Below are 227,571 nucleotides of genomic sequence, written 5' to 3' on the forward strand. Positions count from 1 at the left end.
GCGCGTGGCCGGACGGCAAGGCGCCCACCGTCGTCGCCCAGGTCTTCTCCGCCTGGTCGGCGAAGCTGACCGGGGCGGAGGTGGTCGGCACGTACGGACCGGACGCGGTGACGGCCGAGCAGCTGTCCGACCTGTCGAAGAAGAAGCCCCAACTGGTCCTCGACAACGTGCACATGACGACCGGGAAGGTGCTGCCCGACTCGGGTGCGCGCCAGGTGGGGATCGTCAACTACCCGGCCCGGGACCTGGATCTGCTGACCGTGTACAAGAACGCGGCGGCGGAGGTGAAGAAGGCGATGTCCGCTTCTTCCTGATCCCTTCTGATCTCTTCTGGTCCCTTGGTTCCCCGAGCCGGGTGAGGGGCCGCCCGGGATGTCCCCGGGCGGCCCCTCCGCCCGTCGGCGGGTCAGCCGGCCGAAGCCAGGGGCCGCTGCTCCTCCGCCTCGGACGTGCACCGTTCCCGCAGCGCCGCCCGGTCCGGCTTGCCCGCCGGCGTCAGGGGCAACTCACCGAGGACCAGCACCCGTTCGGGGTGCTTGCGCCGCTCCAGACCACGGGCGTCGAGGTGGGCGCACAAATCCTCCAGCATGGGCGCGGTCTCGTCCCGGGGTACGACACAGGCGGCGAGCCGCTCACCCATCACCGGGTCGGGCACCCCGACGCACACCACGTCCCGGACGCCGGGATGCGCGGCCAGCTCGACCTCCACCTCGGCGGGGCTGATGTTCACCCCGCCCCGGATCACCACGTCCTTGAGCCGCCCGACGACCTGGAGCGTGCCGTCCTCGTCGATGAGCCCGAGGTCCCCGGTGCGGACCCAGCCGTCCGGCGTGCGGTAGCGGGTGTCGAGGTCGGGCGCGGCGACGTAGCACAGCGGGGTCATCGGGCCGCGGGCGACGATCTTGCCGACCGTGCCCCCGCGCACCTCCTCCAGCTCGCGGGTGCCGGGGACGGCGATCCGTATGTCGGTGACCCGTGGATCGGGGTGCCCCGCGGCGATGCCCGGCCGCCCGTCACCGTCCGGGGACTCGACGGCCAGCCCCGTGTGGCAGTTGACGCCGTCGGCGGAACCGTAGAGGTTCACCACCGGGCAGCCGAAGGCCCGGCGGGCCTCGGCCGCGGTGGCCTCGTCCAGCGGTGACCCACCGACGACCACGGCGGTGGGCGGTACGAACTTCCGGAAAGCGCCCTCCGCGATGCGGTCCAGCATCATCCGGATCATGGTCGGAACGCCCAGGACATGGGTCGGCTCGTGCTCGGCGAGCGCCTCCAGCGCGGCCTCGGGGGTGAAGTGGTCGAGCAGGACCAGGGTTCCGCCGTGCCGGGCGAGCGTGACGGCGGTCCCGTTGCTGCCGAAGGCCGAGGCCAGCGGTACGAGGAACAGGCAGCGCGGCGGGCGCCCGTCCGGCATGAGGGAGCCGAGGAAGTTGCCCCGGCCGCCGGCCAGCGCGTTGTGCGAGTAGGCCACCATCTTCGGTTCGGCCTCGGAGCCGGAGGACACCAGGATGCGGGCGGCGATGTCGGGATCGGGGCGGGCCGGCACGAACGTCTTCGGGTCGGTGCGCAGCAGTTCCGCGAGGGGGACGGCTCCTTCGGGGGCGGTCCCGGCTGCCTTGGAGCTCCCTTCGGCCCGGAGGGCCCCCGTGGCGATCACCGTGCGCAGCGCGGGCAGCTCACCGGCCGACGCCAGCAGGTCGGCCGCGTGGTGGCTGCCCCGGTGCTCGACCGCGGCGATCACCGCGACCGCCTCCGATCTGCGCAGCAGCGAGGCCGCCTCCCGCCGTCCGCGCCCGACCGGGAAGGGCAGCGCGACCGCACCCAGGGCGGCCAGCGCCAGGTCCGCGATGACCGCGTCGCGACCGCTGGGCAACTGGACGCCGACGACGTCACCGGCGCGTATGCCGAGGCCGGTGAGCCCGGCGGCCAGACGGCGCGCCTTGCGGTCCAGCGCGGTGTAACAGAGTTTCCCCTCGGCGTCGAGGATCGCCGTGCGGTGCGGGTCGGCGATCAGGCGGGACCGGTAGAGGCTGTAGAGGTCCAGGTCGGGGCAGGTGCCCTCGACGGCCCAGGCACGGCGCAGCGTGGCGGGCAGCAGGTCGTGCAGGGCGACGGTCATGCGAACCTCCAGGGGGCGGGGACGGCGGGAGCGCCGTGGGCGTCGCGGCTGATCGAGCCGGTGGAGATGCCGGAGGGGATGCCGGAGGGGAGCAGGTCGGCGAGGTCGGTGACGACCGGGACGGCGGGCAGGCCGTGCCCGCGCAGCCGCTCCAGCGCCTGTGCCGTGGACAGGTGACGCACGTCGTGCGGGTGCGCCGCATGGTCGGGGAGGGCGATCCAGCCGTCGGCCGTGGACAGCGGCCGGCGGAACCCCGCCGGACGGCGGGGGTCGAGACCCCGCGCGGCGCGGGCCCGGGCGGGCGCGGTGAGCACGTCGGCGGCCCCGAGCAGGGACGAGTCCACCCGCACACCGGCCCCGGTCCGCTGCCGCAGCAGCAGCCCCGCGAGGACGGCCTCGGCGCCGAGGAGCCCGCCGAGGACGTCGAGCAGCGTCATCAGGGACGGTGCGGGCGGCTCGTCGGCGGGCCGTACCGCCTCGCCGACCCCGGTGCGGGCCTGCACCATGAAGTCGGTGCCCATCGGTGCCGCGGGCAGCCGGTCACCCCAGCCGCTGGTGTACGCGTAGACGAGTGCGGGGTTGGCCGCGGACAGGTGCTCGTGGTCCAGGCCGAGTTCGGCGGCCTTCCCCGGCGCCCAGTTGTGCAGGAAGACGTCGGCGTCCGCCGCCATCGCGCGCAGCCGCTCGCGGTCCGCCGCGGACTTGATGTCCACCTCGACGGCCTTCTTGCCCCGGTTGAGTGCGAGCCAGCGCGCCGAGACGCCCGAGCAGGCGGGCGGCATACCGCGCAGCGGATCGCCGCCCGGCGGCTCGATCCGCACGACCTCCGCGCCGAGCAGGCCCAGCAGATGCGCGGTGAGCGGCGCCTGGATCCGGCGGCCCGCCTCCAGGACGGTCAGCCCGGCCAGCGGGGCGCCGGGGTGCGACGCCGGGCCGGAGGCCGCTTTGTCCATGCCGGAGTGCGGCGCGCCGTGCGCGGTCAGCGTCCACGGCGGGGCCCCGTCGTACTCGGCGGCCCGCTCGGCGAGCGAGCGCAGTGGGCACACCTCGGCACCGGAGGAACGGGCCGCCTCCCGGATGCCGTCCCAGCCGTGGGAGCGGGCACAGTCGTGCAGCGCCCGCGGAAAGGGCGCGCAGGCGGTGGCGTACCGGAACTGGAAGGGCAGCCAGCCACGCCGTACCGCTTCCTTCGGAGCGTCGAGCGCACGCCAGAACGCGGCCCAGGCGCCCGGGTCGAGCGTCTCCAGTTCGAAGACGATCCCGTCGGCGGAGGTGAACGGCGGTCCGCCCGACGTGAGTTCGGCGGCCTCGGCCTCCTCCGCTCCGGCTGCGGCGAGGTACTGCGAGACGGCGAGCAGGCCCGCCCGTTCCGCGCTGACCTCGGCGCTCGTCACCTGTCCGCCGCGAGCCCGGGCGAGGAGCCCGGCCAGCAGGGCCTGCACGGTCAGGACGCCCGCGGCGGTGGCGGCGTAGTCGGCGGCCAGTCCGCGCGGTGCCCCGTCACGGCGGCCGTGCACGGCCATGATGCCGGTGGCGGCCTGCACGGTCGCCTCGTCGACGCCGCCCCGGCCGCCCCACACGGTGTGGGCGGTGATCGGGGCGAACCCCGGTCCGTCGAGCGTGATACGGGCGCCGGTCCTTCCGTCCCCCTCCGCACCGAGCAGCCGCAGGTGCTCCGCGACGAGTCCGTCCGCCGGTCCCGGGGGGCCCGAGGCTTCCAGACGCAGCCCGTCGAGGGGCCGGACCGTTTGCGCGATGGCCGGTGTGGCTGGTGATGCCATGCCTCTCCTTTCCTGACGCGCGGGAACCCGGGGGCGGTCGACCCCGACCAGTTCCACGAAGAAGCAGTCGGACCGGTGGGAGCCGGAGTTCCCGAAGGAGTGGGGGAGAAGTGCTGGACGTGACGTTCGGAGATCCGCAATGCCCGTCTGAAATAAGGGAGTTGAGAGATCGGGCGGCGGACTTCGTCCGTACGCGGGTCGTGCCCTGCGAACCCGTCCTGGACGGCGGCGGCCCGGACGCGGCGGCGGCGCTGCGCCGGCTGCGCCGGGAGGCGAGGGCCGAAGGGCTGTGGGCGCTGCCCCTCCCGGCCGAACTGGGCGGCCGGGGACTGCCGTTGCATTTGTACGCCCATGTCGCGGAGGCCGAGGGGGCCAGTGACCACGGTCCGGCGGCGCTCGGCTCGGCCTCGCTGCTGGACGCGCTCATGCTGTGGCGGCACGGCAGCGCGCGCGTCCAGGAGCGGTACCTCGCACCGCTGGTCGCCGGGGAGTTGCGGGCCTGTTACGCGATGACCGAGCAGGACGTCCCCGGCACCGACCCCTTCCTCACCTCCGCGAGCGCCCACGAGAGCGAGGACGGAGGCTGGCGGCTGACCGGGCGCAAGTGGTTCGTCAGCGGGGCCGCCGACGCCGACCTCGTCACGGTCCTCGTCCGCACGGACGGCGAGGCTCCGGACCGGGACGGCCTGTCCCTGCTGCTGGTCCCCACCGCCGCCCCCGGCTTCCGGGTGGTCCGCGAGCTGCCCGTGCTCGGTGCGGCAGGGCAGGCGGAGATCGAACTCGACGGCGTCGCGGTGGACGCCGGCCATCTGATCGGCGAACGCGGGAAGGCCCTCGCCGTCGCCGCCGAACGCCTCCAGCTCGGCCGCACCCTGCGCAGCCTGCGCTGGCTCGGCCAGGCGGGCCGTGCCTTCGAGCTCATGCGGGACCGGGCCGCCGCCCGCACCCGTTCCCGCGGCCCGCTCGGCGACCTGCAACTCGTCCAGCGGCACGTCTTCGAGTCGCTGCTCGCCCTGCGGACCACCCGGCCGCTCGTCCACGAGGCCGTGGCCCGGCTGGACGCGGGCGGCGACGCCCATGTGGAGGTGGGCCTCGCCAAGGTCGCGGCCGCGCGCACGCTCCAGCAGGTGACCGACGCGGCGATCCAGGTCCACGGTGCGGCGGGCCTCGGCCCGGACACCGCCCTGCCCGCCCTCTTCCGCACCGGCCGCGCGGCCCGCATCCTCGACGGCCCCGACGAACTGCACATCACATCGGTGGCGCGCCGCGTGCTGCGCACGGACGGCAGGCGGCCCTAACCGGTGCCGGCGGCCGGTTGGCCGATGAGCTCCGCGAGGGTGTACGCCAGGAAGAAGGTGCCCCAGATCAGCTCGTGCCGGACGGCTGTTCCGGCCGCCAGGTCGTAACAGCCGTCCAGGAGGCGCCCGTCGGCGGTCAGATGCCTGTCGACGAGTTCTTCGAGGACGGCGACGGCCCGGTCCCGGTGGCCCAGCAGGAGCAGTGCCGACGCGGTGACGGCGGCGGCAGAGGTGTCACGAGGGCCGTCGGGGCGAGCGGTGTCGGCGGGCGGCACGAGGTGTTCCGGCACCAACGAGGCCACGTGTCCGGCGAATTCGTCGCCGCCCGGCAGGCGCGCGGCCTCGGCGAGCGCGAGCAGCAGCCACGCCGGACCCCGGCTCCAGCCCGGCGGCGGATCGGCGCAGGCGAGCCAGCCGGCGCCCGGGGTGTGCCGCCACGACCAGTGGAACGGCCTTTTCCCCAGGCACAGTTCGAGGTGCCGACGCAGATGGGACCGGGCCGCCTCCGGGTCCGAGACGGCCAGCAACGCCACCATGCCGGGCACGCCGTCCACGCGGGCCCGCAGCCGGGGCCCGCCGAACGCCGACCCCCACGGCACGAGGCCCAGTTCCGGGTCGAAGGCGTCCAGGCAGGCCCGCGCGCCCCGGTCCCCGAGGCCCAGGTCGTCGTCGGCGAGGAGGGTGCCGTACCAGAGGATCAGGCCACGGGTGGCGGTGTCCGCCCCGGCCCAGTCGGCCAGGCGTGCCGTGCACGCCCTCGCGGTCGCACGGTCGGCGGCGTCGCCGGTGCGCCGGGCGCGCAGCCACAGCAGTCCCGCCCAGAAGCCGCCGGTCCAGGAGCCGCGCGCGGTCGTCCTCCAGACGCCCGTGTCCGGGTCCGCGCAGAGGGGGAACCGGTCGCCGACCTCGGCACGGGTGCCGGCCACCCTGGCCAGGAGGGAGTCCAGCGCCGGAGCGGCCCAGGCGGGCACCGGGGGCGTCCCCGCAGGCACCCTCATGACGGCACACCCGCCCGGCGCTCCCGCACCGCCCACAGCAACGCCACCGCCCCGGCCCCCGCGAACTCGGCCGCCACGAGCAGCCACCCGTCGCCGTACCGGCCGGCCTGCGCCAGCACCCCGAACAGCGGTGGCCCGACCGCGAACCCGGCGAAGAAGCCCGCCGAGACCAACGCCGAGTCCTGGCCCGCCCGGCCCGGTGCGGCGCGTTGCAGCACGAGCACCATCGACACCGCGTTGGCCGCCACGGCGAAGACACCGGCGGCCGTGGCCGCCACCCACACGAGCGGACGGGCGGACGACGAAGCGGCCAACAGCAGCGCCGCCGCCACCGAGCCCACGGCCAGTGAGCCCGGCAGCCAGACCGCCCGGCCGGGTCGCCCGGCGAACTTCGACCATCCCACCCGTCCCACGATCCCGGCGACCCCCAGCACCGCCACCAGCGTGCCCGCCGCGGTCGGACCGAGTCCCAGCCGCTGGGTGCCGTACAAGGCCAGGTAGGTGTTGACCGAGGCGATGCCGCAGCCGAGCAGCAGGGAGAACACCGTCAGCCACGCGATCATGCCGCGCGGCACCCAGACCGTCGGCGTGGACTTCGCCGGCGGATCGGCGGGCAACGCGCGCGCCGCCCACACGGCCGCCACCAGCGCGGCCCCCGCGGCGGTCCAGACGGCGCCCCGCCACCCGGCGGGGCCGGCCAGCGCCGCGAGCGGCAGCCCGGCCGCGAAGGCGCCCCACTGCACGCCCGACTGCTTCATCCCGGTCACCGAGCCGCGCCGGGCGGGCGGCACGACGGTGAGGATCGCCTTGTTCGTGGCGGGGTTGGCCAGCGCCTGCGGCAGGCCGCCGAGCGCGACGGCCGCCAGCAGGAACCCGGCCCCCGGGGCCGAACCGATCAGCGCCAGGGCCACCGCGGCCACGGCCAGCAGCGCCACCAGACTCCGGCGCGGTCCCACCCGGTCCACCACCCGGCCGCCGACGGGGGAGAGCACGGCCGCCGTCGCGAAACCGACGGTGGTCGTCAGCCCCAGTACGGTCAGCGAGACGTCCAGGTCCGCCACGAGCCGCGGGCCGAGCGCCCCGAGCAGGAACAACTGCATCATCGAGAAGGCCATGGCACACGTCAGCAACGTGGTCAGGGCCCCCGTCGCGGAATCCGCCGCCCCGTCGACCCCCCAACTGGTCCCGCCCCGTCCGGCCCGCCCCGCCCGATCCGTTGTCACAGACGCACCTCCAAAGACAGCAGTCGGGATCAACTCCTCGCCAGTTCCCGCTAGTTGGTGTGACGTGAATCACCGGGAGAGTACTGAGTGCCGGGCCGGGGAAGTTTCCGTACCCCCTCATGACAGCGAGGCCGGAATGCGAGGATGAGCCGCCATGACCGCCGGGTGGTGCTTCCGCACGACACGGGCCGCGGTGTTCGCGGCCGTCTGCGTGCTGCTCGCCGCCCTGGGGCACGTCCTGATGTCGGGCACCGGAGTGCCGTGGTGGTCCCTCGCCGCCGGAACGGCGGTGACCGGCGGCGCGGCGTGGTGCCTGGCCGGCCGGGAGCGCGGGCTGACCCTCGTCTCCTCCGTCGTGACGGCCGCGCAGGCGGCACTCCACCTGTGGTTCTCGTACGCGCAGGAGCTCGCGACACCGTCCGTCACGGGCGGCCCGACCGACGGCGCGCACCCGATGGGCCATACGGCCCATACGGCCCATACGGTCCATGCAGCCCATACGGCCCATGCGGTTCACGCAGCCCATGGAGGCTCCGTCGCGGAGCCGATGGGCCCCATGGACGCGATGGACTCCATGGTGGGGACGGGCCACATGGTGGGCCACACCATGGACGGGATGTCCATGTCCTCCGCGGGCATGCTCGCCGCCCACCTGCTGGCCGCGCTCCTGAGCGGCCTGTGGCTCGCGTACGGCGAACGCGCGGCCTTCCGCATCCTGCGGGCCGTCGCCGGATGGCTGGCCGCCCCGCTGCGGCTGCCGCTCGCTCCCGCCGTACCACCGCGTCGCCCGCGCGTCACCACCCGCCACAGCCGCATGGCCCACCGGCCGCACCGGCTGTTCCTCGTGTACGCGATCACTCCTCGGGGCCCGCCGGCGGGGACCGCTGTCGTCTGAGACAGCCGGTTCCCCGACACCGCCCCGGGCGCCCAGCGCCCGGACGGCGGCTCGGGCAACGGACGTACGCCGCCCTGTGTGCCGTGCGTAGGTCCGCCACCCCCACGACACCACCGGATCCGCCGCGCGCCGTGCGCGGCCCGGTCCGCATGCCGGATCTCCGCTCCGCTCGCCGGGTTCCCGCATGCCGGACCTCCGGGCTCCCGAGAAGGACATCAGGTGACCAGTCCCGCCATGTCTGTCGCATCGTTTGTCGCATCCGACACGACGCCGCACCCCGCGAGAACACGTGACGAGAGGACGGCCCTCGACGAGTCGACCACGACCTGGGCACTCGCCGCCCGCGGTGGCGACCCGGAGGCCGTGGAGAACTTCGTCCGAGCCCTGCACCGGGACGTCCGCCACTTCGTCACCTACCTCAGCGCCGACCCCCAGGCCGCGGACGACCTCGCCCAGGACACCTTCCTGCGGGCCCTCGGCAGCCTGCACCGTTTCGAGGGGCGTTCCTCCGCCCGGACCTGGCTGCTGTCCATCGCCCGGCGCGCGGTGATCGACAGCTACCGGCACGCGTCCGCCCGCCCCCGTCTCCTCGACACCGACGACTGGCAGACCGTCGCCGAGTGCGCTCAGGAGCGAGGACTGCCGGGCTTCGACGACGGCATCGCGCTCACCGAACTGCTGGACGCGCTGCCCGCGGAACGCCGCGAGGCGTTCGTCCTCACCCAACTCCTCGGCCTGCCTTACGCGGAGGCGGCCGAGCTCAGCGACTGCCCGGTCGGTACGGTCCGTTCCCGCGTCGCACGGGCCCGCTCCGCACTGATCCGGTCCCTGCACGACGCCGACCGAGCCGAACCGCTGGGCGCGGCTGCCTGACGAAGGAAGCCCCGGCACGGAGTGCGGACGTTGACGGACGTCGGGCCCGGCCGGCGCCCCGCCCCGTGAACGACGGTGCAAGGAGGGCCGTCGTTCACGGGGCGAGGGAGAAGTAGTTCTCTTCTTCCTGGGTGAAGTGGAGGCGCAGCACGGTGTTCAGGCCGTAGAGGCACGAGCGCAGGTCGTCCAGTTGTTCGGGGGAGAGACCGCCGCCCGCGTGAGCCAGTTGCACGTGGGTGGCGACGCGGCGGGACAGGCGTTCGATCTCGGTGTGGGCGCGGCTCATGGTGGCGGTCGCCTCGGGGCCGCCGAGCGCCGGCGCGAGGGCGGGGTAGAGCTCGTGCTCCTCGGCGTACTCGTGCGGCAGCAGCCGTTCGGTCAGCAGCCGGTGGGTCTCCTCGACGGCCGCCAGGGCCTCGGAGCCGGGGCTGTCGGAGAGGCGGTCGGCGGCATCGCGTACGGATTCGAGGACGTCCTGGAGGTCGTCGTGTTCGGCGGCGAAGCGGTGGACGAGGGCTTCGGCGGCGGGGGTGAGGGCCGGTCGTGCGGCCTGGCCCACACGCAGGGCGCGCAGAGCGTTGACGATGACGGCGACGTCGATGCCCTCCTGGAGCAGAGCGCCGGCGGCGGGCGGGAGAAGGCCGGCGGCGGCCGCGGCCATGGCGGCCAGGGACAGCAGCATGCCGCCGAGGGCGCTTTGGACGGCGATGCGCCGGGCGCGCTGGGCGATGGTGACGGCGTCGGCCAGGCGGTCGACGCGATCGGTGGTCAGGACGATGTCGGCGGCCTCGGAGGAGGCGGTGGAGCCGCGGGCGCCCATGGCGACACCGATGTCGGCGGCGGCGAGGGCGGGGGCGTCGTTGACTCCGTCGCCGACCATGACGGTGACGGCGCGCTCGCGTTCGGCGCGCACGGCGGCGACCTTGTCGGCCGGACTCAGTTCGGCGCGTACGTCGTCGAGGCCGAGGACGGCGGCGACTTCACGGGCGGGTGCGGCGCGGTCGCCGGTGAGCATCAGCAGTCGTTCGATGCCTGCCGTGCGGAGATGGCGCAGAGTGCGCGGCGCGTCGTGGCGGATGGGGTCACGCAGCAGGACGGCGCCGGCCAGGCGTCCGTCGACGGTGAGCCAGGCGACGGCCGCGCCGTCGAGGAGGGCACGGTTGTCGACCGCCCCGGTCCAGGCCGGCCGCGCGTCCGCGGTGTTCGTACGGCCGACGAAGATCCGGTGCCCGTCCACGGTCCCGGTGGCGCCCCGGCCCGGTTCCTCGGTGACGTCGGAGGGGACCGACAGAGCCAGTCCGCGTTCCCGGGCGGCATCGACGATGGCCCGGGCCAGGACGTGCGGCGAGTACTGGTCGAGCGAGGCCGCCAGGCGGAGGACCTCGGCGGGTTGGGCGTCGGGAGCGGCGACGACGTCGACGACGCGGGGACGTCCCCCGGTGAGGGTGCCGGTCTTGTCCAGCACAAGGGTGCGGGCCCGGCCGAGGTTCTCCAGCGCGCCGCCGTCGCGGATGACGACGCCGAGGCGGGAGGCGCGGGAGAGGCCGGAGACGATGGCCACCGGGGCGGCCAGCAGCAGCGGGCAGGGAGTGGCGACCACCAGGACGGCGACCGCGCGCACCGCGGAGCCGCTGATCAGCCAGGCCAGACCCGCCACCGCGAGCGACAGGGGCAGGAACCGGGCGGCATAGCGGTCCGCCAGCCGCACGACGGGCGCGGACTCGGCACCGGCCTGCCGCGCCAGCCGCACGATCCCGGCGTACGTGCTGTCCTGTTCGGTGGCCGTGGCGCGCAGCTCGAACGCGCCCCCGGCGTTGACCACACCGCTGCGCACCGACTCGTCCCGGGCCCGCTCGACCTGGAGGGGCTCACCGGTGAGCACCGATTCGTCGAGAACGGCGGCGGCGCTCTCCACCCGGCCGTCGACGGGAACCACCTCGCCCGGACCGACGACGAGGAGATCGCCGACGGCGACCTCGGCCAGCGGCACCGTGGCCACCCCGGCGCCGGTGCGGCGGCGCGCACTACGCGGCGCGTGCTCCAGCAGGGCACGCAGATCGTGGGAGGCGCGCCGCTGGGCCGCCGCCTCCAGGGTGCGGCCGGTGGCGAGCATCAGCGCGATCAGGGCACCGGCCAGGTACTCGCCGACGGCCAGGGTGCCGCCGAGCGCGAGTACGGCGATGAGGTCCACACCCGCGTGCCCGCGCCGCAGGGCGGCGAGCACCCACGCCACCGCGGGGACGACGGCGGAGAAAGTGCCCAGCCCCCAGAGGAGGTCGGCCAGGCCGCCGGCGCCGGTGAGCCAGGCGATACCGCCGGCGGTCAGAGCCACCGCGGTGACGGCCAGGAGGACGGGTTCGAGCCGTGGCGACACGACGGCCGCGGTCGGGCGACGCAGCCGTGCGGTGAACCTGCGGTGGGTCATGGCGTACCTCGGTCCGTCCGGCGAGGCGAGCGTGGGGGCCGGTCCCCTTCATCAGCATCCATCACCATTCATCACACCGCGCCACCGGGAGGGGGCGGCAAGGGACGTCCGGCCCTGTTCCAGGGCCGGACAGGGTGTACACGCGTGCTGGTCATGGCCGGTCCCGGTCGGCGCGGACGCCCTCGACCGGGTATCCGGCCTGCCGCAGCCCGCGCACCAGGGACTCCGCGATGCCGCGGTCGTCCTCCACGGCCAGCACCCGGGTGTCCTCCGACGGGCCTGTGGCCTGCCCGCTCATGAGCGTTACCTGCCTCCCGGACGGTGGCGCAGGCTGCGCCGGCTTCTCCTGTCCTCCAGCTTGCGACGTGGTCGGGCGGGCAGGGGCCGTTCGTCCCCCGGCAACGCCGCCCGGGGCGTGCCCTCCCCCTGACGTCGGGGGTGATGCCGTGACCGGCCGGGCGGACCGTGGTCCCCTGGGTGTGGAGCGGTCAGCCCAGCTGGTCGAGCGCCTTCTGGAAGGCGGCGCCGTGCCGGGCCTCGTCCGCGGCGGTGTCGCGGAAGAAGCGGGCGGCGGCGGTGTCACCGACGGCGGTGGCCCGCTCGGCGAACCCCGGGTACACCATGGTCGCCTCGTGGCGCTCACCGGTGATGGCCATGCCCAGGTTCTCCTTGGTGCTGCGCACCAGACCGGCCAGCACCGCCTCGCCGGCGAAGTGCTCCCGCATTTCGACCTCGGCCGTGCCCTCCCACAGGCGGGCCAGCGCGGCGTTGCCGGTCTGCCGGGCGTGGACGGCGAAGAGCATGTACTTGGCGTGGGCGAGCGCCTCGCCGTGCAGGGCGGTGTCCAGGTTGGCCTTGGTGCGGGCGGCCTTGACCTTCGGCGGCCCGGCGGGCACCGGCACCACGTCGGCCTTCGGCGGTGCCGGGACGGTGCCGTGGCCGGTGGTCACGGCCGCCAGGGCCGTGCGGAAGGCGTCGCGGTGGCGGCCCTCGTCCGTGGCGATCTCGCTGAAGAGCTTCGCGGCCTCGAGGTCCCCGTCCTGCCGGGCCTGGTCGGCGAAGCGGCGGTACATGACCTCGTGCTCGTAGGTCTCGCCGTTGATGGCCCGGCGCAGGTTGGCGGCGTTGCCGCCGACCACGCCGAGGAGGGTGGCCGCCTCGTGCAGGTGCTCGTTCAGCTCGGTCTGCGCCGTGGTGCGGAAGAGCCGGGCGACGGCCGGGAGGCCCTGGCGGTCGGCCTCGGCGGCGAAGAGGCCGTAGACGGCGTGGGCATACGCCTCGCCCCGCATGGTGGTGGTCAGGTCGGCGATGGTCTGCGCCTGCAGGGCCCGGTCGGCGGTGTGCGGTGTCGGTTGCCCTCCGGTCGGGATGGCCAGCGCCAGGGCCGGCGCCGCCGGCGCGGCGGTGGCGGCCAGCGCGCACAGACCCACTACGAGCGTACGTATCGGGTGGTGGGACACGATCTCCTCCTTCGGAGGTTTCTCGGGTGACAGCCCCTGCCTCATACGACCCGCACTCGTACTGCGCCGCCCCTTTGGGGTAGCCCCTTCGGGTGACTTACGGAGCGTGTCCGGGACTCGGCGCGCGACACGCCCCACGGGCGTGACAGCGCGACACCCCGGAGACCCCCGGGCGCAGGTCCGACGACCCGCTCCGGCACAGGCCCTCGCCGACCAGGGCTTCGGCATCCTGAGCGAGATCGACGTCACCGCCATCCTCAAGACCAAGCCGGGCCACGACATGGAGGACCACCTGATCCTCGGCGCCTGCAACCCGCCCCTCGCCCACCGGGCGCTGGAGGTCGACCGCTCCGTCGGCCTGCTGCTGCCGTGCAACGTCGTCGTCCGCCGCGACGGCGACACCACGCTCGTCCAGGCCCTCGATCCCGCCACCATGGTCACCCTCACCGGCCTGCCCGCCCTCGAACCCGTCGCCGGAGAAGCCCGGCGCCTGCTGGACGCCGCCCTCGCCGCCCTGTCGACGGCGGGAGCGGAGGGCGAACCGGGCTCGCGGTCTCGGGGTGGTCAGGGTCGGCCTTCGGCCGTGGCACGCGAGAGCAGAGGAACAAGACCTCGGTCCGGGGGGCAGCTGTGAACGTCGGTGTGCAACGCGGAGCGATCGCTGCCGTGCAAGTGCTCGGTCTCGCCGTGTGGTTCTCCATGTCGGCGGTGGTGCCCAGCCTGCGGAACGACTGGGGGCTCACAGCCGGCGGCGCGGTATGGCTGACGGCCTCCGTGCAGTTCGGCTTCGTCGCCGGGGCCGTGGCCTCGACCGCCATGAACCTGGCGGACCGAGTCCCGCCCCAGCGCCTGCTCGCCGCCAGTGCCGCGGCAGCCGCCGCCTGCACCGTGGTGCTGGCCCTGTTCGCCGACCGGCCGGCCGTCGCCGTCCCGCTGCGATTCATGACCGGGATGTTCCTGGCCGGGGTCTATCCCACCGGCATGAAGCTCATGGCCTCCTGGTCCGGCAGCGCCGGACGGGGCAGGACCATGGGCGTCCTCATCGCCGCCCTCACCCTCGGCTCCACTCTTCCCCATCTCATGGCCGGCGTGGGCTCACTGCCCTGGCGCGGTGTTCTGCTCGCCGCAGCGGCAACCGGGTTCCTGGGCTCGGTCATCTCACTGGTCCTCATCCGGCTCGGCCCCCACGCGGCGCCGACCACGCCCGCCCGCAACCCCCGGTACGCGCTGACCGTGTTCACCGAACGGGGGCCGCGCCTGGCCAATCTCGGCTACTTCGGACACATGTGGGAGCTCTACGCCCTGTGGACCTGGATCCCGTCCTTCCTGCTGGCGGCCTCCGCCGAGAGAGGACTCCCTGGCTCGGTGGAGGTCACGGTGTTCCTCACCATGGGAATCGGCGGGGCGGTCGGTTGCCTGCTCGGCGGCTGGGGCGCGGACCGCTTCGGCCGCTCTCCCGCCGCCCTGGCAGCGCTTCTCCTCAGCGGCCTGTGCTGCCTGGTCTCCCCCCTCTTCTTCCGCGCTCCGCCGCTGCTTCTGTTCGCCTTCTGCACACTGTGGGGTGCTGCCGTGATCGCGGACTCAGGGGTGTTCTCGACATCGCTGAGCGAGGTCGCCGACCACCGCTACGTCGGGACGGCGCTCACCGGCCAGACCGCGATCGGGTTCGCCCTCACCGTCATCAGCATCCAGCTCACCCCGCTCCTGGCCGAGGCCATCGGCTGGCAGCACGCCTTCCTCCTTCTCGCGCCCGGACCCCTCGCCGGCGCCCTCGCCATGCGCGCCTTCGGCAAAGCCACCGCCTCCGCTCCCTCCCCGCAGGGCACCTGACGGTCTGACGGCCTGACGGCTTCTTCCGGCGCTGGAGAGAGCGGGACCCGAAAGACCCGCCCACCCCACGAATGGGAGGGGCGGGGTGCTGAACTGGGGTTTCTCGGTGAAACGTGCGTTGAACTGCGGAAACTCCTCTCGGTAGTTCTCACGGATCAACGCCGTTTCCCAGGTTCATGCGTCCTGGAGGTGCCCTCCGGGGCACGTGCCCCGGAGGGCAGAACAGCCGATCGGGGCCGGCTCTGATGAGCGGGCGAAGACGTCTTCACGCTGGAGGGCTTTCGGACGGAGTTGCGGCGCCGGCGACGATTGCCCGCAGTGCCGCGATGTGGCCGTCGAAGGCATCCCGGCCGGCGCTGGTGAGCCGGGCACGTACCTTCCGGCGGCTGCCGCTGAGACGGCGTTCCGTGGCGACGTACCCGGCTTCCTCGAGCGTCGTGAGCTGCTTGGACAGCGCCGAGTCGGACAGTCCCAACCGGTCCTTGAGGAAGGCGAACTCGGCCCAGTCGACCGCTGCCAGTGTCGCCACCAGCGACAGGCGGGTGCTGGGATGGATCAGCTCGTCGAAATGCGCTTTCGTCATGCCCGCACCCAACGACGCAGAACGCGCAGGATTTCCGGTCCACCGAATCCGACAACGACCGCGACCAGCACCGCCGCCCAGATGCCGGCATGGTCGGCGCCGTCGGCGTCGAGCGCGAGCGCCGCGAGGACGGTGACCCCGATGAGCCCGAGCAGCATGCCGACCACAACCAGTGGGATGCAGCGGCCGGCGACCGCCGCGCTCACCTGCAGCCGATCCGTGCGCCGGCGTCCGTCGAGCAGACGTGACGCGAGCACTGCGTGCCCCATGCCGAAGCCCGCGGTCGCGATCCCGGCCAGCCACGGCGACACCACGCTGCTGAGCACGCCCAACAGGAGCCAGCCGGCCGCCATCGCCCACCAGTAGCCGCGGGGCAAGCCGACTTCCTCGGCCACCTGGCGTCGAGCACGGTCAGCTGCGTCGAGGGCGGTGCGAGCCTGCTCCGGAGCGATGTCGTCCACGGCGACACCTCACTTTCCTAGTGGGAAAGCGAGAGTCCCACTTTCCGATCAGGAAAGTCAAGGGTCGAGGGGGCGACGTCATTTCTCGGGTTCTGCTCAACCTCTGTGGCGCTGTCGCGCCGAGTGACCCGGATGGTGTCCCTGCGGGTGGTGCAAGGGATCTGAAGGTGGTGTCGCGGGTCGGGGTCGGTCGCGCTGCCCGGCGGGCGGGAGATCGAGTGACGGCGTATCGGGCCCTGCCGAGGGCGGTCAGCCGCTCGTGCGGGTGGTTTTCCGTGACCGCCCGGTGAGGCGGCGGCCTCGCCGTGGGCGATGCCGGGACGCCCGTCCATGCCCCGGGGGTGGCACACCCTCCCGAAGCCGTGAGCACTTTGGCCACCGCTGTCCTGATGCCGCTCGTTTGAGCGCTTGAGTGACACATGCCCGCCGGCTGCTCACGGTTTTCCGCACAGCACCCGTCTCCGGCCCCGCAGCCTCGGGACCGCGGAGGCTCCCCACACCACATGGCGGGACATGACCCATTGGTGCCCCTGGACGGTTGGGGAAACCGACGTGACAGGCGATGCCTGCTGAGGAGGACTCGCGTCGTGCGCGATCGTGTGGATGCCTCCTCCGGCCTGGTGCTGCGGAGACGGCGGGCCGAGGACGCCCGGGCGGTGATGACCGCGTTCGCGGATCCGCTCATGCGTGGCCAGGCCGGTGAGCCGGTTGATTCCGTCCAGGCTGCCGAGCGGTGGACAACGGCTCGTGGTGACCAGTGGGCCGCGGACTCCGCCTATTCCTTCGCCGTCGTCGATGGCGGCGGCCTCGTTCTCGGCCAGGTGTGTGTCGGCCCGGTGGACCGGCGTCATGCCACTGGATGGGTGTCCTGCTGGACGACGGCGACGGCTCGTGGCAGAGGCACGGCTTCCCGCGCCTGCCGTGCTGTGGCCCGCTGGGCTTTCGACGACGCGGAACTCTTCCGGCTGGAGCTCGGGCACCGGGTGAACAATCCCGCCTCGTGCGGAGTGGCTCGCGCCGCCGGCTTCGCGGTGGAAGGACGGCAGCGACAGAAGCTCGAATACGACGGTGTCCGCTACGACGTGGAACTCCATGCCCGCCTGGCGACGGATACGCAACCCGTGTCGTGGTGAGGCCGGCTCGGGGTCAGCGGACCGCCATTCATCCCGCCCCCTTTCGCAGGTGACCGCCAGGTCAGTGCCGCATCAGGCGACGTTCGCCCCGTGAGGCGTTGGCGGTTCCGACGGAGGCCGCCGTTCCATCGTCGGAGCCGTCCGTGGGAACCGGGCGGGTGCGCGGGAGACTGGCCGCATGGAGTCGATCGATCGGGAAACGGCCCGTGCCTGGCTCGCCACCGCCCTCGCGGAGGCCCGCGCGGGGCTCGCCGAGGGCGGTGTCCCCGTCGGCGCCGCGCTGTACGGCGCCGACGGGACCCTGCTCGGCCGGGGCCGCAACCGCAGGGTGCAGGACGGTGATCCGTCCGTGCACGCGGAGACGGCCGCCTTCCGGGCGGCGGGACGGCAGCGCTCGTACCGCGGTACGACGATGGTGACGACCCTGTCGCCCTGCTGGTACTGCTCCGGGCTGGTCCGGCAGTTCGGCATCTCCCGGGTGGTGATCGGCGAGGCGGTCACCTTCCACGGCGGTCACGACTGGCTGGCCGAACACGGTGTGGAGATCGTGCTGCTGGACGATCCGGAGTGCGCCGCGATGATGCGGGACTTCGTCGAGCGGCATCCGCGGCTGTGGCACGAGGACATCGGAAAGTGACGAAGGCCGGTTCCCGTGACCCAGGTCACGGGAACCGGCCTTCGCGGTACACGGATCAGAAACCGACGGACCGCAGGACGCCCAGGCCGACGTCGGCGTAGGAGTGCTTGCCGGAGACGAAGATGTTCACGCCGTAGTAGTTGAACAGCCAGCAGCAGAAGGCGGCCAGCGCCAGGTAGGCGGCCTTGCGGCCCTTCCAGCCGGCGGTGGCGCGGGCGTGCAGGTAGCCGGCGTAGGCGACCCAGGTGATGAAGGACCAGGTCTCCTTGGGGTCCCAGCCCCAGTAGCGGCCCCAGGCGTCGCCGGCCCAGATGGCGCCCGCGATGATCGTGAACGTCCACAGCGGGAAGACGGCCGCGTTGACGCGGTAGGCGAACTTGTCGAGCGAGGCGGAGGCGGGCAGCCGCTCCATGACGGAGGTGGCGAAGGCGCCGGGCTTGCCGCCGCGCGCGAGCTTGCCCTCGTAGGAGTCCTTGAACAGGTACAGGATCGTGCCGACCGCGCCGACGTAGAAGACCGCGCCGCACAGGATCGCGGTGGAGACGTGGATGTACATCCAGTACGAGTCGAGCGCGGGGACCAGCTGGTCGCTCTCGGTGTACAGGACGGTGATGGCGACACCGAGGTCGAGAAGCACGGTCGTGGTCAGGAACAGCCCGAGCCAGCGCACGTTCTTCTTCAGCGCCAGCAGCAGGAGGTACACGCCGACGGCGGTGGTGGTGAAGGTGATGTTGAACTCGTACATGTTGCCCCAGGGCGCCCGCTGCACGGACAGCGCCCGGGTGAGCACACCACCGAACTCGATCACGAAGGCGAGCACCGTGAAGGAGACGGCGATCCGCCCGAAGAGGTCGCCCTGCTCGTCCCCGCCGTGCGCCCCGGGCCCGTCGGGCACGTCACGGGTGCCGGCCCCGGCCCGTACGACGACCTTCGGCCGCTCCAGCACTGCGGTGCCGCCCGCCTTGTCGACGGTGACGGCGGGGGTCTTCCCGGCCGCCTTCCCGGCCGCCTGTGCCCGGGGGGTGAGCGCGGCGGCGGTGCGGGCGACCTTGCTGCGGCTGCCGAAGATCCATTCGGCGATGTACGCCAGGAAGGCCAGGGTGTAGACCGCCATCGCGGAGTAGACCAGCACGTTGCTGATCTCCGCGAGGTTCTCGTTGTGCGCGGCGGCCAGGCTTGTGGCGGTGGCCAGATCGGTTGCGGCGGCGAGAGTCAAGGCTTCTCAGCCCCTTCGGCAGATGTGGCTTGGGGGTCGGGGGAATCGGCGGATGCTGCGTGGTCGTCGGCGGTGTTGTCATCGGAGCCGTCATCGGCGTCGGGGACACCGGGAGCCTGGTCGTAGAGGATTCCGGCCAGGTCGCCGAGTTCCTCGGGCACCTTGGCGGACTCGCTGCGGCCGAGCCCGGCCATCTCGACGACGGTGACGCCGTCGGGGCCCTCGACCGCGCGCACCCACACACGGCGCCGCTGGACGAACAGGGAGCAGGCGAGGCCGCCGATCGCGAAGAGGGAACCGGCGAGGGCCCAGCCGCCGCCCGGTTCCTGGACGACCTGGAAGCCGGCCCACTCCCTGATCTCCTTCTCGAAGGTGACCGAGCCGGCACCGTCCGGGAGGGTCATGGTCTCGCCGGGCATCAGCAGCTTCTTGAACAGCTCGCCCTCGGAGTCCTTGAACTCCTTCATCTTGGTCTTGTCCATCTGGTAGACGCTCTGCGGAATGCCGGCGTCGGCCTTCAGGTCGCCGTGGTAGGCGGAGAGTGCGAGCACCGGGTAGTCCAGTGCCGGGAACTGGGAGAGCATCGTGCCGGTGGCCGAGCCGCCGAAGGTGGGCACGAAGAAGGCGTTGAAGCCGAGCTGTTCCTTCTTGCCCTCGGGGTTGCGGTAGCCGTCGAGGACCTTGACCACACCGGAGGAGGTGACGTTGGCGTCGAGCGGCAGCAGCGGCACGGCGTCCTTGAAGACGACCTTGCCCTCGCCGTCGCGGACGGTGACGACGGGCGCGTAGCCGTGGCTGACGAGGTAGACCTTGGCGTCGCCGACCTTCAGCGGCTTGTTCACCTCGACGGTGGTCGTCTTCTCCTTGCCGTAGGCGCCCTCGCTGTAGATCAGCTCGGTCTCGTACGTGCGCGGGGTGCCCTTGTTGGGGCCGGCGGGCTCGTACGTGCCGGTGAAGGACTTCACGGTGAAGCTGAACGGCTCCAGGTCGGCGACGTCGAAGAGGTTGCCGGACTTGAAGTCGTCGTACTGCGTGAGCGTGTTGGCGAAGCCCTGGCCCTCGACGATCAGCTTGTTGCCCTCGGACTTGAACAACTGGCCCCAGGCGAAGGCGATCAGCATCACGATCAGGGCGATGTGGAAGGTGAGGTTGCCGACCTCCCGCAGATAGCCCTTCTCGGCGGCGACGGCGTCACCGGCCCGGTGGGCGCGGAAGCGGCGCTTCCGCAGCAGGGCCAGGGCGGCCTCACGGACCTGCTCGGGCTCGGCCTCGGTGCGCCAGGTGGTGTAGGCGGGCAGCCGGGTCAGCCGCCGGGGGGCGCCCGGCGGACGGCCGCGCAACTGGCCGACGAACTGCCAGGTGCGGGGCACGATGCAGCCGATGAGGGAGACGAACAGCAGGATGTAGATCGCCGAGAACCACACCGAGCTGTAGACGTTGAACAGGCCGAGCTTGTCGTAGATCGGTGCGAGGACGTCGTGCCGCTCGCGGAAGTCGTCGACCTGGGTCTTGTCGATGCCGGTCTGCGGGATGAGCGAGCCGGGGATCGCGGCCAGCGACAGCAGGAGGAGCAGCAGCAGGGCGACCCGCATGGAGGTGAGCTGCCGCCAGAACCAGCGGGCCCAGCCGATGACGCCCAGGGAAGGCAGAACGGGCGGCTCCTCGGTGGGAGCCGTGGACAACTGGGAGCCGGCGACATCCAGGTCCTGATCGTCGCCGACCTTCAAGGTCTTGCCGGTCGTGGTGTTGCTCATCGGGTCAGATCCCCACCGTGAAGCCGTTGGACCAGGTCTGCATCTCCGCCACGAGACTGTCCCACGCGCCGGTCAGCAGCAGCACACCGGTCACGACCATCATGGTGCCGCCGATACGCATCACCCAGACATAGTGCCGCTTGACCCAGCCGAAAACTCCGAGCGCCTTGCGGAAGGCGATCGCGGTAAGCACGAACGGCAGGCCAAGGCCAAGGCAGTACGCGACCGTCAGTACCGCGCCGCGGCCGGCGGTGGCCCCGTTGAAGGACAAGGCTGTGACGGAGGCAAGCGTCGGGCCGATGCAGGGGGTCCAGCCGATCCCGAACAGCGCGCCCAGCACAGGCGCTCCGGCCAGACCGGCTGCCGGACGTCGGTGAAAGCGGAACTCGCGCTGGGTGAGCCGTGGCATCAACCCCATGAAGAAGACGCCCAGGAGAATCATGAGGACACCGAGCACCTTGGACAGGACGCCCTGATACTCCTGCAGCGTCTGCCCGAAGTAGCCGAAGAAAGCCCCGCCGGAGACGAACACGACGGTGAAGCCGAGCACGAACAGGGAGGCACCGGCGGCCATCCGCCCGCGCCGGGCCTCGGCGAGGTCGGTGCCGGACATGCCGGTCACATAGGAGAGGTAGCCGGGGACCAGCGGCAGCACGCAGGGCGAGAAGAAGGAGACGAGCCCGCCGAGCAGGGCGATGGGCAGCGCCACCAGCAGGGCGCCGTTGAGCACCGTGCCGTTGTAGACCTGGTCGGCGGCGAGGGAGGCCGTGCCGGCGGCGAGCGTGGTGAGGGTGGTCACGTCACTTCTCCGCGACGACCGGCTTGAGCATCTTCAGCAGCCGTTCCTCGCTGAGCGCGGTCAGCGAGCGGGACGCGATCTTCCCGTCACGGTCCAGGATCAGGGTGGAGGGGACCGCCTGCGGGTTGAGGGTGCCCTTCTCGAAGCGGAGCATCAGCTTGCCCGTGGGGTCGTACAGGCTCGGGTAGGTGATGCCGAAGTCCTTCTCGAAGGCGAGCGCCGAGCCGACGCTGCCGTCGCGGGTGTTGATGCCGACGAACTGCACGCCCCGGTCGGCGTACTCCTCGGACACCTTGGCGAAGTACTTGGCCTCCGCGCGGCACGGGTTGCACCAGGAGCCCCAGATGTTGAGGACGACGACCTTGCCCTGGAAGTCGGCGACGTCGAGGGGCTCGCCCCCGAGCGTCTCGCCGGACAGGTCGGGCGCGGCGACGCGCTCGCCCTTGGCGACGGTGGAGATGCCGTCGGCGCCGGTGACGAAGTTGGTGTTGCCGCCCCCGCCCGAGGTTCCGCCGGAACCGCACGCGGAGACCAGCAGGGCGGCCACGGCGGTGCCCACGGTCAGGGCGGCACGGCGGCGGACGCGGGTGGCGCGATTCGCGCGCTGGGGGGCACGGCTGGCGGCACTCATGTGAAAAGTTTCGCATGCCCGTTCTGGGGATCTTGCCCACCCCCCTCGCGGACGGAAACCCGCATATCGGCCCGGCTCGGATGCCCTGTCAGGCGCCGCCGGGTTCTCGGGTCAGGCGCCGCTCGGTTTCTCTGCCCCGGTGGCGCTCGGTTCCCCGCTCCCGGCGGTGCTGCCGGCACCCTTCAGGAAGCCCTGCCAGCCGCCGGCCGGCTCCTGCCCGACGTCCAGGGTGCGCAGCCGCTCCAGCACCTCGGGCCGCTGCGCGTCCAGCCAGTCGGTGAACTGCCGGAAGGAGACGATGCGCACGTCGCCGCCCTTCTCCCTCGCCCGCGCGATGTGCTTGAGGGCTTCCTCCACCGCGTCCATGTAGATGCCGCCGTTCCACTGCTCGAAGTGGTTGCCGACGAAGAAGGGTGCCCGGTTCGTCCCGTAGGCCCGCTCGAAGCCCGATATGTACGCCTGGGCCGCCTGCTTGCGCCAGCCCGGGTGGTGGTGGGCGGGCGCGTTGGTGGAGTTGACGGACTGGTTGGCGAGGATGTTGTAGTCCATCGACAGGACCTCGAAGGAGCGTCCGGGAAAAGGTATCTGCTGCAGCGGAAGGTCCCATATGCCGTCCCGCTTCGACGGCCAGACCTGGCGGCCGCCGGGCGAGGAGGCGTCGTAGCGCCAGCCGAGATCGCGGGCGGTGGTCAGCAGGTTGTCCTGGCCGAGCAGACAGGGCGTGCGGCCGCCGACGAGTTCCTTGTCGTAGTCGAACGGCAGCGACGGCAGGTCGGTCCAGCCGGAGTTGGTCCGCCACTCCTTCACGAACGACTTCGCCTGGTCTATCTCGCTGCGCCACTGCTGCGGCGTCCAGTTGCCGACGCTGCCGGAGCCGGCGCAGAAGTGGCCGTTGAAGTGGGTGCCGATCTCATGGCCCTCGAGCCAGGCGCGGCGGACGTTCCTCAGCGTGTCCTTGATGTGGTCGTCGGTGAGGTAGCCGATGTCGGAGGCGCCGCGCGGGTTGTTCGGCGGGTCGTACAGCCGCTTCTTCGACTCGGGCAGCAGATACAGCCCGGAGAGGAAGAACGTCATGTGCGCCTCGTGCTCCTCGGCGAGGTCCAGGAAGCGCGGGAAGAGCCCGTTGCCGACCTCGCCGGCCCCGTCCCAGGAGAAGACGACGAACTGCGGCGGGGACTGACCCGGCTCCAGCGGCACCGGCCTGGCGGGCTGGTGGGGCTGCTTGCCGGTGAAGGCGGTGGAGCCGTCGCCGATCGGCCGGGCGGTCTTCGTCGGCTTCGGCGTGCCCGTACGGCCGCCCCCGCCGCTCTCGTCGGAACCACCGGAACCCCCGGCGCGGCTCGTACCGCTCGGGCCGGTGGCGCCGCCGCAGCCGGCCAGCGACACCGCCGCGGCGGCCCCCGCGCCGAGCCCGAGCATTCCCCTGCGTGTGAGAGTGCGCATGACATCCCCGTTCGTCACGTCCTCTGGTGGTCACTCATTCAGAGGACGTGACGCGAACAGGGGTTCCCGTGGAGTGCGGAGGTTTGGCAACGATCGTCACGGGGGTGTCATGCGGCCGCCGGAACGCCCACCCTGCCTGAGGCCCTAGGCCCCGAAGGCCTTCCCCTTCCCCTTCACCGGCTTGGCGCCGGCGAGGAGGTGGGCGGGGACGAGATCGCGGGCCGGCTCGCTGTAGCCGACGGAGACGATCCTGTCCCCCCGGTAGGTGAAGGTGGTCAGCGAGGCCAGCGTGCACTGCCGCTTGCGCGGGTCGTGCCACAGCCGCCGCTTCTCGGCGTAGGACCGCACGATCCAGATCGGCAGCTGATGGCTGACCAGCACCGCCTCGTGACCGCGCGCCGCGTCCTTGGCCGCGTCCAGCGCGCCCATCATGCGGACGACCTGCTCGATGTACGGCTCGCCCCAGGACGGCTTGAACGGGTTGACGAGGTGCTTCCAGTTCTCGGGCCGGCGCAGCGCGCCGTCGCCGACGCCGAAGGTCTTGCCCTGGAAGACGTTGTCGGCCTCGATCAGCCGTTCGTCGGTGGCGATGTCCAGGCCGTGCGCCTTGGCGATCGGCTGGGCCGTCTCCTGCGCCCGCTCCAGCGGGGAGGCGCCGACGTGGACGACGTCCCGGGAGGCGAGGTGCTCGCCGACCCGTTCGGCCATCCGCCGGCCCAGCTCGGAGAGCTGGTAGCCGGGGAGCCGGCCGTAGAGGACGCCTTCCGGGTTGGCGACCTCGCCGTGCCGCAGCAGGTGGACGACGGTGAGGTCGTTCTTGTTCCCGGTGCTCACGCCGTCGCCTCCGCCGCCGCTCGGGCCGCCGCCGGGAGGGCGTCGGCGATCCGCTGGACGGCCCGGTCGTCGTGCGCGGTGGACACGAACCAGGCCTCGAAGGACGAGGGCGGCAGGTGGACGCCGTTCGCGAGGAGGGAGTGGAAGAAGGCGGTGTAGCGGAAGGACTCCTGCGCCTTGGCGTCCTCGTAGGTGCGCACCGGTCGGTCGGTGAAGAAGACGGAGAACATGTTGGAGGCGTTCTGCAGCGTGTGCGCCACGCCCTCCTTGGTCAGCGCCTCGGTGACGAGGGACTGGATCCGCGCGGAGACGGCGTCGACCTTGGCGTAGGCGGCGTCGTCGAGCAGCCGGAGCTGGGCGAGCCCGGCGGCGGTGGCGACGGGGTTGCCGGAGAGGGTGCCGGCCTGGTAGACGGGCCCGGCGGGGGCGAGGTGCGCCATGACGTCGGCCCGCCCGCCGAAGGCCGCGGCCGGGAAGCCGCCGCCCATCACCTTGCCGAAGGTCATCAGGTCGGGCCGCACACCGTCGACGCCGTACCACCCGGCGCGGCTGGTGCGGAACCCGGTCATCACCTCGTCGGAGACGTACAGCGCGCCGTTCGCGGCGCAGGCGTCCTTGAGTCCCTGGTTGAACCCGGGCAGCGGCGGTACGACGCCCATGTTGCCCGGGGACGCCTCGGTGATCACACAGGCGATCTCGCCGGGGTGCGCGGCGAAGGCCGCGTGCACGGCGTCGAGGTCGTTGTACGGCAGGACGATCGTGTCGCCGGCCTGGGCCCCCGTGACACCGGGGGTGTCCGGCAGCGCGAACGTGGCGAGACCCGACCCCGCGGCGGCCAGCAGCGCGTCGACGTGGCCGTGGTAGCACCCGGCGAACTTGATCACCTTGGCGCGCTGCGTGAAGCCGCGGGCGAGCCGGATCGCCGACATGGTGGCCTCGGTGCCGCTGGACACCAGCCGGACCTGCTCCAGCGGCTCGACCCGGGCGACCATCTCCTCGGCGAGCGCGACCTCGCCCTCCCCCGGCGTGCCGAAGGAGGTTCCGCGCGTGACGGCCTCCTGCACGGCGGCGACCACCTCGGGGTGCGCGTGCCCGAGGATCATCGGCCCCCAGGAGCAGACCAGGTCGACGTACTCCCGTCCGTCGGCGTCGGTCAGGTACGGGCCGGTGCCGGACACCATGAACCGGGGCGTGCCGCCGACGGCGCGGAAGGCACGCACCGGCGAATTCACGCCACCGGGGGTGACGGCCGCGGCACGGTCGAACAGCGCCTGCGAGGCTTGGGCTTCGTATGGGTATGGCAGTTCGCTCATGACCTGCGACTTCTCCGACCTCTCCGACATCTCGGACTCGGGGTGCGAGTGACCTGTTCAGGGTAGGCCAGGCGGGAGCGGAGGGCCGGAGGCCGGGGGAGGGAGCGGCTCCGGGCGGGTCCGGGGACGGCCGGGGCGACCACCGGCCGAGCGGCCGCCCGGGTGGCCGCCCGGGTGGCCGCCCGGGTGGCCGACTGAGTCATCCGACCCCATCCGTTCGTACAACCATTCGCACGACTGTTTCGTACGGTCGCCCCACACGACCGGCCACGGGCTCGGGTATCCGGCCACCTGCGGGGACATCCGGTCCCGGATCGCCCGTGATCTGCGAAACTGGCGTCCGAGTAGACACAGCTCACCCGGCCCAAAGCGGCCGGACGCTGGGAAGGTCCCGCGGGCAGATGCAACACCGCACGTTTCGGCGGGCGGCCGTGGGGGAGGTCACTGACACGATGATCGGGTTGCGCGGCGGCGCCACGCGGCCTAGAAAAGCAGTCGGGTGGAGATATGCATCGCGGTGGCGGACTGGGCGAGGGGACTGACGACCTCGGTCCTCGGCGTTCCCGGCGGGGAAGGCACCGGCGCGAGGCGGAAGAGGTCGACAAGGCCCGGCGGGCACACGGTGCTCCGGGCGAGGCCGAGTCGATCGACCCGTCGAGTGCGGGGAGCAGGATGGGTGGGCGAGTGGGGGTGACCTACAAGTACTTCGGCGCGCCGGACGGCGCCACCGCCGCCCGCGTCCCGATCTCGATGCGCCCCGAGGAGCTCGGCGGCGACGAGCTCGGCATGGGCGGCATGTTCACCAAGATCAAGCCGGAGACGATGGCCGCCATGGTCCTCACCGGCATCGAGGGCGTCCCCCTGCACAAGGTGCCGCCGCTGGAGCTGGTCGTCCTGCATCCCGACTACGCGGTCGTGAAGCTCCCGATGACGGCCGTCGACCGACTCCGCGACATCGGCGAGGAGGCGGTGGGCGCGGCCGCCTTCATCTGGTCCACGGTCCCCGACCGCGGCGGCCCCAGCGACGCCTTCAACGTCTACCAACTGCTGCACGAGTGGCAGGACTTCAGCCACCGGCTGCACGAGGCGGGGCATCAGGCGTACTGCCTGGTGTGGCCCTGACCTGGGATTTCACTGGTTTCGGGCGGGGTTTTCGGACCCCGCCCTCCGCATGTCCCGAGGGGGCCCGCCGGGCGGCCGGGGCGCACTGAGGGCACATGGGTCCGGCGAGGGCGCCGATATGCCCCGGCTTGTGAGGTCGGGTCACGCCGGGCGAGCGCCTTGACGCTCCCTCCCGCGTCCGGGAGAGCACGGAGGCGTAGCCTGCTGGCTCGATCATCGCCGCGTGAGCGGCGGTCGGGCCCGGGTGGGAGGAACGTCATGGGTGCTGCTCCGGCGTTGGAGGAGCTGCGGGAGGTCTGCCAGCCGCAGGCCAAGCTGGCGAGCCGGAACGGCGAACACTGGGCGGGCCGCCTCTACATGCGCCGGATCTCGCTGCGTGCGACCCGCCAGCTGGTGCGCACCCCGGTCACCCCGGACCAGCTGACCTGGACCATGGTCGTGTGCGGGGTCGCCGCCGGCGCCGCGCTGATGATCCCCGGCCTGACCGGTGCGGTCCTCGCCGTGATCCTCATGCAGCTGTTCCTGCTCTTCGACTGCGTGGACGGCGAGGTCGCCCGCTGGAAGGGCCAGAACAGCGCGACCGGCATCTACGTCGACCGGCTCGGCGCGTATCTCGCCGACGCGGCACTGCTGGCGGGCGCCGGCTACCGGGCCGCCGAGTCCGGCGTCGGCGGCTGGCTGTCGGTGGGCATCGCCACCGCCCTCGGGGTCGTCCTGCTCAAGGCCTCCACCGACCTGGTGGACGTCGCCCGCGCCCGGCGCGGACTGGCCGTCGCCGACGACGAGTCGACCCGCCCGCGCTCGCAGGGCGTGGCCACCGTGCGCCGCATCGCCGCCGCCTTCAAGATCCACCGGGTGACCAACGGCATCGAGGCCTCCCTCGTCCTGCTGGTCGCGGCGGTCGCCGACGCGGTGACCGGCGGCATCGAGCCGACCCGCTGGGCGCGGCGCTGGGCGCGCTGGCCGTGATCACCTGGCTGATGGTCCCGGCCCACCTGCTGTCGATCCTGTCCTCGTCGCGCCTGCGCTGAGCCGACGCACTCCGACTCGTCGCGGCCCGGGCCGTCCGGGCCGTCCGTGCCCTAGCCCTTGTCGCCCTTGTCGCCCTGGCTGTCGTCCGCGTCCCGGTTCTTCTCCTCGTTCAGCGATTTGAGGAAGTCGGGGTTGTCGTCCGGGGCGACCCACTGCTGCCGACCGCCGCCCCGGCTCCAGGCGGAACCGATCTGGCCGCCCGCGCCCAACGGGTGCCGCTTCTTGCCGGCGATGATCCACGAGATCGAACCGACGAGCGGGAACAGCAGCACGAGGATCGCCCACAGCGGTTTGGGCATGTGACGAATGTCCTCGTCCTTCGTGCTGATGCAGTCGATGAACGCGTAGACGCTCAGCGCGAGGGGGACGAGGAACATCAGCACCCGGAGCATGGGCCTCTCCAGAGAAGGGGTCGTCGGGGACGTCGGCACAGCCACAGCCCCCAGGTACCTGGCAAGGGTAGCCGCTCGGGGATACTTGGCCCCATGGCTTACGACGATCTTCGCTCCCTGCTGAGGGCCCTGGAGCGCGAGGGCGACCTCAAGCGCGTCAAGGCAGAGGTCGACCCGCATCTCGAGGTCGGTGAGATCGTCGACCGGGTGCAGAAGGCCGGCGGTCCCGCACTGCTCTTCGAGAACGTGCGCGGCTCGAGCATGCCCCTCGCGATGAACGTGTACGGCACCGACCGCCGACTGCTGAAGGCGCTCGGCCTGAAGTCGTACGGCGAGATCAGCGAGAAGATCGGCGGTCTGCTCAAGCCCGAGCTGCCCCAGGGCTTCATCGGTGTGCGCGAGGCGTTCGGCAAGCTCGGCTCGATGACCCACGTACCGCCGAAGAAGGTGAAGGACGCCCCGGTGCACGAGGTCGTCCTGCACGGCGACGACGTGGACCTCGACCGGCTCCCCGCCCTGTTCACCTGGCCCAAGGACGGCGGCTCCTTCTTCAACCTGGGCCTGACCCACACCAAGGACCCCGAGACGGGCGTCCGCAACCTCGGTCTGTACCGGCTCCAGCGCCACGACAAGCGCACCATCGGCATGCACTGGCAGATCCACAAGGACAGCCACAACCACTACCAGGTGGCGGCCCGGCGCGGTGAACGGCTCCCGGTCGCCATCGCCTTCGGCTGCCCGCCCGCCGTGACGTACGCCTCCACGGCGCCGCTCCCCGGCGACATCGACGAGTACCTGTTCGCCGGGTTCGTGCAGGGCAGGCGGATCGAGATGGTCGACTGCAAGACGGTCCCGCTCCAGGTCCCGGCGCAGGCCGAGGTCGTCATCGAGGGCTGGCTGGAGCCGGGGGAGATGCTCCCCGAGGGCCCGTTCGGCGACCACACCGGCTTCTACACGCCGCAGGAACCGTTCCCCGCCCTGAAGATCGACTGCGTCACGATGCGCAAGCGCCCGCTGCTCCAGTCGATCGTGGTCGGCCGGCCGCCGACGGAGGACGGTCCGCTGGGCCGCGCCACCGAGCGCTTCTTCCTCCCCCTCCTCAAGATCATCATCCCGGACATCGTGGACTACCACCTCCCCGAGGCGGGCGGCTTCCACAACTGCGCGATCATCTCGATCGACAAGAAGTACCCCAAGCACGCCCAGAAGGTGATGCACGCGGTCTGGGGCGCCCACATGATGTCGCTGACCAAGCTGATCGTGGTCGTCGACTCCGACTGCGACGTGCACGACCTGCACGAGGTCGCCTGGCGCGCGCTCGGCAACACCGACTACGCCCGCGACCTCAGCCTCGTCGAAGGCCCCGTCGACCATCTCGACCACGCCTCCTACCAGCAGTTCTGGGGCGGCAAGGCGGGCATCGACGCGACGAAGAAGTGGCCCGAGGAGGGGTACACGCGCGACGGCGGCTGGCCCGACATGGTCGAGTCCGACCCGGCCACGGCGGCGCTGGTCGACCGCCGCTGGAAGGAGTACGGACTGTGACGTCGGCCTCCGCCGCGCTCCCGCGGCAGCCGGGGCGCACGAAGGCGTTCCTGCGCCTGGTGATGATCGAGCACTCGGTCTTCGCCCTCCCCTTCGCCTACATCGCGGCCCTCACCGCGATGTACGAGTGGGACAGGAACATCCACTGGGGCCGACTGCTCCTGGTCACGATCGCCATGGTCGGCCTGCGCACCTTCGCGATGGCCGCCAACCGGATCATCGACCGCGAGATCGACGCCCGTAACCCGCGCACCGCCCACCGCGAGCTGGTCACCGGCGCGGTGTCGGTGAAGCACGCGTGGACCGGCGCGCTGATCGCCCTCGTGGTGTTCCTGGTCGCGGCGGCCCTGCTCAACCCGCTCTGCCTGGCCCTCGCGCCGGTCGCGGTGATCCCGATGGTGGTCTATCCGTACGGCAAGCGGTTCACCAACTTCCCGCAGGCCATACTGGGCCTCGCCCAGGCCATGGGACCGGTCGGCGGCTGGCTGGCGATCACCGGCGCCTGGTCCTGGGAGGCGGTCGTCCTCGGCCTCGCGGTCGGCATCTGGATCGGCGGCTTCGACCTGATCTACGCCTGCCAGGACGTCGACACCGACCGCGAGGTCGGCGTGAAGTCGGTCCCGGCCCGCTTCGGCATCCCGGCCGCCATCTGGGGCGCCCGCGCCTGCCACGTCGTGACGACGGCCCTGTTCGTCTGGTACGCGGTCCTCACCGACGCCGGAGCCTTCTTCTGGCTCGGCCTCCTGATCGTCGCGGGCGCCTTCGTCTACGAACACACCATCGTCCGCCCGACCGACCTGACCCGCCTGAACCGGGCGTTCTTCAGCGTCAACGGCTTCATCGGCATCGCGCTGTTCGTCTGCGCGCTGCTCGATCTGCTGGTGCGGGGGCTCACCTTGTAGCCCTTTCGGGCGGTCTGCTCGGTTTCGGCGTTTTCGGCTGCGGGAGCACGAGCGGGCCGTGGGCTCCCCTCGTGCTCCCGCGCATGCGGGGACGACCGTTCGGAGCCGTCGGCCTGGGCAGGGCGCACACACCGGACCCCGGCCTCACACGGTGAGCGCCTCCCGGCGTTCGGGTGCGCGGCGGAACAGGAAGGCCGCCGCCACGCCGGCCAGCAGGCCGATGAGGTGGCCCTGCCAGCTGACGCCGGTCTGGCCGGGGGCGATGCCCGCGAGGATCGAGCCGCCCCAGACCGCGCCGACCAGCACCCCGACCACGACGCCCATCGGCCGGCGCTCCACGAAGCCACTGCACAGCAGGAAGCCGAAGAGGCCGAAGATCAGGCCGGAGGCGCCCGCGGTGTTGGTGTGCGCCGGGGCTATGAGCCACACCCCCAGCCCGTCGGCCACGATGATCAGCGCGCACACGGCGGCGAACCGGCGCAGACCGCCGAGGGCGGCGAGGAAGCCGAGCACCAGCAGCGGCACGCTGTTCGCCGCGACATGGGCGAAGCCGAAGTGGATGAAGGCGGAGGGGACGACGTCGGCCAGCTCCGAGGTCGTGCGCGGTACGACCCCGAAGTCGTCCAGAGCATGCCCGGAGGCCGTGTCGACCACTTCCAGCAGCCACAGCAGCGCCACCCAGGCCGCCATCACCACGGCCGCCGTCTTCGCCCGCTCGCGCCCCGACCACGGTGAACCGGTGTTGGACACGGCAACCCCCTCCGTCCGATCGTCCGCCTGGGGAACGGACCGGCCCCCTTGCCCGGTTCCCACCCCACCATGCCGGATAGGCTCGGTGTCGTGAACCATCTCAAGCCAGGAGAGACGACCCGAACGCCTTGGATCCTGGGGGTGTCCGGCGCTTCCGGCACGCCGTATGCGGCAGCCGTGCTCCGTGCGCTCCTCCAGGCGGGGGAGAGCGTCGACCTCGTCGTCAGCCGTGCCTCGCGGCTCACCCTGCTGGACGAGACCGGCCTCTCCTTCAGGGACGCCCACTGGCGCGACGACCTGCGGGAGTGGCTGTCCCGGGGAGCGGACGGCAAGCCCGGCACCTTCGCCGTGGACCTCGACGGCGTACGGCACTGGGCCGCCGGTGACCTCGCGGCGGGCCCCTCCTCCGGCTCGTATCCGAGCAAGGGCATGCTGATCGTGCCCGCCTCCACGGCCTGTGTGGCCGGGGTGGCGCTCGGGCTGTCCAAGGACCTGTTGCAGCGGGCGGCGAGCGTGGTCCTGAAGGAGGGGCGCAAGCTGGTCGTGGCCGTCCGGGAGACCCCGCTGAACGGCCAGACCCTGCGGCACCTGGTCACCCTCGACGACGCGGGTGCGGCCGTGGTGCCCGCCTCGCCGGGCTTCTACGCGGGTGCGACGCACATCCAGGACCTGGTGGACTTCGTCGCCGGACGCGTGCTCGACGCGGCGGGCGTCGAGCACACGCTCTACCGCAGGTGGAAGGGCGAACTCGGCGGCGGGTCCACCCGTACCGAGTGAGCCCGAGGAGGCCGGAGGCCCCCCGAGCCCTTCGCGTCCGCGGAGCCCGTCGCGGCACCGGCACCCACAGCAGCACCAAGAGCGCCAGCAGCAACACCCGAACCACCCGAACCACCTCTCAGCAAACTCCAGACTCTTCAGTGGAAGGCTTCGATCGCATGGACGCGGTGGACAGGCAGCTCATCCAGGCCCTGAGAGAGAACGGCCGGGCCTCCTACGCCGAGCTGGGGCGCCTCGTCGGACTGTCGGGCCCCAGCGTCACCGACCGCATCAACCGGCTGGAGGCGGCCGGCGTCATCACCGGCTACCGCGCCACCGTGGACGCCGCCTCGCTCGGCCTCGGGGTGACGGCCCTGATCGGCATCTCGCTCTCCGACGCCGCCGACCACGAGGACGTGGCGCAGCGGCTGAAGGACCTGGGGGAGATCGAGGACTGCTGGTTCATCGCCGGCGAGGACTCCTACATGCTCAAGGTGCGGGCGGCCGACGTGGACGGGCTGGAGCGGACCATCCGCCGGCTGTCCGGCACCAAGGGCGTCTCCCGGACCCGCACCACCATCGTGCTCTCCACGAAGTGGGAGAACCGCGTCGGTGAGCTGCCCGAAGAGGTCCGGTAGCCGGGGCGTTACGGTGGGCGGAGTCTGTCTCAGGGTCTCTCTCAGGAAACTCAGAAAAGAGGTATCGGCATGGACGTCGGGCTCAAGCGCGAGCTGGAGGAGAAGGTCCGCTCCGGTGAGCGGCTGTCCCGCGAGGACGGCATCGCGCTGTACGAGTCGGACGACCTGGCCTGGCTGGGCGGGCTGGCGCACGAGGTGCGGACGCGGAAGAACGGCGACGTCGTCCACTTCAACGTCAACCGCCACCTCAACATGACCAACGTGTGCACCGCCTCCTGCGCGTACTGCTCCTTCCAGCGCAAGCCGGGGGAGAAGGACGCGTACACGATGCGGATCGAGGAGGCGGTGAGGCTCGCGAAGGAGATGGAGGCGGAGAACCTCACCGAGCTGCACATCGTCAACGGGCTCCACCCGAACCTGCCGTGGCGCTACTACCCGCGTTCCCTGCGCGAGTTGAAGGCCGCGCTGCCGGACGTGTCCCTGAAGGCGTTCACCGCCACCGAGATCCACCACTTCGAGACCATCTCCGGGATGTCCGCCTCCGAGATCCTCGACGAACTGATCGACGCCGGGCTCGAGTCCCTCACCGGCGGCGGCGCGGAGATCTTCGACTGGGAGGTCCGGCAGCACATCGTCGACCACCGCACCCACTGGGAGGACTGGTCGCGGATCCACCGACTGGCGCACGAGAAGGGGCTGAAGACGCCCTGCACCATGCTCTACGGCCACATCGAGGAGCCCCGCCACCGCGTCGACCACGTGCTGCGGCTGCGTGAACTCCAGGACGAGACCGGCGGTTTCCAGGTCTTCATCCCGCTGCGCTACCAGCACGACTTCGTGGACATGAAGGACGGCAAGATCCGCAATCGCCTCCAGGCCAGGACGCAGATGGCGACCGGTGCCGAGGCGCTGAAGACGTTCGCCGTCTCCCGTCTCCTCTTCGACAACGTCCCGCACGTCAAGGTCTTCTGGGTGATGCACGGCGTCAACACCGCCCAACTCGCCCTCCAGTACGGCGCGGACGACATGGACGGCTCCGTCGTCGAGTACAAGATCACCCATGACGCGGACGACTTCGGCACGCCGGACAAGCTCACCCGCGAGGACCTGCTGGACCTGATCCGTGACGCCGGTTTCCGCCCCGTGGAGCGCAACACGCGGTACGAGATCATCCGCGAGTACGACGCCGCCGACCCCGCCCGCCGCGAGTCGCCGCAGCCGATGCGGGTCTGAGGGAGAATCCCCACCGTGCCTCTCGTTTTCACACTGGATCCGCCCGTCACTCCGGAACTCCGTGACGGCATCCTGGAGTTGTGGGTCGACGTCACCGACGCGGGCGGTGCCGTCGGCTTCGTGCCGCCGGTGACGCGGGACGAGGTCCGCCCGGAACTGGTGCGGCAGTTCGTGGCGATGGCCGAGGAGCGGTCCCGGCTGCTCGTCGGGTACGACGAACAGGGGCGGGTGGCCGCGACGGCGTTCCTCACCCTCAACACCCACCGGCTGATGACCCACTGGCTCTGGCTGTACACGGTGATGGTCCACCCCTGCCACCAGGGCAAGGGATACGGCCGTGACCTGCTCGCCGCCGCGGAACGGGCCGCCCGCACCCTCCCCGGCATCGAGGGGATACGGCTCACCTGCCGTGGCGGGCTCGGCCTGGAGCGGTTCTACGGCTCCTGCGGCTACAAGGAGGTCGGCCGGATCCCCGGCGCGATCCGGGTGGCCCCGGGCGACGAGCGGGACGACGTCGTCATGCTGCTGCCGCTCGCCTGACCCCCGCCCGGGGGTTCCGGGGGCGGGCGTGCTTCACTGGAGGATGTCCCATTGGGACACGTTCTGACCGTTCGTCCGGGAGAGTGGATGAGATGCTCCGCTACACGTTGATGCGCTTCGGGATCTTCGTGGGCTGCCTCCTGGTCGTCTGGGGCCTCGTCTACACCGGCCTCGCCCCGCGTGGCCTCGGCGACTCCAACGGTCTGTGGATCATCCTGCTGGCCCTGCTGATCTCGGCCCCGATCAGCCTCGTCGTGCTGCGCAAGGAGCGGGACCGGGCCTCGGAGCGGATCGTGCGGCGGGTCGACCGGGTGAAGGCCAACCTGGAGGCCAACCGCAACCAGGAGGACGTGGCCGACGACGCCGCCCGCACCCAGACGCAGAGCCAGCCTCAGAGCCAGGGCCAGACCCAGCAGGGGCAGACGCAGACCTCGTAGGCGGTGTGAGTTCCCCCACCCGTGCGCCGCTCCACCCCTCGTCGTCCGGCACCCCGGTTTCCGTAACACCCATGGAAACCGGGGTGCTTTGTGTTGTGCGGGTATTTTTCGATCTCCACCTCTCAAAGTAAGGCTTTGAGGGCCTCAAAGGGCAGGTGTTAAGGTCGTGGGGTGAAGTCAGCAGCCGTGTTCCCCGCACCCCGGAGGGTCCCCCTCGTGGCACGCCTGCACGTGGACCTCTGCCGGGTCACCACCGCGCACTGTCACCCCTGACGTTCCCGGCGCCCTGACGTCCTGACGCCCACGGAGGCCCGACCCTCCCGTGCACGGCGCTTCCCACGTCCTCGGCGCCCCGCTGCCCCGGCGCTACGTCCCGTCCTCACGCATTCCCCCTCCCCACGACGGAGCATGTCCGTGTCCACGAACACGAAGTCCTTCAAGCTGCCCATAAGGGCCCCCTTCTGGGCCCAGATACTCGCCGGCCTCGTCCTGGGCGCCCTGCTCGGCTGGCTCGGCCGCAGCCAGGACGTCACCTGGCTGGTCACGGCCCTGGAGAAGACCGGCGGTGTCTTCATCGGCCTGCTCAAGCTGGCCGTGGCACCGCTCGTCTTCTTCGCGATCCTGGTCTCCATCACCAACCTGCGGAAGGTCAACAACGCGGCCCGGCTGGCCTCGCGCACCCTCCTCTGGTTCCTGGTCACCTCGCTGATCGCGGTGACCATCGGCCTGGTGATCGGCCTGGTCACCAACCCCGGCGCGGGCACCGGACTCACCCCCGCGGACGGCGGGACGCCCGAGAAGACCGGCTCCTGGCTCGACTTCCTGACCGGCATCGTGCCGACCGACGTGATCACACCGTTCACCGAGCTGAACGTGCTGCAGATCGTCTTCCTGGCCGTAGTCGCCGGTGTCGCCGCCCTCCAGCTCGGCGAGAAGGCCCAGCCGATCCTCACCTTGAGCGAGTCCGTCCTCGAACTCCTCCAGAAGGCGCTGTGGTGGGTCATCCGCCTCGCCCCGCTCGGCACCCTCGGCCTCATCGGAAACGCCATCGCGACCTACGGCTGGGACCTGATCGGCCAGTACGCGACCTTCACCGCCGACGTCTACATCGGCTGCCTGATCGTCCTGTTCGGCGTCTACCCGGCGCTGCTCGCGGGCGTCGCCAAGGTCAACCCGGTCCAGTTCTTCAAGGGCGCCTGGCCCGCGATCCAGCTGGCCTTCGTCTCCCGCTCCTCCGTCGGCACCATGCCGCTCACCCAGAAGGTCACCGAGCGCCTCGGCGTGCCCAAGGAGTACGCGTCGTTCGCCGTCCCGTTCGGGGCGACCACGAAGATGGACGGCTGCGCCGCGGTCTACCCCGCCATCGCCGCGATCTTCGTCGCCCAGATCTTCGACGTCCCGCTGGGCGTGGGCGACTACCTGCTGATCGCCTTCGTCTCGGTGGTCGGCTCCGCCGCCACGGCCGGCCTCACCGGCGCGACGGTGATGCTGACCCTCACTCTCTCCACGCTCGGCCTGCCCCTGGAGGGCGTCGGCCTGCTCCTCGCCATCGACCCGATCGTGGACATGATCCGCACCGCGACCAACGTCGCCGGGCAGGCCCTGATCCCGGTCGTCGTCTCCGCACGCGAGGGCCTGCTCGACCGCGACGCCTACGACTCGGTCCACTCCTCGCCCGTCGAGACCACCCCGGCCGAGGAGCCCGGGCGGGTGCCGGTCGCCGCCGTCTGACCGGCGCCCGGACGCCCCGTACGGCGGGCGCGTCGCGACGTGCCCGGGGCGTCCGTCGCCCCCGTGGCGCCCCCTCCCGGCGGGACCGGGAGGGCGTCACGGGCCCGTAGGCTGATCCGTATGGGTGCCGTGAAGAGCAAGCGGATGCCGCGGGCGGTCCGCGAACAGCAGATGCTGGACGCCGCTGTGCGGACCTTCGGCCGCCGCGGGTACACGGCCGCGTCGATGGACGAGATCGCCGAACTGGCGGGTGTGTCCAAGCCGTTGGTCTATCTGTATCTGAACTCCAAGGAAGAGCTGTTCACCGCGTGCATCCGCCGTGAGGCGACGGCGCTGATCGAGGCGGTGCGCGCGGGCGCGAGTCCCGAACTGCCTGCGGACCGCCAACTCTGGTCGGGCCTGACGGCGTTCTTCACCCACACCGCGCGGCACCCGGACGCCTGGGCCGTGCTGCACCTCCAGGCCCGCACGCACGGCGAGGTCTTCGCCGCCGAGGTCGCCACGATGCGCGCGGAGGTCGTGGCCTTCGTGACCGAGCTGATCCTTGCCGCCGCCCGCGAAGCGCACCGAAAGCCCGACCTCCCCGGCGGCGAGGTCTCCGGGCTCGCGGAGGCCCTGGTCGGCGCCGCCGAGGCGCTCGCCGACTGGGCCAACGCCACCCCCGGCGTCACGGCCCGGCAGGCGTCGGCCACCTTGATGAACTTCTCCTGGGAAGGGCTGGGCGACCTGATGGCGGGCCGCCGCTGGTCACCGCCCGACGGCGCGGACGGCGCGGAGGGCGCGGAGGGCAGTGCCGCCGACGCCGGCCCGGTCACTCACGCCGGGCGGACCTCCCCGGTCAGGTGAAGGCGGTCGCCGGGGCCGCACGGCTCGAGGCGCCCGTCCTGAGCCCGTACGTCACCGCGCCCGGCAGCAGGACCGGCGCGGTGAACTCGGCGCGCACCGTCACGGCCTCAGGGAGGCCGTGCGCGGCGCGACACGGTCCTCCGCTACTTCGCGATGGAGGTGGAGGGGCTGTACAGGGGAGAAGGGGAGGCGGTTCACGAGCCGTCGGCGGGTGGTGTGCGGGCGATCAGGAAGGCCTGGGGGGTCGACTCGCCCTGCGCTTCGTCCGCCGCGCGTTCGGAACGCAGGACGAGGGTGAACCCGGCCTCCTCCAGGAGATCCGCCATCCGGTCCGGGCGGCGGCGCAGGAAGTCCAGGACGACCGGGTGGCCGAACGGACGCTCTAGGCGTCGGGCTTCCTCTCCGGCCTGGAAGGCGAGCAGCAGATGTCCCCCGGGTGCCAGGATCCGGCGGAACCCGGCGAACAGGGCCGGCAGCTCGTCCTGCGGGGTGTGGATGCTGGAGTACCAGGAGACGACGCCGGCCAGGCTGCCGTCGGGGAGGCCCGGCTCCAGCATCGAGCCCTGCTCGAAACGCAGGCCCGGGTTCTCGCGGCGGGCGACCCCGATCATCGATTCCGACAGGTCGAGGCCGAAGACGTTCAGGCCGCAGGAGGCCAGGTGGGCCGTCACCCATCCGGGGCCGCACCCCAGGTCGGCGACCTCCCCGCCGGCCCCGCCGGCCCCGCCGGCCCCGCCGGCTCCGACGAGCCCGGCGAACCCGGTCAGCAGCGCCAGCTCCAGCGGCTGTGCGGCGAAAACGTCACGGAAGTGGTCGGCGTAGTCCTCGGCGATGGCGTCGTAGAAGGCGCGGGTGGCATCGGTCACGGGCAGGGAGCCTAGCCGCGGCCACTGACAGTGGGGTGGGTGCGTGGCTGATGCGGGGAGCCGGGGAGCCGGGGAGAAAAGGCAGGAGCCCCTTTCGCCTGACGGCGCGGGGCTCCTTGGGTACTGCTAGTCGTTCCCGGATCGGCGAGGATCAGACCGGGGTGACGTTCTCCGCCTGCGGGCCCTTGGGGCCCTGCGTGACGTCGAAGGACACCTGCTGGTTCTCCTCGAGGGAGCGGAAGCCGCTCGCGTTGATCGCGGAGTAGTGGACGAAGACGTCGGGGCCGCCGCCTTCCTGGGCGATGAAACCAAAGCCCTTTTCGGCGTTGAACCACTTCACGGTTCCGGTAGCCATAAGCCCTCCTTGGGCCCAAAGGGTTGCCCTGCTCCAGAACCCAGCAAGTGTGAAGACCAATTCCGCACAATCGCATCCGTCTGAGAACGACGAGAGCCCGCGGTCACATGCTCCGCAGGCTCTGTACTGCAAGGGAAACCAAACTGCAACTTGCGGACGAGCCTAGCACGCGACCGCCCGCGCGCAATAGAGGTCAAGATCACGTCACCCGAATGTTTCAACGTCACTGCCGTCCCATGTGTGGGAGCGGATGTCGGGCAGATGTCGGGCGGTTGTCGGGTGGAAGACGAGGCGATGGCGGGTGGATGGCGGATCGATGTCAGGTATATGCCGGACCGGTACCGGCATATGCCCGACGGGTGCGGAGTCGACGTCGGGGGCCCGGAGCACCCACCCCACGGCATGAGGGCTAGCCTCGCGATGTGGACAATCCTCGCACCCGGCCGCGCGTCGGACACATTCAGTTCCTGAACTGCATGCCCCTCTACTGGGGGCTCGCGAGAACGGGCACTCTCCTCGACTTCGAGCTGTCGAAGGACACCCCCGAGAAGCTCAGCGAGAAGCTCGTGCAGGGAGATCTCGACATCGGGCCGATCACCCTGGTCGAGTTCCTCAAGCACGCCGACCGGCTGGTCGCCTTCCCCGACATCGCCGTCGGCTGCGACGGCCCGGTGATGTCGTGCGTGATCGTCTCGCAGGTCCCGCTGGAGCGGCTGGACGGCGCCCGGGTCGCTCTCGGCTCGACCTCGCGCACCTCCGTACGCCTCGCCCAGCTCCTGCTCGCCGAGCGGTACGGCGTGAAGCCCGACTACTACACGTGTCCGCCCGACCTCAGTCTGATGATGCAGGAGGCCGACGCGGCCGTCCTCATCGGCGACGCGGCACTGCGCGCGAACATGGTCGAGGGGCCCCGCTACGGGCTCGACGTGTACGACCTGGGCGCGCTGTGGAAGGAGTGGACGGGGCTGCCGTTCGTGTTCGCCGTCTGGGCGGCGCGTCGCGACTACCTGGAGCGCGAGCCGGCCATCACCCGCCAGGTGCACGAGGCCTTCCTCGCCTCCCGCAACCTCTCCCTGGAGGAGGTCGGCAAGGTCGCCGAGCAGGCGGCCCGCTGGGAGTCCTTCGACGAGAAGACCCTGGCCCAGTACTTCACCACCCTCGACTTCAGCTTCGGGCCCCCGCAGCTGGCGGCGGTCACGGAGTTCGCCCGCCGGGTGGGGCCGACGACGGGCTTCGCGGCGGACGTGAAGGTCGACCTGCTGCAGCCGTGAGGACACGGCGACGACCCGCTCCCCGCTGACGGACGCCTGAGTACGAGCGGGACGGGGGAGGGTCGGCCACGGGGGACGGGACGGACGGGGCGGACTCCGTGCGGCCGCTCGATGTCGACGAGCCCGCGGCCGTGGGGCCGTGCCGGCTGCTCGGCAGGCTCGGTGCGGGCGGCATGGGCCGGGTCCACCCGGGCCGCGGCGCCGGCGGCCGTACGGTCGCGGTCAAGATCGTGCACCCGCACTTCGCGCCGGACGGGGAGTTCGTGCCAGGTTCCGGCGCGAGACCGAGGCCGCGTGCCGGGTGGACGGCGCCCGGACGGCCCCGTCCTGGACGCCGCCCCCGACGCCCGGGTGCCGTGGGTCGCCACCGCCTACGCGGCGGGCCCGTCCCTCGCGGCGGCGGTCACGCACGGCGGCCCCCTGCCCGCCCACACCGTAAGGGAGTTGGCCGCGGGTCCGGGCGAGGCGCTGGCGGCGGTGCACGAACTGGGCGTGGTGCACAGGGACGTGAAGTCGTCGAGCGTCCTTCTCGCCCTGGGAGGACCGCTGTTGAGCGACTGTCGCCCGAGCGGATGGGCAAGGGCGTCACGGGCGTGACGTACGTCTTCTCGCTGGGCACCCGTAACTCCACTGGTCACAGCTGTCACTTACTGTGTCTGCGGTAGCGAACGCAGTCGCACGAGCCCGGTGCTCGTCAACGCGGCACGACGGATAAGGCCCACCATGGAGACACTGCAGCCGGACGATCCACAGGAGTTGGGCGGCTACCGTCTGCTGCGAAGACTCGGCGCGGGCGGCATGGGCCGCGTCTACCTCGCCAGATCGCCCGGCGGCCGTACCGTCGCGGTGAAGGTGGTCCGCCCCGATCTCGCGGCGGACGGTGACTTCCGCGCCAGGTTCCGGCACGAGGTCGAGATCGCGAAGGCGGTCTCCGGTCGGTTCACCGCCCCCGTCGTCGACGCCGACCCTGACGCGCCCCTGCCGTGGCTGGCCACGTCGTACGTCCTCGGTCCCGATCTGACGGACGTGGTCGCGGCCCACGGAGCGCTGCCGGAACGCACGGTCCGCGCGCTGGCCGCCGGGCTCGCCGCCGCGCTCCAGGACATCCACGCGGCGGGCCTCGTACACCGTGACCTCAAGCCCTCGAACGTGTTGCTGGCCGCGGACGGGCCGCGTGTCATCGACTTCGGCATCGCACGGGCGGTGGACGGAAGTCGGATGACCCAGACGGGGGTCGTCGTCGGCTCACCCGGCTACATGTCGCCGGAGCAGGCGACGGGCAAGGACATCGGAACGGCGGCCGACGTCTTCTCGCTGGGAGCGGTGATCGCGTTCGCGGCGACCGGGCGGAGTGCCTTCGGTGACGGCGCGGCCTCGCACGCCGCCCTCCTGTACCAGGTCGTGCACGGAGAGGCGGACCTCACCGGCGTACCGCAGTCCCTGCTCGGTCTGGTTCGCGCCTGCCTGATGAAGGAGCCGGAGCAGCGACCGGCGCCTTCGGAGATCGTGGCGGCACTGGCCGAGCAGGGCATCGACGCGGCCCTGCGGGACTGGTTGCCCTCGGCGGTCGCGTCGACGATCGCGACCCACGCCGCGGGGATACTGGACCTGGAGGCTCCCGAGGTGCCCCCGGCCGCCCCGCAGGTCCGGGCCGCGGCCGGCTTCGGTCCGGCGCCGACGATGCTGGACGGGGCACCGTCGACCGGGACGCCGTCGACCGGGACGGCCGGGTACGGCACCCCGCCCGGTGGTGCACCGGCACCCGCGTACGGCGCGCCCCTTCCCGGCACGGTCCAGCTCGGTGCGGACGGGGCGCCCGCTCCGGCCCGTTCCCGGCGCTGGGTGCTGGGTACGGCCCTCGGTGGCGCCGCGGCTGTCGCGGTGGCCGGTTCCGGTGCCGCATGGCTGCTCACGTACGGTGACGACGCCTCCGACGAGGCAACGGACAGTCCGGGCAAGGGCGGTTCGGCCGAGCCGGTGGACGAGAACTTCACGACCCCACCCGCCGGGGTGGCACCTCAGCCGCTGTGGCACGCCTCGGCCGTGGAGGACAGCACCACGACGGATGTACCGCTCCTCACGCACGAGGGGCTGCTTCTGGTCAGCGGCGATCCGCTCGTGGCCTACGACGTCAGGACGGGGAAGGCCCGCTGGACCAAACCGGGAATCTGCCGCCCCGGAGCCCAACTCCTCTTCCACGACGGCAAGGTGTTTCTCGCCGACGGGGACTACGACGGTGCCCTGGTCGCCCACGACGCCGAGAACGGCGAGGAGGTCTGGCGCAGCCGCCTGGGCGAACAGCTCTCCGTCGAGGACACGATCGCCATCGACGCCGAGAACGTCTACGTGGTGGCGACCGACTACGGTCAGGCGCAAAGCGCCACCAAGCACCGCAAGGCCGTCGCGGCCGTCAGCCACACCACCGGAAAGACGGCGTGGATCGAGCACCGGGACTGGGGCACCAAGAGCTACGACGTCCAGGGCTCGGTCTCGGGCAAGTACCTGGTCTACGCCGACTCGAACTACAACCTCACCGTCCGGGACACCGCCACGGGCGGTCAGCTGTGGACGAAGAAGATCGGCGACGAATGGAGCCGGCGGCCCACGGTCGCGGAGGGACTCGTCTTCCTTCCGGGGGAGGAGCTCGTGGCCGTGGACGCGGACACGGGCGGCACCGTCTGGACGTTGTCCCCCAACGGCCGCCGGGGCTTCGGCAACCCGACGGTCATCGACGGTGTGCTCTACACCAGCGACCACGACGACGGCGTGTGGGCCGTGGATGTCAAGAGCGGCAAACGGACGTGGCTCTGCGACGAGTTGGACGTCGAGGGGCCCGAGACGTTCCTGCGGGCCGGGACGGCACTGTACGGCGCCACCGGATCCCTGGACGGCGGCATCGTGGCCCTGGAGGCCAAGACGGGCAAACTCCGTTGGACCTACAGCGACAGCAAGGCCGTCGGCGAGCCGTGGCAGGTCACCATCTCCGGGAACCGGCTGCTGGTGACGCACGGGCCGGAGATCTACGCGCTACCGGCGGTCTGAGGCACGGGCGGCCGAGCTCACGGTCGGGGACTGACAGGGGTCTCCCTTGTCGGAGCGGCGAATGGTGGCGAATGGCGATGAATGTCGGCGAATGCGGTCACAGGGGCCGACGGGGGAGGAAGGCCGTCATGCGGATGCCGGTCACGGTCGTCAGCGAGGGCGGTGAGCCACACGACGTCGTCGTCACCGCCGACGACACCGCGGCGGCCGGCGACGTCGCGGAGGCGCTGTCGACGGAACCGGTCCGAAGCGGCGCCCCGAGAGACATGCCGGCGAACGTCAGCGTCCTGCCCGTCACGGCGCCGCCCCCGCTCCCCGTTCACGGGACCGGCGGGCCGTCCCTGTGGGCCGACGGCGTGCTCTGCGACCCGGCGGTACCCGTGGCCCAGGCTCCGCGTCCGCATCCAGCATGCCGTAGATCATTTGCGGGACAACGCACAGGTTTTTGACGTACAGGAACTGGATCTCATGGGGAAGAAGAAAAAGAAGCGGTCGCGGGACGACTGGACGCTGCCTCCGAAGTCCGCGGAAGGGAAGGCTCTGGAACGGGAGTTGCAGAGGATCCGGGCGGCAGTGCGCCAGCCGCCGCTTCCGCAACGACGCCTGATCCTGACGCTCTTCGTCATGGCGCTGGGGGCAGGCTCGGCCTTCCTCGTGTTCTTGTTGCCCTCGCAGTCGCTCGTGGACGACCTGCGCTCCAGGGGGGTGTCCGTTGCGGCCGAGATAACGGCCTCGCCGAAGAACAAGTACGGCGAGGCGGGGAACGTCAGGGTTCGATTCAGCGGACCCGAGGGCGAGGTCGAAACCGTGCTCAGTGACTGGGGCGGAAAGCGCCCTGAAGGTCTGCTTCAAGGAGCCGTGGTCCCAGTGGTCTACGACCCTCAGGAGCCGACTCGAGTGCTGACGATGGAGTGGGTCGACAGCCCGCCCGTCATGACGTTGCCCATGCTTATCGCGTTGGTGTTCGCGCCCCTGATGTTGGCCGGCGCGATTTTTGCCGCGATACGGCGCCGCAACACGCTGAAGGCAAGGGGGCAGACCGCAGCGGCCTGACTCGCGAACGGCCAATGATCCATGAACGAAAGTGGGTGTGGGGGACCGTCGGCCGGCCGCCCCGGCGGCGGGGGGTATGAGGAGGTGCGCCTGCGAACTCCCTGGCCCCGGGGAGCGGGTGCGGGCGGTGTTCCCGTGGGACCTGTGGTTCGGCGGCGAGGACGGTGCCGACGGGTGGGCGCGGCTGCGCCGGGCCGCCGGACTGGCGGTGTCCGAACGCCGTCTGGGCGGTAAGGGAGCCTGGCCCAAGGGCCCGGTGCTGGGCACGGGGCTGCTGCCCGAGTCCGGTCGGGCGGCCCGTCGTACGGCTCGGTTCCCCGGCACCGTCGCCGGGGTGTCGTCCACCGCAGTCATGGCCTTCGGCTCCTTCTTCTCCGTGGTCCAGGGCCTGCGGATCGCGGGCCCGGCCCCCGGACCGGCGGCCGCCGCGGTGCTCATGGGGGCGCTCGGCCTCGTCCTGCAGGCCGTGCCGTACGCGATCCACCAGCCGCGCAGCCGGCTCCTGCTCGACCGGCCGGTTCCGGAACAGACCTCCGGGGAAGGCACCCGATGACACGGGCCGAGGGGACCGCCCCGCCCGCCGACCACCGCCTGCTGCTGCCGGAGGGCTGGGTCCCGTTTCCCCTGTCCGGCACGCTGGACCTGGACTACTGGGCCAAGTGCCAGGCGAAGGACCTCGTCGAACGGTACGAGCGCGACGGGGAGAAGGGCAACGCCCGCCTGCTGACCCGCGACCTCACACGCACGGCGGCCGACTGCCGAGGCGGCCCGGTTCTGGAACATCCCGAGGATCTGCACATCGTTCACCGTGGAGTCGTAGGACGGGCACGGGCCCTGGGGGAGCCGCCCCGCATTGCCTTCGGGGGCCGTGGGCGGGCCGCTTACGGATGAGTACGGATGAGTACGGGTGAAGGAAGTGAGAGGTTCGGCTGACCACTTCGCCACACTCGTGAATTTCACGACGCACGGATGAGCCGTACGATTCTCATGCCGCTGGTCGCTTCATTCCCCGCGTGCTTTGATCGGAGCGCGCGGTTCGCCGGAAGGTAATTCCGCTTTCGGGAACCGGGCGAGCTCCGCCGCCGCTCATTGTTGTCATGAAGGGAAACGCGCGCCATGAACCTCGTCCCCCAGGTCGCGACCGCCGAAATCTCCGACGCCGATCTGGACTCCGTCTCCGGCGGCCAGGCGGGCGTCGGCTCCGCAGCCAACCCCGCTCTCGGTGTCCATGCCGAGGTCGGCAACATCGGCGTCACCGCAGGCCTGGGTGCCTCCGTCTCTCCCGAGGGCCTCTCGGCGGTCGGCACCTTCGCCGTCACCCAGTACTGACAGAACACGCCCCGTGGGCCCCGGTTCCATCCTGGAGCCGGGGCTCACGGCGCATCTGCGGGGCGGTGCGCCACAGATACGGCGAAGGGGCGCTGTTTATCGCCCTTACCGCCCCGCTCATCCTTGACCTTCATTTTGTTCTTGGCCTGCTTGGTGAGTTCGTCGCCTCGTTTTCCGAGGTCTGCAGAGGTGGATGGGAATGTTCCTGCGCGGGGAGCCGTTCGCTCCCGGTGACTTGACGGACTGGAATATTCCCGAGGCGGACGATGGCGCCCCGGTGTCGTCACCTTCTCGTCAGGGCAAGGCACGGAGGACTTCCGGGAGGAGCGCGGCTGGGCTCTCGACGCCTCGGGGCAAGGGCTGTACGCGGTCTTCTGTCACCTCCGCACGCGGTCGCTGCACGTGACGACGGTGTCCGGGGTGCGAACCGGGTCGACGGATTCCGAGGCTTCTGGGGTTGGCAGCCGCTGGCCGGGGACGGCAACCGGGGCAAGCTCGTGTGGTGTGACCTTGTGGCGGGGGGACGCGTTGATCAAGCCGACCGGGAAGGAGAGCTGATGGTCGGCTCGTCGCAGACGGGATTTGATGCGGATGGTGTCCCGCCGAATGGTGTGGGGGCCTTTGCGGTCCCTGCGCTGCGGAGCCGGAGACGGGTGCTGTGCCGAAAACCGTGAGCAGTTAGCGGGCGTGTGTCACGTAAGCGCTCAAACGAGCGGCCTCAGGGCAGTGGTGGCTGAAGTGTTCACGGCTTTGGGACGATGTGTCGTCCCCGGGGCGTGGACGCGTGTCCCGGCATCGCACACGTCAAGGCCGCCGTCCCACCGGTCGGTCGCGGAAAACCGCCCGCATGAGCAGCTGACCGCCCCCGGCACGGAGGGCTTTGAGCAGAGCTGCCGTGAAGGGCAGGCGCAGAGCGTCATTCCGCTGCTGTTCCATTGGCGTGGGATCGATGTGCCGGATACCGTCCGCGAGAGGGTGCGGGCCGGACGAACTGCTGCCGACCTGGCGCGGCGCGGTCGCGGCGGCGGGATGAGCGCGGAGGGATGAGCGCGGAGGGACGGGTGTGGAGGGGATGAGCAGGGCGGGGACGAGCGTGGCGGGGATGGGTACGGGGTGACGACCGGTTTGCTGGTCGCGGCCGCCGCGTTGTGGGGTGCGGCGGCGGGGGCGCTGCTGCCGCGGGCGGCCTACCGGTTCTCCGCACCGGCGGGGGAGGAGTGGCGGGCGGTCTGCCCCGCGGGACACCCCCTGGCGGGCTGGCTCGGGCCGGCCCGGTGCGGGGGGTGTGCGACGGCGCCCCCGTACGGCTCGGGCACCGCTCTCGTCGTCGTCACCGCCCTTGTCTGCGCCGCCCTCGCCGCCGCCACCGACACGCGGCCCGAGGTGGGCGTCTGGCTGCTGCTCGCGCCCGTCGGCGTGTTGCTGGCGGTCGTCGACTTCCGGGTCCAGCGGCTGCCCGACCCGCTCACCCTCCCGTTCGCCGGAGCCGCCCTCGCCCTGCTCGGCCCGGTCACCCTCGTTCCCGAACACGTGGGTGAGTGGACGACCGCCCTGCTGGGCGCCCTCGCGCTCGGCGCCGGCTACTTCGTCCTGTTCCTCGTCAACCCGGGCGGCATGGGTTTCGGCGACGTGAAGCTCGCCCTCGGCGCGGGGGCCGTCCTCGGCTGGTACGGCTGGCCCACCGTGATGCTCGGCACCTTCGCCGGGTTCCTGTTCGGGGCGCTGTACGGCGGTGCCCTCGTCGTCGCGCGGCGGGCGGGGCGCAAGACGGCCATACCGTTCGGGCCGTTCCTGATCGCCGGCGCGTTCGCCGGGCTGCTGACCGGCGCGTACACGGCCTGACGCCGGGGCATGCGTACCGGGTGCGGTAGCACCGGGTGCGGTACGGCCTGACGTCGGGCGCCGTGGACCGCTGGCGTAGGCTGGTCCAGCCCGTCCGCAACCCTTACGAACCTTACGAACCTTACGAAAGGGACGCCCGGTGACCGAGAAGGCCGACCTTCAGCCCATCCTCGACCGTGCTGCCGCAGGCGGGCGGATCACCCCCGAAGAGGCGCTCGACCTCTACCGCGACGCCCCGCTGCACGCACTGGGCGCCGCCGCCGACGCCGTACGCCGTCGCCGGTACGCCGGGACCGAGCACATCGCGACGTACATCATCGAGCGCAACATCAACTACACGAACGTGTGCGTCACGGCGTGCAGGTTCTGCGCCTTCTACGCCGCGCCCAAGGACACCGCCAAGGGCTGGACCCGCGACCTCGACGACATCCTGCGGCGCTGCGCCGAGACCGTCGAACTCGGCGGTACGCAGATCATGTTCCAGGGCGGCCACCACCCGGACTACGGCGTCGAGTACTACGAGAAGCACTTCGCCGCCATCAAGAAGGAGTTCCCGCAGCTCGTCATCCACAGCCTGGGGGCGAGCGAGGTCGAGCACATGGCCCGGATCTCGAAGGTGTCGGTCGAGGAGGCCATCACGCGCATCCACGCGGCCGGGCTCGACTCCTTCGCCGGGGCAGGCGCCGAACTGCTGCCCGAGCGGCCGCGCAAGGCCATCGCGCCGCTGAAGGAGTCCGGCGAACGCTGGCTGGAGATCATGGAGATCGCGCACGGGCTGGGCGTCGAGTCGACGTCCACCATGCTGATGGGCACCGGCGAGACCAACGCCGAGCGCATCGAGCACCTGCGCATGATCCGGGACGTGCAGGACCGCACGGGCGGCTTCCGCGCCTTCATCCCGTACACCTACCAGCCCGAGAACAACCACCTGAAGGGCCGCACCCAGGCCACGATCTTCGAGTACCTGCGGATGATCGCCATCGCCCGGCTGTTCTTCGACAACGTCGCCCACATCCAGGGCTCCTGGCTGACCACCGGCAAGGAGGTCGGCCAGCTCTCGATGCACTACGGGGCGGACGACCTCGGCTCGATCATGCTGGAGGAGAACGTCGTCTCCTCCGCCGGCGCCAAGCACCGCTCCAACCGCCTGGAGATCATCGACCTGATCCGCAAGGCGGGCCGGGTCCCCGCGCAGCGGAGCACGACGTACGAGCACATCGTGGTGCACGACGACCCGGCGAACGACCCCGTCGACGACCGCGTCGTCTCGCACATCTCGTCCACGGCGATCGAGGGCGGCACGGCACACCCGGAGCTGAAGCTGCTCCCCGCGAACTGACGCGACCGTGCTCACGATCCACGTCGCCGAGGCCACGCCCGAACTGGCCGTCCTGATCGACGGCGCGATCGTCGCCGCCGTCGGCCCGTACGAGGAGCTGGCCGCCGCCCGTCCGCAGGCGCGGGTGCGGCGGTGGCCCGGAATCCTCACCCCCGGGTTGCTCAACCCCTACGGGCCCGAGCTGCTCGAAGGGACCTATCATCCGGACCCGCGCGAGGCCGACGAGTTCGGCACCGAGCCGATCACCGGGGAGCGGGCGCAGGCGATCTTCCGCGCCGACGAGTCACGGCGCGGCGCCAGTGCGCGCCGCGGGGTGCAGCGGCTGCTGGCGCACGGAACGGTCGCCGTCGCGGGCGAGCTGCGCAGCCGACCGGTCCTGGACGTCGTTCGCCGGGCCGGGCTCGTGGTGGGCGCTCGACCGGCGCACCTGCCGGGGCCGCCGTCCTTCTCGCCGGTGCCGCTCGTCCTGCTGCCGAGGCCGGTTCCGGGCGGCCCTGCCCGGTTCGCGGTGTTCGACGTGGCGGACCGGGCCGAGCTGGTCCGCACCGGGGCGTCGACCTGCGTGGCCACCGTCATGGGCGGCCGGCTGGTGCACCGGCGTCGCTGACGGGCCGGCCGAGGCCCGGGGGACGCACCGAGGCAGCGAGGCAGTGAGGCGAAGAGACAGAGGGGACCGACTGAGACAATGACGCACACACCGATCCTGAGAAAGCCCCGTACCCGGACAAGTGAGGCCGAACTCCTGTGACCCGCGCAACCCTGGACAAGCAGCCGCACGAAGTCGCCTCGATGTTCGACGACGTGGCGGAACGGTACGACCTGACGAATGACGTGCTGTCGCTCGGCCAGGACCGGATCTGGCGCAAGGAGGTGGCGAAGGCGGTCGACGCGCGTCCCGCGCAGAAGGTCCTGGACCTGGCGGCCGGCACGGGCACGTCCTCGGAGCCCTTCGCGCGGACCGGCGCCTACGTCGTCCCCTGCGACTTCTCCCTCGGCATGCTCCGGGTCGGCAAGCAGCGCCGCAACTGGCTGCCCTACACCGCCGGCGACGCGACCCGGCTGCCGTTCAAGGACGACGTCTTCGACGCCGTCACCATCTCCTTCGGGCTGCGCAACGTCCAGGAGACGGACGCCGCGCTGCGCGAGATGCACCGGGTGACCCGGCCCGGCGGGCGGATCGTCATCTGCGAGTTCTCGCACCCCACGTGGGCGCCGTTCCGCACCGTCTACACCGAGTACCTGATGCGCGCGCTGCCGCCGGTCGCGCGGTCGGTGTCGTCGAACCCCGATGCGTACGTCTACCTCGCCGAGTCCATCCGGGCCTGGCCCGACCAGCCTGCTCTGGCCGAGCGGTTGCAGGGCGCCGGCTGGACGAAGGTGGCGTGGCGCAACCTCACGGGCGGTGTGGTCGCGCTGCACCGGGGCTTCAAGGCCGGCTGAGGACGGCCGCGCGAGGGGCGCCCGGTTCATGGGGTTCCTCCAGTTCGCGCCGGCGGCCGCCGGCGGGAGGTACGGGTGCGCGGGGCTCGCGCACCCCTCCGCCGCCGTCCCCCTCACCGAAGTCGAACCACACATGGACCAGGGAGCCCCTGGGCACCTCGACACCCGGCTGCGGGTACTGGCGTACGACGTGGTCGACGACGGTGAGGCGGAAGTCCGGCCGGTCCGGCGCGTCGAGGAACAGGCCGTGTGCACGGGCGGACTCGCGCGCGTCCACGGCCATCAGGCCGACCAGGCGCGGAACGCGCACTTCCGGTGTTCTGTCGGATGTCCTGGGTGTCACACGCACGGACGTCACCCCCCAGCGGTACCGGCAGGGTAGACCCGGCCACGCGTCGGCAGGAAGCAATGCGTGGCTATCTGTGACAATCCGTCACGATGTGTGGTCGAAGCGGTGGTTCGAGCTTCCGGTTTCCTCCGGGCCACCGGTTTCCTCCGGGCCCCGGTTTCGGAGAGCCAGTCGGTAGCAGTGTCCTTCCCGGCGCGAGACCGGGGTGGTGAACGTCCCGGCCAGACGCATGCCGAGCCGCCGGGTGACCGCGGCCGAGCGGGTGTTGCGGGCGTCGACCATGGCGACCACGTCCGGGACGCCCGTGGCGCGCACCCGCTCCAGCGTCTGCCGTGCGGCGGCGGTCGCGTACCCCCTGCCCCAGTGCTCCCGGCCGAGGCGCCAGCCGATCTCGATCTCGCCCGTCGGGCCCCAGTCCCGCTCCCAGGGCTGGGCGCCCGTGAAGCCGAGGACGCGGTCCGTCTCGTCGACCACGGTCCACAGGCAGAACCCGCGCTCGGCGTCGTGCCGCCGCTGGCGGGCGGTGAGTTCCTCGTAGACCGACAGCTCCGCGGCCTCGCCGCCGTGGAACTCCATGACGTCCGGATCGGCGAAGATCCGGTGCCAGGCGAAGGCGTCCTCGTGGGTGGGTACACGGAGCCGTACAGCGGGCAGAGCTCGGTTCACGGAGGCAGCCCTTCAGCCGGGTGATCAATTCTGCTGCATAGACTGCCCGTGTCCAGTGCCTGTCGGCACGCAGATATCGAACTTGGGGAGATCCCGCCGTGACCGAGCCCCTCTCCGACAACACCGCCGATGTGATCGTCGTGGGCGCGGGGCCAGCCGGCTCCACCACCGCGTACCACCTGGCCAGGTCCGGTCTCGACGTGCTCCTGCTGGAGAAGACCGCGTTTCCGAGGGAGAAGGTCTGCGGCGACGGCCTCACCCCGCGCGCCACGAAGCAACTCGTCGCGATGGGCATCGACATCTCCGAGGAGGCGGGCTGGCTGCGCAACAAGGGCCTGCGCATCATCGCCGGCGGTGTCCGCCTCCAGCTCGACTGGCCGGAACTCGCCTCCTTCCCCGACTACGGCCTGGTCCGCAAGCGCGACGACTTCGACGAGCAGCTCGCCCGGCAGGCCCAGAAGGCCGGCGCGCGGCTGTACGAGCGCTGCAACGTGGGCGCGCCGATCATCGACGACCGCACCGGCCGCATCACCGGTGTGAAGGCCAGGCTCGGCGAGGAGAAGCGGGAAGTCACCTTCCACGCCCCGCTGGTGGTGGCCGCCGACGGCAACTCCACCCGGCTGTCCCTGGCGATGGGGCTGCACCGCCGCGAGGACCGCCCGATGGGTGTCGCGGTCCGTACGTACTTCACCTCGCCCCGCCACGACGACGACTACCTGGAGTCCTGGCTGGAACTGTGGGACCGCCGCGGTCCGCAGGACCGGCTGCTCCCCGGCTACGGCTGGATCTTCGGCATGGGCGACGGGACGAGCAACGTCGGCCTGGGCGTGCTCAACACCTCGGACTCCTTCAAGGAGCTGGACTGGCGCGAGGTCCTGAAGACCTGGTGCGCCTCGCTGCCCGAGGACTGGGGCTACACCCCGGACAACATGGCCGGCCCGATCCGCGGCGCCGCGCTCCCGATGGCCTTCAACCGCCAACCGCACTACACGCGCGGGCTGTTGCTCGTCGGTGACGCGGGCGGTCTGGTGAACCCCTTCAACGGCGAGGGCATCGCCTACGCCATGGAGTCCGCGCAGATCGCCGCCGACGTCATCGTCCAGGCGTACGCCCGGGCGACGCCGGCCCAGCGGGAGATCGCCCTCCAGCGTTACCCGCGCGTCCTGAAGGACACCTACGGCGGCTACTACACGCTCGGCCGCGCGTTCGTGAAGCTCATCGGCAACCCGAAGATCATGCAGATCGCGGCCCAGCGCGGTCTGACGCACCCGATGCTGATGAAGTTCACCCTGAAGCTGCTCGCCAACCTGACGGACCCGACGGGCGGCGACGCGATGGACCGCGTCATCAACGGTCTGAGCAAGGTGGCGCCGAAGGCGTGAGGCGCCCCGCGCGTGCGGGAGCCGTGAGGGGCGCTGTGGGCGGCCGGGGCCGGACGGACGGGCTCTCGGCCGCCGACGTGTGTCCGGGGCGCTGTGCGGGGCCGCCACGGCGCCGCACGGCGCTCGGTCGATGCGATGTCACCCCGTCAACGCGCGCCACACGGGTGATGATTCGGGCATACGGACCATCTTGACCGGTCGGCCGGGTGGCCGGGCGAATGGGGAACGCACGGGCTGGAGGGCCGCTGCCACCCGGGTGGCAGCGGCCCTCCAGCCCGTGCGAACCGGGCCCGTTCGGGCCCGATCTGTCCGTAGGGGCGTGGCTCAGAGCACGCGCACGGCACCCGAGGCGGGGTAGCCGGAGAGATCCTGGATGACGACGCCCTTGGACGGGTTGGCGGCGTCCAGGTACTGGCCGTTACCGATGTAGACGCCCGTGTGGTAAGCGGAACCCTTGCCGCCCCAGTACAGGATGTCGCCGACCTGGAGGTTGGACAGCGAGACGTCGGTGCCGACGGTCGACTGGTCCTGCGAGACGCGCGGGAGGTCGACGCCGACCTGCTTGAACGCGGCCTGCACCAGGCTGGAGCAGTCCCAGGCGTTGGGTCCCGTGGCGCCCATGACGTAGGCGTCGCCCACCTGCGCCTTGAGGAAGGCGACGACGGTCGCGACGCTGCCGCCGGCCGGCGCGGAGGCGGTGACCGTGGCGGCCGTCGTGCTCGTGGCGCCCGCGTCGGTGGTGAGGGTGGCGCGCTCCGCGTCGCGCGTGGCACGCTCGGCGGCGGCCTTGCGGGCCTCCTCGGCGGCCTTCTTCCTCGCCTCGGCCTTCTTCTTGGCCTCGGCGAGGTCGGCCTTCGCCTCCTTGGCGGCCTCGGCCGCGGCGGCGTCCCGCTCGGCCTGCAGTTGGTAGTTCGCGGCGGCCTGCTGGGTGGCCTGTGCGGACTGGGCGACCTGAGTGGACAGGTCGGCCGTCAGGGTGGGCAGTTCGAGGGTCTGCGTCACCGGTTCGGCGGCGTTCGCCGCCGACGCCCCGGCCACTGCCAGGGTGCTGAGAACACCACTGGCGACTCCGGCCCGCATCGCCATCGTGGACGACGCGGTGCGGCGGGGTTTCCGGTGGCTGCGTATGTGAGCGGTGTGGGACATGGGAACAACCGGTACCAGGGGCTCCTTCATATCCACAAGAAACGTGTGCTGCGCCACAGTTGTTCAACGGCAGCCGCGAACCCCGGGCGTGTCGCTCTTTATTGACGCCGTAACGGACATTGTGGACAGGCCGTAATGGGTCTGTGGTCACGGTCTTTCATCTTTACGTCCGAATTGCCCTGGCGCCTACCACCGCTTGGAACGATTGGCCAAGCCCTCTTCCTTCGCCGCCTCGGGGGATGTGGCGGAGGTCACGGAACGGTCACCCGTCCCGGCGCGTCCGCAATGCGCGCCGCGGCGGGGTCGCGGCCGGGCCGCGGTCGGGTTGCGGCGGGATCGCGAGTGGATCACGGCCGGATCACGACCGGGCCGCGGCCGGAGCGTGGCGCCGGGACTTCGTGAACGTGTGCACGCGTCCACATCGCGCCTCGCGTCCCCCTGATGTGTGAACGCCTCCTCTAACAAGAGATCGGGTCCAGCGCCAATTTGCATGCAGGAGAACCCTCTTGATATTGAGACGGGCCCTCTGACCTGCACTGACGTGGCAAATTGTCACTTCTGGTGACCGCGCGGACGCTTCGCGTGCGAAGATCACCGCTCATCCGGCTTCATGATCGTTCGTCAGGTGGTGGAGATCACAAACCTTTGGCAATACCCCGTGTCGCAGATCACAGACCTGCGGGCATAGGATGCGGAGCGGTTGGGCTTGTGACCCGCTTCACATGTTCTCGATCTTCGCCGGGGCGGGCGTGGTTCGCGGGACGCGTGGGGCGGAAGTGAGCCCGACTCGCCAGCAGTCAGTGCCGACTGAGAGGAGCGAGGAGCGGTGAACGCGTATGCGCCCATCCTCGTACTGGGAGCCCTCGGGGCAGGCTTTGCGATCTTCTCCGTGGTCATGGCCACGCTGATCGGTCCGAAGCGGTACAACCGCGCCAGGCTCGAGGCCTACGAGTGCGGTATCGAGCCGACCCCCACGCCGGCCGGCGGCGGGCGCTTCCCCATCAAGTACTACCTGACGGCGATGCTCTTCATCGTCTTCGACATCGAGATCGTCTTCCTTTATCCCTGGGCCGTCAGCTTCGACGCGCTGGGGATTTTCGGGCTCGTGGAGATGCTGCTCTTCGTGCTCACCGTCTTCGTCGCGTACGCGTACGTATGGCGGCGCGGCGGCCTGGAATGGGACTGAAGGGCCTTTGACCATGGGACTCGAAGAAAAGCTGCCGAGCGGCTTCCTGCTGACCACCGTCGAGCAGGCCGCGGGCTGGGTGCGCAAGTCGTCCATGTTCCCCGCCACGTTCGGACTCGCCTGCTGTGCCATCGAGATGATGACCACCGGCGCCGGCCGCTACGACCTGGCGCGTTTCGGCATGGAGGTCTTCCGCGGCTCGCCGCGGCAGGCGGACCTGATGATCGTGGCCGGCCGGGTCAGCCAGAAGATGGCGCCGGTGCTGCGGCAGGTCTACGACCAGATGCCGAACCCCAAGTGGGTGATCTCCATGGGGGTCTGTGCCTCCTCGGGCGGCATGTTCAACAACTACGCGATCGTCCAGGGCGTCGACCACGTCGTCCCGGTCGACATCTACCTCCCCGGCTGTCCGCCCCGGCCCGAGATGCTGATGGACGCCATCCTCAAGCTCCATCAGAAGATCCAGAGCTCCAAGCTCGGTGTGAACGCCGAGGAAGCGGCCCGTGAGGCGGAGGAGGCGGCGCTCAAGGCACTGCCCACCATCGAGATGAAGGGGCTGCTGCGATGAGTGACGCGAAGAACGCCGCGGGTGACGGCGTGAACCCCGAGAAGGACCTCTCGGCGGAGAACCTTCCCGGCAGGCGCGGCGAGGGCGGTGAGGAGATCCGCGTCCAGCGCGGCATGTTCGGCGCCGCCAAGGGCGGCGACACCTCCGGTTACGGCGGCCTGGTCCGCTCGGTCCGGCTCCCGGGACCGTCGAACCGCCCCTACGGAGGCTGGTTCGACGAGGTCGCCGACGAACTGGAGGGCGCCCTGGAGGAGCAGGACCTGCTTCCGGAGAACGCCATCGAGAAGACGGTCGTCGACCGCGGCGAACTCACCTTCCACATCGAGCGCGAGCACCTGGTCCGGGTCGCGAGGACCCTGCGGGACGACCCGGCGCTGCGCTTCGAACTGTGCACCGGCGTCAGCGGCACCCACTATCCGAACGACAAGGGCCGCGAACTGCACGCCGTGTACCACCTGCGCTCGATCACCCACAACCGGTTGATCCGCCTGGAGGTCAGCGCCCCCGACAGCGACCCGCACATCCCGTCGCTGGTCTCCGTCTACCCGACGAACGACTGGCACGAGCGCGAGACGTACGACTTCTTCGGCATCGTCTTCGACGGTCACCCCGCCCTGACGCGGATCCTGATGCCGGACGACTGGCAGGGCCACCCGCAGCGCAAGGACTATCCCCTCGGCGGCATCCCCGTCGAGTACAAGGGCGCCCAGATCCCGGCTCCGGACCAGCGGAGGTCGTACTCATGAGTACCTCGAACGCATCCGCGGCGTCCGCCGCCTCGGCGCGCGAGACCACGGAAGGCACCGTCTACACCGTCACCGGCGGCGACTGGGACGAGGTCGTCCAGACGGCGAGCCGCAGTGACGACGAGCGCATCATCGTCAACATGGGCCCGCAGCACCCGTCCACGCACGGCGTGCTCAGGCTGATCCTGGAGATCGACGGCGAGACCGTCTCCGAGGCCCGCTGCGGCATCGGCTACCTCCACACCGGCATCGAGAAGAACCTCGAGTACCGGACCTGGACCCAGGGCACCACGTTCGTGACGCGCATGGACTACCTGACGCCGTTCTTCAACGAGGCGGCGTACTGCCTCGGCGTCGAGAAGCTCCTCGGCATCGAGGACCAGATCCCCGACCGCGCCTCGATCATCCGCGTGCTCCTGATGGAGCTGAACCGACTCTCCTCCCACCTGGTGTGCATCGCGACCGGAGGCATGGAGCTCGGCGCCACCACCATCATGATCTACGGATTCCGTGATCGTGAACTCATTCTCGACGCCTTCGAGCTCATCACCGGCCTCAGGATGAACCACGCGTACATCCGCCCCGGCGGACTCGCCCAGGACCTGCCGCCCGGAGCGGTGGACCAGATCCGCGAGCTCGTGAAGACGCTGCGGAAGAACCTCCCGGAGTACGACGCGCTCGCCACCGGGAACCCGATCTTCAAGGCCCGTATGCAGGACGTCGGTTACCTGGACCTGGCCGGCTGCATGGCCCTCGGGGCCACCGGCCCCGTCCTGCGCTCCACCGGCCTGCCGCACGACCTGCGCAAGGCGCAGCCGTACTGCGGGTACGAGACGTACGACTTCGAGGTCCCCACCGCGGACACCTGCGACTCCTACGGCCGCTTCCTGATCCGGCTGGAGGAGATGCGCCAGTCGCTGCACATCGTCGAGCAGTGCCTGGACCGGCTCCAGCCCGGGCCGGTCATGGTCGCCGACAAGAAGATCGCCTGGCCCGCCCAGCTCGCCATGGGTCCGGACGGACTGGGCAACTCCCTCGACCACATCAAGAAGATCATGGGCACCTCCATGGAGGCCCTGATCCATCACTTCAAGCTGGTCACCGAGGGATTCCGCGTGCCGCCGGGACAGACGTACACGGCGGTCGAGTCGCCCAAGGGCGAGCTCGGGGTGCATGTCGTCTCCGACGGCGGCACCCGTCCCTACCGGGTCCACTTCCGCGACCCGTCCTTCACCAACCTGCAGGCCATGGCGGCGATGTGCGAGGGCGGCCAGGTCGCCGACGTCATCGTCGCCGTGGCATCCCTCGACCCCGTGATGGGAGGCGTCGACCGGTGACCACCTCATCTTCGGAGCGGGGCGTCAGCCTGGGCATGCCCCAACTGCCCGCGCCCGCCTACCCGGACGAGGTCCGGGCCCGGCTGGAGACCGACGCGCGCGAGGTCATCGCCCGCTACCCGGACTCCCGGTCCGCTCTCCTGCCGCTGCTGCACCTCGTGCAGTCGGAGGAGGGCCATGTCACGCGCACCGGAATGCAGTTCTGCGCGGACGTGCTCGGCCTGACCACGGCCGAGGTCACCGCCGTCGCCACCTTCTACACCATGTACCGGCGCCGGCCGAGCGGTGACTACCAGGTCGGGGTGTGCACCAACACCCTGTGCGCCGTCATGGGCGGCGACGCCATCTTCGAGGAGCTCCAGGAACACCTCGGCGTCGGCAACGGCGAGACCACCGAGGACGGCAAGGTCACCCTCGAACACATCGAGTGCAACGCGGCCTGCGACTTCGCACCCGTCGTGATGGTCAACTGGGAGTTCTTCGACAACCAGGACCCCCAGAGCGCCAAGCGCCTGGTCGACGACCTGCGGGCCGGCCGCCCGGTCTCGCCCACGCGCGGGGCGCCGCTGTGCACGTTCAAGGAGACCGCCCGGATCCTGGCCGGTTTCCCCGACGAGCGGGAGGGCGCCGTCGAGGCCACGGGAAGCGCGGGACCCGCTTCCCTGACCGGCCTGAAGCTGGCCAAGGGAGAAGCCGCCCCCGCACGCGTGGTGCACCCGCGCGGCGAGGCGCCCACGGACACCCCGCCGCACGAGCCGTCGCCGACAGAGCACCTCAGCTCGCACGACGCGCCGCAGGACACATCGGCCTCCGATCCGGAGCATCCGGCCGGACCCGTCGCAGAGGAGGGGGAGTGATGACCTTGGCACCCGCCGAACTCAGGGACATCGGCCCGGAGAAGCTGCTCGCACCCGTGCTGTCGGCCTTCTGGGACGAGGACGAGTCCTGGACCCTGGACGTCTACAAGAGGCACGAGGGGTACGAGGGGCTCCGCAAGGCCCTCGCCATGTCACCGGACGACGTCATCGCGTACGTCAAGGAGTCCGGTCTGCGCGGGCGCGGCGGCGCCGGCTTCCCGACGGGAATGAAATGGCAGTTCATTCCCCAGGGAGACGGCAAGCCCCACTATCTGGTGGTCAACGCCGACGAGTCGGAGCCCGGGACGTGCAAGGACATTCCGCTCCTCTTCGCGAACCCGCACAGCCTCATCGAGGGCATCGTCATCGCCTGTTACGCCATCAGGTCGTCCCATGCCTTCATCTATCTGCGTGGTGAAGTCGTCCCCGTGCTGCGGCGGTTGCACGAGGCCGTGCGCGAGGCCTACGCGGCGGGCCTGCTCGGCGAGAACATCCTGGGCAGCGGACTCGACCTCGAACTCACCGTGCACGCGGGCGCCGGCGCGTACATCTGCGGTGAGGAGACCGCACTGCTCGACTCGCTCGAAGGCCGCCGTGGTCAACCGCGGCTCCGTCCCCCCTTCCCCGCCGTCGCGGGCCTCTACGCGTGCCCGACCGTGGTGAACAACGTCGAGTCGATCGCCTCGGTTCCCGCCATCATGAACCGGGGCAAGGACTGGTTCCGCTCGATGGGCAGCGAGAAGTCCCCCGGCTTCACTCTCTACTCCCTCAGCGGCCACGTCGCACGCCCCGGGCAGTACGAGGCGCCGATGGGCATCACGCTGCGCCAGCTGCTCGACATGAGCGGCGGCATGCGGCCGGGGCACCGCCTGAAGTTCTGGACGCCGGGCGGCTCCTCGACGCCGCTGCTCACCGAGGAGCACCTCGACGTCCCCCTGGACTACGAAGGGGTGGGCGCCGCCGGTTCCATGCTCGGCACGAAGGCGCTGCAGTGCTTCGACGAGACGACCTGTGTCGTACGGGCCGTCACCCGCTGGACCGAGTTCTACGCCCATGAGTCCTGCGGCAAGTGCACGCCGTGCCGCGAAGGGACGTACTGGCTCGTCCAGCTGATGCGCGACATCGAGGCCGGCAAGGGCCGGATGTCCGACCTGGACAAGCTGAACGACATCGCCGACAACATCAACGGCAAGGCGTTCTGTGCCCTCGGCGACGGCGCCGCCTCGCCGATCTTCTCCTCGCTGAAGTACTTCCGTGAGGAGTACGAGCAGCACATCACGGGCCGTGGCTGCCCGTTCGACCCGGCCAAGTCGACGGCCTGGGCCGACCGTACGGAGGTGCACGCATGACTGTGACCACCAGCTCTCCCTCCGGTGGGGGAGAAGCGGCGGTCCCGCCCGAGGACCTCGTGACGCTGACCATCGACGGCGCCGAGCTCAGCGTGCCCAAGGGCACCCTGGTCATCCGGGCCGCCGAACAGCTGGGCATCGAGATCCCCCGGTTCTGCGACCACCCGCTCCTCGACCCGGCCGGCGCCTGCCGCCAGTGCATCGTCGAGGTCGAGGGCCAGCGCAAGCCGATGGCCTCCTGCACCATCACCTGCACCGACGGGATGGTGGTGAAGACCCACCTGACCTCGCCCGTCGCGGAGAAGGCCCAGCACGGGGTGATGGAGCTGCTGCTCATCAACCACCCGCTGGACTGCCCGGTCTGCGACAAGGGCGGCGAGTGCCCGCTGCAGAACCAGGCGATGTCGCACGGCAACCCCGAGTCCCGCTTCGACGGGAAGAAGCGGACCTACGAGAAGCCCGTCCCGATCTCCACCCAGGTGCTGCTCGACCGTGAGCGGTGCGTGCTGTGCGCCCGCTGCACCCGGTTCTCCAACCAGATCGCGGGCGACCCGATGATCGAGATGGTCGAGCGGGGCGCGCTCCAGCAGATCGGCACCGGCGAGGGCGACCCCTTCGAGTCGTACTTCTCCGGCAACACCATCCAGATCTGCCCGGTCGGCGCGCTCACCTCGGCGGCCTACCGGTTCCGCTCCCGCCCCTTCGACCTGGTCTCCTCGCCGTCGGTGTGCGAGCACTGCGCCGGTGGCTGCGCCACCCGCACCGACCACCGGCGCGGCAAGGTCATGCGGCGGCTCGCCGCCGACGACCCCGAGGTCAACGAGGAGTGGATGTGCGACAAGGGGCGCTTCGGGTTCCGGTACGCGCAGCAGCGGGACCGGCTGCAGACCCCGCTCGTGCGCAATGCCGAGGGTGAGCTGGAGCCCGCCTCCTGGCCCGAGGCACTGCAGATTGCGGCCCAGGGGCTGCTGGCCTCCCGCGGCCGCACCGGCGTCCTGACCGGCGGCCGGCTCACCGTCGAGGACGCCTACGCGTACAGCAAGTTCGCGCGCGTGGCGCTCGACACCAACGACATCGACTTCCGCGCGCGTGTGCACAGCGCCGAGGAGGCGGACTTCCTCGCCGCGCGGGTCGCGGGCCGCGGACACGACCTCGGGGGCGCGTCCGGTACGGACTTCGCCGACGGTGTCACGTACTCCTCGCTGGAGAAGGCGCCCGCCGTCCTGCTGGTCGGGTTCGAGGCCGAGGAGGAGGCGCCCGGCGTCTTCCTGCGGCTGCGCAAGGCCTGGCGTACGCACGGGCAGCGGACCTTCTCGCTGGCCACGCACGCCACGCGCGGACTGGAGAAGGCCGGCGGCACGCTGCTGCCGGCGGCTCCCGGCACCGAGACCGAATGGCTGGACGCGCTCGCGAGCGGTGTGGGCCTGGAGGGCGACGGGGCCAGGGCGGCCGAAGCGCTGCGGACCGAGGGCGCGGTGATCGTCGTCGGTGAGCGGCTCGCCGCCGTCGAGGGCGGCCTGACCGCCGCCGTACGGATCGCCACCGCGACCGGCGCCCGGCTGGTGTGGATCCCGCGCCGGGCCGGGGAGCGGGGCGCCGTCGAGGCGGGCGCGCTGCCGTCGCTGCTGCCGGGCGGGCGCCCGGCGACCGACCTGCGCGCACGTGAGGAGGTCGCCGCCGTCTGGGGCGTCGCCGCTCTCCCGCACCGCTACGGCCGCGACACCGGCGGGATCGTCGAGGCCGCGGCGACCGGCGAGCTGCAGGCGCTGCTGGTCGCGGGCGTGGAGGTCGCCGACCTGCCCGACCCGCCGCGCGCGCGTGCGGCACTCGCCGAGGCCGGGTTCGTGGTCTCCCTGGAGCTGCGGCCCAGCGAGGTCACCGAACTCGCCGACGTGGTGCTGCCGGTGGCGGCCGTCGTCGAGAAGGCCGGCGCCTTCCTCAACTGGGAAGGCAGGGTGCGGCCCTTCGAGTCGGCGCTCAAGCCCGACCAGATGACCCGCCCCCTCCCGCCGACCGACGCGCGCGTGCTGCAGATGCTGGCCGACGCCATGGACGTGCACCTGGGCCTGCCGGATCTGCGCACGGTACGCGCGGAGCTCGAGCGGCTCGGCACCTGGGACGGCCCGCGGGCCACCGAACCGCTGCAGACCGCGGGCGCGCTGCCCCGGCCGGCCGCCGGGGAGGCGGTGCTGGCCGGACACCGGCTGCTGCTGGACCAGGGGCTCCTCCAGCAGGGCGACGAGGCGCTCGCCGGCACCCGGCACGCCGCGCACGCGCGCCTGTCGGCCGCCACGGCCGCCGAGGTCGGCGTCAAGAACGGCGACCTGATCGCGGTGACCGGCACCGCCGGAACGGTCGAACTCCCCCTGAGCGTCACCGAGATGCCCGACCGCGTGGTGTGGCTCCCGCTGAACTCCGCGGGCGGCGGTGTCGCCTCCGACACCGGGGCGCTGCCCGGCTCCCTTGTCCGTATCGGCCCGGCGGCACTCGCCGGCGAAGCCCCCGAGGAGGTGGAGGCATGAGCCTGTACTTCGCCGCTGAGGACCTCTCGATGTTCGGCCGCGACCCCTGGTGGCTGGTCGCCGTCAAGGCGGTGTTCTGCTTCGCCTTCCTCATGGTGACGGTGCTGATCGCCATCGTGATGGAACGCAAGATCGTCGCCTGGATGCAGCGGCGCATCGGCCCCAACCGGAACGGCCCCTGGGGCATGCTCCAGTCGCTCGCCGACGGCGTGAAGCTGATGCTCAAGGAAGACGTCGTCGTCAAACGCGCGGACAAGGCGGTGTACGTCCTCGCGCCGATCGTCGCGGCCGTTCCGGCCTTCATGGCGATCGCGGTGATCCCCTTCGGGCCGTCCGGCAACGAGATCTCGATCTTCGGTCAGCGGACCACGATGCAGCTCACCGACCTGCCGATCGCGCTGCTCTACATCCTCGCGGTCGCCTCGATCGGCATCTACGGCATCGTCCTGGCGGGCTGGAGCTCCGGATCCACCTACCCGCTGCTGGGCGGTCTGCGCTCCTGCGCGCAGATGATCTCCTACGAGATCGCCATGGGCGCCGCGTTCGCCTCCGTGTTCCTCTACTCCGGGTCGATGTCGACGTCGGCGATCGTCGAGCAGCAGGCCGACCGCTGGTACATCCTGCTGCTGCCGGTCTCCTTCCTCATCTACATCGTCACGATGGTCGGCGAGGTCAACCGCGCCCCCTTCGACATGCCGGAGTCCGAGGGCGACCTGGTCGGCGGCTTCAACACCGAGTACTCGTCGATCAAGTTCGCGATGTTCATGCTCGCCGAGTACATCAACATGGTGACCGTCTCGGCCGTCGCCACCACCCTCTTCCTGGGCGGCTGGCGCGCCCCGTGGCCGATCAGCACCTTCTGGGAGGGCGCGAACCACGGCTGGTGGCCGATGCTCTGGTTCATCGTCAAGGTCCAGCTGCTGCTGTTCATGTTCGTCTGGCTGCGCGGCACGCTCCCGCGGGTCCGCTACGACCAGCTGATGAAGCTCGGCTGGAAGGTCCTGATCCCGGTCTCCCTGGTGTGGCTGATGCTCGTCGCCACGGTGCGGGCCCTGCGGAACGAGAACTACGGATTCACCGACATCGCCCTCTACGTCGCCGCGGCCGTCCTCGCCCTGCTGGTGCTGTCCTTCGTCGTCGACATGTTCCGGGCGAAGGGCAAGCAGGCCGGGGAACCCGGGGAACCCGGCGAGGCCCCGGCCGCCTTCGATCCGATGGCGGGCGGATTCCCCGTACCGCCGCTGCCCGGACAGGAGCTTCCGCCGGTGCCGCGACGGCCCTCGCGCCAGGAGCGGAAGCTCGTCGCCAGTGGCGGGCCCGATACTCACAGTGACGGATCTCTGGATGGAAAGGAGGCGTCCGATGGCTGAGGAATCCAAGGAGGCCGGGCAGACGAAGCCCGGTTTCCTGAACCCGGTGGCCGGCTTCGGCGTGACCTTCAAGGCCATGTTCAAGAAGCGGCTGACCGAGCAGTACCCCGAGCAGCCGAAGACCACGGCCCCGCGCTTCCACGGCCGGCACCAGCTCAACCGCCATCCGGACGGTCTGGAGAAGTGCGTCGGCTGCGAACTGTGCGCCTGGGCCTGTCCCGCCGACGCGATCTACGTCGAGGGCGCGGACAACACCGAGGAGGAGCGCTACTCGCCCGGCGAGCGGTACGGCCGCGTCTACCAGATCAACTACGCCCGCTGCATCCTGTGCGGTCTGTGCATCGAGGCGTGCCCCACGCGCGCGCTCACGATGACCAACGAGTTCGAGCTGGCCGACTCCAGCCGCGCCGACCTCATCTACACCAAGGAGCAGCTCCTCGCCGGTCTGGAGGAGGGCATGGTCGACAGCCCGCACGCCATGTACCCGGGCACCGACGAACAGGACTACTACCGGGGCCTGGTGACCGAGGCCGCGCCCGGCACGGAGCGGCAGGTCGCCCACTCCAAGGGTGAGGTAGTGCAGGAGGCGGACTCGACCTTCGGCGAGGACGAACCGGCCTCGGAGAAGGTGATCCGGGGATGACCGCGTACACCGCGTCCACCGCGCTCACTGCGGACCTCGCCGCCTACTCCACCTCCACCGGAGAGGCCGTCCAGTTCTGGGCCCTCGGCACGGTCGCCGTGATCGGCGCGCTGTGCACCATCCTGATGCGGCGGGCCGTGCACAGCGCGCTCTGCCTGGCCGGAACCATGATCGTCCTGGCGGTGTTCTACCTCGCCAACGGTGCCTACTTCCTGGGCATCGTCCAGATCATCGTCTACACCGGCGCGATCATGATGCTGTTCCTGTTCGTGGTGATGCTGGTCGGCGTCACCGCGGCGGACTCCCTGAAGGAGACCATCAAGGGCCAGCGCTGGCTCGCCCTGCTGTGCGGGCTCGGCTTCGGCATCCTGCTGGTCGGCGGCATCGGCAACGCCGCGCTCACCGAGTTCAACGGCCTCGGCCGGGCGAACGCGAACGGCAACGTGGAGGGCCTCGCCGCTCTCATCTTCACCCGGTACGTGTTCGCCTTCGAGATCACCGGCGCCCTGCTCATCACGGCCGTCGTCGGCGCCATGGTGCTCACCCACCGCGAGCGCACCGAGCGTGCCCGGACCCAGCGGGAGCTTTCCGAACAGCGCGTCCGCGAGGGCAAGCACCTCCCGCCGCTGCCGGCCCCGGGCGTGTACGCCCGGCACAACGCGGTGGACATCGCGGGCCTGCTGCCCGACGGCACACCGTCCGACCTCACCGTCAACAAGACGCTGCGCGAACGGGGTCAGATCCGGGACGTGTCGCAGGAGGCGCTCAACGACCTGCGGGCGCTGGAGCAGCGCGCGGAGGAGCGTCTTGAGCGCACGGCGGTCGAGCCCACGTTCAAGTCGGCGTACGAGCGGGCCGAGGAGGCGTCGAAGTGAACCCGGTCAACTACCTGTATCTCGCCGCCCTGCTGTTCACGATCGGCGCCACCGGTGTGCTCATCCGGCGCAACGCGATCGTCGTCTTCATGTGCATCGAGCTCATGCTCAACGCCTGCAACCTCGCGTTCGTCGCCTTCTCCCGTATGCACGGCAACCTCGACGGCCAGATCATCGCCTTCTTCACGATGGTCGTCGCCGCGGCGGAGGTCGTGGTCGGGCTGGCGATCATCGTGTCCCTGTTCCGTTCCCGCCACTCGGCCTCGGTCGACGACGCCAGCCTGATGAAGCTGTGAGGGGTCGGTAGACCGTGACTAACACAGAGAATCTGATCGCGCTGCTGGTGGCGGCGCCCCTGCTCGGAGCGGTGGTCCTGCTGTGCGGCGGCCGCCGGCTGGACGCCGTCGGCCACTGGATCGGCACGGCGCTCGCCGCCGCGTCCTTCGTGATCGGCCTCGTCCTCTTCACCGACATGCTGGGCAGCGCCGCCGACGACCGCACCCTGACGCAGCACCTGTTCAGCTGGATCCCGGTGGAGGGCTTCCAGGCGGACGTCGCCTTCCAGCTCGACCAGCTGTCGATGACGTTCGTCCTGCTGATCACCGGCGTCGGCTCGCTCATCCACCTGTACTCGGTCGGGTACATGGAGCACGACGAGCGGCGCCGCCGCTTCTTCGGCTATCTGAACCTGTTCCTCGCGGCGATGCTGATCCTCGTCCTCGCCGACAACTACCTGCTGCTGTACCTGGGCTGGGAGGGCGTCGGTCTCGCCTCCTACCTGCTGATCGGTTTCTGGCAGCACAAGCCCAGCGCCGCGACCGCGGCGAAGAAGGCGTTCCTGGTCAACCGTGTCGGCGACATGGGCCTGTCGATCGGGATCATGCTGATGTTCCTGTGGTTCGGCACCTTCGCCTTCGGGCCGGTGCTCGGCAGCCACGGGGAGGCCGGGCTCGCCGGCGCCGCCGGTGAGGGCAAGCTCACCGTGATCGCCCTCATGCTGCTGCTCGCGGCCTGCGGCAAGTCCGCCCAGGTGCCGCTGCAGTCCTGGCTCGGGGACGCGATGGAGGGCCCGACCCCGGTCTCGGCCCTGATCCACGCCGCGACCATGGTCACGGCGGGCGTGTACCTGATCGTCCGCTCCGGGGCCATCTTCAACGGCGCCCCCGACGCGCAGCTGGTCGTCACCGTCGTCGGCGCGGTCACGCTGCTGTTCGGTGCGATCGTCGGTTGCGCGAAGGACGACATCAAGAAGGCGCTGGCCGGTTCGACGATGTCGCAGATCGGCTACATGGTGCTCGCGGCGGGCCTCGGCCCCATCGGCTACGTCTTCGCGATCATGCACCTGGTGACGCACGGCTTCTTCAAGGCCGGCCTGTTCCTCGGCGCCGGTTCGGTCATGCACGGCATGAACGACGAGGTCGACATGCGCCGCTACGGCGGACTGCGGAAGTACATGCCGGTCACCTTCATCACCTTCGGCCTCGGGTACCTCGCGATCATCGGCTTCCCGGGCCTGTCCGGCTTCTTCTCCAAGGACAAGATCATCGAGGCGGCCTTCGCCAAGGGCGGCACCGAGGGCTGGATCCTCGGCGGCGCGGCCCTGCTGGGCGCCGCCATCACCGCGTACTACATGACGCGCGTGATGCTGATGACGTTCTTCGGCGAGGAGCGCTGGCGCAACGCCCCGACGCCGTCCCCGGCCGCACCCGACGTGGAGCCCGCCGCCGAGACGCGCGGCGAGTACACCCCGCCAGACCCGCACGAGTCGCCGAAGGTCATGACGGTCCCGATGATCGTGCTCGCCTTCGGGTCGGTGTTCGCGGGCGCGTTCTTCGGCATCGGCGACCGGTTCCTGAACTGGCTGGAGCCCATCACCGGGTACGACCACGGCCACGCGCCGATCAGCGCCCTGACGGTCACGATCGCCACGGTGGCCGTGATGGTCGTCGGCGTGGCGATCGCCTGGGGCCAGTACGGGCGCCGCCCGGTCCCGGCCGTCGCCCCGCGCGGGTCGCTGCTCACCCGGGCCGCCCGGCGCGACCTGCTCCAGGACGACTTCAACCACGTGGTCCTGGTACGCGGCGGCGAGCACCTCACGCGCTCCCTGGTGTACGTCGACCACACCCTGGTCGACGGGGTCGTCAACGGGACGGCGGCCTCGTTCGGCGGTCTGTCCGGACGGATGCGCAAACTGCAGAACGGCTTCGCGCGGTCGTACGCGGTCTCGATGTTCGGCGGCGCGGCAGTCCTGGTCGCCGCGACCCTGCTGATGAGGGCGGTCTGATACCGATGTCCTTTCCTCTGCTGACAGCGACGGCGGCGCTCCCGGCCATCGGGGCGATCGCCACGGCCGCCGTACCGGCCGCGAAACGCACGGTCGCCAAATGGCTGGCCCTGCTGGTCTCGATCGCCACCCTGGTGCTGGCGATCGTCGTCCTGGTGCGCTTCGACCCGGGCGGCGACCGCTACCAGCTCACCGAATCGCACGCCTGGATCGCGGACTTCGGCGTCCGCTACGAGCTCGGGGTGGACGGCATCGGGGTCGCGCTGATCGCGCTGACCGCCCTGCTGATCCCGTTCATCATCCTCGCGGGCTGGCACGACGCCGACCCCCTGGAAACAGGCAGCAAGCGGTGGCGGCCGACGCAGGGCTTCTTCGCCCTGATCCTGGCCGTCGAGGCGATGGTGATCCTCTCCTTCGAGGCCACCGACGTCTTCCTCTTCTACATCTTCTTCGAAGCCATGCTGATCCCGCTGTACTTCCTGATCGGCGGCTTCGGGGACCGGGCCCACCAGCACGGCGAGCAGGCGGCCACGACGCAGCGTTCGTACGCGGCCGTGAAGTTCCTGCTCTACAACCTGGCCGGCGGTCTGGTCATGCTGGCCGCGGTGATCGGGCTGTACGTGGTCGCCGGGAACTTCTCCCTCACGGAGATCGCCGAGGCGCGGGCGAGCGGCTCGCTCGAGATGTCGGCGAGCACCGAGCGCTGGCTGTTCCTCGGGTTCTTCTTCGCCTTCGCGGTGAAGGCGCCGATGTGGCCGCTGCACACCTGGCTGCCCAACGCCATGCAGGAGTCCACCGCTCCGGTCGCCGTGCTCATCACGGCCGTCGTGGACAAGGTGGGCACCTTCGCGATGCTGCGCTTCTGCCTCCAGCTGTTCCCGGAGGCGAGCAAGTGGGCGACGCCCGTGATCATGGTGCTGGCCGTCATCAGCATCATCTACGGGGCGCTGCTCGCGGTGGGCCAGCGTGACATCAAGCGGCTGATCGCGTACGCGTCGATCTCGCACTTCGGCTTCATCATCATGGGCATCTTCGCGATGACCAGTCAGGGCCAGTCCGGGGCGACGCTCTACATGGTCAACCACGGGATCTCGACCGCCGTCCTGCTGCTGGTGGCCGGGTTCCTGATCTCGCGGCGCGGCTCCCGGCTCATCGCCGACTACGGCGGTGTGCAGAAGGTCGCGCCGGTCCTCGCCGGCACGTTCCTGATCGGCGGCCTGGCGACGCTGTCGCTGCCGGGACTGGCGCCGTTCGTCAGCGAGTTCCTGGTCCTGGTCGGCACGTTCACGCGTTACCCGGTGATCGGCGTCATCGCCACCTTCGGCATCGTGCTCGCCGCGCTCTACACCCTCGTCCTCTACCAGCGGACGATGACGGGCCCCCTCAAGCCCGAGCTTGCCAAGATGCCCGACCTGCGGGTGCGTGAGATCGCCGTGGCCGCGCCGCTGATCGTGCTGCTGGTCTTCCTGGGCGTCTACCCGAAGCCCGTCACGGACATCGTGAACCCGGCGGTGAAGCAGACCATGTCCGACGTACAGAAGAAGGACCCCCAGCCCGAGGTGGAGGCGGCCAAGTGAGCACATCAGCCGTCCACAGCCTGTGGACAACGGCGGCCGGCCCGATCTCGAAGATCGACGCGCCGAAGATCGAGTACGCCCAGCTCGCCCCCACCATGATCATCGTCGGCGCGGCGGTCGTCGGGATCCTGGTCGAGGGCTTCGTACCGCGCAAGTTCCGTTATTACGCACAGATGTTCGTCGCGACGGCCGCCCTCGTCTCCGCGTTCGCCGCGGTGGTGGCCCTCGCGGCCGACGGGTACGGCACGACCAAGGCGGGCATCGCGGCGATGGGCGCGATCGCCGTCGACGGCCCGGCCCTGTTCCTGCAGGGAACGATCCTGCTGACGGCCCTGGTCGGCCTGTTCACCTTCGCCGAGCGCAGGCTCGACCCGGAGGTGCAGGGCAACCGCGTCGACTCGTTCGCCGCGCAGGCCGCGGCCGTGCCGGGCAGCGAGAACGAGAGGAAGGCGGTCAAGGCCGGGTTCACCACCACCGAGGTGTTCCCGCTGCTGCTCTTCGCCGTCGCCGGCATGCTGGTCTTCCCGGCGGCCAACGACCTGGTGACGCTCTTCGTGGCCCTGGAGGTCCTCTCCCTCCCGCTGTACCTGCTGTGCGCGCTGGCCCGCCGCAAGCGGCTGATCTCGCAGGAGGCCGCGGTCAAGTACTTCCTGCTCGGTTCGTTCGCCTCCGCGTTCCTCCTCTTCGGCATCGCGCTGCTGTACGGCTACGCGGGCTCGATGTCGTACGCGAGGATCGCGCAGGTCGTCGACGGCACGGTCCAGGAGGTCGACCCGGCCCTCGTCAACACCATGGGCAACGACGTGCTGCTGCTGGTGGGCGCGGGTCTGCTGATCATGGGCCTGCTGTTCAAGGTCGGTGCCGTCCCCTTCCACATGTGGACGCCGGACGTGTACCAGGGCGCGCCCACGCCGGTGACGGGCCTGATGGCGGCGGCGACCAAGGTGGCGGCGTTCGGCGCCCTGCTGCGGGTGCTGTACGTCCTGCTCCCCGGTCTGCGCTGGGACTGGCGGCCGGTCATGTGGGCCGTGGCCATCGTCACCATGCTGGGCGGCGCGATCTTCGCGATCACCCAGACCGACATCAAGCGGCTGCTGGCGTACTCGGCGATCTCGCACGCGGGCTTCATCCTCGCGGGTGTCATCGCGGCCACGCCGGCCGGCATCTCCTCCGTCCTCTTCTACCTGGCGGCGTACTCGTTCGTGACGATCGGCGCGTTCGCGGTGGTGACGCTGGTGCGGGACGCCGGGGGTGAGGCGACGCACCTGTCCAAGTGGGCGGGGCTCGGCCGCCGTTCGCCCCTGGTGGCGGCGGTGTTCGCGGTGTTCCTGCTCGCCTTCGCGGGCATTCCGCTGACCTCCGGCTTCGCCGGGAAGTTCGCCGTGTTCAAGGCGGCGGCGGAGGGCGGCGCGGTGCCGCTGGTCGTGGTCGGTGTGATCGCGTCGGCGATCGCGGCGTTCTTCTACATCCGGGTGATCGTCCTGATGTTCTTCAGCGAACCGCGGCCCGAGGGCCCGACCGTCGCGGTGCCGTCGCCGCTGACGATGACGGCGATCGGACTGGGCGTGGTGGTCACGGTGGTGCTCGGTGTGGCGCCGCAGTACTTCCTGGAGCTGGCGGGCGACGCGGGAGTGTTCGTGCGCTGACCGGGCGTCCGCCACGACAGGGCGGCCCGGTACCCGCTCGGGGGGTACCGGGCCGCCCTGTCGTGGCGGGGACGGGCCGACGGGGCCTGTGGACAACTCCGGGGTTGTCGGTGCGGGCACCTATGGTGGGCACAGCGGACGCAGTGGACGCAGCGGGCACAGTGGGCACCGCGGACGCAGTGGTCGAGAGTGGACGAGCGTGGTTGTACGGGGGGACGGGACGATGGGCGGGACGGGCGGTAGTGGCGGGATGGCAGTGATGGAGAGCGAGGCGCGGGCCACGCTGCAGCGGGTGTTCGGGTTCGAGGCCTTCCGCGGTGAGCAGGAAGCGGTGATCGAGCATGTGATCGCGGGCGGGGACGCCGTGGTCCTCATGCCGACCGGTGGCGGCAAGTCCCTGTGCTACCAGATTCCGGCCCTGGTCAGACCGGGTACGGGAGTCGTCGTCTCCCCGCTGATCGCGCTGATGCAGGACCAGGTGGACGCGCTGCGGGCGCTCGGTGTGCGTGCCGGGTTCATGAACTCCACGCAGGACTTCGACGAGCGTCGTGCGGTGGAGGCCGAGTTCCTGGCGGGCGAGCTGGATCTGCTGTATCTCGCGCCGGAGCGGCTGCGGCTGGACAGCTCGCTGGAGCTGCTCTCGCGGGGGAAGATCTCCGTCTTCGCGATCGACGAGGCGCACTGTGTGTCCCAGTGGGGACACGACTTCCGGCCGGACTACCTCACGCTGTCACTGCTCGGGGAGCGCTGGCCGGACGTGCCCCGGATCGCGCTCACCGCGACGGCCACGCATGCCACGCACCGGGAGATCACCGAGCGGCTGGCCATGCCGGACGCCCGGCACTTCGTGGCGAGCTTCGACCGGCCCAACATCCAGTACCGGATCGTGCCGAAGGCCGACCCCAAGAAGCAGTTGCTGGGCTTCCTGCGCGAGGAGCACGCCGGCGACGCGGGCATCGTCTACTGCCTCTCCCGCAACTCCGTCGAGAAGACAGCCGAGTTCCTCAGCCGCAACGGCATCGAGGCGGTGCCCTACCACGCGGGGCTGGACGCGGGGACGCGCGCCGCGCACCAGGCCCGTTTCCTCCGGGAGGACGGCCTGGTCGTGGTGGCGACCATCGCCTTCGGGATGGGCATCGACAAGCCGGACGTCCGGTTCGTCGCCCATCTCGACCTGCCCAAGTCCGTCGAGGGCTACTACCAGGAGACGGGCCGCGCCGGCCGCGACGGGCTGCCGTCCACGGCCTGGATGGCGTACGGACTGGGCGATGTCGTCCAGCAGCGCAAGCTGATCCAGTCCGGCGAGGGGGACGAGGCCTTCAGACGGCGGGCCGCCCAGCATCTGGACGCGATGCTCGCACTGTGCGAGACGGCCGGGTGCCGGCGTGGCCGGCTCCTGGCCTACTTCGGCCAGGACGACGCCGCTCCCGCGGAGTGCGGCAACTGCGACACCTGCCTCACCCCGCCGGAAACCTGGGACGGCACCGTCGCGGCCCAGAAGGTGCTGTCGACGGTGGTCCGGTTGCAGCGGGAGCGCGGGCAGAAGTTCGGCACGGTGCAGATCGTCGACATCCTGCTGGGGAAGCGCACCGCCAAGGTCATCCAGTTCGACCACGACCAGCTGTCCGTGTTCGGGATCGGTGAGGACCTCAGTGAGGGCGAGTGGCGGGGTGTGGTCCGGCAGTTGCTGGCCCAGGGACTGCTGGCGGTCGAGGGCGACTACGGCACGCTGGTGCTGACCGAGGCCAGCGGGGCGGTGCTGCGTCGCGAGCGTGAGGTGCCGCTGCGCAAGGAGCCGAAGAAGCCGGTGACCTCCCGGTCGGGGTCGTCGGGAACGTCGGGCTCCGGGCGGGGCAAGGCCAAGGCCGCTGCGGCCGAGCTGCCCGAGGAACTCGTGCCGGCCTTCGAGGCGCTGCGCGCCTGGCGTGCCGAGCAGGCCCGTGAGCAGGGTGTCCCCGCGTACGTCATCTTCCACGACGCCACGCTCCGGGAGATCGCCACGCTCTGGCCCGGTTCGGTGGCCGAGCTCGGCGGGATCAGCGGGGTGGGCGAGAAGAAGCTCGCGACGTACGGGGAGGGCGTACTGGCGGTGCTGGGGGCGCTGGGCCGGGCGGCCGGGGGCCGAGACCCGCGCCGGGTCGCAGGGCACGGCTGCGGACGCCACCGGTTCCGCGCCGGACGACTGGCCCGAGATGGACGCCGAACCGGAGCCGGACGACTGGATGTAGCCCGTCACCGGACAGGTCCTGGTGCCGGCCGCGTCCCCGACCTTGCGGGGCAGTACACCTAGGACAGGGCGGTGAGGCCCGGGGCGAAGGTGATCAGCAGGGGGATGAGGGGGACCAGGGCCGCCGCTGTCGTCGTCAGGGCGCGGTCACGGCGGCCGAGGCGGGGCGGGGGCTTCAGCAGGCGGTCGACGCGTTCGCCGAGCAGGCGGTGGCTGGAGGCGCAGGACAGGACGCCACGGTGCTGGTTGAGCTCGATCAGCGCCAGTGCCGTGGTCAGGTGGCCGCAGCGGCGGGAGGCGGTGTCGTCGGCGGCCAGTTCGACCAGGCGGTGGGTCTGGTCGCAGAAGTGGGTGAACAGCGGGATGCGGGGGAAGCCGGTGGCCAGCGCGGTGGAGAGGTGCAGCAGCCAGTCGTGATGGGCGCGGGCGTGGCCGCGTTCGTGGGTGAGGACGGCGTCGATCTGGTGGTCGGTGAGGCGGCGCAGGGCACCGGTGGTGACGATCAGCTGGGGCGGGCTGCCCGGCATCCACCAGGCGTCGGGGTACTCGTCCTCCAGCACCAGCAGGGGGCCGCGGGCGGCGGGGAGGCCGGCGGGCAGGTCGGGGGCGCGTTCCAGCAGATGTGCGCGGGCCTGGGCGCGGCGCCGGCGGGCGTCGACCAGTTCCCGTACGAGCATGGCCGTGGTCCAGGCGGCACCGCAGGCCAGCAGCAGGGTGAGGGCGGCCATCCACGGCGAGGCGGCGGACAGGTCGTACGCCGCGGTCACCGCGGGCGGGGCCGGCGCGAAGAGCTGGGCGCGGACGGTGCCGAAGACGGCCGCGGCGCCCAGGGCGAGGGCGGTCACGCAGCACAGCAGGACCGTGGCGACGAGGCACTGCCAGACCCACAGGGCGACCACCGGTTCCCGCTCCGGCCAGTCGGCCCGGGTCAGCGCGCGAGGGACGGGCCCGGCGGCCGTCACGGCGACAACGCTCAGCAGGAGCAGGCAGAGGGTCATGCCAAGGGCTCCGGATCCTGTCGGCAGAGGGGGACTTCGGATCGTGCGGGACGTGCGGGAGCCGCACACCGCCCGACACCAAGTATGACGGCGAAGGGCGGCGTGAGGCAGGGGGCGACGAAGATCGAAGGGCACGCGGAAGGACACCCTGCGGGAGGCGACCCCGGGATCGACGGGATCGACGGGATCGACGGGATCGGCGGGAGCGACCCAGCCCGGTCGCCGGGATCAGCCCGCGGGCGTCACCCGTCCCGTGACCTCGCCGAGGCCGACGCGGACACCGTCCGGCCCCGGGGCCCAGGCCGACAGGGTCACCACGTCGCCGTCCTCCAGGAACGTCCGCTTGACGTCGGGGAGTTCGAGGGCGTCCCGCCCGTTCCACGTCAGTTCCAGCAGAGACCCGCGCTCCCGCTCGGTGGGGCCGCTCACCGTGCCGGAGCCGTAGAGGTCGCCGGTGCGCAGGGAGGCGCCGTTCACGGTCATGTGGGCGAGCTGCTGGGCGGCCGTCCAGTACATGGTGGAGAAGGGGGGCTCGGAGACGACGTGGCCGTTGACGGCCACGGAGATCCGCAGGTCGTAACCGCCGGGTTCCTCGTCCGTGTCGTCCAGGTACGGCAGCAGCTCGTGAGTGCGCTCCGGTGGCGCCACCCGGGCTTCTTCCAGGGCGTCCAGGGGGGTGATCCAGGCCGACACCGAGGTGGCGAAGGACTTGCCGAGGAACGGGCCGAGGGGAACGTACTCCCAGGCCTGGACGTCGCGTGCGGACCAGTCGTTGAGGAGGCAGAGGCCGAAGACGTGGTCACGGAAGCCGCCGAGCGGTACCGGCCGGCCCCGCTCGGACGGCGTTCCGACCACGAAGCCGACCTCGGCCTCGATGTCCAGCCGGACCGACGGGCCGAAGACCGGGGCCGGGTCGGTCGGTGCCTTGCGCTGCCCCGAGGGCCGTACGACGTCCGTGCCGGACACCACCACCGTGCCGGAACGGCCGTGGTAACCGATCGGCAGGTGCTTCCAGTTCGGGGTGAGGGAGTCGGCCGCGTCGGGGCGGAAGATCCGGCCGACGTTCCGTGCGTGGTTCTCGGAGGCGTAGAAGTCGACGTAGTCCGCGACGTCGAAGGGGAGGTGCAGGGTCACCGAGGACAGCGGGTGGAACAGCGGCCCGACGGTCTCCCGGTGCGCCGGGACGGTCACCCAGGCCGTGAGCGCCCGCCGCACGTCGGACCAGGCCGTCCGGCCCGCCGCCAGCAGCGGGTTGAGGGTCGGGCGGGCGAGCAGGGAGGCGTACGGGGAGCCCAGGGCGTGTGCCGCCGCGCCGGCGTCGAGGACGTGATCGCCGAGCCGGACGCCCACCCTCTGCTCCGTCGAGCCGGGGGGAGAGAACACGCCGTACGGCAGATTGTGCGGGCCGAAGGGATCGCCCTCGGGGACATCGAAGGGGGGCATCGGGTGCTGCCTCGCTTTCGTGTGCGCAGGTGCTCTGGTGCTCTGGTGCTCTGGTGCTTCACGTGTCCGTGGTCGTGCCACACGTTACGGGTGTCGCGGTGGTCTTGGGCAGAGGCGGAGGGGCGGGTCCGGGGCGACGGGCGGTGGGGAGGCGGGTTCATGTGCCGCTTCCCCTTGCGTACCGGAAGTTATCCACAGGACGCGACGCAATCTTGACGGAGCGGTGCGAACGGGGCGACTCTGGGCGGGTGCCGGAAGGCCTCGGGGAGGGGGCGTTCCGATGGCACATCAGGGGGACGGATGGCCATAGGGGAGGCCGGTCCGGGCTCGGCGCGCTCTGGCTCGCAGTCGAAGAGGCTGGAAGAGGTCATGCGCGGCCGGCTCGGCCGGGAATGTGTGTACGTGCCGTCATGCAGGTTCGGGCTGTTCGTGGCGTTGCGCCACTGGTGCCCGCCCGGCGGCAGGGTGTTGATGTCGCCGGTCAACGACGACGTCATCTTCTTCGTGGTGCTCGCGGCGGGGCTGCGCCCGGTGCAGGCGCCGCTGAACCCGCTCGACGCGTCCATCGACACCGACGCCGTGCCCGACGAGGTGTGGGGCTCGCTGTCCGCCGTACTGACCACGAACCTGTACGGCAACCCGGATCCGGCACCGGAACTGCGGTCCCGCTGCGATGCGTTGGGCATCCCGCTGTTCGAGGACGGGGCGCACGCCATCGGCAGCGAGGTGGGCGGGCGGCCGGTCGGGGCCTGGGGCGATGCGTCTGTTTTCAGCCTTTCCAAGCACGTCGGCGCCCAGACGGGGGGCATCCTCTCGCTGGCCGACCCGGGCCGGAGCGCAGCGGTGCGGGAGGCCTGCGCCGAACTGCTCGCCCCGCGCCGGATGGCGTCCGAACTCACCTATGCGGTCCGGCCGTACGCCGAGGCCGCCGTGCGGAGGCTCGGGCTGCGCCGGGCGGCCTGGGCCGCGATGGGGCTGCTGGGGCTGACGGAGCGTGAGGGGATCCGCATGCCACTGCGTCCGGACGCGCTGGCCGACGCGGTGCGCTCCGCCCCGGATCTGGCCGCGCACGATCCCTGGGTCAGGGTCGACATGCACGACTACCGGCTGGAGCCCGGCCCCGTGCGCCTGCGCCGGGTCCGGCGCGGGCTCGGGCGGCTGGACGACGTACTGGCGGCCTCCCGCGCGGGTACGGAACTGCTGCTGTCGACGCGGTGGGCCGGGCCGCGTCCGGGCGGTGCGACGCAGCCGCTGTTCCGGGTGCCGCTGCTCGTGGCGGACCGGGACGCCGCGATCAAGGCGCTGGCACGGCGCGGCCTCGTCGTCGGCTACCTCTACGATCCGCCCCTGGACGACTACGCGGGAGCGGCGTTCACGGACCCGTCGCCCGCGCCCGAGGGCGCTCGCTGGTTCGCGCGGCACGCGCTGCCGGTGGACCCGCTGCGGGCACGGGAGGCCGTCGAGGTGCTGGAACGGTCCGGGGCACGGCCGGCCGAGCCGCCCGAGGCGTGGGCCGAACCGGAGGCACCAGCGGCATCGGAGGGGCCGGAGGGGCCGGCGCGGCGCGGGGCGGTACGGCCGGGGAACACGGCGAGAGGGCTGGGGCCGCCCCGTGACTGAGATCCAGGTGCACGAGCCCGCCGTGGTGCGCAGTGGCGGCGGCCCCGAACCTGCCGACCACAAGCCCGGCTCCGACTCGCTGTTCAAGAACGCCTACTTCCTGATGCTCAGCACCGGAGTGTCCGCGGTCCTCGGGCTGGGCTTCTGGCTCGTGGCAGCGCGCTACTACTCAGAGGAGGCGGTCGGCCAGGGCTCCGCCGCCATCGCCGCGATGCGGCTGCTCGCCAGCATCACCGCGACCACGATGATCGGTGCCGTGGTCCGCTTCGTGCCGCGTGCCGGCCGCGAGACCGGGCGCCTGGTGTGGAGCGTGTACGGGGCGAGTTCGCTGGTCGTCGCCCTGGCCGCGGGCGTCTTCCTGCTCACACTGGATCTGTGGGGCGCGTCGTACGAACCCCTCGGCACACCGCTGGCGGGCGCGCTGTTCGTCGCGGCGTGCGTGGCGTGGGCGCTGCTCACCCTGCAGGACGGGGTGCTCACGGGCCTGCGGAAGACGGAGTGGGTGCCCGTCGGGAACGCCGTCTTCTCCACCGGGAAGCTGGTCCTGCTGGCCGTCCTCGCGAGCGCGCTGCCGGTACTGGGCATCTTCGTGTCCTGGGCCGTCGCGATCGCGTTCTCCACGCTGCCGCTCGGCTGGCTGATCTTCCGCCGGCTCATTCCGCGTCAGACCGCCGCCGACCGTGACCGGGAACCGCCCAAGGTCCGGGACATGGGCCGCTTCCTGGCCGGAGACTCGCTCGGCGCCCTGTTCAGCCTGGCGATGATCAACCTGCTGCCGGTGATGGTCGCGGTGCGCTTCAGCGCCGCCGACAACGGCTACTTCTACGTGGCGTACACCGTCGGCGGCACCATGGAGTTCATGGCCATCAACATGGCCTCGTCGCTCACCGCCCACGCCTCGCACGACCCACGGCAACTCGCGGACGGCGTCCGGGGGGCACTGCGCCGGATGACGTTGCTGCTGGTGCCGGTGGTGCTGGTGCTCGTGGTCTTCGCGCCGCAGATCCTCACCCCGTTCAGCGCGGACTACGCCGAGCACGGCTCGGCCGTGCTGCGGCTGCTCGCGCTCGGGGCGCTGCCCCGGGTGGTCGTGGAGCTGTACATCGGGGTGCTGCGGGTGCAGGGGCGCACCGGTGTGCTCGCCGCCCTCCAAGGGGCCATGTGTGTGCTGGTACTGGGCAGCGCGGCAGTGCTGTTCAGCCCCGCGGGGATCGCGGGTGCCGGGTGGGCGGTGCTGATCAGCATGACGTTGATCGCCGTCGTCTCGGTGTTCGGACTGCGGTCGGCGCTGCGCGGCACGCGCGGCGGGCCCCTGGAGCAGGACGGGCCGGACCGGGCCGGCCTGGCCCCCGCCGGGTCCGCCTACGGCACCCGCTGGGCGAAGCTGAACGCCACCGCCGGGTACGGCACGGGCTGGGCCCGCCGGGCCGCCTACGAGGACGGGGAAGATTCCGGGCAGGGCGGCGACGACACCGTCACGTTGTTCATCGGCCGCCCCGGTTACGAACGGGAGGCGCTCCAGGCGGACACGCTGGCGTTCATCGTGCGGTCCCGCCCCGCGGACGCGGACGCGTATGGGGACGCGGAGGAGGACACCGGTCCCGGGACGGGGAAGGGGGGCGGGGAGTCGCCCACTCCACGGGACGCACCGGGCCGGGACGACGAACCGCATGAGCGGCATGGGCCGAAGAAGCAGGAGGAGCAGGAGGAGCCGAAGAAGCAGGAGGAGCCGAAGAAGCAGGAGGAGCAGGAGGAGCGGAGGGAGCGGTCCGCACGAGACGCGCCGCAGGTCGCAGTGGAGGACACTCACCCCGTCTGGTCCGGTGCACGCCGTGTGGTCCCGTCGTCGTCGACCGGTGACGAGACCGAGCGGCGCCTGCGTGACGTCCTCTGGGTGCTGCTCGGACTCGCCACCGTCGTCTTCTGGGTGTCGGTGCGCTCGCTGCCCTGGTTCGGCGGATCCGGGTGGGAGGAACCGGGGGAACTGACGGGGAGCCTGTTGCTGGAAGGGCTGCCGCTTTCGGCGCTCGCCGCCGGGGGAGTGCTGCTCCTGGTCTTCGTCGCCTCGGTGACGCTGTGCACGCGACCCGACCCCTGGCTCCCCGGCACCGCGCTGGGCTCCGCACTGCTCGCCCTGTACGCCGCGCCTGTCGTCCTCGGCTGGGAACCACGGCCGGTGGGTGGGGCGTTGTACTCGCAGACGGCCGTGTTCCTCGCGGACGCGATGGGACTCGCCGGTCCCGAGCCCCTGTTGCGCTGGACACCGCCGGTCTGCCAGTTGCTGTGTCTCGTCCCGCTGTGGCTGCTGTCGGCGCGCGCGGGCAGCAGGCTGTCCTGGCCGGGGCGCTGGGGGGCGCTGTATCTCATCGCCGTGGCCGGCTGGGTGTGGCGGGACGCGCTCGCACCGGTGGCCCCGCCCCTGCTCGCCGCGCTGCTTCTCCTGCTGCCGCTCCTCCTCCTTCCGCCGCGGCGCCGTGCCGTGTCGGCGACGCGGCCGCCCGACCGTGGACAACCGAACGGCTGAACCAACGACTGACCGAAACGACCGATCACGTTCTGGAGCCGAACCGCCAGGGGGGAACCACCGTGCGTCCGCCAGCCACTCCACGCGAGAGACCCGCGTCCGAGCCCGCACCGAAGAGCACACCGGCGTCGGTCACCCCTGCTGGACCGCATGCGCGGACCGATTCGCAGACCGATGCGCGGACCGATCCTTCCTCGGAGTCGTCGGCACCCGCCCACGAGCCCGTGACGGACCTTTCCGACCTGCCGCCCCTCTGGTCCGCGCCCCGTCTCCTCGCGCTCCGGCCCGCGGTACCGCTGGTGACGGCGCTGGCGCTGTGGCTGTACGCGGTCCGGCACACCGACGTGTCGCACCTCGACGACTACGGCCTGGTCACCGCGCTCCACCCGAGCTTCTGGGCCGGCCTCGCCGTGCTCACCGCCGGCTTCTGGTTCACGGTCCGCGACCGGCGGCGGCCCGGCGGCTGGCCGGCTGCGTATGTGCTCGGCCTGCTGGTGATGGAGCGGGCCACCCAGGCCGTGCTCTATCCGACCCCGCTGTACGCCTGGGCGTGGAAGCACGACGGCGTCGTCGACCACCTGCTGACGGCCGGCGGCCTCCAGAGCGCCGACCAGATCGGTGACATGGCGGTCTACGACCAGTGGCCGGGCTTCTTCGCCGCGCAGGCCGCGTTGGTGCGGCTGCTGGGCGTGGACTCGGCGGCGATGTACATGGCGTGGTGGCCGCTGGCGTCCAGCCTGATGCTGCTGCTCCCGCTGCTGCTGATCTACCGCACCTTCACCGAGGACCGGCGACTGATCTGGACCGCGGTCTGGCTCTTCCACGTCGCCAACTGGGTGGGCCAGGACTACTTCTCCCCCCAGTCCGTCGCCTTCGCGCTGTATCTCGGTGTGCTGGCCGTGGTGCTGCGCAGGTACGGCCGTTCCGGTGAGGGCGGCGGGCGGCGCGGGCAGGCCGTCTGGACCGCCCTCGTCACCCTGCTGGTGACGGCGATCGTCATCTCGCACCAGCTCACACCCGGCATGCTGGTCGTGTCGCTGCTCGCGCTGTGGCTGCTGCGCCGCCACCGGGACTGGGTTCCGGTGGTCACCACGGTCGTCATCTTCCTGGCCTGGTGCCTGACGGCCGCGCTGCCCTTCCTGTCCGCCGCGCTGCCGGACATGATCCGCGCGGTGGGCGACGTCGGCGGCAACGTCGAGACGGGGTACGGCGCCACCCCGACCGGCACCGGAGCGGTGGCGACCTCGTGGGCGGCCCGGCTGCTGTCGGGTTCCGTCCTGCTGCTGACGGCGGTCGGAGTGTGGCGGCAGCCCGTGCTGCGGTACCGCGCGATGCCGCTGCTGGTGATCACGGCGGCACCGCTGCCGATGTTCGTGGCGAGCAGCTACGGCAGCGAGATGATCTTCCGGGTGCTGATGTTCATGCTGCCCGGCGTCGCCTTCTTCGGCGCCGCCGCACTGCTGCCCAAGGTGCGTACCCTCGCCGCCGCCGAGGCGGCGGCGGAGGCGGCGGCCGAGGCCCGCCGGAAGGGCGAAGCCCGTGCGCGCCACGGCTTCGGTTTCCGTACCGGCTTCGGCGTCCGGGTCTGGGGCCCGCCACTGGTGCTGCTCGCCGGGACCCTGGCGTTCGTCCCGAGCTACTCGGGCAAGGACAGGATCAGCTACTTCCCGCCGCAGGAGGTGGCCCTGGTGCGGCAGCTCTTCGACGAGGCGCCCGAGGGCTCGCTGGTCGTCGCCGCCAACCGCAACTACCCACTCGCCTACGCCTCGTACGGGAGTGTCGACCACTACTGGTTCCTCGAGGACGACCGGAGGCACGTCGACGAGATCGTGCGGGACCCGGCCCGTACCCTCGCCACCGACATGGCCGGGGTGGAGCGTCCCGCTCGGGCCTACTTCCTGTTCACCCAGGGCCAGTTGGCCAACTCCGAGATGAACGGTCAGCTCACCGGGGCCCAGCTGGACCGCGTCCGGGAGTCCGTCGCCGCGTCGCCGCGGTTCCGGCTGGTGGCGGAGACCGGCGCGGGAGCGGTCTACGAGCTGAGACAGGGCGAGGACGACGGAGCAGAGGACGACGGAGCAGGGGAAGACGGAGCAAAGGGGGCGGGGCGATGACACCGCAGGACTTCGTGATCAGGATGCTCCCGCCGTTCGGCGGCTGGCTGGCGCTGGCCGCGCTCGCCCTCCCCGGCGGATCGCCGCTGCGGGGTGCGGCCGTCGTCGTCTTCCTGGCGGCGGGGCCCGGCGCCGCCCTGGTCGGCCTCTGCGGGCCCGCCCTGCGCATACGCGCGGCGCGGGGACCCGTCGAGCGGCGCGCCCCCGACTTCGCCCGCCACTCCGACCTGCTGGAACGACTGATGCTGGTCGTGTTCGTCAGTATCGGCGCGGTGATGATCGTCGCGACGGTGCTGATCGCCACCCATGCTTTCAGCGCACAGCGCGTGCTGGTGGCCCTGACGCTGCTGACCACGCTCGCCGCGTTCCTCCCGCGGCTGCGTGCCTCCCCGCCGAGGACACGGAAGGGTTCCGTCCTGTGAGGTTCGCCCGTCCCTTTCACCGTATCGCCGCCGCCCTGCGCCGCGCCCGGCGCTCCACCGGCACGAACACCACTGCGCACCCGGGGCCCGGCCCCGGAACCGGTCGGCACCGCACACCCGGAGTCAGGCCGGCCGCGAACCGCCGGCGGCCGTTGATCACCTCCATCGTGGTCGTCTGCGCGGTGCTGGTCGCCGTACTCGCGCTGCGCGACGCCTCCGGGCCGTCCGGTTCGGAGCCCTCCGGGATGGGCGAGGAGTGCCGGCCCACGGAGCTGCTCGAACCGCCGTGCGGCGCCTGGTTCGGGGCGTTCGTGCCGCACGAACGGACCAACCTTGAGGACAGGGTGAAGGCCTACGAGCGACGAGTGGGCCGCAAGCTCGACATCGTGTACACGTACCACGACATGTCCCTGCGCGAAGGCGCCCGCAGGGAGGGGCAGTTGCTGAGCCCGGAGGAACAACGGGTCGGCGAGGACCGCATGCTGCTGCTGTCCTGGGAGAGCAAGTGGTGGGGCGGCACGAAGGCACAGCAGCCGACGTGGAAGGAGATAGCCGACGGCGACCTGGACGCGACCGTGATCGACGTCCAGGCCCGGCGCGTCAAGGACTACGGGCAGCGCACCGGGAAGAAGGTCTTCCTCTCCTTCGACCTGGAGATGGACACGCGCACCCCGGACAACGGCACGCCGGCCCAGTACGTGAAGGCGTACCGGCACATCCACGACCGGTTCCGGGAGCTGGGCGTGGACAACGTGGTGTGGACCTGGATCATCACCGGGTACCTGAATCACGGTGACCTGTTCAAGGGGATGTACCCGGGGGACGAGTACGTCGACTGGATCGGCTACAACCAGTACAACTACTACCGCTGCCACAAGACGGAGTGGCTGACCTTCGAGCAGACCCAGACGGCCACGCACGACTGGGTACGCGAGAACATCTCCGCCGACAAGCCGTTGATGCTCTCCGAGTTCGGCTCGGCGGCCGACGACTCGCGGCCGGAGCGGCAGGCCGAGTGGTATGCGCGGGTACCGCCCGTACTGAAGGGGCTGGACGGGGTCAAGGCCGCGCTCCAGTGGAACCACCGCGATCCCGGACCGCACTGCGATCTGGCCGTGGCCAACGAGGCGGCATGGGAAAGCCTGCGCGAGGTGGTGTCCGACCCGTACCTGAACCAGCCGACGAAGTGACGTGACCGGGCGGTCGCCCCGGAGCGACCGCCAAAGCGACCGCCGCAGCGACCGTCGAACGACCGCCGCAGCGACCGCCCGGTCCGTTCAGCCCGCGAACTCCGGTCCGCGCAGGGCCGTTCGGGCGTGCCGGTACCAGCGCCAGCCGATCGTCTTCGGGCCGTCGCGGTAGGGGGCGACCCGGGCGCCGCCGCCCGCCAGCCAGGTGGTGACGTCGGCGACGGTGTGGCCGCGGCGGACGATGAGGCGGGCGATGCGGTAGCGCTCGTCGCGGTCCGAGCTGAGCGCGTGCCGTACCGCGGTCGCCGTCCGGTAGCCGGCGCGGGACGCCATGGCCCTCACCCGAGGGCTGTTGTAGCCGTGCGGGTAGGCGAGGTGGGGGACCGGATGGCCGAGGGTGTCCTCCAGCGCGGCCTTGGAGTCGACCAGTTCGGCGCGCAGTCGCCCGGCGGTCAGCGTGTCCAACTGGGCGTGGCTGACCGTATGGCTGCCGATCTCCATGCCGGAACGTTCCAGCTCCGCCACCCGGTTCAGGGTCATCATCGGCGCCGGCGGAAGCAGGCTGCGGCCGTTCGGAGTGATGGCGCCGGTGGTGAGGTACGCGGTGGCGGGCAGGGCGCGTTCGGCCAGTGCCTCCGCGGTGGGGCCGGGCAGGTCCGCGAAACCGTCGTCGAAGGTGAGGAGCACCGGCCGGGGCGGCAGCGGTGCGCGCCCGGTCAGATGCTCGGCGAGAGCGCTGATGGTGACGGGCGTGCGGCCGCTGTCCACGACGGCGTCCAGATGGGCCGCGAACTCCCGGGGCGTGACGGTGAACTCGGCGATCCAGTCGGGCGGATCGTCCATCACGGCGTGGTAGAGGAACACGGGGATGGCCGCCGGGCCCTGCGACGACGCCGTCATCTCGCCCCCCTCCCCGTCCGGTTCCCTGCCGCCCGCCGGGCCCGCAGGTAGCCGAGCGGGCCGTACAGCATCCCCCTGCGCTGCAGACGCGAGAGGCGACGTGGCCAGGGATGCGTGCGGGTGTCGTGGTCGCCCGGCGCGGCCCCCCGATCACCGGGGGCACCGCTGCCACCGCCGGCACCCCCGCCGCCGGTGTCCCGTACGGCGGTCAGCCCGCGGGCGTGGGACAGCCCGCGGGGCACCCGGGCGAGGAACGCCGGCAGCAGCGCGGGCCGGTTGACCAGGATCGCGGTGAGGTAGGCGGTGAGCCCGGCGCCGTAGCCGAACGCCTGGGTCTCCAGGTCGGCCCAGGTCTCCCGGTGGTGGTGCCACACCAGCGCGCCGGGCGTGTAGTGGAGCCTGTGTCCCTGGGCGAGGACCCGGACGAACCCGTAGAGGTCGTCGCCGCCCCGGGCGGGCGTTCCGGCGCCGGTGGCCGGGTCGAAGCCGCCGACCCCGCGCAGTACCTCCGCACGGAACGCCATGTTCGCGCCGGATCCGAACCGACCCGCGGTGAAGGGGAACAGCGGCTCGTCGCGGGGCGGGTCCTCCGGGTCGTACGTCGTCGGGGTGAACCCCTTCGCGAAACCGCCGTGGCTCTCCAGCAGGACCTGGGCCGGGGTGCGGAGCCGGGCGGGCAGGATCAGGCCGGTGGCACAGCCGAGTCCGGGGTCGGCGGCGAAGGGCGTGGTCAGCTCGGTGAGCCAGCGGGGGTCGGCGACGACGTCGTCGTCGGTGAACGCGACCACCTCGCCGCGGGCGGCGGCGAGCCCGGTGTTGTGCGCGGTCGCGAGCCCGGGGACCGGCTCGCACACGTACCGCACGCGCTCCCCGTACTTCCGCTCCACCAGGTCACGCGTCTCGTCCGACACGGGCGCGTTGTCGACGACGACGATCTCGAAGCTCGGATGGTCCTGCGCGAGGAGCGAGTCGAGCGCGCGGGCGAGCTGTCCGGCCCGCTCCCGGGTGGCCACGACGACCGAGGTGTGGGGCGGCGGCGGTCCGGCGGCCACGGACCTCTCCGCGCCCCGCCCCTGCCCTCGCCCCTCGGCCGGCTCTTGGCCGTGCTCCTGCCGTGCGAGCACCGTCAGGACCGTTGCCGGATCGGCCCCCTTGGGCACCCGCCCCAGCAGCGTGCCCACCGGCCGGCCGGCTTGCCTGACCAGTACGAACACCTCTCCGTACGTCACCGGTGGGCTGCCCGGGCCGGGTCTGAGGGCGGTCTCCTCACCGTTCAGGTCCAGTTCGGCGACCTGAACCGCTCCGATGTCCAGGAACCGCCGTATCTCCTCCTGCGTACGTGCCGTGCGGGCCATGAGCCCTTCCCCTCCTCATGAACGGTCCTCATGAACGGTCCTCGCGAACGGTCCTTGCGAACAGCCCCTCATGACCGGCGCAGCCGCCCCGCCCCCTTCAACGCCCGCGACGCCAGCGACGCGAGACGCGGATGGGCGCGGACGAAGCCGTGCGCACGGCGTACGGGCTCGCGGCGCAGCAGGTGCAGCGCGGCGCCCAGGCCCGGACGCATCGCCTCCCCTTCGTAGACGGCGAGTTCGCCCGTCTTCAGCGAGTCCTTGTACTCGGCCGGGCCACGCCCCATGTCGAGCAGGCCGATGCCCTCGCGGGCCGCCGCCTCCGCCATGCGCAGATGCAGCACGAGCCCCGGCGAGTACTTCGCGAACTCCACGTCGTACGCCGGGAACCAGCAGGCCAGGACCGAGGCCGAGCGCAGGCCGAAGTGCGCGGCGACGGGGCGGTCCCCGGCGTACAGGACGGACAGTGTGCCCGTGCACTCCGGTGCCCGGGTCTCGGCCAGGCGGCCCACGAGCCGCGTGATCCACTCCTGTGCGAACCGGTCGCGCCGCCCGGTCCTGCGGTACTGGGCCGACTTCCACTCGATGAGAGCGCGCAGCGCGGCCGGTTCGCGTTCGTCGAAGACGAACCGCACCGGTCCGGCCGCCTGGCGGCCGAGCCTGCGCTCCTTGGCCAGTGTGGTCTTCAGGAACTTCGGCGACTGGGTGCGCAGCACGGACTCGTAGGTCTCGTAGCCCTTCTCCACGTCGATGACATAGGTGGCGTGCTCCTCGGCCGCGTGCGGGACGAACAGGGCCTGGCCCGCCTCCAGGTTGTCGAAGGCGAAGCTCGACACCGAGCAGGCGCGCAGCAGTTCACCGGTCTCCGGGGTGAGGCCCGGACGCAGGACGGCGCCCTGGCAGTCCGACACCCCGAGCCCGATCGCCCGGCCCTGCCCCCACGCGCCCCGCTCGTAGGGCAGGAAGCCGGCCGGTTCGGCGGACGCCCCCTCGTACAGGACCGCCACCCGGGCCTGCGGCCGCACCCGGGACACGGCGGTGGCGAACTCCGGTTCCATGAAAGGACTGCGTGGTGCGTCCGTCGCGGCGCGCAGCTCACGCCAGCGTTCCCGCTCCCCCTCGCCGAGCTCCTCGAGCCTCAGCACACGTGTGCGCCCACTGCTCACCTGACCCCCCGATCAAGTCCCCCCTGGACTCTTGGAAGGTACCGCCCGGGACCACCAGGACGGTAGGTAGCGGACCATGTTGTTGCCAAGTGGTGCAGAGGCCTTTAACAGGTCCGTACCCGCTGATGACGGAAACGGCCGGGTGCGCGGCTGCGGCGAGGCGGTTGCGCGGCTGTGGCGAGGCGGGCGCGCGGCGACGGCCCGGCGGCGGGGTGCGGAGGATAAGGGGTGCGGGTGTGCGGACGGAGGCGTTCCGGGTGAGGGTGAGTCGGGTGGGCACGGTGTCCGTATTCTCTGATCATGGCCGCACCCACCGATTGTTCACTCATCGCCACCGACCTGGACGGGACGCTGCTGCGCGGCGACGACTCTCTCTCCGACCGGTCTCTCGCCGCACTGGCGCTGGCGACTCGGGCCGGTGCCCGGCATCTCGTGGTGACGGGCCGCCCGGCGCCCGGAGTGCGGCCGCTCCTGGACAAGCTGGGGAGCACCGGGCTCGCGGTGTGCGGACAGGGCGCGCAGGTGTACGACGCCGGCGCGAACCGGCTGCTCCACTCCATCACGCTGGACCGGGAACTGGCGGAGACCGCGCTCGGCAAGATCGAGGCCGAGGTGGGGGAGGTGTACGCCGCGGTCGACCAGGACGGTGTCGACGGACTCACCCTGATCGAGCCGGGCTACCGGATGCCGCACCCGACGCTGCCCGCGGTCCGGATCGGACGACGGGACGATCTGTGGGTGCTGCCGATCACCAAGGTGCTGTTGCGTCACCCCTTTTTGAGTGACGACGAGCTGGTGGTGACGGCGCGTTCGGTGGTCGGTTCGCTGGCCACGGTCACCATGTCGGGACCGGGCACCGTGGAGCTCCAGCCGTGCGGTGTCACCAAGGCGACGGGGCTGGCGCTGGCCGCCGAGCACCTGGGGCTGAGCCGGGAACGGACCGTCGCCTTCGGCGACATGCCCAACGACATCCCGATGTTCCACTGGGCGGCCCACGGGGTCGCCATGGCCAACGCGCACCCCGAGCTGAAGGCGGTGGCCGACGAGGTCACCACGACGAACGAGGACGACGGCGTGGCCGTCGTCCTCGAGCGGTTGTTCGGCGGAACGGGCGGGGCGGGGCGAGGTGGCACGCGCCCCGACACGTGCCGTCCCGGCCTCCGCCCCGACGGGTGACCCCGTGGGCCGGGTGTGCCCCGGTGCGCCCGGACGTCTCAGTAGGCGCCGAAGACGTTGTCGATCGAGCCGTAGCGGTCCGCCGCGTAGTTGCAGGCAGCCGTGATGTTCGCGACCGGGTCGAACGGGTCGAAGGCCGTGCCGGGCACGTGGTACGCCCGGAAGGTCGGGTCGATGACCTGCAGCAGGCCCTTCGACGGGGTGCCGGCGACGGCGTTGGAGTCCCACAGGTTGATGGCCTGCGGGTTGCCGGAGGACTCGCGCATGATGTTGCGGTGGATGGAGTCGTAGCTGCCGGGGATGCCGTGCTGCGCCATGATCGACAGCGACTCGCGGATCCAGCCGTCGAGGTTGTCCGGGTACGCCGTCTCGGTGCCGGCGGCGGCCGGGGCGGCCGACACGGGGGCGGCGGGAGCGGCGGAGGCGCTGGTGGCGCCGAACACCGGAAGGGCGATCGCTGCGACGCCGGCGACGGCGAGGGAGCGGACGAGGCGGGTGCGGCCGAAGCGGCGCTGACCGGATGCGGGCATGGCGGGCATGGGTGCGTTCCTCTCCTACGCCTGCGAGGTGAGCTGTCGGGTTCGGGCGGGAGAGTGCCCGGCCGCGCCCCTGCGGGCATGGCTTCACCCCGAGCCGTCCCGGTGCGAACCGGTCCGGCGACCTACCTGGGTCCCCCGCTCCTGCCGTGCGTGAGTGAGTTGATCGACGGGTGGTGCGGGCGGCGGCAGGATTCGGCGTCCGCCCGACAGGCCGGGAACGTATGCGAGAGCGCATGTCGGGAACAAGTGCGAACGTCACGTATGACGCCGTTTGATCTTGCCTTGGGCTATTTGGGGGACTTGATCCTTTTCGGGTGCCGGCGGCCAACTCGCGTTCGGTGGAAGGGGAAGCGCCTGTGCGGGGGAGTCGCGGGCGTGTCGGGGTGCGCGTGACCGACCTCACTGGCCGCACCGCTCGGGCGCATTTTTCGCCAACGGGAAATCAATTGGTAATTGCGGCAAATCGGGCATCGGGGCAGGCGGGGTGGACCGTGTGTCGGGATGCGGTTCGGGGTGTGCCGGTGCGCGGGCGAGCTTCATCCGAAAAGTTGATGAATGTCCCTTACTGTCGACTGGTCGGAAACGATCTGATGGTGATCCGATATCGGAGGGCGCCATGGCGTGCCGTCCGCGCGTGCTCGGGTGAGTTTGGGGAATGTGGGTGCTGGCGGTGATCGAAACATGACCGGATACGCTGACTCGAGTGATGTCAGCGACCTGTCGACAACCAGCGACCTCTCGGTGAACGGTGCAGGACGTCTGAGCGCCAGTGGACACCAGCAGACAGGAGACCCCTCGTGACCGTCGTCGGGCCATTCGGGCTGAGCGTGCGGGACCAGGCTCTGGAAGCCGATGTCCGGGCCGGGATGACGGCTGTCGAGGAAGGGCTGCTCGAGGCCACCAAGAGTGAGGTCCCCTTCATCACGGGTGCCGCTCAGCACCTGGTGCGGGCCGGCGGCAAGCGGTTCCGGCCGCTGCTCGTGATGCTCGCCGCCCAGTTCGGCGACCCCCACGCGCCCGGCGTCGTACCGTCCGCCGTGGTCGTGGAGCTGACCCACCTGGCCACGCTGTACCACGACGACGTGATGGACGACGCGGGTGTGCGGCGCGGGGTGCCCAGCGCGAACACCCGCTGGGGCAACTCCGTCGCGGTCCTCACCGGCGATTTCCTCTTCGCGCGCGCCTCGCACATCCTGGCCGACCTCGGGCCGGAGGCCGTACGGGTGCAGGCGGAGGCGTTCGAGCGGCTGGTCTCCGGTCAGATCATGGAGACCGCGGGGCCGCAGGACGGCCGCGATCCGGTCGACCACTACCTGGACGTCCTCGGTGGCAAGACCGGCTCACTGGTCGCCGTCTCGTGCCGGTTCGGCGCCATGATGTCCGGCGCGGACGACGCGGTCGTGGACGTGCTGACCCAGTACGGCGAGCGGCTCGGGATCGCCTTCCAGCTCGCCGACGACGTGCTGGACATCGCCTCCGACTCCCACGAGTCCGGCAAGACCCCGGGCACCGACCTGCGCGAAGGCATTCCGACCCTGCCCGTGCTGCGGCTGCGCGAGCGAGCGGCCCGGCTGGGCCTGCCCGAGGACGTCGCGCTGTGCGAGCTGCTGGACTCCGACCTCGGTGACGACGGCCGGCACGCCGAGGCACTGCGACTGCTGCGCGCGCACCCCGCGCTGGAGCAGGCCCGCCGGGACACCGTGCGCTATGCGCAGGAGGCGCGCGCGGCGCTGGCGCCGCTGCCGGAGTGCGAGTCGAAGACGGCCCTGGTCGAACTGTGCGACGCGGTGGTGCACCGGGCCGGCTGACTCGCCCGCCGCCCCGACCCCTACTGGTCGGGGGAGGAAACACCTCCTCGTGTCATACCGCAGCAGTACACGGAGTTGAGTCCGGGGTCTGACGCTTCCTCTTGCGGTGTTTGGTCAGATGGACCATGACGGACACCACTCCTCACCGATTCGGGTGAGAATGGCGGCTCAGGGTGTGACTGGTGCGAGGAACACGAGACGCAGGCCGCCGCCGACCACGGAGGTAAGGCACACATGGCACCGTACGAATCCGACGACACGACGACCGCGGGGGCGACCCGCGAGCCGGGCGCGGGCCGGCGCAGGGCCGCGCGGTACATCGTCCCGGTCACGGTGATGGGAGTGGCGGCCGCGACCATCGGGCTCGTCCCCGCGATCGCGAACTCCGGCGACCCGGACCTGCCGGAGATCACCGCCGCGCAGCTCATCGAGAAGATGGCCGAGTCGGACACCGAGCAACTGTCCGGCACCGTGAAGATCACCACCGACCTCGGCCTGCCGGACCTCGGCGGCCTGGAGAGCAGCCTGGCCTCCGGCGCCCTGGACCGCGGCGAGGGCGGCTCGTCCGCCGACCCGTCCGCGAAGCTCACCGAGCTGGCCTCCGGTACGCACACCCTGCGCGTCGCGGTCGACGGCCCCGACCGGCAGAAGGTGTCACTGCTCGAGAACGCCGCCGAGTACAGCCTGATCCACAACGGCAAGGACGTCTGGGGCCACGACAGCGCGTCCAACGAGGTCTACCACGGCACCGCCGACGAATCCGCCGAGGGCGAGGACCGGAAGCAGCCCCCGGCCATGCCGAAGGACTTCGCCGAGGAGGCGCTGAAGGCGGTCGACGACACCACGTCCGTCACCGTCGACGGCACCGCGCAGGTGGCCGGCCGCGACGCCTACAAGCTGGTCGTCAAGCCCAAGCAGTCCGGTTCCACGGTCGGTGCGATAAGCATCGCGGTGGACCACAGGACCGGGACACCGCTGAAGTTCACGCTGACCCCGGCGAGCGGCGGCGCCGCCGTCGTGGATGTCGGCTTCACCAAGGTCAGCTTCGACCGGCCGGCCGCGTCGACCTTCGACTTCACCCCGCCCAAGGGCGCCAAGGTGACCGAGGAAGGCGCCCTGGAGGACGGGAAGAAGGGCGGGAAGCCCACCGGCAGGCCGGAGGGCGCCCCGAAGACCGAGGAGGACCTCTCCAAGGGGCTCGACGGGCTGAAGATGCTCGGCGAGGGCTGGAACTCCGTCGCCACCTTCGACACCGGAGCCGAGGGGGGCCTGCCGACCGGCTCCGAGGGCGGTGACCTCGGCGGCTTCCTCGGCTCGCTCGGCGACCAGGTGAAGGGCGAGTTCGGCACGGGCACCGTGTTCAGCACCCGCCTGGTCAACGCCCTGTTCACCGAGGACGGCAAGGTCTACGTCGGTGCCGTCACCAAGGACGCGCTGGTGAAGGCCGCCAACGAGGCGAAGTAACAGGGGAGGCAACGGGGGAAGCGGGTCCCGGGACCTCATGACGAGGCGACCGGGGCCGGCTCGGCAGGGCATCACGGGGGAACGAGGAGCCGGTGGGCGAGGCGGCCCGTAAGCCGAGCATCACACGATCGGGTCAACCCCCCCTTGTGCGCGCCCCCGGCAGGCAGTTGACGACCCCACCGCGCCGGGCGGTGGCCGCCGCTCCGCCGCCAGTGCCACGGCGAGCAGCAGCGCCTCCCGCCCGTGTGGTGCCACCAGTTGGAGCCCGGCCGGGCAGCCGTCACCGCCGAACCCGGCCGGGAGGCTCAGCGCGGGGTGCCCGCTCACGTTGAACGCCCAGGTGAGCGCGGTGGAGTAGACGTCACCGGGACCCTCGTGGCCGTGCGGCGCGGTGGGCGCCGTGGGCGTCAGCAGCAACTCGGCGTGGGCGAAGAGGCGGGCCAGGCGCCGGTCGTTCGCCACCCGAACGCGGTGAGCCTCGGCGAGGTCGGGGCGGGACCCGCCGGGCGCGCGCAGGGCGAGCCAGGCCGGCGCGGGGTCCAGGAGCAGCGGGGGCTGCGCCGACTGTACGGGCCGCGGGGCTCGCGGGGGCCGTACGAGGCGTACGGCCCCGGCGTCGACGAGCCGTACGACTCCGGCCTCGACGAGCCGTTCGACCGCGGCTCGGGCCAGCGCGACGGGCTCCTCGTCGGGATCGGCGAAGCCGAGGTCGGGGGACCAGATCGCGGTGCGGGGGCCGGGCTGCGGCACCTCGACGGCGGTGGGCGGTGGCGACACCGCCCGCCACCAGGCCGCCGCGTCCGCTGCCGTCCGGGTGAGGACGCCGGGTGCCGCGAGACCCGTGCGGTCCGGCGACGGGAGGCGGCCGTTGGTGACCTTCAGGCCGACGACTCCGCACCACGCAGCCGGGATGCGTACCGATCCCGCACCGTCGCTGCCCGTCGCCAGCGGCACCAGCCCCGCCGCCACCGCGACCGCGGCCCCGGCCGAGGAACCGCCCGGAGTGCGGTCCGCCCGCCACGGGTTGACGGTCCGTCCGTGCGCGCCGAGCCCCCAGGTCTGCCAGGGGGTGCCGGGCCCGGGTACGGCGGTGGCGCCCACGGCGACACCACCGGCCGCGAGCAGCGGACCCGCCACCCGGAGCCCGTGCCGCCCCTTCACGGCGATCGGCACCCCGGCCAGCGGCAGCCACTCGCCCGAGCCGGGTGGACCCGCACCGACCCGGGCGTCCACCTCGGCCGCCCGACGCAGCGCCTCCTCGGCCCACACCTCGGTGAACGCGCACAGCACCGGATCGGCCCGCTCGATCCGCGCCAGCGCCTCCGCGACCGCATCGACGGCCCGCAGCCTCCGAGCGCGCACCGCGGCGGCGATCTCCGCCACCGTCTCGGACCGTGCCTCGGCGCGGGTCAGCGCAGTGGTCCCGTCAGGCGGGCAGGCGGGAGGCGGCCGCTGTCGTGACCGCCGTGGACCGCGGTCGCCGGGCCTCGGGTCCGGGTCTCCGGTCCCTGCCGCATGCCTGTACGCATGCCCCTCTCCTGCCACGTCACCCGGATCCTCATGCCGGCCGACAGGCGTGGAACCGGGCGGAAGGTCGTTGGGACGAGCCTGTGACAACGCGGTGACGTGAGAAACGGGGATATGGGGACAGACTCGTCGGCAGGTTCACGACCCGAATGAGGGGACGATGGCGCGACTCAGCCGCGAGAAGAAGCGGGAACAGCAGCAGGCCGCACACGCGGCGAACCGTGCGGCAGTGCCGATCGACGTCCATGTCCCCGCCCCTGCGGCGGGTGCCGGCTCACGGAAGGCGTCGGTCGGCGGGGTACTGGTGGTCGCCGGACCCGGCGAGGAGGTGCAGCAGGCGGTGCTGAACCGCCTCCACCGCATCGCCGTCGCCTCGGGACACGCCGTCCTCGCCAGCATCCACGACGAGTGCACCGGGTACGTCGTCCCGCTCCGGGTCGACCCCGACGGCGCCAGCCACTTCGCCGGAGAACCGGTCCCCATGGAGCCGTCGGCACCTACCCCGGCTCCGGCGTCGGCCCCGGCTCCGATTCCCGTGCGCGACGGCGCACCCGCCTTCCGGCCGCGGCCGGTGCCCGAGTCGGGGGAAGCCGTACCTCCCGGCACGGTCGTGCCGCCGATGGGCGAGTTCGGCCCGCCCCCACTCATGGGCACGAGGCCGCATCCCGCCCCCGAAGCGGACCACCTCCGGTACCCGGCACCCGCTCGAACACCGCAGACGCCTCAGGCACCCCTGATACCTCCGGCGCCCTCAGCGCCTCCCACACCCCCGGCCGACCGGACGCCGGACCCGCTGCCCTCGGCCGGCCGGACACCGCCCCCGGCCCCGGGGGCCGCCCCTCCCCGCACCCCCGAACCGGTTGCGGAGGCCGAGCCCGAACCCGCTCTCACCCCCGACCCCAAGCCGGCCCCGCCCCGCGGTTTCGACGCCGTGGCGGAGGCGGTGCTCGGGGACGAGCCGCCCGCCGTCCCGGGGGAGACCCGCTTGGCCGAGCCCATGGGACGGATCAACGAGGCCGTTCGGGCGGGCCGGATCGACACGGCGGCGCGACTGGCCGGGGAGACGGTGACCGAGGCGTCGCGGACGCTGGGGCCCGAGCACCCGGAGGTGCTCAAGCTGCGCGAGCTGTCCGCGTACATCGCCTACCTGGGTGACGAGCCGCTGCACGCCTTCCGGCTCTCCCTCGACCTCGCCGGGATCCACCGCAGGGCGGGCGACGCGGAGGCCGCCTACGGCAACGTCCGCAGCGCGGCCACCGCCTGGCGCGCGGTGCGCGATCCGCTGCGCGGGCTGGAGCTGGGACGCGGGCTGATCGAGCTGTGGACCGAACTCGCCGCCGAGGACGGCCCGGCGGCCGACGAGATCGAGGAACTGGAGTCCGCCCGCACCCGCATGGGCCGGCTGACCGACCGCGTCCGCGCCCGGCACGGGTGAGTGGGCGTGGACGGAGCCGTTCAACGCGCTGAGGAACGCTCCGGCCCGACCTTCGGCGCATCCACCGTGTTCACGGTATCCGCCGGGTTCGCCACGACCACCGGGTCCACCGGGTCCACCGGGTCCACCGGGTCCATCGGGCTCATCGCCGCGCCGACCGCGGCCGCAGCCCTCGCGCGCTCGGTGGCGAGTACACGGGCGGACCGGCGAGCGGTGCACAGCGCGTCCCAGGTCAGCGCCATGAGCGCCAGCCACACCAGCGCGAATCCGGCCCAGCGCTCGGGCGGCATGGCCTCCTTGAAGTAGAGGATGCCGAGCAGGAACTGGAACACCGGGGCCAGATACTGCAGCAGCCCCATCGTGGACAGCGGTACGCGGATCGCGGCGGCGCCGAAGCAGACCATGGGGAGCGCGGTGACGAGGCCGGTGGCGGCCAGCAGCACCGCGTGTCCCGCTCCCTCGGCGCCGAAGGTGGACTCGCCCCTGCTGCCCAGCCAGAGCAGGTAGCCGAGTGCGGGAAGGAACTGGACGGCCGTCTCGGCGGCCAGAGATTCGATGCCGCCGAGGTTGATCTTCTTCTTCACCAGTCCGTACGTGGCGAAGGAGAAGGCGAGGCAGAGTGAGATCCACGGCGGGCGGCCGTAACCGATGGTGAGGACGAGCACCGCCGCGAAGCCGACCCCGACCGCCGCCCACTGCGCGGGCCGCAGCCGTTCCTTCAGCAGCAGGACACCTATGGCGATGGTGACCAGCGGGTTGATGAAGTAGCCGAGGGAGGCCTCGACGACGTGCCCGGAGTTCACCGACCAGATGTAGACGCCCCAGTTCACGGTGATGACCGCCGCGGCGACGGTGACCAGGGCCAGCCTGCGCGGCTGCCGCAGCAGTTCGCCGAGCCAGGCCCAGCGACGTATGACGAGCAGGGCGGCGCCCACGAGGAGCAGCGACCAGATCATCCGGTGGGCCAGGATCTCCACGGCTCCGGCGGGCTGCAGCAGTGGCCAGAAGAGGGGGACGAGCCCCCACATTCCGTAAGCCGCGAAGCCGTTCAGCAGTCCTGTACGCCGCTCGCCGTCCGACTTCTCGGTCACGGGCCGCCCTCCTTCTTGCCTGATGTGCGCCTGGGACGAGCGACGCTCGCCCGGACGACGGTAACGCCGGACGCCCCCGCTCGTCATGCCCGTACTTGAATACGGTCATGACGAGCGGGGGCGTCCGGCCCTGGGCCAGGCATTCAGGCCCCGGGTCAGGCCTTCAGCGCGGCGGCGATGGCGTCCGCGATCGGGGTCGCCGGGCGGCCGATCAGGCGGGCCAGGTCGCCGCTGGTGACGACCAGCTCGCCCTTGGCGATGGAGACGTCCGTGCCCGCGAAGACGGCGGCCACCGGCTCGGGGAGCCCGGCGCCGGTCAGGATGCCGGTGAGCTCCTCGACCGTGACCGGCTTGTAGGCGATCTCCTTGCCGGTCTGACGGCTCAGCTCGGCCGCGTACTCGGCGAGGTCCCACGACTCGTCGCCGCCCAGCTCGTACGTCTTGTTCTCGTGGCCCTCACCGGTCAGCACGGCGACGGCGGCCGCCGCGTAGTCGGCGCGCGCGGCGGAGGAGAGGCGGCCCTCGCCGGCGGCGGAGACGACCGCGTCGTGCTCCAGCACGGGGGCGAGGTTCTCGGTGTAGACCTCGTGGTACCAGCCGTTGCGCAGCAGGACGTACGGGAGGCCGGAGGCCAGCAGGGCCTTCTCGGTGCCGCGGTGGTCGTCGGCGAGCGCGGCGGTCAGCGTCCCGGGGGCGCTGGTGTAGGCGAGCAGGGAGACGCCGGCGGCCTTGGCGGCGTCGATGACGGCCGTGTGCTGTCCCACCCGGTCCGCGCCGACCTCGCTGCTGGAGATCAGCAGCACCTTGTCGCCGGCCGTGAACACACCGTCGAGGGTTTCGGGGACGCTGTAGTCGGCGACCGCGATCCGCACCCCGCGCTCCGCCAGGTCCGCGGCCTTCTCCGCGCTGCGTACGACGGCGGTGACCTGCTCGGCCGGAACCTTCTCCAGGAGCTGCCCCACGACGTGGCGGCCCAGGTTTCCGGTGGCTCCGGTGACGACGATGCTCATGATCAGAACTCCTTGTGGGGGTGCGTATGGCACTGACCCTAAGAGTTGCGCTAACTAATGGAAAGTACCCACTTTGAAGTAAGGTACTGGCATGACGGTAAGTGACGTGCCCGTACGGGGCGGCCGGGACCGGCGGGGCGAGCGTGAGGCGCTGTGCCCACACCGCCTGGTCCTGGAGCATGTGACCAGCCGCTGGGGAGTGCTCGTGCTGATCCGGCTCCGGGAGCGGCCCCACCGCTTCAGTGAGCTGCGCCGCGCGATCGGCAGGGTCAGCGAGAAGATGCTCACCCAGACCCTGCAGACACTGGAGCGGGACGGGCTCGTCCACCGTGACGCCAAGCCGGTGATCCCGCCGCGGGTCGACTACTCCCTCACCGACCTGGGGCGGGAGGCGGCCGAGCAGGTGAGTGCGCTGGCGCTGTGGACCGAACGGCGCATGGACGACGTACTGACCGCCCGCAAGGCATACGACGAGGCCCGGACGCTCTGAGACGTCCGGGCCTCGGGCCCCTGAGGGGCGGGTGGCCGACGACGGTCAGCCGGCCGTGCTCATCCGACGACCGTCCAGGTGTCGTTGCCCGCGAGCAGCGCGCCGAGCTCGCCCTTGCCGTGCTGCTCGACGGCGTTGTCCAACTGCTCGGCCATCAGCGTGTCGTACACCGGGCGGTCCACGGAGCGGAAGACGCCGATCGGGGTCTGGTGCAGGGTGTCCGGATCGGCGAGCCGGGACAGCGCGAACGCGGTGGTCGGGGACGCCGAGTGCGCGTCGTGGACCAGGATCTCCGCCTCGTTCTCCGGCGTCACCGCGACCACCTTCAGATCGCCGGTGGCCCGGTCCCGCACGACGCCCTTCGCGTGGTCGGCGCCGAAACGGATCGGGCTGCCGTGCTCCAGCCGGATCACCGCTTCCTCGGCCTGTCGGCGGTCCTTGAGGACCTCGAAGGCGCCGTCGTTGAAGATGTTGCAGTTCTGGTAGATCTCGACCAGTGCCGTGCCCGGATGGGCGGCGGCCTGCCGCAGTACCTCGGTGAGGTGCTTGCGGTCCGAGTCGACCGTGCGGGCCACGAAGGACGCCTCCGCGCCGATGGCCAGCGACACCGGGTTGAACGGCGCGTCCAGCGAACCCACCGGCGTCGACTTGGTGATCTTGCCGATCTCGGAGGTCGGCGAGTACTGGCCCTTGGTGAGGCCGTAGATCCGGTTGTTGAACAGCAGGATCTTCAGATTGACGTTCCGGCGCAGCGCGTGGATCAGGTGGTTGCCGCCGATGGACAGCGCGTCCCCGTCACCCGTGACGACCCACACGCTCAGGTCGCGCCGGGACGTGGCCAGGCCCGTCGCGATGGCGGGGGCGCGGCCGTGGATGGAGTGCATCCCGTAGGTGTTCATGTAGTACGGGAAGCGGGACGAGCAGCCGATGCCGGAGACGAAGACGATGTTCTCCCTCGCCAGTCCGAGCTGGGGCATGAAGCCCTGTACGGCGGCGAGGACCGCGTAGTCGCCGCAGCCGGGGCACCAGCGCACTTCCTGGTCGGACTTGAAGTCCTTCATGGACTGCTTGCCCTCGGCCTTGGGCACCAGGGAGAGCGCGTCGCCGAAGGACGGGCCGCCTCCCGGCATCGTCTCAGTCATCGATGGCCTCCTTCAGCACCTCGGCAAGCTGCTCCGCCTTGAACGGCATCCCGTTGACCTGGTTGTACGAGTGAGCGTCGACCAGGTACTTGGCCCGGATCAGGGCGGCGAGCTGGCCGAGGTTCATCTCGGGTACGACCACCTTCTCGTAACGCTCCAGGACCTCCCCGAGATTCCGCGGGAAGGGGTTGACATGGCGCAGATGCGCCTGGGCGATCGCGCCCCCCGCGCCCCTGATGCGCCGTACGGCCGCGGTGATCGGCCCGTAGGTGGACCCCCAGCCGAGGACCAGCACCCTGGCGTCGCCGTCCGCGTCGTCGACCTCCAGGTCGGGGACCTCGACGCCGTCGACCTTCGCCTGCCGGGTACGCACCATGAAGTCGTGGTTGGCCGGGTCGTAGGAGATGTTGCCCGTGCCGTCCTGCTTCTCGATGCCGCCGATCCGGTGCTCCAGACCCGGGGTGCCCGGGACCGCCCACGGCCGGGCCAGGGTGTGCGGGTCCCGCTGGTACGGCCAGAACACCTCGGTGCCGTCGTCCATCGTGTGGTTGGGACCCTGCGCGAACCGCACGCTCAGATCCGGCAGCTCCTCCGGCTCCGGGATGCGCCACGGCTCGCTGCCGTTGGCCAGATAGCCGTCGGAGAGCAGGAACACCGGGGTCCGGTAGGTCAGTGCGATCCGGGCCGCCTCCAGGGCCGCGTCGAAGCAGTCGGCCGGTGTGCGCGGCGCGATCACCGGGACCGGGGCCTCGCCGTTGCGCCCGTACATCGCCTGGAGCAGGTCCGCCTGCTCGGTCTTGGTGGGCAGGCCCGTGGACGGGCCGCCGCGCTGGATGTCCACGATCAGCAGCGGCAGCTCCAGCGACACCGCGAGGCCGATCGTCTCGGACTTCAGGGCCACACCGGGGCCGGACGTCGTCGTCACGGCGAGCGACCCGCCGAAGGCCGCGCCCAGCGCGGCGCCGATGCCCGCGATCTCGTCCTCGGCCTGGAAGGTCCGCACACCGAAGTTCTTGTGCCGGCTCAGCTCGTGCAGGATGTCCGAGGCCGGCGTGATCGGGTACGACCCCAGGAACAGCGGCAGATCCGCCTGCCGGGAGGCCGCGATCAAGCCGTACGCCAGGGCCAGGTTGCCGGAGATGTTGCGGTACACGCCCGGCGGGAACGCCGTGGCGGCCGGGGCCACCTCGTAGGAGACGGCGAAGTCCTCCGTCGTCTCGCCGAAGTTCCAGCCCGCCCGGTACGCGGCGATGTTGGCCGCCGCGATGTCCGGCTTCTTGGCGAACTTCGAGGTCAGGAACTTCTCCGTGCCCTCGGTGGGCCGGTGGTACATCCAGCTCAGCAGCCCCAGCGCGAACATGTTCTTGCTGCGCTCGGCCTCCTTGCGGCTGAGGTCGAAGTCCTTCAGCGCCTGCACCGTCAGGGTCGTCAGCGGTACCGGATGGAGGCTGTAGCCGTCGAGCGAACCGTCCTCCAACGGGTTGCTGTCGTACCCGACCTTCTGCATCGCCCGCTTGGTGAACTCGTCCGTGTTGACGATGATCTCCGCGCCGCGCGGCAGATCCCCGATGTTCGCCTTCAACGCGGCCGGGTTCATCGCCACCAGCACGTTCGGCGCGTCACCGGGGGTGAGGATGTCGTGGTCGGCGAAGTGGAGCTGGAAGGACGAGACACCCGGCAGGGTGCCGGCCGGGGCGCGGATCTCGGCCGGGAAGTTCGGCAGTGTCGACAGGTCGTTGCCGAACGACGCCGTCTCCGAGGTGAAGCGGTCACCGGTGAGCTGCATGCCGTCACCCGAGTCCCCCGCGAACCTGATGATCACCCGGTCGAGGCGACGGACGTCCTTCGCTCCCGCCGGTTTGCGCTGCTCTCCCAGGACTGTTCCGTCGGCCTGCTCCGCTGGGCTGCTGACCTGGCTGGTCACTGAACTGGACCTCCTCGAGGCGCTGTCCGGGACCGGCCCTCCCGCAGGCCGTCCCTGGATCAACCCTACGTCCGTAAGGGTCGCCTTCCTCAGGCCATTCGCATCTTGGACACGACTTCGAGATCCCGGTGTGCCGACGTGTCCCGCCTTTTACCCGGATTCCCCCGGTCGCCGAGCCCGGCTGCCGGTCCCCGGCCCTTCACCCCAAAGGACGCCGTCCGCTCGCCGGTGGTTCGGCCGGGAGCGGATCCGGCGGTCAGGAGTTGAGGTAGGTGAGCACGGCCAGCACCCGGCGGTGATCGCCGTCGCTCGGGGACAGGCCGAGTTTCATGAAGATGTTGCTGACGTGCTTCTCCACGGCCCCGTCGCTCACCACCAGCTGCCGGGCGATCGCCGAGTTCGTCCGTCCCTCGGCCATCAGTCCCAGGACCTCCCGCTCGCGCGGGGTGAGCCCCGCGAGGACGTCCTGCTTCCGGCTGCGGCCGAGCAGCTGCGCGACCACCTCCGGGTCCAGGGCCGTACCGCCCTGGGCCACGCGCACCACGGCGTCCACGAACTCACGCACGTCGGCCACCCGGTCCTTGAGCAGATAGCCGATGCCGCGGCTGGAGCCGGCGAGCAGCTCCGTGGCGTAGCGCTCCTCCACGTACTGGGACAGCACCAGCACCCCGACACCCGGATGCGCCTTGCGCAGCTGGATGGCGGCCCGCACCCCCTCGTCGGTGTGCGTCGGCGGCATCCGGACATCGGCCACCACGACGTCCGGGAGCTCGCCCTGACCGTCCAGCTCGGTGATGGTCTTGAGCAACGCGTCGCCGTCGCCGACCCCGGCCACGACCTCGTGCCCCCGGTCGGTCAGCAGCCGGGTCAGGCCCTCCCGCAGCAGCACTGAATCCTCGGCGATGACCACGCGCACCCTGTCCTCCATGACTTTTCGGCCCCCACCCCTCCTCCGCGCCCGCCCGTACGGCAGGCCCGGCTGACGGGACCAGCATTCCAGTATCGGGTGGGCGACGCGGAGGGGTGACGCGAGAAGGTGCGGGGACGGGCCCACCGCCCGTCCCCGCACACCTGCCGTTCGGTTCCCGCTCGGCGCTCCCGGCCACTGCTCGGCCGTGCCTTGTCCGCGCCTCGTGCGCAGCTCAGCCGCGCCTCATGCGCGGCTCAGCCGCTGCTCACCGCTCACCGTCGGCTCATCGCGTCCGCTCGGCCCGCCACGGCAGCTCCGCCGTCACCCGGGTCGGACCGCCGGCCGGTGAGTTCACCACCAGGATTCCGTCCACCGCGTCCAGCCGCTCCGCCAGCCCGGCGAGTCCGGACCCCCCGGACGCGTCGGACACGTCGGACGCGTCGGCACCACCCACACCGTTGTCCTCGACCTGCACCATCAGCCGGTTCTCCGTCCGCCAGACCTCCACGGACGCCCAGGTCGCCCGCGCGTGCTTGCTGATGTTCTGCAGCAGCTCCGAGACCGTGAAGTACGCGATGCCCTCGATCGCCGGCGCCGGGCGCTCGGTCAGATCCACCTCCACCCGCACCGGGACCGTGCAGCGGGAGGCGACCGACGACAGGGCCGCGTCCAGCCCCCGGTCGGTCAGCACAGCCGGGTGGATGCCGCGCGCCAGGTCCCGCAGCTCCTGCAGCGCCGTCTTCACCTCGCCGTGCGCCTCGTCCACCATGTGCGCCGCGGCCCGCGGGTCCTCCCGCAGCTTCTCCTTCGCCAGCCCCAGATCCATGGCCAGCGCCACCAGTCGGGCCTGCGCCCCGTCGTGCAGATCGCGCTCGATGCGCCGCAGATCCGCCGCGGCCGTGTCCACCACGGCCCCCCGGTCCGACTCCAGCTCCACCACCCGCGTCACCAGCCGCGACGGCCCGAGCAGGCCGTGCACCAGCAGCCGGTCCACCATGGTCAGCGCGCGCACGATCCACGGCGTGGCGAAGGTGAACAGCAGTCCGACCAGCGCGGTCACCGTGATCTCGAAGGGGTTGTCCAGATAGATCCGGTGCTGTCCGTCGCCGTACAGTTGGATCCCGCCCTGACCGGCGTACGTCGGAAACACCCAGAACCACAGCGGATACGTCAGCAGCGACCAGCCGATCGTCCAGACGGTCACCGAGACGACGAAGGAGAACGTCGCCCACGGCAGATGCAGCACCGCGTACAGCAGGGCCCGCCAGGAGGCGCCACTCTTCAGCACCGCCCCCATCCAGGCCGTGAACCCCTGCCGCTTCATCCGCAGCGGCTCCGGCTCGGCCACGTCCAGGTCCAGCAGACCCCGGGCCCGCGTCCGCTCCAACGCCCCGAACCCGCGGCATCCGGCGAGCCCGGCGGCCAGCACCGGAACGCCGAGGAAGGTCACCAGCAGACCGGCGCCCAGCGACACCATCGTGACCGCGTAGGTGAAGAGCAGAATGCCGATCGGCAGACTCAGCAGTACATATCCCAGCTCGCGCCAGGCCCGTCCCTCGACCGGGGCCCGCAGCACGGCAGGCAGTCGGTGCCGCCGCTCACCGGCCCTATCGGGGTGCCCGGCGGGCGTGCTGTCGAGCCCGTAGCCCTGTCCGTACTCCGTGGCCATCGGCGTCGTCCTTCTCCTCGTCCGGCGGTGGTGCTGTCGTATCTCCAGACTGCTGGGCCGCCGGTCCGCGGACCATGGAGCACGTCGCAGTCTTGGACGGGGGGTTTTCCCCACCCCTCTTGGCCTACGACACCCCTCTCCGCCTACGACCGCGGGCGGGCCGTTCGCGCCTCCTCGGCAAGGTCGCCGGAGCGGTCCCGCCACGGCAGCTCCGCCGTCACCGTCGTCGGGCCGCCCTCCGGCGACTCCACGACGAACAGGCCGTCCACCGCGCCCAGCCGGTCCGCGAGACCCCGCATCCCCGTACCGCCGTCCGGACTCGCGCCCCCGCGGCCGTCGTCCTCCACCTGGATGAGCAGCCGGCCGTCCGCCCGCCACACGTCGACCGCGGCCGAACGCGCCGCGCTGTGCTTGCTGACGTTCTGCAGCAGCTCCGAGACCGTGAAGTACGCGATGCCCTCGATGGCCGCGGCCGGCCGCTCGGCGAGATCGACCGTCACCTTCACCGGCACCGTGCAGCGGGAGGCGACCGACGACAGGGCCGCGTCCAGCCCCCGGTCGGTCAGGACCGCCGGGTGGATGCCGCGCGCCAGGTCCCGCAGCTCCTGCAATGCCAGCTTCACCTCGCCGTGCGCCTCCTCGACCATCGACGCCGCCGTGTCGGGATCCTCCAGCAGCTTCTCCTTGGCCAGGCCCAGCCCCATGGCCAGGTTGACCAGCCGGGCCTGCGCCCCGTCGTGCAGATCGCGCTCGATGCGCCGCAGATCCGCCGCGGCCGTGTCGAACACCACGCCCCGGTCGGACTCCAACTCGGCTATGCGCCGCTCCAGTTCGTCGGAGGGGGAGAGCAGGCCGCGCACCATGGCCCGGTCCGCGTTGGCCAGCCCCCGCGCGATGAACGGCAGCACCGGCCACAACACGAACAGCGAGGTCAGCGTGACGGTGAAGGTGACGATGCCCCACGGCAGCCGTATCGCCTCGTAGAGCATCGTGCGCCAGCCCACCGGGTCCTTCAACGCCATCCACACCCGTGGCAGAAACCCTCCGGCACCACTCAGCGGCAGCCGGCTCGGCTCCTCCACCCGCACCCCGAGCAGTGCCCTGGCCCGCGCCCGCTCCGCCCTGCCCAGCCACCGCGCGCCCGCCAGACCGGCCGCGAGCAGCGGGAACCCGATCACCGTGACCGTCAGCCCGAGGCCGGTGAACAGCACGGTCGTGACATAGGTGAAGCCCACCAGCGCCACCGGAAGGTTCGCCAGGAGGTGGGCGATCTCCTTCCAGGTGTGCCGGTCGTAGGCGAGGCGGGCCGGCGGCGGACGGTCGTCGGGAGCGGGGAAAGGTTCGGTCATGGGTCTTAGCGTGCCCGGCCACGGGAACCCGCGCCATGAGGTGGACCCCTGAGATGCACGGGGGAAATCCCCACCTCCTGTATCCGGGGGCGACGGGCTGCTTACGGCCTCCTTATAAGGGCCTAGACTCCCGTGCGTACAGATCGTCGACAGCGAGGGGCGGACGTGCGGGAACCGATCGGCGTCGATCCGACCGTGATCGCTTCGCAGTACGTCGCGGCGGAGTACTTCCAGGCGTATTCGGTCGTCGGGCTGCTCGCCGTCGTCGGTGTGCTGTTCGTCGCTGTCGCCTTCGGTGCGGGACGCCTGCTGCGGCCGGTGGTCCCCACCCCCGAGAAGCTCATGACGTACGAGTGCGGAGTCGACCCCGTCGGCGAGGGCTGGGCCCACACCCAGGTCCGCTACTACGTCTATGCCTTCCTCTACGTGATCTTCGCGGTCGACTCGATCTTCCTCTTCCCCTGGGCCACCGTCTTCGCCGCCGACGGTTACGGCGCGACCACCCTGGTGGAGATGTTCATCTTCCTCGGCTTTCTCGCCGTCGGCCTGCTGTACGCATACAAGAAGGGCGTCCTGACATGGACGTGACCCCCGCCAACCCGACGGGCATCGGAGCCGGCCCCGGGGCGGCACCCGGAGCGGGCGCCGAGCCGGTGCTGCTGCCGGATCCCGCCGTGCTCCCCGCCGAGGGCGGGGGAAGGCTCGGCGCGCTCTCCCGACTCGCCCCCGAGCCGATGAAGGTCATCCTCAACTGGGGCCGCCGTTATTCGCTCTGGGTCTTCAACTTCGGCCTCGCCTGCTGCGCGATCGAGTTCATCGCCGCGTCGATGGCCCGCCACGACTTCATCCGCCTCGGTGTCATCCCCTTCGCGCCGGGGCCGCGCCAGGCCGACCTGATGGTCGTCTCCGGCACGGTCACGGACAAGATGGCGCCCGCGGTGAAGCGTCTGTACGAGCAGATGCCCGAGCCGAAGTACGTCATCTCGTTCGGCGCGTGCAGCAACTGCGGCGGCCCGTACTGGGACTCCTACTCCGTCACCAAGGGCGTCGACCAGATCATCCCGGTCGACGTCTACGTTCCCGGCTGCCCGCCGCGGCCCGAGGCATTGCTCCAGGGGGTCCTGAAGCTCCAGGAGAAGATCGCACGGGAGTCGCTGGGAGAGAGGTACGGGGCGGGCGAGCTGGGCACCCCGGGCACCCGGGGTGCGTCGGCGGCGGCGCTGCGGAGCGGATTGGTGAAGCCGCCCACGCCGGGGGAGTCCGGTGCGGCGACGTCCGGCGAGGGGGAGGACCGGTGACCGCGGTCGGCTGGCTCCCCGCCGACGTCGAGGAGCTGTTCGGTACGGAGGCCACGGCCGAGGAGTCGTACGACGTCCTGACCGTCGACGTCCCGCCGGCCTCCTGGATCCCTGCTCTGGAGGCCGCCCGTGACCGGCTCGGCTGCACGTACTTCGACTGGCTGAGCGCGGTCGACGAGCCCGGCACGGGCTTGTGCGTCACCGCGCACGTCGTCGCCCTCTCCCCGGTGCGCCGCCTGCTGCTGCGGACGACGGTCCCGCACGACGCCCCGACGCTGCCCTCCGCCGTGGACGTCTACGCGGGGGCCGCCTGGCACGAGCGCGAGACGTACGAGATGTTCGGCGTCGACTTCACCGGTCACCCGGCCCTGCACCATCTGCTCCTGCCGGACAACTTCGAGGGCCACCCGCTGCGCAAGGACTTCGTCCTCGCCGCCCGCGTCGCCAAGGCATGGCCGGGCGCCAAGGAGCCCGGGGAGCCTGCGGCAGGTGCCGAACACGGCGGCCCGAAGCGCCGCCAGATGCTTCCCCCGGGCGTCCCCGACCCGAACGAATGGGGCCCCCTGAAGGGCCAACTCCCCCCGGCTCCGTCCCGTCCGGCCCGCGGCGCGGGCAGGGCGGCCGCCGGCACGGGCCGCACCCCCGGCGAACGCCCGGTACGCCGCACCCGTACGGCGGCGCAGGGCTCGGCGAGCCAGTCCGCACCGGCAGGAACCGAGGGCGGCTCCGTGGGCCGCTCCGAGGACCGGGCCGAGGGCCGGCCCTCACCGTCGCCGCGCCGCACCCGCTCGGCCGCCGGGGGCTCCGCGAGCCAGCGAGTCGGCCGGGCGGCCCCCGAAGCACCGACCACCGACACCACGGCACAGCCCGAAACGGCCACACCGACCACCCCGACCGCGACTCCCGCCCGTCCCCCGCGTCGTGCCCGCAGCGCGAGTGAGGGTTCGGCGTCCCAGCGCGCCGAGGCGTCGCCGCCGGAGCCCACCGAAACAGAGGCACCGGACGAGTCCGGGGCGTCGGGCACCGAGCCCGCTGCCGCACCGCGCAGCCCGGACGCCCCCTGGCACCACGCCCGTCCCGCCTTCGCCCACCCCGAACGCGACCCCGAGCCCCGCCCCGAACGCGACCCCGAGCCCCGCCCCGGACGCGACCCCGAGCCCCGCCCCGGACGCGACCCGGAACCGGAACCGGAATCGGGACCCCCGGCCCCCGATGACCCCGACCCCTCAGGAGGTTCGTAGTGAACGACGTACTCGACGTCGCCCTGCGACTCCTGGTCGTCTTCGTCGTCTTCCTCACCTTCCCCCTGATCGTCGGGCAGACCGAGCACAAGGTGATGGCCCACATGCAGGGCCGGCTGGGCCCGATGTACGCGGGTGGCTTCCACGGCTGGGCCCAGCTCATCGCCGACGGCGTGAAGTTCGCGCAGAAGGAGGACGTGGTCCCGGCCGGCGCGGACCGCCGTGTCTTCCAACTCGCCCCGGCCGTCGCCCTCCTGCCGTACCTGCTGGTCCTGCTCGCCATCCCGATCGGGCCGGGCGAGGGCGCCGTCGGGCAGGTGCTGGACGCGGGTGTGTTCTTCGTGCTCGCGGTGATGGGCGTCGGCGTCCTCGGCTCGCTCATGGCCGGGTGGGCCTCCGCCAACAAGTACTCCCTCCTCGGCGGCCTGCGTACCGCCGCCCAACTCCTCGCCTACGAACTGCCGATGCTGCTCGCCGCCGCCTCGGTGGCGATGGCGGCCGGCACCGTCTCGCTCGTCGGTATCCTCGACGCCTTCGCGTGGTGGTGGCTGCCCTGGCAGATCGTCGGCGCGATCGTCTTCTTCGTCGCCGGCCTCGCCGAACTCCAGCGTCCGCCCTTCGACATGCCCGTCGCCGACTCGGAGATCATCTTCGGGGCGTACACCGAGTACACCGGCCTGCGGTTCGCGCTCTTCCTGCTCGCCGAGTACGCCGGGATCGTCGTCCTGTGCGCCCTGACCACCGTCCTCTTCCTGGGCGGCTGGCACGGTCCGTGGGGCGCCGACGGCCTCGGCTGGGTCTGGACCCTGCTGAAGACCGCGGTCCTCGCCTTCGTCGTCATCTGGCTCCGCGTCACCTATCCCCGGCTGCGCGAGGACCAGTTGCAGAAACTCTCCTGGACCCTCCTCGTTCCGCTCGCCCTCGCCCAGATCGCCCTCACCGGCGTCGTCAAGGTGGTGATCTCCTAGCCATGGCTCCTCTTCCTGGCTTCTCCGGCTTCCCCGGTTCCGGCCTGGCCAAGGGCCTGGCCGTCACCCTGCGGACGATGACGAAGAAGTCCGTCACCGGCCAGTACCCGGACACCCAGCCCGACCTCGCGCCCCGCACCCGCGGTGTGATCGGCCTGTTCGAGGAGAACTGCACGGTCTGCATGCTGTGCGCCCGCGAGTGCCCGGACTGGTGCATCTACATCGACTCCCACAAGGAGACCGTCCCGGCGACGACGCCCGGTGGCCGTGACCGCAGCCGCAACGTCCTCGACCGCTTCGCCATCGACTTCTCCTTGTGCATGTACTGCGGTATCTGCATCGAGGTCTGTCCTTTCGACGCCCTGTTCTGGTCACCCGAGTTCGAGTACGCCGAGACCGACATCCGCGAACTCACCCACGAACGCGACAAGCTCCGCGAGTGGATGTGGACGGTCCCGGCCCCGCCGGCCCTCGACCCCGCCGCCGAGGAACCGAAGGAACTAGCCGCCGCCCGCAAGACGGCCGACAAACTGGCCGCCACCCAGGCCGCCGCGGAGACCGATCCGCCGACTGATCCGCAGACCGGGCCGCCGACCGCCGGCCCGACCGAGCCGAAGGGGGAGGAGCCGTGACCCTCGCCGCAGCCGCCGGCACGGCCCCGCAGGGTTTCCTCTCCCCGACCGGTGTGGAGATCGCCTTCCTCCTCGTCGGCCTGGTCACCTTCGGCGCCGCCGTCGTCACCGTCACCACCAGGCAGCTGGTGCACGCCGCCCTGTGGCTGGTGGTGGCCCTCGGCGGACTCGCCGTCGAATACCTCCTGCTCACGGCCGAGTTCATCGCCTGGGTGCAGGTCCTCATCTACGTGGGTTCGGTCATCGTCCTCCTGCTGTTCGGTCTGATGCTCACCAGAGCCCCCATCGGCCGCTCCCCGGACGCCGATTCCGGCAACCGCTGGGTCGCCCTCGCCGTGGCCGTCGTCGCCGCTGCCGCCCTGGTCTGGGTGGTCGTCGACGCCTTCCGTACCACCTGGATCGATCTGGACGGCGCGCCCGCCGGCTCCACCGATGTGACGGGCGCGAGCCTCTTCCAGCACTGGGTTCTCCCCTTCGAGGCCCTCTCGGTCCTCCTCCTGGCCGCCCTCGTCGGCGCGATCGTCCTCTCCCGCCGGGCGGCGAAGGCGGGCACGAAGGCGGGCACGAAGGCGGGCACCCCGGGCGACACGGAGGGGGACCGCTGATGCACCTCGCCTATCCCGCCGTGCTGTCCGCCCTCCTGTTCTGCACCGGCCTGTACGGAGTCCTCGCCCGCCGCAACGCGATCCTGGTCCTCATGTCGGTCGAGTTGATGCTCAACGCCGTCAACCTGAACCTGGTCGCCTTCGACGTCTGGCTCAGCAAGGCCGCCGAGGAGACCCTGCACTCCGGTCAGGTCCTCGCCCTGTTCACCATCGCCATCGCCGCCGCCGAGATCGGCATCGGCCTGGCGATCGTCCTCGCCGTCCATCGCAGCCGCGGCACCGCGGACATCGACAAGCTCCGCGACACCGCCGAGGGCCACGACCCCGACGACCCCGACCGCACGGGCGGCCCCGGCGGACCGGGCGGCTCCGCCCCCGACAGCGACGCCGACGCCCCCACGACCCGGGCGGCCGTCACGAAGGCTGAGGCCACCGCGTGACCACGACCACCCTCGCCGTCCTCGTCCCCCTCCTTCCCTTCCTCGGCGCGATCGCCGGCCTGCTCCTGGGCCGCACGGCCCCCGGTTTCGTCCGCCCGCTCGCCGTCCTGCCGACCGTCGCCTCCCTCGCGCTGGCCGCAGCGGTCGCCGCGCGCCAGGGGGGCGACCGGGCCGTCGACGCCGCCACCGAGCTGACCCCCACCGGTTCGGTCCCCATCGAACTCGCCCTGTACGTCGACGGCTTCGCCGCTCTCACCGCCGTGCTCGTCGGTGTCGTCGCCACCTGCGTGCAGATCTACTCGACCGGCTACCTCCGCGACGACCCGCGCTATCCCTCCTACGCGGCTCTCGTCTCCCTGTTCACCTCCGCGATGCTCCTCGTCGTCTACTCCGGCGACCTGATGGTGCTGCTGGTCGGCTGGGAAGTCATGGGCATCTGCTCCTACTTCCTGGTCGGCCACTACTGGGAGACCCCCGAGGCCCGCGCCGCCTCCCTCAAGGCCTTCCTGGTCACCAAGCTCGGCGACGTCCCCTTCCTCATCGGCCTGTTCGCCCTGGCCACCGACGCCGGGTCGTTCCGCATCACCCGCATCCTCGACGCCGTCGCGGGCGGTGGCATCGAGCACCCCACAGTGATCGCCCTGCTGCTCCTGGCGGGCGTGGCCGGCAAGTCGGCGCAGTTCCCGCTGCACACCTGGCTCCCCGACGCGATGGCGGGCCCGACCCCCGTCTCGGCGCTGATCCACGCAGCGACGATGGTCGCCGCCGGTGTCTACTTCGTCGCCCGTCTCCTCCCGCTCTTCGAGGCATCCCGGGCCGCGATGACCGTCCTCGCCGTCATGGCCGCCGTCACCATGGCCGGGTCGGCGCTCGCCGCTCTCGCCCAGGACGACATCAAACGGGTCCTCGCCTACTCGACGATCAGCCAACTCGGCTACATGACCGGCGCACTCGCCCTCGGCGACCGCGGAGCCGCCGTCTTCCACCTCCTGTCCCACGGCGCCTTCAAGGCGCTCCTCTTCCTCGCCGCCGGCGTGATCATCCACGCCGCCGGCACCAACTCACTGGCCGCCATGTCCCGCATGAGCCACCTGCGCGACCGCGTCCCGGACGCCTACTGGACGATGACCGTGGCGCTCCTCGCGCTCGCCGCGATCCCGCCGTTCAGCGGTTTCTTCTCCAAGGAGGCCGTCCTCGGAGCCGCCGAACACGTAGTCATCGGCCACACCGAGCAGGCCCCCGCCGCCGCGGGCTGGATCGTCCTCCTCGCCGGCCTGGCCACCGCCCTGCTCACCGCGGCGTACGCGGTGCGCCTGTGGCTGCTGGCCTTCCGCGGACACGGCACCGAGGTCCCCGACCACGGCAGGCAGCCCCTCACCATGACCGCCGTGTTGTGGGTGCTCGCCCTCCCGTCCCTCGCGCTCGGCGGCTTCGCCTTCCGCGCACTGCCCGACTGGTTCGACGGCCACGACCTGACCCCGACCCTCACCACCTCCGTGCTCGGCACGGGTGTGGCCCTGGTCGGCGGCATCGTCACCTATGCCACCTGGCGCCACACGACCGCACACGCAGCCCGTATCCCCCTCGGTGCCGTCGCCGCCCACCCACACGGCGACGCCGGGCAGGTCGAGGCGGAGGCCGTCGCCAGTCACGAACCCGCCTACGGGGACATCGCGTACGCACCGGACCCCTCGGACCCCGGCCGGCTGCTGCTCGGCCCGCTGCACCGCCACGCGGCCGTCGGCTTCCACCTCGACGCCGTGTACACGACCCTCTTCGTCCGCCCCGTCCAGGCCGCGGCCTCTCTCGTCCGGTTCCTCGACCGTGAGGTCGTCGACACCTACGTACGCGGCGCGGTAACGCTGCCCCGGTGGCTCGGGACCGCCGTACGACGAGCCCAGACCGGCAATCTGCAGACCTATGTGAGCGTGCTGCTCGCCGGCACCGTCGTCCTCGCGGTCGCCGTCGTCCTCGCCGCGACGGGAGTGTGAGCAGACGTGATCGATATCAGCGAGTCCGTGATGCAGTTCCTTCTGGCGTTTCTCATCCTCGGCCCGCTCCTCGGCGCCGCCGCCGCTCTCCTGCCGGCTCCGCCCGGACTCAAGGGGACATCGCCCGACCAGGCCGTGCTCCGGCACGGCGTGACGGTCACCGGCGCCGTCCTCATCGCGGCGATCGTCCTCGCGCTCGGCTTCGACCACGACCAGCCGTCGAAGATGCAGGCCACGACCGACATCAGCTGGATCCCCGCACTCGACGTACGGATCCACCTCGGCACCGACGGCATCTCCCTCCCCCTTCTGGTCCTGACCGCGCTGCTGACCTTCCTCAGCGCGCTGTACACCTACTTCAAACCGCCCACGGGCCCGTCCCCGAAGGCATTCGTCGCCCTGCTGCTCGTCCTCGAATCCGGCACCCTCGCGGCCTTCGCCGTCCTGGACCTGATCCTGTTCTTCCTCGCCTTCGAGATGGTCCTGATCCCGATGTACTTCCTCATCGCCCGCTGGGGCGGCGAGGGCCGGGCCGAAGCCGCCTGGAAATTCATCCTCTACACGCTGCTCGGCTCCGTGGTCATGCTGCTCGGCCTGCTCCTGATCGGAATCAAGGCGGGCACATTCGACATGGTGGCACTCGCCACTGACAACGGACGGTCACTGACCGTATCCGTGCAGGTCATCGCCGTTCTGGCGATCGGGCTCGGGCTCGCGGTCAAGACCCCGATGTGGCCGCTGCACAGCTGGCTGCCCGACGCCCACACCGCCGCCCCCACCGTCGGCTCGGTCCTGTTGGCCGGCGTCCTGCTGAAGATGGGCACATACGGGTTCGTACGGATCCTGCTCCCCGTCGCCCCGGACGGTTTCCGCACCTTCGCGCCCTACCTCGGCGCCTTCGCCGTCGTCGGCATCATCTACGGGTCCCTCGCCTGCCTGGCCCTCGCCAAGGAAGGCGCCAAGGGCGACCTCAAACGCCTCATCGCCTACTCCTCCGTCGGCCACATGGGCTTCGTCCTCCTCGGCATCGCCACCATGACCCCGACCGGCGTCAACGGCGCCCTGTTCGCCAACATCGCCCACGGCCTCGTCACCGGCCTGCTCTTCTTCCTCGTCGGCGCCCTCAAGGACCGCACCGGCACCGTCGACCTCGACACCTTGGCCCGCCCGTCGTCCGACCGGCACGCCCCAGCGACCGGCGCCGCCCTCTACGGCAGGGCACCGCGCCTCGGCGGACTGCTCGCCTTCGGCGCCGTCGCCTCCCTCGGCCTGCCCGGCCTCGCCGGATTCTGGGGCGAGATGCTGGCCCTCTTCGGCGCCTTCGAACCCGCCGCCGGACTCAGCCGCCCCGCCTTCCTCACCTTCATGTCGATCGGCGCCTTCGGCACCCTGCTGACCGCCGCGTACCTGCTGATCGTGGTCCGCAGGGTCTGCATGGGCGCCAAGCCGCAGCAGGCCCCGGCCCTCCCCGACGTCCGCGGCTACGAGTTCGCGGCCTGGACCCCGCTCGTCGTCCTCACCGTCGTCACCGGACTGTGGCCCGGTGCCCTGATCGGACTGACCGACCCGGCCGTGCAGCAGCTCCTCGCAGGAGGCACCCGATGAGCTCCCTCGTCCAGTCCGTCGACTGGCTGGCCATCGCACCGCCCACCATCGCGGCCGTGGTCGGACTCGCCGTCCTCGTCACCGACCTGTTCGTCAGCGAGGCCAGGAAACAGCTGCTCGGCGGGCTCGCGGTCGCCGGACTCGCCTCCGCCACGCTCATGCTGCTGCCCCTCCTCGACGCCGACCGCAGCACGTTCTGCCTGGTCGGCGACCCCGGAGTGTGCAGCTACACCGCCGACCGCTTCACCCTCGTCATCCAGTTCCTGGTGCTCGGCGGCGCGCTCCTGACCGCCCTCCTGTCGGCCACCGTCCTCAAGGACGCCGACAAGCGGCTCCCCGAGGGCGAGTACTGGTTCCTGCTCCTGTCCTCCGCCGCGGGCGCCGCCCTCCTGCCCGCCGCCCGTGACCTCGCGACCCTCGTCGTCGCCCTGGAGGTCGCCTCCCTGCCCGCCTTCGCCCTGGTCGGCCTCCGCCACGGCAACCGGAAGTCGTCCGAAGCGGCCCTGAAGTTCTTCCTGTCCTCCGTCACCGCCACCGCGGTCAGCCTCCTCGGCATCAGCTTCCTCTACGCCGCCACCGGGACCCTCCACCTCACCCTGGTCGCCGAGCGGGTCCAGACCGTCGACGGACAGCTCCACACGCTCGCCCAGACCGGCGTCGTCCTCACCCTCGTCGGCTTCGCCTTCAAGACGGCCGCCGTCCCCTTCCACTTCTGGGTGCCCGACACCTACGTCGGAGCCCCCCTGCCCATCGCCGCCTACCTGTCCGTCATCGGCAAGGCGGTCGGCTTCACCGGGCTGATCCTCGTCACCGTCGTCGCCCTCCCGTCGTACGCCGACGTCTGGGGCCCGGCGCTCGCCGTGCTGGCCGCCCTCACCATGACCGTCGGCAACGTCGGCGCCCTCAGACAGCAGGCCACGCGCGCGTACAGCGCGGTGCGCCTCCTCGCCTGGTCCTCCGTCGGCCAGGCCGGCTACCTCCTGGTGCCGATCGCCGCCGCCGCGTACTCCGGCGACGCCGAGAAGTCGATCGGCTCCACGCTCGCCTACGCCCTCATGTACGGCGCGGTGAACCTCGGAACCTTCGCCGTCGCCGCCCTCGTCGGCCGCACGCGGCCCCTCAACCGGGTCTCCGACTACCGCGGCCTGTACGCCTCCGCCCCGCTCACCGCCCTGCTCCTGGCCTTCTTCCTGCTGTGCCTCGCCGGACTCCCGCCCGGCGTCATCGGCCTCTTCGCCAAGGTCACCGTCTTCTCCGCGGCCGTCGACGCCGGACTCGGCTGGCTCGCCGTCGTCATGGCCGTCAACGTCGTCATCGCCCTGGTCTACTACCTCCAGTGGACGGCACTGCTGTTCCGCGCCCCCGAGGGCGAACCGGCGAAGCACCGCTTCCCGGTCCCGCTCACCGCCGCGATCACCCTCACCGGAGTCCTCGGCATCGCACTGTCCGGCGCGCCCCAGCTGATCCTGCGCCTCACCGACACCGGCCTCTTCTGACGCTCAGGGCGCCCGGAGACCGCCGGTTTCGGCCACCGGACCGAGCGGCGAGTACGGCGTCACAGCCGCCGTCACAGCCCCCGTCACCCGGACGGTTTACACGCGCCACCGCGCGCACAAGGGAACTAGAGCCCCTCACCTGGCGTTGACGAATACGGGAGGGTCCACTGGACGTGAGGCCAGGACACCCGGGGCCCTCGCAGGTCAGAAGGAAGATCAGCGAACCGGGGTCCCCCCGCCGCACGACTTGGAGGGCGTACCGTGCACCGCCGGCACAACGGGCTCAGGACCGCGGTTCTCCTCGGGGGACTGTCCGCACTCATCATCGTCATCGGCAGCTTCTTCGGCCGCATGGGGCTCGTTGTCGCCGTCGTGATCGCCCTGGGCACCAACGCCTACGCGTACTGGAACAGCGACAAGCTCGCCCTGCGCGCGATGCGCGCCCGCCCGGTGAGCGAGTTCGAGGCCCCGGGGCTGTACCGCATGGTGCGTGAGCTCTCCACCCAGGCCCGCCAGCCCATGCCACGCCTGTACATCTCCCCGACCGAGGCGCCGAACGCGTTCGCCACCGGCCGCAACCCGCGCAACGCCGCCGTGTGCTGCACCGAAGGCATCCTGCGCCTGCTGGACGAGCGCGAACTGCGCGGCGTCATCGGCCACGAACTCAGCCATGTCCACAACCGCGACATCCTGATCTCCTCGGTCGCCGGAGCCCTGGCCTCCGTGATCATGTTCCTGGTCAACTTCGCCTGGCTGATCCCCATCGGCCGCTCCGAGGACGACGACGGCCCCGGCCTCCTCGGCATACTGCTGATCATGATCCTGGGCCCGCTCGCCGCCTCCCTCATCCAACTGGCCGTCAGCCGCTCCAGAGAGTACGAGGCCGACGCCTCCGGCGCCCAGCTGACCGGCGACCCCCTTGCCCTCGCCAGCGCACTGCGCAAACTGGAACTGGGCACCAAGCAGCTCCCCCTGCCGGCCGAGCCCCGCATCGAGACGGCCAGCCACATGATGATCGCGAACCCGTTCCGCCCAGGTCAGGGAATCACGAAGATGTTCTCCACCCACCCGCCCATGACCGAACGCATCGCCCGACTCGAGAAGATGGCAGGTCGCCCGCAGTGAAGACCATCCTGAACGTCATTTGGCTCGTCCTGAGCGGCTTCTGGCTGTTCCTCGCCTATCTGCTCGCGGGCGTCCTCCTGTGCATCACGATCATCGGCATCCCGTTCGGCATCGCCGCTTTCCGGATCGGTGTCTACGCCCTCTGGCCCTTCGGGTACACGGCGGTCGAGCGCCAGGACGCGGGCGCCCCCTCCTGCGTCGGGAACGTGCTGTGGCTGGTGCTCGCCGGCTGGTGGCTGGCCCTCGGCCACATCGCCACCGGTATCGCCCTGTGCGTGACGATCATCGGCATCCCGCTCGGCATCGCCAACTTCAAGCTGATCCCCGTCTCGTTGCTCCCGATGGGCCGCGAGATCGTACGGACCGACCAGCCGTTCTCGGCCCGCCTGTAGAGCGGTGGAGCGGTACGGCGGGAAGCGTGCCGGACGGGAAACCGAACCGGATGTCCACAGCCCGGAGGTTGTCCACAGGCCGTCCTGAATGTCAGTGCCGGCCCGCATGATGAACGCATGACCGAGCACGAGCAGTTGCTGACACGAGTGGCGGCCGGGGCCCGCGAGACCCGCCCGTGGGGGCCGGCCCACTCTCCCCGAGCCCGTGCACGCGGTCACACTGGCCCGAGCCGAATCCGCCCTCGGATTCGAGCTGCCCCCACTGCTCGCCGAGTTCTATCTGCGGGCGGTGGGCGGTGGGCGGTGGGCGGCGGGCGGCGGACGGCGGATTCGGCCCCGAGTACGGCCTGCTGCCCCTGCTGGACGGCCCGCCGTCCGACGAACCCGCCGCCGTGGCCCAGTACCTGGCCAACCGTGAGAGCGGCCGTGAGGATCCCGACCGGCCATGGCCCGAGGGCGTGCTGCCGATATCCCACTGGGGCTGCGGGACGTACGCGTGTGTGGCCTGCCGTTCCCCGCAGGCCACCGTCCTCCTCTTCGAGCCCAACGCGGACGACCCCGACCACGCCTGGTTCGTCGACGCCCCGAGCCTCACGGACTGGCTGCGCTTTTGGATCGACGGCACGGGCCGGTACGAGGAGGAGAACGAGGGGGCGGACCCTCGCCCTGTGGGCCGACTGCTCCCATCGTGTGACGGCGGCGCACACGTCCTGAACGACTCCGGCCGACCGCGGGGCGGTGGTCACTGCCGTACCCGCCGTACCCGCCGTACCCGCCGTACCCGCCGTACTCGTGGTGCCCTACCGCCCGGCGGCTCCCCACCCGCGCCACCGCCGCACCCCGTAGGCCGCCGCACCCACCGCCAGCACTCCCGCGCCGACGGCCACGGAGACCCCGGGCAGTGAGAATGCCAGGACCAGGCACCCGGCCAGTCCGAGAGCAGGCAGCACCCGGGCCGCCGGCCCCGGACGAAGCGTCCAGGCCGACGCGTTGGCCACCGCGTAGTACGCCAGCACCCCGAAGGAGGAGAACCCGATCGCACCCCGCACATCCACCGTCGCGGCCAGGACGGCGACCACCACTCCCACGGCCAGCTCCGCCCGGTGCGGCACCCGGAACCGGGGATGGACGGCGGCCAGGGCGCCCGGCAGGTGCCGGTCCCGGGCCATGGCCAGCGTGGTCCGCGAGACGCCCAGGATCAGGGCGAGCAGCGAACCCAGGGCGGCCGCGGCCGCTCCCACCCGTACCACCGGCGTCAGCTCCACGAACCCGGCCGCCCGCACCGCGTCGGCCAGCGGCGCACCGGCGTCACCCAGTCCCTCTGCCCCCAGCACCGAAAGGACGGCGATCGCGACAGCCGCGTACACGACCAGTGCGATACCCAGCGCCAGCGGGATCGCGCGCGGGATGGTGCGCGCCGGATCCCGCACCTCCTCACCGAGGGTCGCGATCCGGGCGTACCCGGCGAAGGCGAAGAACAGCAGGCCGGCCGCCTGGAGCACCCCGCCCACGCCGCCCGACGCCCCGACGGTCAGGCGCCCGGCATCGGCCTGCCCCGAGGTCAGAGATACGACCACCACGAAAGCGAGGACAGCCAGGACCACGGTCACGATCACCCGGGTCAGCCACGCCGACTTCTGCACACCGCCGTAGTTCACCGCGGTCAGCGCCACGACGGCGGCGACCGCCACGGCGTGAGCCTGCCCCGGCCAGATGTACGCGCCGGCGGTGAGCGCCATCGCCGCACAGGAGGCGGTCTTCCCGACCACGAACGCCCAGCCCGCGAGACAGCCCCAGAATTCCCCCAGCCGTTCCCGCCCGTAGACGTAGGTGCCGCCGGAGGCCGGATACAGGGCGGCGAGGCGGGCCGACGACGTGGCGTTGCAGTAGGCGACCACGGCGGCGAGCGCGAGACCGAGGAGCAACCCGGATCCGGCCGCCTGCGCGGCGGGCGCCAGGGCGGCGAAGATCCCGGCCCCCACCATGGAGCCGAGACCGATGACGACGGCGTCGCCCACGCCGAGCGTGCGGCGCAGTTCGGAACCGGAGCGGGCGGTCATGGAATCGCACCCTACTGATCACGGCAACCGTCACATGTATGCGCGTCGTCCTACGTACCAAGACAGCACGAACACCTGGACCGGACGCACCGGCCGGGGCAGGTGAGAGCACGGCGCGAGAGGGCAGGGTTCACGGCATGACGATCATCAGCTGGATCATTCTGGGACTGTTGGCCGGAGCGATCGCGAAGTTCCTGCTGCCGGGTCGCGATCCGGGCGGCTTCATCGGCACGACCCTGATAGGTGTCGCCGGTGCGTTCATCGGTGGCTGGATATCGGCCCGTTGGCTCGACCACCCGATCACCAAGGATTTCTACGACGGCGCCACCTGGGCCGCCGCGATCGGCGGCTCACTGGTCCTCCTGGTCGCGTACCGCCTCCTGTTCGGCCACTCACGCAACTGACCGCACTCCGGAATCCCGGCCGAAGGGCGAGGAGGGCGGGCGCACCAAGGCACCCGCCCTCCTCGCACACGCGGTGCGCGAGGCGCACGCGTCGACCACGGACGTCACCGGCGAGAGCCCACGCCCGCCCTCACTTCCACGCCCATGGCTCTTCCGTCTAGCGGTAGTTGACGAACTGCAGGGCGAAGTCGAAGTCCTGTCCCTTGAGCAGGGCGATGACGGCCTGCAGGTCGTCACGGCTCTTGGAACTGACCCGCAGTTCCTCGCCCTGCACCTGGGCCTTCACACCCTTGGGACCCTCGTCGCGGATGAGCTTCGCCACCTTCTTCGCGTTCTCCTGGGAGATGCCCTCCTGGATCGACGCGAAGATCTTGTACTCCTTGCCCGAGAGCTGCGGCTCGCCGGCGTCCAGGGCCTTCAGCGAGATGCCCCGCTTGATCAGCTTGGACTGGAAGACGTCGAGGACAGCCTTCACCCGGTCCTCGGAGTTCGCCTCCAGGAGGATCTTCTCCCCGGACCACGAGATCGAGGCGCCCACGCCCTTGAAGTCGTAGCGCTGCGAGATCTCCTTGGCGGCCTGGTTGAGGGCGTTGTCGACCTCCTGCCGCTCGACCTTCGAGACGATGTCGAAACTGGAGTCGGCCATGTCCTGTGGCTCCTTGTATCAGGGTCCGTATCGGGCCGCGATCGGGCTGCGACCCGGATGCGTACCGGCTACCGGCATACGTGGGCGGCCCTCGGGCCCGGCATCGGTCCCGGGCCGCCATCCGCACAAGCCTAGTCACCCCCGGGCCTCCGGGCGGCGATCAATCGGGTGGCGAAGCACCCCTGCTCATCAGGTATCGTTTACGTCGTTGCCACGGAGCGCCACCGCAAGGCGGTTCGAAGCGGCAATCTTGGCGGTGTGCCCGAGCGGCCAAAGGGAGCAGACTGTAAATCTGCCGGCTCAGCCTTCCCAGGTTCGAATCCTGGCGCCGCCACAAGGGGAGACCCCCTCCGGACCGCGGAAACGCGGTGTGGAGGGGGTCTTCGGCTTATGGGGGGTGTTGTGGGGCGAGGGGCGGGGGACACTGGCGCCATGTCGTCCCGTCGTAGGCAGTGCCCCGAGTGCCGTCGTGAGATCGCCGTCGTGGCGGGGCGGTACGCGCGTCACGATCCGCCCGGGGCCCGGGGGAGCGGGGAACTCACCTCGTGCGCGGGGTCCCGTCGACACGCCGGGTTCGGTGCCGCGCAGCCCGCGCTGGACGGTTACGTCGTACCGGAGTTCCCGGGACAGATGCCTCTGTTCTAGCCGCCCCGGGAAGCCTTCCAGTGGCTGAGTGGCTCAGTTGCCCGCGACCGACTTCACCGCCACCGAGACCGGCACGGGCCCGCTGATCAGTTCCAGGGTCAGGCCCGCTGTCGCGGCGTTCTCCACCAGCTCCGCCAGGACGGCGGCCACGTCGTCCCGGGGGATCGGGCCGCGGCCGGTGTGGGCCTCCAGACGGACCAGGCCGGTGCCGGCTTCGTCGGTGAGCATGCCGGGGCGCAGGATCGTCCAGTCGAGGGCGTCCAGGCCGCGTACGTACGCGTCGGCCTCGCCCTTCGCGCGCTGGTACACGTCGAAGACCTCGTCCCCCTCGTGGGCGGGGTCCGCGCCCATGGACGAGACGACCACGAACCGCCGTACGCCCGCACGGACCGCGGCGTCGGCGAAGAGGACCGCCGCGGCCTTGTCCACCGTCTCCTTGCGTGCCGCGCCGCTGCCCGGACCGGCGCCCGCGGCGAACACCGCGGCGTCCGCGCCCCGGAGTTGCTCCGTGACCTCCTCCACCGATGCCGACTCCAGGTCGAGTACGACCGGTTCGGCGCCGAGTTGCCGCAGCGCGTCGGCCTGTTCGGGCTTGCGGATGATGCCCGCCACCTCGTCCCCGCGCGCGGCGAGCAACCGCTCCAGCCGCAGCGCGATCTGACCATGACCACCAGCGATGACAATGCGCATGTCTTCGACCGTACGCCGTGACGATCGCATCCGCCCGCGACGTACCGAACACGACCTTCTGAGGACGGCGTCCTGAACATGACCTCCTGAAGACGGCGTCCTGAACGCAACGGGCCGAACGCGACGGACCTACCACGTCTCGCCACGCCCCTGCCGGGGCAACCCCCGTCCCGGCTCCGCGGGCGGTGTCGTCGTCGAACCGCAGTACTCGCGTACCGCGCTCGTGCGGGTCACCACGCGCCCCCGGTGCACCACGACCCGGCTGTACGACAGTGACAGAGCCGCCGGCAGCCGGTCGCCGCGGACCGCGAGGAGTTCGGCGGGGAAACCCGCCTCCACCCGTACCTCGGGGAGCCCCAGGGCCGCCCGTGCCGAGGTGCTCACCGCGTCGTAGGCGTCCTCGGGGGACAGTCCGTGACGGGAGGCCAGCAGGTACGCCGCCTCCAGCGGGTCGCCTCGGCCGACCGGGTTCGACACGTCCCGCAGGGCACCGCTCCCGGCCACCACCCGGACGCCCGCCGCGCGCAGCAGCCGTACGGGAGCCGTGCCCCGGCGGTCGACGCTGCCGCAGCCGCCCTGCGGCAGGCACACCACGGTCACCCCGGCCGCCGCCAGTTGGTCCGCGGTCCGCGAGGCCGCTTCGGCGGGCAACCGTCCGAGGCCGCCGCACGGGCTGAGCGTCACCTCCGGTCGCAGCCCGCCCGCCATCGCCGCGAGCCGGGCCAGGCGGGCGGGGTCGGCGGTGTCGGTGTGCAGGTCGACGGGGACGCCGTGCTCGGCGGCGACCTCCAGGACCGCCTCCACGTACCCCGTGGGATCGGGGTCGACGTCCGGACAGCCGCCCACCACCGACGCGCCCATCTTCACCGCGTCCCGCAGCATCGCGAGCCCGTCCGCTCCGGCCACCCCGGTCAGCACGCGCGGCATCGCCGCCGTCGTCAGCTCGGTCAGCCCGCGCAGCGCATGTTCGACCTGCAGTACGGCGGTCAGTGCGCCGAGCCCGGTCACGTCGTCCACGCGTACATGTGCCCGCAGCGCCGTCGCCCCGTGCCCGAGCTGGAGCAGCGCGGCCTCCGTCGCCCGGCGCCGGACGTCCCGGGGGTCGTAGGAGACGGGGCCGCCGGTGTCGGCGGAGAGGGCGGTGTCGGCGTGGCTGTGCGGCTCGGCAGGGGCCGGAAGGAGCAGATGGCCGGCGAGATCGACCCGGGTGCCGCCCCCGCGGGCGCCGTCCACGGTCAGGCTGCCGGCCGTACCGACCGCCTCGATGCGTCCGCCGCCCAGCCGTACGTCCACGGTCCGGCCGTCGGTGAGCCGCGCGCCGCACAGCAGGAGCGGCTCCGGTGCGGCCGGGCCAGAGGGCGACGAGGGCGACGAGGGGGGCGGCGGCTGAGGCCGGCTGTCGGGCATCGCGCTCCTGGGGCTCGGACTGCGCGCGGTCGTCGCAGGATCACACAGAGAGAAGATCACGCAGAGTGAGTCGAGCCTAGGGCGGTGGCCCGCCCCTCGCCGGGAGGAGCACAATAGTCGTACCGGCGTGGTCGGGTGGGAGCTGCTTCGCTCGCGGGAAGTGTGCGCCACAGGGTGGGACAGGGGCCGCGAAACGGATTTGGGTGAACGGCGGCGGAGCGTGTAATGTCTTCATCGCTCGCCCCAATAGCTCAGTCGGCAGAGCGTCTCCATGGTAAGGAGAAGGTCAACGGTTCGATTCCGTTTTGGGGCTCTGGTGTGTGAGGTTCCCGCCGCGAGGCGGGGCCCGACCGCATCGCAGCGGTGTAGCTCAGTCGGTAGAGCAAGCGGCTCATAATCGCTGTGTCACCGGTTCAAGTCCGGTCACCGCTACATACAGTAGCCGATTGCGGGGTCGGTCCTTCGGTCGGCTACTCTTTCTGTGTTCATTCGTCTATCCGTTCGTCAAGGAGCACTCACGTGGCTGCCACCGACGTCCGCCCGAAGATCACGCTGGCCTGCGTGGAGTGCAAGGAGCGGAACTACATCACCAAGAAGAACCGGCGTAACAACCCGGACCGTCTTGAGATGAAGAAGCACTGCCCGCGTTGCAATGCGCACACCGCGCACCGCGAAACGCGATAAATCAGGCTCGTACGCGAGGCCGTCCCCGTTGTCAGGGGGCGGCCTCGCGTCGTTCTGCTCACCGGCCCACCGCGGCCGTATCGGATTCAGGCCGACCAGGGCCGGACCAGACACAGGAGGTGCCGCGCGCATGGCGCTCGACCAGTCCTTCGTGGGGCGGAGCTACCCGCCCACCGATCCCTATGAGGTGGGCCGGGAGAAGATCCGTGAGTTCGCCGAAGCGGTGGGGGACGCCAACCCGGCGTACACGGACGCGGAGGCCGCCAAAGCGCTCGGCCACCCCGATGTGATCGCCCCGCCGACCTTTGTGTTCGCGATCACCTTCAAGGCCGCCGGCGAGGTCGTCGCCGACCCCCGGCTCGGTCTGGACTACAGCAGGGTGGTGCACGGCGACCAGAAGTTCGCCTACCGCCGCCCGGTGCGCGCCGGAGACCGGCTCACCGTCACCTCGACCATCGAGGCGATCAAGTCGATGGCGGGCAACGACATCCTGGACATCCGCGGCGAGGTGCACGACGAGGCCGGCGAGCACGTCGTGACCGCCTGGACCAAGCTGGTGGCCCGTGCCGCCGAGGAGGCGTGAGCAGCATCATGACGGCGAAGATCTCCTACGCCGACGTCGAGGTCGGCACCGAGCTGCCCGCACAGACGTTCCCCGTGACCCGGGCCACCCTCGTCCGGTACGCGGGCGCCTCCGGCGACTTCAATCCCATTCACTGGAACGAGAAGTTCGCCAAGGAGGTCGGCCTGCCCGACGTCATCGGGCACGGCATGTTCACCATGGCCGAGGCGATCCGCGTGGTCACCGACTGGGTGGGCGACCCGGGTGCGGTCGTCGAGTACGGCGTTCGCTTCACCAGGCCGGTCGTCGTCCCCAACGACGAGCAGGGCGCCACCATCGAGGTCAGCGCCAAGGTCGCGGTCAAGCTCGACGACCACGAGCGCACGCTCCGCGTCGACCTCACGGCGACCAGCGCCGGGCAGAAGGTGCTGGGGATGTCCCGGGCGGTCGTACGACTCGCCTGACCCGCGGATCCCCACGTAGGGGGTGCTCTCCGCGGAGAGCACCCCCTACGTCGTCCTGGGGTGCCCGGCGCCATGGGCCCGTCGTTTCGGTCCCTCCAGTCGCGCTTCACCCCTTGACGCAGTTAGTGATTGAGCACTAACTTCATCACATGGTCAGGATGAGCGCGGAGGAGAGGCGCGAGAGCGTCGTCCGCGCGGCGAGCGCCGAATTCGCCCGCGGCGGCTACCACGGCACGTCGACCGAGGCGATCGCCAAGCGGGTCGGCGTCTCGCAGCCGTACCTCTTCCGGCTCTTCCCGGGGAAGAAGGCCATCTTCCTGGCGGCGGCGGAACGCTGCGTGGCGGACACCATCCGCATGTTCACGGAGGCTTCCGAGGGACTGGAGGGCGAAGAGGCCCTGCACGCCATGGCGGGCGCCTACACGCGGACCATCGCGGAACGCCCCGAGCTGCTGATGATGCAGATGCAGATGTATCTCGCGGTGGCGGCCGCCGAGCAGGAGGGCGACCACGAGTTCGGTGCGACGGTCCGCGCCGGCTGGCTGCGGCTGTGGGACGTCGTCCACCTCGCGCTGGGGGCCGAGGTCGGCGGGACGACGGACTTCATGGCGCACGGCATGCTCATCAACTGCCTGGCCGCCATGGGGTTCCCGGCCGGGCACCGGGTCTGGGAAGGGCTCGACCTGTCGGCGCGGCTCAAGGACGCGCCGGAACAGTAGCGGAGGGAAGAGGGGAGAAGGGCGGATGTCGGCGCCCTTTTTCATGAACGTGAAAGTTAGTCATCAATAACTAACAACATCATCTCCTGGGGGAGCGATGACACAACAGACCACCGCACGCGGCGGGCCGGCCGTCTGGGCCCTCGTCATCACCAGCGTCGCCGGCTTCATGGCGGCCCTCGACAACCTCGTCGTCACCACCGCACTGCCCTCCATCCGCAAGGACCTGGGCGGCGCCCTGCACGACCTGGAATGGACCGTGAGCGCCTACACGCTCACCTTCGCCGTCCTGCTGATGTTCGGCGCGGCCCTCGGCGACCGCTTCGGCCGCCGCAGGCTCTTCATCGCCGGAATCACCGTCTTCACCGCGGCCTCCGCCGCAGCGGCCATGGCACCCGGCATCGATTCCCTGATCGCCGCCCGCGCGGTGCAGGGCGCAGGCGCCGCGGTCATGATGCCCCTCACCCTCACCCTGCTCACGGCGGCCGTGCCCGAAGCCCGGCGCGGCATGGCGTACGGCATCTGGGGTGCCGTGAACGGCCTCGCCGTGGCCTCGGGGCCGCTGGTCGGCGGGAGCCTCACCGAACACATCTCCTGGCAGTGGATCTTCTGGCTGAACGTCCCGCTCGGCCTGCTCCTCATCCCGCTCGCGCGCCTGCGCCTCGCCGAGTCCCACGGCACCGGAGCCCCGCTCGACCTGCCCGGCACCCTGCTCGCCGGCGGCGGACTCCTCGGCATCGTCTACGGCCTGGTCCGCGGGCCCGTCGACGGCTGGACCGGCACCGTCGTCCTGACCGGCCTGTTCACCGGGACGGCACTGCTCGTCGGCTTCGTCCACCACAGCATCCGCGCACGGAACCCCATGCTGCCGATGCGGCTGTTCCGCTCCCGCGCCTTCTCCGGCATCAACGCGGCGAGCCTGCTGATGTTCCTCGGCATGTTCGGCTCGATCTTCCTGCTCAGCCAGTACATGCAGGGCGTACTCGGCTACTCGCCCACCGAGGCGGGCCTGCGGATGCTGCCCTGGACCGGCATGCCGATGCTCGTCGCCCCGATCGCCGGCCTCCTCTCCGACCGCGTCGGCGGCCGTCCGGTCGTCGCCACGGGCCTGTTCCTGCAGGCACTCGGCCTCGCCCACCTCGCGGTGGTGGCGACGGCCGACGCCTCCTACACCGCCCAGCTGCCCGCCCTGGTCATCAGCGGCATCGGCATGGCGCTGTACTTCGCCCCGGCCTCCCACCTGGTGATGTCCAGCGTCCGCCAGGAGGAACAGGGCATCGCCTCCGGAGCCAACAACGCCCTGCGCGAGGTGGGCGGCGCACTCGGCATCGCGATCATGGCGTCGATCTTCGCGGCCCGGGGCGGCTACGAGTCCGGCCGGGCCTTCGTCGACGGCATGCGGCCGGCGCTGGTCACCGGCGCCGCGGCAGTCGCCCTCGCGGGCATCGCGACCCTGTTCATACCGGGCCGCGGGCCCGCCGCCCCCCGCCCGCCCTCGGCCGCTCCGACACCGGAGACGGCGCTGGAAACGGTCTCCTGAACGCCTCGGAGCGCCACTCACCCGCGCACGCGCCCACCACGGAAGGACCCGTTCATGCCCACCCTCCCCTGGACCGTCCCGAACACCCCGCCGCCCCACACCGAAGTGCACGTCTTCGCCTCCCGCTTCGAGACCCGCACCCTCTGGGGAGCCCTGCGCTTCCTCGTCAGGACGCCCGGCGTGTGGCGGCAGGTCAGCAGGGCTCCCGGCGCGTACGGAGCCTCTTTGAAGGCGGAACCGCTGCGCCGGACCTTCTGGACCCTGTCCGCCTGGGAGTCCGAGAAGGCCCTCGGCGAGTTCGCCCGTACCGGCCCGCACGGGCCGACCGCCCGAGGGCTCGCCGCGCAGATGCGCGACGCCGAGTTCGCCGGCTGGACCGCGAAGAGCGAGGACCTCCCCGTCGACTGGCCCGAGGTGCGGCGCCGCCTCTCCTGAAGACGCGCGCGTGAAGGCCACGCGCGCGTACCGCCCCCGCCGGCCCGTCCCGGCGGGGGCCTTAGTCTTGAGCCCGTGCAGGAACTCCACGACGCCCCCCTCGCCCCGCTGACCACGTTCCGCCTGGGCGGACCCGCGACCAGGCTGGTCACCGCGACGACCGACGACGAGGTGATCGCCGTCGTCCGCCAGGCCGACGCCGACGGCACGCCCCTGCTGCTCATCGGCGGCGGCTCGAACCTGGTCGTCGGCGACAAGGGCTTCGACGGCACCGCGCTCGTCATCGCCACCAAGGGCGTCACCCTCGACGGCACCCACCTGGAACTGGCGGCGGGCGAGGTGTGGACCGACGCCGTCGCCCGCACCGTGCAGGCCGGCCTGGCCGGCATCGAATGCCTGGCGGGGATCCCCGGCTCGGCGGGCGCGACCCCGATCCAGAACGTCGGCGCGTACGGCCAGGAAGTCTCCTCCACGATCACCGAGGTGGTCGCCTACGACCGCACCACCGGTGAGACGGTCACCCTGGCCAACGAGGAGTGCGCCTTCTCCTACCGCCACAGCCGCTTCAAGGCCGACCCCGAGCGCTACGTCGTCCTGCGGGTCCGCTTCGGCCTGGAGGACGCCGACGGCCTCTCCGGCCCCGTGAAGTACGCCGAGACGGCCCGCGCCCTCGGTGTGGAACAGGGCGACCGCGTCCCCCTGGCCGAGGCCCGCGAGACGGTGCTGGGGCTCCGCGCGGGCAAGGGCATGGTCCTGGACCCCGAGGACCACGACACCTGGTCGGCCGGCTCCTTCTTCACCAACCCCATCCTGACCACCGCGGAGTTCACGGCCTTCCGGACCCGGGCGCGGCAGCTCCTCGGCCCCGACACGGAGCCCCCCGCATACCCCGCAGGCGAGGGCCACACCAAGACCTCCGCCGCCTGGCTGATCGACAAGGCCGGCTTCACCAAGGGCTACGGCGACGGCCCGGCCCGCATCTCCACCAAGCACACCCTCGCCCTCACCAACCGCGGCCACGCGACCACCGAGGACCTCCTGGCCCTCGCCCGCGAGGTCGTGGCCGGCGTCCACCGGACCTTCGGCATCACCCTCACCAACGAGCCGGTGACCGTGGGCGTCACCCTCTGACCACCGACGCCCTCAGTCCCCGGCCCCACTGTCGGGGACTTCGGTCCCCGGCCCCACCAACCACGCGTCGATCCCCGCCAGCAGCTCCGCCTTGACGTCCTCCGGCGCCACCGACCCCCGCACCGACTGCCGCGCCAGCTCCGCCAGCTCCGCGTCCGTGAACCCGTGATGCCGGCGCGCGATCTCGTACTGCGCCGCCAGCCGCGAGCCGAACAGCAACGGATCGTCCGCCCCCAGCGCGAGCGGCACGCCCGCCTCGAACAGCCGCCGCAACGGCACGTCACCCGGCTTCTCGTACACCCCCAGCGCCACATTCGACGCCGGGCACACCTCGCACGTCACCTGCCGGTCCGCGAGCCGCTGCAGCAGCCGCGGGTCCTCCGCCGCCCGCACTCCGTGCCCGATCCGGTCGGCCTCCAGATCGTCCAGGCAGTCCCGCACGGACGCGGGCCCGGTCAGCTCACCCCCGTGCGGCGCCGACAGCAGGCCGCCCTCGCGCGCGATGGCGAACGCCCGGTCGAAGTCCCGGGCCATTCCGCGCCGCTCGTCGTTGGACAGACCGAACCCGACGACCCCCCGGTCGGCGTACCGCACCGCCAGCCGGGCCAGCGTGCGCGCGTCCAGGTGGTGCTTCATCCGGTTCGCGGCGACCAGCACCCTGATCCCGAGCCCGGTGTCCCGCCGCGCCACGTCCACCGCGTCCAGGATGATCTCCAGCGCCGGAATCAGCCCGCCCAGCCGCGGTGCGTACGACGTGGGGTCCACCTGGATCTCCAGCCAGCCCGAGCCGTCCTTCAGGTCCTCCTCCGCCGCCTCCAGCACCAGCCGGTGGATGTCCTCCGGCTCTCTGAGGCAGGAGCGGGCGGCGTCGTACAACCGCTGGAACCGGAACCAGCCCCGCTCGTCCGTGGCCCGCAGACTCGGCGGTTCCCCGCTGGTCAGCGCGTCGGTCAGCGTCTCGGGGAGGCGCACGCCGTACTTGTCGGCCAGCTCCAGCACGGTGGCGGGCCGCATCGACCCGGTGAAGTGCAGGTGCAGATGGGCTTTCGGCAGCAGGGAGACATCACGTACACGTTCCATCCAAGGATCGTGCCGCACGTCCCGGCAGCCCCGGTAGCGCTTTCCCTGAACGTGGTCTTGCTCGCACACGAGCCCGAGCGAACGGAAGCGGGCCGCCTCCCGTGAGGGGGAGGCGGCCCGCCGAGGCACTCATGGTGCGCGGACTCAGTCCCGCGCCTCCGCCAGCAGCTTCTGGACCCGGCTCACGCCCTCCACCAGGTCCTCGTCGCCCAGCGCGTAGGACAGCCGCAGGTACCCCGGGGTGCCGAAGGCCTCGCCGGGTACGACCGCGACCTCGACCTCCTCCAGGATGAGCGCGGCCAGTTCCACGGAGTTCTGCGGCCGCTTGCCCCGGATCTCCTTGCCGATCAGGGCCTTCACCGACGGGTAGGCGTAGAACGCGCCCTCGGGCTCCGGGCAGACCACGCCGTCGATCTCGTTGAGCATCCGCACGATGGTCCGGCGCCGGCGGTCGAAGGCCTCACGCATCGTGGCGACCGCGTCCAGGGAGCCGGAGACCGCGGCCAGCGCCGCCACCTGGGCGACGTTCGACACGTTCGACGTGGCGTGGGACTGCAGGTTGGTCGCCGCCTTCACGACGTCCTTCGGGCCGATGATCCAGCCGACCCGCCAGCCGGTCATCGCGTACGTCTTGGCGACGCCGTTGACCACGATGCACTTGTCCCGCAGCTCGGGCAGGACGGCCGGCAGCGAGGTGAAGGCGGCGTCGCCGTAGACCAGGTGCTCGTAGATCTCGTCGGTCAGCACCCACAGCCCGTGCTCGACCGCCCAGCGGCCGATCGCCTCGGCGTCCTCGGCGCTGTAGACCGCGCCGGTCGGGTTCGAGGGGGAGACGAACAGGACGACCTTGGTCCGCTCCGTCCGCGCGGCTTCCAACTGCTCCACGCTGACCCGGTAGCCGGTCGTCTCGTCGGCGACGACCTCGACCGGGACACCGCCGGCCAGCCGGATCGACTCCGGGTACGTCGTCCAGTACGGCGCCGGGACGATGACCTCGTCGCCCGGGTCGAGGATCGCGGCGAAGGCCTCGTAGATGGCCTGCTTGCCGCCGTTGGTGACGAGAACCTGGGCGGGGTCCACCTCGTAGCCGGAGTCGCGCAGCGTCTTCGCGGCGATCGCGGCCTTCAGCTCGGGCAGCCCGCCGGCCGGCGTGTACCGGTGGTACTTCGGGTTCCTGCACGCCTCGATCGCGGCGTCGACGATGTAGTCCGGAGTCGGGAAGTCGGGCTCACCGGCTCCGAAGCCGATCACCGGGCGCCCGGCGGCCTTGAGGGCCTTGGCCTTGGCGTCCACGGCGAGGGTGGCGGACTCGGAGATCGCACCGACGCGGGCGGAGACCCGGCGCTCGGTGGGAGGGGGTTGCAGCGCTCATGGCCCCATCGTTCCAGACGGGAAACCCGCCCGGCACGAGGGTTTCACAGACTGAACAGGTACCGGCAAACCGCTGAACACCAGTCCGTATTCGTTCTTCCGGAGCCCCGCGGCCTGGACGATCTTGCATCGGAAGATCCGTCACGGGCGCTTTCTGTTCGACGCCCGGCGCCGGAACACGTACACTCACACCTCGTTGGCCTTCTCCGGCCGCGTTCGCCGGGTGCACACCAAGCATCCGCGTGAATGCGGTACGTTGGGGGACACGCAAAGGGTCGTAGCTCAATTGGTAGAGCACTGGTCTCCAAAACCAGCGGTTGGGGGTTCGAGTCCCTCCGGCCCTGCTGCACACACCTCAGCCAGGATGTGTACGCATGTACGTACAGCAATGCATCGCCGTGCGGCTCATACCGGGCGCGGCACGGCCACGACCCGGAATCAGGTGAGGACGAGTGACGGACGCCGTGGGCTCCATCGACATGCCTGATGCCGAGGACGAGACACCGGACGCCAGGAAGAAGAACCGCAGGGGTGGCAAGCGGGCCAAGAAGGGCCCACTGAAGCGTCTGGCGCTCTTCTACCGGCAGATCGTGGCGGAGCTTCGTAAGGTTGTCTGGCCGACCCGTAGCCAGCTGTCGTCGTACACCACCGCAGTGATCATCTTCGTGGTCTTCATGATCGGCCTGGTCACTCTGTTCGACTACGGTTTTGGTCACGCTGCCAAGTACGTCTTCGGCTGAGCCGCCAGCGAAGAGCGCCGAGGTACCCGGCGCTCATTTTCGCGTGTTCCACCCCTATGTATCCAGGAAGAAGCAGCCACCGTGTCTGACCCGAACGTGAACGACGCCGTTGAGCCTCGCGGCGAAGGGGCCGAGTCCGTCGAGGACGAACTCGACGCCGTCGAGGACGCGGACAACGAGGTCTCCGAGACCTCCGCCGAGGTCGAGGCTGCCGACGCCGCCGCGGACGAGACCGAGGAAGCCGACGAAGCCGGGGAAACCGACGAAGCCGGGGAAACCGACGAAGCCGTCGAGGAAGTCGAGGACGTCCGCGACCCGGTCGAGGAACTCCGTGAGGAACTGCGGACGCTGCCCGGCGAGTGGTACGTCATCCACACCTACGCGGGCTACGAGAAGCGCGTGAAGGCCAACCTGGAGCAGCGGGCCGTCTCGCTCAACGTCGAGGACCTCGTCTACCAGGCCGAGGTGCCCGAGGAAGAGATCGTCCAGATCAAGAACGGTGAGCGTAAGACGGTCAAGCAGAACAAGCTGCCCGGCTACGTCCTGGTCCGCATGGACCTCACCGACCAGTCCTGGGGCGCGGTGCGTCACACGCCGGGTGTCACGGGCTTCGTCGGTGACGCCTTCAACCCGTACCCGCTGACCCTGGACGAGATCGTCAAGATGCTGGCCCCGGAGGCCGAGGCGAAGGCCGCCCGTGAGGCCGCCGAGGCCGAGGGCAAGCCGGTTCCGCAGCGCAAGGTCGAGGTCCAGGTGCTGGACTTCGAGGTCGGCGACTCGGTCACCGTCACCGACGGCCCGTTCGCCACGCTTCAGGCGACCATCAACGAGATCAACCCGGACTCCAAGAAGGTCAAGGGCCTGGTGGAGATCTTCGGCCGAGAGACGCCGGTCGAGCTCTCCTTCGACCAGATCCAGAAGAACTGACCCACCCCGAACCGCCGGCTCTGCCGGCTCCGCTGGGCAGAGTTCAGGACAAACGCTTCCGCGCAGGTCAGGCGAACGCTCAGGCGCCCGCCTGACCTGCTCGGTTTTTGGCCGCACATCCATACCCGCTATCGTTGTGCGGTATGCCTGCGTCCGGGCTGGTCCCGTCGCGCAGGCAGGACCCGAATGGAAAGGACCCGGAGAGCCATGCCTCCCAAGAAGAAGAAGGTCACGGGGCTCATCAAGCTCCAGATCCAGGCCGGTGCCGCCAACCCGGCTCCGCCGGTCGGCCCCGCGCTGGGTCAGCACGGCGTCAACATCATGGAGTTCTGCAAGGCCTACAACGCCGCGACCGAGTCGCAGCGTGGCTGGGTCATCCCGGTGGAGATCACGGTCTACGAGGACCGTTCCTTCACCTTCATCACCAAGACCCCGCCGGCCGCGAAGATGATCCTCAAGGCCGCGGGCGTGGAGAAGGGCTCCGGCGAGCCGCACAAGACCAAGGTCGCGAAGATCACGCGTGACCAGGTCCGCGAGATCGCCACCACCAAGCTGCCCGACCTGAACGCCAACGACCTGGACGCCGCCGAGAAGATCATCGCCGGCACCGCCCGTTCCATGGGCGTCACGGTCGAGGGCTGACCTCCACCCCCGTAAGCCAAGCAGAAGTGTGGAAGGGCCCGCTCGGCCCGGACCACGACTCCTAAGAACCCACAGGAGCTTTAAGTGAGCAAGCGCAGCAAGTCTCTCCGCGCTGCGGACGCCAAGATCGACCGGGAGAAGCAGTACGCCCCGCTCGAGGCCGTCCGTCTCGCCAAGGAGACCTCCACGTCCAAGTTCGACGGCACCGTCGAGGTCGCCTTCCGTCTGGGTGTCGACCCGCGCAAGGCCGACCAGATGGTCCGTGGCACCGTGAACCTCCCGCACGGCACTGGCAAGACCGCCCGGGTCCTGGTCTTCGCGACCGGCGACCGTGCCGAGGCCGCGCGTGCCGCGGGCGCCGACATCGTCGGCGCCGACGAACTGATCGACGAGGTGTCGAAGGGCCGTCTGGACTTCGACGCCGTCGTCGCCACCCCGGACCTCATGGGCAAGGTCGGCCGCCTCGGCCGCGTGCTCGGTCCCCGTGGTCTGATGCCGAACCCCAAGACCGGCACCGTGACCCCGGACGTCACCAAGGCTGTCAACGACATCAAGGGTGGCAAGATCGAGTTCCGCGTCGACAAGCACTCGAACCTGCACTTCATCATCGGCAAGACGTCCTTCGACGAGACCAAGCTGGTGGAGAACTACGGCGCCGCGCTGGACGAGATCCTCCGTCTGAAGCCGTCCGCCGCGAAGGGCCGCTACATCAAGAAGGCCTCGATGACGACCACGATGGGCCCGGGCATTCCGCTCGACCCGAACCGCACCCGCAACCTCCTCGTCGAGGAGGACCCGGCGGCGGTCTGAGCCTGACGGCTCGTCCCGATCGGTCACGGGCCCCGCGCCCGCAGCGTCCCTGCTGCGGGCGCGGGGCCCGTTCCGGTTCCGGTACGTGTGCCGGATGGTCTGCGCTACGGTGCGGCCACGGGGTTCGCACGGGAGAGGGTGGGACCGGGACCGATGACGATCACCACCGTGCGCCGTACGGGCCTCGTGCTCGCGGCGACGATCGCGCTCGCGGCGCTGACCACGCTGACCACGATCTCCGCCTGCACCTCCTCGGCCGCCCCCGGCCCTTTTGGCGGCCGTGGTGCCGACACCGGCGCCGGACAGCGGGACGAGGCGTCCCGCCTGCGGTCCGTCACGGCGCTGCGGTCCGCCGAGCGCTCCACCGCCGGCGCAGGCTCCGCCCGCGTCGAGTCCACCACGGCCATGGGCTCGCTGATGTCCATGACGGCCGACGGCACCCTCGCCTGGGGCGACGACCTCATCGGCACCCTGACCATCACGTACACGGACGGCGCGGTGGCCGACGCCATGCGCCGCCTCGGCAGCACGTCGATGGAGGCCCGCTACCTGCCCGACGCCTACTACGCGCGCGTGGGCGACACGTTCGCCGCGCGGACGGGCGGCGGGCACTGGCTCCGGTACGGCCACGACGACCTAGAGGACATCGCCGGCGGCGAAGCCGCCGGTCTCGGGGACCAGATCCGCGGCTTCACACCCCAGCAGTGCGTGAAGCTGCTGCTGGCCTCCGGCGACGTGCGGAGGGTCGGTGAGGAACGGGTACGGGGCACGCCCGCCACGCGCTACTCGGGCACGGTGGAGCCGACCCGCCTGAAGACCCGGACCCCGGGCCCCGGGACGGGACGGTCGGCCGAACTGGCGGATCTGAAGGAGCAGTTGGTCAGGGCCGGGGTCACCACCCAGACGGTGGACGTCTGGGTCGACGACCGGAACCTGCTGGTCAAGAAGGTGGAGCGGGCGGAGACGGCGACGGGTCGGCTCACCCAGACCGCGTACTACGCCGACTACGGCGTGAAGGTGACGACCGAGGCTCCCCCCGCCGCCGACACCCAGGACGCCACGAACGTGCTGGACGGCCGGCGCACCGCCCCCTGAGCCCGCCGCATCCCCTGCCAGGCCGGCCGGGAGCCTCGGGCGGAACTCGAAGGCCGCTGTCAGAGGTGTGGGATAGGGTCAAAAACCTTGCTGTGTACAAGCTATGTGTTCCCTGGGGGGAACCGAAGACCTGGGGGGATTCGATGAGAACTTCCATACCTGCCGCCGGACTCACCGCACTCGTTCTTGCGGCCGGCGCGGTCGGCTGTTCCAGTGGCTCGGAGGAGTCGCCCGAGATGACGCCGGCGGCGGCCGTGGCCAAGGCGGCGAAGAACACCGAGGACATCACGTCCTTCCGGTACACGATGACCGGTGAGGTCCCGGCGCAGGGCAAGATCGAGGCGGAGGCCTCGATGCGGGTCAAGCCCGATGTCGCCATGAGCATGCAGATGACGGCGCCCGACGCGGGTACGCAGGGCAAGGTGGAGATCCGGCTCGTCGACAAGGCCATGTACATCGGCGGCGGCGCCGAGATGGCCAAGGAGATGGACGGCAAGAGCTGGATGAAGTTCGACCTGGCCGAGCTCGGTGCCGACGCGGAGCTGAACGAGCTCGGCGCCCCCGGCCAGGCCGAGCAGAACCCGGCCGCCGAGTCCACCTTCCTCACCGGCGCCAAGGACGTGAAGAAGGTCGGCACCGAGAAGATCGACGGGGTCGAGACCACCCACTACTCGGGCACCGTCACCCTCGACGACCTGCGCGCCTCGCTCAAGGACAAGGACGCGAAGGCCGCCGAGACCGGCGAGAAGAGCATCGAGCAGTACGAGAAGATGGGCGTCGAATCGCTCACGATGGACATGTGGGTCGACGGCGAGGACCACACCAAGCAGTTCCGGATGCGCGGCGACGCCACCCAGGGCCCGCTGGACATGACCATCAAGTTCCTCGACGTCAACAAGCCGGTGACGGTCGAGGCCCCGCCGGCCGAGGAGACCGCCGACCTGGCCGAGATGATGAAGGAAGCCGAGCAGGGCTGACCGGCCCGGACTGGACCGGTGAGCTGGTCCCGGGGAGCGGATTTGCCTCGCGGCGATCCGTTCCCGTACTCTCCTGAAGAAGCCAAAGACCGCTGGTTGTTGCCGTCCTCTCGTCAGAGAGTGCGGTGGCCGAAGGATCCGCTGAACTGCGGACGACCCGCGCAGGTGACAGTGGAAGAGTTCCCGGAATTCGCTGCCGCGAGGATGCGAATCACCGGTTGAGCCTCGCCCCGTGCGCCTGCGCCCGGGGCGTTTCGTTTTTCCCAGTCCTCCTTCGGGTCCGCGCGGTCCGAATCACCCGGAAGGAGGCCGAGGCTCTATGGCGAGGCCCGACAAGGCTGCTGCGGTTGCCGAGCTGACGGACAAGTTCCGCAGCTCCAACGCCGCCGTGCTGACCGAGTACCGCGGTCTCACCGTGGCGCAGCTCAAGACGCTGCGTCGTTCGCTCGGTGAGAACGCCCAGTACGCCGTGGTGAAGAACACGCTGACCAAGATTGCGGCCAACGAGGCCGGGATCACGCTGGACGACCAGCTCTTCGCTGGTCCGACGGCGGTCGCCTTCGTCACCGGTGACCCGGTGGAGTCGGCGAAGGGTCTCCGTGACTTCGCCAAGGACAACCCGAATCTCGTCATCAAGGGCGGTGTCCTTGACGGCAAGGCGCTGTCCGCCGACGAGATCAAGAAGCTTGCGGACCTCGAGTCCCGCGAGGTTCTGCTCTCCAAGCTGGCCGGTGCCTTCAAGGGCAAGCAGTCCCAGACTGCTCAGCTCTTCCAGGCGCTGCCGTCGAAGCTCGTCCGCACCGTGGACGCGCTCCGTGCCAAGCAGGACGAGCAGGGCGGTGCCGAGTAATTCGGCTCGCTTTCCGATCCTCACCGCATGAGGTGAGGGTCGATGCGGGCCCGACGTACGCCCGCCTCACCCAGTACATCCGGCACCTGCCGATTTAGTGGAAGGACCGCCATCATGGCGAAGCTCACCCAGGACGAGCTGCTGGCCCAGTTCGAGGGCATGACCCTCATCGAGCTCTCCGAGTTCGTGAAGGCCTTCGAGGAGAAGTTCGACGTCACCGCCGCCGCCGCGGTCGCCGTCGCCGGCCCGGCCGGCCCGGCCGCCCCGGTCGAGGCTGCCGAGGAGAAGGACGAGTTCGACGTCATCCTCACCGGCGCCGGCGACAAGAAGATCCAGGTCATCAAGGTCGTGCGCGAGCTGACCTCCCTCGGCCTGAAGGAGGCCAAGGACCTGGTCGACGGTGCGCCGAAGCCCGTCGTCGAGAAGGTCAACAAGGAAGCCGCCGACAAGGCCAAGGAGGCCCTCGAGGGCGCCGGCGCCTCCGTCGAGGTCAAGTAAGACCTTCCGGGTCCGACAGGACTCCCGCGGCCCGGCTGAGCCGGTTCCGCACCGCGTCCAACAGGACGTGTAACGCGTAAGCGCCGAGGAGCGATCATCCATCCGGGTGGTCGCTCCTCGGTGTGTCCGGGGCCCGGCGGCGGCTGCCTTGCCCCTGGGACGGCGGGGGGTATGGTGATCTTCGATGCGGACCTCCGCGGGCCGCGAAGAGTCGCCTGTTGAGAGGCGGTTCGGGCAAGGGGGGCCTTGACGAACCGCACGCAGCGCGCAATTCTCAGGACGCGTCGTCAACAAGCATCCGAATCCGAGGCATGGATCGACGGCGAAGAGGGCAGTATCACGGTGCGTCGAGGGCATGACCGTGCCGCAGGAGTTGAGAACAACGAGGGCCTCTGAGGGTCTCGAAAACCCGCACTGGACATCAGTGTGCCAAGTGGCTACACTGACCCTTTGCGCTGCCTGTTAGCTGTCCCCTGCCCGTCACCAGGGGTCTGCCCTCACTTGAGCACAGACGATCAGACTTCTCTGACCTGGCCTTTTCCGGTCGGATGGAGAGGTGTCTGGCACCGTGTCCCGTGGGGGGCCGGCACGCGCGTAGTGAGTCCGAGCCCTCGGAAGGACCCCCTCTTGGCCGCCTCGCGCAATGCCTCGACCGCGAATACGAACAACGCCGCCAGCACCGCCCCGCTGCGCATCTCCTTTGCAAAGATCAAGGAGCCCCTCGAGGTTCCGAACCTTCTCGCGCTGCAGACCGAGAGCTTCGACTGGCTGCTCGGCAACGACGCCTGGAAGGCTCGCGTCGAGGCCGCTCTGGAGAACGGTCAGGATGTCCCCACCAAGTCCGGTCTGGAGGAGATCTTCGAGGAGATCTCCCCGATCGAGGACTTCTCCGGGTCGATGTCGCTGACCTTCCGCGACCACCGCTTCGAGCCGCCGAAGAACTCCATCGACGAGTGCAAGGACCGTGACTTCACGTACGCGGCGCCGCTCTTCGTCACCGCCGAGTTCACCAACAACGAGACCGGCGAGATCAAGTCCCAGACCGTCTTCATGGGCGACTTCCCGCTCATGACGAACAAGGGCACCTTCGTCATCAACGGCACCGAGCGTGTCGTGGTGTCGCAGCTGGTCCGTTCGCCGGGTGTCTACTTCGACTCCAGCATCGACAAGACGTCCGACAAGGACATCTTCTCCGCCAAGATCATCCCGTCCCGGGGTGCCTGGCTGGAGATGGAGATCGACAAGCGCGACATGGTCGGCGTCCGCGTCGACCGCAAGCGCAAGCAGTCCGTCACCGTCCTGCTCAAGGCGCTCGGCTGGACCACCGAGCAGATCCTCGAGGAGTTCGGCGAGTACGAGTCCATGCGCGCCACCCTGGAGAAGGACCACACCCAGGGCCAGGACGACGCGCTGCTCGACATCTACCGCAAGCTGCGTCCGGGCGAGCCCCCCACCCGCGAGGCCGCGCAGACGCTGCTCGAGAACCTCTACTTCAACCCCAAGCGCTACGACCTGGCCAAGGTCGGCCGCTACAAGGTCAACAAGAAGCTGGGTGCCGACGCGCCGCTCGACGCGGGCGTGCTGACCGTCGAGGACGTCATCTCGACGATCAAGTACCTGGTGAAGCTGCACGCCGGTGAGATCGAGACCGTCGGCGACAGCGGCCAGACCATCGTCGTCGAGACGGACGACATCGACCACTTCGGCAACCGCCGCCTGCGCAGCGTCGGCGAGCTCATCCAGAACCAGGTCCGTACGGGTCTGGCCCGGATGGAGCGCGTCGTGCGTGAGCGCATGACCACGCAGGACGTCGAGGCGATCACGCCGCAGACCCTGATCAACATCCGGCCGGTCGTCGCCTCCATCAAGGAGTTCTTCGGCACCAGCCAGCTGTCCCAGTTCATGGACCAGAACAACCCGCTGTCCGGGCTGACGCACAAGCGTCGTCTGTCCGCGCTCGGCCCGGGTGGTCTCTCCCGTGAGCGGGCCGGCTTCGAGGTCCGTGACGTGCACCCCTCGCACTACGGCCGCATGTGCCCGATCGAGACGCCCGAAGGCCCGAACATCGGTCTGATCGGCTCGCTCGCCTCCTACGGCCGGGTCAACGCGTTCGGTTTCGTCGAGACCCCCTACCGCAATGTGAGCGACGGCCAGGTCACCGACGACGTCGACTACCTGACCGCCGACGAGGAGGACCGCTTCGTCATCGCGCAGGCCAACGCGCCGCTCACCGACGACCTGCGGTTCGCCGAGGCCCGCGTGCTGGTCCGCCGCAAGGGCGGCGAGATCGACTACGTCAGCCCCGACGAGGTCGACTACATGGACGTCTCGCCGCGCCAGATGGTGTCGGTCGCGACCGCCATGATCCCCTTCCTCGAGCACGACGACGCCAACCGTGCCCTCATGGGCGCGAACATGATGCGTCAGGCCGTGCCGCTGATCAGGTCCGAGGCCCCGCTCGTCGGCACCGGCATGGAGTACCGCTCCGCCGCCGACGCCGGTGACGTGGTCAAGGCCGAGAAGGCGGGTGTGGTCCAGGAGGTCTCCGCGGACTACATCACCACCACCAACGACGACGGCACGTACATCACGTACCGCCTGGCCAAGTTCGCCCGCTCCAACCAGGGCACCTCGGTCAACCAGAAGGTCATCGTCAACGAGGGCGACCGCGTCGTCGAGGGCCAGGTCCTCGCCGACGGTCCGGCCACCGAGAACGGCGAGATGGCGCTCGGCAAGAACCTGCTGGTCGCGTTCATGCCGTGGGAGGGTCACAACTACGAGGACGCGATCATCCTGTCGCAGCGCCTCGTTCAGGACGACGTCCTCTCCTCGATCCACATCGAGGAGCACGAGGTCGACGCCCGTGACACCAAGCTCGGCCCCGAGGAGATCACCCGGGACATCCCGAACGTCTCCGAGGAGGTCCTCGCCGACCTCGACGAGCGCGGCATCATCCGCATCGGTGCCGAGGTCGTCGCCGGCGACATCCTCGTCGGCAAGGTCACGCCCAAGGGTGAGACCGAGCTGACCCCCGAGGAGCGCCTGCTGCGCGCGATCTTCGGTGAGAAGGCCCGTGAGGTCCGTGACACCTCGCTGAAGGTGCCGCACGGCGAGATCGGCAAGATCATCGGCGTGCGCGTCTTCGACCGCGAGGAGGGCGACGAGCTTCCCCCCGGTGTGAACCAGCTGGTGCGCGTCTACGTCGCGCAGAAGCGCAAGATCACCGATGGTGACAAGCTCGCCGGCCGCCACGGCAACAAGGGCGTCATCTCGAAGATCCTGCCGATCGAGGACATGCCGTTCCTGGAGGACGGCACCCCGGTCGACATCATCCTCAACCCGCTGGGTGTGCCGTCCCGAATGAACCCGGGACAGGTACTGGAGATCCACCTCGGCTGGCTCGCCAGCCGCGGCTGGGACGTCTCCGGCCTCGCCGAGGAATGGGCCGAGCGCCTGCAGAACATCGGCGCCGACCGCGTCGAGCCCGGCACCAACGTCGCCACCCCGGTCTTCGACGGTGCGCGCGAGGACGAGCTGGCCGGCCTGCTGCAGCACACCATCCCGAACCGCGACGGCGAGCGCATGGTGCTCCCGAGCGGTAAGGCGCGGCTGTTCGACGGCCGCTCCGGTGAGCCGTTCCCGGAGCCGATCTCGGTCGGCTACATGTACATCCTCAAGCTGCACCACCTGGTCGACGACAAGCTGCACGCCCGCTCGACCGGTCCGTACTCGATGATCACCCAGCAGCCGCTGGGTGGTAAGGCCCAGTTCGGTGGCCAGCGCTTCGGTGAGATGGAGGTGTGGGCGCTGGAGGCGTACGGCGCCGCGTACGCCCTCCAGGAGCTGCTGACCATCAAGTCCGACGACGTCACCGGCCGTGTGAAGGTCTACGAGGCCATCGTCAAGGGCGAGAACATCCCCGAGCCGGGCATCCCCGAGTCCTTCAAGGTCCTCATCAAGGAGATGCAGTCCCTGTGCCTGAACGTGGAGGTGCTGTCCAGCGACGGCATGTCCATCGAGATGCGTGACACCGACGAGGACGTCTTCCGCGCTGCGGAGGAGCTCGGCATCGACCTGTCCCGGCGCGAGCCGAGCAGCGTCGAAGAGGTCTGACGGGAGTTTCGGTCCGGAGGTTCAGCGATGAAGATCCCTGAACCTCCGGCCGGCCCCAGGACCCCCGTTTCAGACCCCACGACTTACGACCCTGAGAGGGATTGACGCATAGTGCTCGACGTCAACTTCTTCGACGAGCTCCGGATCGGCCTGGCCACCGCTGACGACATCCGTCAGTGGAGCCACGGCGAGGTCAAGAAGCCCGAGACCATCAACTACCGCACCCTCAAGCCGGAAAAGGACGGGCTCTTCTGCGAGAAGATCTTCGGTCCGACCCGGGACTGGGAGTGCTACTGCGGCAAGTACAAGCGCGTCCGTTTCAAGGGCATCATCTGCGAGCGCTGTGGCGTCGAGGTCACGCGCGCCAAGGTGCGCCGTGAGCGGATGGGCCACATCGAGCTCGCCGCGCCCGTCACGCACATCTGGTACTTCAAGGGCGTTCCGTCGCGCCTCGGCTACCTGCTCGACCTCGCCCCGAAGGACCTGGAGAAGGTCATCTACTTCGCGGCGTACATGATCACGTACGTCGACGAGGAGCGCCGCACCCGCGACCTGCCCTCGCTGGAGGCGCACGTCTCCGTCGAGCGCCAGCAGGTGGAGAACCGTCGCGACGCCGACCTGGAGGCCCGCGCCAAGAAGCTCGAGACCGACCTGGCCGAGCTCGAGGCCGAGGGTGCCAAGGCCGATGTGCGCCGCAAGGTGCGTGAGGGCGCCGAGCGTGAGATGAAGCAGCTGCGCGACCGCGCGCAGCGCGAGATCGACCGTCTCGACGAGGTGTGGAACCGGTTCAAGAACCTCAAGGTCCAGGACCTGGAGGGCGACGAACTGCTCTACCGCGAGCTGCGTGACCGCTTCGGCACGTACTTCGACGGCTCGATGGGTGCCGCGGCGCTGCAGAAGCGCCTGGAGTCCTTCGACCTCGAGGAGGAGGCCGAGCGTCTCCGCGAGATCATCCGCACCGGCAAGGGCCAGAAGAAGACCCGTGCGCTCAAGCGCCTCAAGGTCGTCTCCGCGTTCCTGCAGACCAGCAACAGCCCCAAGGGCATGGTGCTGGACTGCGTGCCGGTCATCCCGCCGGACCTGCGTCCGATGGTGCAGCTGGACGGTGGCCGCTTCGCGACCTCCGACCTGAACGACCTGTACCGCCGCGTGATCAACCGCAACAACCGCCTGAAGCGGCTTCTCGACCTCGGCGCGCCCGAGATCATCGTGAACAACGAGAAGCGCATGCTCCAGGAGGCCGTCGACGCGCTCTTCGACAACGGCCGTCGTGGCCGCCCGGTGACGGGCCCCGGCAACCGTCCGCTGAAGTCGCTGTCCGACATGCTCAAGGGCAAGCAGGGCCGCTTCCGTCAGAACCTGCTCGGCAAGCGCGTGGACTACTCCGCGCGTTCCGTGATCGTCGTCGGTCCGCAGCTGAAGCTGCACCAGTGCGGTCTGCCGAAGGCGATGGCGCTGGAGCTGTTCAAGCCGTTCGTGATGAAGCGCCTGGTCGACCTGAACCACGCGCAGAACATCAAGAGCGCCAAGCGCATGGTCGAGCGCGGCCGCACGGTCGTGTACGACGTCCTTGAAGAGGTCATCGCGGAGCACCCGGTTCTGCTGAACCGTGCGCCCACGCTGCACCGCCTCGGCATCCAGGCCTTCGAGCCGCAGCTGGTCGAGGGCAAGGCCATTCAGATCCACCCGCTCGTCTGCACCGCGTTCAACGCGGACTTCGACGGTGACCAGATGGCCGTGCACCTGCCGCTGTCCGCGGAGGCGCAGGCCGAGGCCCGCATCCTGATGCTGTCCTCGAACAACATCCTCAAGCCGGCCGACGGCCGTCCGGTGACGATGCCGACCCAGGACATGGTCCTCGGTCTGTTCTTCCTCACCACCGACGGCGAGATGCGTGAGCTCAAGGGCGAGGAGCGTTCCTTCTCCTCGGTCGCCGAGGCGATCATGGCCTTCGACGCGGGCGAGCTGTCGCTCCAGTCGAAGATCGACGTCCGCTTCCCGGTCGGCACCATCCCGCCGCGCAACTGGATGCCGCCGGCGCGTGAAGCGGATGAGCCGGAGTGGCAGCAGGGTGACAGCTTCCGGCTGAGCACCACCCTGGGCCGTGCGCTCTTCAACGAGCTGCTGCCCGAGGACTACCCGTTCGTCGACTACGAGGTCGGCAAGAAGCAGCTCTCCGAGATCGTCAACGACCTCGCCGAGCGCTACCCGAAGGTCATCGTGGCGGCGACGCTCGACAACCTGAAGGCGTCCGGCTTCCACTGGGCGACCCGCTCCGGCGTCACCGTCGCCATCTCCGACGTCGTCGTTCCCGAGGCGAAGAAGGAGATCGTCCACGGCTACGAGGCGCAGGACGAGAAGGTCCAGAAGCAGTACGAGCGCGGTCTGATCACCAAGGACGAGCGCACGCAGGAGCTCATCGCGATCTGGACCAAGGCGACCAACGAGGTCGCCGAGGCGATGAACGACAACTTCCCGAAGACCAACCCGATCTTCATGATGGTGAACTCGGGCGCACGAGGCAACATGATGCAGATGCGTCAGATCGCCGGTATGCGTGGTCTGGTGTCGAACGCGAAGAACGAGACGATCCCGCGGCCCATCAAGGCCTCGTTCCGTGAGGGTCTGTCCGTGCTGGAGTACTTCATCTCCACGCACGGTGCCCGTAAGGGTCTGGCGGACACCGCTCTGCGTACCGCCGACTCGGGTTACCTCACCCGTCGTCTGGTCGACGTCTCCCAGGACGTCATCATCCGCGAGGAGGACTGCGGCACCGACCGCGGTCTGAAGCTGCGGATCGCCACGCGGGAGGCCGACGGCACCCTGCGCAAGGCGGACGACGTCGAGACCAGCGTCTACGCCCGCATGCTCGCCGAGGACGTCGTCATCGACGGCAAGGTGATCGCGCCGGCCAACGTCGACCTCGGTGACGTGCTCATCGAGCAGCTGGTGCACCACGGTGTCGAGCAGGTCAAGACCCGTTCGATCCTGACCTGCGAGTCCGCCGTCGGCACCTGCGCCATGTGCTACGGCCGTTCGCTGGCCACCGGCAAGCTGGTCGACATCGGTGAGGCGGTCGGCATCATCGCCGCCCAGTCCATCGGTGAGCCCGGTACCCAGCTGACGATGCGTACCTTCCACACCGGTGGTGTGGCGGGTGACGACATCACCCAGGGTCTGCCGCGTGTCGTCGAGCTCTTCGAGGCCCGTACCCCGAAGGGTGTCGCCCCGATCTCCGAGGCCGCCGGCCGCGTCCGGATCGAGGAGACCGAGAAGACGAAGAAGATCGTCGTCACCCCGGACGACGGCAGCGACGAGACGGCGTTCCCGATCTCGAAGCGCGCCCGTCTGCTGGTCGGCGAGGGCGATCACGTCGAGGTGGGCCAGAAGCTCACCGTGGGTGCCACCAACCCGCACGACGTGCTGCGCATCCTGGGTCAGCGGGCCGTCCAGGTCCACCTGGTCGGCGAGGTCCAGAAGGTCTACAACTCGCAGGGTGTGTCGATCCACGACAAGCACATCGAGATCATCATCCGGCAGATGCTCCGCCGTGTGACGATCATCGAGTCCGGCGACGCCGAGCTGCTGCCCGGCGAGCTGGTCGAGCGCTCGAAGTTCGAGACCGAGAACCGTCGTGTGGTCCAGGAGGGCGGTCACCCGGCCTCCGGTCGTCCGCAGCTGATGGGTATCACCAAGGCCTCGCTGGCGACCGAGTCGTGGCTGTCGGCGGCGTCCTTCCAGGAGACGACCAGGGTCCTCACGGACGCGGCGATCAACGCCAAGTCCGACTCCCTGATCGGCCTCAAGGAGAACGTCATCATCGGTAAGCTCATCCCGGCCGGTACGGGCCTGTCCCGTTACCGCAACATCCGGGTCGAGCCGACCGAGGAGGCCAAGGCCGCGATGTACTCGGCCGTCGGCTACGACGACATCGACTACTCGCCGTTCGGCACGGGCTCCGGCCAGGCCGTTCCGCTGGAGGACTACGACTACGGTCCGTACAACCAGTAGGCGAGTCGCCTGAAGTACCGCAGGGCGGTCACCCCGTACACCATGGGGCGGCCGCCCTGCGGCGTCCCGCGACCCGTACCGGTGAGGTGCAGGAGTGACCTGCACCGGTGACCTGTACCGGTTTCGTGACGCGCAGCCCATGCCGTAAGGCTTTGCGCGGGCGCATGATGGAATGACGTGTGCAGTCGGGGGAGGTACCTGGTGTCGCAGTCGCCGTATCCGTCGTGGCAGCCCTGGCAGGGGCGAGGCACTCCACAGCCGTGGGGTGGACCGGGCGGGCCGCAGCCGGGCGGGCCCCCGATGCTGGCCTCGCACGCGGACCGGGAGCGCACCGTGGACGTGCTCCGGGCCGGGTACGCGGAGGGCCGTCTGGACCAGCAGGAGCTCGAGCGGCGGGTGGCGCGGGCCTACCAGGCCCGTACGGTGGCGGATCTCTCGCTGCTGGTGGCCGATCTGCCGCAGGGCCCCGTGCCGCAGACCGCGGTGATGCAGCAGCACGCCGTTCCCATGGCGCCGGCGACGTTCCTGCCCCGGCAGAAGACCAACGAGAAGGCGATCGGGTCGATGGTGTGCGGGGTGCTGTGCCTGGCGACGGGCGGGGTGACCGGCATCCCGGCCGTGGTGCTGGGGCACATGGCCCGTGCGGAGATCCGGCGCTCTGGGGAGCAGGGGGACGGGCTCGCGGTGGCCGGGCTGGTGCTCGGCTGGCTGTCCACGGCCGGCTGGGCCGCTTTCCTGTTCCTGTTGGTCATGTTCGGTGTCGCGTCGGTGTGACGCGTGGGGGAGCGGAAAGGGGCCGGGGTCACCCTTTCGAAGATCGTTCGCTTTCGCGGGCTTCACTCGCTCCGCGCGGAGGCGGGATGACGGCCCATTTGTTTTGACCGCAGCCAATGCTATAGGTACGCTCAGACCTTGTGCCTGGGGTGTGCCCTGGCCTCCGCGCGTGCCGTCAGACCGCGCCGGGGGCTGTGAACGGCCACCGCGATCATGCGCTTCTTTCTGCCTTGCGGCGGGAGTCCGCGGGATTCGACACACCCGACCGCGTGGGTCGGTGACGTTCCAGGTTAGCTGTACCTATCGGCACACAGAAACCGGAGAAGTAGTGCCTACGATCCAGCAGCTGGTCCGTAAGGGCCGGCAGGACAAGGTCGAGAAGAACAAGACGCCCGCACTCGAGGGTTCGCCCCAGCGCCGTGGCGTCTGCACGCGTGTGTTCACCACCACCCCGAAGAAGCCGAACTCGGCCCTCCGTAAGGTCGCGCGTGTGCGTCTGACCAGCGGCATCGAGGTCACTGCTTACATTCCGGGTGAGGGACACAACCTGCAGGAGCACTCCATCGTGCTCGTGCGCGGCGGCCGTGTGAAGGACCTGCCGGGTGTTCGCTACAAGATCATCCGCGGCTCCCTCGACACCCAGGGTGTCAAGAACCGCAAGCAGGCCCGCAGCCGCTACGGCGCCAAGAAGGAGAAGTAAGAATGCCTCGTAAGGGCCCCGCCCCGAAGCGCCCGGTCATCATCGACCCGGTCTACGGTTCTCCTCTGGTGACCTCCCTGATCAACAAGGTGCTGATGAACGGCAAGCGCTCCACCGCCGAGCGCATCGTCTACGGCGCCATGGAGGGCCTTCGCGAGAAGACGGGCAACGACCCGATCATCACGCTGAAGCGCGCTCTCGAGAACATCAAGCCGACCCTCGAGGTCAAGTCCCGCCGTGTCGGTGGCGCCACCTACCAGGTGCCGATCGAGGTCAAGCCCGGCCGTGCCAACACCCTGGCGCTGCGCTGGCTGGTCGGTTACTCCCGCGCCCGTCGCGAGAAGACCATGACCGAGCGTCTGCTCAACGAACTCCTCGACGCCAGCAACGGCCTCGGTGCCGCTGTGAAGAAGCGCGAGGACACGCACAAGATGGCCGAGTCCAACAAGGCCTTCGCGCACTACCGCTGGTAGTCGCTACCCACATCGAGACCGAGAGAAGACTGAAGCCTTATGGCTACCACTTCACTTGACCTGGCCAAGGTCCGCAACATCGGGATCATGGCCCACATCGACGCGGGCAAGACGACCACCACCGAGCGGATCCTGTTCTACACCGGCGTGTCGTACAAGCTTGGCGAGACCCACGAGGGTTCCGCCACGATGGACTGGATGGAGCAGGAGCAGGAGCGTGGCATCACGATCACCTCTGCTGCGACGACCTGTCACTGGCCGCTCGAGGACAACGACTACACGATCAACATCATCGACACCCCGGGGCACGTCGACTTCACCGTAGAGGTGGAGCGTTCCCTGCGCGTGCTCGACGGTGCCGTGACCGTGTTCGACGGTGTCGCCGGTGTCGAGCCGCAGTCCGAGACGGTGTGGCGTCAGGCCGACCGTTACGGTGTGCCGCGTATCTGCTTCGTCAACAAGCTGGACCGTACCGGCGCGGAGTTCCACCGCTGCGTCGACATGATCAAGGACCGCCTGGGTGCGCAGCCGCTGGTCATGCAGCTGCCGATCGGTGCCGAGGCCGACTTCCACGGCGTCGTGGACCTGGTCCGCATGAAGGCGCTCGTGTGGTCCGCCGAGGCCGCCAAGGGCGAGATGTACGACGTCGTCGACATCCCGGCCACGCACACCGAGGCCGCCGAGGAGTGGCGCGGCAAGCTGATCGAGGCCGTCGCGGAGAACGACGAAGAGATCATGGAGCTGTACCTGGAGGGCCAGGAGCCCACCCAGGAGCAGCTGCACGCCGCGATCCGTCGCATCACCATCGCGTCCGGCAAGTCCACCGACACCACCATCACCCCGGTGTTCTGCGGCACCGCGTTCAAGAACAAGGGCGTTCAGCCCCTGCTCGACGCGGTCGTGCGCTACCTCCCGACCCCGGTCGACATCGAGGCCATCGAGGGCCACGACGTCAAGGACCCCGAGGTCGTGATCAAGCGCAAGCCGTCCGAGGACGAGCCGCTGTCGGCCCTCGCGTTCAAGATCATGAGCGACCCGCACCTCGGCAAGCTCACCTTCGTCCGGGTCTACTCGGGCCGCCTGGTGTCCGGCACCGCCGTGCTGAACTCCGTCAAGGGCAAGAAGGAGCGCATCGGCAAGATCTACCGCATGCACGCCAACAAGCGTGAGGAGATCGAGTCGGTGGTCGCCGGTGACATCGTCGCCGTCATGGGCCTGAAGCAGACCACCACCGGTGAGACGCTGTCCGACGACAAGCAGCCGGTGATCCTGGAGTCCATGGACTTCCCGGCGCCGGTCATCCAGGTCGCCATCGAGCCCAAGTCGAAGGGCGACCAGGAGAAGCTGGGCGTCGCGATCCAGCGCCTGGCCGAGGAGGACCCGTCCTTCCAGGTCCACTCGGACGAGGAGACCGGCCAGACCATCATCGGTGGTATGGGCGAGCTGCACCTCGAGGTGCTGGTCGACCGCATGCGCCGTGAGTTCAAGGTCGAGGCCAACGTCGGCAAGCCGCAGGTCGCCTACCGCGAGACGATCCGCAAGGCCGTCGAGCGCGTGGACTACACCCACAAGAAGCAGACCGGTGGTACCGGTCAGTTCGCCAAGGTGCAGATCGCGATCGAGCCCATCGAGGGCGGCGACGCCTCGTACGAGTTCGTGAACAAGGTGACCGGTGGCCGTGTGCCGAAGGAGTACATCCCTTCGGTGGACGCCGGTGCGCAGGAGGCCATGCAGTTCGGTATCCTCGCCGGCTACGAGATGACGGGCGTCCGCGTCACGCTTCTCGACGGTGGCTACCACGAGGTGGACTCCTCCGAGCTCGCGTTCAAGATCGCCGGTTCGCAGGCCTTCAAGGAGGCCGCGCGCAAGGCTTCGCCCGTGCTCCTCGAGCCGATGATGGCCGTCGAGGTCACCACGCCCGAGGACTACATGGGTGAAGTCATCGGCGACATCAACTCCCGCCGTGGCCAGATCCAGGCCATGGAGGAGCGGGCCGGTGCTCGCGTCGTGAAGGGCCTCGTGCCCCTTTCGGAGATGTTCGGCTACGTCGGGGACCTCCGCAGCAAGACGTCGGGTCGCGCAAGCTACTCGATGCAGTTCGACTCCTACGCCGAGGTTCCGCGGAACGTCGCCGAGGAGATCATCGCGAAGGCCAAGGGCGAGTAACGGACTCCGTTCACACGCTTTAGGCTTGACCCCGGAGCCTGCTTGGGGCATTCCGCCGAAAACCCGGTGGAATGCCCCCGGCCCCGGGCTTTCCAGCAAAGATCACCTGGCGCCGATGAGTAAGGCGTACAGAACCACTCCACAGGAGGACCCCAGTGGCGAAGGCGAAGTTCGAGCGGACTAAGCCGCACGTCAACATCGGCACCATCGGTCACATCGACCACGGTAAGACGACCCTCACGGCCGCCATTACCAAGGTGCTGCACGACGCGTACCCGGACCTGAACGAGGCCTCGGCCTTCGACATGATCGACAAGGCGCCCGAAGAGCGCCAGCGTGGTATCACGATCTCGATCTCGCACGTCGAGTACCAGACCGAGCAGCGTCACTACGCCCACGTCGACTGCCCCGGTCACGCGGACTACATCAAGAACATGATCACGGGTGCCGCCCAGATGGACGGCGCCATCCTCGTGGTCGCCGCCACCGACGGCCCGATGCCGCAGACCAAGGAGCACGTGCTCCTGGCCCGCCAGGTCGGCGTTCCGTACATCGTCGTCGCCCTGAACAAGGCCGACATGGTGGACGACGAGGAGATCCTGGAGCTCGTCGAGCTCGAGGTCCGTGAGCTCCTCTCCGAGTACGAGTTCCCGGGCGACGACGTTCCCGTCGTCAAGGTCTCCGCTCTGAAGGCCCTCGAGGGCGACAAGGAGTGGGGCAACACCGTCCTCGAGCTGATGAAGGCCGTGGACGAGTCGATCCCGGCTCCCGAGCGTGACGTCGACAAGCCGTTCCTGATGCCGATCGAGGACGTCTTCACGATCACCGGTCGCGGTACGGTCGTCACCGGCCGTATCGAGCGTGGCATCCTCAAGGTCAACGAGACCGTCGACATCATCGGCATCAAGACCGAGAAGACCACCACCACGGTCACCGGCATCGAGATGTTCCGCAAGCTGCTCGACGAGGGTCAGGCCGGTGAGAACGTCGGTCTGCTGCTCCGCGGCATCAAGCGCGAGGACGTCGAGCGCGGCCAGGTCATCATCAAGCCCGGTTCGGTCACCCCGCACACCGAGTTCGAGGCCCAGGCCTACATCCTGTCGAAGGACGAGGGTGGCCGTCACACCCCCTTCTTCAACAACTACCGCCCGCAGTTCTACTTCCGTACGACGGACGTGACCGGCGTCGTGACCCTCCCCGAGGGCACCGAGATGGTCATGCCGGGTGACAACACCGAGATGAAGGTGGAGCTCATCCAGCCCATCGCCATGGAAGAGGGCCTGAAGTTCGCCATCCGCGAGGGTGGCCGGACCGTGGGCGCCGGCCAGGTCACCAAGATCAACAAGTAAGCTCCGGCTGCTTGCTGATCCGACCTGGTAGCTCCACCGCGAGCACCTGAGAGGGCCCGCACGACTTCGGTCGTGCGGGCCTTTTCGTGTTGCAGGGGCCGATGGTGTCAACCTCCATGTCCTGCCTGTCACTCGATCGCGGGAAGGGTTGGCATATGCGCGCCGCAGAGCGGGAGACGGCCCTAGTTTCGGATCATGCTCAGCTCATCCCATGAGGCCCTGCACCGGATCTTCCAGGAGGACCCGGGCCTCTTCGCCCGTGCCGTCAGAGGGCTCGGTGTCTCCTTTCCGCCGCCTGTTTCCGCCTCCCCGCTTCCCACCGACCTCACGGAGAACCGTCCGATGGAGCGGCGGGTGGACACGCTGCTGAGGATGGACACCGAGGACGGCGAGTTCATCCTGGCGGTCGAGTCCCAGGGAAAACGGGCCCCCGACAAGCCCGCGAGCTGGGCGTACTATCTCTCCCACCTGTACGCCAAGTACGGCATCCCCCCGGTCCTCCTCGTCGTCTGCGCGGACCGGTCCACCGCGGCCTGGGCGGCCCGGCAGGTGGACATCGGCCCGCCGCAGTGGCCCTCGCTCACCCTGCGTCCTCTGGTCCTGGGGCCGGACAGTCTGCCGGTGATCGCCAGCCCCGACGAGGCCGCTCGCGACATTCCGCTCACGGTCCTGTCGGCGGCTCTGCACCGCCGGGATCCGGACGCCGATGCCATACTGAATGCGCTGGCAAAGGCACTGAAGGGCTTGTCGGCCGACGACGAGGACACCGCGGGCACCTTCATCGAACTCACCGAACAAGGCCTCGGCAAGACGCCGGCCGCGGATCTCTGGAGGCACCTGATGGCTGTCGACCTCTCTTTCTTCCAGTCGGAGACTGCTCAGAGGCTTCGGGCGGAGGGCCGTGACGAGGGCCGTGACGAGGGCCGTGACGAGGGCCGGATCGAGGGCCGGGCGGAGGACATCCTGCGGCTGCTCGCCGGCCGGGGGATCGAGCTGTCCGCGGAGGAGCGGGAGCGTATTGCCGGGTGCGGTGATCTGGCCACGTTGGATGTCTGGTTCACCCGGGCGATCACGGCCACGTCGGTGGCGGAGGTCTTCGCGAGCGGTGAGGCGGGCTGAGCCGGTTCGGCGGCGCGGCAGCGATGCGCGGAGAAGGGGGGTCACTCGCGGGTGCCCGCGATTTCCACCGCACGGCGTCGTAGGGCTCTACTGGGTGACGTCCGATGCGGGCCCCGACCGCCCCGACCGCCCCGACCGATGGACCGTCGCCGGGCGTCCGGTACATGGTCGCGACCGGGCCTATCGCTCCCGGTCACCGGGCAGCGAGCGCAACAGGCGAAGCTCGCGAACGCCGGTGGTCTCCAGTTCGGCCGACGAGGCGGTCATCGGGTCGAGGAAGACCACTTGGCCGTTGTTGTTGTGCACGTGGACGAGATGGCCGGTGATCTCCCGGCCACCGAGTTCACGTCGGACCCAGACCAGACCTCGGGAGTCCGGCCCCGTGGTGCCGACCGCGCGGATGATGTCGTCCCAGTCGTCCACCGCCGTCGTCCACCGCCGTCGTCCACCGCCGTCGGCTCGAACTCCGGAAAGTAGCGCCGGGCCAGCCTGCTCCACCATCCCGGAGCCTCGTGGCCCGGTTCCCAGGGCAGGGGCACGGCAGGAGTGCCGTTGATCGCGGAGTGCAGGGAGACGACGCAGCTCCGGGCGTTGATCCGGCGGGACTGGTTCTCGATCCGGCGGGCCGCCTCCTCCAGCGGGCCGCCTCCTCCGGCGGGCCGGCTCCAGGTCGGCGAGCGGGATGCTCGGCGCCGGGTGGAAGGGGCTGCCGCCGTTCTTGGGCACCACGACCGAGGCCGCGAGCATCGGCGTTTCCGGACAGCCGGCCTGCGGCAGAGCCCGGCAGGCCATCAACCAGGCGCTGGGAGCCCCGTGCACGGGGTAGGGGGTGGCCAGTTGGACGAGACCGCCGTAGGTGGCGTTCAGCCGGGCCGGGGCCTGTCCATCAGGCCCCGGCATCTCGATGACCCTTCTTCGGGAGCCAGTTGCCGGATGCGCGCATTTCCATGTACTGCTCGGTCGTGGGGAATGTCGGTGCCATGTGGGCAGGCGTGCCGTCATGCGGCACGACGACGACCGGACTGAACGGCTTCTTCGTGAAGTCACCCGTCTCGACATGCTCCTTCAGGTCGAAGCACACGGTCCATCCGTACGTGAACTCGACGGGCGTGACCGGTCAGACCTGGTGGCTCCACCGCAAGCCTTTTCGCATGACCGTCAAAGACGGCCCGCGTGGGTCACCGAACTCTCGTCCTCCGGAAAAGGACGACCGCCCAGGCGGTGGCGCACACGAAGAGCACCGCGTGGACCCAGGGCGCCGCGCCGCTGCTGTCGGAGTCCAGCAAGGTAAGGGTGAACAGCACGGCGAAGACGGCCATGGAGGAGAGGGTGCCGAGGAACTGGTGGCGGGTCCGCTGGACGGTTCGGCCCGGGCCGTCGGTCAGGTCCATGGCGTAGACCTCCACCTGGCCGAGTTCCTGCTGTGCGCTGCGTCCGGTGGCCGCCAGGTGTTCCCGTGCCTCGGTCACATGCCGCTGTGCGGTGCGCAGGGGGAGGCCGTGCCGTCCGTGCAGCAACTCGCCCAGTCTGCGCAGCCATTGCTCATCATCGAGCCGTCGGCCCTCGCCGGGGGAGAACCATCGGTTCACCGCCCGTGCGGGTATGGCCGGCCCAAGGGCGCCGAGCAGTACCCCGCACCCTGCCGCCGCGATCGGGGGGAACGGGAAGGAGTGGGCGTCCCGGATCGCGGGGAGGGTTGCGAGGTGGACGCCGACCGCGGTGATGACGCCGGCGCCGGCGCCGTAGAGCCAGGCGGTCCGGGTCCGCCCCGCCGCCCGCAGGGCGGGGAAGACCGCGAAGCCGACGGCCACGAACACGGACGTGGAGAGGGACAGGAGGAGAGCCGAGGCGCCGGACAGCTCCTCACCGCTGAAGGTTCCGGCCACGGCCATGATCAGGACGGCGATGCCCCCTGCCACCATGCCCTGCCGGAAATGCGTGGCCGGTGTCCTGCCCTCGAAGTCGTGTGTGCTGCGGTGCCCGGCGTCGACCCGTTCGGTGGCCACCACGGCGGCGTACTCCTCGGCGGGGCCGAAGAGTACCTCCGCCGGCTGTCCCGCCTCGGTGACCGCCTCGGCGACTTCCTCCAGTACACGGTTCACCAGCTCGCGCGGCACGCTGTGCACGAGGGCGAGTTCCAGTTCCAGCTTGTCGGCCCAGGCATCCCGGTCGCTGTGACCCGGCCGGGTACCGGCGGCGGCCTCCGTCATCGGTCTTTCTCCTGTTCATGAGGTGTGGCGGTGGGGTCGGCCGGGAACGCCGCCACCGTGTCGACCGCCGTGCGGAACTCCTGCCACGCCTGGCGCTCCCGTGCCAGCCGACCTCGCCCCGCATCGGTCAGCCGGTAGTACTTCCGGCCGGGGCCGCCCTCTCCCGGGGCCCATCGGACCTCGACCGCGCCGTCGTCGGCGAGCCGCGTCAGTGCCGGGTACAGCACGGCGCCCTTGACCGTGCCGAGTCCCGATTCCTCGAGCTGTTGGAGCAGTGCGTACCCGTAACTCTCTCCGCGCTCCAGCGTGGCCAGAAGGCACAGCGGCAGGACGGCGCGGAGCCATGCGGGCTGGATGTCACCCATGCATCGACCCCCTCTTGATCAAGACTAGTCTGAAATTCAGAATAGTCGGGTGTCAAGAGTATGCAGGGAAATAGGTCAGGGGCGAACAGTGTCGACGAGGGCCCCGGCGGCGGGGCCTGGAAGTCGCGGTGAAGCTCGAGCGGCGCGCCGCGAGGCCGGTTCCGGCTGTCGGCACATCGCCCTGCTTGACTTGTGGCCGCTCTAGGAGTCTAAAGTGCTAGGTAACTAGATGAATGGAGGGGCCAGTGATTGAGTTCCACCTCAACAGCCGGTCCGGTCTGTCTCCGTACCAGCAGGTGGTGCAGCAGGTGCGGCATGCGCTGCGTCTGGGTCTGCTGAAGGAGGGGGACCGGCTTCCGACGGTCAAGGACGTGGCGGGACGGTTGGCGATCAACCCGAACACCGTGCTCAAGGCGTACCGGGAGCTGGAGCACGACGGGCTGGTGGCCGCCCGGCCGGGCGTCGGGACGTTCGTGACCCGGACGCTGGCCGACGCCTCGCTCGCCGCGCACGGACCGCTCCGCAAGGACCTGCGCCGCTGGCTGACCAAGGCGCGCCTTGCCGGGCTCGACGAGGAGAGCATCGAGGCGCTGTTCATGAACACCTTTCGTAACGCCGACGGAGAGGACGTAGCGTGAGCGCTGTCTTACGGGCCCAGGGTCTGGGCAAGAGGTACAAGCAGCGGTGGGCGCTGCAGAACTGCGACCTGGATGTGCCCGCCGGGCGGGTCGTCGGTCTCGTCGGGCCCAACGGGGCCGGCAAGTCGACCCTGTTGCACCTGGCCTCCGGCATGCTCACCCCGACGGCCGGCACCATCGAGGTGTGCGGCGGCCGGCCCGCCGCGGGCGTGGAGCAGCTGGCCAAGGTCGGTTTCGTCGCCCAGGACACCCCCACCTACGCCACGCTGAGCGTCGCCGACCACCTCGACATCGGCAAGCGCCTCAACCCGAACTGGGACGACGGCCTGGCGCGCGAGCGGATCCGTCGCCTCGGCCTGGACCCCAAGCAGAAGGCCGGCAAGCTGTCCGGTGGCCAGCGCGCGCAGCTCGCCCTGACCCTGGGCATCGCCAAACGCCCGGAGCTGCTCATCCTGGACGAGCCGGTCGCGGCCCTCGACCCGCTCGCCCGGCGGGAGTTCATGCAGGACCTGATGGAGGCCGTCGCCGAGCACGAGCTGAGCGTCGTGCTCTCCTCCCACCTGGTCTCCGACCTGGAGCGGACCTGCGACCACGTCATCGTGCTGGTCGACTCCCAGGTGCAGGTGGCCGACGACATCGACGACCTGGTCGCCCGCCACCACCGGCTCACCGGCCCGCGCCGGGACCCGGCCACCCTTCCGGCCGGTCAGCACGTCATCACCGCCAGCCACACCGACCGCCAGACCACCCTCCTGGTGCGCACCGAGGCTCCCGTCAGCGATCCCTCCTGGACCGTCAGCCCTCTCGGTCTGGAAGACATCGTCCTGGCCTACATGGCCCGACCCGCCGATGCGGTCCGCGACACCCGACCCGCGCTGAAGGTCCTCCGATGATCTGGCTGACCTGGCGTCAGTTCCGTACCCAGGCCGCCGTGATGTTCGCCGTCGTGGCCGCCCTCGCCGCCGCCCTCGCGGTCACCGGCCCGCAGCTGGCCGACCTCTACCGAACTGCCGGCAGCAGCCTGGCGGACCGGATCTCCAGCTCGGACCAGACCCTCTACTACACCGGACTGTTGGTCGTGCTCGCCGTGCCGACGGTCATCGGGATGTTCTGGGGCGCGCCGCTGATCTCTCGTGAACTGGAGACCGGCACCCACCACCTCGCGTGGAACCAGGGCGTCACCCGCACCCGCTGGCTGGCGACCAAGCTGGGCATCGGTGCGGCGGCCGCCATGACCGCCGCCGGACTGGCCGCACTCTCAGTGAGCTGGTGGAGCAGCCCCGTCGACCGGGCGGTCGACGGCGGTGGCCCGACGGACACGTACTTCTCGCGGCTCGACCCCATGGCCTTCGTCGCACGGGGTGTCGTCCCCGTCGCCCATGCCGCCTTCGCCTTCGTCCTGGGCGTCGCCCTCGGCCTCGTCATCCGCCGCACCCTGCCCGCGATGGCAGCCACGCCCGTCCTCTACGCCGCCGTCCAGATCACTGTGCCGATGTGGGTCCGACCTCATCTGATCACCCCGGACCGGACCACCGTGCCGATCGAGCCCGGCATTCCCATCAGCATCCAGGACGAGAGCGCCGAGGAGATCGTCGTGCACCCCGATCTACCCGGTGCCTGGATCACCTCCCAACGGACACTGGACGCCGCCGGTCAGCCGTCCTCCCCGCCGTCGTCCTTCGGTGACTGCCTGTACGGCGAGTCGGACATCCCCAGCCTGCAGCACGTCGACCGCTGCATCGCCGGCCTCGGGGCCCAGGGCTACCAACAGCAGGTGACGTACCATCCCGCCGGCAACTTCTGGGCCCTGCAGTGGGCCGAGACCGGGATCTACCTCGGCCTCGCCCTGGCCCTGACCGGGTTCTGCGCCTGGTGGATCCGCCACCGACTGAACTGACGGACGCCCCCTGACAGGGACGGCCAGCGAGTGGGCAGCCGAGACCCGGCTGCCCACTCGCGGCGCTGCTGCGGGGTGTGAGTGGCGTCGACGCCGGGCCGGCGCCCGATAGCGCAGGACGGTGTCGGCCGAGTCCGAGTTCTCCACGTCCGTGATTCCAGGAACGCGGGAGGCCCCCGGTTCGCGGTCACCCGCGACGTATGGGTGACCTTCCTGATGTACGCCTCGGGAAGCCGACCGGCGCCCGCCCTCAACTCTTCGGCTTGATGTTGGCGTTGAGGTGGAAGAGGTTCGCGGGGTCGTACTTCGCCTTGACCGCGGAGAGGCGTTCGTAGTTCGTGCCGTAGCCCTCGCGCAGGAGTTGCTCGCCCTCCTCGAGGAAACCGGGGAAGTTGAGGTAGACGCCTCCAGTGGAGAACGAGCTCAGGTCGGCGAAGGTGTCGCGCACCCAGGTCATGTTCTCGGCCGAGTCGGCCTCCGCCTCCCAGTTCGCCTCGATCCCGAGCAGGTAGGGGGCGTCGCGGTTGGCGAAGGCGGTCTCCTCCTCGCCGACGCGGGCCATGGCGCCGCCCTGGTACCAGACGTCGATGGTGCTCCGGGGCGAAGGCGCCGCGGCGGCGCGCTCGGCGAGCCGCTCGATCAACTCGTCGCCGAGCTCGGGCACGTTCACGGACTTCCAGTAGTAGTGCAGGCCGTCGGGGTAGTCCTCGTCCAGGATCGCCTGGACTTCGGTGTAGGGCATGGGGCCGCTGAGGTCGAAGATCGGGTCGGCGATCTCCCGCAGCGGCCGTAGCAGTCGCTCGCCGTCCGCCGGGTCGCCCGGGTACGGCGCGAGCAGGGCTGCGAAGTCCTTCCCGTGCGCCTCGGGCGGGAAGGGCTCTGCCGCCGGGACCTTCCCGAGGACTCCGATCGGGGCGAAGTCGTCCGGTTGCTGGGAGAGGTAGTGCTCGCAGGCGCGCAGCACCTGCTTGGTGCGGTCTGCGGGGTAGAGCACGAAGCAGAGGAAGACCTCCGGCCCGAGGGGATGCAGGCGGTACTCGAACGAGGTGACGACGCCGAAGTTGCCGCCACCGCCCCGGACCGCCCAGAAGAGGTCCTGGTGCTGGCTCTCGTCGGCGACCAGGAGGCGCCCGTCCGCGGTGACCACCCGTACGGACAGGAGATTGTCGCAGCTCAAACCGTGTTTGCGTCGGAGCCAGCCCATGCCCCCGGACAAGGTCAGGCCGGCCGCCCCCGTCTCCGTCACCACGCCCAACGGAGTGGCGAGCCCATGGAGTTGGGTCTCCCGGTCGATGTCCCCCAAGGTGCAGCCGCCCTGCGCGACCGCCCTTCGCGCCTCCGGGTCGACATCGACCCCTCGCATCTCCGACAGGTCGATGACCAGACCACCGTCGCAGACCGCCTGACCGGCTACGCCGTGTCCGCCCCCGCGTACGGCGACGAGCATCTCGTTGTCGCGGGCGAAGTCGACCGCGGCGACCACGTCCTCGTCGCCCGCGCACCGGGCCACCAGCGCCGGACGCCTGTCGACCATGCCGTTCCAGAGTTTTCGTGCCGGCTCGTAGTCGGCCTCCCCGGGCCGGAGGAGCCGCCCCCGCAACCTGGAGGCGAACGCGTCCACGAGGGAACTCGGAACATCCGCCTCCCTGCCGCGCCGCCCCTCCTCCCTCCTGACCGGCGTGCCGCTGTGGCTGTGACTCCCGTTCATGGGGATCACCTCCCGGTTTTCAGCATCACGCCTGGCGGGAGGAGGTGCCATTTGAGCTCTCTGCGCACCGTGCCGATCGTCCCGCGCTTCGTACGAAGGGTCTCGAATGGCGGACAATTGTGCGAGGCCCTTGGCCTTCCGCTTAACACATGAGTAACACTGAAGGGTCGACTGCTGTATCGAAAATCCATGAGGCGGTCGCCGTCCTGCGCGAGGCAATGGCGCCGCGCGCCCACCACCGGGCCCGTTCCGGTGTCAGCCGCGCCAGAAAGGGACTCCGTGACTTCACGACCCGACTTCACCTCCTCGCTCGAGAACCTGCGTACCGAGATCCTGCGCCGCAATCCGGCCGAACCCGAGTTCCACCAGGCCGCGCGCGAGGTGCTGGACACCCTCGGGCCGGTGCTCAGGGCGCGTCCGGAGTACGCGGAACCGGGGCTCGTCGAGCGGCTCATCGAGCCGGAGCGGCAGATCATCTTCCGGGTGCCGTGGCAGGACGACCAGGGGTGCGTCCACGTCAACCGGGGATTCCGGATCGAATACAACAGCGCCCTCGGCCCGTACAAGGGCGGTCTGCGCTTCCACCCCTCGGTGAACCTCGGGATCATCAAGTTCCTCGGCTTCGAGCAGGTCTTCAAGAACGCGCTGACCGGGCTCGGCATCGGTGGCGGCAAGGGCGGAAGCGACTTCGACCCGCAGGGCCGCAGCGACGCGGAGGTCATGCGCTTCTGCCAGTCGTTCATGACGGAGCTGTACCGGCACATCGGTGAGTACACCGACGTACCGGCGGGCGACATCGGTGTCGGCGCCCGCGAGATCGGCTACCTGTTCGGCCAGTACCGGCGGATCACCAACCGCTGGGAGGGCGGAGTCCTGACCGGCAAGCGCGCCGGCTGGGGCGGCTCGCTGATACGGCCGGAGGCGACCGGATACGGCAACGTGCTGTTCGCGGAGGCGATGCTGCACGAGCGTGGCGAGGAACTGGAGGGCCAGACCGCGGTCGTCTCCGGATCCGGAAACGTCGCGATCTACACCATCCAGAAGCTGACGGCCCTCGGCGCCAACCCGGTGACCTGCTCCGACTCCAGCGGCTACGTGGTCGACGAGAAGGGTATCGACCTGGAGCTGCTGTGCCAGATCAAGGAGGTCGAGCGCGGCCGGGTGAGCGCGTACGCCGAGCGGCGTGGCGCCTCCGCGCGGTTCGTGCCCGGCGGGCGGGTCTGGGAGGTCCCGGCCGACATCGCCCTGCCGTCGGCGACGCAGAACGAGCTGAACGCGGACGCCGCCGCCGTACTCATCCGTAACGGCGTGAAGGCGGTGTCGGAGGGCGCGAACATGCCGACGACGCCGGATGCCGTGCAGCTCTTCCAGAAGGCCGGAGTCGCCTTCGGGCCCGGCAAGGCCGCGAACGCGGGCGGGGTCGCGGTCAGCGCGCTGGAGATGACGCAGAACGCGTCGCGCACGACGTGGAAGGCCGACCAGGTCGAGAACGAGCTGGCCCGCATCATGACCGACATCCACAACGCGTGCGCCGAGACCGCCGACCGCTACGGCGCCCCCGGCGACTACGTCACGGGCGCGAACATCGCCGGCTTCGAGCGGGTCGCGGACGCGATCCTGGCGCAGGGCGTCATCTGACGGTGCCGGTGCCGAGCGGGGAAGGACCGAGGGCCCTTCCCCGCTCGGGCTGAGGGGGGAGTGCCCCGCATGGCCCTGGTGTGCGCCTCACGCGGCCGGGAAGACTGGGCCCCATGCAGAAGCTCTCCCTCGACGCCCTCGCCCGCGAGCACCTCGAACGCGCCGCCGCCGCCTCCACCGGCCGCAGCGCGAGCACGGTCTACGGCGGCCACGAGCACGTCCTGCGCCAGACCCTCCTCGCCCTGACCGCCGGCACCTCCCTCGCCGAGCACGACAGCCCCGGGGAGGCGACCCTGCTGGTCCTGAGCGGTCGTGTCCGCCTCACCAGCGGCGACACGTCCTGGGAGGGCCGGACCGGCGACCTGCTCGCCATCCCACCGGCCCGCCACGGCCTGGAGGCACTGGAGGACGCGGCGGTGATCCTCACGGTCGCCAAGAAGGGCTGAGGAGTTCGCGAGGACCAAGAGGACCAAGAGGGTCAAAGCGACGCACGGCGTGCGGGGAGTCAGCGGTGCGCCGGCCGGCCCCGCTCCCCGTACGCGCTCCCGGACGGCCGGGAACGTGTACGGCATGCGGCCCGGAGCCGCCGGCAGGGGTGTCAGATGCGGTGGACGGTGTGCAGGGTCCGGGCGTAAGTACCCGTGCCGTCCAGGAGGGAAGCGCCCCCCATGTCCGACATGGTGGGGCCGTCGATCGTCTTGCGGCTGGACAGGAAGCGGCGCTTGCCGGCCGTGTCCGTGCCGAGGTAGATGCCGACGTGGTCTGCCGTGACCGTGGGGCCGTCGTCGCCCGAGTCCGCGTTGAACAACACGAGATCGCCCGGCTGGAGCTGCTCCGCCGCGGGCGGGTTCACCCCGTCGGTGCGGGCGATGCGCACCCCCGGGGTGTAGTCGGCCATGTCACGGGAACGCCGGGGTATCCGGGTGCCGGAGGTGTCCTGTTTCGCGGCCATCGGCACCCCCATGTGGTAGCCGTACACCATGCGCGTGTAGCCCGAGCAGTCGAGAGCGCCCCTCTGATCGCTGTCCGGATCACTGTCCGGACCCGTATAGGTGCCGTCGGGGAAGGTCCAGCCGGTGTCCATGTACTCGTGGAAGTCGGCGCCCTCGACGCGGTGGCCCCGCGCGTCCGAGTAACCGTATTTCGCCGCACCCAGGACCTTCTTGCCCTCTGCTGGTCCGGAGCCGGAGACCACCGCGGGGGCACCGGGGAGGAACATGGCCGCGTAGGCCAGGACGTCCGGCGCGGTGGAGCCGGCCCAGGCGCGAATGGTGCTCTCCAGCTCCGGCGTCCAGTTCCCGTCGAAAGGCTCGGGCAGCACCCGCACCCAGTTCCCATGGGTGACGGTCGGCGGGTCGGCCCAGGCGGCGGTGGTCACCTCGAAACGGCTGACGAGCAGCTTCACCGGCAGGTTGGTGCAGCCCCGGTTGGCCAGGGCGCGCAGACCGACCCGCCCCGCGCCGAGGTCCGAGTCGGTGACGTCGACCAGCCATGCGCCGGGCTCGGACGAGGCGGACGCCCAGGCCTTGACCCGGATCCGGCTGCCCTCGCGGAGCACGCGGATCGTCCAGTCCGTGCCCGCGGGCACGCCCGTGGCGACCGTGAGGGCCGAGGTCAGCTGGGTGACGACGTCGGCCTTCTCCTTCTCCACCCGCAGTTGCACCGCACCGCTGGTGACGAAGGACAGCCGGGCCCGGTAGTTGTTGCGGGCGTCCTGGTAGCCGAAGGACAGCGCGTAGGAGCAGGCATCTCCGGTGGGCACCTTGTCGAAGCGTGCGACGGAGAGGACGTCGACATCGGTGATGGCGTCGTCACGGACGCTGGCGTAGCGGCTGGCGTTGTCGGTGGTCAGATTGATGACGCCGGTGCGCGGCACCACCGAGTAGTCGGTGTCGACGGGGCCGAGGGTGGACCAGGTGCCGCCGCCGGGGGAGCTGCCCCAGTACGAGCGCTTCTCCGTGGGCAGGGACAGGTCGGGCAGGGTGCGCCTGAAGTCGTCCACGAAAGGTCTCTTGTTCTCCGTGAACGTCCGCTCGGGTCCCGGCAGCAGCACGGTTCGGGCGCCGTGTGTCAGGAGGGCGACACGTCTGCCGCCCGAGGTGATCTCGGTGCGGGGCAAAGTGCCCGGCAACACGGTCGCGGTGAGGGGCGAGCGCAGCGTCTCGCGGATGAAGTGGGTGGCGTCCAGCGGCGCCATCGTTACGGAGGAGGGGGCGGAACCCCGTCCTGTCGGAGCCGCGAGCGGCTCGGCCGGTGAGGCCGTACCGGCGGCATGGGCCGGTGAGGCGGCCGTGCCGACCAACGGGAGAGAAGCGGCGGAGGCGGCGAAGGCGGTGAGCACACTGCGCCGTGAGGTGTTCGACATGCCTGTCATGATCAGGGCTACAGAGTTCCGTCCGGACACCGGGTGATCATGTTTGGCCCGCGTCACTTCCGGGGTATTCTCGTCGGCCCGATTGGCCAGCCCCCCGCCCTCTGTGGCAAACTAACGGGGTTGCTCGGTCGAGTGCCGATGCTGCGCGCCTCCCGCCGGGGGGACCGGAAGCGAGTCCCACAGTACTCGTCGTCCCACGCATTGCACCGAGAGGTGCAGGGGCGGACGTACGGGAATCTTCCGGGAAGTGTCAGCGGGGTGCAGGCCAGGCACCCGGTGGGCCTCTCGCCCCCAGCCGCGGTTCCGGAAGGGTCCGCACTCCCCATACAGGGAAGTTCCGAACAAGGGACATCCGTGTCAGCGGGAGCGCGACACGCCCGACCGCGTGGGTCGGAGGGGAGGGCGGGAACACCGGGTTCCGGAGCGTTCACTAGAGACAGGACTACGAAGTAGCCATGGCGGGACAGAAGATCCGCATCCGGCTCAAGGCCTACGACCACGAGGTCATCGATTCCTCGGCGAAGAAGATCGTCGAGACGGTGACGCGTACTGGTGCGTCGGTCGCGGGCCCGGTGCCGCTGCCCACTGAGAAGAACGTGTACTGCGTCATCAAGTCGCCGCACAAGTACAAGGACTCGCGCGAGCACTTCGAGATGCGCACGCACAAGCGCCTGATCGACATCCTCGACCCGACCCCCAAGACCGTTGACTCTCTGATGCGACTCGACCTCCCGGCCGGTGTCGACATCGAGATCAAGCTCTGAGGGCCGGTGATCTGAGAGATGACCAAGCAGATCAAGGGCATCCTGGGCGAGAAGCTCGGCATGACGCAGGTGTGGGACGAGAGCAACCGCGTTGTTCCCGTCACCGTCGTCAAGGCCGGGCCCAACATCGTCACCCAGGTCCGTACGAACGACGTCGACGGCTACGAGTCCGTGCAGATCGCCTTCGGTGAGATCGACCCGCGCAAGGTGAACAAGCCCCTCAAGGGCCACTTCGCGAAGGCCGACGTCACCCCCCGTCGCCACCTCGTCGAGATCCGCACCGCGGACGCCTCCGAGTACACGCTGGGCCAGGAAGTCACCGCTGAGGTGTTCGAGGCCGGCGTGAAGGTCGACGTGACCGCGAAGAGCAAGGGCAAGGGCTTCAGTGGCGTCATGAAGCGCCACAACTTCAAGGGCAACAACTCCTCGCACGGTGCCAAGCGCGTGCACCGCATGCCCGGCTCCATCGGCGGTTGCGCCACCCCGGGTCGTGTGTTCAAGGGCCAGCGCATGGCGGGCCGCATGGGCAACGAGCGGGTCACCACCCAGAACCTGACCGTCCACGCCGTTGACGCGGAGAAGGGTCTGCTGCTCATCAAGGGCGCGGTTCCCGGTCCGAACGGCGGCCTCGTCCTGGTCCGCACCGCGGCCAAGGGGGCCTGAGGTAACGATGAGCACTGTTGACATCCTTTCGCCGGCGGGCGACAAGGCCGGTACCGTCGAGCTCCCCGCGGAGATCTTCGACGTGGAGAAGATCAGCATTCCGCTGATCCACCAGGTCGTCGTCGCTCAGCTGGCCGCTGCCCGCCAGGGCACGCACAAGACCAAGACCCGCGCCGAAGTCCGTGGTGGCGGCAGGAAGCCGTACCGCCAGAAGGGCACCGGCCGCGCCCGTCAGGGTTCGACCCGTGCGCCGCAGTTCGCCGGCGGTGGCGTCGTCCACGGCCCGCAGCCGCGCGACTACTCGCAGCGGACCCCGAAGAAGATGAAGGCCGCGGCCCTGCGCCACGCCCTCACCGACCGGGCCCGCCACGACCGCATTCACGTCGTCACCGGCGTGATCGAGGGCGAGACCCCCTCCACGAAGGCCGCCAAGACGCTGTTCGGCAAGATCTCGGAGCGCAAGAACCTGCTCCTGGTCGTCGACCGCGCCGACGAGGCCGCGTGGCTGTCCGCCCGCAACCTGCCCCAGGTGCACATCCTGGAGCCGGGCCAGCTGAACACGTACGACGTTCTCGTCTCGGACGACGTGGTCTTCACCAAGGCCGCTTTCGAGTCCTTCGTCGCCGGCCCGAACAAGGCCAACGACAACGAAGGGAGCGAGGTCTGATGGCTGTCCGTCACCCCTCCGTCGCCTCCAAGGCGGCGAAGAAGGCCAAGGAGGCGCGCCTCAAGAAGGCACGCCGCCACGCCACCGAAGGCAAGAACACCGTCGTCACCCCGGTGAGCAAGTCGTTCACGGACCCCCGTGACGTCCTGATCAAGCCGGTCGTGTCGGAGAAGAGCTACGCGCTCATCGACGAGAACAAGTACACGTTCATCGTCGCTCCGGGCTCCAACAAGACGGAGATCAAGGAGGCCGTGCAGGCGGTCTTCTCGGTCAAGGTCACCGGTGTCAACACGATCAACCGCCAGGGCAAGCGCAAGCGCACGCGCACCGGCTTCGGCCAGCGCACGGGCACCAGGCGCGCGATCGTGACCCTCGCCGAGGGCGACCGTATCGACATCTTCGGCGGTCCGACCTCCTGACGGAGGTTGGAACGTCCAGATTTCGGAACAAACTTCCGAGGACTGAGAGACAATGGGTATCCGCAAGTACAAGCCGACGACCCCGGGCCGTCGTGGCTCCAGCGTCGCCGACTTCGTCGAGATCACGCGGTCCACGCCGGAGAAGTCGCTGGTCCGTCCCCTGCACAGCAAGGGCGGCCGTAACAATTCCGGTCGTGTGACCGTTCGCCACCAGGGTGGCGGACACAAGCGCGCCTACCGCGTGATCGACTTCCGTCGTCACGACAAGGACGGCGTGCCGGCGAAGGTCGCGCACATCGAGTACGACCCCAACCGCACCGCGCGCATCGCGCTCCTGCACTACGCGGACGGCGAGAAGCGCTACATTCTCGCGCCGCGTGGCCTGAGCCAGGGCGACCGCGTCGAGAACGGTCCCGGGGCCGACATCAAGCCGGGCAACAACCTTGCCCTGCGCAACATCCCGGTCGGTACGACGCTGCACGCCATCGAGCTGCGTCCCGGCGGCGGCGCCAAGTTCGCCCGCTCCGCCGGCGCCTCGGTGCAGCTGCTCGCGAAGGAGGGCCAGATGGCCCACCTGCGCATGCCGTCCGGTGAGATCCGCCTGGTCGACGTCCGCTGCCGCGGCACCATCGGCGAGGTCGGCAACGCCGAGCAGAGCAACATCAGCTGGGGCAAGGCCGGTCGTAAGCGCTGGCTGGGCGTCCGCCCGAGCGTGCGTGGTGTGGTCATGAACCCGGTGGACCACCCGCACGGTGGTGGTGAGGGCCGTACCTCCGGTGGTCGCCACCCGGTGTCCCCGTGGGGCCAGAAGGAAGGCCGTACTCGGGCGCCCAAGAAGGCGTCGAACAAGTACATCGTCCGCCGCCGCAAGACGAACAAGAAGCGCTAAGGACGGGTTGAGATGCCTCGTAGCCTGAAGAAGGGGCCCTTCGTCGACGACCACCTGATCAAGAAGGTGGACGTCCAGAACGAAGCCGGCACCAAGAACGTCATCAAGACCTGGTCCCGTCGCTCGATGATCGTCCCGGCCATGCTCGGCCACACGATCGCGGTGCACAACGGCAAGACCCACATTCCGGTGTTCGTCACCGAGTCGATGGTCGGCCACAAGCTCGGCGAGTTCTCGCCGACGCGCACCTTCCGGGGTCACGTCAAGGACGACCGGAAGTCGAAGCGCCGCTAAAGGCGGGGTGGAATGACCATGACAGACACTGGAAGGACAACCATGGAAGCCAGGGCCCAGGCGCGGTACATCCGCGTCACGCCCATGAAGGCCCGCCGCGTGGTGGACCTCATCCGTGGCATGAACGCCACGGAGGCTCAGGCGGTCCTGCGTTTCGCCCCGCAGGCCGCGAGCGTGCCGGTCGGCAAGGTGCTGGACAGCGCCATCGCCAACGCCGCGCACAACTACGACCACACCGACGCCGACAGCCTCTTCATTTCCGAGGCGTACGTCGACGAGGGTCCGACCCTGAAGCGGTTCCGTCCGCGTGCCCAGGGTCGTGCCTACCGGATCCGCAAGCGGACCAGCCACATCACCGTGGTCGTCAGCAGCAAGGAAGGAACCCGGTAATGGGCCAGAAGGTAAACCCGCACGGGTTCCGGCTCGGTGTCACGACCGACTTCAAGTCGCGTTGGTACGCCGACAAGCTGTACAAGGACTACGTCAAGGAAGACGTCGCCATCCGTCGGATGATGACGTCCGGCATGGAGCGCGCCGGCATCTCGAAGGTGGAGATCGAGCGCACCCGTGACCGCGTGCGGGTGGACATCCACACCGCGCGTCCGGGCATCGTCATCGGCCGCCGCGGCGCCGAGGCCGACCGCATCCGCGGCGACCTCGAGAAGCTCACCGGCAAGCAGGTCCAGCTGAACATCCTCGAGGTCAAGAACCCCGAGACGGACGCTCAGCTCGTGGCCCAGGCCGTCGCCGAGCAGCTCTCCTCCCGCGTCTCCTTCCGCCGTGCCATGCGCAAGAGCATGCAGTCGGCGATGAAGGCGGGCGCCAAGGGCATCAAGATCCAGTGCGGTGGCCGTCTCGGCGGCGCCGAGATGTCCCGCTCGGAGTTCTACCGCGAGGGCCGTGTGCCCCTGCACACGCTCCGCGCGAACGTGGACTACGGCTTCTTCGAGGCCAAGACGACCTTCGGCCGCATCGGCGTGAAGGTCTGGATCTACAAGGGCGACGTCAAGAACATCGCCGAGGTCCGCGCTGAGAACGCCGCTGCCCGCGCCGGCAACCGCCCGGCCCGTGGCGGTGCCGACCGCCCGGCCCGTGGTGGCCGCGGTGGCGAGCGTGGCGGGCGCGGTCGCAAGCCGCAGCAGGCTCCGGCTGCCGAGGCCCCCAAGGCCGAGGCTCCCGCCGCCGCTCCGGCTGAGAGCACCGGAACGGAGGCCTGACCGACATGCTGATCCCCCGTAGGGTCAAGCACCGCAAGCAGCACCACCCCAGTCGCAGCGGCATGTCCAAGGGCGGAACGCAGGTAGCGTTCGGCGAGTACGGCATCCAGGCGCTGACCCCGGCGTATGTGACGAACCGCCAGATCGAGGCGGCTCGTATCGCCATGACCCGCCACATCAAGCGTGGTGGCAAGGTCTGGATCAACATCTACCCGGACCGCCCGCTGACGAAGAAGCCGGCCGAGACCCGCATGGGTTCCGGTAAGGGTTCTCCGGAGTGGTGGATCGCCAACGTCAAGCCCGGACGCGTCATGTTCGAGCTGTCGTACCCCAACGAGAAGATCGCCCGTGAGGCGCTGACCCGTGCGGCCCACAAGCTGCCGATGAAGTGCCGGATCGTCAAGCGCGAGGCAGGTGAAGCGTGATGTCGGCCGGTACCAAGGCGTCCGAGCTGCGCGAGCTGGGCAACGAGGAGCTTCTGGCGAAGCTCCGCGAGGCCAAGGAAGAGCTGTTCAACCTCCGTTTCCAGGCGGCGACCGGACAGCTCGAGAACCACGGCCGTCTCAAGGCGGTCCGCAAGGACATCGCGCGGATCTACACCTTGATGCGCGAGCGTGAGCTGGGCATCGAAACGGTGGAGAGCGCCTGATGAGCGAGAACAACGTGACTGAGACGAACACTGAGGCTCGCGGCTTCCGCAAGAGCCGTGAAGGCATCGTCGTCAGCGACAAGATGGACAAGACCGTCGTCGTCGCCGTCGAGGACCGCAAGAAGCACGCGCTGTACGGCAAGGTCATCCGCAGCACGAGCAAGCTCAAGGCCCACGACGAGCAGAACGCTGCCGGCGTCGGCGACCGCGTCCTCCTGATGGAGACCCGGCCGCTGTCCGCGACGAAGCACTGGCGCATCGTCGAGATCCTCGAGAAGGCCAAGTAGGTAATTCCCGCAAGGGAATTCCAAAAAGTACGTTCCTGCGGGGCACCCCTCGCAGGACAGTTCCGCCAGGCTCCAACGGGGCTACCGCGCTTGACTGAGTTCGACTGAGAGCGCGTCAGCCCCGTTGGGGAACCGGCAGACATTCAGGAGATAGACGTGATCCAGCAGGAGTCGCGACTGCGTGTCGCCGACAACACGGGGGCGAAGGAAATCCTTTGCATCCGTGTGCTCGGTGGCTCCGGTCGCCGCTACGCGGGCATCGGCGACGTCATCGTCGCCACCGTCAAGGACGCGATCCCCGGTGGCAACGTGAAGAAGGGTGACGTCATCAAGGCGGTCATCGTTCGCACCGTCAAGGAGCGCCGCCGTCCGGACGGCTCGTACATCCGCTTCGACGAGAACGCCGCCGTCATTCTGAAGAACGACGGCGACCCCCGTGGCACCCGTATCTTCGGCCCGGTCGGCCGAGAGCTGCGCGAGAAGAAGTTCATGAAGATCATCTCCCTCGCGCCGGAGGTGCTGTGAGCATGAAGATCAAGAAGGGTGACCTGGTCCAGGTCGTCACCGGCAAGGACAAGGGCAAGCAGGGCAAGGTCATTGCCGCTTACCCGCGCGAGGAGCGCGTCCTGGTCGAGGGCGTCAACCGGGTCAAGAAGCACACCAAGGCCGCCCCGACCGCCGGCGGTTCGCAGGCCGGCGGGATCGTGACCACCGAAGCCCCCGTCCACGTGAGCAACGTTCAGCTCGTCGTGGAGAAGGACGGCAAGAAGGTCGTGACCCGCGTCGGCTACCGCTTCGACGACGAAGGCAACAAGATCCGCGTTGCCAAGCGGACGGGTGAGGACATCTGATGACGACCACCACCACTCCGCGTCTGAAGACGAAGTACCGCGAGGAGATCGCGGGCAAGCTGCGTGAGGAGTTCTCCTACGAGAACGTCATGCAGGTTCCCGGCCTCGTCAAGATCGTGGTCAACATGGGTGTGGGCGACGCCGCCCGCGACTCCAAGCTGATCGAGGGCGCCGTGCGCGACCTCACCACGATCACCGGTCAGAAGCCGGCCGTCACCAAGGCCCGCAAGTCCATCGCGCAGTTCAAGCTGCGTGAGGGTCAGCCGATCGGTGCCCACGTCACGCTCCGTGGCGACCGCATGTGGGAGTTCCTGGACCGCACCCTGTCGCTCGCGCTGCCGCGCATCCGCGACTTCCGCGGTCTGTCCCCCAAGCAGTTCGACGGCCGTGGCAACTACACCTTCGGTCTCACCGAGCAGGTCATGTTCCACGAGATCGACCAGGACAAGATCGACCGTGTCCGGGGTATGGACATCACCGTGGTCACCACGGCGACCAACGACGCAGAGGGCCGTGCCCTTCTCCGTCACCTCGGCTTCCCGTTCAAGGAGGCGTGAGCGAGATGGCGAAGAAGGCTCTCATCGCGAAGGCTGCTCGCAAGCCCAAGTTCGGAGTGCGCGGCTACACCCGCTGCCAGCGCTGCGGTCGTCCGCACTCCGTGTACCGCAAGTTCGGCCTGTGCCGCGTGTGCCTTCGTGAGATGGCTCACCGTGGCGAGCTGCCGGGCGTGACCAAGAGTTCCTGGTAATCCGGTAGTTCCGGACTCCCAGGGCTCTCGGTAAGCAACGGGAATCGGCGGGAGGCCCGCTCCACATGGCTTAGGCTTGTGGGGTTGGGCACCTGCCGTGCCCCGAAGCACGCGGGCGACAACCCGCTCATGTTTGCTTACTACGCCGTAGGTCCACCGCGCCGCACCCGTCCCGTCTCGGATCGGGGAGAGGGATGGCGCACCAGGAAACCCCGGCGAGAGAGGCCGAAGGCCAATTCATGACCATGACTGATCCGATCGCAGACATGCTGACGCGTCTGCGGAACGCGAACTCGGCGTACCACGATTCCGTGACGATGCCGGCGTCCAAGATCAAGTCTCACATCGCGGAGATCCTCCAGCAGGAGGGCTTCATCACGGGCTGGAAGGTCGAGGACGCCGAGGTCGGCAAGAACCTCGTCCTGGAGCTGAAGTTCGGCCCCAACCGTGAGCGCTCCATCGCGGGCATCAAGCGGATCTCCAAGCCCGGTCTCCGGGTGTACGCGAAGTCCACCTCCCTGCCGAAGGTGCTGGGCGGCCTCGGCGTGGCGATCATCTCCACGTCGCACGGGCTCCTCACCGACAAGCAGGCCGGCAAGAAGGGCGTGGGTGGGGAAGTCCTCGCCTACGTCTGGTAGCGGAAGGGAACGGAGGAAACAGCTATGTCGCGCATCGGCAAGCTCCCCATCGCGGTTCCCGCCGGCGTGGACGTCACCATCGACGGCCGTACGGTCGCGGTCAAGGGCCCGAAGGGCTCGCTGACCCACACCGTGGCGGCGCCGATCGAGGTCGCCAAGGGTGAGGACGGCGTGCTCAGCGTCACCCGCCCCAACGACGAGCGTCAGAACAAGGCCCTGCACGGCCTGTCCCGCACGCTGGTGGCGAACATGATCACCGGCGTGACCCAGGGTTACGTGAAGAAGCTCGAGATCAGCGGTGTCGGTTACCGCGTGCTCGCCAAGGGTTCGAACCTGGAGTTCTCCCTCGGCTACAGCCACCCGATCCTGGTCGAGGCCCCCGAGGGCATCACCTTCAAGGTGGAGTCCGCGACCCGTTTCTCGGTCGAGGGCATCGACAAGCAGAAGGTCGGCGAGGTTGCGGCGAACATCCGCAAGCTGCGCAAGCCCGACCCGTACAAGGCCAAGGGCGTCAAGTACGAGGGCGAAGTCATCCGGCGCAAGGTCGGAAAGGCGGGTAAGTAAGCCATGGCATACGGGCAGAAGATCCTCAAGGGCGACGCCTACAAGCGTGCCGCGATCAAGCGTCGTCACCTTCGGATCCGCAAGAAGGTCGCCGGTACCGCCGAGCGTCCTCGCCTGGTCGTGACCCGCTCCAACCGTCACATCGTGGCGCAGGTGATCGACGACCTGAAGGGCCACACCGTGGCGTCGGCGTCCACCCTGGACGCGTCGATCCGCGGCGGCGAGGCCGACAAGTCCGCACAGGCCAAGCAGGTCGGGGCCCTGGTCGCCGAGCGTGCCAAGGCCGCGGGTGTCGAGGCCGTGGTGTTCGACCGTGGTGGCAACCAGTACGCGGGGCGCATCGCCGCCCTGGCGGACGCCGCCCGCGAAGCCGGGCTCAAGTTCTGAGCCTGCCGTAGCTAGCGGAAACAGAGAGAGGTAATTCCAATGGCTGGACCCCAGCGCCGCGGTGGCGGTGCCGGTGGCGGCGAGCGGCGGGACCGGAAGGGCCGTGACGGCGGCGCAGCTGCCGCCGACAAGACCGCATACGTTGAGCGCGTCGTCGCGATCAACCGTGTCGCCAAGGTAGTGAAGGGTGGTCGTCGCTTCAGCTTCACCGCGCTGGTCGTGGTGGGCGACGGTGACGGCACCGTGGGTGTCGGATACGGCAAGGCCAAGGAGGTGCCGGCCGCCATCGCCAAGGGCGTTGAGGAGGCCAAGAAGCACTTCTTCAAGGTTCCCCGCATCCAGGGCACCATCCCGCACCCGATCCAGGGTGAGAAGGCCGCCGGTGTCGTGCTGCTCAAGCCGGCTTCCCCGGGTACCGGTGTGATCGCCGGTGGTCCGGTGCGTGCCGTGCTCGAGTGCGCCGGTATCCACGACGTGCTGTCGAAGTCGCTCGGCTCCCACAACCAGATCAACATCGTGCACGCGACCGTGGAGGCCCTCAAGGGCCTGCAGCGTCCCGAGGAGGTCGCGGCCCGCCGTGGTCTGCCGCTCGAGGACGTCGCCCCCGCGGCTCTCCTCCGTGCGCGTGCCGGGGCGGGTGCGTAATCATGGCGCAGCTCAGGATTACGCAGGTCAAGTCCTACATCGGCAGCAAGCAGAATCACCGTGACACCCTGCGTTCGCTTGGCCTGAAGAAGGTCAACGACGTGGTCGTCAAGGAGGACCGCCCCGAGTTCCGCGGAATGGTGCACACCGTCCGCCACCTCGTGACGGTCGAGGAGGTCGACTGATCATGGCGGAGCAGAACCCGCTCAAGATCCACAACCTCCGTCCCGCCCCGGGCGCCAAGACCGCCAAGACCCGTGTGGGTCGTGGTGAGGCGTCCAAGGGTAAGACGGCCGGTCGTGGTACGAAGGGCACCAAGGCCCGTTACCAGGTTCCGGAGCGCTTCGAGGGTGGCCAGATGCCGCTCCACATGCGTCTCCCGAAGCTGAAGGGCTTCAAGAACCCGTTCAAGACCGAGTTCCAGGTCGTGAACCTCGACAAGCTGGCCGCGCTCTACCCCGAGGGTGGCGAGGTCACCGTCGAGGGTCTGGTGGCCAAGGGGGCCGTTCGCAAGAACAGCCTCGTCAAGGTCCTCGGCCAGGGCGAGATCTCCGTGGCGCTGCAGGTGACGGTCGACGCCGTCTCCGGCTCCGCCAAGGAGAAGATCACCGCCGCCGGCGGTACCGTCACCGAGCTCGTCTGAACCACTCAGGCGTGCCGATGACTTGAGCGATCCCGACCGGGGATACCCCACATATGGGGTATCCCCGGTCGGTCGTTCCAAGGGCGGTGGTCTCGCCGGTAAGGTGGCCTGCACTGCCCACTTTCCCCGGGCGCCCCACTCGGGCACTCCGGAGGGAAGTTGTCCGTTACGTATTCGTCCCTCATCGGAATCTCACGACCATCACCCTTGACGCGGTTGCGCGGGGGTCGCAGGAGGCACCGTGCTCACCGCGTTCGCCCGGGCGTTCAAGACGCCCGACCTGCGCAAGAAACTGCTGTTCACACTCGGCATCATCGTGGTGTACCGGATCGGTACGAACATCCCGATCCCTGGCGTCGACTACCGCAACGTGCAGACCTGTATCGACGCGGCCCAGGCAAACCAAGGCATCTTCGGTTTGGTCAACATGTTCAGCGGCGGCGCGCTGCTGCAGATCACGATCTTCGCGCTGGGCATCATGCCCTACATCACGGCGAGCATCATTCTGCAGCTGCTGACCGTGGTGATCCCGCGCCTGGAAGCCCTGAAGAAGGAGGGCCAGGCCGGTACCGCCAAGATCACGCAGTACACGCGTTACCTGACGGTGGCGCTGGCCGTCCTGCAGGGCACCGGCCTGGTGGCCACCGCCCGCAGCGGCGCCCTCTTCCAGGGCTGCCCGGTGGCGAACCAGATCGTCCCCGACCAGTCCATGTTCGTGACCATCACCATGGTCATCACCATGACCGCCGGTACGGCCGTCGTGATGTGGCTCGGTGAGCTCATCACCGACCGCGGCATCGGCAACGGCATGTCGATCCTGATGTTCATCTCGATCGCCGCGACCTTCCCCTCCGCCCTGTGGGCCATCAAGGAGCAGGGCGACCTGGCGGACGGCTGGATCGAGTTCGGCACGGTCATGCTCGTCGGCCTGGTCATGGTCGGTCTGGTCGTCTTCGTCGAGCAGGCCCAGCGCCGGATTCCCGTGCAGTACGCGAAGCGCATGATCGGCCGCCGTTCCTACGGCGGTACGTCCACCTACATTCCCCTCAAGGTGAACCAGGCGGGCGTCATCCCCGTCATCTTCGCCTCGTCGCTGCTCTACATCCCGGCGCTGATCGTCCAGTTCTCCAGCTCCACCGCGGGCTGGGCGACCTGGGTCACGAAGAACCTCGCCGACACCGGGGCCACGCCGCACATCATTCTTTACTTCTTCTTGATCGTGTTCTTCGCGTTCTTCTATGTGGCGATTACCTTCAACCCCGAAGAAGTCGCCGACAACATGAAGAAGTATGGTGGCTTCATCCCGGGCATCCGGGCTGGCCGACCGACCGCTGAGTACCTCAGCTACGTACTCAACCGGATCACCTGGCCGGGTTCGCTGTACTTGGGTCTGATCTCTCTCGTGCCGACGATGGCGTTGGCCGGTTTCGGGGCAAACCAGAACTTCCCGTTCGGCGGGACCAGCATCCTGATCATCGTGGGTGTCGGTCTCGAGACGGTGAGGCAGATCGAGAGCCAGCTCCAGCAGCGCAATTACGAAGGGTTCCTCCGCTGATGCGAATCGTCCTAGTCGGGCCGCCCGGTGCTGGCAAAGGCACCCAGGCCACCCGCCTTGCCGAGAAGCTGAGCATCCCCCACATCTCCACGGGCGACCTGTTCCGCGCCAATATCAGTCGGCAGACCGAGCTGGGCAAGCTCGCGAAGTCGTACATGGACGCGGGCAACCTCGTACCGGACGAGGTCACCATCGCCATGGCGAAGGACCGTATGGAGCAGCCGGACGCCGAGGCCGGCTTCCTGCTGGACGGGTTCCCGAGGAACGTCTCCCAGGCGGAGTCGCTCGACGAGCTGCTGGAGTCCGAGGGCATCACGCTGGACGCGGTGCTCGACCTGGAGGCCCCCGAGGCCGAGGTGGTCAAGCGGATCGCCGGGCGGCGGATCTGCCGCAAGGACTCCAGCCACGTCTTCCACGTGACGTACAGCAAGCCGAAGCAGGAGGGCGTCTGCGACGTCTGCGGCGGCGAGCTGTACCAGCGCGACGACGACGCCGAGGAGACGGTGCGCACCCGGCTGGAGGTCTACCACACGCAGACCGAGCCGATCATCGACTACTACCGGGCCCAGGGCCTCGTGGTGACGATCTCGGCGCTGGGTCCGGTCGACGAGGTCACCGGGCGTGCGCTGGAGGCGCTCAACCGCGATCAGTGACGGTGCGCGTCCGGCCGCGGTTCCCTGCGGGGGCCGCGGCCGACGTGTGCGCGGGGGAGGGGCGGACGGCCTCACCCGTATCGTTGACGGTGTCCGTAATCTCTCCGGTCCAGAAAGGCCGTAGCCCCCATGGTGCAGATCAAGACCCCCGAGCAGATCGCCAAGATGCGTGAGGCGGGGCTGGTGGTCGCCGCCATCCACGCGGCCACGCGTGAGGCGGCCGTGCCCGGGGCCACGACGAGGGATCTGGACCAGGTCGCCCGCAAGGTGCTCGCCGAGCACAACGCCAAGCCGAACTTCCTCGGCTACGGCGGTTTCCCCGCGACGATCTGCACCTCCGTCAACGAGGTCGTCGTCCACGGCATCCCCTCCGACGAGGTCGTCCTCAAGGACGGGGACATCATCTCCATCGACTGCGGCGCCGTCATCGACGGCTGGCACGGTGACGCGGCCTACACCGCCTTCGTCGGGTCGGGGCACGCGCCGGAGCTGGTCGAGCTGTCCCGGGTGACCGAGGAGTCGATGTGGGCCGGCCTCGCGGCCATGAAGCAGGGAAACCGGCTGGTCGACGTCTCCCGCGCCATCGAGACCTACATCCGCCGGCAGCCGAAGCCCGGCGGCGGGCGCTACGGGATCATCGAGGACTACGGCGGCCACGGCATCGGCACCGAGATGCACATGGACCCGCACCTGCTGAACTACGTCGACCGCCGCCGGGGCAAGGGGCCCAAGCTGGTCCCGGGCTTCTGTCTCGCCATCGAGCCGATGGTCTCGCTGGGCACCGCGAAGACGCGGGTGCTGGAGGACGACTGGACGGTCATCACGACGGACGGCACCTGGTCCTCGCACTGGGAGCACTCGGTCGCGCTGACGGAGGCGGGGCCGCTGGTGCTGACGGCGCCGGACGGCGGGAAGGCGAAGCTCGCCGAGTACGGGGTCACGGCGGCGCCGGACCCGCTCGCCTGACGGCGGCCTTCGCCGCGACCGCCGGTCGGAGGCCGGCGCAGCCGCTCGAAGCTTGTGAGGCGCCCCGGGCGCCGAGCCCGCGAGGGGGGCGTCGGGGCGGGGCGAGCGGGGCCGCTGGTGCTGACGGCGCCGGACGGCGGGAAGGCGAAGCTCGCCGAGTACGGGGTCACGGCGGCGCCCGATCCGCTGGTGTGGGCCCGGGGGCTCGGCGAAGCCCGCGGGTTAAGGATCTCGTGGGTGGGGCAGACTTTCTCGATTCGTCTTTCGGGGTGCCCTGACGTAGACTGACTCGTCGGCTCTTGTGCATCCGCATGCCTGCATGTGATCACGGTGCGCAGCGGAGTCGATCAAGGTAGTCGATTCGAAGGGCGAAGCGTGGCCAAGAAGCAAGGTGCCATCGAGATCGAGGGCACTGTCGTCGAGTCTCTTCCGAACGCCATGTTCAAGGTCGAGCTCCAGAACGGCCACCAGGTCCTGGCACACATCAGCGGCAAGATGCGTATGCACTACATCCGCATCCTCCCTGACGACCGGGTCGTGGTGGAGCTCTCTCCGTATGACCTGACCCGGGGCCGGATCGTCTACCGGTACAAGTGAGCAAGTAGATCTTGCCCCCTCCCCTGTGGTGCGGGGGCACTGAGCCCGGAGAACTTCACATCCCATGAAGGTCAAGCCGAGCGTCAAGAAGATCTGCGACAAGTGCAGGGTGATCCGCCGTCACGGCCGGGTCATGGTTATCTGCGACAACCCGCGCCACAAGCAGCGCCAGGGCTGACCCGCACGATCCACCCTCTGCGACTTTCCCGCAGAACTTCGCGCGACGCGAGCAACATGTTCATACGCAGAACCCGAGCCGCACGGCTCGACACCCCCGGGCTCGGAGGCTGGGGACCCGGTTCGTACCAAATCGCCGCAACAGGCGAGGACGGCGGCCGGGGGACGGTTCTGCGGAAGACCTCCGACAACTAACTGGAGCCATTGAATGGCACGCGTTTCCGGTGTTGACATCCCGCGCGAAAAGCGCGTGGAGATCGCCCTCACCTACGTGTTCGGCATCGGCCGAACTCTTTCGCAGCAGACGCTGGCCGCTGTCGGCGTCGACCCGAACACCCGCGTTCGCGACCTCTCCGAGGAGCAGCTCGTCGCGATCCGCGAGTTCGTCGACAACAACCTCAAGACCGAGGGTGACCTCCGTCGCGAGATCCAGGCCGACATCCGCCGCAAGGTCGAGATCGGTACCTACCAGGGTCTGCGCCACCGTCGCGGTCTGCCCGTCCGCGGTCAGCGCACCAGCACCAACGCGCGTACCCGCAAGGGCCCGCGTCGCGCCATCGCCGGCAAGAAGAAGCCGGGCAAGAAGTAGTCCGCAGCGGACACCTGTCCACGGTCTTCGCTGTAGGACCGACCACCTCCCGTAGGAGTTTGTAGATGCCCCCCAAGGGTCGTCAGGGCGCTGCCAAGAAGGTGCGCCGCAAGGAAAAGAAGAACGTCGCTCACGGCCACGCGCACATCAAGAGCACGTTCAACAACACGATCGTGTCCATCACGGACCCGACCGGCAACGTGATCTCCTGGGCCTCCGCCGGCCACGTCGGCTTCAAGGGCTCCCGGAAGTCCACGCCGTTCGCCGCGCAGATGGCCGCCGAGTCGGCTGCCCGTCGCGCGCAGGAGCACGGCATGCGCAAGGTCGACGTGTTCGTCAAGGGCCCGGGTTCCGGTCGTGAGACCGCCATCCGTTCGCTCCAGGCGACCGGTCTCGAGGTCGGCTCCATCCAGGACGTCACCCCGACCCCGCACAACGGCTGCCGTCCGCCGAAGCGCCGCCGCGTCTGAGTCGCGTGGTCGCGCCCGAGCCGTCGGTTCGGTCGTAGTGGTTTTTTCGGGCGGTACGCTCCGTATTCGGGCCGTACCGCCCGTACCCTTGCAGTACCCGCACCTTTCACCGGGTGCGGTTTCCGTCGGGCGTCAAATAGCGGGCGTCCACGAGAGAAGGATTTGATCCACACATGCTGATCGCTCAGCGTCCTTCGTTGACCGAAGAGGTCGTCGACGAGTTCCGCTCCCGGTTCGTGATCGAGCCGCTGGAGCCGGGCTTCGGCTACACCCTCGGCAACTCCCTCCGCCGCACCCTCCTGTCGTCGATCCCCGGTGCCGCTGTCACCAGCATCCGCATCGACGGCGTCCTGCACGAGTTCACCACCGTGCCGGGCGTCAAGGAGGACGTCACCGACCTGATCCTCAACATCAAGCAGCTCGTCGTGTCCTCCGAGCACGACGAGCCCGTGGTGATGTACCTGCGCAAGCAGGGCCCGGGTCAGGTCACCGCCGCCGACATCGCGCCCCCGGCCGGTGTCGAGGTGCACAACCCCGACCTCGTCCTCGCCACGCTCAACGGCAAGGGCAAGCTGGAGATGGAGCTGACCGTCGAGCGCGGTCGCGGCTATGTCTCCGCCGTGCAGAACAAGCAGGTGGGCCAGGAGATCGGCCGTATCCCGGTCGACTCCATCTACAGCCCCGTGCTGAAGGTCACGTACAAGGTCGAGGCGACCCGTGTCGAGCAGCGCACCGACTTCGACAAGCTGATCGTCGACGTCGAGACCAAGCAGGCCATGCGTCCGCGTGACGCCATGGCGTCGGCCGGTAAGACCCTGGTCGAGCTGTTCGGTCTGGCCCGCGAGCTGAACATCGACGCCGAGGGCATCGACATGGGTCCGTCCCCGACGGACGCCGCCCTCGCCGCCGATCTGGCGCTGCCGATCGAGGAGCTGGAGCTCACCGTCCGGTCGTACAACTGCCTCAAGCGTGAGGGCATCCACTCCGTGGGTGAGCTGGTCGCGCGCTCCGAGGCGGACCTCCTCGACATTCGCAACTTCGGTGCGAAGTCGATCGACGAGGTCAAGGCGAAGCTGGCGGGGATGGGCCTTGCGCTCAAAGACAGCCCGCCCGGATTCGACCCCACCGCTGCAGCGGACGCGTTCGGCGCGGACGACGACGCGGATGCCGGCTTCGTAGAGACCGAGCAGTACTGAGGGCTCGGGCCAGACGGTCCGTACTCGGGTGCGGGTGCGCTGTGGCTTGTCGCGCCCACGCGACGGAGTCGCACGTCGACACCGCCCCGCGCCCCTTCCGGGGCGCCCCTTCGGGGACGCCCCGGATCTCCGACGAACAACCGTTCGCTCGGATACTGACTCCGGTACCTGATACGGCCGGGGCAGACACCTAGGAGATACACCATGCCGAAGCCCGCCAAGGGTGCCCGTATGGGCGGCAGCGCCTCGCACGAGAAGCTGATGCTCGCGAACCTCGCGAAGTCGCTCTTCGAGCACGGGCGCATCACCACCACCGAGGCGAAGGCGCGCAGGCTGCGTCCGTACGCCGAGCGTCTGGTCACCAAGGCGAAGAAGGGCGACCTTCACAACCGCCGTCAGGTGCTCCAGGTGATCACGGACAAGAGCATCGTCCACACGCTCTTCACCGAGATCGGCCCGCGGTACGAGAACCGTCCCGGTGGCTACACCCGTATCACCAAGATCGGTAACCGCCGTGGCGACAACGCGCCCATGGCCGTCATCGAGCTGGTCGAGGCCCTGACCGTCGCCCAGGAGGCCACCGGTGAGGCCGAGGCCGCGACCAAGCGCGCGGTCAAGGAAGACGCCCTCAAGAAGGACGAGGCCGTCGAGGCCCCGGCCGAGGACGCCAAGGCCGACCTGACCAAGGACGAGGCCGCCGAGGCCCCGGCCGAGGACAGCGCCAAGGACGCCTGAGGCAGCGCTGCTTCACGTTGAGCGGGTCCGCCCTTGTGGGGGCGGGCCCGCTTTCGCGTGCCTGAGAGGATCTGTACGTGAGTGACGAAGTAGAGCCCGGACACGTCCGTATCCGTCTTGATCTCTCCTACGACGGGACCGAGTTCTCCGGCTGGGCCAAGCAGGCCGGGGGCAGGCGGACCGTGCAGGGGGAGATCGAGGACGCCCTGCGGACCGTCACGCGGTCCGGGGAGACGACGTACGAGCTGACCGTGGCCGGCCGGACCGACGCCGGAGTGCACGCGCGCGGCCAGGTGGCCCATGTCGACCTGCCGGTCGAACTGTGGGCGGAGCACCGGGAGAAGCTGCTCAAGCGGCTCGCCGGACGGCTCCCGCGCGATGTGCGGATCTGGTCCCTCACCGAGGCCCCCGCGGGCTTCAACGCCCGGTTCTCCGCGGTCTGGCGGCGCTACGCCTACCGCGTCACCGACCACCCCGGCGGGGTGGACCCGTTGCTGCGCGGTCATGTGCTGTGGCACGACTGGCCACTTGACGTCGACGCCATGAACGAGGCCGCCCGGCGTTTGCTGGGAGAGCACGACTTCGCCGCGTACTGCAAGCGGCGGGAGGGCGCCACGACCATCCGTACGCTCCAGGAACTGAGCCTGCTGCGCGACGCGGACGGGGTGATCACGGCGACGGTCCGGGCCGACGCCTTCTGCCACAACATGGTGCGCTCGCTGATCGGGGCGCTGCTGTTCGTCGGCGACGGGCACCGCGCGCCCGACTGGCCGGGCAAGGTGCTGGCGGCGGGCGTACGGGACTCGGCGGTGCATGTCGTCCGTCCGCACGGGCTGACCCTGGAGGAGGTCGGTTACCCGGCCGACGACCTCCTGGCCGCCCGCAACAAGGAGGCCCGCAACAAGCGGTCGCTGCCGGCGACGGTGCGGTGCTGCTGACCCGCGCCGCACCCGTCTCGCCACTCGGCACCCCGTTGGGCACCCTGCTCGGCGCCCTGCGCGGCACCTTGTTCAACGATCTGCTCCTTCCTCCGCCCAGGTCGTGAGCAGGCCCGACAGGGCGGCCACGACCTCCTCGGCGTCGGGGCCGTCGCCGCGGCCGTCCGGGGCCAGTTCCAGGTGCAGGAAGGTGGCGTGGTGCTGCCGCGCCGCCCGGCCCTGGACGTTGGTGGTGCCCTCCAGGGGGCAGCGGGCCGACCAGCCCCGGCAGACCCGCAGCCCGTCCGCCTCCAGCCGGTCGGCCAGGACGGAGGCCTCGCCGGGTGCGCTCTGCGCGGCACCGCCGGAGAGGACGGCGTCGTAGCGGTCCGCGGAGGACTCGGCGAAGCCGTGCAGCTGGATGCCGGGCACCCCGCGCTTCTGCAGTTCCACGACGACCAGGTGGAAGGCGCTGTCCTCGCGGTGGGCCACATCGCCGTCGCCCGCCCGGCGGTGGGCGCCGGCCAGGACCAGCGCGCCGCCCGGGTTGTCCTCCAGCAGCCGTAGGCCGAGCGTCTCGGTCTCCCGGTCGGCGACGGGGTGCGGTACCTGGGCGTTCCAGCGGACGGTGGAGTCCGCGTTCAGATACAGGCGCCCCCAGCCCGTGCTCGGGCCCTTGCCCGAGGCCGCGACCTCGTCGTAGCGGCGGCCGGTCGCGGTGTCGGTGAGGCGGGTCACGCGCAGGCCGATCGGGGCGAGGATCTCGTCCGCCGCGCGTGCGTCCCGGTCGAGGAGGCGTCCGATGCCGCGGGCGAGCCGGTCGCGCTGGTCGGCGTCGGGGGGCGTGTAGGGGCCGTCGCGCTTGATGGCCTCCGTGTAGGTGAGGACACGGCTGCGAAGGTCCACCAGTTCCCGGGATGCCGGAACAGTTTCCTCCGATTTCCGCTCCGGGTCGGCCTGACAACCCATCAATGTCAGAAAAAGTAGCAGCAGGGCGAAAACCGGAGAGAAACGTGACTGTCTCGTAATGGATATTGGCGCGATGGTCGTGTGGACCGTGTGAACATGACCGAGTGACACAGCGTAAGTCTCTCCCTAAGGTTCGGGTGGCTGCCACCCTGATCGCGCTGACCGGCCTGCTGGTCTCATGCGGTGCGGCCGACGGCTCCGTGGAGCCGCAGGCCAAGCCGGGGGGACGTTCCTTCACCGTCGCGGCCACGGGTGACGTGCTCATCCACCCGGAGCTGGTCGATCAGGCCGCCAAGGACGCCAAGGAGACCGGTGAGGGAGAGAAGGGGCTGGACTTCGGGCCGCTGCTCGCCGGGGTGAAGCCTGTCATCAGCGAGGCGGACCTGGCGATCTGCCACATGGAGACAACCGTGGGCAAGCCGGAGGGCCCCTTCGAGGGGGCTCCGGAGTTCCTGGTCCCGCCGCAGGTCCTGACGTCGCTGAAGGACGTGGGCTACGACACCTGCTCGACGGCTTCCAACCACACGTTCGACCACGGGCTGGACGGAGTGCGGCGCACGCTGGACGTCATGGACGAGGTGGGCCTCGGACACGCCGGATCGGCGCGGTCGGCCAAGGAGGCGGAGCGGATCAACATCCGTGACGTCGAAGGCGTCAAGGTCGCGCACCTCTCCTACTCCTGGGAGTCGTTCGTCCACCCGGTTCCCGAGAAGCAGCGCTGGGCGTTCAAGGGGACCGACCTGGCGGAGATCAAGAAGGAAGAGGCCCGGGCCCGGCAGCAGGGCGCCGAGGTGGTGCTCCTCTCGATCCACTGGGGTGTCGAGCACTACAACGAGCCGAGCGTCGCGCAACTGCGGCTGGCGGAACGTCTCGCCGAGGACACCGGGATCGACCTCGTCATCGGCCACCACGCCCACGTCGTCCAGCCGATCCAGAAGGTGAACGGCACCTGGGTCGCCTACAGCCTCGGCAACCATGTGGCCCGGCACTCCTCGCCGACCGGACTGACCGAGGAAGGGGCCATCGGCTGGTTCGAGTTCCAGGAGACCACCGAGGGCTGGGACGTCACCGCGCGCTACCGCACCACGCTGGTGGACATTCCGCCCGAGGCGGAGGACGAGGAAGAGGTGCCCGAGGGCGCGGTGCGGGACCTCCGGCTGGTGGACGCCCAGCAGATGCTCGACGAACCGGGAGACCTGTCCGAGGAGCGGCTCGCCCGCTACCGGCTGGCGCTCGACCGGACCCGGGGCTTCCTCTACAACCGGGGCGCCCCCGGCGGCGACGGCCTGGAGCAGCTCTCGATGAAGAAGTGACAGGACCCACACCCGAAGCTCACGCCGGGGGGTGCAACCTTGTCGGCGTTTATCAGTCTATACAGTGACGACGTCGCACGGCCGCGGTAGTGGTGCGCCGGCGTACGCCCGGCACTCGCGTCAAGACCAAGGAAGACCACCGGTGACATCGAGCCATGTCGCGCCGTCCTCAGCGCAGAGACAGCGCCGCAGCCGCAGACGGGCGGACATGCCCCTGCTCGGCGGCATCCGCCCGCCGATCGCGGTGCTGTGCGTACTGATCCTCGCCCTGGCCGGGCTGACCGCCAAGGTGCTCGGTCCCGGCGGCGACCCCGTCGTACCCAAGGCGGTGCTCTCCTCCCAGCAGCACTTCGCCGAGGACGGGGCGATCGCCCTGCGCGCCTCGATCGACGAGCGGGTCACGGACCTGCGGCGCACCGCCACCGCGCTGAACGCCGGGAAGCCTGCCGAGCCGGAGGACGTCCTGTCCGACCTGGGCAGGACGTACCAGAAGTGGACCGGCACCACGGTGGTGGACCTGGAGAGCGGGGACGTGCTCGCCGCGCGCGGCGAACGCATCCCGCTCGCCTGGCTGGACAAGGAGGTCCTCACCGGAGAGACCGCCCTCGTCCCGCGCATGGTGCGGCTGGAGACCGGTGACGTCCGGCTGATGACGATGGCCGTCCTCGACTGGAAGGACCGCCCGCAGCAGCTGCTGATCGCCTCCAACAGTCTGTCCGTGCCACCCATCACGCTGGGCCCGTTCCGCACCATGGCGGTCGTGGCACGGGACGGCGAGGTGCTCGCGACGGCCGGCTTCGAGCGGTCCGAGGCGCTCAACTCGGACCAGCAGCGCACGGAGCTCGAATTCCTCCAGAAGCAGATGTCCGCCCTGTCCGGCCAAGCGGCCGAGCGGGCGGAGCAGCACCCCGTCATCGCCAAGGAGCCCGGTTCCCGCGGCTATCCCGGCGTCAGCGGGAACCTGGTGGGCGACGACCACAACGGTCGGGTCGTCACCGCCGGCTACGCCTCCCTGGCCTCCTCCGACCCCGAGGAGAAGGACAGCGTCGCGGCGGGCCTCGGACTCACCGTCGTGGCCATGCTGCCCGTGGTCGCCGAGCAGAGCGCCGGCGCGGCGGACCGGGAACTGTACGGGCTGATCGCGGCCGGTGCCCTGGTGGTGCTCGGACTGCTGGCCGCCGCGGTGCTGTGGGCGCGGGTGCAGCGTCCGCTGCTGCGTCTGTTCCTGGAGTCCCGCCGGCTTGCCCGGGGTGACCTGACCCGTCCCGTCGGCACCTTCCGCGGCGGTGAGGCCGCCCGTATCGGCTCCGCCCTGGAACGGCTCCGGGGCCAGCTCGGCGGTCCGGGCGGTTCCGGTGACCCCGGTGGGGCGGGCGGCGGGAAGCCGGGCGGCCGGCTCCGGTTCGGCATCCGGGCGCAGCTCGTGGTGACCGCGGTGCTGCTGCTCCTGTGGTGTCTGCCGGTCGGTCTGCTGCTGAACCGCACCGACGACTCGGTCAGCGTGCCCGCCACCATGGTCAACGACCAGCGTGACCGTACCGACCTGGTGTCCGACCGGGTCCGCCGGGCGCTGAACGAGGCCCAGGCGGACCTGGTCTCCGCCTCCCGTCTCGTCGACGTGGCCGACCGGGACGCCACCGAGAGCCTGCTCAAGGACGCCCTGCGCAAGCACACCCGGTACGCGGCGCTGTACGTCGTCGACGGCAGGGGCGAGGTCGTCGCCCGCGCCGGTGGCGACCCGCACGACTGGAGCGACGACAAGAAGCTGCCCCTGGTCAGGGTGTCCGGGGAGGGTGGCAAGAAGCCGGTGCTCCAGGCCGGCGCCCCCGTGCCCGAGGAGAAGGGCGTCACCCTGGTGGGTGAGGTGCGGATCGAGTTCCTGAACTCGCTGCTGAAACGTCCCGGCCTCGGTGAGGTCCGTGTGGTGGACTCCAAGGGCCGCACCCTCGCCGCCAGCAACGGCTTCCTCGCCTTCGAGGACCTGCCCCGCGAGGCCCTGTCCGACCTGGTCCGGGCGGGCAGCGTGCAGGTCGGCGCCGGACCCGTCGAGAACGGGCTGCTCATCCGGGACGGCGGCAACGTCACCGTCGCCGCCGCGGCTCCCTTCTCCGGTGGCGGTGTGGCCGCCGACATCGGCTGGACCGTGGTCAGCTGGCAGAACGCCGACCGCTTCCAGATCACCGCGTACGAGCGCGAGGACCGCAGTGTGCTCGCCGGCCTGCTCGGTCTCGCCGCGATCGTGGTCTGCCTGGGCTGGGTGCACCTGGTGGTCGCCCGGCCGCTGCGGGCCCTCGCCACCAGCGCCGAGAAGCTGGCCGACGGCGACCTGAAGTCGGTGCTCTACCCCACGTACCACGACGAGGTGGGAGCGGTCGTCCGCAGCCTCGAACTGATCCGTCAGCAGCTCCAGGCCCGTCGGCAGAACCAGTCCCGCCGCCCCGCCGAACCCCGGCCGACCGAGCCCCGACCCGGTGAACCCCGGCTCGGCGCCGGAGGAAGGTGACCCGCCGTGCTCTACCTCTACTTCGCCCTGCTGGTCTGCTGCGTGCTCCTGCTCGTCGCGGGCATCGTCGAGCAGCGCCGGCACTACGCCGCCCTGCACTCCATACCGTCCCGGGTGCTCGTCAACGGCATTCGGGGCAAGTCCTCCATCACCCGGCTGTGCGCCGGCGCCCTGCGCGGCGGTGACCTGACCACGGTTGCCAAGACGACCGGCACCGCCGCCCGCTTCATCCACCCGGACGCGACCGAGGAGCCGGTCTACCGCAAGTTCGGCATCGCCAACGTGGTGGAGCAGATCGGTATCGTCCGCCGGGCCGCCGCGTACCGGCCCGACGCGCTCGTCATCGAGTGCATGGCGGTCATGCCGGCCCTGCAGGAGGTCAACCAGAGCAAGCTGATCCGTTCGACGATCGGCGTGCTGTGCAACGTGCGTGAGGACCACCTCGCCGAGATGGGCCCCACGCTCGACGACGTGGCCCGCTCGCTGTGCCGTTCCATGCCCCAGGACGGCATCTGCGTCACCGCCGAGAAGGATCGTTTCGACATCCTTCAGGAGGAGGCCGACGCCCGGAACTGCAAGCTGATCTACGCGGACCCCGAGACGGTGACCGACGAGGAGCTGCGCGGCTTCAGCTGGTTCACGTTCAAGGAGAACGTCGCGATCGCCCTGGTCGTGGCCGAGCTGCTCGGCGTGGAACGCAAGGTCGCCCTGCAGGGCATGTACGACGCCCCGCCGGACCCCGGTGTGCTCTCCGTCGAGCGGTACGTGACCGAGGAGGGCAAGCGGCTCGCCTTCGCCAACGTCTTCGCGGCCAACGACCCCGAGTCGACGCTGATGAACATCAACCAGCTGCTCGACCTCGGCGCGATCAGCCGTCCGCTGAACGTCGTCATCAACTGCCGCCCGGACCGCGTGGAGCGCAACGGGCAGATGGGCGAGATCGTCCCCGACCTCCAGCCGGACAACGTCTTCGTCATCGGGCACCCCGCCAAGAGCGCCATCGACGCCATCCCCGCCGAGTGGCGGGACCGCGCGGTGGACCTGGGCGGCGACCGCCGGGACGCGCACGAGTTCATGCCGGAACTGCTCGGCCGCATGTCCGACGGCTCCTCCCTCGTCGCCATCGGCAACATCCACGGCCAGGGTGAGGAACTCCTGGAGTACCTGGCCGAACTCCCGGCGGACGAGACGCCCGACGCGGAGCAGCCGGCCGACGCGGAGCGGACGCCGGGTCCGGACGCCGCCGTTCCGGCGCAGCAGATGCCCCGCCTGGACCCGTTCGCCGCCTACCCGACGGCGTACGAGGAGCGCTACCAGGCCTCCCAGACCCAGGAGATCCCTGTCATCCGCCGCAACCTCCTCGCCCAGCAGGCGGCGCTCCAGGAGCAGCAGCAGGGCCGGCACGCCCAGCAGGCCCAGGGGGGCCAGTACGAGCAGCAGGGCTGGTTCGCGCAGCGGCCCGCGCAGCGCGTTCCGCAGCAGGGGCAGTACCAGGAGCACGCACCCGAGCAGGGACACCGGCCGTACTACGACGGGCCCGACGGCGGGCCCTGGCAACCGACCGACGAGGACAGCGGTGGACCGCCCCCGCGCCGCTGACCTCCCGCGGGCCGACCGCCCTCCTTCCTTCCGCACACCTGCCCGGAGACCCCGTTGATCACCGCCGCCCTGACCCCCGAGATGGCCGCCCTGGGCATCGCCATAGGTCTGTTCTTCTCACTGCTGTGCTACCTCACCACCAACCTGTCGCCCGGCGGCATGATCACCCCGGGCTGGCTGGCGCTCACCCTCATCGAGGACCTGCAGCGCGCGGCGATGGTGGTGGGTGTGACCGCCCTGACCTACGCGGGCACCAAGGTGATGCAGCGGCTGGTGATCCTTTACGGCAAGCGGCTGTTCGCCGCGGTGGTGCTGCTGGGCGTGCTGCTCCAGGCCACCGTGATGATCGTGCTCTCGCTCGAGTTCCCGCTGCTGTACGGCAACCAGACCCTCGGGTTCATCGTGCCCGGTCTGATCGCCTACCAGATGGTGCGCCAGCCCAAGGGGCCCACTCTGCTGGCCACGGGCACCGTCTCGCTCATGGCCTACATCGTCATCGCCGCCGGCCTGCTGCTCGGCGTCATGCCCACTGTCTGACAACAACCGAGGAGCATTTCGATGGCTGGGAAAGGGAAGAAGAAGACGCGCCACATCGTCCCCGGACTGGTGGTGCTCACGCTCGTCGCGGGGTCCGGCTACCTGACCGTGGAGCTGCGCAAGCAGGAGGCGCCCGCGGTCACCGAGGTCCGCAACGTCGGTGTCCTGGACGGCAACCGCGGGTCCGGGAGCGGGTCGGACGACGACAGCAAGGCGACCTGGTCCCGGCTGGAGAACCCGGCGCGCTCGGTGCTGCGCGGTGGCGACGGGCAGATCATGGCGGTCCTCACCGACGGGTCGCGCACCGCGACGCTGACCGGGAAGGCCCGCACCTTCGAGGAGCCGACTTCGACCAAGTCCAAGGTGTCCACCCGGGACTGGGTCCGGCTGCTGCCCGAGGAGTGGAAGAAGGGCGCGGAGAAGGAGCAGTGGTTCAAGGACTGGTACGCCGAGAACAAGGACAGCGAGGAGGACGACCTCTTCGCGTTCGCCTTCCAGTACGTGGCCGGCGCCCCGGACAAGAAGGACGAGCAGGGCACGCTCTACGCCGGTGACGCCGACTTCGGCCCGCTGAACACCACCGGTGCGGAGGGCGGCGACCTGCGCCTGGAGCAGTCCGACTTCTACGACTTCCTGGGCGTCCAGTACCCCTTCCGGGACGGTGCCGTCGGGACGCCGGAGGCCATGCGGGCCAGGGCCCTGGACTGCTCCGGCTTCATCCGCATGGTGCTCGGCTACCGCGCCCGCTACCCGCTGATGTCCCTGGACAGTGCCTCCGGCGACGGACTGCCGCGTACCGCCAACGGCATGGCCCGCTCCAAGCTGGGCGCCGACGTGCTCCCGCTGACCGGGATCTCCGCGGAGGACCGGCCCGCCAACATCGACCAGCTCCAGCCCGGCGACCTGGTCTTCTTCAAGCTCGACGCGCGGACCAAGGAGCGGCTGGACCACGTGGGCATGGTGCTCGGCTACGACACCGAGGGCCACCTGATCTTCGTCTCCAGCCGTGAAGAGGTGAACGGCCCGACCATCGGCGACATCGGCGGTGTCTCCCGGCTGGACGGCAACGGGTACTACGCGAAGACGCTGCGCAGCGCGAAGCGGCTGTGAGACGGTGGTGAGGCAGCCGTGAGGCGGGGGTGCGGGGCCGGTCGGAGACGCGGTCGGCCCCGCCTAGGGCGTCGTCACTCGTTCGCGGCGGCCGACGCCTGGGCCTCGCCGCGGCGGCGGATCTGGCGGAAGGTGAACTCGGCGAGATCGTTGCCGGTGCTGAAGACGGCCTTGTCCTGCTCCGTCACGTCCTTGGCGGAGGTGAAACCGGACAGGGTGAAGTAGGCGTAGCGGCCGTGGGAGTTGGTGGTCGAGCGGCAGACCGCGCCGTCGCAGAACTCCTTGACGCCGCCGCCCGCGAGGGACTTGATGATGCTCCTCGTGTCGGCCTGCTGCTTGGCCTTGACGGCCTGGGCCTCGGTGTCGAAGACGGCCACGCCCACCGTCACCGCGACGTCGTCCTTGGTGTAGGTGACCCGGAGCAGGCGGCTGCATCCGTTGTCGGTGAGGACCTTGGGCAGCGTGGCCTTCGCGGCCGAGGCGCAGTCGCGGGTGTCGGCCGTCGGGCCCTTCTTGTACACCGTCTCGCCCATGGTGAGCTGCGTGCCCGGGAAGAGGACGTCCGGGGCCAGCGGCGCCCGGTCCTTCTTCACGTCGGAGATGAAGTCCTTCGGGTCCAGCGGCGGCGGGGCGCTCGTCGGGGCGAACGACGGGACCGCGCCGGTCGGGCTCGGCAGGTCGGCGGTCGCCGGCACCTGGGAGGACGGCCCGCCCGCGGCCTGGTTGCCGCCGTTCGCCGAGACGACGGCCACCGCCACGGCCGTGCCTATCGCGACGGTGGCGATCGCGCCGCCGCCGATGAACAGCAGCCGGCGCCGCTTGTGACGTGTCTCGGACGCCTCGGCCAGTGCGGCCCAGTCGGGTGACTGACTGTCGCCGCCCCCGCTGCTCCAGGGCTGCTGAGACTGCGGTTTCCAGGGATCCCACTGCGAAGGAGGTCCCCCCTGCCCATAACTCATGGGGCGCATCTTAGACGGGGCGCGGGGTGTGCCGGACCGCCCCAACCCCGCGCGCTGGTCCTGGCGTTGCCGCCCCGGCGATGAGCAAAAGCGACATCTCCGGGTGGTTGGTGCGCCTCGTGGACCGCGGCATGGACGACGCCGTCGTCGCGGAGGCGGGAGAACGGGAGGCTGAGCGGGGGTGAGCGGGGGTGAGCGGGGGTGAGCGGGGGACGGGTGAGCGGGAGGGGGATGGGTGGCGACGGACGGCTGTAGAGTCGGTGTGGCCCACGCCCGGCGGACTCGTTTTGACCCGTCCGGCCGAGGGCGGGTATTCTGCATGTTTGTTATGTGTATTGGCTTGCTCATTCTCACGTGAGGGGCCCTTACACCGGTCCACCGGGCCGATGACCAGCGACCAGCACGCGGTTTGCGTCACCGCGGTGCGGTCAGGGCTGTCGTGATCGTCTTCGGTGACCATGTCAGGACCACTCACTGAAGAAGCGAAGGCTACGAACCGTGCGTACGTACAGCCCCAAGCCCGGCGATGTGACGCGCCAGTGGCACGTCATCGACGCTCAGGACATCGTCCTGGGTCGTCTGGCCTCCACTGCGGCCTCCATCCTGCGCGGCAAGCACAAGCCGATCTACGCCCCGCACGTCGACACCGGTGACTTCGTCGTCATCATCAACGCCGACAAGGTGCACCTCTCCGGCAACAAGCGGACCCAGAAGCTGGCGTACCGCCACTCGGGCTACCCGGGTGGTCTGCGCTCCGTCCGCTACGACGAGCTGCTGGAGAAGAACCCCGAGAAGGCCATCGAGAAGGCCGTCAAGGGCATGCTCCCCAAGAACACCCTGGGCCGTCAGATGCTCTCGAAGCTGAAGGTCTACGCGGGCGACCAGCACCCGCACGCTGCCCAGCAGCCGGTGCCGTTCGAGATCACCCAGGTCGCGCAGTAAGTCCGGCCACCCCCTAAGACTGAACAGAATCTGAGGAGCATCGTGGCCGAGACCACTGCCGAGCAGCCGCTCGAAGAGATCGACATCGACAGCTACACCACCGAGTCCGAGGTGCCCGTCGAGGGCGAGTACACCTCGGAGTCCATGGCCTCCCGCTTCGGCGAGCCGCAGCCGGCCGCCGGCCTGGGCCGTCGCAAGAACGCCATCGCCCGCGTCCGGATCATCCCGGGCTCCGGCAAGTGGAAGATCAACGGGCGCACCCTCGAGGACTACTTCCCGAACAAGGTGCACCAGCAGGAAGTCAACGAGCCCTTCAAGGTGCTCGAGCTCGATGGTCGCTACGACATCGTCGCCCGTATCGCGGGTGGCGGCGTCTCCGGTCAGGCCGGTGCGCTCCGTCTCGGTGTCGCCCGTGCGCTGAACGAGGCGGACGTCGACAACAACCGCGGCGCGCTCAAGAAGGCCGGCTTCCTGCGCCGCGACGACCGCGCGGTCGAGCGGAAGAAGGCCGGTCTGAAGAAGGCCCGCAAGGCCCCGCAGTACAGCAAGCGCTGATTGCAGCTGCCCCTGCACGTACTCCGAACGCCCCGGCGGCACGCCACAGTGCCGCCGGGGCGTTCGTTTTCTCACTGCGGCGGGCGTATAACGACACAAGGCGCTCGAAGGCTAATCTGATCGGATGGTTGGGTAGCGCCTGCCTTGGGTCGCGGGTGCGGGAGCCGCCGGGCATCGCGACCGTAGAACACCCCCACATACCGCACCGGCAGCGCAACCGTCGAACGCGCCGACCGGTCAAACCCCTCGGTACAGCTCACAACGCCTCGGCCGACACCACGGCACCGTTTCCGGCACCGTCCCCGGTTCCGCCTTCGGTACCTCTTTCGACATGGCCGTCGACATGGTTTCGATACGGCTTCGATACTGACGCTTCCTCAGGAGGACAAGTGGGACGACTCTTCGGCACGGACGGTGTGCGCGGTGTCGCCAACGCGGACCTGACCGCCGAGATGGCACTGGGTCTCTCCGTGGCCGCCGCGCACGTACTGGCCGAGGCGGGCACGTTCGAAGGGCACCGGCCGACCGCCGTGGTCGGACGCGACCCGCGGGCGTCCGGTGAGTTCCTGGAGGCCGCCATGGTCGCCGGACTGGCGAGCGCCGGCGTGGACGTCCTGCGGGTCGGCGTGCTGCCGACGCCCGCCGTGGCGCACCTCACCGGAGCGCTCGGCGCGGACCTCGGTGTGATGCTGTCCGCGAGCCACAACGCCATGCCCGACAACGGCATCAAGTTCTTCGCGCGCGGCGGCCACAAGCTCGCCGACGAGCTGGAGGACCGGATCGAGTCCGTGTACGAGGAGCACCGCACCGGCGCCCCCTGGGACCGTCCGACCGGAGCCGGTGTGGGCCGTGTGCGGGACTACGAGGAGGGGCTCGACACCTACGTCTCCCATCTCGTCGGCGTCCTGCCGAACCGGTTGGACGGTCTGCGCATCGTCCTCGACGAGGCGCACGGCGCCGCCTCCCGGGTCTCGCCGGAGGCGTTCGCGCGGGCCGGGGCCGAGGTCATCACCATCGGTGCCCAGCCGAACGGGCTGAACATCAACGACGGCTGCGGTTCCACCCACCTGGACCGGCTGAAGGTCGCGGTCGTCGAGCACGGGGCCGATCTCGGCATCGCGCACGACGGCGACGCCGACCGGTGCCTGGCCGTCGACCACACCGGCGCCGAGGTGGACGGCGACCAGATCCTCGCCGTGCTCGCCCTGGCGATGCGGGAGCGCTCCGCACTGCGCTCCGACACCGTCGTCGCGACCGTGATGTCCAACCTCGGCTTCAAGCTCGCCATGGAGCGCGAAGGCATCCACTTCGTCCAGACCGGGGTCGGCGACCGGTACGTCCTGGAGCAGATGAAGGAGAAGGGCTACGCCCTGGGCGGCGAGCAGTCCGGCCACGTCATCGTCCTCGACCACGCGACCACGGGCGACGGCACGCTCACCGGTCTGCTGCTGGCGGCGCGCGTCGCCGAGACCGGGCGTTCGCTGCGCGAGCTGGCCTCGGTGATGGAGCGGCTGCCGCAGGTGCTCATCAACGTGCCGGACGTGGACAAGTCCCGGGTGAAGACGTCCGCGGAACTCTCCGCGGCCGTGACGGAGGCCGAGCGCGAGCTGGGCGAGACCGGCCGTGTGCTGCTCCGCCCCTCGGGCACCGAACCGCTGGTCCGCGTGATGGTCGAGGCCGCCGACATCGACCAGGCCCGCACGGTCGCGGGACGCCTGGCGGACGTGGTGAAGTCGGCACTGGGTTAGGCGGAGCGGGCTCCGTAAGGCGAAGGCCCGTACCCCTGGCGTCAGGGGTACGGGCCTCGGCCGCGTGGCGGGCCGGGTCCGTCAGCCCGCGTCCGGAACGGACTGCAGCGTCCCGTCGTCGGCGACGATCTCCTCCGGCGTGGTTCGCCGACCCGAGGGCCGGCGAACCACTTGGTGAGCCCGCTGAGCCCGCTGAGCCCGAAGTCGATCCGGATGTCCTGGCGTCGCACCGTCACCTCACGGCCTCGCGCCCACGATGAGGACCGTGCTGTGACCGACGGCGTCGACTCCTCGCGGGTCGCTTCGATCGGGTGCTCCCGCAGCACCGCGTCCGCGCTCTCGCCCGGAGTCCGCGCCTTTGCCTGGTCGGCCCGCCCGGACAGTGACAGGCCGATGTCCTCCACGGCGCATGGCGGCAGGGTGGCCGCCGGGGTGCGGGGCCGGGCCGGTGCTCACAGCTTGCGCAGCCGGAGACGCTGGACCTTGTGGTCCGGGCCCTTGCGGACGACGAGGGTGGCGCGGCCGCGGGTGGGGGCGATGTTCTCCACCAGGTTGGGCTTGTTGATGGTGCGCCACATCGTGCCGGCGTACTCGAGTGCCTCCGCCTCCGAGACCTGCGTGTACTTGCGGAAGTACGAGGACGGGTCCTGGAAGGCGGTCGCGCGCAGCTTGCGGAAGCGGTTGAGGTACCAGCGTTCGATGTCCTCGGTGCGGGCGTCCACGTACACGCTGAAGTCGAAGTAGTCGGCGAGACCGACGCGCGTACGGCCGTCCTTGCCGGGCAGCGCCGGCTGCAGGACGTTCAGCCCCTCGACGATCAGGATGTCCGGACGGCGCACGGTGAGCAGCTCACCGGGGACGATGTCGTAGATGAGGTGGGAGTAGACCGGGGCCGTCACCTCGTCCTTGCCGGCCTTGACGTCGGCGACGAAACGGGTCAGCGCGCGGCGGTCGAACGACTCGGGGAAGCCTTTGCGCGACATCAGGCCGCGTGCCTGGAGCTCTTTGGTGGGCAGCAGGAACCCGTCCGTGGTCACCAGCTCGACGCGCGGGTGCTCGGGCCAGCGGGACAGCAGGGCCTGGAGCAGACGGGAGACGGTGGACTTGCCGACGGCGACGGAACCGGCGACCCCTATGACGAAGGGGGTGCCGGACTGGGAGCCCTGTTCGCCGAGGAAGGTGTTCAGCGCGCCGCGGAGCCCGTCGGTGGCGCCGACGTAGAGATTGAGCAGCCGGGACAGCGGGAGGTAGATGTCCCGCACCTCGTCGAGGTCGATGACGTCACCGAGCCCGCGCAGCTGTTCCACCTCGTCGGCGGAGAGCGGCAGCGGCGTCTTGTGGCGCAGGGCGCTCCACTCGGCACGGGTGAGGTCGAGGTAGGGAGTCGCCTCCGGCCGCTGCCGGTGGGCGCTCCGGGAAGTCGAGGAGGCCGGTGAGATCACGGTCCATTGTTAACGGAGTTCGACCGGGACGGCTGGTGGGCTGCGTCACTGTCCTCCGCACGCACCGGCGCTCACGCACCGGTGGGAATTTCCGATGTCGGGCACGCGGCGGCCGTCCTCCGAACCTGACGGACCATAAGCTGCCGGTTATGTGCGGAATCGTGGGATACGTGGGGCCGCAGTCGGCGCTGGACGTCGTGACGGCCGGACTGAAACGGCTGGAGTACCGGGGCTACGACTCGGCGGGCGTGGCCGTCCTCGCGGACGGCGGGCTCGCCACGGCGAAACGGGCCGGGAAACTGGTCAACCTGGAGAAGGAACTGGCCGCCCGGCCGCTCCCCACCGGGGCGACCGGCATCGGCCACACCCGCTGGGCCACGCACGGCGGCCCCACCGACGCCAACGCCCACCCGCACCTCGACAACGCGGGCCGGGTCGCCGTCGTCCACAACGGCATCATCGAGAACTTCGCCGAACTGCGGACCGAGCTCGCCGAGCGCGGCCACGAGCTGGCCTCCGAGACGGACACCGAGGTCGTCGCCCACCTGCTCGCCGAGGAGTTCTCCTCCTGCGCGGACCTCGCCGAGGCGATGCGCCTGGTCTGCCGCCGCCTGCTCGGCGCCTTCACCCTGGTCGCCGTCCACGCGGACGCGCCGGACACGGTCGTCGGCGCACGCCGGAACTCGCCGCTCGTGGTCGGCGTCGGTGCGGGCGAGTCCTTCCTCGCCTCGGACGTCGCCGCGTTCATCGACCACACCCGCTCCGCGATCGAACTGGGCCAGGACCAGGTCGTCGAGTTGCGCCGGGACGGAGTCACGGTCACCGGCTTCGACGGCGCACCGGCGGACGTCCGCACGTACCACGTCGACTGGGACGCCTCCGCCGCCGAGAAGGCCGGCTACGCCTCCTTCATGCTCAAGGAGATCGCCGAGCAGCCGAAGGCGGTCGCCGACACCCTGCTGGGCCGCATCGACGGCTCCGGCACCCTGTCCCTGGACGAGGTACGGATCCCCCCGAAGGCGCTGCGCGAGGCCGACAAGGTCGTCATCGTCGCCTGCGGCACGGCCTTCCACGCCGGGCTGATCGCCAAGTACGCCATCGAGCACTGGACGCGGATTCCCTGTGAGGTCGAGCTGGCGAGCGAGTTCCGCTACCGCGATCCGATCCTGGACCGGCAGACCCTGGTCATCGCCGTCTCCCAGTCCGGCGAGACCATGGACACGCTGATGGCCCTGCGGCACGCCCGCGAACAGGGCGCCCGGGTCCTGGCCATCTGCAACACCAACGGCTCGACCATCCCGCGCGAGTCGGACGCCGTGCTCTACACCCACGCCGGCCCCGAGGTCGCCGTCGCCTCGACCAAGGCCTTCCTGACCCAGCTGGTCGCCTGCTACCTGGTCGCCCTGTATCTGGCCCAGGTCCGCGGCACGAAGTACGGCGACGAGATCCGCGCCGTCGTCCGGGACCTGTCCTCCATCGCCGGGTCGGTGGAGCGCGTCCTGGGGACGATGGAACCGGTACGGGAACTCGCCCGCACCCTCGCCCACAAGGACACGGTGCTGTTCCTGGGCCGGCACGTCGGCTACCCGGTCGCCCTGGAGGGCGCGCTCAAGCTCAAGGAGCTCGCCTACATGCACGCGGAGGGCTTCGCCGCGGGCGAGCTGAAGCACGGCCCGATCGCCCTGGTCGAGGACGGCCTGCCGGTCGTCGTGGTCGTCCCTTCACCGCGCGGCCGCTCCGTCCTGCACGACAAGATCGTCTCCAACATCCAGGAGATCCGCGCCCGGGGCGCCCGCACCATCGTCATCGCCGAGGACAACGACGACGAGGTGACCCCCTACGCCGACCACCTCATCCGCATCCCACCGACCCCGACCCTCCTCCAGCCCCTGGTCGCCACGGTCCCCCTCCAGGTCTTCGCCTGCGAACTCGCCACCGCCCGCGGCAACGAGGTCGACCAGCCCCGAAACCTGGCGAAGTCGGTCACGGTGGAATGAACACGAAGCGGGGCCCGAGGAACATCCATCAGGGTGAGGCCGGAGACGCCACTCGCCGCCGGCCCGGTCCACGTCCTGTCCCGACGGACCCGGCTTCCCGTGGGTCGCTCAGTCGGGCAGGCGGTCGAGGACCCACTCGCCGACTTCGGCCGTCATGACGGCATGCGGATCGTTGTCGGCGGAGAGCACGTAATCGTCGAGCTCGGACTCGTCCGGGGGCAGCTCGCCGATGGTGGCGTACAGGTCCTCTTGCCGGTCCAGGTCGCGGATGGCGACCGCGCTGACGGACGGCACGAAACACACGGACCGGTGGGCCGTGTCCACGCTCTCGCCGGAGGCGGTGAGGGCGTCGCCGACGATGCCGAACGATTCGAGCGTCCCGCCCGGCGCCCCGTCCAGTTCGGGGAAGCCGCCCGTGGTGATCGTGTGCGGCCCGCCCAGGACGCCGTTCAGCACGGCCACCTCCGCCGGCTCGCCCTGCGCCTGGGCGAGCAGGTGCGTGCCGTCGAAGAGCGGCCCGGCGCAGCTCAGCGCCTTCGCTCCGGCCCGCACGCCGTTGCCCACGCCGTCGCCGCGTCCGCTGGACACCCCGAGCAGACGCGGGATACGAGGCCACCAGCCGACCCGCTGGAGCTGCTCCTTGAACTCCGTGCGCAGCGGGCTCTCCTGCGGTGTGCCGCTCATCCCGTCCAGGTACCGCCAGAGCATCTGCTGCGAGGCCGGGCTGCTGATCTGCCGCAGGTAGGTGTCGTCGACCTTGGCGAGGTAGTGCGCGAACGCCTGGAGTCCGATCGGCACCCACGCCCCCCGGTGCGGGCTGTCGAACGACAGGTAGACGCCGGTCCGGTGATCCATCCGTTGCGTTTCCATCTTCGCCAGCGCGTACCGGGCGACGATGCCGCCCATGCTGAACCCGCCCACGAGGAGCCGGGCGTCGCCCAGTTGCTCGGCGATGGTCCGCAGGATCGCGGCGGTCATCGTCTCGGCGTTGCGGAGGATCGACTCACTGCGCTCGTCGAATCCGACGAGGACCAGGGTGCGCCCGCGGCGCCGAAGCTCGCTGACGAACGGGTACCGCCCGTTCTCCAGCCCGTCCCAGAGCCAGTCGAAGTCGGTCGGCCCGAGGTTGAACCCGTCGGCCAGAACGACCGGCCGGACCACCCCTTTACGCCCCTCCCCGTAGTACACCCGGGCGCTGCCGCCCGGCAGCTGCCACACCTCGTCGGAGGGAGGCGCCTGGGGGGCTGCCGGCCCGCCCAGCGGGGTCACGAGTCCGATCGACCCGGCGGCTTTCCTGGCTTTCTCCGTCTTGCTGTCGGCCACGGATGTCCCTTTCCACGTTTTCCACGTTGCTGTCAACGACCAGGGACATGTTTGGCTCAGGAATCTCGTTATTACGTGCATGTCATACGGAATTCACCATATTGTGTGGTTAGTGGATGGTTCTCTGCGTCCCGTCCGAACCGCCACGGCCCTTCGACCAGGCGCTCGGCGCGGAGGAAGGGCGCGGACCGGCGCTGGTGCGGGCCTGCGCCGACCTGTGGGACGGCAGCCGCTGGTCAGGGAGGACGACCGGGGGAAGTACGTGTGGTTCGAGTCGGCCGCGCCTCATCCTGCCGCCGCGTGAATCCGCCGGGCCCCGGCGTCGCCGTAAAGTGCTCGGCATGAGCATCATCGGGGTCGGGATCGATGTGGCCGAGATCGAGCGGTTCGCGGCGTCGTTGGAGCGGACGCCCGGGCTCGCGCGGCGGCTGTTCGTGGAGAGCGAGCTGCTGCTGGCGAGCGGGGAGCGGCGCGGGATCGCCTCGCTGGCCGCGCGGTTCGCCGCCAAGGAGGCGCTGGCCAAGGCGCTCGGGGCGCCCGGCGGGCTGTACTGGACCGATGCCGAGGTGTACTGCGAGGACAGCGGGCAGCCCCGGTTGCGGGTGAAGGGGACGGTGGCGGCACGGGCCGCCGAACTGGGCGTGCGGTCGTGGCACGTCTCGCTCAGCCATGACGCCGGCGTGGCCTCGGCGGTCGTGGTCGCGGAGGGGTGACGGTGGCCGCCGTGGACCGGAGCCTGCCGGGGTTCCCCGGGGGCGGGGGCGCCGGGGTCGAGCTGTCGGTGTGGGGGCAGGTGCTCCTCGGCGCCGTGGCCGTGCTGGTCGTGGTGTTCGCGCTGGTGCGGCTCCTGCGGCTCCTGCGTCAACGGCGCCGGTGACCGGACGGACGTGTCCCGGCCGGTCAGCGGCCGCTTCCGGCGGGGTCAGCAGATGGACTGGCTGCTGTTGACCAGCCTGTTGTTGCGGAACGTGATGTTCTCGCCGCAAGGGCTCTCGCGGATCGAGGAGTTGGTCACCGTCAGGTTCTGGACGGTGATGTCCCGGTTGTTGGCGAACTCCGTGCGCGCGGCCAGCCGGATCTCGCCGCCGCCCGTGACGGTGCCGCTCTGCGCGGCGAGGTTCACGTTGTAGCAGTTCTCTATCAGGATCGCGTTGTTGCCCGTGTTGGAGAGGCTGATCCGGTCGATCGTCGCGCCGCCGCTCTCCGAGACGCAGAACACCCCGCGCCCGCCGCCCCGCGCGACGACCTCGCCGACGCGGATGTTGGTCGAGTACGAGCTGCCGATGCGGCCGTTGCGGTTGGCCATGCGGAAGGCGGCGTAGCCGGTGCCGGTGCCCGCGTTCTCCGCGTCCACCTTGGTGACCGTGGCGTTGACGGTCTGGTTGAGGAGGAGTCCGGACTCGCCCACGTTGCGGGCGGTGACGGTGCCGACGGTGAGGCCGTCGACCCCGTACGTCTCCACGGCGTGGCTGGACGCGCCGGACACGTAGACGTCGTCGATACGGACGTTCCGCGTCCACTGGCTGGTGTCGCCGCGGTTGTCGATCCGGACGCCGAGGCCGCCCGAGAGGCGCATGTCGATCTGGCCGAGGACCACGTTCTGCACGTTGCGCATGAAGATGCCGTACAGCGGGGCACCGGTGACGTTCAGGTGCTGGACCTCGATGTCGCGGGTGCCGCGGGAGTACACCGGGGCCTGGTCGCCGGAGCCGCTGCCGGTGACGTTGATGGTGCCGCAGACGTCGAGGACCGTGTAGCTCGGCAGGGAGATGCGGGAGCCCGCGGACATGGAGCCGGAGCCGCGGACCACCACCCGTTCCTTGGAGGTGCGGCCGGAGGACAGGCTGCCGATCGCCGCCTGGACGGCCGCGCGCATGTCGGTGCCGGTGTGGACGACGCTGCTGCCGCGCCGGGCGGTCCAGGTGCTGCCGCTCTGCACGGCCTCGGCCTGGTAGGAGCCGTCGCCGCAGGCCGCCGCGGCCTGCGCGGGGACCGCGGCGGGGGTGGTGGGGGCGGCGGTGGCCGGGGCCGTCAGCACGCCCGCGGCGGTGAGGAGTGCGGTGGCGCCGGCTGCGGCGAGGAGTGCGGCTCTGCGTCCCATGGGTCTCCTGCTTCCTCTGCTTCTCTCGTCGAACCGATTCAGTCGGACTGAATCAATCGAACCGATTCGACTGAATCGGTTCATCCGGTGGGGGCGTGTGAGTGTGGCGACGGCACGGCACGCCGTCAACGGATGCGACGGGCGTGCGGCCTCCGACAACTTTCGACCGGCTTGCGAGGCGCGGGACGGCGTCCCGGATACGGGAGTTGGACCGTTCGGTGCGGGACACTCGGACGTATGCGTACTGCGTACAGCGTGGAGACGGTCAGGGCGGCGGAGCGGGAACTGATGGCGCGGCTGCCGGAGGGCGCGCTGATGCAGCGCGCCGCCGCCGGGCTCGCCGCGGCCTGCGCGGAGCTGCTGGGGCGGGGCGCCCTGGGCGGACGGGTCTACGGAAGCAGGGTCGTCCTGCTGGTCGGCAGCGGGGACAACGGCGGCGACGCCCTCTACGCCGGTGCCCGGCTGGCCCGGCGCGGCGCGGGCGTCACGGCGGTGCTGCTCGCGCCGGAGCGCGCCCATGCCGCCGGGCTCGCGGCCTTGCGCCGGGCAGGGGGCCGGGCCGTGGGGACCGGCGGTGCCGAGGCGTTGATCCGGCGGGCCGATCTCGTCGTGGACGGCATCGTCGGGATCGGCGGCAAGGGCGGGCTGCGGCCGGACGCGGTGCCGCTCGCCGAGGCCGCCGAGCGGTCACGTGCCGCGGTCGTCGCCGTCGACCTGCCGAGCGGCGTCGACGCGGACACCGGCGAGGTCCGCGGCACCGCGCTCCGGGCCGACCTCACGGTGACCTTCGGGACGCACAAGCCGGGGCTGCTCGTCGATCCGGCACGGGAGCACGCGGGGTCGGTACGGCTCGTCGACATCGGGCTGGAACTGCCGGCCGAGCCGGTGCTGGAGGCGCTCCAGCACGCCGACGTGGCCCGGCTGCTGCCGGTGCCCGGCGCGGAGAGCGACAAGTACCGGCGTGGCGTCGTCGGGATCGCCGCCGGGTCCGCCCGCTATCCCGGCGCCGCCGTGCTCGCGGTGTCCGGCGCGCTGCGGGGCGGCGCCGGGGCCGTACGGTACGTCGGTCCCGCCGCGCGGGACGTGATCGCCCGCTTCCCCGAGACGCTGGTGTCCGAGCGTGGGCCGAAGCACGCCGGGCGGGTGCAGGCGTGGGTCGTCGGGCCCGGGGCCGGTGACGACGCCGGGCCCGTGGCGGAGGTCCTGGCGGCGGACGTACCGGTGCTGATCGACGCGGACGGGCTGCGGCTGGCCGACGCCTCGGCCGTACGGGCACGCCGGGCGCCCACACTGCTGACCCCGCACGCCGGCGAGGCCGCCGCGCTGCTCGGCGTGGAACGGGAGGAGGTCGAGGGCGGCCGGCTGGCCGCGGCGCGTGAACTGGCCGGACGGTACGGGGCGACCGTGCTGCTCAAGGGCTCCACGACGCTGGTCGCCGATCCGGGTGCCGGGACGGGCGACGGGACGGCGACGGTCGTACGGGTGAACCCGACCGGCACGTCCTGGCTGGCCACGGCCGGGAGCGGGGACGTCCTGTCCGGGCTGGCGGGCTCGCTGCTGGCAGCCGGACTGCCGCCGTTGGACGCGGGCAGCGCGGCGGCCTACCTGCACGGCCTCGCCGGACGACGCGCGGCGGACGGCGCGCCGGTGGGGGCGCACGACGTGGCGGAGGCCCTCCCGGCGGCCTGGCGGGACGTCACCCGAGGGTGAGCCCTCCGGGCTCCGGACCCGTGACCCGGCGGAACGCTGTTGGCGAATCCGGCGGACCTGGGGCGTGAGTCCGCGGACCGTGACACTTTCCGGGAATGCGTCACGGTCCCGGCCGGAGTACCCAGCGCCGTCGGTACGGGCTCGCGGGGCCCGGAACGCCCGGCCGAATCGGCCAACAGCATCCCGACCGGGTTCCGGGCCCCGACCGGGCTCCGGGTGCGGGGAGCCGGGGAGGCCGCCCGGTGGTGTCGTACAGCTCACGGTGGGGTGTCGTGCCGCTCTGAGAGACTGGGGGCGCAATGAACGAGACAGATGCTGTGCGGGGCGCGATGAACGAGACAGATGCTGTGCGGGGCGCGATGAACGAGACAGAAGCTGTGCGGGGCGCGACGCTGCGGGCACGCGCCGAGATCGATCTGGCGGCGCTGCGCGCCAACGTGCGGAGCCTGCGTGCCCATGCGCCCGGCGCCGCCTTCATGGCCGTGGTCAAGGCGGACGGCTACGGGCACGGCGCGGTCGAGTGCGCGCGGGCGGCCGTGGAGGCCGGGGCGACCTGGCTCGGTACGGCCACCCCGCAAGAGGCCCTGGCGCTGCGCGCGCCCGGCGCCGGGGTGCCGGACGACGTACGCGTCATGTGCTGGCTGTGGACGCCCGGCGGGCCCTGGCGGGAGGCGATCGAGGCCGATCTCGACGTATCCGTCAGCGGCCTGTGGGCGCTGGAGGAGGTCACCGCGGCCGCGCGTCTCGCCGGACGGCCCGCGCGCGTCCACCTCAAGGCCGACACCGGCCTCGGGCGGGGCGGCTGCGTGCCCGGGGACTGGGCCGAGCTGATCGCCGGGGCGCTGCGCGCCGAGGCCGACGGACTGCTGCGCGTCGTCGGCCTGTGGTCGCACCTCGCCTGCGCCGACGAGCCGGGGCACCCCTCCACCGACGCCCAGCTCACCCGCTTCCGGGAGATGGTGGCGCAGGCCGAGCAGCAGGGCGTCGACCCCGAGGTCCGGCACATCGCCAACTCGGCCGCCACCCTCACCCTCCCCGAGAGCCACTTCGACCTCGTCCGGTCCGGCATCGCGCTCTACGGCGTCTCGCCCAGCCCCGAGATCGGCACCCCCGCCGACTTCGGGCTGCGCCAGGTGATGACCCTGACCGCCTCCCTCGCCCTGGTGAAGCACGTCCCGGGCGGAGAGGGCATCGGGTACGGCCACCACTACGTCACCCCGGGCGCGACCACTCTCGGCCTCGTCCCGCTCGGCTACGCGGACGGCATCCCGCGGCACGCCTCCGCCGCCGGTCCGGTGCTGGTCGAGGGCAAGTGGCGCACGGTCGCGGGGCGGATCGCGATGGACCAGTTCACCGTCGACCTGGGCGGCGACGAACCCCGGGCGGGTGCCGAGGTGGTCCTCTTCGGTCCCGGCGACCGCGGCGAACCCACCGTCGAGGACTGGGCGCAGGCCGCGGGCACCATCGGGTACGAGATCGTCACCCGGATCGGAACCCGCGTTCCGCGCGTCCATGTGAACACGACGGCGTAGACGCGGAGCCGTGGGCGCGACGGCGTGGACGCGGCGCCGTGGGCGCGGACCCGGCAGGCACGGAAACGACGGAGGAGCCCGTACGTGAGCGAGAGCAGCGCGGAGGTCGTCACGACCGCCGTCACGGCGGCTGCCGACTCCGCTGCCGCGGCGTCCGGCGGCTGGCGCCGGGCGACCGGTGTCGCCGGCGTCGCGATAGGCGTGCTCGCGACGGGTGCCGCCGCCGGCGTCGCCATAGAGCGGATGACGGTCGGCCGGGGCATGCGCAAGAAGGCCCGGCTCGCCCTCGACTCCACGGGACCCTACGGCTCGCTGCGCGGCACCCCCGGCAAGGCGTACGCCGAGGACGGCACGGAGCTGTACTACGAGGTCGACGACCTGGATCCAGACCCGGCCGCCGCTCCCGCACGGCGCCGCCGGCTGTTCGGCCGCAAGTCGCCCGCCCCCGTCACCGTCGTCTTCAGCCACGGCTACTGCCTAAGTCAGGACTCCTGGCACTTCCAGCGGGCCGCGCTCAGGGGCGTCGTACGGACCGTGCACTGGGACCAGCGCAGCCACGGCCGCTCCGGGCGGGGCGCGGCCCAGACCGAGCGGGGCGAGCCGGTCACCATCGACCAGCTCGGACAGGACCTCAAGGCCGTCATCGACGCCGCCGCCCCCGAGGGCCCCCTCGTGCTGGTCGGGCACTCCATGGGCGGGATGACGGTGATGGCCCTCGCCGACCGGTACCCCGAGCTGATCCGCGAGCGGGTCGTCGGTGTCGCCCTCGTCGGTACGTCGTCGGGGCGGCTCGGCGAGGTCAACTTCGGGCTGCCCCTGGCCGGGGTCAACGCGGTGCGGCGGGTGCTGCCCGGGGTGCTGAAGGCGATGGGGCAGCGGGCCGAGCTGGTGGAGAAGGGGCGCCGGGCCACGGCGGACCTGTTCGCCGGAGTCATCAAGCGGTACTCGTTCGCGACCCGGGACATCGACCCGGCCGTCGCCCGGTTCGCCGAGCGGATGATCGAGTCCACCCCGATCGACGTCGTCGCCGAGTACTACCCGGCGTTCAGCGACCACGACAAGACCGGGGCCCTCGCCCACTTCGCCGATCTCCCGGTGCTGGTGCTGGCCGGGATGCAGGACCTGGTGACGCCCAGCGAGCACAGCGAGGCGATCGCGGACGTTCTGCCGGACGCGGAGTTGGTGCTGGTGCCGGACACCGGGCACCTTGTCATGCTGGAGCACCCGGCAGTCGTCACCGACCGCCTCGCTGATCTGCTTGCCCGCACGGGGGCGGTGGCCACCACGACTACCGTGGGTTCCTGTGACTCCGCCTCCCCCTGACGAGGGCGGCTTCCAGCCTTCGGCTGCGGTCCGGCCCGAACCGGCCCCTTGCGGGTGTGTTTACCGTGCTACTGCGAGTGAGTGATGATGAGAGAAGTCGCAGCGTTTCCCCCGTCCGTCCAGTTGGTCGTCGACTCTCCCGAGCAGATGCGGGATCTGGGCCGCAAGCTCGCCAAGCTGCTGCGCGCCGGCGACCTCGTGATGCTCACCGGTGAGCTGGGCGCGGGCAAGACCACGCTGACCCGCGGGCTCGGCGAGGGGCTCGGGGTGCGCGGTGCCGTCACCTCACCGACGTTCGTGATCGCCCGCGTCCACCCGTCCCTGGGGGACGGCCCGCCGCTGCTCCACGTCGACGCGTACCGGCTCTCCGGCGGGCTGGACGAGATGGAGGACCTCGATCTCGACGTCTCGCTGCCCGAGTCGGTGATCGTCGTGGAGTGGGGCGAGGGCAGGATCGAGGAACTGACCGACGACCGGCTCCAGCTCGTCATCCACCGCGCGGTCGGCGACACGACGGACGAGGTGCGGCACGTGACGCTGACCGGTCTGGGCGACCGCTGGGCGGGCACCGACCTGAGCGTACTGTCGGCCTGAGCCAGGAGGTACCGGTCCGGGGAGGCTGGGCGGAGGCCGCTTTCCCGTATGTTCTCCATACGTTCCGACAAGGTGTCGGCAAGATGTTGCGTTCGGTGTCCCGGGCGTGGTCACATGGTATCCAGCTCGTAGTTAGGTTTACCTAATTACGTCCGCCCCCGGCCCTCAGGAGGCGTCCATGCCGGCCACCGAGAGCTCTCCCCGGACCGAGGCACGGCCGCAGTCGTTCACCGGGGTCTCGATGCGGGACCTGCTGGCCGCCGGTGCGGCCGCCGCCGCGGTCTCCACCCCGCCCCGCGCCCCCGAGCCGCTGCCACGGCCGAAGTCGCGGCCCACGGAGCCGACCGGCATCCACCGCGACGCCGCCTGACCTGCAAGGACAGGCTCCGGCGGCTACCGGACGACGACGACCTTGCGGCCGATCGTCGCGAACTTCCACATCGCCCTGCCGTCCGCCCGGGTCTCGCGGACACCGCCCGTGCGGACCTTCGGGTCGAGTACCGGGTCCGAGCCGTCGACGGCCGCGCTGAAGCCGATCACCGTGCCGTCGTTGTCGGCGAAGCGGACGACGTGTTCGACCGGGACGCCGTCCGATCCGGTGACCTTCCCGGAGCGGGAGGTGACCCGGTGGGTGCCCGGCTCCGGGTCCACCGTGCCGGGCTTGACCGTGAAGGTGCGCTTGACCTTGCCGTCCTTCTCGACCAGCCACACCCGGTCGGTGTCCAGTGCGTACACGACCCGGGTGCCCCGGCCGGAGCCTCCGGGCGGTGCGGTGAGGGTGCCGGCGTCGTGGGTGCCGTGGGTGCCGTCTGGGTTGTCGGTGCCCCGGTCCGCCTGCACGGCGCCCGGCGAGGTGCCCGACGCGGTGCCCGCGCGGGTGGTGTGCGGGTGGGCCGAGGCGTTCGACGCCGCCTGGTGACCGAGGAAGGCGACCGCCGCGAGGGCGGCCGCGGTCAGTCCCGCCACGATCGCCGAACTGTTGCCCGCCACCGCCCTCACCTCAGCCCCACGTCTGTCGCCTGTCATCGATTGTCATAAATGATCCAGAATTGTGCGTACGCCGATGTGACGGTAGCAGTACGTAGCCGTCCGACCGGGGCGTCCGACACGGGCCGTGGGGAGCCGTAGGCTGTTTGTGTGCTCTTGCTCGCTCTGGATACCGCCACCCCCGCCGTCACCGTCGCGCTGCACGACGGCGACGACGTCATCGCCTCCTCGAGCCAGGTGGACGCCCGCCGGCACGGCGAGCTGCTGCTCCCGGCGATCGACCGGGTGCTCGACGAAGCCGGTCTGACGATGGGCGCCGTCACCGGGATCGTCGTCGGCATCGGTCCCGGTCCGTACACCGGGCTGCGGGTCGGCCTGATGACCGCGGACACCTTCGGGCTCGCGCTCGGCGTCCCCGTGCACGGTGTGTGCACGCTGGACGGCCTCGCCTACGCCGCCGACCTGGAGGGTCCCTTCGTCGTGGCGACCGACGCCCGCCGCAAGGAGGTCTACTGGGCGCGCTACGCCGACTCCCGCACCCGCCTCACCGATCCCGCCGTCGACCGCCCCGCCGACATCGCCGGGCAGGTCGCGGGGCTGCCCGCGGTCGGCGCGGGTGCGCTGCTGTACCCCGACACCTTCCCCAGGGCGCACGAGCCGGAGCACGTGTCGGCCGCCGCCCTCGCCCGGCTGGCCGCCGAGCGGCTGGCGGCGGGGGAGGAACTGCCCGCGCCCAGGCCGCTGTATCTGCGGCGACCCGATGCCCAGGTCCCCAAGAACTACAAGGTGGTCACCCCCAAGTGACAGGACCCGAGAACGCCGTACTGCGTGAGATGCGCTGGTGGGACATCGAACCCGTGCTCCGGGTGGAGCGCGAACTGTTCCCCGAGGACGCCTGGTCACGGGGGATGTTCTGGTCCGAGCTGGCCCATGCGCGCGGGCCCGCCGCGACCCGCAGGTATGTGGTCGCCGAGGAGGGCGACCGCCTCGTCGGATACGCGGGGCTCACCGCCGCGGGTGCGCAGCCCGACGGTGACGGGGCGTCCGGCGGTGACGGAGCCTTCGGCGGGGATGCCGCCGGGGTGGCCGACGTCCAGACCATCGCCGTCACCCGGGACCACTGGGGCACCGGCCTCGGTTCGCGGCTGCTGACGGAACTGCTGCGGGCGGCGACCGCGTTCGAGTGCGCCGAGGTGTTCCTGGAGTGCCGGATCGACAACGTCCGTGCCCAGAAGCTGTACGAGCGCTTCGGCTTCGAGACCATCGGGGTCAGGAAGGGCTACTACCAGCCGGGGAACGTGGACGCCCTGATGATGCGGCTGACCGACCCGGCGACCTCTGTGAACCCGACGAACCCGACGAACCCCGTGAACGGCGTAGAAGGAACCGAGACCCATGGCTGACGAACCCCTGGTGCTGGGGATCGAGACCTCCTGCGACGAGACCGGTGTCGGAGTCGTCCGGGGCACCACCCTGCTGGCCGACGCCGTCGCCTCCAGCGTCGACGAGCACGCCCGCTTCGGCGGAGTCGTCCCGGAGGTCGCCTCCCGGGCGCACCTCGAGGCGATGGTGCCGACGATCGGCCGCGCGCTGAAGGAGGCGGGGGTGAGCGCCCGGGACCTGGACGGCATTGCCGTCACCGCCGGTCCGGGCCTCGCCGGCGCGCTCCTCGTCGGCGTCTCGGCGGCCAAGGCGTACGCCTACGCCCTCGGCAAGCCCCTCTACGGCGTCAACCACCTCGCCTCGCACATCTGCGTCGACCAGCTGGAGCACGGGCCGCTGCCCGAGCCGACGATGGCGCTGCTGGTGTCCGGCGGGCACTCCTCGCTGCTGCTGTCCTCGGACATCACCTCCGACGTCCGCCCCATGGGCGCCACCATCGACGACGCGGCGGGCGAGGCCTTCGACAAGGTCGCGCGCGTGCTGAACCTCGGCTTCCCCGGCGGCCCGGTCATCGACCGGTACGCGCGCGAGGGGGACCCGAGCGCGATCGCGTTCCCGCGCGGGCTCACCGGTCCGCGCGACCCGGCGTACGACTTCTCCTTCTCCGGCCTCAAGACGGCCGTGGCCCGCTGGATCGAGGCCAAGCGGGCGGCGGGGGAGGAGGTCCCGGTGCGTGACGTGTCGGCGTCCTTCCAGGAGGCGGTCGTGGACGTGCTCACCCGCAAGGCCGTACGCGCCTGCAAGGACGAGGGCGTCGACCATCTGATGATCGGCGGTGGAGTGGCCGCCAACTCCCGGCTGCGGGCGCTGGCCCAGGAGCGCTGCGAGGCGGCCGGCATCCGGCTGCGCGTGCCGCGCCCCAAGCTGTGCACGGACAACGGTGCGATGGTGGCCGCCCTGGGCGCGGAGATGGTCGCCCGGGGCCGGGCCGCCTCCGACTGGGACCTGTCCGCCGACTCGTCCCTCCCGGTGACGGAACCCCACGTCCCCGGCGAGGCCCACACCCGCAGCCACAGCCGAAGCCATGACCACGACCACGACCACGGTCACGATCACGTTCATGAGGTCAGCAAGGAGAACCTGTACTCATGACCGTCGCGTTGATGTGGGAGGCGCGGGCGGTGCCCGACCGGGGCGAGGACCTGCTGACCTGGGCGCGGGCCCAGGAGTTCGACGGCGATCCGCCCCTGCGCCGGGAGACCTTCCGCGCCCCGCAGGACCGCGTCCTGGTCATCACCTGGTGGGACGCCCCGTACGACGCCGACCTCCCCGAACTACCCGAGCCGGACGGGGACCTGGTCACCCGCCCGGTGCACCGCTGGCGCTTCGAGTCGGTGGCGGCGGACTGCTCCCCGGACTTCACGGTCGATTGATTGAATTCACCGTCCCGGTGAAGGAGTTCACCCTTCCCCTGGGTGCCATGTTCCGAACCGTCTCTCTGTCACGACGACCCGCGCACCTTACGGGAGCACCGACGTGGGGGCGAGTGGTCTATTCCGAACCCGGGGGCGCGCTGACTCCGGCCCCCTGGTACGCCCCGCTGCCCGTCTGAGATCACTGGCGGTGACTGTCGAACTGAGTTCCGCGGAGGACCGGCGGCAATTGGAAACGAGAGCCCACCAGCGCCAAGGCCGTTTGACGGTCATTTTCGGCCATCCTTTGTCAGGTACTTGACTGTTACATACACCCCCGAAAAGATCACCGCGGTTTCATGTGCTTCAAATGATCTTCACGAGGGGTGGGGGACTGGTGTGCGCGCACGCACGGGCATGATCGGACTGGCTCTGGTGGCTGCGGTGTCGCTGCCGGGCGGCGTGTCACCTTTCACCGCAACGTCGGCGGCCGCGGCCGGATGCACCGCTGGCCAGGAGACGGACTTCAACGGCGACGGGATACGGGACACCGCGATCGCGGACCCGGAGGCCGCCGTCTCCGGCCTGGCCGAGGCCGGAGTGGTCCACATCGTCTACGGCGGCGGCAAGGGCGCGGCCTCGATCTCCCAGGACACGCCGGGGATACCGGGCGTGGCCGAGAAGGGGGACCGCTACGGCCACTCCATGGCGACCTTCGACCACAACAAGGACGGCTGCACCGATCTGGTCGTCGGAATCCCCTACGAGGACATCGAGGACAAGGCCGACGCCGGTCTCGTCCAGATCCTGTACGGGGCGCCCGGCGGTCTGGTCACCGGGCCCGCGGTGCTCGAATACCTCCAGGGCAGTGGCGGGGGCAACATCGGAAGCACCGCCGCGGAGGCCGGCGACTGGTTCGGCCACGCCGTGGCCGCCGGAGCGACCTCCTCCGGAGAGCCGTACCTGGTGATCGGCGTGCCGGGCGAGGACGTCGGCACCGTCGTGGACAGCGGTATGGCCCACTACCTGCGCGGCAGCACGAACGCCGGGTTCACCCAGAACACCGCCGGTGTGTCCGGGGACGCGGAGGAGAACGACCGGTTCGGCTACGCGGTGGCCGCCTCGCCGAACCACATAGCGGTCGGGAACCCGGGCGAGGCCATCGGGGACCTCACCTTCTCCGGCGGCGTGCAGATCCTCAAGCACACGCTCAACTCCGGCGGTATCCCCACCCCGGTGGCCGGCATCCATCAGGACGCCCCCGGGATCAACGGCGTGGCCGAGACCGGCGACCAGTTGGCCGCGACGCTCGCCGCCGTCCCGTACCGCCCCTCGGGGGCCTCGTCCGCCAACGAGACGCTGTTCGCCGTGGGCATCCCCGGCGAGGACCTCACGACCGGCGAGGACGCCGGGCGGGTCATCACGCTGCGGGTCACCGCCTCCGGCGACGTGACCCAGATGGCCGACATCAACCAGTCCCATGCCGGCATCGCCGGCGTCGGTGAGGACGGCGACCACTTCGGACAGCACCTCACCGCCGTGAACACCGCGCCCGGCTCGGTCGGCACGGCCCAGACCGTCCTGCTGGCCGTGGGCATCCCCGGCGAGGACATCGAGGCCGCCGGGGCCCGGGACGCGGGCGGCGTACAGATCTTCCCGATGGTCGGCGAACCGGGCAACGGGGACGTCTGGCTGGAGAAGGGCCAGCTCGGACTGCCCGGGCAGCCGGGAGCGCAGGAGTACCTGGGCACCAGCCTGTGGGCCGACCGGGGACGGCTCCACGTGGGCGTGCCGTACGGGCCGGAGGGTGAGCGGGGCGTCTACGGCGTCCTGTGGACGAGCCTGCTCTCCGGCGGGCCGGACACGGTGGCCACCGTGCGCCCCGGCCAGGACGGCGTACCCGCCGGCGGACGCGCCTTCGGGGCGGTGGTCCGGTGACCGCGCGACGAGGTGAGAGGCCGGTGCCGACCGGAACCGGCGCACCCGGGAGAGCCGAGGACGGGAACGTGATCGAGACACGGCCGCGGCGCCGTACGCGCCGCACCGCGACCGTCGTCGGCGCGCTCACCGTGTTGCTGGTGACCGGTGCCACCGTGCCGCCCGGCGCCGGTGCGGACGGGGACGTCCGGGACGCGGTGCGCACGGCGTCCGCCACCCCGGCGAAGACATCCGCCGGGACGTACGCGCGGGTCCAGTAGACCGAGGACCTCGCCCAGGTCGCCGGGCGGAGGCGGAGGTGGAGGCGGACGTGGGCGTGGACGGTGGCGGTGGATGGTTGCAGTCCCGATATCGAACCTTTCGGTTGTTGTCGCGAATGTTTTAGGCTCGGGGGAGAGGTAAGGGGGTCGTCAGGAAGGCATGCGGGGATACGATCGCCGCCATGACTTCCTCGCAGCCCGCTGAAAACCGGACGCGAGGGCGCAGCGCGCAGACTGCGACCCTCGCCGAGATCGCCCGCGAGGCCGGTGTCTCCGCGCCGACTGTTTCGAAGGTGCTGAACGGGCGTGCCGATGTCGCCCCCGCCACCCGCAGCCGGGTCGAGGAACTGCTGCGCGCCCACGGCTACCGGCGCCGACGCGCCGAGGCCACCCGCTCGCCGCTGATCGACCTGGTCTTCCACGAGCTGGAGAGCGCCTGGGCGATGGAGGTCATCCGGGGCGTGGAGAACGTGGCCAGGGACGCCGGACTGAGCGTCGTGCTCTCCGAGAGCGCGGGGCGGCTCACGCCGGGGCGCACCTGGGCCGACCAGGTCGCCGCGCGCCGTCCGCACGGGGTGATCCTCGTCCTGTCCGGCCTCGACGAGTCCGGGCGGGCGCTGCTGACCAGCCGGTCCATCCCGTTCGTGGTGATGGACCCGGCCGGCGACCCGGGCACCGACGTGCCCTCCATCGGCGCGACCAACTGGCAGGGCGGTCTCGCCGCCACCCGGCATCTGGTCGAGCTGGGGCACACCAGGATCGGGGCGATCAGCGGCCCCTCGCGGATGATGTGCAGCCGTGCCCGCCTCGACGGCTACCGGGCGGCGCTGGAGACCGGCGGGCTTCCGGTGGACCCCGGGCTGATCATGCCCGGCGACTTCCACCACGAGACCGGTTACCGCCAGGGCCTCGCCCTGCTGCGCCGCGAGGACCGGCCCACGGCGGTCTTCGCCGGCAACGACCTCCAGGCGCTCGGTCTCTACGAGGCCGCGCGTGAGCTGGGCCTGCGGATTCCCGAGGATCTGAGCGTGGTCGGGTTCGACGATCTGCCGGTGGCCCGTTGGGTGGGGCCGCCGCTGACGACCGTACGGCAGCCGCTGACCGAGATGGCCGAGGCGGCGGCCAGGCTGGTCCTCGACCTGGGCAAGGGCGAGGGCGCGGCGGCCGCGACCCGGGTGGAACTGGCCACGAGCCTGGTGGTGCGCAGCAGCACGGGAGCGCCGCCGGCCGGGCGCGCCGGTGCCGCGGCGGGCGGGAGGCTCGCGGGGCCGTGATCACTTGATCACCCGATCGGCTGAACGGTGGCGGTGACGGCGGGTGGAGGCTCTTCGTGGCCGTAGCGTCGCGGTGTCGCTTGTGCCGCAGTGGCGCCCGCGCCCACACTTGAAGGAGGAGGTGCTTCTCGATGACCGCTCTCGCAGAAGAGGTGGCCCCAGTGGCGTACAAGCCTGTTTCCGAGCCGGGTTCCGACCTGGACGAGGTCCTGTGGCAGGCGTGGAAGGCCATGGATCTCCCCGAGGGCTACCGGGCCGAGATCATCGAAGGGTCCATCGAGGTGTCGCCCACCGGTCGTCGTCGTCATGGCGTGCTCGTCAACCGTCTCCGCCGCGTGCTGGACGCCCACCTGGGGGAGAGCGGTTACGCGGCCCTCCAGGACGTCAACGTCATCCACCGTCAGAAGGCCTGGGTGCCCGACCTGTTCGTGGCCCCCCTCGATCTCGACGAGATCCCCGACGAGGACGGTCTCGGTGTGGACGCCGCCGGGGTCGGGATGGTCGTCGAGGTCACCTCGCCCGGCCACCGGAACCTCCAGCGCGACCGCGTCCGCAAGCGCCGGGAGTACGCCCGCGCCGGGATTCCGGTGCACGTGATCGTCGACGACTTCGACGACGAGGGAGCCGTGCTCGTCCTGACGTCCCCCGATCCCAAGAAGGCCAAGTACGCCGACGAGCACCGTGTCCCCTACGGCACCGACGCGGTGATCCCGGAGGGGCCGGCCAAGGGCTTCGCCGTCGGCAAGGCGATCGTCGGGTCCTGAGCCGACCCCGCGGGGCCTCACCGGGCCGCCCGCGGGCCTCACCGCACCGGGTGCCCCAGCAGCATCGTCGGGGCGCCCGCGACGCGGGTGAGGAAGACCGTGACGGACTCGGGGCCGTGGGGTTTGGGCAGGGCCTTGCGGCGGAGTTCCTCCGGTTCCACCGCCGATCCGCGCTTCTTGACGGTCAGTGTGCCGATGCGGCGCTCACGCAGCAGTGCCTTCAGCTTCTTGACATTGAAGGGGAGCCGGTCGGTGATCGCGTAGGCGGTGGCGTACGGGGTGGGGCGGTGCTCGTCGGCGGTGACGTAGGCGATGGTCGGGTCGATGAGCCCGCCGTCGAGCTGTTCGGCGACCTCGGCGACGAGATGGGCGCGGATGACGGCGCCGTCGGGCTCGTACAGGTACCGGCCGGGCGGGCGCACTTCGGGGTCCGGCAGTCCGCGGGAGAGGAGCGTGTGCGGGCCGGGCAGCAGGGTCGCCCGGATCGCTGGGGTGGCCGGGGTCGCGTCCTCCGCCCCGGCGGCAGCGGTCCGCCCGTCGCCGAACCACAGCACCGCCTCCTTCACCTCCCCGCCGTCCGAGATCCACTCGGCCTCCGCGTCGGCGGGGACGGCCTCGTGCGGGATGCCCGGTGCGATCTTCAGCGCGGCGGCGCGGGGTGCCCTGCGGGCCGCCTCGATCGCCCAGGACAGCGGGGGTGAGTAGGCCTCGGGATCGAAGACGCGACCGCGGCCGCCACGCCGGGCCGGATCGACGAAGACGGCGTCGTAACCGGCCGGGTCCACCTCCGTGACGTCGGCCTCCCGCACCTCGATCAGCCCGGCCAGGCCCAGCTCGTCCGCGTTCGCGCGGGCCGCCGCCGCGGTGAGCGGGTCCCGGTCCACCGCCAGCACCCGGATCCCGGCGCGGGCCAGCGCGATCGCGTCCCCGCCGATCCCGCAGCACAGGTCGGCCACCGAGGTCACGCCCGACTCCTTCAGCCGCCGCGCCCGGTACGCCGCCACGCTCGCCCGGGTCGACTGCTCGACCCCGTTCGGCGTGAAGAACATGCGCGCGGCGTCCTGGGCCCCGAACTTCGCCACCGCCCGCTGCCGCAGGCGCGCCTGGCCGAGCGCCGCCGAGACCAGTTCCGCCGGATGCTCGCGGCGCAGCCGGGTCGCGACGGCGAGTTCTCGCGCCGGATCGGTGTCGCGCACCTCCTCGAGCAGGGCGCGGCCCTCGGGGGTGAGGAGCGGGGCGAGGGGCGAGGCGGAGAGGGGGGTGCGGTCGTTCACCGGCCCATTGTGGGTCAGGTGCGGGCCGGCTGTGGGCCAGTCGGTGGACGGTGTGCGGCCGGCCGCGGTGTCGGGCCGGCTCCGGGGCGGTGGACTGCGAGGATCCGGCTCCATGCGAGTAGTAGGACAAAACGATAAAAGTCAGTCACGGTGGTGTGTGCGGGCAGGTGTTGCCGTACTCACCCTCGCAGCCCTCGCCCCCCTGGCCGCGGGCTGCGGAAAGGACTCCACCGCCCCGGACCCGGCCGAGGGCGGTCGGCGGCCCCTCGCCGCGCCCCCGGCCCGTGAGCACGGCCCCCACGCCGCCGAACCGCGTGCCGCGTACGCCGCGCGCGCGGCCGCCGCGAAACGCTGGGGGCTCGAGGAGGTGCCCCGGGCCGCTCCGCCGGCGCCCGGGAAGAAGCCGAGGATCACCACCCGTGAGGGTTTCGAGGTCGACGGCCACCGGCGACTGGACCTCCCCCCGGTCTTCACCACCGTCCCCACGGACGAGAAGGTCGTCTTCCTCACCATCGACGACGGCGCCGAGAAGGACCCGGCGTTCCTGCGCATGATGAGCGAGCTGAAGATCCCGTACACCGCCTTCCTCAGTGACTACGTCATCAGGGAGGACTACGGCTACTTCGAGGAGATGCAGGACCGGGGCGTCGGCCTGAACAACCACACCCTGAGCCACCCGCCCCTGCGCGGCCTGTCCTACGCCCGCCAGAAGCGCGAGATCTGCGGCATGCAGGACGTCCTCGAGGAGCGGTACGGCCACCGCCCCGTCCTGTTCCGCCCGCCGTTCGGCACCTATGACAAGAACACCCTGCGCGCGGCCAAGTCCTGCGGCGTCGAGTACGTCCCGCTGTGGAACGAGGAGGTCTTCGTCGACCGCTGGGACTACCGCGAGGGGGACGGGAAACTGCGCCCCGGCGACATCGTCCTCACCCACTTCCGGGGCCGGAACGAGTGGAAGGGCACCATGCCCGACATGATCCGCCGCTTCCTGGACAAGGTCACGGCCGAGGGGTACGCGGTGGGGCGCCTGGAGGACTACCTGTGATCCGGCGGGGGGCGGCCGTGGCGGTCCTCCCGGCAGTGCTGGCGGTGCTGGCGGCGTTGGCGGTGCTGGTGGGTTGCGGCCCGTCGGCCGGGCGGCCGGTCGCGGGCCCCGCCGGCCGAGGGGGTGGGGGCACCGGGGGCGCGGGGGACGGAGCGGGCCAGTCACCCGACCGCGTCCCGCCCGTCGTGGACCGGGTCCCGACCCGGGACGCGGTCGTCTTCCTGACCTACGACGACGGCGCCGAACGCGACCCCCGTTTCATCGACCTCGTACGGCAACGCCGCCTTCCCGTCAGCATGTTCCTCACGGACAGTGTGGTGGGGCCGGGCTACGGCCACTTCGCCCGCCTGCGTTCGGTCGGTGCGAGCCTGCAGAACCACACCCTCGACCACCCCGCCCTGCGCGGCCTGCCCTACGCCGGTCAGCGCGCCGAGATCTGCGGCCAGCAGCGCAAGCTCCGGTCCCGCTTCGGCATCCGCCCCCACCTCTTCCGCCCGCCCTACGGCACGTACGACGCCACGACCCTCCGCGCCGCCGCCGACTGCGGCATCGCGGCGGTCGTGCTCTGGCGGGTGACGCTGGAGGGCGACGGCACCCTCACGTACACCCGAGGCGCCCGCCGCCTGGGCCCCGGCGACATCATCTCCGTCCCCGCCGGCGAGACCCCGCCCCTGACCCTGGCGGAACGGACGGCACGTCTGCTGCGCGAGCTGGAGGAGCAGGGGTTGAGGGTCGGGAGGCTGGAGGACTACGTCCGGCACCGGTGAGCACCCTGCCCGTCCGGGGGCGCCCCCAGGGGTGGCCGTCGGGGCACCGGACGGCTGCGCACACCCGTACGAACAACGCGTTTCAGCGCCGACGCGCCGCAGGAAATTGGCACTCCGCTTGACCGAGTGCTAATCGCGGTCATAGTCTCGGGTCTGGCACTCCCCCCTGGAGAGTGCCAACACACGCGACGGGCAGGTCCGGCACCCGCGACGACGGATCGACCTGGTCGCCACCTCAGACAGTTAACCCCGTGAGATCTCCGAAGGGGGAGGTCGGATCGTGACGACCGCCAGCTCCAAGGTTGCCATCAAGCCGCTCGAGGACCGCATCGTGGTCCAGCCGCTCGACGCCGAGCAGACCACGGCTTCGGGCCTGGTCATTCCGGACACCGCCAAGGAGAAGCCCCAGGAGGGCGTTGTCCTGGCCATCGGTCCGGGCCGCATCGAGGACGGCAAGCGCGTCGAACTCGACGTGAAGGTCGGCGACGTCGTGCTCTACAGCAAGTACGGCGGCACCGAGGTGAAGTACAACAACGAGGAGTACCTCGTTCTCTCGGCCCGCGACGTTCTCGCGATCATCGAGAAGTAAGTCACCTCGTAGCACATTTGCTCCGAACTGCGCCCCTGGTCCCGACACGCTTACTGAGCCGGGGGCCCGGGGCGCAGTGTTTTTTCACCCCTGATTTCCGAGAGGGCTCCCGCTGCCATGGCGAAGATCCTGAAGTTCGACGAGGACGCCCGTCGCGCCCTTGAGCGCGGCGTCAACAAGCTTGCCGACACGGTGAAGGTGACGATCGGCCCCAAGGGCCGCAACGTCGTCATCGACAAGAAGTTCGGCGCCCCCACCATCACCAACGACGGTGTCACGATCGCCCGCGAGGTCGAGGTCGAGGACCCGTACGAGAACCTCGGTGCCCAGCTGGTCAAGGAGGTGGCGACCAAGACCAACGACATCGCGGGTGACGGTACGACCACCGCGACCGTGCTGGCCCAGGCCCTGGTCCGCGAGGGCCTGCGCAACGTCGCCGCCGGCGCCTCCCCGGCCGCCCTGAAGAAGGGCATCGACGCCGCCGTCGCCGCGGTCTCCGAGGACCTGCTCGCCTCGGCCCGCCCGATCGACGACAAGGCCGACATCGCCGCCGTCGCCGGGCTGTCCGCCCAGGACCAGCAGGTCGGCGAGCTCATCGCCGAGGCGATGGACAAGGTCGGCAAGGACGGTGTCATCACCGTCGAGGAGTCCAACACCTTCGGTCTGGAGCTGGACTTCACCGAGGGCATGGCCTTCGACAAGGGCTACCTGTCGCCGTACTTCGTGACGGACCAGGAGCGCATGGAAGCCGTCCTGGACGACCCGTACATCCTCATCACGCAGGGCAAGGTCGGCTCCATCGCCGAGCTGCTGCCGCTGCTGGAGAAGGTCATCCAGGCCAACGCCTCCAAGCCGCTGCTGATCATCGCCGAGGACGTCGAGGGCGAGGCCCTGTCGACCCTGGTCGTCAACAAGATCCGCGGCACGTTCAACGCCGTCGCGGTCAAGGCCCCCGGCTTCGGCGACCGCCGCAAGGCGATGCTGCAGGACATGGCCGTCCTCACCGGCGCCACGGTCGTCTCCGAGGAGGTCGGCCTCAAGCTCGACCAGGTCGGCCTGGACGTGCTGGGCTCCGCCCGCCGCGTCACCGTCACCAAGGACGACACCACGATCGTCGACGGTGCCGGCAAGAAGGAGGACGTGACCGGTCGCGTCGGCCAGATCAAGGCCGAGATCGAGACCACCGACTCCGACTGGGACCGCGAGAAGCTCCAGGAGCGCCTCGCGAAGCTGGCCGGCGGCGTGTGCGTCATCAAGGTCGGCGCCGCCACCGAGGTGGAGCTGAAGGAGAAGAAGCACCGTCTGGAGGACGCCATCTCCGCGACCCGCGCCGCGGTCGAGGAGGGCATCGTCTCCGGTGGTGGTTCCGCGCTCGTCCACGCCGTCAAGGTCCTCGAGGGCAACCTCGACAAGACCGGCGACGAGGCCACCGGTGTCGCGGTCGTCCGCCGCGCCGCCGTCGAGCCGCTGCGCTGGATCGCCGAGAACGCCGGCCTCGAGGGCTACGTCATCGTCTCCAAGGTCGCCGAGCTGGAGAAGGGCAGCGGTTACAACGCCGCCACCGACGAGTACGGCGACCTGATCAAGGCCGGCGTCATCGACCCGGTCAAGGTCACCCGCTCCGCCCTGGAGAACGCCGCCTCCATCGCCTCCCTGCTGCTCACGACCGAGACCCTGGTCGTCGAGAAGAAGGAAGAGGAGGAGCCGGCCGCCGGTGGTCACGGCCACGGCCACGCCCACTGAGCATCCCGCTCGTAGAAGGCCCCCGTTCCGCCCCGGACGCAAATCCGGTCCGGAGCGGGGGCCTTCCCCGTGCGGTCAGCCGTCCTGCCGCAGCAGGAACCGGACCGGCTCCGCCAGTGCCGCCCGCGCCCCGTCGGTGTCCCCCAGCCGTGCGGCGAGGGTGGCCTCCGCGAGCCGTGCGGGCAGCGCCTCGGCGAACTTCAGCCCGCGCACGGCCTGCGGGTCCACCTCGGGCAGGGGCAGACCCGTCCCGGCGTCCGAAACCGCCGCCCGCCACGACTGCGGGGTCACGTCGTCGCGCAGCCGCTGGAGGGACCCCATCTCGTCGGGGACCAACAGGAGGCCGGTCGCCTGCACCAGCGACGACCCGGCTCTCTTCCCCGAACCCGCTGGCGTGTTCCTTCGGGCACGGCTCGGCGACGACTAAGTCACCGTGGGCACCGGCTCGGTGGTCCGGCGGCGCATCCTCCGGACGTAGAGGGCGGCCAGGAGCGCGACCGGCGGAAAGCCGAGCGCTGTGAACAACAGGGTCTGTCCCAGCCCGCCGCTGAGCATGGCCACGGGGAAGCCGACGCAGCTCAGGAAGGCGCCCGCCACGATTCCCATGCCGGGCCATGAGGGGGCGGGGCGCCGGGCGGAGGGGAAACGGAGCCACAGGCCGGCCAGGAGCAGGCCGAGTCCGAAGGGCAGTGCCAGCAGACCGAAGGCCGTGGGCAGCCGCCAGTCCTCGGACGGTGACGCGTGGGTCTCCTGGGAAGCGGTGCCGAACCGCACGGTGCGGACCGCGTCCCTCCAGTAGGTCAGCGTCACCGAGTCACCGGCGCGTACCGCGTCGAACACCGGCTTGTTCCCGGCCATACGTATGCGCCGCACCATGCCCGAGCCCTGCTCGGTGACGAGGACCCAGTGCCGGACACTCCTGCCCTGGGGTTCGTCGTCCGTCCTCGTGACGGTCGCCGGGACGGCCGTTGTGCACGAGTCGGAGCGGGTGCCGTCCGGGCAGGCGGGTGCGGAGGCGTACTCATGTTGCTTCGCCAGCGCGCCCGGTACGGCGGCGAACAGACCGACGGAGAGGAGAACGAGGAGCAGGCCGAAGACCATGAGGTTCAGCGATCCACGGGAAGGTCTCATGGCGTCATCGTGACACTGGCCCCTGCCGACCCGAACTCCCCGTTTCTGGCAGCCCTTTGGGAACCCAGGCTGCCGTCCTCACATCACTGGAGGTGGCTCTGTACGCGAGTTGCCGACAGCGGTTGTGCACGGGTCCGGAGCGTGCTCGGCATGTGGGCCTGTGGGCGCGGCACGGCTCTTCCCGCATCGGTGATGGCGGCACTTCTCCACGCCCTCCGAACCGGCCGTTCCGGCGCCCGGTCCGTACACGCCCGACGGCTCCCGTCCTGCGAACCAGGGGGGAGCCGTCCAGAGGCGCCATCAGGGGGTCAGGCGTGGCGGTGGGAGTGCCGGCTGCCGGTGATGAGGCGGTACAGAGCGAGCAGGATGAGGGAGCCGACGATCGCGGCGATCCAGGTGGAGAGCTCGAAGAACCCGTCGATGGAGTCGACGCCGAAGATCACCTTGCCGAGCCAGCCGCCGAGCAGACCGCCGGCGATGCCGATGAGCATGGTGATGATGATGCCGCCGGGGTCCTTGCCCGGCATGATGAACTTGGCTATGGCGCCGGCGAGCAGGCCGATGACGATCCACGCGATGATGCCCATTGTTGTCTCCGTCCTGTCGTGAAGACCGTGTCAGTTCCTCGTCTGTACCGTCCGCGCCCGAACAAACCTGTTCTTCGGACCGCAACTCTGCCCGCCCCTCCCCGAGCCGGGTTCCGAGCAGCTGCCGGTGACCTTGTTCGCGAAGTGGTGTTCGTGATCGTCGAACCGGCTCACTTCGCCCACGGCATCAGCTCTTCTCCCACGTCCCGACCACCTAGGCATCGGCGGACCGAGGGCCCCGCCGGCGACCGCCCCGGAACGCACCCCGGAGGGGGTCGGCTCGACCACCGGTGCGGAACGCCCAGTTCGCGGACGTGGACGTCCCAGTAGGGCGGTGTGACGCCGGCCAGAGGACCCTTCCCGCCGACCTCCCTCCACCTCCAGTGCCGGTAGACGCTCTGCGTGGCGAGGGCGGTGGGTCGCACCGAGAGGACCGCGCGCTGCTCCTCGCGGTCGTGCAGGAGCTCCTCCACCGGGCGCCTCCCCCGTGCCACGGCCACGCCGTTCGGGGAGGACCTCCAGGCTGACGACGGCGAAGGTCCGGCCCGGCCATTCCCGTACCGGGACGGCGGGGAGCGGGTGGACGAAGTCGCGCGACCAGCCGTGGTCGACGGGGAGCGGATGACCGTGGACGTAGCCGAAGAGGCGATCCCGCTGTCTCGCCACGACCAGCCGGAAACCCGGAACCGTCATCAGGTTCCCGAGCTCCTCTCAGGTCTGTGGAGACGCCGGCACGATGTGCTCGACCAGACGCCCCGTTCCGGTCGACGGATTCCTCTTGCGTTCCTCACCCGGCTTCGCCAGCTCCCGTGCGCGTGGCACGGCCTGCGGCCAGGACTCCCGACAGAGGTTGAGGGCGAACCGGTCCGTGGCATCAGACCGCGAACGTGGTCCAGCCCTTCCTGCTCCCGCCGGAATCCCGACCGCCGCGGCTGGAACCAGCGCTCACGGGGAGCGGGGGCAGCCGGTTCCGGGGCAGCGGACACCGGGCACCTCCAGGAGACGGCGACGGAAGCGGGGAGACCCACGCCGCAGCGTGCCGGGCCTCCCCTGACTGACGACAGGACCAAAATTCCAGTCGCCCCCTCTGATGGAGGAGGGTCCGTTCTCCGCGGGGCGGGTCTCGGAGCACGGCTCCGGCGCTCGCTCGTCGAAGCCCCCGAGGTGTGCAGACGTGGGGCTGGTGCCGACCAGTGGATATGGCTGACTTCACCGCGTTCGTGATCGGTAGCCTCGCCGACCATGAAGCGGCGCCGGCAAAAGAAGCTCTCCCGTCATCTCCTCGAAGCGATTCTGGCAGCCGACGCTGCCCGAGTGAAGGCACTCCTGCGGGCCGGAGCGGACCCGGAGCGAGGAGACAGCGACGGAACCACCCCTCTCTATCTGGCGTCCGTGCAGGGGGAAGCCGAGGTCGCACGCTTGCTCCTGGAAGCCGGGGCCTCCCCCGACACCGAGAGCAGGGGAGTCGGCTCGGACGGCACACCGCTGTGTGCAGCCGCGTGCTGGGGGCACACCGAGACCGTGCGTGAGCTGTTGGCGCACGGTGCCGACCCGAACCTCCGGGAAGACCAGGGAGCAGGCTGGTCTCCTTTGGACTGGGCGAACAACGGCCCTCACCCCGCGACTGCCGGACTGCTCGTCGCAGCGGGAGCAAGACCTTACGAGGAAGCCGTTCGGCAGCCCGTGACCTGACCGTTGAACCGCCGAGGTCCTCTTTGTGACAGGCCCCGTCCGTGCCGTCAGCGCGGCCCGTACTTGCGGCCCGTTCGGGAGGAGAGGCCGCCCAGGAGGTCGCGTGGGACCAGCTTCGCCGCTCCCATCAGGGCCTTGTACCGCGGGTCCGGGATCGACACCGACTTGCCGCGGGCCAGGTCTGCGAGGGCCGTCTCCGCCACCTTGTCCGCGTCGAGCCACATCCAGTTCGGGATGCTGTCCGTCCCCATCCCCGCCCGCTCATGGAACTCGGTGCGGACGAAGCCGGGGCACAGCGCCATCAGGCGTACGCCGCTGCCCGCCAAGTCCTGTGCCGCGCCCTGGGTGAACTGGACCACCCATGCCTTGGACGCCCCGTAGGTCCCGCGGGGCACGAACGCGGCGGTCGAGGCGACGTTCACGACGCCCCCGCGTCCGCGCTCCCGCATCGCCTCCGCCGCCGCCGACGTCAGCCGCAGCACCGCCTCGCAGTGGACCTTGAGCATCCTCAGCTCGTCCGCCATCGAGACCTCGAGGTACCGGCCCTTGTTGCCGAAACCCGCGTTGTTGATCAGCAGGTCGACGGGGTACCTGCGGTCACCCAGCCGCTCGGTCACCACCTCGATGCCCTTGTCCTCCGCGAGGTCGGCCCTCAGCACCTCCGCCTCGATGCCGTGGCGGTCGTGGAGCTCGGTCGCCTGCTCGCGGAGCCGGACGATGTCGCGGGCCACCAACACCAGATCATGCCCGTCGGCTGCCAGCTTCCGCGCGAACGCGGCACCGATCCCAGCCGTCGATCCCGTAATCAGAGCGGTTGTCATGGCGCAAGACTAGTTACCCGGAGTCCGGGCGTCCGCCCGGCGTCGCCGCCCCGACCGGTGCACTGAAGCCCGGCCGGATCAGTCACCCGAGTGCCCGCCCCCCGGGGCCTGTCCGGCCCCGTGCTCCGCGTGATCCGGCGGGGTCCCCGCGGACCGGCCCTTCTCGACCACCACGAACTGGCCCATCATCCCCTCGTCCTCGTGGTACAGCAGATGGCAGTGGTACATGTAAGGGACGTCAGGATCGGCCGGCCCGGTGAAGCGCAGTGCCAGCTTCATCGTCGTGCCGTGCGGGACGAACACCGTGTCCTTCGGCCCGCGCAGCGTCGGCGGCGGAGCCGACCCGTTCACCTCCACCACGCGGAACTGCACATCGTGCACATGGAAGTTGTGCGGCATGCCGTTGGTGTTGCGTATCGTCCACAGCTCCGTCGTCCCGCGGGTGACGGTCTCGTCGATGCGGCCCATGTCCATCGACCGGCCGTTGATCCCGGACAGCTTCAGATCGAAGTGCCGCCCGCGCACCGCCTCGGCACCGTCGGGAAGCTCCGGCTCGGTGAGCGTGGTCGGCAACCGCGGGGACGGCCGCAACTGCCGGGCCGCCCGCAGCTCCAGTACGTCGAAGGAGTCGTCGCCCCCGCCGAACCGCCGCTGCCAGAAGCCGCCGTAGTTGTCCTGGGGGAAACTCCGGAGCATCACCCGCTCACCCGCCGCGACCCGTACGACGATCTCGGTGCGCTCACCCGGTGACAGCTGTATCCGGTCCATCACCGCGGGCCGCGCCAGCAGCCCGCCGTCCGTCCCGATCAGAGAGAAGTCACGGTCGTCCGGGAAACCGAAGGCGTAGGTGCGGGCGGTGGAGGCGTTGACCAGCCGCAGCCGTATCAGTTCGTCGTGGACATCCCGGTAGGGGCGCAGGGTGCCGTTGACCATGGTCCGGTCACCCAGGAAGCCCACGTTCTGCATCAGCCCGCGGTCGCCGGACAGCCGTGAGCCGTCGAAGCGGACGTCCTGCACGATGACCGGCAGATCGTCGACGCCGTACCGCTTCGGCAGGGGAAGGCGAGCGGACTTCTCGTCGTCGAGGAGGAACAGGCCGGCGAGACCACGCCTGACGTGCTCCTCGGTCTTGCCGTGCGGATGCGGGTGGTACCAGAGCGTCGCCGCCGGCTGGTCCACCGTCCAGTGCGGGGTCCAGGTGGCACCCGGGGCGATCATCTGGTGCGGGCCGCCGTCCATGCGGGCCGGCAGATGCATCCCGTGCCAGTGCACGGAGGACGCCTCGTCCAGGTCGTTGCCGACCCGTACGCGCACCTTCTCGCCGCGCTTCGCCCGAAGTGTCGGGCCGAGGTAGGAGCCGTTGAACCCCCAGGTCGGGGTCCTCTTCCCCTTCTGGAACTCCGTTTCGCCCGCCTGCATGCGCAGGTCGAAGACCCGGGTGCCGTCCTTCTCCACGGTCGACTCGGCCTGCGGAGGTATCGCCAGCGCGTTGTCGAACGGTGCCTTGCCCACCGTGTTGACCGTGGCACCGGTCCACAGCCAGGCGAACAGGGCGCCGACGGTCACGGCGAGCGCGGTGACCAGCGAGCCGAGCACGATGACAAGGCGCTTCCAGCGGAATGCGCGGCGGGTGGTGCCGGGCGGGCTTTTCCCGTCCGGCACCTCGCTCTTGGGCGTATGGCGAGACATGCTTCAAGCGTCGCGGTTCATGGTCCGCCGGACATCGGGGACCTCCCCGGAACCGGCCCTGAGTCAACCCTCGCTCGACATCAGGGATTTCCCCCTGGAACCGGCTGGACAAGTGCGGGAGAACCGCGCGGACAAGTGAGGAGGGAAGAGGGGGAGAGGGGAAGAGGGGAAGAGGGGGGAAGAGGGGGGAAGAGAGGGGGAGAGAGGGGAAGTGGTGCGGCGCCCCGTGGCCCTGCGTCAGACTGCCCGGTCCGCCCCGTACTTCGTCTCGTACTGCCGCGCTGTGGCCAGTGTCTCCGGGTGCAGCGCGTCCGCCGCCGCCAGCAGCCGCGGCAGCAGCGTCCGCTCCGTCGTCACCGCCCGGAACTGCAGCGCGACCGTCACCTCGTGGTCCGGCCGGTGCACCATCCGTATCGCGTCACCCGCCCGGACCTCACCGGGCTGGACGACCCGCAGATAGGCACCCGGCGCGCCCCGCTGCGTGAACCGCTTCACCCAGCCCTTCTCACCCAGATGGCCCTGGAAGGTGCGGCAGGGAATGCGGCCGGAGGTGACCTCCAGCACCACCTCGGGTCCGATGCCCCAGCGCTCACCGATCAGGGCGCCGGACAGGTCGATCCCCTCCGTGGTGAGGTTCTCGCCGAACGAGCCGTTCGGCAGCGTGCGGCCCAGCACGCCCTCCCACTCGTCGAGGTCCTCGCGGGCCATCGCGTACACGGCCTGGTCATCGCCTCCGTGGTGCCGCGTCTCGCACACCGCGTCCCCGGCCAGCCCGCTCGCGCCGACCCCCTTCGGCCCCGGCGCCGCCACCCGTACCGGCCCGTCCACCGGCTGCTTGTCGATGCCGGTCACGCCCTCGGGCTGGTCCGTGTACGACACGGCCTTGGGGCGCCCCAGGTTCACAGACAGAAGTTTCATGAGCTGCACGGTAAGCGATATGGGTCAAAGTATCGAAGCGGTATTCGGCATTACGTCAAAGGGCGGCTTATCCTTGAGGATGTGATCGAAGCCCGTCATCTCCGTGTGCTGCGCGCCGTGGCCACCACCGGTTCGTTCTCCGCGGCGGCCCGGGAACTGGGCTGCTCCCAGCCCGCCGTCAGCCAGCAGATGAAGGCGCTGGAAGGGTCCGTGGGCACGCCGCTGCTCGTCCGCACCGGGCGCGAGATGCGCATGACGCAGGCCGGAGAAGTGCTGGTGCGCCATGCGGCCGGCGTTCTCGCCGGGCTGACCGCCGCAGAGGAGGAGGTCGCCGCCATCGCCGGGCTGCGGGCGGGGCGGGTGCGGCTCGTGTCCTTTCCCAGCGGCAGTTCGACGCTCGTTCCGACAGCCCTCGCCGCTCTGCGCGACGCTCACCCCGGCACTCGTGTCTCCCTGGAGGAGGCCGAGCCGCCCCGGTCCGTCGAGATGCTGCGTGAGGGCGACTGCGACATCGCCCTCGCCTTCCGGTACGAGGGGGCGGCGGGTGCCGAGGAATGGGACGACCTGGTCGTGCGTCCGCTGCTCACGGACCGGCTCGTGGGGCTGGTGCCCGAGCGGCACCGGCTGGCGCATGCGAAGTCCCTCGCCATAGGCGAACTCGCCGAGGAACCGTGGATCGCGGGCTGCCCGCGTTGCCGCGGTCAGCTGGTCGAGGTGTGCGAGACGGCAGGCTTCACCCCGCGTATCGACTTCGCGACCGACGACTACCCCGCGGTGGCCGGTCTGGTCGGTGCGGGACTCGGGGTGGCCGTCCTGCCCCAGCTGGCCCTCGAGTCCGTACGGCCCAGGGGGGTGCGCACTGTGGCCCTGGAGCCCGCGGTGCGGCGGGAGATCGTCGCACTGACGCTTCCCGACCTCGCCCAGGTACCCGCGGTCGACGCGACGCTCGACCAACTGGCACGGGCAGCCGGGCGGTAGGCCGGGCCCGGCGGGGCCGTCTGTCCACCGGTCGTCTGTCTACCGGTCGTCCGTCGGTGGGGGCGGTGGGATGCCTCCTGCGAAAAAACAAGGGCACGTGCGTACCCGAGGGTGAAGACACGTGCGCACCCGAGGGTGAAGAAACGTTCCTTCAGTTGTTCGAAGCGGCGTGCTCGCCGGTGGTCGAGACCGATGCCGGGACCGGCTCCGGTGGTGACGTCGAGGACGACACCAGCCGGTGGCGCGCCCTGCCCATCAGTTCTTCGCGTTCGTCCTCGGTCAGTCCGCCCCACACGCCGTACGGCTCGCGTACGGCCAGTGCGTGGGCGGCGCACTCGGCGCGTACCGGGCACCTCATGCAGACCTCTTTGGCCGAGTTCTCGCGAGCACTTCGTGCCGCCCCGCGCTCACCCTCGGGGTGGAAGAAGAGCGAACTGTCCACCCCGCGGCACGCGGCCAGGAGCTGCCAGTCCCACAGGTCCGCGTTCGGTCCTGGAAGGCGGGAGAAATCTGCCATTTCGTGACCCCTTGTAGCCATTCTGGGCGGATCCGTATCCAAGACCGTACAACTACGATCCAAGGAGATGAAAATATGACCCATTGCGAATCTAGCCTCAGACACCAGCAAATGGGAAGAAAAGGGTCCGAACGAGGCATCGGTTGTGATGAAAGTTCGAGGGTCTCCCGCGCGTGTCTGCACCGTGTTCGTCCCCTCACGTAGAGTGCCGAAGACAGCGGACGGCCCCGTAACTCTTTCGAGTGACCGTCGTTGAGAGTGCGAGGCGGTTGAAGGAACAAGCGCTCGGGCAGGTGTCCGAAGCGGTCGACCGCACAGGTGACGATTTCGTACCAGCCTGGAGGCACAAGGTGACGCGCATCAGCTGCGGAGGGCGGCCATGACTTCCGTCCTCGTCTGCGACGACTCCCCGCTTGCCCGAGAGGCGCTGCGCCGCGCGGTCGCGACCGTGCCCGGCGTCGAGCGCGTGACGACGGCCGCCAACGGCGAGGAAGTCCTCCGCCGCTGGGGTGCCGACCGCTCGGACCTGATTCTGATGGACGTACGCATGCCCGGCCTGGGCGGCGTCGAGACCGTGCGGCGGCTGCTGTCCGCCGACCCCGGTGCGCGCATCATCATGCTCACCGTCGCCGAGGACCTCGACGGTGTGGCACTCGCCGTGGCCGCCGGCGCCCGCGGTTATCTGCACAAGGACGCCTCCCGCGCGGAGCTGCGCGCGACGGTCACCCAGGCACTCGCCGACCCGACCTGGCGGCTCGCCCCCCGGCGGCTGCGCTCGGCGGAGATGGGTGCCGCGCCCACGCTCACCGCGCGTGAGATCCAGGTCCTCGAAGGCATGAGCCACGGCCGCTCCAACGCCGAGATCGGCCGCGAGCTGTTCCTCTCCGAGGACACCGTCAAGACGCACGCCCGGCGGCTCTTCAAGAAGCTCGGTGCGTCGGACCGGGCCCACGCGGTGGCGCTCGGATTCCGGTGGGGCCTGGTGCGCTAGGGCCTGTCCTTCGGATCGGACCGGTTCCGGTGCACGACATCGAGCGCGTGCCCGCGGGCGCGGGCACGCGAATGCCCCGCGCGGACCGCCCCCACCCGGACCGCACCCGCGTGGGGCCGCACCGGTGACGGGCGGCGCCACCGGTGCGGACCGCCGCCGCCCCGCCGGGTGCGACCCGCGGCCCGGCGGGGCGGGCGCGCGGCTCGACCGCCCCGGACCGATCCGGACGACAGGCCCTACGGCCGTCCGCTCATGCCTCGTCGGCAGAGGCGCGGAAAGCCCGGTCCACCAGGGCACCGAAGCCGACCGCCGGGTGCCCTGTCCCTGTTTCGCCGCGGATGACGCATCCTTGAGGTGTGAAGTTCCTCGGGGACGAGTCGGTCGAGCGGGAGGGGAGGGCGCAGGGGATGAGTTCCGGCGCACCTGCTCATAACGCTTCGGTGCACAACAAGGGACGTGGTGCCGCGGAGCAGAAGCCCGCAGGGCACCATGGACCGATGCGCGACGACGAG

Annotated in this window: 220 protein-coding genes, 4 tRNA genes, 8 pseudogenes and 1 riboswitch (2 of these 233 cut by a window edge); of the genes and pseudogenes, 168 read left to right on the forward strand and 64 right to left on the reverse strand. The window is 70.5% G+C overall.

Going from position 1 to position 227,571, the window contains the following annotated elements; genetic code table 11:
• Positions 1-314, forward strand: the final stretch of a protein-coding gene (locus ACVW19_RS19380) for a metal ABC transporter solute-binding protein, Zn/Mn family (protein ID WP_457460605.1). 520 nt of this gene lie to the left of the window's left edge; the window shows 314 of its 834 coding nt (coding positions 521-834); the start codon falls outside the window, past its left edge; it ends in the stop codon at positions 312-314.
• A 92-nt stretch (positions 315-406) separates the two neighbouring features.
• On the opposite strand, the gene ACVW19_RS19385 is transcribed toward ACVW19_RS19380, so the two are convergent.
• Complete coding sequence (locus ACVW19_RS19385; protein WP_457460606.1) at positions 407-2,116, reverse strand: class I adenylate-forming enzyme family protein; 1,710 nt, start codon at positions 2,114-2,116, stop codon at positions 407-409.
• Positions 2,113-3,897 (reverse strand): CoA transferase, encoded by a 1,785-nt coding sequence (locus ACVW19_RS19390; protein WP_457460607.1) that lies wholly within the window; start codon positions 3,895-3,897, stop codon positions 2,113-2,115. Before ACVW19_RS19390 ends, ACVW19_RS19385 begins: the two co-directional genes overlap by 4 nt.
• Positions 3,898-4,007: 110 nt before the next feature.
• On the opposite strand from ACVW19_RS19390, the gene ACVW19_RS19395 reads away from it, so the two are divergent.
• A complete protein-coding gene (locus ACVW19_RS19395) occupies positions 4,008-5,195 on the forward strand; it encodes an acyl-CoA dehydrogenase family protein (protein WP_457460608.1) in 1,188 nt (395 codons plus the stop codon).
• On the opposite strand, the gene ACVW19_RS19400 is transcribed toward ACVW19_RS19395, so the two are convergent.
• Together ACVW19_RS19400 and ACVW19_RS19405 are read right to left on the reverse strand one after the other, a co-directional pair.
• Entirely contained in the window at positions 5,192-6,193 is a 1,002-nt protein-coding gene (locus ACVW19_RS19400; RefSeq protein ID WP_457460609.1) for a sugar ABC transporter permease, read from the reverse strand. The two genes, ACVW19_RS19395 and ACVW19_RS19400, sit on opposite strands and share 4 nt — an antisense overlap.
• Positions 6,190-7,308 carry an MFS transporter gene (locus ACVW19_RS19405; RefSeq protein ID WP_457464683.1) on the reverse strand — a complete coding sequence of 373 codons (1,119 nt, stop codon included), beginning with the start codon at positions 7,306-7,308 and terminating at the stop codon, positions 6,190-6,192. The genes ACVW19_RS19400 and ACVW19_RS19405 overlap by 4 nt, the downstream gene beginning before the upstream one ends.
• 262 nt (positions 7,309-7,570) lie before the next feature.
• Here ACVW19_RS19405 and ACVW19_RS19410 point away from each other — a divergent pair, with 262 nt between their 5' ends.
• The gene (locus ACVW19_RS19410; RefSeq protein ID WP_457460610.1) at positions 7,571-8,311 is read left to right on the forward strand and encodes a hypothetical protein; all 741 of its coding nucleotides are present in this window, start codon (positions 7,571-7,573) and stop codon (positions 8,309-8,311) included.
• A gap of 234 nt (positions 8,312-8,545) precedes the next feature.
• Positions 8,546-9,184, forward strand: a complete 639-nt coding sequence (locus ACVW19_RS19415; protein WP_457460611.1) for a sigma-70 family RNA polymerase sigma factor — start codon at positions 8,546-8,548, stop codon at positions 9,182-9,184.
• A 94-nt stretch (positions 9,185-9,278) separates the two neighbouring features.
• On the opposite strand, the gene ACVW19_RS19420 is transcribed toward ACVW19_RS19415, so the two are convergent.
• The 3 genes from ACVW19_RS19420 to ACVW19_RS19430 form a co-directional block, all read right to left on the reverse strand.
• Positions 9,279-11,609, reverse strand: a complete 2,331-nt coding sequence (locus ACVW19_RS19420) for a heavy metal translocating P-type ATPase (protein ID WP_457460612.1) — start codon at positions 11,607-11,609, stop codon at positions 9,279-9,281.
• Positions 11,610-11,760: 151 nt separating this feature from the next.
• A complete protein-coding gene (locus tag ACVW19_RS19425; RefSeq protein ID WP_457460613.1) occupies positions 11,761-11,907 on the reverse strand; it encodes a hypothetical protein in 147 nt (48 codons plus the stop codon).
• A gap of 190 nt (positions 11,908-12,097) precedes the next feature.
• Positions 12,098-13,069 (reverse strand): ferritin family protein, encoded by a 972-nt coding sequence (locus ACVW19_RS19430; protein WP_457460614.1) that lies wholly within the window; start codon positions 13,067-13,069, stop codon positions 12,098-12,100.
• A 142-nt stretch (positions 13,070-13,211) separates the two neighbouring features.
• Between ACVW19_RS19430 and ACVW19_RS19435 the strand changes: the two are divergent.
• Together ACVW19_RS19435 and ACVW19_RS19440 are read left to right on the forward strand one after the other, a co-directional pair.
• Positions 13,212-13,595, forward strand: a pseudogene (locus ACVW19_RS19435) (DUF302 domain-containing protein); the annotation flags it as partial.
• 140 nt (positions 13,596-13,735) lie between these two features.
• Positions 13,736-14,899 carry an MFS transporter gene (locus ACVW19_RS19440; RefSeq protein ID WP_457460615.1) on the forward strand — a complete coding sequence of 388 codons (1,164 nt, stop codon included), beginning with the start codon at positions 13,736-13,738 and terminating at the stop codon, positions 14,897-14,899.
• Positions 14,900-15,164: 265 nt separating this feature from the next.
• Here the strand turns inward: ACVW19_RS19440 and ACVW19_RS19445 are convergent, their stop codons facing one another.
• Entirely contained in the window at positions 15,165-15,482 is a 318-nt protein-coding gene (locus tag ACVW19_RS19445; protein WP_457460616.1) for a winged helix-turn-helix domain-containing protein, read from the reverse strand.
• Positions 15,479-15,943, reverse strand: coding sequence for a hypothetical protein (locus ACVW19_RS19450; RefSeq protein WP_457460617.1), 465 nt, complete (start codon positions 15,941-15,943; stop codon positions 15,479-15,481). Before ACVW19_RS19450 ends, ACVW19_RS19445 begins: the two co-directional genes overlap by 4 nt.
• Positions 15,944-16,530: 587 nt before the next feature.
• On the opposite strand from ACVW19_RS19450, the gene ACVW19_RS19455 reads away from it, so the two are divergent.
• Entirely contained in the window at positions 16,531-17,076 is a 546-nt protein-coding gene (locus ACVW19_RS19455; protein WP_457460618.1) for a GNAT family N-acetyltransferase, read from the forward strand.
• Between the two features lie 178 nt (positions 17,077-17,254).
• Complete coding sequence (locus tag ACVW19_RS19460; RefSeq protein WP_457460619.1) at positions 17,255-17,713, forward strand: nucleoside deaminase; 459 nt, start codon at positions 17,255-17,257, stop codon at positions 17,711-17,713.
• Between the two features lie 55 nt (positions 17,714-17,768).
• Here the strand turns inward: ACVW19_RS19460 and ccsB are convergent, their stop codons facing one another.
• The 7 genes from ccsB to hemL all read right to left on the reverse strand — a co-directional run bounded on the left by ccsB (position 17,769) and on the right by hemL (position 25,703).
• Positions 17,769-18,929, reverse strand: a complete 1,161-nt coding sequence (gene ccsB, locus ACVW19_RS19465) for a c-type cytochrome biogenesis protein CcsB (RefSeq protein WP_457460620.1) — start codon at positions 18,927-18,929, stop codon at positions 17,769-17,771.
• The gene (gene resB, locus ACVW19_RS19470; RefSeq protein WP_457460621.1) at positions 18,926-20,683 is read right to left on the reverse strand and encodes a cytochrome c biogenesis protein ResB; all 1,758 of its coding nucleotides are present in this window, start codon (positions 20,681-20,683) and stop codon (positions 18,926-18,928) included. Before resB ends, ccsB begins: the two co-directional genes overlap by 4 nt.
• 4 nt (positions 20,684-20,687) lie before the next feature.
• A complete protein-coding gene (locus tag ACVW19_RS19475) occupies positions 20,688-21,482 on the reverse strand; it encodes a cytochrome c biogenesis CcdA family protein (RefSeq protein ID WP_457460622.1) in 795 nt (264 codons plus the stop codon).
• 1 nt (position 21,483) lies between these two features.
• Complete coding sequence (locus ACVW19_RS19480; protein ID WP_457460623.1) at positions 21,484-22,113, reverse strand: TlpA family protein disulfide reductase; 630 nt, start codon at positions 22,111-22,113, stop codon at positions 21,484-21,486.
• A 111-nt stretch (positions 22,114-22,224) separates the two neighbouring features.
• Positions 22,225-23,532 (reverse strand): hypothetical protein, encoded by a 1,308-nt coding sequence (locus ACVW19_RS19485; protein WP_457464684.1) that lies wholly within the window; start codon positions 23,530-23,532, stop codon positions 22,225-22,227.
• Between the two features lie 168 nt (positions 23,533-23,700).
• A complete protein-coding gene (locus ACVW19_RS19490) occupies positions 23,701-24,390 on the reverse strand; it encodes a histidine phosphatase family protein (RefSeq protein ID WP_457460624.1) in 690 nt (229 codons plus the stop codon).
• Entirely contained in the window at positions 24,387-25,703 is a 1,317-nt protein-coding gene (gene hemL, locus ACVW19_RS19495) for a glutamate-1-semialdehyde 2,1-aminomutase (RefSeq protein WP_457460625.1), read from the reverse strand. The genes ACVW19_RS19490 and hemL overlap by 4 nt, the downstream gene beginning before the upstream one ends.
• Positions 25,704-26,210: 507 nt before the next feature.
• Between hemL and ACVW19_RS19500 the strand changes: the two genes are divergently transcribed.
• Positions 26,211-26,825 carry a hypothetical protein gene (locus ACVW19_RS19500; protein WP_457460626.1) on the forward strand — a complete coding sequence of 205 codons (615 nt, stop codon included), beginning with the start codon at positions 26,211-26,213 and terminating at the stop codon, positions 26,823-26,825.
• 258 nt (positions 26,826-27,083) lie between these two features.
• Positions 27,084-27,856, forward strand: a pseudogene (locus tag ACVW19_RS19505) (CDP-alcohol phosphatidyltransferase family protein).
• Between the two features lie 51 nt (positions 27,857-27,907).
• On the opposite strand, the gene ACVW19_RS19510 reads toward ACVW19_RS19505, so the two are convergent.
• Positions 27,908-28,249 (reverse strand): PLD nuclease N-terminal domain-containing protein, encoded by a 342-nt coding sequence (locus ACVW19_RS19510; RefSeq protein ID WP_457460627.1) that lies wholly within the window; start codon positions 28,247-28,249, stop codon positions 27,908-27,910.
• Between the two features lie 93 nt (positions 28,250-28,342).
• Between ACVW19_RS19510 and ACVW19_RS19515 the strand changes: the two genes are divergently transcribed.
• On the forward strand, positions 28,343-29,794 hold the full coding sequence (locus ACVW19_RS19515) for a menaquinone biosynthesis decarboxylase (RefSeq protein ID WP_457460628.1): 1,452 nt from the start codon (positions 28,343-28,345) through the stop codon (positions 29,792-29,794).
• On the forward strand, positions 29,791-30,696 hold the full coding sequence (gene mqnP, locus ACVW19_RS19520; protein WP_457460629.1) for a menaquinone biosynthesis prenyltransferase MqnP: 906 nt from the start codon (positions 29,791-29,793) through the stop codon (positions 30,694-30,696). Before ACVW19_RS19515 ends, mqnP begins: the two co-directional genes overlap by 4 nt.
• Before the next feature lie 144 nt (positions 30,697-30,840).
• On the opposite strand, the gene ACVW19_RS19525 is transcribed toward mqnP, so the two are convergent.
• A complete protein-coding gene (locus tag ACVW19_RS19525; RefSeq protein ID WP_457464685.1) occupies positions 30,841-31,386 on the reverse strand; it encodes a rhomboid family intramembrane serine protease in 546 nt (181 codons plus the stop codon).
• A gap of 150 nt (positions 31,387-31,536) precedes the next feature.
• Here ACVW19_RS19525 and ACVW19_RS19530 point away from each other — a divergent pair, with 150 nt between their 5' ends.
• From ACVW19_RS19530 to ACVW19_RS19565, 8 genes are all read left to right on the forward strand, one after another.
• Complete coding sequence (locus ACVW19_RS19530) at positions 31,537-32,223, forward strand: UbiX family flavin prenyltransferase (protein WP_457460630.1); 687 nt, start codon at positions 31,537-31,539, stop codon at positions 32,221-32,223.
• Between the two features lie 158 nt (positions 32,224-32,381).
• Complete coding sequence (locus ACVW19_RS19535) at positions 32,382-32,840, forward strand: Lrp/AsnC family transcriptional regulator (protein WP_457460631.1); 459 nt, start codon at positions 32,382-32,384, stop codon at positions 32,838-32,840.
• Positions 32,841-32,909: 69 nt separating this feature from the next.
• Entirely contained in the window at positions 32,910-34,073 is a 1,164-nt protein-coding gene (mqnE, locus tag ACVW19_RS19540) for an aminofutalosine synthase MqnE (protein ID WP_457460632.1), read from the forward strand.
• A gap of 15 nt (positions 34,074-34,088) precedes the next feature.
• Positions 34,089-34,613, forward strand: coding sequence for an N-acetyltransferase family protein (locus tag ACVW19_RS19545; protein WP_457460633.1), 525 nt, complete (start codon positions 34,089-34,091; stop codon positions 34,611-34,613).
• Positions 34,614-34,705: 92 nt separating this feature from the next.
• The gene (locus ACVW19_RS19550) at positions 34,706-35,050 is read left to right on the forward strand and encodes a DUF4229 domain-containing protein (RefSeq protein ID WP_457460634.1); all 345 of its coding nucleotides are present in this window, start codon (positions 34,706-34,708) and stop codon (positions 35,048-35,050) included.
• Between the two features lie 186 nt (positions 35,051-35,236).
• Positions 35,237-35,323 carry a putative leader peptide gene (locus tag ACVW19_RS19555; RefSeq protein WP_457464687.1) on the forward strand — a complete coding sequence of 29 codons (87 nt, stop codon included), beginning with the start codon at positions 35,237-35,239 and terminating at the stop codon, positions 35,321-35,323.
• Between the two features lie 135 nt (positions 35,324-35,458).
• Positions 35,459-36,781, forward strand: coding sequence for a dicarboxylate/amino acid:cation symporter (locus ACVW19_RS19560; RefSeq protein WP_457460635.1), 1,323 nt, complete (start codon positions 35,459-35,461; stop codon positions 36,779-36,781).
• 120 nt (positions 36,782-36,901) lie between these two features.
• A complete protein-coding gene (locus ACVW19_RS19565) occupies positions 36,902-37,627 on the forward strand; it encodes a TetR/AcrR family transcriptional regulator (RefSeq protein ID WP_457460636.1) in 726 nt (241 codons plus the stop codon).
• A 194-nt stretch (positions 37,628-37,821) separates the two neighbouring features.
• Here ACVW19_RS19565 and ACVW19_RS19570 read toward each other — a convergent pair whose 3' ends face one another.
• Both ACVW19_RS19570 and ACVW19_RS19575 read right to left on the reverse strand, forming a co-directional pair.
• Positions 37,822-38,493, reverse strand: coding sequence for a class I SAM-dependent methyltransferase (locus ACVW19_RS19570; RefSeq protein ID WP_457460637.1), 672 nt, complete (start codon positions 38,491-38,493; stop codon positions 37,822-37,824).
• A gap of 151 nt (positions 38,494-38,644) precedes the next feature.
• Complete coding sequence (locus ACVW19_RS19575; RefSeq protein WP_003992177.1) at positions 38,645-38,848, reverse strand: cold-shock protein; 204 nt, start codon at positions 38,846-38,848, stop codon at positions 38,645-38,647.
• Positions 38,849-39,270: 422 nt separating this feature from the next.
• Here ACVW19_RS19575 and ACVW19_RS19580 point away from each other — a divergent pair, with 422 nt between their 5' ends.
• The 11 genes and pseudogenes from ACVW19_RS19580 (at position 39,271) to ACVW19_RS19630 (ending at position 50,164) form a co-directional block, all read left to right on the forward strand.
• Positions 39,271-40,119 (forward strand): menaquinone biosynthetic enzyme MqnA/MqnD family protein, encoded by an 849-nt coding sequence (locus ACVW19_RS19580; RefSeq protein WP_457460638.1) that lies wholly within the window; start codon positions 39,271-39,273, stop codon positions 40,117-40,119.
• A 98-nt stretch (positions 40,120-40,217) separates the two neighbouring features.
• Positions 40,218-40,707: pseudogene (locus ACVW19_RS19585) on the forward strand (protein kinase domain-containing protein); the annotation flags it as partial.
• 135 nt (positions 40,708-40,842) lie between these two features.
• Positions 40,843-43,161: a protein kinase domain-containing protein gene (locus tag ACVW19_RS19590; RefSeq protein WP_457460639.1), complete on the forward strand. Its 2,319-nt coding sequence runs from the start codon at positions 40,843-40,845 to the stop codon at positions 43,159-43,161.
• A 423-nt stretch (positions 43,162-43,584) separates the two neighbouring features.
• A complete protein-coding gene (locus ACVW19_RS19595; protein ID WP_457460640.1) occupies positions 43,585-44,214 on the forward strand; it encodes a DUF3592 domain-containing protein in 630 nt (209 codons plus the stop codon).
• Between the two features lie 127 nt (positions 44,215-44,341).
• Positions 44,342-44,767 carry a hypothetical protein gene (locus tag ACVW19_RS19600; protein WP_457460641.1) on the forward strand — a complete coding sequence of 142 codons (426 nt, stop codon included), beginning with the start codon at positions 44,342-44,344 and terminating at the stop codon, positions 44,765-44,767.
• Positions 44,764-45,105: a hypothetical protein gene (locus tag ACVW19_RS19605; protein ID WP_457460642.1), complete on the forward strand. Its 342-nt coding sequence runs from the start codon at positions 44,764-44,766 to the stop codon at positions 45,103-45,105. Before ACVW19_RS19600 ends, ACVW19_RS19605 begins: the two co-directional genes overlap by 4 nt.
• A gap of 225 nt (positions 45,106-45,330) precedes the next feature.
• Positions 45,331-45,543, forward strand: a complete 213-nt coding sequence (locus ACVW19_RS19610) for a hypothetical protein (RefSeq protein WP_457460643.1) — start codon at positions 45,331-45,333, stop codon at positions 45,541-45,543.
• A gap of 1,113 nt (positions 45,544-46,656) precedes the next feature.
• Positions 46,657-47,385 carry a prepilin peptidase gene (locus tag ACVW19_RS19615; protein WP_457460644.1) on the forward strand — a complete coding sequence of 243 codons (729 nt, stop codon included), beginning with the start codon at positions 46,657-46,659 and terminating at the stop codon, positions 47,383-47,385.
• A 139-nt stretch (positions 47,386-47,524) separates the two neighbouring features.
• On the forward strand, positions 47,525-48,724 hold the full coding sequence (gene mqnC / locus ACVW19_RS19620; RefSeq protein WP_457460645.1) for a cyclic dehypoxanthinyl futalosine synthase: 1,200 nt from the start codon (positions 47,525-47,527) through the stop codon (positions 48,722-48,724).
• Positions 48,725-48,731: 7 nt separating this feature from the next.
• On the forward strand, positions 48,732-49,331 hold the full coding sequence (locus ACVW19_RS19625; RefSeq protein WP_457460646.1) for a hypothetical protein: 600 nt from the start codon (positions 48,732-48,734) through the stop codon (positions 49,329-49,331).
• A 137-nt stretch (positions 49,332-49,468) separates the two neighbouring features.
• Positions 49,469-50,164 (forward strand): demethylmenaquinone methyltransferase, encoded by a 696-nt coding sequence (locus tag ACVW19_RS19630; protein WP_457460647.1) that lies wholly within the window; start codon positions 49,469-49,471, stop codon positions 50,162-50,164.
• Here ACVW19_RS19630 and ACVW19_RS19635 read toward each other — a convergent pair.
• The gene (locus tag ACVW19_RS19635; RefSeq protein WP_457460648.1) at positions 50,151-50,474 is read right to left on the reverse strand and encodes a PASTA domain-containing protein; all 324 of its coding nucleotides are present in this window, start codon (positions 50,472-50,474) and stop codon (positions 50,151-50,153) included. The two genes, ACVW19_RS19630 and ACVW19_RS19635, sit on opposite strands and share 14 nt — an antisense overlap.
• A gap of 123 nt (positions 50,475-50,597) precedes the next feature.
• Positions 50,598-51,179 carry a GNAT family N-acetyltransferase gene (locus tag ACVW19_RS19640; protein ID WP_457460649.1) on the reverse strand — a complete coding sequence of 194 codons (582 nt, stop codon included), beginning with the start codon at positions 51,177-51,179 and terminating at the stop codon, positions 50,598-50,600.
• Between the two features lie 98 nt (positions 51,180-51,277).
• On the opposite strand from ACVW19_RS19640, the gene ACVW19_RS19645 reads away from it, so the two are divergent.
• Positions 51,278-52,561: a geranylgeranyl reductase family protein gene (locus ACVW19_RS19645; RefSeq protein WP_457460650.1), complete on the forward strand. Its 1,284-nt coding sequence runs from the start codon at positions 51,278-51,280 to the stop codon at positions 52,559-52,561.
• A gap of 324 nt (positions 52,562-52,885) precedes the next feature.
• Here ACVW19_RS19645 and ACVW19_RS19650 read toward each other — a convergent pair whose 3' ends face one another.
• Positions 52,886-53,737 (reverse strand): C40 family peptidase, encoded by an 852-nt coding sequence (locus ACVW19_RS19650; RefSeq protein WP_457460651.1) that lies wholly within the window; start codon positions 53,735-53,737, stop codon positions 52,886-52,888.
• 796 nt (positions 53,738-54,533) lie between these two features.
• On the opposite strand from ACVW19_RS19650, the gene ACVW19_RS19655 reads away from it, so the two are divergent.
• From ACVW19_RS19655 to recQ, 15 genes and pseudogenes are all read left to right on the forward strand, one after another.
• Positions 54,534-54,893 carry an NADH-quinone oxidoreductase subunit A gene (locus ACVW19_RS19655; protein ID WP_055570452.1) on the forward strand — a complete coding sequence of 120 codons (360 nt, stop codon included), beginning with the start codon at positions 54,534-54,536 and terminating at the stop codon, positions 54,891-54,893.
• 13 nt (positions 54,894-54,906) lie between these two features.
• A complete protein-coding gene (locus tag ACVW19_RS19660; protein WP_363033953.1) occupies positions 54,907-55,461 on the forward strand; it encodes a NuoB/complex I 20 kDa subunit family protein in 555 nt (184 codons plus the stop codon).
• The gene (locus tag ACVW19_RS19665; RefSeq protein ID WP_457460652.1) at positions 55,458-56,207 is read left to right on the forward strand and encodes an NADH-quinone oxidoreductase subunit C; all 750 of its coding nucleotides are present in this window, start codon (positions 55,458-55,460) and stop codon (positions 56,205-56,207) included. Before ACVW19_RS19660 ends, ACVW19_RS19665 begins: the two co-directional genes overlap by 4 nt.
• Positions 56,204-57,544 (forward strand): NADH-quinone oxidoreductase subunit D, encoded by a 1,341-nt coding sequence (locus tag ACVW19_RS19670; RefSeq protein WP_457460653.1) that lies wholly within the window; start codon positions 56,204-56,206, stop codon positions 57,542-57,544. Before ACVW19_RS19665 ends, ACVW19_RS19670 begins: the two co-directional genes overlap by 4 nt.
• Positions 57,541-58,401, forward strand: a complete 861-nt coding sequence (gene nuoE, locus ACVW19_RS19675) for an NADH-quinone oxidoreductase subunit NuoE (RefSeq protein WP_457460654.1) — start codon at positions 57,541-57,543, stop codon at positions 58,399-58,401. The genes ACVW19_RS19670 and nuoE overlap by 4 nt, the downstream gene beginning before the upstream one ends.
• Complete coding sequence (gene nuoF, locus ACVW19_RS19680; protein WP_457460655.1) at positions 58,398-59,750, forward strand: NADH-quinone oxidoreductase subunit NuoF; 1,353 nt, start codon at positions 58,398-58,400, stop codon at positions 59,748-59,750. Before nuoE ends, nuoF begins: the two co-directional genes overlap by 4 nt.
• Complete coding sequence (locus ACVW19_RS19685) at positions 59,747-62,272, forward strand: NADH-quinone oxidoreductase subunit G (RefSeq protein WP_457460656.1); 2,526 nt, start codon at positions 59,747-59,749, stop codon at positions 62,270-62,272. Before nuoF ends, ACVW19_RS19685 begins: the two co-directional genes overlap by 4 nt.
• A complete protein-coding gene (gene nuoH / locus ACVW19_RS19690) occupies positions 62,269-63,642 on the forward strand; it encodes an NADH-quinone oxidoreductase subunit NuoH (protein WP_457460657.1) in 1,374 nt (457 codons plus the stop codon). The genes ACVW19_RS19685 and nuoH overlap by 4 nt, the downstream gene beginning before the upstream one ends.
• Complete coding sequence (gene nuoI / locus ACVW19_RS19695) at positions 63,635-64,285, forward strand: NADH-quinone oxidoreductase subunit NuoI (protein WP_361449676.1); 651 nt, start codon at positions 63,635-63,637, stop codon at positions 64,283-64,285. The genes nuoH and nuoI overlap by 8 nt, the downstream gene beginning before the upstream one ends.
• Complete coding sequence (locus ACVW19_RS19700; RefSeq protein ID WP_457460658.1) at positions 64,282-65,160, forward strand: NADH-quinone oxidoreductase subunit J; 879 nt, start codon at positions 64,282-64,284, stop codon at positions 65,158-65,160. Before nuoI ends, ACVW19_RS19700 begins: the two co-directional genes overlap by 4 nt.
• Positions 65,157-65,456 (forward strand): NADH-quinone oxidoreductase subunit NuoK, encoded by a 300-nt coding sequence (nuoK, locus tag ACVW19_RS19705; protein ID WP_003974374.1) that lies wholly within the window; start codon positions 65,157-65,159, stop codon positions 65,454-65,456. The genes ACVW19_RS19700 and nuoK (ACVW19_RS19705) overlap by 4 nt, the downstream gene beginning before the upstream one ends.
• 14 nt (positions 65,457-65,470) lie before the next feature.
• Positions 65,471-67,444 carry an NADH-quinone oxidoreductase subunit L gene (gene nuoL / locus ACVW19_RS19710; RefSeq protein ID WP_457460659.1) on the forward strand — a complete coding sequence of 658 codons (1,974 nt, stop codon included), beginning with the start codon at positions 65,471-65,473 and terminating at the stop codon, positions 67,442-67,444.
• A gap of 5 nt (positions 67,445-67,449) precedes the next feature.
• Positions 67,450-69,021: an NADH-quinone oxidoreductase subunit M gene (locus ACVW19_RS19715; RefSeq protein WP_457460660.1), complete on the forward strand. Its 1,572-nt coding sequence runs from the start codon at positions 67,450-67,452 to the stop codon at positions 69,019-69,021.
• Positions 69,018-70,667 carry an NADH-quinone oxidoreductase subunit NuoN gene (gene nuoN / locus ACVW19_RS19720; protein ID WP_457460661.1) on the forward strand — a complete coding sequence of 550 codons (1,650 nt, stop codon included), beginning with the start codon at positions 69,018-69,020 and terminating at the stop codon, positions 70,665-70,667. The genes ACVW19_RS19715 and nuoN overlap by 4 nt, the downstream gene beginning before the upstream one ends.
• 223 nt (positions 70,668-70,890) lie before the next feature.
• Positions 70,891-72,895 (forward strand): annotated as a pseudogene (gene recQ / locus ACVW19_RS19725) (DNA helicase RecQ).
• Between the two features lie 58 nt (positions 72,896-72,953).
• On the opposite strand, the gene ACVW19_RS19730 reads toward recQ, so the two are convergent.
• On the reverse strand, positions 72,954-73,892 hold the full coding sequence (locus ACVW19_RS19730) for a M56 family metallopeptidase (RefSeq protein ID WP_457460662.1): 939 nt from the start codon (positions 73,890-73,892) through the stop codon (positions 72,954-72,956).
• Between the two features lie 228 nt (positions 73,893-74,120).
• Complete coding sequence (gene fahA / locus ACVW19_RS19735) at positions 74,121-75,335, reverse strand: fumarylacetoacetase (RefSeq protein WP_457460663.1); 1,215 nt, start codon at positions 75,333-75,335, stop codon at positions 74,121-74,123.
• Between the two features lie 369 nt (positions 75,336-75,704).
• Here fahA and ACVW19_RS19740 point away from each other — a divergent pair, with 369 nt between their 5' ends.
• From ACVW19_RS19740 to ACVW19_RS19760, 5 genes are all read left to right on the forward strand, one after another.
• Positions 75,705-76,955 (forward strand): DegT/DnrJ/EryC1/StrS family aminotransferase, encoded by a 1,251-nt coding sequence (locus ACVW19_RS19740; RefSeq protein ID WP_457464688.1) that lies wholly within the window; start codon positions 75,705-75,707, stop codon positions 76,953-76,955.
• On the forward strand, positions 76,948-79,479 hold the full coding sequence (locus tag ACVW19_RS19745) for a lipopolysaccharide biosynthesis protein (protein ID WP_457460664.1): 2,532 nt from the start codon (positions 76,948-76,950) through the stop codon (positions 79,477-79,479). The genes ACVW19_RS19740 and ACVW19_RS19745 overlap by 8 nt, the downstream gene beginning before the upstream one ends.
• 224 nt (positions 79,480-79,703) lie before the next feature.
• Entirely contained in the window at positions 79,704-81,593 is a 1,890-nt protein-coding gene (locus ACVW19_RS19750) for a glycosyltransferase (RefSeq protein ID WP_457460665.1), read from the forward strand.
• The gene (locus tag ACVW19_RS19755; protein WP_457460666.1) at positions 81,590-82,015 is read left to right on the forward strand and encodes a hypothetical protein; all 426 of its coding nucleotides are present in this window, start codon (positions 81,590-81,592) and stop codon (positions 82,013-82,015) included. The genes ACVW19_RS19750 and ACVW19_RS19755 overlap by 4 nt, the downstream gene beginning before the upstream one ends.
• A gap of 152 nt (positions 82,016-82,167) precedes the next feature.
• A complete protein-coding gene (locus ACVW19_RS19760) occupies positions 82,168-83,205 on the forward strand; it encodes a glycoside hydrolase family 26 protein (RefSeq protein WP_457460667.1) in 1,038 nt (345 codons plus the stop codon).
• Positions 83,206-83,292: 87 nt separating this feature from the next.
• On the opposite strand, the gene ACVW19_RS19765 is transcribed toward ACVW19_RS19760, so the two are convergent.
• From ACVW19_RS19765 to ACVW19_RS19775, 3 genes are all read right to left on the reverse strand, one after another.
• Positions 83,293-84,105: a polysaccharide deacetylase family protein gene (locus ACVW19_RS19765; protein WP_457460668.1), complete on the reverse strand. Its 813-nt coding sequence runs from the start codon at positions 84,103-84,105 to the stop codon at positions 83,293-83,295.
• On the reverse strand, positions 84,102-85,460 hold the full coding sequence (locus ACVW19_RS19770; protein WP_457460669.1) for a glycosyltransferase: 1,359 nt from the start codon (positions 85,458-85,460) through the stop codon (positions 84,102-84,104). Before ACVW19_RS19770 ends, ACVW19_RS19765 begins: the two co-directional genes overlap by 4 nt.
• A 68-nt stretch (positions 85,461-85,528) precedes the next feature.
• Positions 85,529-86,623, reverse strand: coding sequence for a GNAT family N-acetyltransferase (locus ACVW19_RS19775; protein ID WP_457460670.1), 1,095 nt, complete (start codon positions 86,621-86,623; stop codon positions 85,529-85,531).
• Positions 86,624-86,923: 300 nt separating this feature from the next.
• Between ACVW19_RS19775 and ACVW19_RS19780 the strand changes: the two genes are divergently transcribed.
• Entirely contained in the window at positions 86,924-87,799 is an 876-nt protein-coding gene (locus tag ACVW19_RS19780; protein WP_457460671.1) for an HAD family hydrolase, read from the forward strand.
• A gap of 38 nt (positions 87,800-87,837) precedes the next feature.
• Here the strand turns inward: ACVW19_RS19780 and ACVW19_RS19785 are convergent, their stop codons facing one another.
• Complete coding sequence (locus ACVW19_RS19785; protein WP_457464690.1) at positions 87,838-88,329, reverse strand: transglycosylase SLT domain-containing protein; 492 nt, start codon at positions 88,327-88,329, stop codon at positions 87,838-87,840.
• 12 nt (positions 88,330-88,341) lie between these two features.
• A riboswitch (cyclic di-AMP (ydaO/yuaA leader) is annotated at positions 88,342-88,505 on the reverse strand.
• Between the two features lie 630 nt (positions 88,506-89,135).
• Here ACVW19_RS19785 and ACVW19_RS19790 point away from each other — a divergent pair.
• Positions 89,136-90,146: a polyprenyl synthetase family protein gene (locus ACVW19_RS19790; RefSeq protein WP_457460672.1), complete on the forward strand. Its 1,011-nt coding sequence runs from the start codon at positions 89,136-89,138 to the stop codon at positions 90,144-90,146.
• Between the two features lie 234 nt (positions 90,147-90,380).
• A complete protein-coding gene (locus tag ACVW19_RS19795) occupies positions 90,381-91,610 on the forward strand; it encodes a LolA family protein (RefSeq protein ID WP_457460673.1) in 1,230 nt (409 codons plus the stop codon).
• A 120-nt stretch (positions 91,611-91,730) separates the two neighbouring features.
• Here ACVW19_RS19795 and ACVW19_RS19800 read toward each other — a convergent pair whose 3' ends face one another.
• Complete coding sequence (locus ACVW19_RS19800) at positions 91,731-92,993, reverse strand: amidase family protein (protein WP_457460674.1); 1,263 nt, start codon at positions 92,991-92,993, stop codon at positions 91,731-91,733.
• Positions 92,994-93,297: 304 nt separating this feature from the next.
• Here ACVW19_RS19800 and ACVW19_RS19805 point away from each other — a divergent pair, with 304 nt between their 5' ends.
• Positions 93,298-94,572: a tetratricopeptide repeat protein gene (locus ACVW19_RS19805; RefSeq protein WP_457460675.1), complete on the forward strand. Its 1,275-nt coding sequence runs from the start codon at positions 93,298-93,300 to the stop codon at positions 94,570-94,572.
• 20 nt (positions 94,573-94,592) lie between these two features.
• On the opposite strand, the gene rarD is transcribed toward ACVW19_RS19805, so the two are convergent.
• Complete coding sequence (gene rarD / locus ACVW19_RS19810; RefSeq protein ID WP_457464692.1) at positions 94,593-95,600, reverse strand: EamA family transporter RarD; 1,008 nt, start codon at positions 95,598-95,600, stop codon at positions 94,593-94,595.
• 218 nt (positions 95,601-95,818) lie between these two features.
• Entirely contained in the window at positions 95,819-96,673 is an 855-nt protein-coding gene (locus ACVW19_RS19815; RefSeq protein WP_457460676.1) for an SDR family oxidoreductase, read from the reverse strand.
• A 91-nt stretch (positions 96,674-96,764) separates the two neighbouring features.
• Between ACVW19_RS19815 and ACVW19_RS19820 the strand changes: the two genes are divergently transcribed.
• Positions 96,765-97,163 carry a winged helix-turn-helix transcriptional regulator gene (locus ACVW19_RS19820; protein ID WP_457460677.1) on the forward strand — a complete coding sequence of 133 codons (399 nt, stop codon included), beginning with the start codon at positions 96,765-96,767 and terminating at the stop codon, positions 97,161-97,163.
• Positions 97,164-97,222: 59 nt separating this feature from the next.
• Here ACVW19_RS19820 and ACVW19_RS19825 read toward each other — a convergent pair whose 3' ends face one another.
• The 5 genes from ACVW19_RS19825 to ACVW19_RS19845 all read right to left on the reverse strand — a co-directional run bounded on the left by ACVW19_RS19825 (position 97,223) and on the right by ACVW19_RS19845 (position 104,157).
• Positions 97,223-98,305 carry a 2-oxoacid:ferredoxin oxidoreductase subunit beta gene (locus tag ACVW19_RS19825; protein ID WP_457460678.1) on the reverse strand — a complete coding sequence of 361 codons (1,083 nt, stop codon included), beginning with the start codon at positions 98,303-98,305 and terminating at the stop codon, positions 97,223-97,225.
• Positions 98,298-100,229: a 2-oxoacid:acceptor oxidoreductase subunit alpha gene (locus ACVW19_RS19830; protein ID WP_457460679.1), complete on the reverse strand. Its 1,932-nt coding sequence runs from the start codon at positions 100,227-100,229 to the stop codon at positions 98,298-98,300. Before ACVW19_RS19830 ends, ACVW19_RS19825 begins: the two co-directional genes overlap by 8 nt.
• A gap of 256 nt (positions 100,230-100,485) precedes the next feature.
• Positions 100,486-101,157, reverse strand: a complete 672-nt coding sequence (locus ACVW19_RS19835; RefSeq protein WP_457460680.1) for a response regulator transcription factor — start codon at positions 101,155-101,157, stop codon at positions 100,486-100,488.
• Positions 101,158-101,422: 265 nt separating this feature from the next.
• Positions 101,423-102,808: a sensor histidine kinase gene (locus tag ACVW19_RS19840; RefSeq protein WP_457460681.1), complete on the reverse strand. Its 1,386-nt coding sequence runs from the start codon at positions 102,806-102,808 to the stop codon at positions 101,423-101,425.
• A gap of 143 nt (positions 102,809-102,951) precedes the next feature.
• Positions 102,952-104,157 carry a sensor histidine kinase gene (locus ACVW19_RS19845; RefSeq protein WP_457460682.1) on the reverse strand — a complete coding sequence of 402 codons (1,206 nt, stop codon included), beginning with the start codon at positions 104,155-104,157 and terminating at the stop codon, positions 102,952-102,954.
• Between the two features lie 165 nt (positions 104,158-104,322).
• On the opposite strand from ACVW19_RS19845, the gene ACVW19_RS19850 reads away from it, so the two are divergent.
• The 13 genes and pseudogenes from ACVW19_RS19850 to ACVW19_RS19910 all read left to right on the forward strand — a co-directional run bounded on the left by ACVW19_RS19850 (position 104,323) and on the right by ACVW19_RS19910 (position 116,664).
• Positions 104,323-104,745, forward strand: a complete 423-nt coding sequence (locus ACVW19_RS19850) for an NADH-quinone oxidoreductase subunit A (RefSeq protein WP_202275593.1) — start codon at positions 104,323-104,325, stop codon at positions 104,743-104,745.
• Complete coding sequence (locus ACVW19_RS19855; protein WP_457460683.1) at positions 104,736-105,455, forward strand: NADH-quinone oxidoreductase subunit B; 720 nt, start codon at positions 104,736-104,738, stop codon at positions 105,453-105,455. The genes ACVW19_RS19850 and ACVW19_RS19855 overlap by 10 nt, the downstream gene beginning before the upstream one ends.
• On the forward strand, positions 105,452-106,696 hold the full coding sequence (locus ACVW19_RS19860) for an NADH-quinone oxidoreductase subunit C (protein ID WP_457460684.1): 1,245 nt from the start codon (positions 105,452-105,454) through the stop codon (positions 106,694-106,696). Before ACVW19_RS19855 ends, ACVW19_RS19860 begins: the two co-directional genes overlap by 4 nt.
• A complete protein-coding gene (locus ACVW19_RS19865; protein WP_457460685.1) occupies positions 106,696-107,664 on the forward strand; it encodes a complex I subunit 1/NuoH family protein in 969 nt (322 codons plus the stop codon). Before ACVW19_RS19860 ends, ACVW19_RS19865 begins: the two co-directional genes overlap by 1 nt.
• Positions 107,665-107,666: 2 nt before the next feature.
• Complete coding sequence (locus ACVW19_RS19870; protein ID WP_457460686.1) at positions 107,667-108,296, forward strand: NuoI/complex I 23 kDa subunit family protein; 630 nt, start codon at positions 107,667-107,669, stop codon at positions 108,294-108,296.
• On the forward strand, positions 108,293-108,901 hold the full coding sequence (locus ACVW19_RS19875) for an NADH-quinone oxidoreductase subunit J family protein (protein WP_457460687.1): 609 nt from the start codon (positions 108,293-108,295) through the stop codon (positions 108,899-108,901). The genes ACVW19_RS19870 and ACVW19_RS19875 overlap by 4 nt, the downstream gene beginning before the upstream one ends.
• The gene (gene nuoK, locus ACVW19_RS19880; RefSeq protein ID WP_457460688.1) at positions 108,901-109,341 is read left to right on the forward strand and encodes an NADH-quinone oxidoreductase subunit NuoK; all 441 of its coding nucleotides are present in this window, start codon (positions 108,901-108,903) and stop codon (positions 109,339-109,341) included. Before ACVW19_RS19875 ends, nuoK (ACVW19_RS19880) begins: the two co-directional genes overlap by 1 nt.
• Positions 109,338-111,332, forward strand: coding sequence for an NADH-quinone oxidoreductase subunit 5 family protein (locus ACVW19_RS19885; RefSeq protein ID WP_457460689.1), 1,995 nt, complete (start codon positions 109,338-109,340; stop codon positions 111,330-111,332). The genes nuoK (ACVW19_RS19880) and ACVW19_RS19885 overlap by 4 nt, the downstream gene beginning before the upstream one ends.
• Before the next feature lie 6 nt (positions 111,333-111,338).
• Positions 111,339-112,937 carry a complex I subunit 4 family protein gene (locus ACVW19_RS19890; RefSeq protein WP_457460690.1) on the forward strand — a complete coding sequence of 533 codons (1,599 nt, stop codon included), beginning with the start codon at positions 111,339-111,341 and terminating at the stop codon, positions 112,935-112,937.
• The gene (locus tag ACVW19_RS19895) at positions 112,934-114,433 is read left to right on the forward strand and encodes an NADH-quinone oxidoreductase subunit N (RefSeq protein WP_457460691.1); all 1,500 of its coding nucleotides are present in this window, start codon (positions 112,934-112,936) and stop codon (positions 114,431-114,433) included. Before ACVW19_RS19890 ends, ACVW19_RS19895 begins: the two co-directional genes overlap by 4 nt.
• A gap of 261 nt (positions 114,434-114,694) precedes the next feature.
• Complete coding sequence (htpX, locus tag ACVW19_RS19900) at positions 114,695-115,558, forward strand: zinc metalloprotease HtpX (protein WP_457460692.1); 864 nt, start codon at positions 114,695-114,697, stop codon at positions 115,556-115,558.
• On the forward strand, positions 115,555-115,950 hold the full coding sequence (locus ACVW19_RS19905; RefSeq protein WP_457460693.1) for a YccF domain-containing protein: 396 nt from the start codon (positions 115,555-115,557) through the stop codon (positions 115,948-115,950). Before htpX ends, ACVW19_RS19905 begins: the two co-directional genes overlap by 4 nt.
• Before the next feature lie 117 nt (positions 115,951-116,067).
• Positions 116,068-116,664 (forward strand): annotated as a pseudogene (locus tag ACVW19_RS19910) (SMI1/KNR4 family protein).
• Between the two features lie 86 nt (positions 116,665-116,750).
• Here the strand turns inward: ACVW19_RS19910 and ACVW19_RS19915 are convergent.
• Complete coding sequence (locus tag ACVW19_RS19915; RefSeq protein WP_457460694.1) at positions 116,751-118,010, reverse strand: APC family permease; 1,260 nt, start codon at positions 118,008-118,010, stop codon at positions 116,751-116,753.
• Positions 118,011-118,147: 137 nt separating this feature from the next.
• On the opposite strand from ACVW19_RS19915, the gene ACVW19_RS19920 reads away from it, so the two are divergent.
• Positions 118,148-118,414, forward strand: coding sequence for a GlsB/YeaQ/YmgE family stress response membrane protein (locus ACVW19_RS19920; RefSeq protein ID WP_109381552.1), 267 nt, complete (start codon positions 118,148-118,150; stop codon positions 118,412-118,414).
• 157 nt (positions 118,415-118,571) lie between these two features.
• Here the strand turns inward: ACVW19_RS19920 and ACVW19_RS19925 are convergent, their stop codons facing one another.
• A complete protein-coding gene (locus tag ACVW19_RS19925; RefSeq protein WP_109381551.1) occupies positions 118,572-119,060 on the reverse strand; it encodes a YajQ family cyclic di-GMP-binding protein in 489 nt (162 codons plus the stop codon).
• 252 nt (positions 119,061-119,312) lie between these two features.
• Between ACVW19_RS19925 and ACVW19_RS19930 the strand changes: the two genes are divergently transcribed.
• Positions 119,313-119,394: transfer RNA gene (locus tag ACVW19_RS19930), tRNA-Tyr, on the forward strand.
• 98 nt (positions 119,395-119,492) lie between these two features.
• Positions 119,493-119,705, forward strand: a complete 213-nt coding sequence (locus ACVW19_RS19935; RefSeq protein WP_457460695.1) for a hypothetical protein — start codon at positions 119,493-119,495, stop codon at positions 119,703-119,705.
• Between the two features lie 33 nt (positions 119,706-119,738).
• Here ACVW19_RS19935 and ACVW19_RS19940 read toward each other — a convergent pair whose 3' ends face one another.
• Together ACVW19_RS19940 and ACVW19_RS19945 are read right to left on the reverse strand one after the other, a co-directional pair.
• On the reverse strand, positions 119,739-120,395 hold the full coding sequence (locus ACVW19_RS19940) for an NAD(P)H-binding protein (RefSeq protein ID WP_457460696.1): 657 nt from the start codon (positions 120,393-120,395) through the stop codon (positions 119,739-119,741).
• 129 nt (positions 120,396-120,524) lie between these two features.
• On the reverse strand, positions 120,525-121,802 hold the full coding sequence (locus ACVW19_RS19945; protein ID WP_457460697.1) for an amidohydrolase family protein: 1,278 nt from the start codon (positions 121,800-121,802) through the stop codon (positions 120,525-120,527).
• Positions 121,803-122,042: 240 nt separating this feature from the next.
• On the opposite strand from ACVW19_RS19945, the gene ACVW19_RS19950 reads away from it, so the two are divergent.
• The 9 genes from ACVW19_RS19950 to ACVW19_RS19990 all read left to right on the forward strand — a co-directional run bounded on the left by ACVW19_RS19950 (position 122,043) and on the right by ACVW19_RS19990 (position 127,337).
• Positions 122,043-122,115, forward strand: a tRNA-Thr gene (locus ACVW19_RS19950).
• Positions 122,116-122,161: 46 nt separating this feature from the next.
• A tRNA-Met gene (locus ACVW19_RS19955) sits at positions 122,162-122,234 on the forward strand.
• Between the two features lie 87 nt (positions 122,235-122,321).
• Positions 122,322-122,486, forward strand: coding sequence for a 50S ribosomal protein L33 (gene rpmG / locus ACVW19_RS19960; RefSeq protein WP_003948671.1), 165 nt, complete (start codon positions 122,322-122,324; stop codon positions 122,484-122,486).
• 130 nt (positions 122,487-122,616) lie between these two features.
• Positions 122,617-123,069, forward strand: a complete 453-nt coding sequence (locus ACVW19_RS19965; protein ID WP_202275692.1) for a MaoC family dehydratase N-terminal domain-containing protein — start codon at positions 122,617-122,619, stop codon at positions 123,067-123,069.
• 8 nt (positions 123,070-123,077) lie between these two features.
• A complete protein-coding gene (locus tag ACVW19_RS19970; RefSeq protein ID WP_457464694.1) occupies positions 123,078-123,512 on the forward strand; it encodes a MaoC family dehydratase in 435 nt (144 codons plus the stop codon).
• 149 nt (positions 123,513-123,661) lie between these two features.
• Complete coding sequence (locus tag ACVW19_RS19975) at positions 123,662-124,231, forward strand: TetR/AcrR family transcriptional regulator (protein WP_457460698.1); 570 nt, start codon at positions 123,662-123,664, stop codon at positions 124,229-124,231.
• A gap of 97 nt (positions 124,232-124,328) precedes the next feature.
• Positions 124,329-125,771: an MFS transporter gene (locus tag ACVW19_RS19980; RefSeq protein ID WP_457460699.1), complete on the forward strand. Its 1,443-nt coding sequence runs from the start codon at positions 124,329-124,331 to the stop codon at positions 125,769-125,771.
• Positions 125,772-125,825: 54 nt separating this feature from the next.
• Complete coding sequence (locus tag ACVW19_RS19985) at positions 125,826-126,206, forward strand: DUF3291 domain-containing protein (protein WP_457460700.1); 381 nt, start codon at positions 125,826-125,828, stop codon at positions 126,204-126,206.
• A gap of 75 nt (positions 126,207-126,281) precedes the next feature.
• Positions 126,282-127,337, forward strand: a complete 1,056-nt coding sequence (locus ACVW19_RS19990) for a UDP-N-acetylmuramate dehydrogenase (protein ID WP_457460701.1) — start codon at positions 126,282-126,284, stop codon at positions 127,335-127,337.
• 12 nt (positions 127,338-127,349) lie between these two features.
• On the opposite strand, the gene ACVW19_RS19995 is transcribed toward ACVW19_RS19990, so the two are convergent.
• Both ACVW19_RS19995 and ACVW19_RS20000 read right to left on the reverse strand, forming a co-directional pair.
• The gene (locus ACVW19_RS19995) at positions 127,350-128,417 is read right to left on the reverse strand and encodes an adenosine deaminase (RefSeq protein WP_457460702.1); all 1,068 of its coding nucleotides are present in this window, start codon (positions 128,415-128,417) and stop codon (positions 127,350-127,352) included.
• Between the two features lie 144 nt (positions 128,418-128,561).
• Positions 128,562-129,789, reverse strand: a pseudogene (locus ACVW19_RS20000) (pyridoxal phosphate-dependent aminotransferase).
• Between the two features lie 270 nt (positions 129,790-130,059).
• Here ACVW19_RS20000 and ACVW19_RS20005 point away from each other — a divergent pair.
• The 17 genes from ACVW19_RS20005 to ACVW19_RS20085 all read left to right on the forward strand — a co-directional run bounded on the left by ACVW19_RS20005 (position 130,060) and on the right by ACVW19_RS20085 (position 151,032).
• Positions 130,060-130,132: transfer RNA gene (locus tag ACVW19_RS20005), tRNA-Trp, on the forward strand.
• Between the two features lie 108 nt (positions 130,133-130,240).
• Positions 130,241-130,528, forward strand: a complete 288-nt coding sequence (gene secE, locus ACVW19_RS20010; protein WP_457460703.1) for a preprotein translocase subunit SecE — start codon at positions 130,241-130,243, stop codon at positions 130,526-130,528.
• A gap of 81 nt (positions 130,529-130,609) precedes the next feature.
• On the forward strand, positions 130,610-131,455 hold the full coding sequence (gene nusG / locus ACVW19_RS20015) for a transcription termination/antitermination protein NusG (protein ID WP_457460704.1): 846 nt from the start codon (positions 130,610-130,612) through the stop codon (positions 131,453-131,455).
• A 207-nt stretch (positions 131,456-131,662) separates the two neighbouring features.
• The gene (gene rplK / locus ACVW19_RS20020) at positions 131,663-132,097 is read left to right on the forward strand and encodes a 50S ribosomal protein L11 (RefSeq protein ID WP_004984556.1); all 435 of its coding nucleotides are present in this window, start codon (positions 131,663-131,665) and stop codon (positions 132,095-132,097) included.
• An 84-nt stretch (positions 132,098-132,181) separates the two neighbouring features.
• Positions 132,182-132,907, forward strand: coding sequence for a 50S ribosomal protein L1 (gene rplA / locus ACVW19_RS20025; protein WP_109381538.1), 726 nt, complete (start codon positions 132,182-132,184; stop codon positions 132,905-132,907).
• A 153-nt stretch (positions 132,908-133,060) separates the two neighbouring features.
• Positions 133,061-134,002 carry a hypothetical protein gene (locus ACVW19_RS20030; RefSeq protein WP_457460705.1) on the forward strand — a complete coding sequence of 314 codons (942 nt, stop codon included), beginning with the start codon at positions 133,061-133,063 and terminating at the stop codon, positions 134,000-134,002.
• Between the two features lie 143 nt (positions 134,003-134,145).
• Positions 134,146-134,979, forward strand: a complete 834-nt coding sequence (locus ACVW19_RS20035; RefSeq protein ID WP_457460706.1) for a DUF1396 domain-containing protein — start codon at positions 134,146-134,148, stop codon at positions 134,977-134,979.
• Between the two features lie 319 nt (positions 134,980-135,298).
• Positions 135,299-135,829, forward strand: a complete 531-nt coding sequence (gene rplJ / locus ACVW19_RS20040) for a 50S ribosomal protein L10 (protein ID WP_457460707.1) — start codon at positions 135,299-135,301, stop codon at positions 135,827-135,829.
• A gap of 114 nt (positions 135,830-135,943) precedes the next feature.
• Positions 135,944-136,327 (forward strand): 50S ribosomal protein L7/L12, encoded by a 384-nt coding sequence (gene rplL, locus ACVW19_RS20045; protein WP_457460708.1) that lies wholly within the window; start codon positions 135,944-135,946, stop codon positions 136,325-136,327.
• Between the two features lie 627 nt (positions 136,328-136,954).
• Complete coding sequence (gene rpoB, locus ACVW19_RS20050) at positions 136,955-140,440, forward strand: DNA-directed RNA polymerase subunit beta (RefSeq protein ID WP_457460709.1); 3,486 nt, start codon at positions 136,955-136,957, stop codon at positions 140,438-140,440.
• A 111-nt stretch (positions 140,441-140,551) separates the two neighbouring features.
• A complete protein-coding gene (locus tag ACVW19_RS20055) occupies positions 140,552-144,451 on the forward strand; it encodes a DNA-directed RNA polymerase subunit beta' (RefSeq protein WP_457460710.1) in 3,900 nt (1,299 codons plus the stop codon).
• 300 nt (positions 144,452-144,751) lie between these two features.
• Positions 144,752-145,225 carry a DUF1707 and DUF4190 domain-containing protein gene (locus ACVW19_RS20060; RefSeq protein WP_457460711.1) on the forward strand — a complete coding sequence of 158 codons (474 nt, stop codon included), beginning with the start codon at positions 144,752-144,754 and terminating at the stop codon, positions 145,223-145,225.
• Positions 145,226-145,553: 328 nt separating this feature from the next.
• The gene (rpsL, locus tag ACVW19_RS20065) at positions 145,554-145,925 is read left to right on the forward strand and encodes a 30S ribosomal protein S12 (protein WP_003948652.1); all 372 of its coding nucleotides are present in this window, start codon (positions 145,554-145,556) and stop codon (positions 145,923-145,925) included.
• Between the two features lie 2 nt (positions 145,926-145,927).
• Positions 145,928-146,398, forward strand: coding sequence for a 30S ribosomal protein S7 (gene rpsG, locus ACVW19_RS20070; protein ID WP_181650348.1), 471 nt, complete (start codon positions 145,928-145,930; stop codon positions 146,396-146,398).
• Between the two features lie 39 nt (positions 146,399-146,437).
• Positions 146,438-148,564, forward strand: a complete 2,127-nt coding sequence (gene fusA / locus ACVW19_RS20075; protein ID WP_457460712.1) for an elongation factor G — start codon at positions 146,438-146,440, stop codon at positions 148,562-148,564.
• Between the two features lie 155 nt (positions 148,565-148,719).
• Positions 148,720-149,913, forward strand: a complete 1,194-nt coding sequence (gene tuf, locus ACVW19_RS20080) for an elongation factor Tu (protein ID WP_202275714.1) — start codon at positions 148,720-148,722, stop codon at positions 149,911-149,913.
• 195 nt (positions 149,914-150,108) lie between these two features.
• A complete protein-coding gene (locus tag ACVW19_RS20085; RefSeq protein ID WP_457460713.1) occupies positions 150,109-151,032 on the forward strand; it encodes a hypothetical protein in 924 nt (307 codons plus the stop codon).
• Positions 151,033-151,212: 180 nt separating this feature from the next.
• On the opposite strand, the pseudogene ACVW19_RS20090 reads toward ACVW19_RS20085, so the two are convergent.
• The 4 genes and pseudogenes from ACVW19_RS20090 to ACVW19_RS20105 all read right to left on the reverse strand — a co-directional run bounded on the left by ACVW19_RS20090 (position 151,213) and on the right by ACVW19_RS20105 (position 153,607).
• Positions 151,213-151,571, reverse strand: a pseudogene (locus ACVW19_RS20090) (toxin glutamine deamidase domain-containing protein).
• Between the two features lie 347 nt (positions 151,572-151,918).
• Positions 151,919-152,113: a hypothetical protein gene (locus tag ACVW19_RS20095; protein ID WP_457460714.1), complete on the reverse strand. Its 195-nt coding sequence runs from the start codon at positions 152,111-152,113 to the stop codon at positions 151,919-151,921.
• Between the two features lie 97 nt (positions 152,114-152,210).
• On the reverse strand, positions 152,211-153,242 hold the full coding sequence (locus ACVW19_RS20100; protein WP_457460715.1) for a hypothetical protein: 1,032 nt from the start codon (positions 153,240-153,242) through the stop codon (positions 152,211-152,213).
• Positions 153,239-153,607: a PadR family transcriptional regulator gene (locus tag ACVW19_RS20105; protein WP_457460716.1), complete on the reverse strand. Its 369-nt coding sequence runs from the start codon at positions 153,605-153,607 to the stop codon at positions 153,239-153,241. The genes ACVW19_RS20100 and ACVW19_RS20105 overlap by 4 nt, the downstream gene beginning before the upstream one ends.
• Before the next feature lie 233 nt (positions 153,608-153,840).
• On the opposite strand from ACVW19_RS20105, the gene ACVW19_RS20110 reads away from it, so the two are divergent.
• From ACVW19_RS20110 to ACVW19_RS20125, 4 genes are all read left to right on the forward strand, one after another.
• On the forward strand, positions 153,841-154,245 hold the full coding sequence (locus ACVW19_RS20110) for a GntR family transcriptional regulator (RefSeq protein WP_457460717.1): 405 nt from the start codon (positions 153,841-153,843) through the stop codon (positions 154,243-154,245).
• Positions 154,242-155,138 carry an ABC transporter ATP-binding protein gene (locus tag ACVW19_RS20115; protein ID WP_457460718.1) on the forward strand — a complete coding sequence of 299 codons (897 nt, stop codon included), beginning with the start codon at positions 154,242-154,244 and terminating at the stop codon, positions 155,136-155,138. The genes ACVW19_RS20110 and ACVW19_RS20115 overlap by 4 nt, the downstream gene beginning before the upstream one ends.
• A complete protein-coding gene (locus tag ACVW19_RS20120) occupies positions 155,135-156,142 on the forward strand; it encodes a transporter (RefSeq protein ID WP_457460719.1) in 1,008 nt (335 codons plus the stop codon). The genes ACVW19_RS20115 and ACVW19_RS20120 overlap by 4 nt, the downstream gene beginning before the upstream one ends.
• Before the next feature lie 81 nt (positions 156,143-156,223).
• Positions 156,224-156,409, forward strand: coding sequence for a DUF397 domain-containing protein (locus ACVW19_RS20125; protein ID WP_457460720.1), 186 nt, complete (start codon positions 156,224-156,226; stop codon positions 156,407-156,409).
• Here the strand turns inward: ACVW19_RS20125 and ACVW19_RS20130 are convergent.
• A complete protein-coding gene (locus ACVW19_RS20130) occupies positions 156,393-157,850 on the reverse strand; it encodes an FAD-binding oxidoreductase (RefSeq protein WP_457460721.1) in 1,458 nt (485 codons plus the stop codon). The genes ACVW19_RS20125 and ACVW19_RS20130 overlap by 17 nt on opposite strands.
• A 279-nt stretch (positions 157,851-158,129) precedes the next feature.
• Between ACVW19_RS20130 and gdhA the strand changes: the two genes are divergently transcribed.
• Together gdhA and ACVW19_RS20140 are read left to right on the forward strand one after the other, a co-directional pair.
• Positions 158,130-159,488 (forward strand): NADP-specific glutamate dehydrogenase, encoded by a 1,359-nt coding sequence (gdhA, locus tag ACVW19_RS20135; RefSeq protein WP_457460722.1) that lies wholly within the window; start codon positions 158,130-158,132, stop codon positions 159,486-159,488.
• Positions 159,489-159,601: 113 nt separating this feature from the next.
• On the forward strand, positions 159,602-159,934 hold the full coding sequence (locus ACVW19_RS20140; RefSeq protein ID WP_457460723.1) for a cupin domain-containing protein: 333 nt from the start codon (positions 159,602-159,604) through the stop codon (positions 159,932-159,934).
• 152 nt (positions 159,935-160,086) lie between these two features.
• On the opposite strand, the gene ACVW19_RS20145 is transcribed toward ACVW19_RS20140, so the two are convergent.
• Entirely contained in the window at positions 160,087-161,853 is a 1,767-nt protein-coding gene (locus tag ACVW19_RS20145) for an NlpC/P60 family protein (protein ID WP_457460724.1), read from the reverse strand.
• A gap of 464 nt (positions 161,854-162,317) precedes the next feature.
• Between ACVW19_RS20145 and rpsJ the strand changes: the two genes are divergently transcribed.
• From rpsJ to truA, 31 genes are all read left to right on the forward strand, one after another.
• Entirely contained in the window at positions 162,318-162,626 is a 309-nt protein-coding gene (gene rpsJ / locus ACVW19_RS20150) for a 30S ribosomal protein S10 (protein WP_003948644.1), read from the forward strand.
• A gap of 18 nt (positions 162,627-162,644) precedes the next feature.
• Positions 162,645-163,289 (forward strand): 50S ribosomal protein L3, encoded by a 645-nt coding sequence (gene rplC / locus ACVW19_RS20155; protein WP_457460725.1) that lies wholly within the window; start codon positions 162,645-162,647, stop codon positions 163,287-163,289.
• 7 nt (positions 163,290-163,296) lie between these two features.
• The gene (gene rplD, locus ACVW19_RS20160; RefSeq protein WP_457460726.1) at positions 163,297-163,956 is read left to right on the forward strand and encodes a 50S ribosomal protein L4; all 660 of its coding nucleotides are present in this window, start codon (positions 163,297-163,299) and stop codon (positions 163,954-163,956) included.
• On the forward strand, positions 163,956-164,375 hold the full coding sequence (gene rplW, locus ACVW19_RS20165) for a 50S ribosomal protein L23 (RefSeq protein ID WP_457460727.1): 420 nt from the start codon (positions 163,956-163,958) through the stop codon (positions 164,373-164,375). The genes rplD and rplW overlap by 1 nt, the downstream gene beginning before the upstream one ends.
• A 52-nt stretch (positions 164,376-164,427) precedes the next feature.
• A complete protein-coding gene (rplB, locus tag ACVW19_RS20170; RefSeq protein ID WP_109381515.1) occupies positions 164,428-165,264 on the forward strand; it encodes a 50S ribosomal protein L2 in 837 nt (278 codons plus the stop codon).
• Between the two features lie 12 nt (positions 165,265-165,276).
• Positions 165,277-165,558, forward strand: coding sequence for a 30S ribosomal protein S19 (gene rpsS, locus ACVW19_RS20175; protein ID WP_003948639.1), 282 nt, complete (start codon positions 165,277-165,279; stop codon positions 165,556-165,558).
• Between the two features lie 42 nt (positions 165,559-165,600).
• Complete coding sequence (gene rplV / locus ACVW19_RS20180) at positions 165,601-165,948, forward strand: 50S ribosomal protein L22 (protein ID WP_030345431.1); 348 nt, start codon at positions 165,601-165,603, stop codon at positions 165,946-165,948.
• On the forward strand, positions 165,948-166,775 hold the full coding sequence (rpsC, locus tag ACVW19_RS20185) for a 30S ribosomal protein S3 (protein ID WP_004927271.1): 828 nt from the start codon (positions 165,948-165,950) through the stop codon (positions 166,773-166,775). The genes rplV and rpsC overlap by 1 nt, the downstream gene beginning before the upstream one ends.
• A 5-nt stretch (positions 166,776-166,780) precedes the next feature.
• Complete coding sequence (rplP, locus tag ACVW19_RS20190; protein ID WP_109381513.1) at positions 166,781-167,200, forward strand: 50S ribosomal protein L16; 420 nt, start codon at positions 166,781-166,783, stop codon at positions 167,198-167,200.
• Positions 167,200-167,424 (forward strand): 50S ribosomal protein L29, encoded by a 225-nt coding sequence (gene rpmC / locus ACVW19_RS20195; RefSeq protein ID WP_003974259.1) that lies wholly within the window; start codon positions 167,200-167,202, stop codon positions 167,422-167,424. The genes rplP and rpmC overlap by 1 nt, the downstream gene beginning before the upstream one ends.
• Positions 167,424-167,711, forward strand: a complete 288-nt coding sequence (rpsQ, locus tag ACVW19_RS20200) for a 30S ribosomal protein S17 (protein ID WP_202275757.1) — start codon at positions 167,424-167,426, stop codon at positions 167,709-167,711. Before rpmC ends, rpsQ begins: the two co-directional genes overlap by 1 nt.
• A gap of 156 nt (positions 167,712-167,867) precedes the next feature.
• On the forward strand, positions 167,868-168,236 hold the full coding sequence (gene rplN / locus ACVW19_RS20205; RefSeq protein WP_003992364.1) for a 50S ribosomal protein L14: 369 nt from the start codon (positions 167,868-167,870) through the stop codon (positions 168,234-168,236).
• 2 nt (positions 168,237-168,238) lie between these two features.
• Positions 168,239-168,562: a 50S ribosomal protein L24 gene (rplX, locus tag ACVW19_RS20210; protein WP_109381511.1), complete on the forward strand. Its 324-nt coding sequence runs from the start codon at positions 168,239-168,241 to the stop codon at positions 168,560-168,562.
• Complete coding sequence (rplE, locus tag ACVW19_RS20215) at positions 168,562-169,119, forward strand: 50S ribosomal protein L5 (RefSeq protein WP_406726003.1); 558 nt, start codon at positions 168,562-168,564, stop codon at positions 169,117-169,119. Before rplX ends, rplE begins: the two co-directional genes overlap by 1 nt.
• A 5-nt stretch (positions 169,120-169,124) precedes the next feature.
• Positions 169,125-169,310: a type Z 30S ribosomal protein S14 gene (locus tag ACVW19_RS20220; protein ID WP_003948630.1), complete on the forward strand. Its 186-nt coding sequence runs from the start codon at positions 169,125-169,127 to the stop codon at positions 169,308-169,310.
• A gap of 239 nt (positions 169,311-169,549) precedes the next feature.
• Entirely contained in the window at positions 169,550-169,948 is a 399-nt protein-coding gene (gene rpsH, locus ACVW19_RS20225; protein ID WP_013001411.1) for a 30S ribosomal protein S8, read from the forward strand.
• Positions 169,949-169,972: 24 nt separating this feature from the next.
• Positions 169,973-170,512 carry a 50S ribosomal protein L6 gene (rplF, locus tag ACVW19_RS20230; protein WP_457460728.1) on the forward strand — a complete coding sequence of 180 codons (540 nt, stop codon included), beginning with the start codon at positions 169,973-169,975 and terminating at the stop codon, positions 170,510-170,512.
• A 3-nt stretch (positions 170,513-170,515) separates the two neighbouring features.
• A complete protein-coding gene (rplR, locus tag ACVW19_RS20235; RefSeq protein WP_109381508.1) occupies positions 170,516-170,899 on the forward strand; it encodes a 50S ribosomal protein L18 in 384 nt (127 codons plus the stop codon).
• A gap of 39 nt (positions 170,900-170,938) precedes the next feature.
• A complete protein-coding gene (gene rpsE / locus ACVW19_RS20240) occupies positions 170,939-171,544 on the forward strand; it encodes a 30S ribosomal protein S5 (protein ID WP_109381507.1) in 606 nt (201 codons plus the stop codon).
• A gap of 2 nt (positions 171,545-171,546) precedes the next feature.
• The gene (gene rpmD, locus ACVW19_RS20245; RefSeq protein WP_109381506.1) at positions 171,547-171,729 is read left to right on the forward strand and encodes a 50S ribosomal protein L30; all 183 of its coding nucleotides are present in this window, start codon (positions 171,547-171,549) and stop codon (positions 171,727-171,729) included.
• A 2-nt stretch (positions 171,730-171,731) separates the two neighbouring features.
• The gene (rplO, locus tag ACVW19_RS20250) at positions 171,732-172,187 is read left to right on the forward strand and encodes a 50S ribosomal protein L15 (protein WP_023547373.1); all 456 of its coding nucleotides are present in this window, start codon (positions 171,732-171,734) and stop codon (positions 172,185-172,187) included.
• Positions 172,188-172,428: 241 nt separating this feature from the next.
• Positions 172,429-173,742, forward strand: coding sequence for a preprotein translocase subunit SecY (gene secY / locus ACVW19_RS20255; protein ID WP_457460729.1), 1,314 nt, complete (start codon positions 172,429-172,431; stop codon positions 173,740-173,742).
• Positions 173,742-174,395 (forward strand): adenylate kinase, encoded by a 654-nt coding sequence (locus ACVW19_RS20260; protein ID WP_109381503.1) that lies wholly within the window; start codon positions 173,742-173,744, stop codon positions 174,393-174,395. The genes secY and ACVW19_RS20260 overlap by 1 nt, the downstream gene beginning before the upstream one ends.
• Positions 174,396-174,524: 129 nt before the next feature.
• Positions 174,525-175,361 (forward strand): type I methionyl aminopeptidase, encoded by an 837-nt coding sequence (gene map / locus ACVW19_RS20265; RefSeq protein ID WP_457460730.1) that lies wholly within the window; start codon positions 174,525-174,527, stop codon positions 175,359-175,361.
• Between the two features lie 375 nt (positions 175,362-175,736).
• A complete protein-coding gene (infA, locus tag ACVW19_RS20270; RefSeq protein ID WP_003948620.1) occupies positions 175,737-175,958 on the forward strand; it encodes a translation initiation factor IF-1 in 222 nt (73 codons plus the stop codon).
• Positions 175,959-176,022: 64 nt separating this feature from the next.
• Complete coding sequence (gene rpmJ, locus ACVW19_RS20275; protein WP_003974245.1) at positions 176,023-176,136, forward strand: 50S ribosomal protein L36; 114 nt, start codon at positions 176,023-176,025, stop codon at positions 176,134-176,136.
• Between the two features lie 207 nt (positions 176,137-176,343).
• Positions 176,344-176,724 carry a 30S ribosomal protein S13 gene (gene rpsM, locus ACVW19_RS20280; protein ID WP_457460731.1) on the forward strand — a complete coding sequence of 127 codons (381 nt, stop codon included), beginning with the start codon at positions 176,344-176,346 and terminating at the stop codon, positions 176,722-176,724.
• 65 nt (positions 176,725-176,789) lie between these two features.
• The gene (gene rpsK / locus ACVW19_RS20285) at positions 176,790-177,194 is read left to right on the forward strand and encodes a 30S ribosomal protein S11 (protein ID WP_003948617.1); all 405 of its coding nucleotides are present in this window, start codon (positions 176,790-176,792) and stop codon (positions 177,192-177,194) included.
• A gap of 173 nt (positions 177,195-177,367) precedes the next feature.
• Positions 177,368-178,390 (forward strand): DNA-directed RNA polymerase subunit alpha, encoded by a 1,023-nt coding sequence (locus tag ACVW19_RS20290; protein ID WP_202275769.1) that lies wholly within the window; start codon positions 177,368-177,370, stop codon positions 178,388-178,390.
• A gap of 204 nt (positions 178,391-178,594) precedes the next feature.
• Positions 178,595-179,125 carry a 50S ribosomal protein L17 gene (gene rplQ, locus ACVW19_RS20295; RefSeq protein WP_457460732.1) on the forward strand — a complete coding sequence of 177 codons (531 nt, stop codon included), beginning with the start codon at positions 178,595-178,597 and terminating at the stop codon, positions 179,123-179,125.
• Positions 179,126-179,202: 77 nt separating this feature from the next.
• Complete coding sequence (gene truA, locus ACVW19_RS20300) at positions 179,203-180,063, forward strand: tRNA pseudouridine(38-40) synthase TruA (RefSeq protein ID WP_457460733.1); 861 nt, start codon at positions 179,203-179,205, stop codon at positions 180,061-180,063.
• Positions 180,064-180,135: 72 nt separating this feature from the next.
• On the opposite strand, the gene ACVW19_RS20305 is transcribed toward truA, so the two are convergent.
• Positions 180,136-180,948 carry a hypothetical protein gene (locus ACVW19_RS20305; protein WP_457460734.1) on the reverse strand — a complete coding sequence of 271 codons (813 nt, stop codon included), beginning with the start codon at positions 180,946-180,948 and terminating at the stop codon, positions 180,136-180,138.
• A 200-nt stretch (positions 180,949-181,148) separates the two neighbouring features.
• Between ACVW19_RS20305 and ACVW19_RS20310 the strand changes: the two genes are divergently transcribed.
• From ACVW19_RS20310 to ACVW19_RS20330, 5 genes are all read left to right on the forward strand, one after another.
• Positions 181,149-182,324, forward strand: a complete 1,176-nt coding sequence (locus ACVW19_RS20310; RefSeq protein WP_457460735.1) for a CapA family protein — start codon at positions 181,149-181,151, stop codon at positions 182,322-182,324.
• Positions 182,325-182,532: 208 nt separating this feature from the next.
• Positions 182,533-184,827 carry a HAMP domain-containing protein gene (locus ACVW19_RS20315; protein ID WP_457464695.1) on the forward strand — a complete coding sequence of 765 codons (2,295 nt, stop codon included), beginning with the start codon at positions 182,533-182,535 and terminating at the stop codon, positions 184,825-184,827.
• Positions 184,828-184,833: 6 nt separating this feature from the next.
• Positions 184,834-186,426 (forward strand): poly-gamma-glutamate synthase PgsB, encoded by a 1,593-nt coding sequence (gene pgsB / locus ACVW19_RS20320; protein ID WP_457460736.1) that lies wholly within the window; start codon positions 184,834-184,836, stop codon positions 186,424-186,426.
• A 54-nt stretch (positions 186,427-186,480) separates the two neighbouring features.
• On the forward strand, positions 186,481-186,963 hold the full coding sequence (locus ACVW19_RS20325) for a poly-gamma-glutamate biosynthesis protein PgsC/CapC (protein WP_109377689.1): 483 nt from the start codon (positions 186,481-186,483) through the stop codon (positions 186,961-186,963).
• Positions 186,964-186,984: 21 nt separating this feature from the next.
• The gene (locus ACVW19_RS20330) at positions 186,985-188,073 is read left to right on the forward strand and encodes a C40 family peptidase (RefSeq protein ID WP_457460737.1); all 1,089 of its coding nucleotides are present in this window, start codon (positions 186,985-186,987) and stop codon (positions 188,071-188,073) included.
• 74 nt (positions 188,074-188,147) lie between these two features.
• On the opposite strand, the gene ACVW19_RS20335 is transcribed toward ACVW19_RS20330, so the two are convergent.
• Entirely contained in the window at positions 188,148-189,032 is an 885-nt protein-coding gene (locus ACVW19_RS20335) for a hypothetical protein (RefSeq protein WP_457460738.1), read from the reverse strand.
• 498 nt (positions 189,033-189,530) lie between these two features.
• Here ACVW19_RS20335 and rplM point away from each other — a divergent pair, with 498 nt between their 5' ends.
• The 3 genes from rplM (at position 189,531) to glmM (ending at position 192,277) form a co-directional block, all read left to right on the forward strand.
• Positions 189,531-189,974, forward strand: coding sequence for a 50S ribosomal protein L13 (gene rplM / locus ACVW19_RS20340; protein WP_457460739.1), 444 nt, complete (start codon positions 189,531-189,533; stop codon positions 189,972-189,974).
• Positions 189,975-190,016: 42 nt separating this feature from the next.
• Positions 190,017-190,529, forward strand: a complete 513-nt coding sequence (gene rpsI, locus ACVW19_RS20345) for a 30S ribosomal protein S9 (RefSeq protein ID WP_457460740.1) — start codon at positions 190,017-190,019, stop codon at positions 190,527-190,529.
• 389 nt (positions 190,530-190,918) lie between these two features.
• The gene (glmM, locus tag ACVW19_RS20350) at positions 190,919-192,277 is read left to right on the forward strand and encodes a phosphoglucosamine mutase (protein ID WP_457460741.1); all 1,359 of its coding nucleotides are present in this window, start codon (positions 190,919-190,921) and stop codon (positions 192,275-192,277) included.
• A gap of 269 nt (positions 192,278-192,546) precedes the next feature.
• On the opposite strand, the pseudogene ACVW19_RS20355 reads toward glmM, so the two are convergent.
• Positions 192,547-192,684, reverse strand: a pseudogene (locus ACVW19_RS20355) (DUF389 domain-containing protein); the annotation flags it as partial.
• Between the two features lie 45 nt (positions 192,685-192,729).
• Positions 192,730-193,719 (reverse strand): type I pantothenate kinase, encoded by a 990-nt coding sequence (gene coaA, locus ACVW19_RS20360; RefSeq protein ID WP_457460742.1) that lies wholly within the window; start codon positions 193,717-193,719, stop codon positions 192,730-192,732.
• A gap of 149 nt (positions 193,720-193,868) precedes the next feature.
• On the opposite strand from coaA, the gene glmS reads away from it, so the two are divergent.
• Entirely contained in the window at positions 193,869-195,716 is a 1,848-nt protein-coding gene (gene glmS, locus ACVW19_RS20365; RefSeq protein WP_457460743.1) for a glutamine--fructose-6-phosphate transaminase (isomerizing), read from the forward strand.
• A 108-nt stretch (positions 195,717-195,824) separates the two neighbouring features.
• Here glmS and ACVW19_RS20370 read toward each other — a convergent pair whose 3' ends face one another.
• Positions 195,825-197,039 carry an esterase/lipase family protein gene (locus ACVW19_RS20370; RefSeq protein ID WP_457460744.1) on the reverse strand — a complete coding sequence of 405 codons (1,215 nt, stop codon included), beginning with the start codon at positions 197,037-197,039 and terminating at the stop codon, positions 195,825-195,827.
• 341 nt (positions 197,040-197,380) lie between these two features.
• Here ACVW19_RS20370 and ACVW19_RS20375 point away from each other — a divergent pair, with 341 nt between their 5' ends.
• Positions 197,381-197,752 (forward strand): holo-ACP synthase, encoded by a 372-nt coding sequence (locus ACVW19_RS20375; protein WP_457460745.1) that lies wholly within the window; start codon positions 197,381-197,383, stop codon positions 197,750-197,752.
• A 2-nt stretch (positions 197,753-197,754) separates the two neighbouring features.
• Entirely contained in the window at positions 197,755-197,916 is a 162-nt protein-coding gene (locus tag ACVW19_RS20380; RefSeq protein ID WP_457460746.1) for a hypothetical protein, read from the forward strand.
• Positions 197,917-197,961: 45 nt separating this feature from the next.
• Here the strand turns inward: ACVW19_RS20380 and ACVW19_RS20385 are convergent, their stop codons facing one another.
• The gene (locus ACVW19_RS20385; protein WP_457460747.1) at positions 197,962-199,299 is read right to left on the reverse strand and encodes a hypothetical protein; all 1,338 of its coding nucleotides are present in this window, start codon (positions 199,297-199,299) and stop codon (positions 197,962-197,964) included.
• Between the two features lie 78 nt (positions 199,300-199,377).
• Here ACVW19_RS20385 and ACVW19_RS20390 point away from each other — a divergent pair, with 78 nt between their 5' ends.
• The 5 genes from ACVW19_RS20390 (at position 199,378) to ACVW19_RS20410 (ending at position 204,669) form a co-directional block, all read left to right on the forward strand.
• Complete coding sequence (locus ACVW19_RS20390) at positions 199,378-200,850, forward strand: NAD(P)H-hydrate dehydratase (RefSeq protein ID WP_457460748.1); 1,473 nt, start codon at positions 199,378-199,380, stop codon at positions 200,848-200,850.
• Between the two features lie 359 nt (positions 200,851-201,209).
• A complete protein-coding gene (alr, locus tag ACVW19_RS20395; protein WP_457460749.1) occupies positions 201,210-202,382 on the forward strand; it encodes an alanine racemase in 1,173 nt (390 codons plus the stop codon).
• An 84-nt stretch (positions 202,383-202,466) separates the two neighbouring features.
• Entirely contained in the window at positions 202,467-203,705 is a 1,239-nt protein-coding gene (locus ACVW19_RS20400) for an alpha/beta fold hydrolase (protein ID WP_457460750.1), read from the forward strand.
• Between the two features lie 87 nt (positions 203,706-203,792).
• The gene (gene tsaE / locus ACVW19_RS20405; RefSeq protein ID WP_457460751.1) at positions 203,793-204,299 is read left to right on the forward strand and encodes a tRNA (adenosine(37)-N6)-threonylcarbamoyltransferase complex ATPase subunit type 1 TsaE; all 507 of its coding nucleotides are present in this window, start codon (positions 203,793-203,795) and stop codon (positions 204,297-204,299) included.
• 178 nt (positions 204,300-204,477) lie between these two features.
• Positions 204,478-204,669, forward strand: a complete 192-nt coding sequence (locus tag ACVW19_RS20410) for a hypothetical protein (RefSeq protein WP_457460752.1) — start codon at positions 204,478-204,480, stop codon at positions 204,667-204,669.
• 23 nt (positions 204,670-204,692) lie between these two features.
• On the opposite strand, the gene ACVW19_RS20415 is transcribed toward ACVW19_RS20410, so the two are convergent.
• On the reverse strand, positions 204,693-205,289 hold the full coding sequence (locus ACVW19_RS20415; protein WP_457460753.1) for a hypothetical protein: 597 nt from the start codon (positions 205,287-205,289) through the stop codon (positions 204,693-204,695).
• Between the two features lie 147 nt (positions 205,290-205,436).
• On the opposite strand from ACVW19_RS20415, the gene tsaB reads away from it, so the two are divergent.
• The 8 genes from tsaB to ACVW19_RS20455 all read left to right on the forward strand — a co-directional run bounded on the left by tsaB (position 205,437) and on the right by ACVW19_RS20455 (position 212,317).
• The gene (gene tsaB / locus ACVW19_RS20420; protein ID WP_457460754.1) at positions 205,437-206,090 is read left to right on the forward strand and encodes a tRNA (adenosine(37)-N6)-threonylcarbamoyltransferase complex dimerization subunit type 1 TsaB; all 654 of its coding nucleotides are present in this window, start codon (positions 205,437-205,439) and stop codon (positions 206,088-206,090) included.
• A complete protein-coding gene (locus ACVW19_RS20425; protein ID WP_457460755.1) occupies positions 206,087-206,689 on the forward strand; it encodes a GNAT family N-acetyltransferase in 603 nt (200 codons plus the stop codon). The genes tsaB and ACVW19_RS20425 overlap by 4 nt, the downstream gene beginning before the upstream one ends.
• Positions 206,682-207,821, forward strand: a complete 1,140-nt coding sequence (tsaD, locus tag ACVW19_RS20430; RefSeq protein WP_457460756.1) for a tRNA (adenosine(37)-N6)-threonylcarbamoyltransferase complex transferase subunit TsaD — start codon at positions 206,682-206,684, stop codon at positions 207,819-207,821. Before ACVW19_RS20425 ends, tsaD begins: the two co-directional genes overlap by 8 nt.
• Positions 207,818-208,102: a hypothetical protein gene (locus ACVW19_RS20435; RefSeq protein ID WP_457460757.1), complete on the forward strand. Its 285-nt coding sequence runs from the start codon at positions 207,818-207,820 to the stop codon at positions 208,100-208,102. The genes tsaD and ACVW19_RS20435 overlap by 4 nt, the downstream gene beginning before the upstream one ends.
• A gap of 378 nt (positions 208,103-208,480) precedes the next feature.
• Complete coding sequence (locus ACVW19_RS20440; protein ID WP_457460758.1) at positions 208,481-210,019, forward strand: VCBS repeat-containing protein; 1,539 nt, start codon at positions 208,481-208,483, stop codon at positions 210,017-210,019.
• Between the two features lie 68 nt (positions 210,020-210,087).
• Positions 210,088-210,279 (forward strand): hypothetical protein, encoded by a 192-nt coding sequence (locus tag ACVW19_RS20445; protein WP_457460759.1) that lies wholly within the window; start codon positions 210,088-210,090, stop codon positions 210,277-210,279.
• A gap of 182 nt (positions 210,280-210,461) precedes the next feature.
• Entirely contained in the window at positions 210,462-211,553 is a 1,092-nt protein-coding gene (locus ACVW19_RS20450; RefSeq protein ID WP_457460760.1) for a LacI family DNA-binding transcriptional regulator, read from the forward strand.
• A gap of 131 nt (positions 211,554-211,684) precedes the next feature.
• Positions 211,685-212,317 (forward strand): Uma2 family endonuclease, encoded by a 633-nt coding sequence (locus ACVW19_RS20455; protein WP_457460761.1) that lies wholly within the window; start codon positions 211,685-211,687, stop codon positions 212,315-212,317.
• Between the two features lie 38 nt (positions 212,318-212,355).
• Here ACVW19_RS20455 and ACVW19_RS20460 read toward each other — a convergent pair whose 3' ends face one another.
• The gene (locus ACVW19_RS20460; RefSeq protein ID WP_457460762.1) at positions 212,356-213,591 is read right to left on the reverse strand and encodes a class I SAM-dependent methyltransferase; all 1,236 of its coding nucleotides are present in this window, start codon (positions 213,589-213,591) and stop codon (positions 212,356-212,358) included.
• Between the two features lie 157 nt (positions 213,592-213,748).
• On the opposite strand from ACVW19_RS20460, the gene ACVW19_RS20465 reads away from it, so the two are divergent.
• The 4 genes from ACVW19_RS20465 to groL all read left to right on the forward strand — a co-directional run bounded on the left by ACVW19_RS20465 (position 213,749) and on the right by groL (position 217,735).
• On the forward strand, positions 213,749-214,636 hold the full coding sequence (locus ACVW19_RS20465) for a polysaccharide deacetylase family protein (protein ID WP_457460763.1): 888 nt from the start codon (positions 213,749-213,751) through the stop codon (positions 214,634-214,636).
• Positions 214,636-215,403 (forward strand): polysaccharide deacetylase family protein, encoded by a 768-nt coding sequence (locus ACVW19_RS20470; protein ID WP_457464696.1) that lies wholly within the window; start codon positions 214,636-214,638, stop codon positions 215,401-215,403. Before ACVW19_RS20465 ends, ACVW19_RS20470 begins: the two co-directional genes overlap by 1 nt.
• Positions 215,404-215,683: 280 nt before the next feature.
• The gene (groES, locus tag ACVW19_RS20475) at positions 215,684-215,992 is read left to right on the forward strand and encodes a co-chaperone GroES (RefSeq protein ID WP_109377710.1); all 309 of its coding nucleotides are present in this window, start codon (positions 215,684-215,686) and stop codon (positions 215,990-215,992) included.
• A 117-nt stretch (positions 215,993-216,109) separates the two neighbouring features.
• On the forward strand, positions 216,110-217,735 hold the full coding sequence (groL, locus tag ACVW19_RS20480; RefSeq protein WP_457460764.1) for a chaperonin GroEL: 1,626 nt from the start codon (positions 216,110-216,112) through the stop codon (positions 217,733-217,735).
• 75 nt (positions 217,736-217,810) lie between these two features.
• Here the strand turns inward: groL and ACVW19_RS20485 are convergent, their stop codons facing one another.
• The 3 genes from ACVW19_RS20485 to ACVW19_RS20495 all read right to left on the reverse strand — a co-directional run bounded on the left by ACVW19_RS20485 (position 217,811) and on the right by ACVW19_RS20495 (position 219,453).
• Positions 217,811-218,092, reverse strand: coding sequence for a hypothetical protein (locus ACVW19_RS20485; RefSeq protein ID WP_457460765.1), 282 nt, complete (start codon positions 218,090-218,092; stop codon positions 217,811-217,813).
• A gap of 66 nt (positions 218,093-218,158) precedes the next feature.
• Positions 218,159-218,866: a hypothetical protein gene (locus ACVW19_RS20490; RefSeq protein ID WP_457460766.1), complete on the reverse strand. Its 708-nt coding sequence runs from the start codon at positions 218,864-218,866 to the stop codon at positions 218,159-218,161.
• Between the two features lie 308 nt (positions 218,867-219,174).
• Entirely contained in the window at positions 219,175-219,453 is a 279-nt protein-coding gene (locus tag ACVW19_RS20495) for a GlsB/YeaQ/YmgE family stress response membrane protein (protein WP_457460767.1), read from the reverse strand.
• Positions 219,454-220,695: 1,242 nt separating this feature from the next.
• Between ACVW19_RS20495 and ACVW19_RS20500 the strand changes: the two genes are divergently transcribed.
• The gene (locus tag ACVW19_RS20500) at positions 220,696-221,145 is read left to right on the forward strand and encodes an ankyrin repeat domain-containing protein (RefSeq protein WP_457460768.1); all 450 of its coding nucleotides are present in this window, start codon (positions 220,696-220,698) and stop codon (positions 221,143-221,145) included.
• A 47-nt stretch (positions 221,146-221,192) separates the two neighbouring features.
• Here ACVW19_RS20500 and ACVW19_RS20505 read toward each other — a convergent pair whose 3' ends face one another.
• From ACVW19_RS20505 to ACVW19_RS20515, 3 genes are all read right to left on the reverse strand, one after another.
• Positions 221,193-221,966 (reverse strand): SDR family NAD(P)-dependent oxidoreductase, encoded by a 774-nt coding sequence (locus ACVW19_RS20505; RefSeq protein WP_457460769.1) that lies wholly within the window; start codon positions 221,964-221,966, stop codon positions 221,193-221,195.
• A gap of 78 nt (positions 221,967-222,044) precedes the next feature.
• Entirely contained in the window at positions 222,045-223,655 is a 1,611-nt protein-coding gene (locus tag ACVW19_RS20510) for a multicopper oxidase family protein (RefSeq protein WP_457460770.1), read from the reverse strand.
• A gap of 237 nt (positions 223,656-223,892) precedes the next feature.
• Positions 223,893-224,573 (reverse strand): MOSC domain-containing protein, encoded by a 681-nt coding sequence (locus ACVW19_RS20515; RefSeq protein WP_457460771.1) that lies wholly within the window; start codon positions 224,571-224,573, stop codon positions 223,893-223,895.
• 81 nt (positions 224,574-224,654) lie between these two features.
• On the opposite strand from ACVW19_RS20515, the gene ACVW19_RS20520 reads away from it, so the two are divergent.
• On the forward strand, positions 224,655-225,551 hold the full coding sequence (locus ACVW19_RS20520; protein ID WP_457460772.1) for a LysR family transcriptional regulator: 897 nt from the start codon (positions 224,655-224,657) through the stop codon (positions 225,549-225,551).
• A gap of 151 nt (positions 225,552-225,702) precedes the next feature.
• On the opposite strand, the gene ACVW19_RS20525 is transcribed toward ACVW19_RS20520, so the two are convergent.
• Positions 225,703-226,068, reverse strand: a complete 366-nt coding sequence (locus ACVW19_RS20525) for a WhiB family transcriptional regulator (protein WP_457460773.1) — start codon at positions 226,066-226,068, stop codon at positions 225,703-225,705.
• Positions 226,069-226,447: 379 nt separating this feature from the next.
• Between ACVW19_RS20525 and ACVW19_RS20530 the strand changes: the two genes are divergently transcribed.
• Both ACVW19_RS20530 and ACVW19_RS20535 read left to right on the forward strand, forming a co-directional pair.
• On the forward strand, positions 226,448-227,059 hold the full coding sequence (locus tag ACVW19_RS20530) for a response regulator transcription factor (protein ID WP_003948568.1): 612 nt from the start codon (positions 226,448-226,450) through the stop codon (positions 227,057-227,059).
• Between the two features lie 497 nt (positions 227,060-227,556).
• Positions 227,557-227,571, forward strand: the start of a protein-coding gene (locus ACVW19_RS20535) for a sigma-70 family RNA polymerase sigma factor (RefSeq protein WP_202275863.1). 573 nt of this gene lie beyond the right edge of the window; only the first 15 of its 588 coding nucleotides appear in the window; it begins with the start codon at positions 227,557-227,559; its stop codon lies off the right edge, out of view.

Source organism: Streptomyces sp. TE5632 (assembly GCF_054061295.1).

Coding starts and splice junctions, on each gene's coding strand:
- ACVW19_RS20525 (WP_457460773.1), bottom strand. CDS start 226,068: ATGGCAGATTTCTCCCGCCTTCCAGGACCGAACGCGGACCTGTGGGAC.
- rplL (WP_457460708.1), top strand. CDS start 135,944: ATGGCGAAGCTCACCCAGGACGAGCTGCTGGCCCAGTTCGAGGGCATG.
- ACVW19_RS19870 (WP_457460686.1), top strand. CDS start 107,667: ATGGCTCCTCTTCCTGGCTTCTCCGGCTTCCCCGGTTCCGGCCTGGCC.
- ACVW19_RS19840 (WP_457460681.1), bottom strand. CDS start 102,808: ATGGCCACGGAGTACGGACAGGGCTACGGGCTCGACAGCACGCCCGCC.
- rpsE (WP_109381507.1), top strand. CDS start 170,939: ATGGCTGGACCCCAGCGCCGCGGTGGCGGTGCCGGTGGCGGCGAGCGG.
- ACVW19_RS19670 (WP_457460653.1), top strand. CDS start 56,204: ATGAGTACCTCGAACGCATCCGCGGCGTCCGCCGCCTCGGCGCGCGAG.
- rpsQ (WP_202275757.1), top strand. CDS start 167,424: ATGAGCGAGAACAACGTGACTGAGACGAACACTGAGGCTCGCGGCTTC.
- resB (WP_457460621.1), bottom strand. CDS start 20,683: ATGAGCAACACCACGACCGGCAAGACCTTGAAGGTCGGCGACGATCAG.
- ACVW19_RS20330 (WP_457460737.1), top strand. CDS start 186,985: ATGGCTGGGAAAGGGAAGAAGAAGACGCGCCACATCGTCCCCGGACTG.
- ACVW19_RS19970 (WP_457464694.1), top strand. CDS start 123,078: ATGACGGCGAAGATCTCCTACGCCGACGTCGAGGTCGGCACCGAGCTG.
- rpsS (WP_003948639.1), top strand. CDS start 165,277: ATGCCTCGTAGCCTGAAGAAGGGGCCCTTCGTCGACGACCACCTGATC.
- ACVW19_RS20085 (WP_457460713.1), top strand. CDS start 150,109: ATGCTCAGCTCATCCCATGAGGCCCTGCACCGGATCTTCCAGGAGGAC.
- ACVW19_RS19975 (WP_457460698.1), top strand. CDS start 123,662: ATGGTCAGGATGAGCGCGGAGGAGAGGCGCGAGAGCGTCGTCCGCGCG.
- ACVW19_RS20500 (WP_457460768.1), top strand. CDS start 220,696: ATGAAGCGGCGCCGGCAAAAGAAGCTCTCCCGTCATCTCCTCGAAGCG.
- ACVW19_RS19845 (WP_457460682.1), bottom strand. CDS start 104,157: ATGACCGAACCTTTCCCCGCTCCCGACGACCGTCCGCCGCCGGCCCGC.
- ACVW19_RS19650 (WP_457460651.1), bottom strand. CDS start 53,737: ATGAAGGAGCCCCTGGTACCGGTTGTTCCCATGTCCCACACCGCTCAC.
- rarD (WP_457464692.1), bottom strand. CDS start 95,600: ATGTGGGGGCTCGTCCCCCTCTTCTGGCCACTGCTGCAGCCCGCCGGA.
- ACVW19_RS19700 (WP_457460658.1), top strand. CDS start 64,282: ATGACCGCGTACACCGCGTCCACCGCGCTCACTGCGGACCTCGCCGCC.
- ACVW19_RS19895 (WP_457460691.1), top strand. CDS start 112,934: ATGAGCTCCCTCGTCCAGTCCGTCGACTGGCTGGCCATCGCACCGCCC.
- rpsJ (WP_003948644.1), top strand. CDS start 162,318: ATGGCGGGACAGAAGATCCGCATCCGGCTCAAGGCCTACGACCACGAG.
- ACVW19_RS20130 (WP_457460721.1), bottom strand. CDS start 157,850: ATGAACGGGAGTCACAGCCACAGCGGCACGCCGGTCAGGAGGGAGGAG.
- ACVW19_RS19805 (WP_457460675.1), top strand. CDS start 93,298: ATGGCGCGACTCAGCCGCGAGAAGAAGCGGGAACAGCAGCAGGCCGCA.
- ACVW19_RS19400 (WP_457460609.1), bottom strand. CDS start 6,193: ATGAGGGTGCCTGCGGGGACGCCCCCGGTGCCCGCCTGGGCCGCTCCG.
- tsaD (WP_457460756.1), top strand. CDS start 206,682: ATGGCTGACGAACCCCTGGTGCTGGGGATCGAGACCTCCTGCGACGAG.
- ACVW19_RS19560 (WP_457460635.1), top strand. CDS start 35,459: ATGTCCGTGTCCACGAACACGAAGTCCTTCAAGCTGCCCATAAGGGCC.
- ACVW19_RS20435 (WP_457460757.1), top strand. CDS start 207,818: ATGACCGTCGCGTTGATGTGGGAGGCGCGGGCGGTGCCCGACCGGGGC.
- nuoH (WP_457460657.1), top strand. CDS start 62,269: ATGAGCCTGTACTTCGCCGCTGAGGACCTCTCGATGTTCGGCCGCGAC.
- ACVW19_RS19820 (WP_457460677.1), top strand. CDS start 96,765: ATGACGGTAAGTGACGTGCCCGTACGGGGCGGCCGGGACCGGCGGGGC.
- ACVW19_RS19770 (WP_457460669.1), bottom strand. CDS start 85,460: ATGGCCCGCACGGCACGTACGCAGGAGGAGATACGGCGGTTCCTGGAC.
- ACVW19_RS20510 (WP_457460770.1), bottom strand. CDS start 223,655: ATGTCTCGCCATACGCCCAAGAGCGAGGTGCCGGACGGGAAAAGCCCG.
- ACVW19_RS19565 (WP_457460636.1), top strand. CDS start 36,902: ATGGGTGCCGTGAAGAGCAAGCGGATGCCGCGGGCGGTCCGCGAACAG.
- ACVW19_RS20120 (WP_457460719.1), top strand. CDS start 155,135: ATGATCTGGCTGACCTGGCGTCAGTTCCGTACCCAGGCCGCCGTGATG.
- ACVW19_RS19590 (WP_457460639.1), top strand. CDS start 40,843: ATGGAGACACTGCAGCCGGACGATCCACAGGAGTTGGGCGGCTACCGT.
- rplQ (WP_457460732.1), top strand. CDS start 178,595: ATGCCGAAGCCCGCCAAGGGTGCCCGTATGGGCGGCAGCGCCTCGCAC.
- ACVW19_RS20100 (WP_457460715.1), bottom strand. CDS start 153,242: ATGACGGAGGCCGCCGCCGGTACCCGGCCGGGTCACAGCGACCGGGAT.
- ACVW19_RS20315 (WP_457464695.1), top strand. CDS start 182,533: ATGCCCCTGCTCGGCGGCATCCGCCCGCCGATCGCGGTGCTGTGCGTA.
- rplO (WP_023547373.1), top strand. CDS start 171,732: ATGGCGGAGCAGAACCCGCTCAAGATCCACAACCTCCGTCCCGCCCCG.
- nuoI (WP_361449676.1), top strand. CDS start 63,635: ATGGCTGAGGAATCCAAGGAGGCCGGGCAGACGAAGCCCGGTTTCCTG.
- rplB (WP_109381515.1), top strand. CDS start 164,428: ATGGGTATCCGCAAGTACAAGCCGACGACCCCGGGCCGTCGTGGCTCC.
- ACVW19_RS19925 (WP_109381551.1), bottom strand. CDS start 119,060: ATGGCCGACTCCAGTTTCGACATCGTCTCGAAGGTCGAGCGGCAGGAG.
- rplV (WP_030345431.1), top strand. CDS start 165,601: ATGGAAGCCAGGGCCCAGGCGCGGTACATCCGCGTCACGCCCATGAAG.
- ACVW19_RS20410 (WP_457460752.1), top strand. CDS start 204,478: ATGCCGGCCACCGAGAGCTCTCCCCGGACCGAGGCACGGCCGCAGTCG.
- ACVW19_RS20060 (WP_457460711.1), top strand. CDS start 144,752: ATGCTGGCCTCGCACGCGGACCGGGAGCGCACCGTGGACGTGCTCCGG.
- ACVW19_RS19535 (WP_457460631.1), top strand. CDS start 32,382: ATGGACGCGGTGGACAGGCAGCTCATCCAGGCCCTGAGAGAGAACGGC.
- ACVW19_RS19480 (WP_457460623.1), bottom strand. CDS start 22,113: ATGAGTGCCGCCAGCCGTGCCCCCCAGCGCGCGAATCGCGCCACCCGC.
- ACVW19_RS19550 (WP_457460634.1), top strand. CDS start 34,706: ATGCTCCGCTACACGTTGATGCGCTTCGGGATCTTCGTGGGCTGCCTC.
- rpmD (WP_109381506.1), top strand. CDS start 171,547: ATGGCGCAGCTCAGGATTACGCAGGTCAAGTCCTACATCGGCAGCAAG.
- rplJ (WP_457460707.1), top strand. CDS start 135,299: ATGGCGAGGCCCGACAAGGCTGCTGCGGTTGCCGAGCTGACGGACAAG.
- rplE (WP_406726003.1), top strand. CDS start 168,562: ATGACGACCACCACCACTCCGCGTCTGAAGACGAAGTACCGCGAGGAG.
- ACVW19_RS19405 (WP_457464683.1), bottom strand. CDS start 7,308: ATGGCCTTCTCGATGATGCAGTTGTTCCTGCTCGGGGCGCTCGGCCCG.
- ACVW19_RS19945 (WP_457460697.1), bottom strand. CDS start 121,802: ATGCCCGACAGCCGGCCTCAGCCGCCGCCCCCCTCGTCGCCCTCGTCG.
- glmS (WP_457460743.1), top strand. CDS start 193,869: ATGTGCGGAATCGTGGGATACGTGGGGCCGCAGTCGGCGCTGGACGTC.
- fusA (WP_457460712.1), top strand. CDS start 146,438: ATGGCTACCACTTCACTTGACCTGGCCAAGGTCCGCAACATCGGGATC.
- rplX (WP_109381511.1), top strand. CDS start 168,239: ATGAAGATCAAGAAGGGTGACCTGGTCCAGGTCGTCACCGGCAAGGAC.
- rplD (WP_457460726.1), top strand. CDS start 163,297: ATGAGCACTGTTGACATCCTTTCGCCGGCGGGCGACAAGGCCGGTACC.
- ACVW19_RS20260 (WP_109381503.1), top strand. CDS start 173,742: ATGCGAATCGTCCTAGTCGGGCCGCCCGGTGCTGGCAAAGGCACCCAG.
- ACVW19_RS20335 (WP_457460738.1), bottom strand. CDS start 189,032: ATGAGTTATGGGCAGGGGGGACCTCCTTCGCAGTGGGATCCCTGGAAA.
- rpsK (WP_003948617.1), top strand. CDS start 176,790: ATGCCCCCCAAGGGTCGTCAGGGCGCTGCCAAGAAGGTGCGCCGCAAG.
- fahA (WP_457460663.1), bottom strand. CDS start 75,335: ATGCCCCCCTTCGATGTCCCCGAGGGCGATCCCTTCGGCCCGCACAAT.
- rpsH (WP_013001411.1), top strand. CDS start 169,550: ATGACCATGACTGATCCGATCGCAGACATGCTGACGCGTCTGCGGAAC.
- ACVW19_RS20495 (WP_457460767.1), bottom strand. CDS start 219,453: ATGGGCATCATCGCGTGGATCGTCATCGGCCTGCTCGCCGGCGCCATA.
- tsaE (WP_457460751.1), top strand. CDS start 203,793: ATGAGAGAAGTCGCAGCGTTTCCCCCGTCCGTCCAGTTGGTCGTCGAC.
- ACVW19_RS19965 (WP_202275692.1), top strand. CDS start 122,617: ATGGCGCTCGACCAGTCCTTCGTGGGGCGGAGCTACCCGCCCACCGAT.
- ACVW19_RS20375 (WP_457460745.1), top strand. CDS start 197,381: ATGAGCATCATCGGGGTCGGGATCGATGTGGCCGAGATCGAGCGGTTC.
- ACVW19_RS19915 (WP_457460694.1), bottom strand. CDS start 118,010: ATGACCGCCCGCTCCGGTTCCGAACTGCGCCGCACGCTCGGCGTGGGC.
- ACVW19_RS19485 (WP_457464684.1), bottom strand. CDS start 23,532: ATGCTCGGGCTCGGCGCGGGGGCCGCCGCGGCGGTGTCGCTGGCCGGC.
- ACVW19_RS19385 (WP_457460606.1), bottom strand. CDS start 2,116: ATGACCGTCGCCCTGCACGACCTGCTGCCCGCCACGCTGCGCCGTGCC.
- ACVW19_RS19765 (WP_457460668.1), bottom strand. CDS start 84,105: ATGACGGCGTCGTCGCAGGGCCCGGCGGCCATCCCCGTGTTCCTCTAC.
- ACVW19_RS19500 (WP_457460626.1), top strand. CDS start 26,211: ATGCATCGCGGTGGCGGACTGGGCGAGGGGACTGACGACCTCGGTCCT.
- ACVW19_RS19605 (WP_457460642.1), top strand. CDS start 44,764: ATGACACGGGCCGAGGGGACCGCCCCGCCCGCCGACCACCGCCTGCTG.
- ACVW19_RS19740 (WP_457464688.1), top strand. CDS start 75,705: ATGCGCGGCCGGCTCGGCCGGGAATGTGTGTACGTGCCGTCATGCAGG.
- rplK (WP_004984556.1), top strand. CDS start 131,663: ATGCCTCCCAAGAAGAAGAAGGTCACGGGGCTCATCAAGCTCCAGATC.
- rplR (WP_109381508.1), top strand. CDS start 170,516: ATGGCATACGGGCAGAAGATCCTCAAGGGCGACGCCTACAAGCGTGCC.
- ACVW19_RS20220 (WP_003948630.1), top strand. CDS start 169,125: ATGGCGAAGAAGGCTCTCATCGCGAAGGCTGCTCGCAAGCCCAAGTTC.
- ACVW19_RS20530 (WP_003948568.1), top strand. CDS start 226,448: ATGACTTCCGTCCTCGTCTGCGACGACTCCCCGCTTGCCCGAGAGGCG.
- ACVW19_RS19510 (WP_457460627.1), bottom strand. CDS start 28,249: ATGCTCCGGGTGCTGATGTTCCTCGTCCCCCTCGCGCTGAGCGTCTAC.
- ACVW19_RS19995 (WP_457460702.1), bottom strand. CDS start 128,417: ATGGAACGTGTACGTGATGTCTCCCTGCTGCCGAAAGCCCATCTGCAC.
- ACVW19_RS19610 (WP_457460643.1), top strand. CDS start 45,331: ATGAACCTCGTCCCCCAGGTCGCGACCGCCGAAATCTCCGACGCCGAT.
- rpsM (WP_457460731.1), top strand. CDS start 176,344: ATGGCACGCGTTTCCGGTGTTGACATCCCGCGCGAAAAGCGCGTGGAG.
- ACVW19_RS19660 (WP_363033953.1), top strand. CDS start 54,907: ATGGGACTCGAAGAAAAGCTGCCGAGCGGCTTCCTGCTGACCACCGTC.
- ACVW19_RS19795 (WP_457460673.1), top strand. CDS start 90,381: ATGGCACCGTACGAATCCGACGACACGACGACCGCGGGGGCGACCCGC.
- ACVW19_RS19410 (WP_457460610.1), top strand. CDS start 7,571: ATGACCGCCGGGTGGTGCTTCCGCACGACACGGGCCGCGGTGTTCGCG.
- ACVW19_RS19390 (WP_457460607.1), bottom strand. CDS start 3,897: ATGGCATCACCAGCCACACCGGCCATCGCGCAAACGGTCCGGCCCCTC.
- ACVW19_RS20450 (WP_457460760.1), top strand. CDS start 210,462: ATGACTTCCTCGCAGCCCGCTGAAAACCGGACGCGAGGGCGCAGCGCG.
- ACVW19_RS20515 (WP_457460771.1), bottom strand. CDS start 224,573: ATGAAACTTCTGTCTGTGAACCTGGGGCGCCCCAAGGCCGTGTCGTAC.
- ACVW19_RS19415 (WP_457460611.1), top strand. CDS start 8,546: ATGTCTGTCGCATCGTTTGTCGCATCCGACACGACGCCGCACCCCGCG.
- rplF (WP_457460728.1), top strand. CDS start 169,973: ATGTCGCGCATCGGCAAGCTCCCCATCGCGGTTCCCGCCGGCGTGGAC.
- hemL (WP_457460625.1), bottom strand. CDS start 25,703: ATGAGCGAACTGCCATACCCATACGAAGCCCAAGCCTCGCAGGCGCTG.
- ACVW19_RS19940 (WP_457460696.1), bottom strand. CDS start 120,395: ATGCGCATTGTCATCGCTGGTGGTCATGGTCAGATCGCGCTGCGGCTG.
- groL (WP_457460764.1), top strand. CDS start 216,110: ATGGCGAAGATCCTGAAGTTCGACGAGGACGCCCGTCGCGCCCTTGAG.
- rplP (WP_109381513.1), top strand. CDS start 166,781: ATGCTGATCCCCCGTAGGGTCAAGCACCGCAAGCAGCACCACCCCAGT.
- mqnE (WP_457460632.1), top strand. CDS start 32,910: ATGGACGTCGGGCTCAAGCGCGAGCTGGAGGAGAAGGTCCGCTCCGGT.
- ACVW19_RS19920 (WP_109381552.1), top strand. CDS start 118,148: ATGACGATCATCAGCTGGATCATTCTGGGACTGTTGGCCGGAGCGATC.
- ACVW19_RS19575 (WP_003992177.1), bottom strand. CDS start 38,848: ATGGCTACCGGAACCGTGAAGTGGTTCAACGCCGAAAAGGGCTTTGGT.
- ACVW19_RS20035 (WP_457460706.1), top strand. CDS start 134,146: ATGAGAACTTCCATACCTGCCGCCGGACTCACCGCACTCGTTCTTGCG.
- ACVW19_RS19780 (WP_457460671.1), top strand. CDS start 86,924: ATGGCCGCACCCACCGATTGTTCACTCATCGCCACCGACCTGGACGGG.
- ACVW19_RS19685 (WP_457460656.1), top strand. CDS start 59,747: ATGACTGTGACCACCAGCTCTCCCTCCGGTGGGGGAGAAGCGGCGGTC.
- ACVW19_RS19420 (WP_457460612.1), bottom strand. CDS start 11,609: ATGACCCACCGCAGGTTCACCGCACGGCTGCGTCGCCCGACCGCGGCC.
- rpmJ (WP_003974245.1), top strand. CDS start 176,023: ATGAAGGTCAAGCCGAGCGTCAAGAAGATCTGCGACAAGTGCAGGGTG.
- ACVW19_RS19825 (WP_457460678.1), bottom strand. CDS start 98,305: ATGACTGAGACGATGCCGGGAGGCGGCCCGTCCTTCGGCGACGCGCTC.
- ACVW19_RS20290 (WP_202275769.1), top strand. CDS start 177,368: ATGCTGATCGCTCAGCGTCCTTCGTTGACCGAAGAGGTCGTCGACGAG.
- map (WP_457460730.1), top strand. CDS start 174,525: ATGGTGCAGATCAAGACCCCCGAGCAGATCGCCAAGATGCGTGAGGCG.
- ACVW19_RS19935 (WP_457460695.1), top strand. CDS start 119,493: ATGTCGTCCCGTCGTAGGCAGTGCCCCGAGTGCCGTCGTGAGATCGCC.
- ACVW19_RS20455 (WP_457460761.1), top strand. CDS start 211,685: ATGACCGCTCTCGCAGAAGAGGTGGCCCCAGTGGCGTACAAGCCTGTT.
- rpsC (WP_004927271.1), top strand. CDS start 165,948: ATGGGCCAGAAGGTAAACCCGCACGGGTTCCGGCTCGGTGTCACGACC.
- ACVW19_RS20030 (WP_457460705.1), top strand. CDS start 133,061: ATGACGATCACCACCGTGCGCCGTACGGGCCTCGTGCTCGCGGCGACG.
- rplC (WP_457460725.1), top strand. CDS start 162,645: ATGACCAAGCAGATCAAGGGCATCCTGGGCGAGAAGCTCGGCATGACG.
- ACVW19_RS19515 (WP_457460628.1), top strand. CDS start 28,343: ATGGCTTACGACGATCTTCGCTCCCTGCTGAGGGCCCTGGAGCGCGAG.
- nuoK (WP_457460688.1), top strand. CDS start 108,901: ATGCACCTCGCCTATCCCGCCGTGCTGTCCGCCCTCCTGTTCTGCACC.
- ACVW19_RS20390 (WP_457460748.1), top strand. CDS start 199,378: ATGCGTACTGCGTACAGCGTGGAGACGGTCAGGGCGGCGGAGCGGGAA.
- rpsG (WP_181650348.1), top strand. CDS start 145,928: ATGCCTCGTAAGGGCCCCGCCCCGAAGCGCCCGGTCATCATCGACCCG.
- ACVW19_RS19755 (WP_457460666.1), top strand. CDS start 81,590: ATGACACCGCAGGACTTCGTGATCAGGATGCTCCCGCCGTTCGGCGGC.
- ACVW19_RS19525 (WP_457464685.1), bottom strand. CDS start 31,386: ATGGCGGCCTGGGTGGCGCTGCTGTGGCTGCTGGAAGTGGTCGACACG.
- ACVW19_RS19835 (WP_457460680.1), bottom strand. CDS start 101,157: ATGGAGGACAGGGTGCGCGTGGTCATCGCCGAGGATTCAGTGCTGCTG.
- ACVW19_RS19855 (WP_457460683.1), top strand. CDS start 104,736: ATGGACGTGACCCCCGCCAACCCGACGGGCATCGGAGCCGGCCCCGGG.
- ACVW19_RS19785 (WP_457464690.1), bottom strand. CDS start 88,329: ATGCCCGCATCCGGTCAGCGCCGCTTCGGCCGCACCCGCCTCGTCCGC.
- ACVW19_RS19815 (WP_457460676.1), bottom strand. CDS start 96,673: ATGAGCATCGTCGTCACCGGAGCCACCGGAAACCTGGGCCGCCACGTC.
- ACVW19_RS19425 (WP_457460613.1), bottom strand. CDS start 11,907: ATGAGCGGGCAGGCCACAGGCCCGTCGGAGGACACCCGGGTGCTGGCC.
- ACVW19_RS20145 (WP_457460724.1), bottom strand. CDS start 161,853: ATGTCGAACACCTCACGGCGCAGTGTGCTCACCGCCTTCGCCGCCTCC.
- ACVW19_RS19730 (WP_457460662.1), bottom strand. CDS start 73,892: ATGACCCTCTGCCTGCTCCTGCTGAGCGTTGTCGCCGTGACGGCCGCC.
- ACVW19_RS19665 (WP_457460652.1), top strand. CDS start 55,458: ATGAGTGACGCGAAGAACGCCGCGGGTGACGGCGTGAACCCCGAGAAG.
- rplW (WP_457460727.1), top strand. CDS start 163,956: ATGGCTGTCCGTCACCCCTCCGTCGCCTCCAAGGCGGCGAAGAAGGCC.
- ACVW19_RS19985 (WP_457460700.1), top strand. CDS start 125,826: ATGCCCACCCTCCCCTGGACCGTCCCGAACACCCCGCCGCCCCACACC.
- ACVW19_RS19445 (WP_457460616.1), bottom strand. CDS start 15,482: ATGACGAAAGCGCATTTCGACGAGCTGATCCATCCCAGCACCCGCCTG.
- ACVW19_RS19460 (WP_457460619.1), top strand. CDS start 17,255: ATGGAGTCGATCGATCGGGAAACGGCCCGTGCCTGGCTCGCCACCGCC.
- ACVW19_RS20490 (WP_457460766.1), bottom strand. CDS start 218,866: ATGAGACCTTCCCGTGGATCGCTGAACCTCATGGTCTTCGGCCTGCTC.
- ACVW19_RS19715 (WP_457460660.1), top strand. CDS start 67,450: ATGTCCTTTCCTCTGCTGACAGCGACGGCGGCGCTCCCGGCCATCGGG.
- ACVW19_RS20505 (WP_457460769.1), bottom strand. CDS start 221,966: ATGACAACCGCTCTGATTACGGGATCGACGGCTGGGATCGGTGCCGCG.
- alr (WP_457460749.1), top strand. CDS start 201,210: ATGAACGAGACAGAAGCTGTGCGGGGCGCGACGCTGCGGGCACGCGCC.
- rpmC (WP_003974259.1), top strand. CDS start 167,200: ATGTCGGCCGGTACCAAGGCGTCCGAGCTGCGCGAGCTGGGCAACGAG.
- ACVW19_RS19980 (WP_457460699.1), top strand. CDS start 124,329: ATGACACAACAGACCACCGCACGCGGCGGGCCGGCCGTCTGGGCCCTC.
- ACVW19_RS20110 (WP_457460717.1), top strand. CDS start 153,841: ATGGAGGGGCCAGTGATTGAGTTCCACCTCAACAGCCGGTCCGGTCTG.
- ACVW19_RS20140 (WP_457460723.1), top strand. CDS start 159,602: ATGCAGAAGCTCTCCCTCGACGCCCTCGCCCGCGAGCACCTCGAACGC.
- ACVW19_RS20105 (WP_457460716.1), bottom strand. CDS start 153,607: ATGGGTGACATCCAGCCCGCATGGCTCCGCGCCGTCCTGCCGCTGTGC.